Genomic DNA, 213071 nt, shown 5'->3' on the forward strand with positions numbered 1-213071 from the left:
TGAAGATGGGAAGAATGCTTGTTTCACATGCGTAAAGCCGTAAACGCTCGCGGCCAAACCTGCCACCAAAACAACCACTGTGAACCAAGCTCGGCGCATACAGAAGCTAAGGAACTTCTTGTACATGACAAAAACAATACCGTTGTATGGGTCGTTGTCTTCGCCTTCACCACTTTTGATTTTCTGCCCTTTAAAGAAGATATCAGCAAAAAATGGTGTTAACGAAATCGCCGTAAACCAACTTAACATCAGAGAGATAAGCAACACGGTAAACAGGGTGCCACAATATTCACCTGTCGAGTCTTCTGATAAACCGATTGGTGCAAACGCCGTTACCGCGATCACCGTTGCACCCAATAGCGGCCATTTGGTTTGCGTTACAATATCCGTTGCAGCTTGCAGTCTCGTTCGCCCTTTCTGGGTACCTATGAGTATCCCTTCCACGACAACGATGGCATTATCCACCAGCATACCTAGAGCAATAACCAAGGCACCTAACGAAATACGCTGCAAATCGATGGCCAGATACTTCATGAAGATGAAAGTGCCAAGCACGGTCAAAAGCAGAATTAGACCGATAAGCAGACCCGAGCGCAGCCCCATGAAAAACAGCAAAACGATAATTACGATACCCACCGCTTGAGCTAGGCTGATAACGAAGCCGCTCACTGACTTATCTACTTCTTTCGGCTGGTTGTAGATTTCTGAAATTTCAACACCAACGGGTTGTTGGTATTTCAGTTCTGCAACACGGCGATCAAATGCTTTGCCCACTTCCACAACGTTCACACCTTGAGCGAATGAGACGCCCAAGTTCAACGCCAGTTCACCGTTGTAATTAATGATGTTCGTCGGGACTTCCATGTAGCCACGTTTAATCTCAGCAACGTCTTTTAAGAAGATCAGGCCTTGCGCGCCCGACTCCGTCAGTAGCAAATCACCTAGCTCATCAACACTTTGGAACTCACCCGTCGGTTGAATACGAATGTACTCATTACCAATTCGAATTGCACCGGCATCGGAAACGACGTTTTGAGTCGAAAGTAAATTGAAAACCGTATTTGGTGATAGGCCAAGACTGCTCAACTTCTTCATCGAGATTTCAATGAAGACTTGCTCTTGTTGCTGGCCAGAAACCGAAACTTTGCTGACGCCGTCAACAAGTTCGAGTTCCCGCCTTAAATAATCAACATAGTCGAGCAACTCTTTGTAACTGTACCCATCACCAGTAACCGCGAGCAAAATACCGTATACGTCGCCAAAGTCATCGATAACCGATGGATCATTTACACCCGGAGGCAGGGAGCCCTTTAAGTCATTTACTTTTCGACGCAGTTCATCCCATATCTGTGGTAAGTCATCTGGACCATAGTTGTTTTTCATGGTCACGGTGATTTGCGACAAGCCTCGGCTGGAGATGGAATTGACCTCATCAACATAAGTCAGCTGTTGAATCGCTTTTTCTATCGGATACGTTACCTCTTCCTCAACCTGTTGAGGCGTTGCGCCCGGGTAAGAAGTAACAACCATTGCATCTTTGATAGTAAACGCAGGATCTTCTAAACGTCCCAAGCCAAAGAATGCTGACACACCGCCGATCAAAAAGATCAGCGACACCATCCAACTGATAACACGGTTGCGAATAAAATAGGCCGCAATGCCAGTTACGTTATCATCATCTTGAGGCGCAGTATTTTTTTGTTCACTCATTGCGTTGCCTCCTGCTTAACCACTTCCACTTTTATGCCATCTCTTAATCGGGATACACCAGCAACAACGACTTTGTCATCAAGTTCTAGGCCATCAAGAATCTGAACTGAGGTTTGTGACGCTTTACCTGCACGCACTTGTTTGCGGCTCACGGTATTATCATCATTCAAAACCCAAACGAATTTATTTTCACGGCTCAGATCATCTCCATCGGCATTAAAGATCGCTTCAATGGGAACATTAATGCCGACGTTAAGCTCAAGACCCACCTTTTCATCTTTCGATGTCACGTCTACCGCCATACCATCAAGAATGTATTCGTTTTCCGGCATTGGCAGTGATAGCGTCACCGTAAAGGTGCCTGTATCAGGGTCAGGTTCTGTCGTGAACTCTTTGATTTTCGCCTTGTATTCATTGCCACTTGGCACACGAACGACAGCATTAATTGCCGTCAAACGCTCTTCAGTAGGAGGTTGGTTCACGTAAAGACGATCGGGGAGCTGAATAAGGACTTCAACGCGATCAACACTGTGAATGTTAACGATATATTGACCAACTTGAATATTTTCAAATTGATCGACATTAACACGGGAAATAATGCCGTCGACTGGCGCTTTAAGCTCAGTGAAAGACAAACGCAACTTAGCCAATTCAAGCTCAGCGAGCGCGATTTGGCGTTGTGCCGCAATTTCATCAAATTGGGACTTAGCTAATAAACCTTTTTTAACCAGCGGTGCGGAACGACGATATTGGCTGTCTACCACAGAAAAACGCGCAGATGCGTTATCTACGTCCAATTGATAATCGGTTGGGTCAAGCCTAGCAATGACATCACCTTTAATGACCTTATCGCCTTCTTTGACCAAAACACGACTTACCTCACCTGCCACACGGAAACTCAAATGTGAACGATCGGCAGCGTTGGCTATCGCAGGAAAATATAAGTTGTCATCAACGCGCTGCCCTTCTAGAGAAGCAACACGAACACGAGGGGTCTCCAATTCTCTTTCTGGGCCTTTTTCACCACAGCCTGCAAGTAACATGGCAGAGCAAAGCGTGGTTAAAGCTATGATTCCTTTCATACTATAATCCTCGCTCCTTAACCCACTCACGAACCTTAATACCCGGCTCGATGACATTGACACCAGAGATGATGATTTGATCTCCATCCTCTAGTCCTTTTTCAACTTGCTGTTTGTCGTTCAAAGAAACCGAGACTTTTTCAACGATGCCTTGATCATTAACACGCCAAACGCAGGTTTTGCCATCTTCGGTAAACAGGGCTGAATCAGGAATTTTAGTCGCACCCGCGTTTTCAGACACAAGATGAACATTACCGGACATTCCTGGTAGGATACCAACGCCCTCAGGACGCTCCATTACCATTGTGACTTTGTAACTGCCAGTTTTAGGATCGGCTTCGGTATCAATTTCTTGGAATGTCACCTCAAAAGCGCGCTCAGGAAACGCATCAAATGTCATTGATGCATAAGCATTCGCACCCTGTGTGAATTTGCTGAGTAGATGATCAGGAAGCTGGAACAACACCTTCATGACTTGATTGGTTTGAATATTCATGACGCCTTCTTTTGCCGCCACATACTCATGGTTTTCTGCTGGCAGATACGAAATCGTGCCATCGTAGGGCGCAATAAGCTTTGTGTACCTCAGGTTAGCTTTAGCCTGATTCCACTGAGCTTTCGCTGAATTGTGATTGGCTTTCGCCGCATCGAAGTCTTGTTCCGAAACCACTTGCTCTTTACGAAGCTTTTTCGAGCGTTCGTATTGAACATCAGCAAGGGTGTAATTTGCTCGGGCTTGTTTTTCGAGTAGCGAGTATTCGTCAGGGTTGAGTACAGCAAGCACATCACCTTTATTCACCATTTGTCCGGCATTGACTTCGATCGATTGAAGCAAACCAGGCACTCGGAATGCGAGAACGGCTCGGTCTCCGGCTTCTGTAGTGGCAGGAAAGTGTCTTTCAAACTGTGCATTGCCTACAGTGACCGTAAAGAGTTTAGCGGGCCGAGATTCCGGTTCTGGGACTGGTGGTAGCTCTTTTCCACACCCAGAGAGAACCGTCATGACAGCGATTGGAATGAGCGCTTTTCTCATGTTAATTCATCCATTTAAGATCCATTCCTTTTAAGGTAGATGAATTTATGGTGTTCTTCTAGAGCATCGGAGCAAAAAAATTCTTTAAAAATAGCAATTTGAGACAAAAATAAAGCAGGCCGAAGCCTGCTTTATCAATAAAATCATAATTAATTATCAGAGTTTATTAAATTCTCTGTTTACGCGATATGCGTCGGAAGTGACATACGCTTCCATACTACGGATTTTTCCATCAAGGCGGCTAAAGTCACTTTCTAAAACACTCAACAGTTGGTCTGGGCTCTGGCCTTTCTGCCATGGTTTGCTCTTCAACGTATGCTCTTGGCGTGACTTGATATTCTCAGTATAAGTTACGGGCTGCTTTTCCAACATGAATGTCATTGCAATATAAGCCAGCAACACGAGAAAAGTACCACCAAGTAAGGCTGCCGATATCACGACGATCCGAATCAACCAAACTTCCGCACCAAAGTAATTCGCGACTCCGGCACACACACCGGAGATTTTGCCATTAACAGGGTCGCGATACAGCTCTCGTTTAATCATACTTTCGTCTCCACGTTGGGGATTCTGCATCTAAGATACGCTCCAATGTTTCAACGCGAGATTGCATCGCCTCCGCTTTTTCAGACAGTACCTGAAGACGCTCTAGATCTTGGCCCGACAGTGCACTATCTGCTTTGCGTTTGCTGCGATAGTGTAAGAAGAGCCATAGTGGAGCGACAAAGATTAAAAAGACAATCAATGGTCCAGTAATAATAAATGTCGACATGAATGGCTCCTTTCTTATTTATCGTTCGATGACATCTGTTCTTTCAGTTTTGCCAACTCTTTTTCAATTTCATCTTGTGCTTGCAGCTCTGCAAACTCTTGGTCTAACGATTTAGCATTACCAGTCTTTGCGTAAAGATCCGCTTCTGCTTCCATCTCATCAATTTTACGAGAGTATTGTTCAAACTTTGCCATCGCTTCGTTTGTACGACCTGCGTGCAATTGTTTTTGAACATCACGTCGGTTAGAAGCCGTTTGGTTACGAATCGCAAGCGCTTGTTGCTTCGCTCGAGTTTCTGTAATTTTGGCTTCCAACTTACCGATTTCACCTGTCAATTTTTCGATGGTTTCTTCAACGAGTGTTTGCTCAGTGTGAAGGCCTTTAATTACGTGCTCAAGTTTCTGCTTTTCAATCAAAGCGGCACGCGCTAAATCTTCACGCTCTTTTACTAGTGCAAGGCTCGCTTTTTGGCCCCACTCAGTAATTTGCTCTTCTAGTGCTTCCACTTTGCGAGCCAACTCTTTTTTGTCTGCAATCGCTTTAGCCGAGTTGGTACGCACTTCAACAAGTGTGTCTTCCATTTCTTGAATGATAAGACGGATCATTTTTTCAGGATCTTCCGCCTTGTCTAGCAATGCACTGATGTTTGAGTTAACGATATCTGCAAAACGAGAAAAAATACCCATAACGGAACTCCTCTTTCTTCCTATTTAAACTCGACAAGGTGGTCATTTACCTTGTGTCTCCCTTTACCTATATCAAGTAGCATGCCAACTTTGTTTTCCTTTACTAAACAACGAGTTAATCATTTTGTTGTTGTAGCACACTGATATGCTATGATGTTTTTTACCAACAGTTGGTAAATTTCACCAACTTCAATACTGTAAATCATGGTCAGATAAAAAATAAGAAGGACTTTATGAAGCAGAACCTAATCGGTGAATCACCCGCCTTTCTCTCTGTGTTAGATAAAGTATCACAAATCGCGCCGATTGAACGACCGGTCCTCATAATCGGAGAACGAGGCACAGGTAAAGAACTCATAGCACAACGTTTACACTATTTATCAAGACGTTGGGATAAGCCACTGCTTTCTCTAAACTGTGCGACATTAAGCGAAGGCTTGATTGATTCTGAACTTTTTGGCCATGAATCTGGTTCATTTACTGGTTCGAAAGGGAAACACAAGGGACGCTTTGAGCGGGCTGAAGGGGGCACGCTTTTCCTCGATGAACTCGCGACAGCCCCGCTTTTGGTACAAGAAAAACTATTGCGAGTAATCGAATACGGCGAGTATGAGCGTGTAGGCGGCCATACCGCATTAACTGCAGACGTTCGTTTGGTTTGTGCTACCAACGCTGACCTTCCACAATTGGCAGAGCGCGGTGATTTTCGCGCGGACTTGCTCGACCGACTGGCCTTTGATGTGATCATGTTGCCACCCTTGCGAGAACGCAAAGAAGACATTCTTTCTCTCGCCGAGCACTACGCCATAAAAATGTGTCGTGAATTGCAACTGGAGTACTTTGTTGGCTTTACAGAAGAAGCACAACAGTCTCTATTAGATTACGCTTGGCCTGGTAATGTGCGTGAACTCAAGAACGTAATAGAGCGAGCTATTTATCGCCACGGACTCAATGCCGATCCAATCGAGTACTTGGTGTTTAATCCATTTGAAACCGGTTGGGAAAACGCACTTGGTCATTCTGCAGAGCAAGGAGAGCAGGAAACGGAGCAACCTCATGTTGGTCCAACAATTAACTTCCCGCTGGATTATAAGCAGTGGCAAGAAGAACAAGACATCACTCTTCTTAACCGCGCATTAGAAGAGGCCAAATTTAATCAACGACAAGCAGCGGACTTACTTGGACTCAGTTACCATCAACTTAGGGGGATGGTAAGAAAATACGGATTGGTTGGACAAAGCTAAGTCTTTGACGTGAATGGCATCATCCTTAAATCGCTCACTATACTAAAACACAGCCCCCTTTATCGAAGTAGGGGATTTGAGCGGAACTTCATGACGACTGGAATAATACATAGTAGCGAGCACTCAAGAGGCAAATTTGGTCATTATCAGTAAATGATGCGGTAATTTGATCTAACACCCTGCGACTCAACGATTTTGTATTTGGAGCGAGTTAGCAAAGATGATAAATTAGCGGGATCATTTTCGCTTGTCACTCTTCGCCTTCAACCGCATAGAAACAAGCAAGATCCAATGACAATTTCATATTATGAAAGCTTTTATCAAACTATCGCTGAGCCTTATCGGGATTAGCTTACTCACCGCTTGTGGTGACGAAATCGATCACAATGATATTCGTGAGAATGGATTTGTGTTTTGTGGGCAGGGTAAGCCAACCACGTTTAACCCTCAGCTCATTGACAGCGGCATCACTGCCGAAGCACTTAGCCCTCAGCTATACGATACGCTGCTTACACTCGATCCTAAATCTCACCAACCAGTTGCAAACCTTGCAGAAAAGTGGTCTGTAAATGAGGAAGGTACGGAATACACCTTTAACTTAAAGCAGGACGTGCAATTTCAAAAAACTCCTTGGTTCTCCCCTTCTCGTCCATTTAATGCACAAGATGTGGTATTCAGCTTTAAGCGAATCATTGATGTAGACCATCCGTTTCACGACGTCGGTGGTGGTTTTTATCCATGGTTTGCAGGTTTAGACTTCCAAAATCTCGTGCAAGATGTGATTGCTCTTGATGACCACACCGTTAAGTTTGTTCTCTCTCAACCTAACTTTGCCTTTTTAGCCAATATTGCCACCAGTCACGCCGTGCTGCTGTCAGCAGAATATGGGCAACAACTTGCGGCCAAAGACGAAAAAGAACAAATTGACTTGTTACCTATCGGTACCGGTCCTTACCAGTTAAAAGAATACCAAGTGAATGATTTGATTCGTTTAGAGCGTCACCCTAAATACTGGAAAACGCCGGCGAAAATGGAACAGGTCGTGTTTGATATTTCACATCGTGGTACTGGCACGTTGGCAAAACTATTACGCAATGAATGTGATGTACTTGCTTCGCCAATCTCTAGCCAAATTCCAATCATACAAGAAACCGAGCACCTTGAATTAACCGCAACGCCTGCTAATAACGTCTCTTTTATCGCGATTAATACTGGTCATCCGGCACTGAAAGATGCACGAGTTCGTCAAGCTCTCAACCTTGCGATCAACCGCCAAAATATCCTTGATTCCGTATATTACGGCACGGGTACTCAAGCTTATACACTACTGCCGCCGAACTCATGGGCATACCAGAAAGACAGCGTGAAGATCCGTTATGATCGTAATTACGCATTGGCGTTGCTGCGAGAAGCTGGGTATGAGAAAGGTCTGCAATTAACCATGTGGGTGCCGCTAGAACCTAGAGCCTTCAATCCAAGTCCACGTAAAACCGCGGAGTTGATTCAGGCGAACTTTGCTGATATCGGCGTCGAAGTACGACTACTAACCGATGATCGCTTTGAACGAACTCAGCTCGAAAACATCAATAATGTTGACTTACTGCTAACAGGTTGGATTGGTGATACGGGCGATCCTGATAACTTCTTCCGTCCTCTGCTTTCTTGTGAATCTGAACGTGTTGGCCTTAACGTTTCCATGTGGTGTAACGACGACTTCGATTTCTTGTTGGATCTGGCATTAGAAACCGAGCAACAACGTTATCGTTTAAACTTGTATCGCCAAGCGCAGAATATTCTCAATGAAGAGTTTCCTGTCATTCCATTAGCTCACGGCGTTCAATTCCGTGTGCACGATAAATCGTTGAAAGGCTTTAAATCGAGCCCTTTCAATGCACAACCTTTTGATAAAGTTGAGAGAGTTCATTAATGTTTTGGTACGCCGTAAGACGTCTTAATCTCTTTGTCATCACTTTGATGATCCTCACTTTAGTGGGCTTCTCTTTGCTACGTCTTGATCCGACATCACACTGGGCAAACGTGGAGTTTTGGTCAGGCTGGCAAAGCTACCTTGTTGAGCTTTCACATCTTAATTTTGGTATCAGTAAGAATGGGAACCCAATCTATGATGAGCTCGCGGTCGTATTCCCTGCGACGTTAGAGTTGTGTTTCTTCGCCTTCGTTGTTTCACTATTAATTGGTATTCCTTTGGGGACCGTAGCAGGCATGAAACAAGGCAAGTGGCTAGACACCAGCATCTCATTTGTCTCTATGTCAGGGTATTCGGCGCCAATCTTCTGGGTTGCCCTGATGCTGATTATGGTCTTCTCTCTGCAATACCACGTATTCCCTGTGGCGGGTCGTTATGACTTACTTTACGAAATTGACCACGTAACAGGCTTTGCAATTATTGATGCCTTTATGGCCAAAGGTGAATACCGTGCTCACGCGTTACAAAGCGTGATTGAGCATATGATCCTGCCTTGTTTGGTTCTCGCATTGACACCAACAACACAAGTCATTGGCTTGATGCGTGCATCAGTGGCAGAAGTGATGAGTCAAAACTACATTCGTGCCGCACGAATCAAAGGTTTATCCAACCGTGAGATCGTCACTCAACACGTTCTTCGGAATGCGATTCCGCCTATCATCCCAAAAGTTGGCGTTCAGCTTTCGAGCATGATTACCTTGGCGATCATCACAGAATCTATCTTTAACTGGCCGGGCATTGGGCGTTGGTTATTGGATGCACTTGCAAATCAAGATTACGCTTCCATCCAAGCAGGTGTCATGGTGTTAGCGACGCTTGTTTTAACCGCCAATATCCTATCGGATCTGATTGGTGCCATGATTAACCCTCTGGTGAGAAAGGAATGGTATGCTAACAAATAACGTTTATCAGGAAGAGCGCATTCCAACCCAGTTTGAACGATTCTGGCGCAGTTACCGCGCGAACAGTTTGGCAATGTTTGGTCTTTGGTGCCTTGGCTTTATTGTCTTAATCACCATATTGGCCCCTATTTTAGCGCCTTACGATCCACAAGCTCAATCTGGCGAATTGTTAGTGCCGCCTTCGTGGGCACCAGCCGGAACCGTCGATTACTTTTTAGGAACTGACGACCTAGGTCGCGATATCTTATCTCGTTTAATTATGGGCTCTCAGCTCACCTTTGGTGCTGCCGTAGCAATTACTGCTATTGCCGCATTCATCGGCTGTATAATTGGTGTGTTAGCGGGCATGACCAAAGGTCTGTTATCCAGTACGCTTAACCACTTGCTCGACACAGTCATGTCCATTCCATCATTACTGCTGGCGATTATCTTTGTGGCGTTTTTGGGCTTTGGTGAGTTCAATATCCTTTTGGCGATCTGTCTGGCTTTAATTCCACGCTTTATCCGCTCGGTTTACATCGCCGTGCACACCGAAGTCGAAAAAGACTACATCATGGCTGCCCGTTTGGATGGCGCTAACGACTTCTACTTGCTTTGGAACTCGATTCTACCGAACGTATTAACAGTCATCGCTGCAGAAATAACCCTGGCACTCTCGGTCGCCATTCTAGATATCACTGCGCTTGGTTTCCTAGGTTTAGGCGCACAAGCACCAAGTACGGAATGGGGTGCGATCTTGGGTGACTCTGTTGAACTGATATACATCGCACCTTGGACCGTTACCTTACCGGGTCTGACCATTATGTTTACCGTTGTTGTTCTAAACTTAGTGGGTGAAGGTGTACGCCAAGCACTCAATGCGGGGATCGAATAATGCCATTATTAGATATTCGACATTTAACCATTGAAATTGAAACACCATCGGGCTTAGTCAAAGCCGTTGATCGCATGAGCATTACCTTGAATGAAGGTGAAATTCGTGGTCTGGTTGGTGAATCTGGTTCCGGTAAGAGTTTGGTTGCAAAGGCTATCGTGGGTGTTTGTAAAGACAACTGGAAAGTGACCGCAGACCGAATGCGTCTTGGCAATATTGATCTGCTTCAGCTAACGCCAAAAGAGCGCCGCCGTGTGATTGCACGTGACATTGCGATGATTTTCCAAGAGCCATCGACTTGTTTAGATCCGTCAGAAGAAGTCGGAAGACAGTTAATTGAATCCATCCCTTCTCGATCGTTTGAAGGTAAATGGTGGGAGCGCTTCAAGTGGCGCAGGAAGCAAGCAGTTGCCCTACTCCATAAAGTGGGTATCAAAGATCACCGTCGTTTGATGGGCAGTTATCCTTATGAGTTGACCGATGGTGAATGTCAAAAAGTCATGATTGCGATGGCGATTGCAACCAAGCCAAAAATCTTGATTGCTGATGAGCCAACCAACGATCTAGACCCGATTACTCAATCTCAAATTCTGCGTTTGCTGAGCCGCATGAACCAACTCAACAACACAACGATTGTGCTGATTGGTCACGACTTAACCACTATTACTCAGTGGGCAAATCGCATTACGGTAATGTACTGTGGGCAGTCCGTTGAATCAGCTGATACAGAGAAGTTGGTCGCCGCTCCCAAGCACCCTTATACTGCGGCACTGCTTAAAGCCATGCCTGACTTTAACGACTGGATTCCGCACAAGCAAAAGCTGCAATCTCTACCGGGTTCTATCCCTCCACTTCAGCATCTGCCGATCGGTTGTCGCTTAGGACCTCGTTGCCCTTATGCTCAGAGGCAATGCGTCGAAATTCCACATACTAAACGTATCAAAAACCATAAATTTAGCTGTCACTTCCCACTGAATACGGAGAAACATTCATGAGTGCGTTGCTTGAAGTCGATAACCTATCGAAACAGTTCGTCACGCGCTCTGGTCTGTTTAAACGCACAGTCAAAGAAGCAGTTAAGCCGGTGAGCTTTTCCTTAGAGCCTGGACAAACTATCGGCTTTATTGGTCAAAATGGCTCTGGCAAGTCAACGTTAGCGCGCATGCTTGCTGGCGTTGTCGAACCAAGCTCTGGGGAGATTCGCGTTAATGGTGAGCGCTTAGAACACAAAGACTATTCGACGCGTTGTAAGCTGATCCGCATGATTTTTCAAGATCCAAATACCTCATTGAATCCGCGCATTCAGATTGGTCGAATCTTGGAAGGTCCGTTAAAGCGAAACACGAACATGCCACCAGACGCACGCATGAAACGTGTAAAAGAAACCTTACTTCGTGTGGGTTTGCTTCCGGAGCATGCTTACTTCTATCCTCAAATGCTAGCAGCAGGTCAGAAACAGCGTGTGTGTCTTGCTCGTGCTTTGATTCTACAACCTTCCATCATTGTTGCCGATGAGGCATTAAACGGTTTAGACATGGCGATGCGCTCGCAAATCATTAATCTCTTCCTAGAATTACAAGAAGAGATGGGCTTGTCTTTCGTTTACGTATCACAGCATATCGGCATAGTGAAGCACATTACTGATAAGGTCATGGTTATGCACGAAGGTGAAGTAGTAGAATTTGGTGAAACCAATCAAGTACTCACCAACCCAGAGCATGCGATTACCCAGCGTCTGGTGGAAAGCCACTTCTATAAAGCTCCAACTCACTAAAAGTCGACAAACACTGACAGTGATCAAAAAACAAAAAGCCTGCTATCACAGCAGGCTTTAACGTATCTATACAGTTGATGATAAACACGTCAATTAACGACGGCTCTCTTGTTTACGAAGCTCGAAATCAAACTCGTCAGGAAACAGCACGACGCCTTCTTCATTTTGGTTTGGGAACACCACAACAGACAGTTCGTCATCTTCTAGACCCGATGTCCAGCGACTGTGCCATTTGTTCAGTGAGATCGCTTCTGGCTCGCACTCTTCCCAATCACCCGTCGCCCATTGCTGTGCGAATTCTTCATTTGGCCATACTGGAACACAATCGTCGTCTTCGGTGTTCAGCATCACACAGCCGTGTTCATCCTTTAGAATCCACACTTTGCGGTTTGCGACAATCTCTTTCACACAGTATTTCAAACGCTGCTCTTCATTGTAGCGGTTGATGGTATCCATCTGCTCTTGGGTTAATGCTTCGGACATTTCTCGTCTCCTATTTTCCCATAGAAAAATGCCCACCTATCGGCGGGCATTTAAAGTATACGTTGGTAATAATGAAATTACACAAGCTCAGTTTGAAGCCAAGGCCAGCCTTGCTTCTTACGGCTTAGAGTGTTTTCCATCATTAGCATGCCGTCTTTTTCGTGCTTAGCAAGCTTCTCAGCCCACTCACCTTTGTAAAGAAGACGAGTTTGCGCAGTAGTGATGTCTGTTAGCATAACAGCAGCAAATGCTAGGTTGTCGTTTGCACAACGTGCTTCTAGATCCGCTTCTAGTGCTTCGATCATGCCGTCAACTTGGTCTAGAGTCGCAAGTTCAACCTGACCTACTACTACATCACGACCGTTGAATGGGTAACCTTTCAGGTCTTTTTCAACAAGTTCAGCCGCAGATAGACCTTCGATGTTTGTCTTAGCGATTAGAAGATCTTTAGTGAATGCATCAACATCTTGTACGTCCGCAATAGCCGCTAGCTCAGCTACAGCATCTTTGTCTTTTTGAGTACAAGTTGGAGAAGCGAAACCTACAGTGTCAGAAAGAATAGCTGACATCATTAGTTTAGCGATTTGAGGCTTGATCTCGTGACCTTCAATCTTGAACATGTTGAACAGTACTGTGTTAGTACAACCAACAGGCCAGATCCATGCTTCCATTGGGTTTACTGTCATCACGTCACCTAGACGGTGGTGGTCAACAATACCTGCAACTTCTGCTTCAGCAATATCGTCTGGTGCTTGCGCTAGATCTGAGTAGTCTACTAGCCAAACTGTTTCACCCGCTACTGAAGTACGTAGCTCAGGAACTTCTGCGCTAGCTACTTCTAGGATGTGCTGAGTTTCACGGTTAATTTCGCCTTGGCGGATTGGCATTGCTTCAACGCCACGCGCCTGTAGAAGTTCAGTTGCAACTAGTGCACTACAGATGCTGTCACTGTCTGGGTTCTTATGACCTACAACTAGAATCATGTTTCTTCCTATTCAAGTCAGTTTGATGCGCTTCCGAACGGGGGTGTATTGCATAGTGAATGACACCTTGGAAGCGGGTTTGCTCACAAAGGCCGATACTTTACCTGAAATTTTGCTTTTGTCCTAATTTCAAAACGTAAAAAAGGCTCAATAGCTTCGACCAACAAGCTGAGCAGCATGAATTGCAGCACTAAACCGCTTTAATCGTAACAAACGAAAAAGCCCAAGCAGTTTAACGCTTGGGCTTTAGAAGAGAGGTAGCTTAAAACTGCTTCACAGTATCACCGGATCTCACTTCCACTTTTTGGTTCTTATAACTTGTGTAACAAAAAACACAGATAAACTTGAGCGTCATGATCAGGATAATGGTTGGCGCTGGTGCGCTATCAATAAAGAAACTCAGATAAACACCCAAAAACGCGCTGAGTAACGAGATACACAATGCTAATAACACCATGCTATGGAATCGGCGTGTTAGCAAAAATGCCGTGGCGCCTGGAGCAATAAGCATCGCAATCACTAAGATCATCCCCACCGCCTTTAAAGCTGCCACAATAGCCAGGGACAGAAGCGATAACAAACCATAGTGCAGGAACTTAACAGGCAAGCCAATTGCTTGGGCATGCTGGTGGTCAAAAACAAACACCAGAAGGTCTTTACCCTTGAACACGGCAAAAAGAACCACCAGCAAAGCAACAATCGCCGCTTCGATAATATCGGCCCAACTTACCCCTAAAGCATCACCAAATAAGATATGGTCTAAATGAACGCCAACCTCAACTTTGGTCATTAAAACAAGGCCCAACGCAAACATAGCGGAGAAGACAACACCCATGATAGTGTCTTCTTTAATACGGCTGTTTTCTTTCAAGTACCCCGTAGAAAGAGCACAGAAAATGCCCGCAGCAAACGCACCAACTGTGTATGGAATCGCCAAGATATAAGCAATAACAACACCGGGTAAAATGGAGTGCGCGATGGCATCGCCCATCAATGACCATCCTTTCAATACAAGAAAGCACGAGAGCAAAGCCGTGGGAATAGCAACCAACAAGACGATTAAGAAAGCCTGCTGCATGAAGGTGAACGTAAATGGCATAACGAGAGTATCAAGCATTTTTTTGCTCCTTACTCATCATTGGAATGGTTGAAGATCCATCACGCTGTTTTCGTGTCAATTGTTGCTTACTTTTACGCCTAATGGCGATTTGTCCATGTTTAGGAGCAAAGACAAACGCAGTTAAGAAGCAAGCAGTTTGCAGTAGCACAATGATTCCACCTGTCGCACCATCGATGTAGTAGCTAATATAAGCGCCTAAAAACGAACTCAATGCACCAATGATAAAGGCATAAACGATCACCCTAGAGAATCGGTCGGTCATTAGGTAAGCCGTAGCCCCTGGAATCACTACCATGGCAATCACCAAAAACGCCCCTACCGTTTGTAGCGCTGCAACCGTACAGGCACTAAGAAGTGTAAAGAATAGTACTTTAAGCTTGGTTGGATTCAGGCCAACACTCTGTGCGTGATTTTCATCGAAGAAAACCACCATTAGATCCTTCCATTTGACAAGTAATATTGCCAGCGATATACCCCCGATTATGACTAGCTGAAACGTATCCGTTGGTGTGATGGCCAATACGTTGCCTAAGACGATGGTTTGAATGTTAACCGCGGCAGGAAACAAAGAGACAAGAAATAAACCCAACCCAAAGAAGGAGGTAAAAATCAGGCCTATAATAGCATCTTCTTTTAATTTACTTCTTTGGCTTAAAAACAACATTCCTGCGGCTGCAAGACCGCCAGATAGAAACGCACCAAAGGCAAATGGCAGACCAAGCATGTAAGCTCCAGCAACACCGGGAACAATCGAGTGAGACAATGCATCACCAATCAATGACCAGCCCTTGAGCATCAGGTATGTCGATAAAAAGCCACAAACACCACCGATAAGCGCACTCACCCACATCGCATTTACCATGTAGCCGTAGTGAAATGGTTCAAGTAAATAATCCATTAAATGAACTCCTTACTTCTCAACTCTAGAAACAGGTACCGCTTGCTGCTCGCCATACATCACGACCGGACGCTCGTGATCTGAAAGGACTGTCAGCTTACGTTCATCATCGTCTTCATGAAGGTCTTTACCGCCAAGGATGAAATGACGAAGGACCCCACCAAAAGCAAGTTCAAGGTTTTCAGGAGTGAAAACATCACGAGTCATACCAGATGCCAATACCGTTCGATTGATCAATACGGTACGGTCACAAAAGCCTGGAACACTGCCGAGGTTATGGGTAGAAACCAGCATCACTTTGCCTTCGTCACGTAGTTCACGAAGCAATGCCATGATTTGATCTTCGGTTTGAACATCGACCCCAGTAAAAGGTTCATCGAGTAAAATAACGTCGCTCTCTTGAGCCAGTGCCCTTGCCAGAAATACTCGCTTTTTCTGACCGCCGGAAAGTTCCCCAATTTGGCGTTTTCTAAAAGGCGTCATGTTCACGCGATCCAGCGCGGCCGTCACCATGTCATGATCTTTTTGCTTTGGAATTCGCAACAACCCCATATGACCGTAACGTCCCATCATGACAACGTCTTCGACCAATACGGGAAAATTCCAGTCAATTTCTTCACTCTGTGGAACGTAAGCTACCACATTTTGCTTAAGTGCTTTTTTAGCAGGGAGACCAAGGATCTCGACCGATCCTTGGCTCACCGGAACAAAACCCATGATCGATTTGAATAGCGTAGACTTACCACTTCCATTCACTCCAACAAGGGCCGTAATCGACCCTTTTGGAAGTGTAAAACTCGCGTCATACAGTGCGGTATGTCCGTTACGATAAGTGACGCTGATGTCCGATACTTTAATACCTGTCATTACTGCTCTAGACCCTCTACAATTGTATTAGACGTCACTTGTAATAAATCCAAAAACGTAGGGACTGGACCATCTTGGCTACTTAGCGAGTCAACATAAAGGACACCTGCGTATGTCGCCCCCGTCTCGCGGGCAACTTGTTGCGCTGGTTTAGCAGAAACCGTACTTTCGCTAAAGACCGCTGGAATTTTATTGGAGCGAACTTCATCAATGACACGTTTAACTTGTTGTGGTGTGCCTTGTGAATCTGCATTGATTGGCCATAGGTACAGCTCTTTTAAACCAAAATCGCGAGCTAAGTAGCTGAACGCCCCCTCACTGGTCACTAACCAACGTTGGTCTTCTGGGATTTGAGCGACTTTTTCACGGATTGGCTGCACCATGTCCATGATCTGCTTTTTGTAGGCTTCTGCATTCTTCTGGTAAGTCTCCGCATTAACGCTGTCATATTTCACGAGAGCATCTCGAATATTGTCGACATAAATTAACGCGTCACTTGGGGACATCCAAGCATGTGGGTTGGGCTTACCACTGTATGGGCCTTGCGCGATGCTCATTGGTTTGATGCCTTCCGTGACAATCACACTTGGAACATCGTGCAGGTTTTTGAAAAATTTCTTGAACCACAGTTCTAGGTTCAGTCCATTGTAAAGAATAAGGTCAGCGCCTTGAGCACGACGAATGTCTCCTGGCGTAGCTTGATAATTGTGGATTTCAGCGTCGGGCTTCGTAATGGATTCGACAACAGCAGCATCACCAGCAACATTTTTCGCCATGTCAGCGATAATGGTGAAGGTAGTCACGACTTTAAATTTCTCATCAGCCACCGCTGACGCACTCAATCCCAATGATAATAATGACAGAAGTACAGCTGCAGGTTTGGCTAAAGCACCAAGTTTCAATCTCATCCTTGTTTTCTCCAGAAGGCAAAGTTACTTTGAAAGTTAGAATGATTCTACATTCCAATAGTAACACTGTAAATGATAATAGTTATCATTTACAGTGTTTTTAACTCTTATCTTATGAAAAGTGTGAGATCGTTTTGAACAGCCCTTTACACAGCCGTCACAATTGCTTTCGCATTCAATCCTTTATCTAAGTTGATCAACAATAATTGGCACGGCTCTTGGTTGATTTTTTCTCCGGTCCAAAAATCGTACCAATCGGTAGGTTGGTCGGCTGTGAGGGTAAATTCCATAGGTTCATCATTGGTGTAGTTAAACAAGCAATGTAGGTCATTCTTGGAGGTCAGCGGCAAAAATGCGTGATTTAAGCCTAGCGCTGTAAACTTGGCAGCCTCTTGATTTCGACGCTGGCGCAGCATTAGTTTAGAGAGTGTCTTACTCGCAAATGACGTAATCTCTGGCAAAGGATCACCAGAAAGCAGTAAGCCACCACAAGCTAATAGAGCATTGCGATGAAATTGATAGTCTTCTCGGGAAGCGGCTTGATTAGGTAATGAAGTGAACGTTGCGCAATCTGGATCAATTTGCCACAACTTACGATGTTGCCAACTGCGGAAGAAAGTCTCCTTAGCGATTTGCTCAAAGCGATGACTATGGCGCTCGACATCGTCAGACACACGCATTGCATCGACTAAGCCCAAAGAAGGCCACATTGGCGCGTTACAGCCTAATAGCCATGCATCCCCTGCCCCTTTGGCGATCGCTTCCATCCCCATTCGGTAGGCTTCTACACCGGTTACGCCCGATTGACTGCGCTTACCTTTTAAAGTGCCCCAATAGTTTGCGTCTAATTTGAATAACTCAACACCCCACTCTTCTCGCATGACAGACACGACGTGAGTTAAGTGATCTTGAACTTCAGGGTTTGAAGTATCGAGAATGTACCAAGGTGTGCAGCGCCAACCACCATAGGTGACATCTTCAGCTTTCAGGAGGTCTCCGTCTTCGTGGCGCACAAACCATTCAGGATGCTCTTTGAAGATTTCTGATTCTGGTTGGGCAATGAATGGTGCCATCCAGATCGCGGGCTTCTTGCCCTTCGCGCGAATGTTATGAATAAGCTCTTTTACACCACCAGAGAACTTATCAGAAGGCATTAACCAATCGCCCATGAAAGCTTGGTAGCCATCATCCAACAATACCCATTCAAGCTCAGACAGCTTATCTTGCATGCATTCAACATTTTCTAGGACGTTATTTTCAGTCACTTCCGCATAATACGCATACCAAGAACACCACCCAATTAGCGCATCTTGTAAAACACCATTACGCACGGAGTGATGTTCTGCAATCATCTCACTGTATTCAGCGTAGAGTTCAGACAGAGAATCACCACGTAAAACGGCAACAGATTCAAGGGTATTGTGCGCCCAATCGGCCACTTGTGTCATTTCACCATCGAGAGCAGCAGATAGAATCCAATGATCACCATGTTGAACAACATCAAAATAACCCGCAAAACGATGACATGAGGTGAAACCAAACAAGGTATAGCCTGCAGCATCTTCTACAACGAGATAGTTGTAGTAACGTTTTGGCGCATGTTCCGGATAGATTCGATACGACGCATTGTTATCAGGACAGCGGCCAATATCGACGGGGTGAGAAATGGTGCCCGAAGTTTGAGCGAGCATCTGGAAGCCGTCACCGATAACGGTCGCTCCTTGCTCATATAAGAAAGGCATTTCAAATAGTACTTCTCGTTCGCTGTAGGTTTTGTTGTGAATCCCCGCAAACGAAAAGTGCAGTTGGTTACCAACGACTTCGAACTGAAGATCGTTATCCATCACCGTTATTTCAGTGTGATTGGCCAATTGAATGGTTTGAGCCATAGAAAATCTACTCACTTGATTATTATTGTGTTGTTTCCTTCATTATCCTTTGCTTCTCTCCCCCAAATCGTTATCAACATCACGAATCGACATCGTTCCTAATTATATCAAATAAGTATTGAGAGAATGCTCACTGAAATTTTGGTTAAAAAAATACCAGCCCGAAGGCTGGTATTTCATTTAAAGCTTAGTGCTGTTATTAAGCAACTTCGATTGGACCACCGAATGAAGTCACTGGTGGAACTTTACCAGTGAATTTCTCGAAGTCTACGATACATGTGTTCGCAGAAGTCGCCTGTGCTAGCTCAGAAGAACCGATATCTTGAGTTAGTGTGTTAGGGTCACCGTAAGTACAGATTGCACCAACTTTTTCGTTTAGAGGACCGTACCATGCACCTTCTTCGATACGCACAACACCACGTGGGTAGCTGTCTGTTAGAACCGCACCAGCAAGAAGTTGACCACGGTCGTTAAATACACGTACCAAGTCACCGTCTTTAATGCCTTTTGCTTTCGCATCAGCTGGGTTGATGTATACAGGCTCGCGACCTTGAACAGCGTAAGTAGCACGGAAATCTTCAGATTCACACATCTGAGAGTGCAGACGCTTGTCCGGGTGGCAAGATTGTAGCCAGTACGGGTGTTTTTCAGAGCCAGGGCCACCGTGTGAACGTTCTGATTTCTCGAACCACATTGGGTGTTCTTGACAGTGTTCGTAACCGTAACGGCCGATCTTACGAGAAGTGATCTCGATGAAGCCAGAAGGCGTACCCAGTGGGTTGATTTCTGGATCTTTACGGAAGTCAGCGTGACGAACCCAAGGCTTACCTTCACCGAAGTCTAGTACGCTTTGTTCCCAGAACTCTTCAAATTCTGGCATCTCGAACTTACCGTCGTTCGCTTTCTTACAATCGTTGTACAGGCTACGGATCCATTCCATTTCGCTCATACCACGAGTGTACTCGTCGCGACGACCAAAGCGTTGAGTCAACTCGCTCATGATTTGGAAATCTGGCTTAGATTGGAACAATGGATCCACTAGGCGGTGCATAGCAACCAAACCTTTATTCGAGTATGAACCGTATACATCAATATCGTTACGTTCCCACTGAGTACATGCTGGTAGAACGATGTCAGAGAAACGACATGTTGCAGTCCACGCAAACTCAATAGTTACCACAGTCTGAAGCTTTTGGAATGCTTGCTTCATGCGGTTACGATCTTGGTGGTGGTGCCATGGGTTATTACCTGAGATCACCATCATCTTGAAGTCTGGAAGCTTAACTTTACCACCGTTGTAGTTGATTTCTTTACCTGGCTCTAGAAGACAGTCGATCCAACGTGCAACAGGGATAGTACGGCTGTAACCGTTAAAGTCGTTGTTATCCCACTTCGGTTTCATACCTGTATCTAAGTTACGAGGGAAGCCACCAGGGCCCGCGAAACCAGTTGAAGGAACACCGATACTTGAGTAGTGGTGACCGTAAGAGATACCGCCACCTGGTAGACCGATTTGGCCAACCATTGCTGCCACAACTGCAGCTGCCCAGTATGGTTGTTCACCGTGCTCTTGACGCTGGATACACCAACCCATCAGGATTTGTGTACGGCCGTTTACTAACATGCGTGCGAATTCACGAATCTTGTCCGCTTTCACACCACAGATAGGTGCAGCCCACTCAGGCGTCTTAACAACTTTGTCTTTCGTTTCACCTTGAACATACTTGATGAAGTCTTCGAAACCTAGACAGTAAGTCTCAATGAACTTCTTGTCGTGCAGATCTTCGTTGTACAGTACGTGCGCTACAGCAAGCATGAATGCTACGTCTGTTAGCGGGTTGATGTATAGGTGATCGTTCTCTAGGTAACGTTGAGTCTTGTTCTTAACTGGGTCTACAGATAGAACGTTGATCTCGCCTTTCGCTACTTTTTCTTTCAGTTGCGCTAGGTACTTGAATGACTCGTGCGTTTCACAGTTCCAACCTACCTGTAGGTTTTTCACTGGGTCGTTTGCCCAAAGAACGATGTTGTCTGAGTTCTCTAGGATTTCAGACCAAGACGTACCTTGTGCGTATACTTCTGTAGAACCAAGTACGTAAGGCATGATGGTTTGACCCGCACCAGTAGAGTAGTCACCTACTTTAGTGATGAAGTTACCGTGCATACCTACCGCACGTTGCATGTGTGCAGTACAGTTGTTGAACGCACCAGTTTGGTTCCAACCTGTTTGACCTGCGTGTAGAGCCCATGGACCGTATTCTTTTTGAACTCGCTCTAGCTCACGGTAGAACAGGTCTAGAGCTTCATCCCATGTAACACGGATGAAACGGTTGTTACCACGCGTTTCCGCGCTGTATTTGTGCTTTTTAAGCCAATCTAGACGAACCATTGGGTAACGAACACGTGATGGGCTGTAAATGATGCCCTTGATGCCGTTCAACATTTCTGTTGGGTTCTTATCTAGTTCTAGCGGTTTGATCTCTTGAACTTTACCCGCGTAGATGTGGGCGCGGAACGCGCCCCAGTGTGAACCTGTTACTTTCCAAGTACCCGTAGTCTCAGCTGCATTTGCAGATGCTGAAGCCAATAAGCTTGGACCGATAACTGACGCTGCACTTGTGGTTGCTACACCTTTAAGAAAACTTCTTCGTGTAATAGCCATTTAATTTACTCCAATCCGACGCTTATTAGTGGTGGCCTTCAGCATAATCTGAAGAGTGCTTCTGTAGGTACTTCAAGATCAGTGCTTCACTGTCTGTATCTAGGTTAACGAACGCTAGCATACCGTCAAACATACCTGGCCAAGTATTCGCATCGAAGTGCGCTTCAGCTGGTTGTGTGTGACATACTGAACAGTTTGTTTTGTATGCTTCTGCTGATTTTTCCCATACAGGCGTGATGTCGTTCAGCATAGATTCTTTCTTGATCCATACTTTCGCAGCCACTTTTTCCCAAGGAAGACCTGTTAGCTCATCCACTTTCTTCTCACCAGCCGTTACAACGTCAGCGTCTGTTGCAGCGTCTTTAAGTAGAGAAGCTACTGCGATGTTTTTACCGAAGTCTTCTTGGATTACACGACCAAAGCCTTTCGCTTTACGCCAGCCGTCGATTTCGATTTCAACGTAGTCGCCTTTTTCTTCAAGAACTTTCACTGTTGATGCTGGGTTTAGAAGACCTGCTTCTTTCGCACCTTTATCGTCGAAGTAGATTGGTAAGTGACGAACACTTACTAGCTCCTGACCTACACCGTAATCTGTGTTAGATGCCATACCTTCTAGGTCACCAACAATACCACCGATGCTGTCCATGCCAGCTGGTAGTTTGTGCGCGATGCCTTTGTGACAGTCAACACAGCTCTGATCTTTTTCAGCAGCTTGTTTCATTTGGATGCGAGCTGTTGGAGACATTTGCTCGAAATCCATAGAGTCGTAGTTGTGACAGTTTTTACACTCTAGAGATTTGTTTGCAGAGAAACGATCCCATTCGTGTTTAGCAAGTTCGATACGGCGCTCTTCAAAAACACCCGGTTCATCGTAGTTACCAAATACTTGTGCAAATACTTCTTTAGACGCTTGCATTTTACGAGCGATCTTATCTGTCCAGTTATGAGGAACGTGACAGTCAGGACAAGTTGCACGAACACCAGAGTGGTTTTTCCAGTGAACAGTGTCTTGTAGTTCAACGTATACGTTGTCACGCATTGTGTGACAGCTGATACAGAATTCTTCTGTGTTGGTTGCTTCTAGGGCTGTGTTAAAGCCACCCCAGAAAATAACACCAGCGATGAAACCGCCCATAGTCAGCACACCAAGGCTGATATGAACTGCCGGGCGCGTCATAGTACGCCACAGTTTAATGATTAATGATTTCATTATTTGCTCTCTTAAAATCTTTTCTAAAGTGTGGTTATGAGCTCACTGGCTTACATGCCGTGCGCACCTGGGGGACCAAAGAAGAACACTTGAAGTGCCCAAACAATAAATCCGTAGCCACCTACGAAAGCCACACTCAGAATTGGGAAGAGAACAACTGCAATGAAGAGGAAAGACTTCCACTCCAGTGAGCGTTTTTCACCACTCTCAATTTTGTTAACATCACTCATACATTTGCCTATTTTGTATCTAGTGTTATTGGAAAGCCTGTCTTACCAAGCTTAAGTTTTTTACAATCTCTATTGGAAAATGTTAGACCATACTATCAGTAAGGTTCAATCAAATCTGACGCTTCATACCTTGTTATCCAACACTTTTTTGAGCTCATCCAGAGATGTGTTTGATTGATATTCTTTATTTAAAATTATTAACAGATGTGAAAAAATAAGTCTTTTGCAACCTTGTTAAAGATACAACATAAAGATAACTTTGTTTACATTTAAATGGATTTTTTCGTGCTACTAAACCGCTATTTTTTCGACTAAAGACAATACCTTGTGAACGTTATGTTAAGAAAAACTCACAGAATCCGACTGACTTTTTTGTCGATAAGTTTGCAAAAAAAACAGAGCTTAGCAATTCATAAACCCATACTACTTCGTTAGAATCAAAGCGTTGTTTTTGGGGGAACCTTTATGAATCAAGTTGTAGATATTAATTGGTTTGAGCTCGCACTTTTTAGTTTGATCCTTATCGTTCCCTTTGCCATTAATACTCGATACAAATTAGGCATAGCCAAAGACACTGCCATCAGTATTGCCCGTATGACCGTACAACTGCTCTTAGTGGGTGTTTATCTTGAGTACCTATTTAAACTGAATAGCTTAACTGTGAATCTTGTCTGGTTGTTGGTCATGATTGTCGTTGGGGCGAGTTCGATTGTAGGCAAAGCGAACCTTCCCAAAAGACCGCTAATGCTCCCTCTCATCACAGGCTTAACGTGCAGCCTTTTTCCCCTACTCGCTGGCATAATCTTAGGCTTGGTAAAACCGGTCCCCTTCTACAACGCCCAGTACTTAATTCCTTTAGCTGGTATGCTGTTAGGGAACAGTTTGAGTAGTAATATTGTTGCTTTGCAAAACCTATTCACTGCGTTTGAACAACGAAAATCCGAGTACGAAGCCGCTATCTCACTTGGCGCTTCACCAAAATACGCGTCATTCCCTTTCCTTCAAGAAGCACTACGTAAGTCGCTTGCCCCAATCCTCGCTTCTATGGCAACAACGGGGTTAGTGACCCTTCCTGGGATGATGACAGGCCAAATCCTTGGTGGAGCTAGCCCAATGGTGGCAATTAAGTATCAATTGATAATCATGTTGGCGATTTTCGTCATGCTAAGTGTGTCTGTTGCGATTACATTGGAAATGACATTGAGCTGTGTACAAACAAGAGAAGGTCGCGTGAAAGTTAAGTTTATCAACAAGGATTAACTAGTCGAATGGCGAATACATGACCACATAAGCGTCTCATTTTATGAATTTTTCTTGTTCCAAAAAGATACACACGATCTTTAAGACAGGTTATCCACAGAAAATGTGGATAAACCACCAAAACCCATAAGCAACCAGAAACATAACATCAATTAGAAGCCATTATCTCCCACGCCCCCCAAATGGTCATAAAGCAGTCATTCAACTGACATATGGAGACTCTAGAGTGCAGTTAACCACAAAGGGAGGAGTCACTATGGATAAGTTAATCATGCAGGAAAACGCAGATGAATTGCTGTCAGATTCACCAGTGGACTGGTTGGTACAAGAGCCAAGAGAAATAACGTCTCACTGGAATCCGAAGGAGTTTGGTATTAACGAAGAGTTAATCTAACCCTTTCAAACGGCAGATAAAAGAAAGGCAAGCCCAAGTTGGCTTGCCTTTTTCAATTCTATTTAAGGTGCTTATCTTCATCGCGTAGATAAATCATCCAATACCACATGCCTACGAAGACACCGCCACCAATGATATTGCCAATCGTTACAGGAATAAGATTGTTCATGATAAAGCCAACCATATTCAAATCTGCATAATCTGCGATATTCGCGCCTGTCATTTGCCAGAACGATTCTGGAGCGAAGTATTTAATACCAATCGCCATCGGCACTTGGAACATGTTTGCAATACAGTGTTCAAAACCTGCTGATACAAACATCGCTACAGGCAGAATCATAACGGCAATTTTGTCTGTTAGCGTACGACCACTGAAGGTCATCCAAACCGCGATACAAACTAAAACGTTACACATGATGCCCAGCGCAATCGCTTGGAAGAAGCCATGATGCAGTTTGTGCTGAGAAATAGCCATCGCATTCAGACCTACTTGGCCACCATCGAACATATATTGCTTAGTGATCAACATACATACCACCAGCAATATTGCGCCAACCATGTTACCGAAGTACACAACCAGCCAGTTCTTCATTAAGGCTTTCCATGAAATCTTGCCGCTGGCGCGTGCAACCAGTGTGAGTACAGAACTGGTAAACAACTCACCACCTGTCACCACGACTAGAATAAGACCAAGACTAAAAGCCAAACCACCGATTAAGCGAGTAATACCCCAAGGCATATCGCCCGCACCAGTGGTAACGGTTGTATAGAAAATGAAAGCGATACCGATATGAAGACCTGCTGAAATAGCGAGCAGAAAAGACTTCATTGGGGCTTTAGTCGCTTTGCCAACACCTACTTCGGCGGCACGTTCAGCAGCCTGAGGTGGTAAGAGTGAGTCAAACTGATTGAAGTTCATGGAAGTGTAACATTTAGAAACAATTAACGAGGCGCGGATAATCGCTCCATTTCCAGAGTTTTTCAAGGGCTATTTTTCATGTTTACTAAATTTGTTGTTGCTGAGAGAGTGATCGATAAAACTCAACTATGAGTTCTTGTCTTAACCATCATTAATATTTGGGAGCGATGTTTACCATCGAATAAAAATTCCGCGTTATATCAGGCCGATAGCGCCACACTTAACACTTCTCACGGTTTTCTATTGCTCAACCTAAGTTTTCAGACTAGCTTGGATAAAAAAGCACAAAGGAATTACCTATGAAATATTCAGCTGACCACATCGCCGAACTGAACCTACTTCTTCAATTCGACTTAACCAGTGCAGCTACGGGCATTAAAGTCCACAAAGAAGCTTCAGAAGACATGCAGGCAGCGGTTGCCCGCCTATACGAAAAACAACTATGCACTCAGCCTGATGGTGGTTATTTAACCGACGAAGGAATCGAAGTTGCAGAACATGCCGACAAGATCCTTCGAGTTCTTTCAGCAGAGTAATCTCACAAGCTTGTTCCAATCTTCTTAGTAAAAAGCCACCCTTTTCGGTGGCTTTTCTGTTTTTGTCATTCGTTCTGAATTCTTATTGGGCGATCAGCTTTTTCATTTTGCCGTAAGGTTTGACCTTGTCATAAACCCAATTAAAGCCAGTTGCATAAAACAAAAAGAAGATTAAGAATCCAGCCTCTAATGCGAGTGCTTGCAGCAATGTAATTTGTAAGAACCACGCAATGACCGGAATGGTGATAAATATCAACCCACCTTCAAATCCAACCGTGTGACCAATACGCACCATTAAACTTCTTTCTTCTCGGTTTGACCCAAACCATTTGTCAAAATACAAATTGTAAATGTAGTTCCAGACTACCGTATACAAGCTCAACCCAATACCAACGACAGCCAAATCGCTTGAGCCTTTCCCTGTGACAAGTGAAGCCGCTGGGATAATCATCGCCAATGCAAACAGCTCAAATAGGATAGCGTGAAAGATACGTTCGTTACGTGCCATGTGTTTTTACCTAAATTGTTCTACTCAATGGCTGACATTTTATCTATCATCTAGATAAGTAAAAGTTAGATACCATCGGTAAAAACGATATGTTTACTATTGAACAACTACAGGCCTTTGTCGCAACTTCTGAAGCAGGATCTTTCTCTGCAGCTGCACGAAAACTTGGACGAGCTCAGTCCGTGGTAAGCCAACACGTGATGAACATGGAGCTCGATTGTGGCGTCGATCTGTTTGATAGAACAGGACGCTACCCAAAACTCACCGAAAAAGGCCATGAACTTTTGCCCTACGCGTTAGCCACCATCAGTCAACTCGACCGACTGAATAACAAAGCATCTCAATTGTTTTCACCACACGCGACGCAGTTTATTCTTGCGGTTGACGAAGGTATCCCACTGACTAACCTACCCCAAGCACTCAAAAATCTAGAGCAACAATTCCCATATATCCAAGTTGAGTGTTTAACAGGCTCCAGTCCAGATATCATCGAACTCGTTAAATCAGGTCGAGCAACCACAGGTATTATTCTCAGCGACTTACAAATGCCACAGAATATCGATTACTCAAACCTAGGTAATATCGGTTTTGACGTTTTTGTTTCTTCCCAGCATCCTTTAGCGAAACAAAAAGTGCGTCATATCGATGAGTTAAAGCAGCATAGACAACTGGTTATACGTTCAAAAAATACCGATACGAGCGGACTCAATCAGGCAGTTAGCCCAGATATCTGGTACGCTGATAATTATTACATCTTATTAGAACTGGCAAATAAGGGATTTGGTTGGTGTTTTCTTCCAAACCATTTGGTGTCACATGCACCCAATACGCTGATCAAAATTGGCGAAGAATTCACAAAACTGGCATGGCAAGTCAACATCGATCTGATACAACATCAGAAATGGCACTCCGATCCTCTACACCAACAAGCCAGATTAGAATTACAAACCCTGTTTGAATCTTAATCAGGGATGAAGAAGTAGGAACTTACAGATGGCAAATACATTGATCGTCGGCGCAGGCTGGTTAGGCACACCACTTGCACAAACGCTTATTGACCAAGGACATCAAGTTATCGTCACTCGACGCAGCCAAACTCGATTGGATGAGTTTCCAATACCTTCCGTTCAAACTGCTCTGCTCGATCTCAATGAACCGAACTCTGAGCAGCGACTCATTGATATCATCAAACAGCACCATATCGAACGTATTGTCGGCGCTTTCCCTCCTGGCTTTCGTAAAGGAAATGGGCAAGAGTACGCACAGCAATGGTATCGCTTAAGTAAAGCGGTAAAAGTGAGTAGCGTTGAAAAGATTTTGATGGTCAGCTCAACGACGGTATACCCAAACCTAGCCGTCGATATGAAAGAAGAAGACGCCACATTGGCATTGGCCCAGTCGAAAGAACACTTCTCTGACAACGCCCGCATTATGCTACAAGCTGAGCAATACGTGATTGAGTCCGGCATCGATTACGCCATCGTCCGTTGTAGTGGTTTAATTGGCTCTGACCGCCACCCTTCTCGCTTTGCACTGCGATTGAAACAAGTGAGCCGTAAAGCCCCTGCGAATATGGTGCATCAAAACGATGCTGTGGCGGCAACGGCTTTCGCTCTCAATCAAATCAGCAATGAAGTTGTGAACGCCACAACGCCGAATACCGTCAGCAAGGCCGAATTTTACCAAGCGGCCATTACAAGAAGTGATTTAGATATTGCCCTCCCACCAGTCACTGAAACTGCCGATAAACGAATCCTTGCTGACAAGCTTATTGCGCTTGGCTACCAGTTCCAATTCAACTCAACGCTGGATGCACTATGAAACTCTATCAACACATCGAAACCTTGTGGGACTACATGCAGCTCAAACATGACTTAAAATCGGCTGACTGCTTGTTTGTTATGTGCAGTAATGACCTACGTGTTGCTGAATACGCCGCTAAGCTTTACCACCAAAAACTTGCGCCCTTGATTGTGTTTTCTGGAGGTGAAGGGCGATTTACAGATGGCTTGTTTGAGAAAAGCGAAGCCGAAACCTTTGCTGAAATTGCGAGAATCGCTGGCGTCCCAAGTGAGTCCATTGTTGTAGAGACAAAATCGAGCAACAGCGGCGAGAATGTTCGATTCACTGAACAGTTGTTGATAGAAAAAGGGATCTGCTGTGATTCTCTGATTCTAGTTCAGAAGCCATTTATGGAAAGACGCGCCATCGCCACTTTCGAAAAACAGTGGCAATCTTCATATTCACAACTACTAGTGACCTCAACCGCACATCCTTTCTTTGAATACATCAATGAAGACATGCCGTTGATGATGGTTTTAGCCGCGTTAATGGAAGATTTTTCTAGGATTAAAACCTACCCAGAAAAAGGCTTTCAAACCGAGCAAGAAATTCCTGCTCACGTTGAATCCTCTTATCAAGCACTGCAAGAAAAGTTTGAATTTGGTCTAGTGTAACTCTTCACTCAACCACCTGCTAACAAACAATAAAAAAAGCCACCAAATCTGGTGGCTTTCTCTTATCAAGAGCCGTTTACTTGCCAAGTGCTTCTTTGTAGTGTTGGCGACAAACCGATACATAGCTGTCATTCCCACCAATAGCAACTTGATCGCCTTCTTTGATAGCAACGCCGCTTTCGTCAGTACGAATCACCATATTTGCTTTACGGCCACAGTGACAGATAGTTTTTAATTCGACCAATTTGTCAGCCCAAGACAATAGGTACTTGCTGCCTTCAAAAAGTTCGCCAAGAAAATCGGTACGAAGGCCATAACAAAGTACTGGAATATGAAGCTTATCAACCACCTCAGTTAGTTGGTAAACCTGTTCTTTTGACAAGAACTGACATTCATCAACCAAAATACAGTGGCGTTTTTCCACTTCATTCAGTGCAGCGATTTCTTGATATAGGTTGGAATCATGACGGAACAGCTGTGCGTCTGATTGCAAACCAATACGTGAACTTACCTTGCCAACACCGTAGCGATCATCAAGTGCCGCAGTGAAAATCACTGGCGTCATACCGCGCTCTTGGTAGTTGAAAGAAGATTGAAGAAGAGTCGTTGATTTACCCGCGTTCATCGCCGAGTAATAGAAATACATCTGAGCCACAGAGCACTACCTTCGTTAAAGTTTAGAATTTATAAAAGCTTGTAAAGAAAAGGGCTGAATCATCAGCCCCTTTTTAAGATTCAATCGTTATTTACGACGCCACGTTGTGCCTTCCGGCCCGTCTTCTAGAACGATACCCATTTCAGTCAGCTTGTCACGAGCCATATCTGCGTTAGCCCAGTCTTTTGCTGCACGAGAATCGTTACGTAGCTTAATTAGTGCTTCGATTTCAGCCACTTCATCGTCGTCACCTGCATCACCTTTTAGGAACGCTTCTGGATCTTGGTGAAGAATACCGATCACGTCAGCCAGTTCACGCATTAGCGCACCTAGCTCGCTCGCTTTCTCTAGATTTTCTGTCTTCAGACGGTTTACTTCACGCGCCATGTCAAACAGTACCGAGTAAGCTTCTGGTGTGTTGAAGTCATCGTTCATCGCTGCTGTATAGCGAGTTACGTACTCTTCACCACCGGCTGGCGCAGCATTTAGATCCAGACCACGTAGAGATGTGTATAGACGCTCAAGAGACGCGCGTGCTTGGTTTAGGTTGTCTTCGCTGTAGTTTAGCTGGCTACGGTAGTGACCAGACATTAGGAAGTAACGAACTGTCTCAGCATCGTAATGACCTAGAACGTCACGAATAGTAAAGAAGTTACCTAGAGACTTAGACATCTTCTCACGATCTACCATTACCATGCCGCTGTGCATCCATGTGTTCACGTATTGCGTGTCATGAGCGCAGCATGATTGCGCGATTTCGTTCTCGTGGTGTGGGAACTGAAGGTCAGAACCGCCGCCATGAATATCGAAATGGTTGCCTAGGATTGACGAGTTCATTGCAGAACATTCGATGTGCCAACCTGGACGACCCGCGCCCCATGGCGATTCCCATGTTGGTTCACCTGGTTTAGACATCTTCCAAAGTACGAAGTCTAACGGGCTGCGTTTTGCAGTTTCGATATCAACACGAGCACCAGCTTGAAGCTGATCAAGGTCTTGCTTAGACAGCTTGCCGTATTCATTGAACTTACCTACTTCAAACATTACGTCGCCATTGTCTGCAACGTAAGCAAAACCACGCTCGATTAGTTTTTCAACCAGCTCGATGATTTCTGCGATAAATTCAGTTGCACGAGGCTCAACGTCCGGACGCTTCATGTTTAGTGCATCAAAGTCCGCATGCATTTCGCCGATTAAACGTTCAGTCAGAGAATCACAAGACTCACCATTTTCTGCCGCACGCTTGATGATTTTGTCATCAATATCAGTGATATTACGTACAAATGTTAGATCGTAACCTAGGTAACGAAGGTAGCGAGACACAACGTCAAAAGAAACAAACGTACGACCGTGACCAATGTGACAGAGATCGTAAATGGTAACTCCACAGACATACATGCCAACTTTGCCGGCTGTAATTGGTTTGAATTCCTCTTTCTGTCTTGTCAGTGTGTTATATATCTTTAACATGATCTCTATCTATGCTTGTGAATGAATTACGAGAACAAGGAGTATATCAACTCCGACCTTATTAGGTAATAGCAATTAACGGATAAAACGATAATCGGCTAAACTTCAAGCACAAAGCGTATATTTTGATGATCCTGAGTTTTCCATGCGTATTAACTTAGGCTAGAATCCCTCTTTGAATACAACATAGTAAAGGAAAGTAGCATGATCACCCTTCACACTAATTTTGGTGACATCAAGATTCAACTAAACGAAGAGAAAGCGCCAGAAACAAGCGCAAACTTCCTTCAGTACTGCCGCGACGGTTTCTACGACAACACACTTTTCCACCGTGTTATTGATGGCTTCATGATCCAAGGTGGCGGTATGGAGTCTGGTCTACGTGAAAAAGCGTCACGTGCACCTATCAAGAACGAAGCAAACAACGGTCTTAGCAACAAAGTGGGTACACTTGCTATGGCACGTACTATGGAGCCGCATTCAGCAAGCTCTCAGTTCTTCATCAACGTAAACAACAACACGTTCCTAGACTTCCGTAGCGAAAGCCTAGATGGTTGGGGTTACTGTGTATTCGGTGAAGTAATCGAAGGCATGGACATCGTAAACAAGATCAAAGGCGTTAGCACTGGTTCTTACGGCATGCACCAAGACGTACCTCTAGAAGACGTAACGATCACTGGTACAACAATCGAAGAGTAATTCATACGAATTACCAAAGAGATAAGTTAGTGGGGAGGCATCGCCTCCCCTTATTTCTATGACGACATTATTTATATCTGATCTTCACCTCGCCCCTTCCCGTCCGGACATTACCGAATGCTTCGAGACTTTTATGCGAACAGAAGCCATCGAGGCTGAAGCCCTGTACGTACTTGGTGACTTATTCGAATTCTGGGTTGGCGATGATGATAACACCCCTTTTGCAGACCAAATCCGTGCGGAATTTAAAACACTAACGGATATGGGCGTCCCTGTTTATTTTATCCAAGGCAACCGAGACTTCTTATTGGGCAAACGCTTTTGTAAGGAAACGGGCATCACATTACTCGACGACGTGTGCACGATTGATCTTTACGGCCAAAAAGCCGTCATTTTGCACGGCGACACCCTTTGCATTGACGACATCAAATACCAAGAGTTTCGCAAGACGGTTCACAAACCTTGGTTACAATGGCTTTTTAATCGTATTCCATGGTTTGTTAAAAAAAGAATTGTCTCTAAAGTTCAATCGGATATTCGCGATGACAAAAAGACTAAGTCTCTCGATATCATGGATGTGAACCAAGGTGAAGTTGAACACGTGCTGTCTCAGAATTGCGTCAACCTGATGATTCATGGACACACTCATCGCCCAAATACACATTTTTTCGAGCTAAATGGTGTTAAAACCACTCGCATTGTCTTAGGTGATTGGTATACCCAAGGCTCAGTTTTACAAGTAAATTCTGGTGGTTTTGACCTTCAAACACGGCCGTTTCACACAGAAATGAAGTAAAGCCTGCCAAGCATGTAAAAGATTGACGCTCAAAGCATAGAAATTTTGCAGAAAATCGCTATCATCGTAATACTAAGTTAAACAGAACATAATACCGCATTGAAGTATTCATACGTAGCTCGCCAACCGATTCTGGATAGAGAAAAACGTACCATTGGGTACGAGCTTCTCTTTCGTGACGGTCCGAAAAATACCTTCCCAGAAGTAGAACCTGAGCTGGCTACTAGTCGACTTCTATCTGATCATTTCCTATCAACGCACTACAGCACGCTGGGCGATAAACTTGGCTTTGTTAACTTTCCCTACCAAAGCTTAGTTAACCTTGTACCAACTTTATTCCCAAATGAATCCTTAGTGGTTGAAGTTCTCGAAGACTGTGAACCGACGGATGAGTTGTTGAATGCCATTAAACACCTTCATGCTTCTGGCTATCGCGTAGCGTTAGATGACTTTGTTCCAACCAAAGCTTGGAAACGCTTCTTACCTTACGTCGCTATCATCAAATTCGACATTCGCTTAGTGCCGATAGACAAGGCCGCCATTTATATTCAAGCCCTGTCTCATTTTGATATTGATTTCTTGGCCGAGAAAGTTGAAACCTATGAAGAATTCGAACAAGCGATGGACGCGGGTTTTAACTATTTTCAAGGGTACTTTTTTAGCAAACCAGAAATGATTCAGAAGAAACGCCTCAATCCAGCGTTTCTAACGGTGATTCAGTTGTGTAAAGAAATTGCCGACAAGCCGATTAACTTTAACGAAGTCGAGCGTTTATTCTCTATCGACGTCACGCTGTCGTACAAGCTTCTGACTTATGTCAATTCTGGCTACACGCTCACCACTAAGATCAAATCTTTCCGTCAAGCATTGGTTTATCTAGGCGAAGAACGTTTAAGACGCTTTATTTCTCTTGTTGCAATTGCTTCGGTACATGAAGACAAGCCTGACTCTCTATACTCATTAGCGATTCAACGCGCACGTATGTGTGAGATTTTGTTGAGCCAAATGAAAACCAAATATGACCCAGGTCAGGCATTTCTTACTGGGATGTTTTCACTGTTAGGCTCTCTCCTCGACCAACCTCTTGAAGATGTCATCAGTGATATACCTGTCGATGAAGAAATTAAACATGCCTTAACTGGGCACAAAGGTGTTTTGGGTTACCTTCTCTCAATGATCATCGCTTACGAGAAAGCAGATTGGGAAATGACAGAGAAATACTGTACCGCCCTAAAACTCACTGAGCCACAATTAGCCAAAGCGTTTAGCCAATCCACGGCTTGGGCTCAAGAACTGCTGTCTCAAACGCCCTAAACGGCTATAATGCCCCAAAGAATACCTGCAACCTCACTTATGTGAGGTTGTTTGTTTTTACCGCTTAATTAATCGAGATTTCATTTTATGGCTTCTTCTTGTCCTTGCGGCTCTAACCGCACCTACCAACAGTGTTGTGAAATTGCCCACAATAACCATGCTGACGTCACCACTCCGGAGCAGTTAATGCGCTCTCGTTACAGTGCGCATGTGTTAGGTCTAGTGGATTACGTGGTGAACACTTACCACCCAAGCTGTAATGCAGAAGAGCAACGTGAAGGCATTGCCCAATCCATCGACAGCGATTGGTGCAAGCTTGAGGTAGTAAAAGCCGAAGCGAGTAGCAACGAGAATGAAGGTTTTGTTGAATTCAACGCTTACTTTGACGAAAACGGCAAACGCTACTGCATGACCGAGCGGTCTCGTTTCGTGAAAGAAGATGGGCTTTGGTACTACATTGACGGCACATTTCCAGAAGACGAGAAAGAGCCTGAACAAGATCCTCGCTTAAGCCAACCGGTAAGCAGCCTAAAGGTCGGTCGTAACGATCCGTGTATCTGTGGAAGCGGTAAGAAATTTAAGAAGTGTTGTGGGTAATCGCACCCACGCCTAGCTTATTAAGCCTGCTTTAATGAGATTCCTGATCTCGCCTAGGCTCGTCGGAATGACGTAAAGTGTTCTTCGATTTGAAATAAGTAACGCGGTCTCAAGTACCATTACAAAGTATATCGTCATTCTCAACAACGAAGAACAAGCGTGATTCAGAATCTAATCACCTTAAGCTCTGCTGTCAGGTTTCCCCACCGAATCAACAATATTACATTAAAAAAGCCCCTAGACTCTTGGGTCATAGGGGCTTTCATTTAGCTATCGCAGCTTATTTATGACGCTCTTTCAGTTTATTCACTACGTCATTCATCGATAGACCTTGGTCTTGAAGCAATACCATTAAGTGGTAAATCAAGTCTGCCGATTCACACACTAACTCCGCCTTATCGCCCGACGTCGCCGCAAGCGCGACTTCAACGCCTTCTTCGCCCACTTTTTGCGAAATACGCTTGGTGCCACGGGCATAAAGACTGGCAGTATAAGAGGAATCTGGGTCGGCACTCTTGCGGGCAGCCAATAGCTGCTCAAGTTGATGAAGCCACACCATTTGTGACTCCTCTTGAGGGTCCACATCCCAGCAAGTTGTGTTACCCAAGTGACACGTAGGACCAATAGGATTCACTTTCACCAGTAGCGTATCGTTGTCACAATCGAGCTGAATGTTCACCAATTGCAATACGTTGCCAGAGGTTTCACCTTTCGTCCAAAGACGTTGCTTGGTACGAGAGAAAAACGTCACTTGACCCGTTTCGCCCGTTCTTGCCAACGCATCTTGGTTCATGTAACCCATCATCAGCACTTGGCTTGATTGGAAATCTTGTACGATGGCAGGTACCAGACCATCCACCTTTTCCCAGTTGATTCGCTCAGCTAGCGAACTTACTTCGGCGGCTTTCACACTCATAGTCGTACCTCAATGCCTTGTTGTTTCAAATACTGCTTTAGTTCACCAATATTGATGACTTGCTTATGGAATACCGATGCGGCAAGCGCGCCATCCACATTTGCTTTTTGGTAGGCTTCTGCGAAGTGCTCCATGGCACCTGCACCACCCGATGCAATCAATGGCACGTTACACACTTCACGCACCATATTAAGTTGTTCAATATCGTAGCCGTTACGCACGCCGTCTTGGTTCATCATGTTCAATACGATTTCACCAGCGCCACGCTTTTGTACTTCTTGCACCCAGTCACGTGTTTCCCATTGAGTTGCTTTGGTGCGTTCTTCATCACCAGTAAACTGGTAAACCTGATACTTACCCGTCTCTTTGTCGTAGTATGAATCGATGCCAACAACGATACATTGAACGCCAAATTTATCAGCTAGGTCAGTAATCAGCTGCGGATTTGCCAATGCAGGTGAGTTGATAGACACCTTGTCTGCACCAAACTCAAGAATGCGCGCTGCATCTTCCGCTGATTTAATACCACCAGCCACACAGAAAGGAATATCAATCACTTCAGCAACGCGAGCGACCCAACTTTTATCTACGACACGACCATCACTTGAAGCGGTAATATCGTAGAACACAAGCTCGTCAGCGCCCTCTTCAGCATAACGCTGTGCCAGAGGAACGATGTCGCCAATGATTTCGTGATTACGGAACTGAACGCCCTTTACCACTTGTCCATCACGAACATCAAGACATGGAATTATTCGCTTTGCCAACATGCAAACGCCTCCTCTGCTGTGAACTTACCATCTAACAACGCACGACCAACAATAACGCCAGCCACACCGCTGCCTTTTAGCGCTTCGATATCCGCTAATGAGCCAATGCCACCTGAAGATTGAAACTGCACTTGTGGGTACTGTTTGCATAGGTCAACGTAAAGCTCTACGTTTGAGCCTTCTAGCGTACCGTCACGAGAAATGTCCGTACAAAGCACGTGCTGCAAACCTACCGTTAGGTAATCGTTGATCAGAGCTTCGATGGTCACCCCTGAATCTTCTTGCCAACCAGAAATCGCTACTTTACGTGTGCCGTCTTGGTCGATGTTGATGTCTAGCGCGAGAACGATTTTCTCTGCGCCATACTTTTCCATCCAGCCTTTCACAAGCTCTGGCTGTTTTACTGCTGTTGAGCCAACGACAACACGCTGCGCACCGGCTTCTAACAGATCAATCACGTCTTGCTCTGTACGCACACCACCACCGATTTGGATGTTCGCTGGTGTGCTTGCTAGTAGCTTTGCAATCAAATCAAGTTGGCGTGCTGTCGTGTCTTTCGCGCCAGTTAAATCCACCAAGTGCAGCCAGTTAGCACCCGCTTGGTGGTACAAGTTGAACTGCTCTGCTGGGTCGACTTTGTACTCGGTTACTTGGCCGTAATCACCTTGATAAAGGCGAACCACCTGTCCTTCAATTAAATCAAGAGCTGGAATAATCACACTAAATCCCTTTTATAATTCTAAGAAGTTTTGAATAAGCTTCGCGCCCGCTTTTGAAGAACGCTCAGGGTGGAATTGTACGCCGTAGTAGTTACCGCTTTGTACTGCTGCTGTGAACGGGTTACCGTATTTACATTGAGCAATCGTGTAATCTCCAACAGGCATTGCAAAGCTGTGCACGAAGTAGAAATACTCTCCTTCTTCAATACCTTTGAAAAGTGGATTACCTGCTTTTGCAGACACTGTATTCCAACCCATATGCGGCAGTGGCAAATCGCCAGTTTGTAGTAGCTTCACTTCGCCATCACAAAGTCCAAGACACTCAACCAACTCATCGGCTTTCTGCCCTTTCTCTTGAGACACTTTGCCCAACAGTTGCATGCCTAAACAGATACCTAACAGCGGCTTTTCTACCTGTTTTACCAAGCTGATCAGATCGCGCTCTTCTAGGTTTTTCATCGCTTCGCTAGCGGTTCCCACGCCCGGTAGGAATAGCTTATCTGCCGACAATACAACTTGCGGATCTTTTGAAATTGTTACGTCATAGCCTAGGCGTTCAATAGCAAACCTCACCGAAGAGACGTTGGCACAGCCAGTATCGATAATGACAACTTTCTGTTCTGTCACTGTTTTTCTCCTTGCTAAGGTTAGCCTTAAAGCACGCCTTTACTACTTGGTAGCTCAGTACCTTCTACTTTGATTGCTTGGCGCAAAGTACGACCAAACGCTTTAAACAAGCTTTCAATGATGTGGTGATCATTGTTGCCCGCAGAAGACAGGTGCAGCGTACACGCTAATGTGTCAGTCAGAGAGCGGAAGAAGTGAACCACCATCTCTGTTGAAAGATCACCTACTTGCTCACGGCTAAACTGCGCGTCGAACTTGAGGTAAGGACGACCAGATAGGTCTAGTGCACATTGTGCTAAACACTCATCCATTGGAAGACTAAAGCCAAAGCGACCAATACCACGTTTGTCACCCAGTGCTTCTTTCAACGCTTGACCCAACGCAAGAGCGGTATCTTCTACTGTGTGGTGATCATCAATGTGCAGGTCACCTTCCACCTTGCACACCATTTGAAATCCACCGTGTGTCGCGATTTGATCCAGCATGTGGTCAAAGAAGCCAAGACCTGTAGAAATATCGTTACCGCCTTGCTCATCAAGATTAACGAATACTTTGATGTCTGTTTCTTTTGTGGTGCGAACCACTTCAGCAACGCGCGCCTTCACTGTGAGATCTTTGAGGATCTGTTTCCAACCCATGGTTTCTGGGTTGTATTGAATGCCACGAATTGCCATGTTTTCTGCAAGTTGAAGATCGGTTTGACGATCGCCAATCACAACGGAGTTTTGAAAATCAACTTTGCCACCTTGAAGGTACTCTTTGACCAAGCCTAATTTAGGCTTACGGCAAGAGCAGTTATCTTCATCGAAGTGAGGACAAATCAGCACGTCATCAAACTTCACACCCTGAGATTCAAAAATGTCCATCATCATGTTGTGTGGTGCATCAAAATCTTCTTGTGGGTAGCTGTCAGTACCCAAACCATCTTGGTTCGTTACCATCACTAGACGGTATCCAGCGTCCTGCAACGACAACAGGCTTGGGATAACAAATGGCTCTAGCTTTAGTTTGTCTAAACGGTCTACTTGAAAATCAATCGGCGGCTCAACAATTAAGGTGCCATCACGATCAATAAAAAGGATTTTTTGTTGTTTGCTCACTCGAGAACTTCCTTATTGCTATTCTTTTGGCGCTCCCGCTATTGAGCGAGAGCGATTAATTTTATCTCTACTTATGCGTAGTAGTTTCTAATAAATCCAAGCGTTTTTTCGCACTCGTCGCGGTTACCCACGCTGATACGCACACAGTCTTCGATTGGCGAGTTACGCAGGATAATCCCCGTATCCCAAGCTGCTTTGAAAACATCATCGCCATCTGGGAATTTCACCAATAGGTAGTTACCCCATCCTTCAAAAACTTCCAAACCCGGAATCATTGAAAGGCCAACTTGCAAGTAAGCACGGTTCGCGTTCAAATCGAGCACTTGGAACTTCGCTCGCGCTAAACCAGCTTCTGAAAGCGCCTGAGTCGCAATTTCTGCCACTGGAACCGGGACTGGGTACGGTGCGATAACTTTAAGAAGTACATTAATCAGCTCTTCGTTCGCAAGCGTAAATCCACAACGCAGACCTGCAAGCGCAAAAGCTTTCGACAGAGTGCGCAGAATTGCGAGATTCGGGTATTGCGCCAGTAAATCTACCGTTGATGCTTCCGGGCAAAAATCAATGTACGCTTCATCCATCACCACGATTGCACGGTCTTTTGTCATCTCAAGCAGAGAGACAATATCTTCACGCTTAACTAAGTTACCCGTTGGGTTGTTTGGTGAACATACGAAAACCAATTTGACGTTATCCAGATTGGCTTCGATGCCTGCAAGGTCTAGTTGCCAATCTGACGTTAGCGGCACGGTTTTACGCTCGACACCAATGGTTTCTGCGCTGATAGCGTACATACCGTAAGTCGGTGGACAGTATAAAATCGCATCTTCACTCGGCTCACAGAATGCACGAATCAGTAATTCAATACCTTCATCTGCACCACGAGAAGTCAGCGTTTGTTCTGGTTTTACACCCGCATAGGCTGCGTAAGCAGAAATCAGTTCTTTAGGCTGACATTCGCTGTAACGATTAAGGCGAGCGAAGTCTGTTTTGTATTCATTGTTAAATGGCGATTCGTTGGCGTTCAGCCATACGTCACCTGTACCACCAATTCGACGAGCCGACATATAAGGGGTAAGTTTTTGGACTTGTTTGCGCGCTAGCTTTTCCATCTCAATATCCTCTTACTTAGCTGCCAGTTTTTCTGTGCGGGTTAGTTTCTCAGTACGGATTGTTACTGCACGTTTGTGCGCATCCAGACCTTCTGCTTCCGCCATCGTTACCACTGTTGGCGCAAGGTTCTTTAGACCATCAGCAGACAGTTCTTGAACCGTCATGCGCTTGGAGAAATCAGCCAAACCTAAGCTTGAATACGTGCGTGTGTAGCCGTAAGTAGGAAGAACGTGGTTGGTGCCCGATGCGTAATCACCTGCTGATTCAGGCGACCAATCACCTAGGAAGATAGAACCTGCGTTATCTAATAGAGGTAGAAGCTCACGAGGGTTCTTAGTCTGAACAATTAAGTGCTCAGGACCGTAGTAATTTGAAATCGAAATAGATTGAGTGAGAGACTCAGCAATAATAATCAAGCTTGACGCCAATGCTTGCTCGGCGATCTCCGCACGAGATAACTCTTTAAGCTGACGTTGAACCGCATCCGTCACTTGATCCGCAATAACAGGAGAAGGAGTCACAAGTACCACTTGAGAGTCAGGACCGTGCTCTGCTTGGCTCAAAAGATCCGCAGCGATAAAGTCTGCATCTGCGGTTTCATCGGCAATCACAAGCACTTCAGATGGGCCTGCAGGCATATCAATCGCAGCACCGCGGAAATCATTGCTAACCTGACGTTTTGCTTCCGTCACATAAGCGTTACCTGGACCAAAGATCTTATCAACTTTAGATACAGTCTCTGTGCCATAAGCCATTGCAGCGACGGCTTGGCCACCACCAACGTTGTACACTTCATCAATGCCGCACAGTTTAGCTACGTACAGAATCTCGTCAGCGATTGGCGGTGGAGAGCAAAGCACCACTTTACGACAACCTGCAATTTTTGCAGGAACACCGAGCATTAGAACAGTCGAAGGCAATGGCGCACTACCGCCAGGAATGTACAAACCCACTTTTTGAATTGGGCGCGTTACCTGCTCACAAAGGACACCCGGCTGAGTTTCTACTTTAATTGGTTGTGGCTTTTGTGCTTTATGAAACTTCGAGATGTTTGCATAAGCTTGCTCAAGCGCGCCTTTCATCTTTTCAGAAAGGCGAGCAGACGCCTCATCGATTTCTTGAGCTGATACACGAATGGATTCCGGCTTCACACGGTCAAACTTCTCAGTCAGCTCCAATAATGCAGCATCACCCTCTTTACGAACTTTTGCGATTACTTCAGAAACCGCAGCAGTGATGTTTGCGCCTTCTGCGATTGCCGGACGTTCTAGAATCGAGTCTTGTTGAGTTTCACTCAGCGATTGCCATACAACTGTTCTCATTGCGATTACTCCATCATTTTTTCAATTGGTAGTACCAGAATTGAGCTCGCACCCAGTTCCTTTAGCTGTTCCATGGTTTCCCAGAACAGGTTTTCAGTACTTACCAAATGAACCGCAACTTTTTGCTTGTCAGCAGATAGAGGCAATACCGTTGGGTCTTCTGCACCCGGTAATAGAGACTTAATTTGCTCAAGCTTCTCAGCAGGTGCATGTAGCATGATGTATTTTGATTCTTTTGCTTGCTGCACGCCTTGCATACGAGTCAATAGCTTATCGATAAGCGCAACTTTATCGGCGTCAAACTCACCTTTGCGTTGAATTAACGTTGCCTTCGACTTAAAGATAACTTCGGCTTCTTTTAGACCATTGGCTTCTAGCGTAGCGCCAGTAGAAACCAAGTCAGCGATAGCATCTGCTAGACCAGCTCGAGGCGCAACTTCTACAGAGCCAGTCAGCATACAAGTTGAGAACGGTACACCCGCTTCATCCATGTAAGCTTTTAGCAGTTGCGGGTACGTGGTTGCGATGCGTTTGCCTGCTAGATCTTGAGGACCGTTATATTCTTCGTCTTTGTCGATTGCGATAGACAAACGGCAGCCGCCAAAATCAAGACGACGAAGCTGAACAAAATCGTAAGGTTCGCCCAAAGCTTTACGGTCTAAACGAACTTCTTCTAATTCATTCTCACCAATAAAACCTAGGTCAACAACACCATCCATAATTAAACCTGGGATGTCATCATCGCGAACTAATAACAAATCAATGGGCATATTTTCAGAATGAACGACCAGACGCTCACCCATTACATTGAATTTCACACCACACTTTTTCAATAGAGCTTGGCTCTCTTTACTTAGGCGGCCTTTTTTCTGAATTGCGATTCTTAAGCGTTGTGTTTGCATTGCTTTATCCCTGTGCCAGATTCGATAATCTAAATATTTTATAAACCAGTAAAACTAAAAAACCCTCGAGAGATTTTGGTCTCCCGAGGGTTTGAAATCTGTTTACACTTTGATTTTCACCTCCGGGAGTATCCTGTCTCCCGGGTATGCGCGCATCTCCCGAAAGACTAAATTGGGTGATGATGGTGATGAATGTTCATTACAAAATTGCGCATACTTATTTCAAGGCTCGTCTTAGTTGCTTTGTTAGTAACCACACTAACCAAGCTGATTCTTTTTTTCAACCCTTAATTTTAAAAAAAATCGAATTGTATAATACAAATAAAAAAGGAGGCCGAAGCCCCCTTTTATTTTATTTTAATTATCAAGCAATTAAGCGTTCTGACATGATGCCATTTTTGACTTAGAAAGCCATGACAAAATTGCGCAAACGATAACAAAAGTAATCGACGCAGCAATGAAAGAGAATACGATAGACGCAGTCATACCAAGAGCGATAAAGCCCACGCATGAAACAAGCGCGACTGATAATGCATAAGGCAACTGAGTCGATACGTGATCAATGTGATTACAACGGGCACCTGTCGACGACAGAATGGTCGTATCAGAGATTGGTGAACAGTGGTCACCGAATACCGCACCTGCCAGTACTGCACTCAACATTGGCAGCATAAGCGCTACGTCTGTTGCACCTGCCATGTCGCCCGCGATAGGGAGCATGATACCAAACGTGCCCCACGACGTACCTGTCGAGAACGCCATTAGGCCAGATAGCAAGAATAGGATGACTGGTAGCCAATGCGGATTAATATTGCCCTGAGCCATAGTCGATAGGTAAGAACCTGTCTTCATGTCACCGATAACAGAGCCGATAGTCCAAGCAAACACAAGGATAAGGATCGCACCAAACATTGACTTCGCACCAATCCAAAGTGTGCGGCCAATTTCCGCCATTGGGATGCCTTGCTTAAGTACAGTAAATAGTGCAACCGCAAGGCCCAGCAAGCTACCGTAAACTAAAGAAGTACCTACATCAGTGTTCTCGAACGCACCAAGGAGCGCAAACTCTTTACCGTCAGCGGCTAGGGCCTGCCCACCGGTGTAAAGCATAGAAGCGATCGTCGCAATGATAAGCGTAACGATAGGGAGAACTAGGTCAGAAACTTTACCCTTCTCGCTTTCACGAATATCTAGCTCTTCGTTTAGTTCATGTGCTTCTTGCGTGTCGTTTTCTTTGTCTTTTTCAAAACCACGGCCCTGAGAGGCTGCAATTTCGTGCTCACGCATTTTACCGATATCAAGACCGAACCACGCTACTGCAAATACCATAAGTAGAGCAAATACAGCATAGAAGTTCATTGGAATAAGACGAACATACGCACCGAGTGCTGAGTATTCAGTGATGCCGTGTGACACCAAGATACCGCCGATGATCGTAATGATGTAAGCACCCCAGCTTGAAGCAGGCATAATCACACACATAGGAGCTGCGGTGGAGTCTAGAATGTACGCCAGTTTAGCGCGAGACACATAGAAACGGTCTGTTACTGGACGAGAAATCGCACCAACAGCAAGACTGTTAAAGTAATCGTCGACAAAAATGAACACGCCTAAGAAGGCAGCAAGAAGTTTAGAGCCACGTTTACTTTTAACTCGTGTTTGCGCCCATTCAGCGAAAGCGCGAGTACCACCAGATAGCGTCAATAGCGCCGTTGTCATACCTAAAAGAATTAGGAAACCGACAATACTCATGTTCCAAGTGTTAAGACCGCCGTCTTCAATAAAGACAGAAGAAACTTGAGAACTCACATAACCTATCGTGTTACCGATAGACCAATCATTAAGCAGAATCGCACCAAGTACGATACCTACACCAAGAGAAACTAATACGCGTCGAGTTAAAATCGCCAGTGTCAAAGCGACAATCGGCGGTAGTAACGAAACAGGAGAATGTGCAAAATCTATTAAATTCATGATCTTCAAAAACCAAAGTTTGGCTAGAGATCTACTGCAGACAAGTCACGTAGCATACGGTACGTGCTCATGTTGAACTTAGCGACAGGGAAGCGAACACTCCACCCAACCCTACAGTAGCGCTCCATAGTTTAATGTAAATATACTATGGCAGTGTTGTTCCTTTCAGAGACAACCCCAGCAAGTGGTTTTGATAGGCCACTTACTTCGGCAATCTTCGCCTTCCACTATTATTCATTGGCATCACCCCAATAATAGCTACTCTTCGAGACTGCACCTCTACGGCAACAACAAATAATTAACCATTAATTGTACAAATTAACAACAAATTATCTGCAATATTGCATCAGGTGACAGCCATTGTACTCATGAAGACCTCCAATGCAACACATCAAACTAAATTAAATGAATAAATAATCGCAATTTTGATTTATAAATAGAATGTGAGCCACCTATAGATTGAGCAACTGCAATCACGACAATGCTGTCTTTTATGAAACTTTATTACTACCATCAATTCTTCATGTTTTGTGTTCTAACAATAAATGAAAGAAATATGACATTCGGTTTTCCCTCTTTTCCTACTTTTCTGTCAGATTGAGAGAAATAGAATTCAACATATAAATAAAGAAACCACTAATCGAGAAAAACGCAGTATCTATAATGAAAAAACTGAGGTTAAACTCAATTAAGAATTCATATCTGTAAATTAATATTGCTTTATTACGAAAAAACCCAAGAAATTTAATCTAAATCATGAATTAGCATTTGCACATATGAGAAAGATAAAGTTAAATATAAGGACTCTATGTTTTATTTCTCGTTTAGCATTTAATTAATCGTATCGATAACTAGTGTTGAACCTTTTAACCTATTAATAGGAATCGTTATGTCAGAGCTGACTAAAACACTTCTAAATATCCGTAGCCTTCGTGCATTCTCTCGTGAGCTGACTCTAGAACAATTGGAAGAAGCTCTAGATAAATTAACTATCGTTGTTGAAGAGCGTAAAGAAGCTGAAGAAGCTGACCGCGCAGCACTTGCTGAGCAAGAAGCAAAACTTGCAGCTATCGCTGAGCAAATCGCTCAAGACGGTATCGACGTTGAAGCACTAATCAGTGCACTATCTGGCGAAACGAAGACTAAAGCGAAAGCTAAACGCGCTCCTCGTCCAGCTAAGTACAAGTACACTGACACTAACGGCGAAGAAAAAACTTGGACGGGTCAAGGTCGTACACCTTCATCAATCCAAGAGCAACTTGATGCAGGTAAATCTCTAGACGATTTCCTAATCTAATAAAAGATTTATGAAATTAAAAAAGGTTCCCAAATGGGAACCTTTTTATTTATCTGTAAATAGATACAAAAATGGCGCATTTGGAATGCGCCATTTTTCGTATGCTAGGAATTACCTAATTCAACGTGATTAATTAACGTTCCCAGTATGCTTCTTCCAAACTATCTTCACGCTCCGGCAGGCCGCGAGAAAGACGTGGAGAGTGTTGAACTAACACTTCATAACTTGCACGGTTTGCGTATTTACAAACTTGAGAGAATGAAGAGTAAGTTAAATACTCATTGCTGTGCTTGCTTGAGTTAGGCACATTTTCTTTGTGGTATTTATTTGCCGCCATATCGTGAAGAACTGCAGACAATGCCGCATCACCTGCGCCATTGGTGTTCTTAATTTTTTCTGGGCCACCCATGTATGGAGAGATATGTGAATATACTTTAATTGCATTCTCGCACGTATCTTTCTTCGCTGGGCGACTAAATTCGAAACGGTTAAATTCAGCAATAGAACCAGGAAGTAATGGCAAAGAAGTTTCACGTTTCGCGCTATCTTCAGTGTAACCAGCCATAAATAGGCCAACAGGGCCAGAAGTACAAAGCACTAGATCAGCCCAATCTAACGTTTTATCCGATGCTGCTAGAGGATCAGATTCGCCCGTTAATGCTTCCGCTTCATCTTCATTCATTGCAACAACAGAAACGTTATCGCGAATAAACTCTTGCCAGAATGTAGGGTCATCTTGAATAACGAATTTGGTACCTAGCGTTAATACAACAGGTACATCGTGTTTCTTCGCGTATTCAATCGCACGCATCGTTGCTTCCGGCATTGGGTCGCCTTCTTTACAACGAACAAGGTATGCAGTCAGTACTAAAGCCGACGCACTCTTGAAAATCTTTTCAGGGATATTGTCTGGGTGAAGTTGGTTCATTTGACCTTCGTTGATAGCGAAAGTACGTTCACCGTCTTCAGTAATAAGAGCAAAACAACGACCAATTGCACCCTCAACACCTTGTAGGTAGTTCAGATCCATGCGGCTTGATGTGTTACATAAGTAACGGTAACCGTAGCTGCCGATTTTGATATCTTGGCTCATTACACCCAGAAGCGTTGAGCGGTCATCTGCCAACACAGAATAATTGTGTAGCGTATTACCAATCGTGCCACCTGCATACTCATTGGTAATTAGGCATTCTTCTTTTAATTGTTGATAAAGCGCTTCTGCTGTTGCGTCATCAATTACCAACGAGTGTCCTTTACTCAAACCGTACTTTTCAATCACATCCGTTGTAACTTTCGCCTCAATATCAACCAGAGTCTGATCAATACCAATGATGTGAGTGCGCGTCATCTTTTTGCTTTCTTGTGCTTGGCTCACCAATGGGTCACGAGCATGAACAGGAAAATAGTGCTTCGATTTGCGTTGTCCAGGAAATTTCATATTGTTAGTCTGAGTAAGGGATGAAAAGGAGAACGGATTCTATACCGCTGACAATAAAGCAGCAATAAAAGCGATTATAGCAAACGTTTGCACCCTGCTTTTTATTTTCTAACGCTCTATTCGCCTTCCATGAAACCCAAATCAGGCAGCTGTTCGAGGTGTTCGGTATAGCGCTTTAGATTGAATTCACCTTCATTTTTCATCACGTCGAAAATCTCGATAGACATAGCACACGCCATCATCGCAACCGCATCTTCACGTGGTGTGCCAGTCATCATCAAACGCATTAACGTCTCTTTGACTTTAATAGGGTTACCATCTTCAAGTTGATTCTCTACAATTTCAATCAACTCAGCTTCTTGCATAAATTGGTTTTCTTCAGTCATTTGATTTTTCCTCTTGGATTTTTGCCAACTATGCCATATATAACCCTTCTATACTTATCGAATTTAACGCTCACGTTCGTATTTGGATAAATTTAAGCCAAAATCGAAGTGTGATTTCGATCTCGGATCTGTCACCGGTCTGTGGATTCTGTTAGAATCTGCGTCCCGTTTATTTAAGTGGTGTTTAGTAATGTCTGATAACAGCCAAAAGAAAGTCATCGTCGGTATGTCCGGCGGCGTTGATTCATCTGTTTCTGCGTATCTTCTAAAGCAACAAGGCTACCAAGTAGAAGGCCTGTTCATGAAGAACTGGGAAGAAGATGACAACGAAGAATATTGTACAGCAGCAGAAGACCTTGCTGATGCTCAAGCAGTATGTGACAAGCTGGGCATTCACCTACACACCATCAACTTTGCTGCTGAGTACTGGGATAACGTATTTGAGTACTTCCTTGCAGAATACAAAGCTGGCCGTACACCAAATCCAGACATTCTTTGTAACAAAGAAATCAAGTTCAAAGCATTCCTAGAGTTCGCTGATGAAGTGCTTGATGCAGATTACATTGCAATGGGTCACTACGTACGTCGTTCATTCCCAGAGAACGCTTTATCTGGTGAAGAACAGGAAAAACCACAGATGCTACGTGGTCTCGATGGCAACAAAGATCAAAGCTACTTCCTGTACACATTAAGCAACGAGCAAATTGCACGTAGCCTATTCCCTGTTGGTGACCTAGAGAAGCCAGAAGTTCGCCGCATTGCGGAAGAGCAAGATCTAATCACCGCGAAGAAGAAAGACTCGACGGGTATTTGTTTCATCGGTGAGCGCAAGTTCACTGAGTTCCTCGGTAAATACCTACCTGCGCAACCTGGCAACATTGAAACACCAGAAGGCGAAGTGATTGGTCAACACCAAGGCCTGATGTACCACACGCTTGGTCAGCGTAAAGGTCTTCACATCGGTGGACGAAAAGGCGGCGGCGGTAACGAAGACCCATGGTTCGTTGGCGAGAAAGATCTAAAGCGTAATGTTTTGATTGCGGTACAAGGTAAAGACCACCCGATGCTAAAATCAGAAGGTCTACTTGCATCACAACTTCACTGGGTAGATCGTGAACCAATTCGCGATGTTATGAAGTGCACAGTGAAAACACGTTACCGTCAGGAAGATATTCCTTGTACAATCATCCCTATCGATGATGAGAACATTAAGGTGATCTTTGACGAACCACAAATTGCCGTGACGCCAGGTCAATCGGCCGTGTTCTACAAAGATGACGTGTGCCTAGGTGGCGGCATCATCGAGCAACGCATTAAATATTCTCAAGCTTAGGAGTCGTTACGTGGCGAATACACTTTATGACCGTACTATCGCTTTCGCAGGCATTTGCCAAGCTGTTGCATTGGTTCAACAGGCAGCGAAAGACGGACATTGTGATCAAGATGCCTTTGAAACGTCAATTAACGCCATTATCAATACAAACCCAGCGAACACTATTGGTGTCTTTGGTCGTGAATCCGACTTAAAGCTGGGTCTTGAGTGCTTAGTGAAAGGGATTGATAGCACCCCGTCAGGGAGTGAAGTTACTCGCTACATCATTAGCCTAATGGCATTAGAACGCAAGCTAACAGGCCGCAACGATGCAATGTCACAACTTGGTGACCGTATCCAAATGGCTCAGCGTCAAACGGAACATTTTGAATTGCTGGACGATCAAATGATCAGCAACCTAGCAAGCATTTACTTGGATGTTGTTAGCCCTATCGGCCCTCGCATTCAAGTTACCGGTACCCCATCCGTGCTGCAACAAACCTCTAACCAACACAAAGTTCGCGCGTTGTTGTTATCAGGTATCCGTAGTGCAGTACTCTGGCGCCAAGTTGGCGGTAAACGTCGCCACTTAATCTTTGGACGCAAAAAGATGGTCGAGCAAGCACAAATTCTTCTTGCTCGTATGTAATAAGGTAATAAATAAGCAGCTCGCGTTTATCGCGAGCTCATTTTTTTCTACCAAAACAAATCCCGCGCAAACGTTTGCGCAATATTCGTGACAATTGCCACAGTTATTGGTATAAAGCTCACGAAATTTAGAAACCCAATTCAGGAGAACATCATGGAACTGTCAGCATTGACTGCTGTTTCACCAGTAGACGGTCGTTACGGAAGCAAGACAATTGCGTTACGCGAAATTTTCAGTGAGTACGGTCTACTTAAGTACCGTACTATCGTTGAAATCCGCTGGCTACAAAAGCTTGCTGCTACTGCTGAAATTGCAGAAGTGCCAGCGTTTAGCACAGAAGCAAACCAATTCCTAGACGACCTTGCTGCAAACTTCTCTGAAGAAGATGCACGCCGTATCAAAGAGATCGAGCGTACAACTAACCACGACGTTAAAGCGGTTGAGTACTTCCTCAAAGAGAAAGTAGCAGACGTTCCTGAACTGCACGCAGTAAACGAGTTCTTCCACTTTGCATGTACTTCTGAAGACATCAACAACACATCACACGCTCTAATGCTTAAAGAAGCGCGTGAAACTGTGATTCTTCCAGAAATTCGCAACCTAATCGACGCAATCAAAGCGCTTGCTGTTGAATACCGCGACATCCCACTTCTGTCTCGTACACACGGCCAGCCAGCTTCTCCATCTACAATGGGTAAAGAAATGGCAAACGTGGCGTACCGTATGGAGCGTCAATTCAAGCAAATCGAAAACGTTGAGATCCTAGCAAAAATCAACGGTGCAGTAGGTAACTACAACGCACACCTTTCTGCTTACCCAGAGCTAGATTGGCACCAGTTCTCTGAAGAGTTCATCACTGAATCTCTAGGCGTAACTTGGAACCCTTACACAACTCAGATCGAGCCTCACGATTACATCGCAGAACTATTCGATGCGGTTGCACGTTTCAATACAATCCTGATTGATTTCGATCGTGACGTTTGGGGTTACATTGCACTAGGCCACTTCAAGCAAAAAACCATTGCTGGTGAGATCGGTTCTTCAACAATGCCTCACAAAGTTAACCCAATCGACTTTGAAAACTCTGAAGGTAACCTAGGCCTTGCGAACGCAGTGTTCGGTCACCTAGCACAGAAACTGCCTATCTCTCGTTGGCAACGTGACCTTACTGACTCTACGGTTCTACGTAACCTTGGCGTTGGTGTTGGCTACGCAATCATCGCTTACACTTCAACGCTAAAAGGCATCAGCAAGCTAGAAGTAAACCGTGAAGCGCTTCTTGCTGAACTCGACAAGAACTGGGAAGTACTAGCAGAGCCAGTGCAAACAGTAATGCGTCGTTACGGCATCGAGAAGCCATACGAGAAGCTAAAAGAGCTGACTCGAGGTAAACGTGTAGACGGCGAAGCAATGCGTAACTTCATTGACGGTCTTGAGCTTCCTGAGCACGAGAAAGCACGCCTGAAAGAGATGACACCAGCGAACTATATCGGTCAAGCAATCGAGCTGACAGACAAGCTGTAAGATTCGGAATTCCAAAAATCGTGAGGGTTGACGTGAAAGCGTCAACCCTTTCTTTATTTTAGGGGTAACAGGCTTCGCCCTACAGAACGCTACGCTTAGGGATAAGGGATAAGGGATAAGACTCGATTATATCCATTCAAAAGGCATCTTTGCCAACACATCCCAAACTTAACTTCCATTTACTGGAATAATAGCGCCCTACTCTCGACTCCCAGAACGAAGCGATCCCAAATCTCGAAGCGCAGCGTTCCTAACTGTTTTATTGCCTCTGGAAGAAAAGAGTAATCGTCCCTACCTCGACCCCGAACTTCTTAATCTTGGTGAGATTAAACACGTGCATTTCATCTTGGCGGTAAAGCCAGTCATCGAACGATACCGTGATAGTTGAATCATCCATTTTCAACTCGAAGTCATATTGCCATTGCAGCGCATTACCCATCTCTTTACCGGTCGCTACACCAATAATGTCGTCCGCTTTCCCTTGATAAGTACCATCTTCGAGTCTGGTAATAACCCATATACGCTGGTCAAGCTCGCCATCATCAAAGACAAAATCTTCCACCAGTGTTAGCTCATTGCCTTTCACTGTACCGACGATGTCAACCTCGAAGCGACGCGTTTGCTTATCGGTGTAATCCTGCACCATTCCCCATGCTTTGACATCACCTTCGAAATAGCCGAACAAATCGAAGGCTGGAGTAGCGGGTTGGTAATTGTCGATATCAGCAGAACACGCGCCAAGCAGTGTTACCGCTGCGACAATCGAAGTTTTTAAGATACGCTTTAGTACTTTCACTACCTTACCTGCCCAATAAGTTGTTTACGAAGTTTAGGAAATTCAGTTTTTGGTGATAACCAAATGGATAGAAACGCATCATTGAGTCGCTCATCCTTAACATAACCAACTATCTGATAAGGCTTGCTGCCCGCTTGTCGATAGATAAGTCGCCCTGTTTTTCCATCAGTGAGGTAGGTAAGCTCATCGCCTTTTTTGATGTTAGGGAACATGGTGTCAAATTTAGAGATCCAAGCCTGACGGTAAGCTTGCGTGAAACCAAGCTTTTGCCATTGTTCATCCGTCACATCAAGAAGTTGCTGCTTGCTAATGTCTCTTTGATAATTAATTTCAAGCGCAAATGGGTGAGGAGAAACGTCATTAGAGACGAGGTACTGTCCGTCTGGCGCTTTCAAGGTTGACTTATAAACATCAAAAACGAACCAAGTAAGTTGTGCTTCTCCAACCGTTTGCCACTGCTGCCACATAGGTAAAGCGCTTGTTCCTGTAATCGTCTGAGCTTGTGAAGGCATCACAAAAAGTAAAGCCGTCATCAACCAATTGTTAGTCAGGTTCTGTTTCCAATTTCTCTTCAAGCTTTTCATTTCCGTATACCCTGAGTATCAAAAGCATTACTAAACACCATTCGACAAATAAAATTGCGAGGGTAATGCTTGTGTTGAATCCAAATTCAACGGCTTGGAGCTTGTAACCAGCAAAGTAGCTCGCTGTTCCTCCGATACCGCCTACTACTGATACGTAGTTTTTTGGGAAACGGTACAAAATTGACTTGAGTTGGTAGGCATACCAAGAAAATAAAACCCACAAGCAGACAAGCCACATGGGCAACCAAACAGTTGGGAATAGTAGGACAGACAGTTGCTTGTTGAGAGTGTCAAGTACCAAGCCCATGAACACGACTATGGCAACACTTTTGAGAGCGAAGGGCTCGACTCTCCAACAATACACCAACGTTAGTAACGTAAGCACTAACGTCAGCCATTGCCATTGATAGGTTCCAAGCACGGCGGCGAACCAGCAGAGTTGGAACCATGTTGATGTAATAAACAGTCTCATAAAGGGTTACGGACGTTGAAAGGTCATATGCACAGCACTGATGGTTCGAGCTAAAAAGCCCCCTTCACAATAGCTCAAGTAGTAGCGCCACATTCGTACAAATCGGTCATCGTAGCCAAAGCTTCTGACTTCATGCTCTGCTTGATTGAATCGGAAATGCCATTCATTAAGCGTTTTCGCATAATCTAGACCGATATCGAACAAATCTCGAGTCACCAAGTCACTGTGCTTGGTTGTCGCTTGTGTTAACGATGTTACCGAAGGTAGAAAGCCCCCAGGGAAAATGTACTTTTGAATAAAATCGACGTTGTTGCTGTAGTAATCGTAACGCTGGTCAGCAATAGTTATCGCTTGAATGGCCATCAAACCACCTGACTTCAGCAAAGATTCACATTTCTTAATGTACGACGGCAAGAACTGTTTACCGACCGCTTCGATCATTTCAATAGAAACCAGCTTATCGTACGTTCCGGTTAAGTTTCTATAATCTTCTTTCAGCAGCGTTACTTTGTCTGTTAAGCCACGCTCTTTGATTTTCTGCTCAGCGTAAGCGTGTTGCTCTTCAGAGATGGTTGTCGTCGTGACTTTACAACCGTATTGCTCAGCCATGTAGATCGCCATAGCGCCCCACCCTGTGCCAATCTCGATAACATGATCGCTAGGTTTGAGTTCGAGCTGTTGGCACAAACGATCCATCTTATTGATTTGTGCCTGTTCCAATGAGTCGCTCTCTTGGTTATACAGTGCTGATGAATACAGCATGTTGGTGTCAAGAAACGCTTCATAGAGGTTATTACCCAAATCGTAATGTGCGTGTATATTCTTGCGCGAATTCTCTTGAGAGTTTCGGTTTGTCCAGTGACTAAATTTATACAATATCTTAGTCAACCAACTGCCTTGCTCTTCAAGTCTATCGAGGGCTCGCATGTTGAGCGCCATTAGCTTCATCAGTGCAGTCAAATCTGGGCTATCCCACCAGCCGTCCATGTAAGCTTCACCCGCTGCAATGCTCCCGCCTTGCAAAATGCGGGAATAAAAACCAGGATGCTTCACCTCTATCGTTGCGACGACGGGCGAACCTTTGTAATCACCATTTGGTGTAGAAAATCTCTCACTGCGCTCGGTTGTTTCTGTCTTAAAGCTTTCAATCACAGTTAAGCAGCCGATTTCCATTTTCTGTAGACACTGAAAAAGAACCCCACGAGCCGCTTTTTGTGTCGTCGTCAATTCTCGCGGCATCGCCATAGAAGTCGTATTTAACATGCAGAGTTCTCCTTATGCTTATTATTTTTCTCGTCTTCACTCACTTGCTCAGGTACAGCTGTGTCTGGTTGAGCATACTTAGGGTGTGAGTAAAAAGGCGCGCCTTTAATCCAGAGTTTTAGTGCGTGCCAATAAATGCCAACCATTACTTTTACCGTTTGAATCGGTGTAACGATCAAGCACTTAAGTAAGCTTTTACTCAAAAAAGGTTGCCCTTTCATCGCCATCGTCGCGTCAAAGTGTTTTTCGCCTTTGTGACACTCGAGATGGATATTAAGTTTGTCGGTCAACGGTTTTATCTTCCAATGGTAACGCTGGTCGATAGGGTTAAATGGCGAGACGTGAAATGCTTTGTCTTGTTCCCAACCAAAGTGTTCATCATCCTTATCCGCAGCAACCGCGTAATAATGGCATTCATTCCAAGGGGTATTGCTCACTTCTGCGAGAAGGTACTGCCATTCGCCTTTATCATCGTAAACGTAGTAAAAGTTCACAGGGCTAAAATAAAGACCGAGATAGCGCAAGTGGCAAACAGCAATAACTTTCCCCGAACAACGAACACCGGTTAATGTTTCAACTTTGTTTTGTACTGCTGATTTAATGCAACCTTCACCAATGTAATCGCTGCGCTTGAAACGAGCCCAGTGCCACCAACGTGAACCAAAGCCCCATACATTCTTCTCTAACTCGACAAGCTCATCGACATCAATCGCAGGCATGAACAGAGAGTAGTTCAGTTCATGCTTAACTGGGGTAAATCGGCGATGACGAACATTGCCAATAAATAGTCTGCTGTTCATCTCGCTCCCCATATCATGCCGCGCCTTTTTCAAAAGGAACCACATTTTGAGCGCGGTACTTTTCTTCCAAGCCTTTCACTACGTCAAGTGCACTACGTACACCATCTTCATGGAATCCGTTGTACCAATAAGCGCCACAGAACCAAGAGCTTTGCTTTCCTTGTATCTCATCTTTGCGCTGCTGCGCTGCTATCGACTCCGTGGTAAACACAGGGTGATGATAAGTGAATGAGCGTAGAATCTTGTTTGGGTTGATTTGATTGCTACTGTTCAACGTTACGCAAAACGTATGCTCTGATTGAACGTGCTGAAGAATGTTCATGTTATAAGTCAGCGAAGGTAGACGTTGCTGCTCGCCGTCACTGCCATCCAACAAATAGTTCCATGCCGCCCACGCCGCTTTGCGTTTTGGCAACAAACTAGTGTCCGTGTGTAAAACCACTTCATTCGCTTGATAAGTCATATTGCCCAAAATATCTTGTTCTAGAGGCGAGATTTCATTGAGCATTTTCATCGCTTGATCACTGTGACAGGCGAAGATAACGTCATCAAACCAATACGTCTCGCCATGTACATGAACACCCACACCGTTGTCACTTCTAACGACTTTCTCAACCGGGCTATTGAGTCGAATTTTATCTGCAAAGCCTTTGGTCAGTGGTGGGATGTAAGCGCGCGAACCCCCTTTTATTACATACCATTGCGGTCGGTTCGTCACATCTAACAAACCGTGGTTTAAGAAGAAACGTAAGAAGAACATGAGTGGAAACGCACGCATGTCCGCTAACGTCGACGACCAAATCGCAGCACCCATCGGCAATATATAATTGTCAGAAAAGAAAGGACTGAATTTGTGCTCGTCAAGAAACTCGCCCAGCGTCTGTGAATCTGTTGATTGCTCATTGGCAAAACGTTTTGCCAGCTTGTTGAAGCGAAGAATTTCGAAAATGAAACGATAAAATTTGGGGTTTGCCCAGTTACGCTTTTGCGCAAACAGCGTTGAAACCGTATGGCCGTTATACTCTAACCCGTTGCTGTCATTTCGTACGCTGAAACTCATTTGTGTTGGTAACCCTTCCACACCTATCTCGTTCATCATTTGGATGAAATTAGGGTAAGTACGGTCGTTGTAAACGATAAACCCAGTATCAATAGCGTAGTCTTTGCCAGCAACGTTCACATCGACAGTGGCGGTGTGTCCACCAATGTAGTCGTTGGCCTCAAATAACGTCACGTCATGTTCTTTGTGTAAGTAGTAACCGCAAGTCAGGCCAGAAATACCCGTTCCAATAATCGCGACTTTTTTTCTTCCTACCGTGTTCATGCTTCTTCCTTCTTATGATACGAGTTTTGCGGTGAGCCGAGCTTGCCAGCTGTATGGAAGCAACGAGATAAAACGTAGTATTCCGGTGAACCTCGCTGGGAAATAAATATAGCTTTTGCCTGCATCCAATTGTTTTCTGATGGCTTCAGAAGCCTGATTGACCGAGATAATCATCGGCATATCAAACGTGTTTTTGTCTGTTAAAGGGGTTTCTACAAAGCCAGGAAATACGGTTACGACTTTGATGCCTTTCGCTTTCAAATCTACGGCAAGTGTGCGTGCGAAATAACTGACAGCAGCTTTCGATGCTCCGTAGGCTTCAGCGCGAGGCAGCGCGATTTCAGAGGCAATAGAGCCGACGATCACAACACGGTGGCCACGTTCGAATTGCGACTGGCACGCTTCGACACAATTCGCGACACCAACGACATTGACGTTCATAACACGCGCCATAAGTTGTGCATCTACCAAACCGTCATCCATATATTCACAGTCACCCGCATTAAACATCCATGTCTCAGGGGTAAACGGCAACGCATTGAGTGCGGTCTGAGTTTGTTCATAGTCAGTTATATCAAATCGCAATGTAGCGATATTTTGAGATGAAGCTTCTAGCTCTGACAGAACCGCTTGATTCCGACCACAAGCGATCACCTTCCATCCAGCTAGGGCGTAATCGAGTACGAGTTGTTTGCCGATACCCGACGTTGCTCCAGTTATCAAAACCGACTCTGTCATTGCCCTAACCTCTGCTTAATGGTTCTCACTACTGACCCTAGCAAAGGTAAGTTTTCATAAAGCATCTCACCCAAATCGAAATAGTCTCGGTGATAAATAACCTGTCCCTCGCAAAATTTAAGATGCGATACGCCGTTAACAAGGATCGGGGCGCCTTTCTGCAACTTTGGATGCTGAAGATCCATCGTCCATGTCAAGAACCCAGTTTCTCCAACTTGTTGGTGATCATGAATAACAAAGTCGCAGCGTATTACATTAGAATATAGCGACTGAAAATAATCAGAAAGCGCAGGCCATCCCTCTAGGCGATGAGCAGCATCTTCAAACACCACATCCTGGTGGTATACCCCTTCAAGCAAGTGCAAATTCGCTTTGCTCAACTTCTGATATATGTTGCCAACTGACTGAATGTCCATTTCTATACTCCTACGCTACTTCAACAGTTGTACAAAATTATTATATGTACAAGATAGACCAAACAAGAAAAGTTGTACAAAAATATTTTTGTATAACTTTGTTTCTGTAGAGTGATACGTGATGAAGTACGGTAGCGATCAACAGACACAAAAAAAGGCTTGGTTAAAAAACCAAGCCTTTTCATAGGATTAACTATTTATCTGCTGAATAATTACGAGCAGTTAGTATTGTTGACTACGAAGTGCAGCAATGCGCTTGTCTAGTGGTGGGTGGCTCATAAGAAGCTCTGTGATAGATTGCTTACCATTGATACCAAACGCCATCATTGTGCCATCTAGTTGAGATTCATGGCTCATCTTCAAGCGCTCAAGCGCAGCAATCATCTTCTCTTTACCGACCAATTGAGCAGCACCCGCATCAGCGTGGAATTCACGGTGACGGCTGTACCACATGGTTAGGAAGCTTGCTAGGAAACCGAATACCAGTTCTAGCACCATTGAAATACCAAAGTACACCATCATGTTAGTGCCTTGGCCTTCTTCATCATCATTAGATGCCACGATGTTTGCGATAAAGCGAGACAGGAAGATAACGAATGTATTCACCACGCCTTGCATCAATGTCATGGTTACCATGTCGCCATTAGCAATGTGACTCACTTCGTGTGCCAATACTGCTTCAGCTTCATCACGCGTCATGTTGTGTAACAGACCAGTAGAAACCGCAACCAGAGAGTCATCACGCTTTGCGCCTGTCGCAAATGCGTTGATATCTGCAGCATCGTAAATTGCCACCGTTGGCATACCAATGCCCGCTTGTTGAGCTTGACGACCAACAGTTTCCAACAACCAATGCTCAGTCTCATTACGTGGGCTCTCGATGACCATACCGCCAACAGAACGTAGCGCCATGCCCTTCGACATCATTAATGAGATAAACGCACCACCAAAGCCGAACACTGCGGCCATGACAAGTAGACCAGACAGACTGCCTGGTTGCATTCCAGTTACAGCGTAAACAATATTCAGAACAACACTAAGAACCAGCACAACGGCTAGGTTAGTTGCTAGGAATAACATAATTCGCTTCATTACTTTTCTCCGAGGAAGCTTATCGTTTTTTAGAACAGGTTGTTTTTCAAGACACCTATTTTTAAAACGGATTATTATAAGAACACCTTGTTATAAGAAACAGAACGCTACAAAAGGCATTTCTGCTTGGTTTTGTGTTCCGTTGCGTTATAGATATAGTCTATCCGCGATAAAAACAAGGTTAAGCAATAAATTGCAACATTTGTTTTCGAGACTGAAATAATACACACCTTTTTACACTCTTAAATCAGTACTTTATCGTCGGTATAGACTTTGGTCTTATTGTGCGACTTTCTGTACATGCTAAATTCGGGTCAGATGAACGAAACGGAGCATGCTCTAAAGGACAATAAAGCAGCTCTAAACTTCCATGTCTTGAGGGAAAAATCATGGTAGAAACTAACGACTATCAAATGGCTATCGATTTACTTTGCTGTCACCTAGGTATCTCAGAGGATGAGGCAAAACAGCAACTGGGTATTTCAACAGAAGCTCAAATGGCAAAACGTGTTTCTGAAACACAGTCGGCTTTGATGGGTCTGAGCCAAGAAAAATAACCAGAATCGTTATTTGTTATTCAGACACAAAAATTTACATGAAAAAAGGGCTGCATGATGCAGCCCTTTTGATTTCTGATAAAAAGTCAGCAGCTAAACGTTCAGTAGCGGGTCCACGTTGATGTATTTGCCCAACTCTTTACGTTTTGCACTCGGGATATAAGGGATCTCACCGAGTTTTGGTGCATCTAGGCGTTCTTCAAGCATATCAATGATTTCTGCGTAGTGCTCAGTGCCCGGATTTACTCGGTTTGCTACCCAACCTACGAGATTCAAACCATCCGCTTTGATGATCTCAGCAGTGAGCAAAGCATGGCTCAAACAGCCCAATTTAATACCGACAACCAATACAACGGGTAACTGCTCTTGCTGTACCCAAGTCGACAAGCTATCTGTATCAGACACAGGAACACGCCAACCACCAGCCCCTTCCACAAGAACAATGTCTGATTGCTCTTTGTGTTGAGCCAATTTATCACTCAATACTTCGTACTTAATTTCTACATGTTCATGCTTTGCGGCGATGTGAGGAGAAGCAGGTAATTCCAAAGCGTATGGGTTTACATCATCGTACGCGATATCTAGCGTTGCCGCTTTTTGCAAATGCAACGCATCAGAATTACGCCAACCTTGCTCAGTTTTATCGCTTCCTGCTGCCACTGGTTTATAACCAATGGTATTTAGCCCTTTTGCCGCTAATGCTTGCAGAATGGCTTTAGACGCTACGGTTTTGCCTACATCAGTATCCGTACCAGCAATAAAAAAAGCATCAATCATAGATGTATTACTCCAAAACAAACCTGATAACTTGCAGGTAGAAGACCTTGATCATTTCTAAATGCTTGGTACGCGCCCTCAACTTGCAACAAAGTGCGACGGCTCGTTAGGCCATGTGAGCGCCCGCTTACGTGATTTGCACCAATGCCTTTGAGATCACGCATGACAGAAAACGCTGAATCGTACCAAACTGTGATGGGGGTCAAGTTTAGATGATGGTTGTGGCACCAAGATTGCGCTAACGCAATTTTTACCTGATTGTGGGTAATAAAGTTATTCACGTGTTGATATGCATCAATTTTTGACCACGATTCGCGCAACTCATACAGAGAGCCATCCATTAGTGTCGAAAAGCAGCCAGTGCCTCCCTTTTTTAACACACGACGAATTTCTCTAAGTGGGTAACTGAGATCCGCACACCACTGCAATGCCAAGCTGGAGAAAACATAATCAAAACTATCGTCCTCAAAAGGCAAATTTTCAGCATCAGCTAACTGGTACTGCATTCGGTGTGCACCACAACGCTGCTTCGCTTTATCTAACATAGCTTGTGAGATATCACCACAAACCACTTCGGCGCCACGTTGTTGGAGCACTTGAGAGAAGTAGCCCGTACCACACCCCAAGTCTAAGACTCGTTTATTGGTTAAGTCGTCAGGCAGTTTTTGTAATAGTCTTTGTCCCACATCACGTTGAAACGCGGCATGCCGGTCGTAGGTATCTGCTGCTTTGCCAAAAGACGACGCTATTGCCTCTTTATCTTGAAGGAAATTGTCTAACGCAAAGTGCTCTGCATTATCCATTACTGCGCTCCTAATGCTTGCTTCAGTGCCATTGAAAGCGTTTGTATTTGTTCTTTAGTGTGATTGGCCGTCAGTGTAATTCGGAGTCGTGAGGTCCCTTTTGGAACCGTTGGTGGGCGAATCGCGCTCACCCAAATACCGTTTTGACGACAAGCGCTTGCAACCTGTAAGGCCAGTTCCGATTCACCAATCATAAATGGCTTAATCGAAGTTTGCGTTTCGACAAAACCGTCGAGATCGTTGAGGCTATCTCGATAAACTTCGCTAAGTTCTATAAGCTTTTCACGTCGCCAAGACTGCTCTTGAACCATCGAGACAGCATGTGTCAGCGCGTAGGCTTGTGCCGGAGGCATTGCTGTGGAATACACATGGTGACGAGCAAACTGAGTTAAAAAGTCTCCCGTTGCGTGATCACATAGAATGGCAGCGCCAGACATTCCAAATGCCTTGCCGAAGGTAACGATCAATATATCGGGCTTAACCATCGCTAATTCACAAGAGCCACCACCAGATTCACCAAGAACACCAATGCCATGAGCGTCATCGACAGCAAACCAAGCATCATGACTGCGAGTGACTTCAGTTATATCGCTGAGCGGCGCACAGTCACCGTCCATGCTGAATACCCCTTCAGTCACAACTAGATGGTTGTCTTCACTATTCAACAGCGATTTTAGATGCTCGATGTCATTGTGCTTGAAACGCTTCATCTTAGCTGGTGACAACGCCCCAGCCTCCATCAAAGACGCGTGGTTCAAACGGTCTTGAATCAATACGTCTGATTTTTCTAACAAGGTGAACAACAAGGCTTGATTAGCACTGAATCCAGAGCCAAACAGAATTGCTCTGTCGTAGCCCAACCATTCGGTCAGTGCGGCTTCTAAATTGCTGTGTGCTGCACTAAAGCCAGTCACCATTGGTGATGCTCCACTGCCACTTCCGTATACGCTTAAACCTTGCTGCCATGCACGAACGAGCGCTTGGTCGTTTGCCAAGCCCAAATAATCATTACTTGAGAAATTAATGTAGCGTCTGCCTTCGTGTTCCAAAACGGACTGGTTACCGGCAAACACCACATTCATAGAACGATTTAACCCTTGCGTTTTACGCTCAACAAGGGCGGATTCGATACGAGATTTAAACGCTGGCATCGTAGAAAAGATCGCCTTTAGTCGGACGTGCCGCAACGCGCTCTACGACGCGATCCAGCAACTCGTTTTCTTCGATTTCATCAGGTTTTTGAGACACCTCTTGGCTGTTGATGCCGAGCTTGTTAAACAGCATCATGTCCTTGTCTTCAGAAGGGTTTGGCGTGGTCAGAAGTTTGCAGCCATAGAAGACGGAGTTTGCACCAGCCATAAAGCACAGCGCTTGCATCTGCTCGTTCATATCTTCACGGCCAGCCGATAAACGAACCGCAGACATAGGCATCATAATGCGGGCAATTGCTATCAAACGAATAAAGTCAAAGGGCTCAACGTCATCCACTTCTTCCAGTGGTGTGCCCTTCACCTTCACGAGCATATTGATTGGCACGCTTTCCGGATGTGTTGGTAAGTTAGCCAGTTCCACAAACAAACCTGCTCGGTCATTGGCACTTTCGCCCATGCCGATAATGCCACCAGAACAGATCTTCATTCCGGCATCACGTACGTGAGACAGGGTATCTAAACGGTCTTGGTAAGTACGTGTGGTAATGATGTTGCCGTAAAACTCAGGTGAGGTATCAAGGTTGTGGTTGTAGTAATCCAGACCAGCGGTTGCCAGTTGCTTAGCTTGATCTGGCGTTAACATTCCAAGCGTCATACACGTTTCTAGACCCATGCCCTTCACACCTTTGATCATGTCGGTCAAATGCGGCATGTCACGCTCTTTCGGGTTTTTCCATGCTGCGCCCATACAAAATCGGGTTGAGCCAGCGTTTTTCGCTTTTTGTGCAGCATCGAGTACACGTTCAACTTCCATCAGACGCTCTTTTTCGATGTCTGTGGTGTAACGAGCACTCTGAGGACAGTACTTACAATCTTCTGGACAAGCACCTGTCTTAATCGACAGAAGCGTGCTTACTTGAACATGGTTGGTTTGTTGATATTGACGATGTACAAGCTGCGCTTCGAATAGGAGATCCATGAATGGTTTTTCCATGAGATCGCGCACTTCAGCATGCGTCCAGTTATGACGAACTTCCACGTGTATTCCTTTAGTCACTTTTGTTGTTGTGTTGACAGTCTACTGAGTCTCGATAAACTGTCAACACAACACAAAAGAACAAAGTTTACATCTGTTTATTTTTTAATCTTAATTATTATTGGAATCGCACATGGATCTCGCCTTCGACCGCCAGCATATCTGGCATCCTTACACTTCTACATTGACACCTCTGACCTGCTACCCAGTAGAATCCGCAAACGGTGTTCACATTAAATTGGAAGACGGTACAGAGCTTGTCGATGGCATGTCTTCTTGGTGGTCGACGATCCACGGCTACAACCACCCGCACTTAAATCAGGCCGCTCACCAGCAAATCGATCAGGTCTCCCACGTGATGTTTGGTGGTATTACCCATCAGCCAGCAATCAGTTTGTGTAAGAAGTTGCTATCTCTTGCACCAATTAATCTTGAACATGTATTCCTTGCCGACTCAGGCTCTGTTGCTGTAGAAGTCAGCTTGAAAATGGCGCTGCAATATTGGCATGCGAAGGGCGAACGCAGGCCAAAGTTTCTTACTTTGCGACACGGTTATCACGGCGACACCTTCGCGGCAATGTCGGTTACCGACCCAGATAACTCGATGCACTCCCTCTATAAAGGCTTTTTACCTGAGCATATCTTTGCAGAGTCACCAACTTGTGGCTTTTGGGATGAGTGGAAATCAGAAGATCTTGCTGACTTTGAGCACAAGATTGAAACGCATCATCAAGAACTCGCTGCGGTGATTCTAGAGCCTATCGTTCAAGGCGCCGGCGGTATGCGTATCTACCATCCAGAATTTCTCAAAGGCGTGCGTAGGCTTTGTGATAAACACGGTTTGTTATTGATTGCAGATGAAATCGCAACCGGATTTGGGCGTACCGGTAAACTGTTTGCTTGCGAACACGCAGATATTCAACCAGACATTTTGTGTGTTGGTAAAGCACTCACCGGCGGCTACATGACCCTCTCTGCGACTCTGGCGAGCAAACACGTTGCGGATACCGTTTGTGGTGGTGACGCTGGTTGTTTTATGCATGGTCCAACCTTTATGGGTAACCCACTCGCCTGTGCTGTTGCCACTGCAAGTTTGGAATTAATTGAACAAGGTAACTGGCAACAACAAACTCAACAAATAGAAACGCTGTTTTCTGAATTACTACCAAAACTTGAAGAATACGACTTGGTTAAAAACACCCGTTGGTTGGGTGCCATTGGCGTTGTAGAAACGCATCGCCCAGTGAATATGGAAACCATCCAAGCACTGTTTGTTGAGCACGGTGTTTGGATTCGTCCATTTGGCAAACTGATTTATATGATGCCGCCATTTATCAGCAAGCCGGAAGATATTGAGAAATTAGTTAGCGCGATTGATGCGGCGCTTCAACATCAAGATTGCTTCGCTTGATACGTTCTCGACTAATACAAAGAACAAGTTCAGTGAATAAATGCTAAAACGGTTTGAGTATACAACTCAAACCGTTTTCTCTATTCACGTGATAAAAAGTAAAGTTAACGCAGTTGGCTGTCTTTACTCGCTCGTCGATTAAATAATGCTTGGCGTTGAGACACCAATTCGATTGTTGATTGACATTCGATACACAAACGAACGCCTTTCATTGCAAGACGACGCGCTTCCGGAATCTCATCACCACACTCATCGCAATAATGGGCGCTCTCACCCTTTGTGATACTGCCACGAACACGGGAAATCTCGTCGTCTATTGTGTTTTGAATTTGTTGGCTGACGCTATCGTCGTTTGCCCACCCTACGGCCATAAGCCCTCCTCGTTACTTGAATGAGAAAATCTACTTACCGTGGTAAGGTGGATGATTATATCGATTACAAATAACAAGATAATTAGGGTAAATTCGAAAACACTATTACATTTTAGTAACAATTACTCTGCAATCGATTATCCGGCACTCTCATGGAAAAGCAATGCAAGGTGACTCATACTCCCTTCCTCGCATTCAAAATACTGCGTTTGCTCAGGCTCTCTCAAAGCAACACTGAGTATCTTCTCTACCTCATCAAGCTCCTCGCTAAAGTACTCACTGACTAATATGACGCGCTCACCAATACTAAATTCCAGAGACTTCTCATCTACCAACGCTCAATGGTAATGTTCGACACGATAATCTTGAGGTTTTATCCGCTGTAAAACTGGGCTTTGATTGGCAATAGACTTATTAAAGATAAGCTCGCTCTTGCCTTGCTCTATCGAAATATTAAAGTTCATAGTTTGACTTACCGCGCATGCAAAGACTTTTTCTATGCGAGGTGCTTGCAACAGCAAACGTGCTCATCATAGCAATACTTAAACCCCAAGTGACCGCCAATCGTTTCATTACCATTCTGCCAACACTGTAAATAGCGATTGTTCAGACATACGGGTTAATATATATCCGTGTGAAGATGAATACGAGCCACTGAGTACGCTATTCTCTTTCGTAATAACGATATCCTCGATGCCGTCAGCGTCGTAATCACCTTTTGCTACAATCGTAATGACTTGAAAACCATCGGTCGCGTCGAAGTACTCTGCTCTCAATTGACTGGCTACCTGAGTTCTTTGGATATGGTCTGCTTCATCCCACGTTGATAGTGTCTTTGCTTTCTCAGCGCTTTCGTTAGAAATAACAAAAGCAAGCGCACTTGGAGCTAAACTAGGAAAGCTATCATCTAACTTAAATTTCGATATATATGAGCGCTTAGAGGCAGCTAACTTTGCCATCTCACTCCATGTTTGACACTGAGTTAAATACGCTTTAAACGCGCCGTATTCATAAGCTTTAGCCGCAGTAAAGCCCGCAGAGTTTGCAGTAGCTAAGTCTTTGCAATTAGACACCGATTCCGTGTCACCAGCCGCACTTGCCAACTCAAGCTCGTATCCCCAGTCGAGTGAATTACGAAGCTGCATATTTTCTTTTGAAGGTTGCGCTATTTCGCGCGCAAAAAAGCGATCGGTTCGCTCACTATCTAAGTATTGAGGTTGAATAAGTTTACTTGCGATAACACTCTCACTAACGAGTAAGGTAAGCGCAAAAGTTACGAGAAATGAAAGATGATTTACTGGCATAACGTTTAACAATAAGGGCAAATGAAGCTATTACCTTGTCACGTTGAAAACCGCTTAGAAAAATATCATTTGTTACGCACTATCAGATTCTGGGCGAACTCATCATTAAACGGTGCATTAATATACAAAACAGTACGTTTTCACTCGACGCAGATAACAAAAAACCCAGCACTAAGGCTGGGTTTTGGTGTTCTAGTGGTTAATGAATTAACCGATGTGCGTTGCGCCCGCCATGTACTTCTGAAGTACTGTAGGGATTGCAATGCGGCCGTCTGCTTCTTGGTTGTTTTCTAGGATAGCAACCATCGTACGACCTACAGCTAGACCAGAACCGTTTAGCGTGTGTACAAGCTCAGGTTTCTTCTCGCCTTTACGACGGAAACGCGCTTGCATACGACGAGCTTGGAAGTCCCACATGTTAGAACATGAAGAGATTTCACGGTAAGTTTCTTGAGCAGGAACCCACACTTCTAGGTCGTAAGTTTTACGAGCGCCGAAGCCCATGTCACCAGTACATAGAACCACTTTACGGTAAGGAAGCTCTAGAAGTTGTAGAACTTTCTCAGCGTGACCTGTTAGCTCTTCTAGTGCGTTCATTGAATCTTCTGGCTTAGTGATTTGTACTAGCTCAACTTTATCGAACTGGTGCATACGAATCAGACCACGAGTATCACGACCGTAAGAACCTGCTTCTGAACGGAAACATGGCGTGTGAGCTGTCATCTTAATTGGTAGATCCGCTTCGTCAGAAATCGTGTCACGAACTAGGTTCGTTACAGGTACTTCTGCAGTAGGGATTAGAGACAGTTTACGTGGCTCTTCGTCGTTCACTTTTTCTACTAGCGGCTCAGTGTGGAAAAGATCTTTACCAAACTTAGGAAGCTGACCAGTACCGAATAGGCTGTCAGAGTTTACTAGGTAAGGTACGTACATTTCAGTGTAGCCGTGCTCTTCTGTGTGAAGATCCAACATGAACTGAGCGATCGCACGGTGTAGACGAGCAAATTGGCCTTTCATCACGATGAAACGTGCGCCAGTGATCTTAACTGCGCTTGCGAAGTCTAGACCGTCACCCATTTCGCCTAGGTCAACGTGATCTTTTAGTTCGAAGTCGTAAGACTTTGGCTCACCCCAACGAGAGATTTCAACGTTGTCGTTTTCATCTTTGCCATCTGGCACTTCGTCTGCTGGGATGTTTGGTACAGAAAGCGTGAATTCGTCTAGTTGAGCCATTACTTGCTCAAGTTCAACTTTCTTCGCATCAAGATCGCTACCTAGCGTACCGATTTGTTTCTTGATCTCTTCTGCGCCTTCTTTGTCGCCAGCCGCCATTTTTTGGCCGATTTGCTTGGAGATGGAGTTACGCGTGGATTGTAAATTTTCTACTTCTACTTGAATGGACTTACGTTGTTCTTCAAGTTTACGAATAGTATCTACGTCTAGCTTAAAGCCACGACGCGCCAGTTTAGCAGCTGTTTCATCCAGCTCTGTACGAAGTAATTTAGAATCCAGCATTGTTAATCCTATGCTTTTTGTTGTGAAATCACGCGCACTTTCCAAGCGTACGCGTTAAAAAAATTTACTGAACAAATGTATCCAAAAACGCCTACTTTTCATAGCGCTTTTGTGGGCTATTTGCGTCTAAAGTAGCCAAGTAATCTAACTTTTCGCCGATTTTGGTCTCTAGACCACGATTTGTCGGCTGATAGTACCTACGATCGCCCATTTCAGGTGGCAAATATTGCTCACCAGCAGCGTAAGCGCCAGGCTCATCGTGAGCATAACGATACTCTGCCCCATAACCCATGTCTTTCATCAAACTGGTTGGTGCATTTCTAAGGTGATGCGGCACTTCATATTCAGGTAAGTTATGAGCGTCTGTGAGCGCTTGTTTCCACGCCACGTATACCGCATTACTTTTTGGCGCACACGCTAAGTACACGATCGCCTGTGCAATCGCGCGTTCACCTTCTGCTGGACCAACACGGGTAAAGCAATCCCACGCAGAAAGTGCCACTTGCATTGCGCGAGGGTCAGCATTACCGACATCTTCAGAAGCTATCGCCAATAAGCGTCGAGCAATATACAAAGGGTCACAACCCGCAGCAATCATACGCGCAGACCAATACAGCGCTGCATCTGGGTTTGAGCCACGAATCGATTTGTGGACTGCAGAGATTAAGTCGTACCAGATGTCACCTTTGTTATCAAAGCGAGAGACTTTCTCCCCTGCTACTTCTGCAAGCAACTTAAGCGTGATCTCTTTTTCACCCTGCACATTGTCCTCTGCCATATCGTAAAGCAGCTCAAGATAGTTGAGAGACATGCGAGCATCACCGTTTACCAATTCTGCTAGGCGGTCTAATACGTTATCAGCAAAGTGTGCGGGCGTATTTCCCAAGCCGCGCTCTTTGTCACTGATCGCTTGGTTCAGCGCCAGTGAGATTTCATCTTTGTCGAGAGACGTCAGCTTGTACACGCGAGCACGAGACAACAATGCGTTATTCAGCTCAAACGATGGGTTTTCTGTCGTCGCTCCAATAAAGGTAACCGTGCCATCTTCAATATGAGGCAAAAACGCGTCTTGTTGAGATTTGTTGAAGCGATGCACCTCATCCACGAATAGGATGGTACGACGGCCCGCCATTTTGTTCTCACGTGCTTTCTCGATAGCTGCACGAATCTCTTTTACGCCTGAGGTCACAGCTGATACACGCTCTACTTCTGCGTTGGCGTAGTTTGCCGCCACTTCCGCTAGCGTCGTCTTACCTGTGCCCGGAGGCCCCCACAGAATCATGGAGTGAATATGCCCAGCCTCTAACGCACGGCGTAGCGGCTTACCAGGACCTAAAATGTGCTGCTGACCGATGTACTGTTCAATCGTTTCCGGTCTCATACGTGCAGCAAGGGGACGAAAATCTTCGTCCCCCGAGAAATCTAATGTGTAATTGCTCACTACCTATTAATTCCTTTGGTCATCCACTTCCACACCATCTGGAATTGTGAATGTAAATCTGTCTGCTTTGGGTTTACCAAGCTTCACATTGTTGAACGTGAACAAGCCTTTTTGCCCATCTTGTTCCACTACATTGAAGCCTTTTACCACACCTTTGGCATCAATATTAATCTGGAATTGACCTTGTGTGGAGTCTACCGCCGTAGGAATGAGGGTGAATTCGTCACCTTTTTGCGAAATCTTGTAGTTATCCCAATCACTTGCACGATTACGAGTTAACAAAACAAATGGCGTTTGCTCAGTAGCTTGTTCTTGCCAGTAAATACTCACTTGCTCGATAAATGGGCTGTAGTACCACAACGTTTTACCGTCAGAGACAAGCAAGTTCTCATCCGGGAATGTGGTGCTCCAACGGAATAGACTTGGACGAGAAATTTCAACCGTTCCTTCCCCTTCCATGACGGTTTCACCTTCAGGACTGATGACCTGTTGAGAAAAATCCGCACTGAAGCCTTCGTTCATCGCTAGGCGTTTGCTTAGTTCATCTTTTGGAGACGCTGCATGTGCAGTTGAAAAGAGAGAGAAGCTTAAAACAAGCGCAGAGAATAGTTTCGCTGAAAATAGTTTTTTCATTCAGATACCTATCAGAGGGTCAAAGACCTAGAGTTGCTCACCTCAGTTGGACTGAGGTGAGTAAGACAAGTTCATTAATCTTTTGGTGGCGCAGGAGCAAGGACTTCGCGGTTTCCGTTATGGCCAGGCGCACTCACGATGCCTTGTGCTTCCAGTTGCTCTACGATACGCGCAGCTCGGTTGTAACCAATCTTGAATCGACGTTGAACGCCCGATACAGAACCGCGACGAGACTGAACGACGTGTTCCACAACTTGATCGAACAGTGGATCGACTTCTTCGTCAGATTCCATTTGTTCACCCGGTAGCAAAGCTTCAGGACCTTGGTCACCACTGATAATTTCATCAATGTAGTTTGGCTTACCGCGCGCTTTCCAGTTATTTACAACCGCGTGAACATCATCATCCGATGCAAAAGCACCGTGAACACGAGTCGTATGGCTAGAACCAGGCGGTAAGTAAAGCATATCACCCATACCAAGTAGCGACTCTGCGCCACCTTGGTCAAGAATGGTACGTGAGTCGGTCTTCGTCGATACCGTAAACGCAACACGAGTTGGGATGTTTGCTTTAATGAGACCAGTAATTACATCAACCGATGGGCGCTGAGTCGCAAGGATTAAGTGAATACCTGCTGCACGAGCTTTCTGAGCAAGACGCGCAATCAGTTCTTCAACTTTCTTACCCACAACCATCATAAGGTCGGCAAATTCATCGACAACCACAACGATGTAAGGCAGTTTTTCTAGCAACGGCGGCTCAGTATCCATACTGTCGCCTTCTTGCCAGAATGGGTCGTGAATTGGGTGGCCAGCATCTGCTGCCATCTTCAACTTCTCGTTAAAGCCTTTCACGTTACGCACGCCCAATGCAGACATCAGTTTGTAACGACGCTCCATCTCGCCTACACACCATCGTAGTGCGTTAGACGCATCTTTCATATCAGTTACAACTTCAGAAAGAAGATGAGGAATACCTTCGTAGATTGAAAGCTCCAACATTTTAGGGTCGATCATGATGAAACGCAGATCTTCTGGAGACGCTTTGTAAAGCATACTCAAGATCATCACGTTTACACCGACTGATTTACCAGAACCAGTGGTACCAGCAACCAGCACGTGAGGCATCTTCGCAATGTCGGCAATCACCGCTTCACCCGCGATGTCTTGACCAAGAACGACCGTTGTTGGTGACGTGGCTTGTTCAAACTGAGGGCTACTGATTACATCAGATAGAAATACCGTCTGACGACTCATGTTAGGAAGCTCTAGACCGATGTATGGTTTACCCGGAATTACTTCAACAACACGCACGGCCATAGCAGAAAGTGCACGCGCTAAGTCCATTGATAGGCCAGAGATTCGACTTACTTTCACACCCGGAGCCAAATCTAGCTCAAAACGAGTGATAACCGGACCTGGGTAAATCCCAACAACGTCCGCTTTGATTTTGTAGTCTGCAAGCTTGGTTTCAACCAAACGAGCCACTTGTTCTAGCGCATCACGATCAATAAAGTTTTCACGTTTCTCAGGGTGGTACAACAATTCAAGAGTAGGCAGTGGCTCTTCTGGTACTGGCAAGTTTTGATCTTGCTGTACCAAGAACGGGTTTTGCTTCGCCGCGACCTTCGCTTGAGCACTCGAAACCAAATTTTGGAACGCTGCTACGTCTTGATCACCTTCTTGAACCTCTTCTACCTCAACTTCTTGAGGAGCAGGATCAAACGTTGCCGAAGGTGCCTGCGGTTGAGGTTGAACGGCAACTTGCGGTTGGACATTCTGAGTTGGTGCTACTGTTGGTTGCTGTGGTTCAGCTTGAACAGGTTGAGCTTGATGAACAGTTTGCGGTGCTACGAATTCATCTTCTTCATCCAATACATCAAAGTTAGAAATCGTTGGTTCGATGTGTTGGTTCGGCTCTGTTTGTTCAGTGATGTTATCAAGAGAAGCCGAATCAATCATTGGCTCATCTTGCTGATGTACAGTGTCTTGAGCAACATAAGACTGCTGAATTTGCTCCGCTTCGAACTGCTCGTATTCAGAGTACATTGATTCATGCTCAACAGGCTCAGACACAAACGGTTCAGTTTGAGCGGTCTGCTCAGGTTGCACATACGGTTCTGCCTGAACGTCAATTTGAGGTTGAACTGGCGCTTGGTATGAAGCTTGTTCTGATTGCGCAGCATAAGCAGGCTGAACAGGTGTCGGCTCAATAGGTTGCTGTATCGGCGCTGCGACATTTTCTTGTGCAACTGGCACTGGTTGAACTTCATCCGCCCAGTCATCCGCTTGTTGTGCCGCGGCTTCTAACTCTTCAATCGTGACATTAAGTTGCTTAGTGCGTTCAACCGTTGGGTCCACGTTGTCAGTGTTTACTGCTTGAACGGGCTCAACAGGCTGTGCTTGAACAGGTGCCGCTTGAGCAGCAGTTTGAGCAATAGAGGCAGGGATAACAACTGACTGCGGAGCAGGCTCGGCCGGTTTCGGTGACACAGACTGAGATGTAGCTTGTTCTGCCGCCGCGGATTGAGGCATGTAGATTGGGTACTCATGCGCAGGGACCGACTCTTTTGGTTCATCCACTTCGTACGCGGTTAAGTGCGGTAGCGGCTCATCTTCCAGATCGTCACCACGACGTTTCGTCATAACACGATCGTCAACAAACTCATCCAATTGTGGTTCTAGTGTTTCTTGCTCTGAGCCACGTGCCTTATTAGTGACTGCAGCAATCAGACCCAAAGCGCGATCGCCAAGCCACTCGACAATTTTTAACCAAGAGATACCACTAAATAGCGTAAAGCCTGCGCCCCACAAGAACAGTAATACCAAGGTTGTGCCAAGCACATTCAACGTTGGTAACGCGAGACTCGTCAGCACATCACCAACAACACCACCAGAAGAGAAATACCAAATGTCGTCAAAGTTAATGTCTGCAAGACCACAGCTGGTAAGAATAAGGATAACTAAACCTAATAGACGGGTTCCCCACAGCATTAGGTCAATTGGATCGTCCTCTGAGCGTTTACGACAGATCACCCATGCCCCTGCAGTAAGCAAGAATGGCAGTGGGTACGCGAGGGAACCAAATGTGAAAAATAGCGTGTCGGCAAGCCAAGCGCCGAACAAACCACCAGCGTTATCGATCTCTCCGCCCCAAGCAGTTTGGGACCAAGACGGATCGGCTGGGCTAAACGTAAATAGTGCAACGGCCAACAATACCGAACTAAGAACGCCAACGATAAAGCAGCACTCTTTTAAGCGTTGGAAGCCATTAAGACGCGAAGACTGAGGCTCTTCACTGGTTTTGATGATGGTTTCGACTTTCTTTGCGTTCTCTTTGAACATAAATCAACTTGAATATGGAAATGAATTAGGAATAAGCAAAACATTCCGAGCGGCAAAAGCCGCTCGGTAAATTGATTTAACCATATCAAAGAGAAAAACCCAATTACTCTATCGAGAAAGCGGAAGCATTTACCGCTTTCTTTGCAAGAATTTAACGAGTTTTAATCACAAGCTGGTTACTTTGCTTCACTTCTTCCATAACTACGTAGGTGCGAGTGTCATTTACGCCAGGTAGACGTAGTAACGTATCGCCAAGTAGTCGACGGTAAGCACCCATATCAGATACACGGGTTTTTAGAAGATAGTCGAAATCACCTGATACTAGATGACACTCTTGAATGTCGTCTAGCTTTTGAACAGCTGCGTTAAACTGTTCGAATACATCTGGCGCACCACGGTTAAGCGTAATTTCTACGAATACCAATAGTGATGCATCTAGGAACTGCGGGTTTAATAGCGCAGTGTAACCTGTGATGTAACCTTGACGCTCTAAGCGACGCACACGCTCCAAACACGGCGTTGGAGAAAGTCCTACACGTTTTGAAAGTTCAACGTTCGAAATACGACCGTCTTTCTGCAGTTCATTAAGAATGTTGCGGTCGATACGGTCTAGTTCCTTGGACGGCTTCTTATAGTTCTCTGCCATTTTTTATTCCACCTTATTACTTCCTTGCAAAAAAATATACTACAACTTTTTAATATTTGGTGCCAAATATTACAAATCAACATCTATACTAGATATTAATTCGACAATAACACCCTACAAACAGTTAATACAACCATTTTAGAAAGAGGACACAGGATGATCATTGGCGTACCTAAGGAAATCAAAAACCACGAATACCGTGTGGGAATGATCCCAGCTAGCGTGAGAGAACTTATCTCACATGGTCACCAAGTTTTAGTTGAGACCAATGCAGGTGCCGGCATTGGTTTTTCAGACGATGATTACATCGCTGTAGGCGCATCCATTCTTCCTACTGCTGCAGACGTCTTTGCGAAAGCAGACATGATTGTAAAAGTAAAAGAACCACAAGCCGTCGAGAGAGCAATGCTCCGCGAAGGGCAGATTTTATTTACTTATTTACACCTAGCACCAGATTTTCCACAAACTGATGAGCTAATCAAGAGCAAAGCTGTCTGTATAGCGTATGAGACTGTAACAGATAATATGGGTCGTTTGCCACTGTTAGCACCAATGTCAGAAGTAGCAGGTCGGATGTCTATCCAAGCTGGTGCACAAACGCTGGAAAAATCACACGGTGGCCGTGGTTTACTACTAGGTGGTGTACCTGGTGTTGAGCCTGCGAAAGTCGTTGTTGTTGGCGGTGGTGTCGTTGGTGCGAACGCAGCTCGTATGGCTGTTGGTCTTCGTGCTGACGTAACAATCCTAGACCGCAACGTAGATACACTGCGTAAACTAGACGAAGAATTCCAAGGCCGCGCGAAAGTGGTTTATTCTACAGAAGACGCGATTGAGAAGCATGTTCTAGAAGCTGACCTAGTGATTGGTGCAGTTCTAATCCCTGGTGCTGCCGCTCCTAAACTAGTAACAAAAGAGCACATCGCTAAGATGAAGCCAGGCGCAGCGGTCGTTGACGTAGCAATCGACCAAGGTGGCTGTTTTGAAACTTCTCACGCAACGACACACGCAGAGCCAACTTACATCGTTGACGAAGTTGTTCACTACTGTGTGGCTAACATGCCGGGTGCCGTTGCTCGCACATCAACATTTGCACTGAACAACGCAACACTACCTTACATCGTAAAACTCGCGAATAAAGGCTACCGTGAAGCGCTTCTAGCAGATAACGGTTTCCTAGAAGGCTTGAACGTTATCCACGGTAAAGTGACTTGTAAAGAGGTTGCTGAGAGCTTTGACCTAGAATACGTTGAACCAGAGAAAGCTATCGCAATGTTCAACTAATGACAAAATAACGCACAAATTGTCACGTTTTATTTACAATAGCCCACTAAGAAGTGGGCTTTTTTGTATAGAGCATTTAATTATAAAAAAGATCTAAAACTTATAAGCGCAAATTAAAATGTTTCGAGGTGTAACTGATTTAGCGCAAAATTCTGCCAATCTAACACGGTAACCACGTTCTTCAAGATAAAGTGCTTTGTCTAAAGCAAGCCAAATCTCCAATGGTCGTTGAAATACCAACTGAACCAAACTCAAACGCTCCATCTGCCAAAAACGCTGCTCAGCCAAGTTTTCAAACTTCGAGAAGTCAATATCTTGAGTCAATTCGATATCCTTTTGCTCTGCGGCCCAATGGCACAAAGATTCAAAACCATCACTTAATTGCGACTTACGAATACTCGGCACTGGTTGATATTCGGTCAACCCTAACGCTTGTCGCGTGATCAAATCAAACCCTAAGCGAAACACCATTTCTTGCTGACGATGACGGCGGACACGCTCACCTCCAGTCACAGTCTGTTGTAAAGGAATACGAAGCTCTTGCTTAGACAAAGAAAGAGAAGAAGCTCTGCCCTGCTCCGACATTGGCTGATATTGCTCAGACTGAATCAAATGGTAACAGCAAGGCGAGATTGTCATCGCGGCGATGCCGTTTTCGCTGCCGTACTGCATTAATCGAACATGGAGATCACCACATGCGTGTAACGCCACCGCATGTTGTGTCGGCTTAAACACGGCTTTTGCCGCAGAATCAAACGCGTCACCTTGAATAAACGTCATGCTCCAACGATGTTCATTCGCCGCTTGTTGCCCTGAATCACACAGCGCTTGTTGGAATTCGAAGCTCGTCACTGGCTGGTTCGTTTGTGTGGTAAGAATTCGCCCTAAATAGCCTTTTCCTGAACACCACTCTAACCATTCTTTGCCGTGATGATGTTGAATAGCCGCTTCGCCCATCGAACTTATTTGCTCTAACTTGCGGCCAGGAATACCACTGTCTAAACCGCGAGCAAGCTCCAATCCATTTAATGAAAGTGTTTCTAAGCGAGTAAGAGCGGCGAGCGGTTCAAGATCAGGTAAACAAGTTCCGATCGCTTTAAATAAAAGCTCAGGTTCTGATTTGTATTCTTCGATCTGAGAAGGGGTAAGAGACGCTAACCATTGACACAACTGAGGGTGTTGCTCTTGCCAAGGTAATGATGCGTGAATGCTGCTTTTAAAGGGCTCAAATCGCCACAACGATTGATTCTCGATTAAGCAGTCATTAATAAATTGAAATTGCGTTTTCATAGCTCCCCCTACAACGAGCGCATTGTAGAGGGAATCGAAACTTGAATGAAGTGTTATCTGACCGGAAGCTCGATGTCTTTAAACATCTCTTCGATTTCCGTATTAGATTTAAGCGAGATCGCCTGTTCCACAACCGGACGAGTCAAGTGCGGCGCAAAGCGCTCCATAAAGTCGAACATGTAAGAACGTAAGAACGTACCGCGACGGAAGCCAATGCTGGTCGTACTCGCACCAAACAAGTGGCTCGCATCAATCGCCACCAAATCGCCATCTTGGTCGTGATCGACTGCCATGCTCGCAATCACACCAACACCAACCCCCATACGAACGTAAGTCTTAATGACATCTGCGTCCGTAGCGGTAAATACTACTCGTGGTGTTAGACCTTCTCGGTTGAATGCGGTATCAAGCTCCGAGCGACCCGTAAAGCCAAACACGTAAGTCACCAGCGGATACGCCGCCAAATCGTGGATCGTTACTTTATCTTTCTTCGCTAGTGGGTGGTCTTTTGGTACCACGATAGAGCGATTCCAGTGGTAACAAGGCAGCATGATCGCATCTTGATAAAGGTGAAGCGCTTCCGTTGCAATCGCAAAATTCGCCGTGCCTTTCGCGATAGCCTCAGACATTTGGGATGGTGTGCCTTGGTGCATGTGCAGTGACACTTTCGGGTAACGCGCTGTAAAGCCTTTAATCACATCAGGCAACGCATAACGTGCTTGGGTATGCGTAGTAGAAATGTTCAGCGTACCCATTTCAGGGTGGGTGTGCTCCCCTGCGACCGCTTTAATGCTTTCAACACGAGCGAGGATCTCTTGAGAAATTCGCACGATTTCTTCACCAGCGGGTGTCACCTGCGTTAAGTGCTTACCACTTCGTTCGAAGATCTGAATACCCAATTCATCTTCCAGCAAACGTACCTGTTTACTGATACCCGGTTGGGATGTGTATAGGCTCTCTGCCGTCGCAGAAACATTCAGATTATGGTTCACAACCTCAACAATGTACTTCAGTTGTTGCAGCTTCATCGTAATCCCTTACTCATTTATCGAGATAATAACGTCATACCCATCGTGGCCGCCCTCCCGAGCATATGAATGCACACGATATAATGTTTAGTTATAACGTGTTAGCAACTAAATGAACAGTAATTTCTAACTTATACCCGAAGCTCATAGCAAGGTCGTTCAATGCTGCCAATATGCAAGGGGTTGAATCATTAAAAATAGGTTTTTTCAGGAGCTCACCGCATTCCCTGCTGATTTCCACAGGAAAACGTGTTTGGAGCAAAATAATCAGATAAATAGGGTGCCGAGAAAGATAAGATTCATGTATTCTTGAACGCTGGACACAGAAAAGTAACAAGTAGTAGAAGCAAAGATATGAATTTGACTTTAATAATCGCTTTGGTTGCCATCCTACTGGTATTGATCCTTGGCTATAACATCATGTTGCAGTACAAGGTAAAAGTAGAGACCGCGAAAAGACAGGAGTCTGCTCGCTATGTGGCGCTGATTGACGGTACTGAAGAGCTCATCGGGCACGCTCATCATATTCCTTTCAGCAAGGACTTACTGCTGTGTCTTAACAACCGTATTCTTGATGCACTCGAAAGCATGCGCGACCTTGATCCAAAGAACAAGCAGCTTGTTCAGCGCATCGAAAACATGAAGCAGCAAATTTCTCAATTGAATGAGAGCAGCGCAAACGGTGAAAGCACCACATTCAAAATGCCGAGCAGCGATAAACAAGCCATTGTAATGTTAAAGCTCGTCAAACGTCTTCGTGATGCAGTTCGTAATGAGCACAACAAAGGCCGTTTAGATACGCAAACTTACGTAACAGAGAACGCGCGTCTGGAAACTATGCAGATTCGTATTAACATCGAAAACGTTATCAAGCGAGCGAACGATTCCATTGCTCGTGGCCAACCTGGCACCGCATTGCAACTGCTTCGTAAAGGCATTGATGCCCTAAGTACAAAGAACGATGCGTACTCGATTCAAGCAAAACAAAAGCTGGAAGAAATGCTTGGTGACCTAGACAAGAAACGCCAAGACAAGAATGAAGCAGAAATGCAGCAGCTTGCCGATAAAGAACGCGACAATGATATGGATGCGCTCTTCGGTGAAAAGAAAAAGTGGTAAACTCTCCACAAGCTTTTCGCACTACTCGATTAAAGGCTGCGTTTGCGGCCTTTTTTGTATCTTGTATTTGCTCAAGATGCCGATGGTTACACCAAAATAGAATACAACGTACTAAGAACTAAAATGATTAATCTCGACGCCTATCAGGACCTTCTTGCTCCCATTAACCAATTCTTGCAATGCAGCACCCCAGATGAATGGGTTGAGGAAGCAAAGAAACCGGAAAACCTGCCAACGATTTTAGTAGATCACCTACTGTGTGAACTCAAAGCAGGTCAGTCTGCTATGCTTTTAATCCGTAAATACGCAGTAGACGACGCAAGCTCACTTGCCCTACTTGATTGGTTTAAACCTTATGAGGACTTCGCTTACCGCAAAACTGGCTCACTCGATACTTTAAAAGGTAAGAGCAACATTTCCAAAGCGATCATTGCTAAGTCGGATTCACCATACAGCCAAGATCTTATTGATAAGATGGTGCTGCTGATCAAAGAAGAGTTACACCACTTCTACCAAGTTCTAGAAATCATGGAAAGCCGTGGTGTGGAATACAAAAACATTCCGGCAAGCCGCTATGCCAAAACGCTGATTTCGCACATGAAGACATACGAGCCAGAAACGTTGATTGATAAGCTCATTATCGGTGCCTACATCGAAGCTCGCTCGTGTGAACGTTTCGCCAAACTGGCTCCGCACATGGATGACGATATCGCGAAGTTCTATGTTTCTCTATTGCGCTCAGAAGCGCGTCACTATCAAGATTACTTGATTCTGGCAGAGCAAATAGCGGGTAAAGACATCAGCGAGCGTGTGGCGGAATTTGGTCGCATTGAAGCAGCACTGATTTCAACACCAGATGAAGATTTCAAATTCCACAGTGGCGCTCCAGTGTTAACGGCATAGGCTGCAGCCTAACGTTAAATAGCAAAAAGCCGGACATCACGTCCGGCTTTTCTGTATCTAATCCAGTATCTCGTATCTTCATCCTCAAGAGCGAGGCACGTACGAGTTGGGGATCTCATACACACAAACTAAGAACGCGCACTCAACTCAATACGTTGTAAATTTGCATCAATACTCTGGTCACCTTTCAGCCTTTCCCAAAGCTGGCCAAGTAAATCCAAACTACGTTCACTTGGGTAACGCTCCGTCGATTCCAACAACTGCCATTGTCCATCTTTCCCCTTCTCAGCAAAGATAAACTCGAACGATAAGTTGTTGGACATACCCAAACGTAAGTCAGTCACAATCAACGCATCGTCTTCAATACGGTAGTTTAGGTAATCGTGAGAGAAAGCCTTAAGCCCTTTCAATGTGTCTGGCTTGTCTTCCAATGGCCAACTCCCAAGCGGGTGCGAGACAAAATCAATGTGGTCACTACCATCGAGGACTGACGCCAAACCTTCATAGTATTGGCCGTCATCCATTACGACGACGCGCCACAAAACGGTATTGAACGGTGTTGGGGTGATCAGTACTTGTTGATTCGGTAAGTTCTGCGCACTCAAGTTTTGTTCCACGCGAGACGCGATCATTTGCTGCGATGCGTAACCCCAACCAAGATAAAGCGTCGAAATCAACACCACGCTCTGACACCAGCGTCCGCCGCGAGTTTTGGAAAACATAGCCACACCAATCGCAAGCAATAAAGGCAGCGTGTAAAGCGGATCGATAATGAACACGTTCCGCAGCTCAAAATAGCCCTCAAATGGCCAAATCAACTGCGTGCCATACGTTGTCATTGCATCCAGCAAAGTGTGGGTAACAAACACGCTCACGGTTAAAAAGAACACTCGAGAAAGTGTCCAAAACGTATCTGGTCGCCAGCGGCAATAGAGCCAAGAAATCAGCAAAGCGAAAGGAGGCAAAACAAGTAAAGAGTGACTAAAACCACGATGCTTAATTGTGTTTTGCACGGCATCGCCATAGTCCAGAATCACATCCAGATCTGGCAAGGTTCCGAGGGCTGCCCCCATTAATAGCACCTTTGCGTTGCAGCGCTTCCCTGCGATCGCGCCAGCGACGGTCGCTCCTAGTGCAGCTTGCGTGATTGAATCCATATCCCGCTATCTATACTCATTCATGACAAAGATTGATTGGTTCGAAAACTAAAACGCATTTCCATATGTGTCAAACCAGTCACCCACTTTATGTCTCTTATTTACTTACTTTTACACACTAAGGGGCGATCAAATGTCTTTGATAGTTTGAAGGCGCTTTACTTAAAAAAAGCAGTCTCTTGGCGGGAGATTTTCTTGATTAACGCTTCACGTCGAAGATCTAAAATCTCATCAATCAATTTCTCTTTCGCACTAATGCCAAAGTGTTGAGCGTAATTTTTCACTTTTTCGATTTCACTCGGGTGTAAACGGTACACGTCTTTCTTTAATCGCGCTTCAGCTTCGCTTTTAATAAGGCCTTGGCTCTGCAACAATTTGATGATGGCTTCATCGGTTTGATTTACTGCTCGTGTCATGGGGTTCCAATCTAAAAGTTTGCGTTGCCCGCCATGCAGTTGGGCTTTCAAGTCGCACAACTTATAGACCAAACATGACAACGTTATTGCAGCCTAAAGTCATTTATTAGCAAAACATGAAACGAACTTACGACAAAAAGATACTCACCTGCTTAAACAATTTACCGCTGTGAAGTACAAAGACACACATTCACTTCTTCCCAATAAAGAACTTTTCGCCTTTCTGCCAATTTTATTATTGAGTATAAATTCGCTCTCGGTCACATAAATCATATTATATAGGTTGTTTTATCACTCCAATCAATCACCGCCATACTATTCAAACATCCAATTTCAGAAGCAAAATCATAGTCCGAGCAGCATAGAAAGTTGGTTACATTGTCAACAACTGGCAGTGGTCACTTTTTCGTCCATTTCAATTTCAATATTTGTGTTTTTCCCCTCCACTTCATACTTCACATAATCAACACTACGCATATTTGTGTTATTTAAATACAAGCAATATTACTTTCTTTGTATGTCACGAAGAATGACGTTAACCATGGAGAACAATATGAAGATCACACTCACGAATATTGTCGGTAGTGCGTTGTTACTAACAACATTTGCCTCGCACAGCGCTCAAGTGAATTTAATAAACCCAAGTTTTGAAGAGAGCTTTTCTGGCTGGACGGAATTCGACCCAACCGCCGAATCTGGCGTTGCTTACGATGGTGTAAAATCAGCAAAATTCGAAGATGATGGAGCTCGACTTGAGCAAACCGTTTCCGTTATCGTCAACACCGAATATACACTCAGTGCTTATGTGCGGGGTGATGCAAACATTGGCGTAGACGTTGGTGGAAGTACCTATAGCCAATCTGCATCCAATAGCGATTGGGCGAAAACAACCGTCATCTTTAACTCGCAGGATTCAACCGAGATCACCATATTTGGTGAATACAATAGTGCCGAAGGACGTGTTGACCTGTTCGCACTCAACTCATCAGACATCATTGATCCACCGACGACTTCTTTACCTATGTTTGACCTTGACCCGTCAGTGCCACCTTCCGATAACTTTGATCTACTTGATTGGAAACTGGATTTACCTGTTGACGATAACGGTAACGCCTCTGGCGATGCACAAGAAGTAAAAGAAGATGAGTTATCAAGTGGTTACGAAAACACAGAATTCTTCTATACGGGAGACGACGGTGGCCTCGTATTTATCTCTCCAGTTGAAGGGGCAACGACATCAAGTAATACCAAATACACGCGTTCTGAAATGCGCGAAATGTTACGCCGAGGCGATACCAGTATTTCCACCACGGGTATTACCAAGAATAACTGGGTATTTGCAAGCGCTCCAGCAGATGACCAAGATGCATCAGGCGGCGTTGACGGTGTATTAGAAGCAACTCTCGCGGTCAACGCGGTGACAACAACCGGCGATAGCAACCAAATCGGCCGAGTGATTGTTGGTCAGATCCACGCCAATAATGACGAGCCAATTCGACTTTACTATCGCTTACTACCCGGTCACAGCAAAGGTTCATTGTACTTTGCACATGAACCTAACGCAGACGCTTCTCCAGACGATGAGCAGTTCATCAACCTAATCGGCAGCTCTGCAGATGATGCCTCTGAACCTTCTGATGGTATCGCCCTTAATGAACTCTTCTTCTATCGCATTGAAGTTCAAGGTAACCAGTTGATCGTGACAATTCAGCGAGATGATCATGAAGACGTGACGGAAACTGTCGACATGAGCACGAGTGGCTACGATGTTGGCGGTCAGTACATGTACTTCAAGGCAGGGGTTTACAACCAAAACAACTCTGGTGACCCTACAGACTACGTACAAGCAACGTTCTACTACCTCACCAACAGCCATGAAGGATACGAGTTCCCTTAGATCTATAAAGCCAAGCGGAAGGTTAACTCCCTTCCGCTACTTTCCATCTTAGTGATGGCATTAACAACAATAAAAAACGGTTTATACGTAAAATTTATCGTGATGAATACCACTTTATTGTCTTAGTTATAAAACTTGATTCAGCCCTCACTTTTATGACCAATATCCTTATTAAAGTTAGATCCCTCGCACTATTCTCTTGATTCACAAGTGATCTGACCATCATTTAATCGTTTCGTACGTTTCGCACTCACTTGTCATACAATATCATTTCTTTTGCAAGTTCAGGTAAGAACATCAAAAGGAATCAATGATGAAAAGTCATGTTGAAATTGCCATGGATGCTGTCGAGTTAGTCAAGCCATCCATAGAACGATTATTCGAACGAACCAATCGAAAAGAGCTCCATATCGTGGTGATGGATCCTAGAGTAAAACCGTGGGAAGCGTCTTTTACTGATGCCGTTCTCTATGAAACATCTCTGGGACAACCACAAGAATGGACCATTCCATTTGATGAGTTCGCAAGAAACAAAGCACAACAAGCATGGCGCAACGGCCGCCCTAATATTCATAACCAAACCACCCAAACCTCTTCTCTACAAGAAAACGATTTGCTGTTCTTCGGCTCATTTGTACATGGCGACGTCGTCGTTGCGTGCAGTGGTGTCGAGCAATGGTATGACATGCTCATAAGCGGCTGGATCGCCGTCGCGTTTGAGCAGCTCTGCATGAGCGAATATCAAAACAATAAAACAAACCACCCTACACAAGCATACAAAAACTAACGGAAACAAAAGGTCGATTATTATGAACAAGCTTCTTAAATCTCTACTTGTCGCCGCTGGCATCATGGTCTCTGCAACGGCTATTGCCGCGGATTATCCAACGAAAAACATCCGTCTTATTGTTCCGTTTGGTGCAGGCGGTGGGACTGACGCCGGCGGTCGAACTCTGGCTAACTCCGCAAAAGATGTACTAGGACAAAACATCGCCGTGATGAACCGCACTGGGGGGGCTGGCGCGGGGGGCATGAGCTTTGGTGCACAGCAGCGTCCAGATGGGTACACGCTTACGGTTGTCACTCGTGAAATCGCTTCTCTCCCTCAAATGGGTTTAATGCGACATGATGCGAGTGACTTTAAACTAATTCGAATGGTTAACCTCGATCCTGCCGTGGTTTTGGTTCATAAAGACAGCCCTTTCAACACCATCAATGACCTTATCGCCGAAGCCAAAAAAGGCGAAGGTAAAGTAAAGTTTGCCTCGACTGCAGCTCCGAACTTCTACCTGATGGCATTAGAGCAGAACCAAGGAATCAAACTTAACGCCATTCCATACAACGGTGCATCGGAAGCGATTCCCGCGGTACTTGGTAAACACACAGACGTCACCATGGTAACGCCAGGAGAAGCCATTGCTCAGTTGCGTTCAGGTCAATTAAAAGCATTGGGCGTCATGTCAGACGAACGCATTGAATACATCGCCGATGTTCCAACCTTGAAAGAGCAAGGTGTTGATGTTGTTACTGGTACATGGCGCGGTATTGGCGCACCAAAGAACACGCCAGATGAAGTTATTGAAACGCTAGGTAAAGCCTTTGATGAAGCAATGGCATCGGCAGAGTTCAAAGAGTTTATGGAAAAAGGCGCAATGTCGATTCATAACATGGATGCAGAAGCGTTTACCAAGTTTGTTGATGAAGACAGCAAAGCACTCGCAAAACTAATTCAGTAAGTGATGTTTTAAGCGAAGAGCATCACCCCGGTGCTCTTCGTGTTGAGGAGAATCAGCATGAGTCAAAACAGCCTACAACAAAGCGGCTCACAGCCCACAGAACCCATTCAAAACCAACCGTCATCAAAACTGGATAGAGAGATCTTTTTCCCGCTTTTGATGATCGTCATTAGCAGCATCGTACTTGTGCTCATCAGCCAATTCGATGAACCGCACTACCAAGACGCCAGCGTTAACGCCCAATTCTTCCCTAGTGCTATCGCAATTGCACAAATCGTCATTTGCATCGCTCTTATCGTCCAACGAAAGCTAAAAGCATCCATTCAACCGCCTGCCGTTCCTATATTTTCAAAAATGGCGATATTTGGAATCGGCTTTCTCGTGGCTTATGCGCTGCTGATTCATATCGTCGGTTATTTGATTGCAAGCTTAATCGCGTTCACGGCTTACTTGGTCTTTTTCAAAGTCAAAAAGCCGCTGTATTACCTTATCGCTTGGTGTTTTGTATTTGGGGTGTATTACCTATTTGGAGAGGTGTTTTACATCGCTCTACCTCAAGGCTTGTACTATTAAGGAGAGGCTATGTTTGAACACTTACTCAATGGCCTACTAACCGCATTTAGCCCAGAAGTATTACCAATCTTAATTTTCGGTGTTGTCGGTGGGATCATCTTAGGCGCACTACCCGGACTGACGGCTACCATGGGCGTGGCGATTCTATTGCCTTTTACCTTTGGTATGGATTCCACACCAGCACTGGTGATGCTTATTGGCGTCTATATTGGTGGTATTTACGGAGGCTCAATTGCCGCCATTCTATTGAAGACACCGGGTACACCGGCTTCAGCCGCGACGGTACTCGATGGACACACCTTAGCAGCAAAAGGACAAGCCGCTCGCGCGCTCAGTATTTCTGCGGTTGCCTCGTTTGTCGGCGGACTACTGAGTACGATTGTCTTAATTGCCATCTCCCCGCTTTTGGCAAACTTTGCACTACGCTTTAACGCGCCCGAGTACTTTGCGCTCGCTCTGTTTGGCCTAACCATTATTGTTAGCGTTTCTTCTCAAAACATTTTGAAAGGCTTGTTGGCTGGTAGCATTGGTTTATTGGTGTCGACGGTCGGTCTTGACCCTATCAGTAGCGTTCCGCGCTTCACATTTGGAATGATGGATCTTTATAGCGGCATCAATGTTATTCCGGTGCTTATTGGCTTGTTTGCCTTGTCAGAAGCCATTAATCAGATCGAGAAGATCATCAATGAAAAGCATGCAGAAGTACCAACATTTGATCGTAAAATCTTAAGCAAAAAAGACCTTAAGACGATCCTGCCTACAGCCACTAAAAGCGGCCTGATTGGCACTGCGATTGGCTCTGTACCCGGTGCTGGTGCAGATGTCTCAGCTTTTGTTTGCTACAACGAAGCCAAACGTTCAGCGAAAAAACCGGAAGAGTTTGGTAAGGGGTCACTTCATGGATTAGCCGCAGCTGAATCCGGCAACAACGGCGTAACCGGTGGCTCATTAGTCCCTTTGCTCACACTGGGGGTTCCGGGTGATGCCGTTGCAGCAGTTTTGTTGGGCGCACTTATTGTGCAAGGTTTAACGCCAGGGCCTCTGTTGTTTAGCCAAAGTCCCGAGGTGGTTTATGGCGTCTTTAGCTCGATGTTGGTCGCTAATATCGTCATGCTGCTGGTTGGCTTACTTGGTATTCGCTTCTTCTGTCGCATCATCGAAGTTCCGAAAATACTGATGATTCCAATCATTATCTTCCTGTCCGTGGTTGGTGCTTATGCGATTAACAACTCTATGTTTGATGTCGGCATCGCTATCGCGTTTGGTTTACTGGGCTTCGCCCTCGGCAAGATGGACATTCCATCCTCGCCAATATTGTTGGCCATCATTTTGGGGCCAATGGCAGAAACCAACTTACGCAAAGCCTTACTCATGTACGATAACTCGTGGTCATTCTTGTATGAGCGACCAATCGCACTTGCCTTCGTGTTGCTCGCGATCTTCTCGGTTTACTCAACATTAAAGATGAAGAAGAAAGCCAAACCCCAAGCCACAACCTAGAAAAGGTTACGTAACGACTAACACACAGCAAAAAGCCGGACTCTGATGTCCGGCTTGGGTTCTATGAGGGTTTGATTTCGATGCTGTGAATTAGTAGAAATACACCAGCATCTCGACCTCATCCCCTTGCTGATCAGCATTTAATGAGAAGTGGACATAGCCTTCTTCTGTCACTGGAATTTGCAGGTATTCATTGCTACCCCAGTAGTTTGATGCGTATTCGTGTTGCCCTACTGTTGGCCAATAAGCTTTACTCGCATACAGATCAACGTTGCCATTGTCTGCGTTACCGTTTTTGTCGGTTAGCCACACTCGCACCTCTTGTACTCCTTGCGGTACATAAACCGCTGCATAACGCTGTTGGTGCACCGTTAAGGTTTGTGCTTGGCCAGATTCCAATACCACTGGGGTTAAGTCATCTTGCTCTTGTGCTGGCGGTGTTGGGGGTTCAGTCACTAATGACGACTGTAGCGTCACGTCATTAAAGTCCGAACGGCCCGCAATGCTGATGTAGTAACGACCCGGCTTAATGTAACCCGATGGCTCCGGCTCAAACGTCACTAACTCATTGCTGCCATCGCCATATTGGCTGAACTCAAAGTCGTAGTAATGGGCTTCTTTCTCAAAGCTCATGTACAAATCGGCATCGCCTTGGCTATTGCCATGAATCGCCACGTCAAAGTGAGTTGTGTTCTCTGGCACATCCACATAGAACAGTTGCTCGCTGTATGCTGCGCCACTGAGCACCACACTTTGGTTTGAGACAAGCTGCGTTACTTGATCAGAAGGCTCAGTCGGCTCACCCGGATTTGGGTCTGGGTTCGGATCAGGCTGCTGAGATTCACTAGAGACTGAATCCAACCAACGGTCAAACTCGCCATTGTATTGTTCACCCAATAATTGAACCTGCTTTGCCCACTCAGCAAACTGACCAGAACGGGAAAGCGCCAGTAAGCTGTCTACCTCTTGCGGATGCTCTTCCAACATAAAGCGAACCGCTAAGTAGCCCCAACGATAAACGCGGTTGGTATCGTGAGAGTAAGTGGTCGCCAACACGTCCGATAGGCTCATCTTGCCGTCAGCAATCAGCCCAATCGCTGCGTCATAACCTTGCTTGTAATGCATGTACTCAGCAAAACCCTCAAGCCACCAAACAATGTAACCATGTGCCAAGTTATCGCTGAATGAGCCATATTGGTTGAATCGCGCATCTAGGTAATGGGTGTATTCATGCTCTAGGTTGAGAATAGAAAGCGCCTCACCATTGTCATAACGGTAAGCGACAAAGCGCGCCACATTGCCAGCTTGTGCCGGATTACCCTCAAGGTACTGACCACCGTTATCCGTCGTGTTACTAAACAAGAAAGACGAGTAATCCACGTAGCTGCCGTTGTTCGCAAACACGGCGACTTCTACTCGCTCGTTGTTGTCGTCCGCAACAGGTTGATGCCCTGTGTTTGCCACTTGATGGAAGTCGGCCTCTTTTGCGGCTAAAACCTCACAAGCTTCAATAGATTGGGCTTGGGTTAAATCTTGAGAACGAATGATGGCCGGACCATCACACTCATGACGATTCGGTAGCACGCGGGCCGCCAAATCACGCTTCGCTTGATCTAAATCCAGACCATTCAAACCTTCTGACGCGAAGTAGCTCATCATCTCGACTGCGGCTAGCCAAAGCTTATCGTGTTCACTACCAAGCGGGTTTTGCTCCATCACTTGTTGCATCACACGCAGCGCTTTCTCTTTGGTTGCTTGATTTGGGCTGGCTAATAAACGTCCGGTTTCGCGAACGGCGTTGTAAACCAAGAAGCTCGCATCCGTTTCCAATGCCCAAGCATTATCACGAGCAAATGCTGCTAACGTATCGATGTGTTGTGTATGGTTCGCCATGTATTGGTAGAAATCATCTCGCGAAGCATGGCCAGCCATTGCACGGAAAAGGTTGTTCAACCCATCGACCCACTGTGTATCTTGTGCCGTTTCGCGATTGAAGTGGCGCAGTGCCGCAAGTTGTGCTTCCATCGTTAGAGGAAGTTGCTTCACATTGTCGACCATCAACGTCAGGCTTTTCATCGCTCCTACTTGCTCGCGTCCTTGGTCTAGCGCGTGTGGATTTGCTAAGAACGCATTAATCGACTGAGCAAAACGTTGGCCTAATGTCTCAGAGAAATCCGGCAGTTGCGCGTTATAGCGAACGTAATAAGCCGCACGCACAAACTCACCAAGGTTCTCTAGTTTGCGCGCTTGCTCCGCCTCACCGCGGTAACTTGCAATGGCTTGGTTTAACGCGATTTGAATACGGCTTAAGCTCGCTTCACTGTAGATATCGTTCAGCGAATCAGCAGGTGCGGAGAACCAAGCACCATAGCAATGATGAGTCGCTTCAGAAACGACCAAGGCAAGATCAGACGCTTTTTGAAGATCAGGAATATCGCACTGCTCTTGTGCGAATGAGAAACTGGAAACACTGGCAAGCATGCAAGCTAGCGCCAAGCGATGACGTGGGAATAGACTGGTATGAGACATAACGACACTCATTGATTAGTTATATATTTGAGGGCGCTGTTATAGTCCTTACAATCAATACGGAGAACTGAGTTGCATAAAATTTATGAAGCCAGTTCAGGAAATAGAATTTATACTCTAATTTATAAACCAATTGCCAGATTTTCAGATTACCTCTCTCCGAAAACGTTACACAACTGATTGAAATATCAAAGATAAAGTCTGTTAATTAGAAAGAAAAAAGCCAGACATGTGTCTGGCTTTTAGGTTAGTAGCGCTTACCATCAATGCGTCTCAGCGGGATATCTTTCAAGACTTCCTCTTCTGCCATCCTCATATTGATGGCGACGATATCAGCGTCGCATTTCTCTGTCGTTACATAGTGTGTCAAACACCCACACAGATTGCAGCGGTGAAACTCGACTTCTTTATCACCCCAGATATAAAAGACAGAAGGCTCTTTAACGTAACGAACTGATACTTGCTCTGGTGAGTAGTAAGCCCAATAAGCTGCATACCGACGGCAGATAGAGCAATTACATGATGCTATCTCTTTCGGTACATCAGCTTGAACAACGATGTTCGCGCAATGGCATGTGATTTCCATATTTCAACTCTCCAATGCTGTTTGAACTACTATCTACTAAGCATCAATTAACTCTCTAGTTAACTTGGATGTTTTAGATTGACATTTACATTTATCTGATGCGTTTCCTTGGTCAGATAAATCTACAGGTATTTTTGCCAACTCCACAGTAAAACCTTTGTTTTGCATTTCGCGAGCGTGATGACGCAAGTTAACTTTGGAAAAGAAAGGCATATGCAAATCCCCTCCTCTTGATTGAATGATTGCTAGAACAATTTTATGTACTCGCTGTTTTGATGGCTCAAATTGAAAATTCAAAGAGCTATCCTCTAAATACTCTTGGACTTGAGGTAAAACTTCTGGACAGTTCAACATCATATCTAACCCATTGGTCGCTTGCGCGAAAAGATGGCTCAACACACTACTCCCACCATAGTGCTTAACGTGCACAATCCGGTCACACTGCGTAACTAGGTCACAAAATTCATAGTTTTGTTTAATATCTTTTTGTCTTACCCAATGTTGGTCGAGAACCGCAATATTTTCATCATCAGCTATTCTTCGTAAATAGCAACACTCTCGCTTATCCTTATAAGGTTTCTTTTCAAAACCATTCCATCTTGGCAACTTTTTAAAATAGGTTTCAACTTCCTCAGCAAAAGACGCTTTCACATGATACCAACGCCCATCATTTAGAACGTACTTTGTATTGTTAAGCTCAATCTCACCATTTAGCGCTTCAAATAGCCCTACGCTATCAATTTGTTGATCGTTTCCATTAAATATTAAAATCTCCTTTTTCTTAAGAGAACTTATTGTTATCGATGTTGTGTTTTTAAAAGGAGCTTCCGCCAAAAATGTTTTCAGATTTAGTTCAGGGTGTTTACAAGGAGAGCCGTTTCTAATTGACTTTGTAGAATAAACAAAACCTGAGAAGTCTTCATAAGCAATTATCTTAGGCGGAGCTAGCCAAAAGCCCTCTAATAATTGGTTGTTAAACTTAAAGGTTAATTCCGCTTCCAGAGCATTTATATTCTTTGGGTCTGTTTCTATTCCAATAAATTCGGCCCAAGGGTACTTCAATTTGTAGTTGACACTAAAGTACGCATCAACAAGTCTGTTTGCCAATTCCTGAAACTTTTCAGCCTCAATCTCAGTGTATAGAGAAACAGAATCATTTCCTGAGACCATTTCTAACTCATCATCACTTCGATTTACTATCGCCGTTATTGACTTCAATATCTCATGGTCAAACTCAAAATCAAAATCTTGTATTCCAGAGTTGGTTGATACTTGGGATCTTGTGTTTCTTGAGACTCTATCTAATGTTGATTTATCTATGGATTTAAGTTGTTCAGGATCACCTAAATTCATTGAAACTCTTAACCCAAACCCTCGCTCAATAGCAGCAGTATCAATCAAACTTTTTCCATATCCAAAAGTAAAAATTACATACCTGTTACGAACTTTGACGAAGAAGGCTCCCTTTACTGATTTCTGTGTAAATTTTTTGCTCTCTATATCGCAATCAGCAAATAAACCAGCCCAGTTAGCTTGAAAAGACTGTGTAGATAAACAGAGAACAAAGCTATCCTTTAAATGCTCGTATTTATAATGCGTTGAGAATTTTTTTTTGGAGTTCTGAATCTCTTCTATTGCTAGATTCTCTTTACTTAAAAATGCAACAACATTTCTCTTCATATTTTCATTCCAAACTTAATGCCAACTAAGCTAAACCTAACTTTTATTTAAATAATAATGCTCACGGTGATACTGAAGAAACTTCTGTTCTATCTTGTGTTTCTTGTTCAGCGTTAAGTGTCCGTCTAGGCCAATCAAACTGAAATTCTCCGCAATTGAGAACACTCCGTTATCAAACATCACGTGATGATTTGGACATAAGCACAGGATATTTTCGACCACATCAGGTCCACGATGCGGCTCACCCAGCGGTTGAATGTGTGCAGCTTCTGCGTAGTACCCTGCTCCAGTATCAATGGCCAAACCGCATACTTGGCATTGGTATTGATGCCAGTCTTTTACCTGCTTTGCCTTTTTGTAGTCTCGGACGATCTTGTTGACCGTAACGGCTTGGCGGGACGTTACCTCATAACGTGCTTTGGTTGTGTCTTGCACCTCTGCCGCAGGTTCCGAATCAATTTGGACAAGTTTATAGCGCCATACTTTGAAGCCAGACAATCCACGCTCGCACCAATAGTCTTCAACGCGGTATAAACCCGCATATTGGTAACCTTTGGTTGGAGAATAATGGCTTTGGTGTTTATGACTTCGAGTAACGCGGACGGGTAACTCCTCCAGCTTGTTTCTAGCCAGAGCGAGGTTGGTGCGTTCTAATTTTTGATCGGCAATTTGTTTATTGCTGTTTTCGTCACGACCACCAGCTCCGGTATAGATGATGACGTTGCCAAAATCTTCGTCGTCTTCATAACCACCGGAAAGTACGATTGAGTCAGCGCCTTCTTTAGCGCCGCCACTGATACCAGCCTGCGTTGGTGGATGGATGCCAGATTTGGCTAACGCGGCTCGATTTTCGAACATGTCACCGACTTCGGTATCGGGTATGTGTCCAAAAACTCTCATAGTAAACCCTTGTATGTGTACTACTCAGTGGGAAAACGTGTCGAGAAAAGTGACGAATTTCCAACTGATACATACGCTAACGGTATCACAGTCAATCAGGTTTATATGCGTGAAACCTTCTCATTTTTCACAAGAAGTTTTTATGGTGACAATCGTTTATTTTCATATACATAGCGAACAGCACCGGGTAAACAACATGGTCAATTTTGCATCTCAAACAAAACAAAGATCACAACTTATTATCAAAGTCCGACGTGCGGTTTTCTGTCATCCATATTTAACGTGCTAGTCATAATTATCAATAAGAATAATCACTCTAATTCGACTTATGGACAGACAGATGAAATTGACACAATGGATTGTTGGGCTAAGTGGCTTACTCGCATTACCGAGCTTGGCAGACACAGATGTATACCTTACGAATAACTCAGACCAACCGTTAACCATTCAGGTAAAACATGAAGGCAGCGATTTACTGGAATACGGTGAAGAATGGCAGCAACATGTGCAATTACTTGGTCCTTGGGAAACCAAATCGATACTGAGCTTTAATCGCTGGGAAGGCGTGAAAACTGGCCAGAACTATCGCTTTGAAACCGTGGTGTCTAACCCACAAGGTGAGAGTGTCACACTCAACCAAGTGGTGGAGGGCCATTGGTATAACTCGACAATGGAATATGGCCTATCGGCTGCTGATGTCGGTTTAGCATTGAAAGATGACCGTAACGTCCACCGTTCTTATACGGGATCTTTTGGTATTCGCAATACAGAGCTCGCATTCAAATCGAGCAAGACAGCCCGGTACGACGATTTGCACTACACCATCACCCCTAGCAAGGTAGATGAAGCAACGGATAATAATGAGCAAAACCTGAAGCTGATGACTTATAACATCTGGGCTCTGCCTGCGATTGCTTCACATATTGGCGATCGTTACGCGCTAATTCCTGATTACGTCAAAGGTTACGACGTACTGGCACTACAAGAGGTGTTTGCCAATGGTCGTGATGCGTTCTTACGAGAACTTGCAAAAGAATATCCTTACCAGACTAAAATGCTGGATAAAGAGGGTTTCAACATTTACGACGGCGGTGTGATCATCGTGAGCCGCTACCCTATCGTGAATCAGGCGCAATATGTGTTCCCTGATTGCACCGGCACCGACTGTTTTGCCGACAAGGGCGTGAATTATGCGGAGATAGTCAAAGGTGGTCAGGCTTACCATGTGTTTGCCACGCATACCGCCTCTTTTGATACGGACACGGCACGAGACTATCGCCAACGCCAATTTAAACAAATGCGTTCGATGGCTCAGTCTTTGAATATCCCAACGAGTGAAACTGTGGTTTACAGTGGCGACTTCAATGTGAATAAGTTGAAGTTCCCTGATGACTATCAACAGATGATTGCGAACTTAAGTGCAATCGAGCCGCAGTACTCAGGTTATACGGCTTCCACCTTCGACCCTCGCATTAACAATTTTGCCGGAGAGGCTTTATCTGGTGGTGAGAATGTTGAGTACCTCGACTACGTGATGGTGAGTAATGAGTATGGCGTGAAGTCGTTTAACGATAACCGTGTCGACGTTCCGCGCTCTACCGCAGAGAGTTTGTGGAAACACTTCAATCTGTCGGATCACTTCCCTGTTAGCGCTGTGATCAAACCATGAAACGTGTTGCGTTAATTACTGTGTCCGCCGTTGTGGCGGGCACGATTTGGTTCTCAATAGCGGGCAATAAGAGTGAAAGCTTGTTGCCGTTTTCTTCTGTATTCGAAGGGCGTGCTGAGCAAGATACTAGAGATCATTCTTCTTCACCAGAAAGCCAAAACGCCGATAGAAAAGTCGTACCGAAAGCCAAAGATACCCCTTCTCCAATTAAAGCGATTGTTGGACGTTTGAATGACGCCAAAGGTCGTGCATTAAAAGCCGAGATAGAGACCTTCTGGCACACGTGTATGTCTGACCATAACTGCGAATCTAAGCTGGCCGAACTGGAAAGCTATATGTCGGGTGAGCGGTTTGCTTTACTGGCGAACTACCATCAACTAAACAGTTTGTGGCAGCAAAGTGTGGGTGATTTGTTGTTTGATGAGCAGCAACCGCTCACCTCTCGTGTTGCTCTTCTCAAAGCGGAAGCAAGAAAGATATGGGGTGAGTTGGCCGAAGTGATTTTTGCTGATGAGTTTGCCCTTTACGATTTTAGTTTGCAGGCAGAGCAGTTGAATTCGACTCCTGCTCAAGACTACGTGCAAGCCTTTGGGGATTTAGTTCAAGAGTGGCAAGGCAATGAGGAAACGTTGGGACTAGCCAGCGAGCAAGCAAAGTACGAGCGTGCGGTAGCGTTAATTCCGGATAACGTCAGCCAAACAGAGCGCGAGGCTTTGATTGAAGAGCTTCAACAAACTTACCTTTCTGAGCAAGAGAGTGAAGAGATACGCGCTCGCGAACAACAAGTCGCCGAGCAAAAGCAGCAAGTGCGCGATTATCAGAGTGAGTTGCAACAGCTTGAATCCAAACTGGCAACTCAAAGAGCCACCAGCCATGCAGGTTTGTCGGACTCGGAATGGCAGCGTTATTACCAACAAGAGGTGGCGGATTTTCGTCGCAAGTTCTTCGCTGGCTAACGGCTCGTTTGTCTGAGCAATTGGAGGTGAGAGATTCCCTACTCGCTCATTCTTCGCTCTAGGCAATGACGATATTTGAGTTCGTGGCCATCGACAGCAAATAAGTCCTCCACTAACTCAAAACTTAAACCGTGTCATTCCAGCAAGCCTAAGCGCGACTAGGAATCTGGTTCCCGCGAATGCTTGATACAAGAAGGTCGCTCACTTAAAGCGACCTTCTATAATTCGTTCCGTTAAGAACTCAAGAGTTACAACACTCGTAAGCACTCTTCCGGAGGTAAGCTAAGCAGCGTGTTAGCGAAGTTGATCTTCTCATCACGCCATTTCAATGCCGCTTCTCGGCTGTCTTGCGAATGTCGGTCAGCTTCAAAGTAGCTTTTTCTTGGTAGTCCGTTCGCTGGCGTCATCACCATCGATTGTTCATTCAAACGAATCGTAAATAGGAACTGGCCACGTTGGCCGGTTTGCGCTGCTGGGTGGTGCAATGTGGTATCGCAGCAATAGCGTTTATCACGTAGTGCGCGGCATGTGTATTCAAAGACATCTTGAGCACCACGACCAGGGAACGCGGTATAAATACTGATGCCATCTCGTTGCAAAGACTGATCACCCGCCGCCAGTTGCACCGCGTATTGGATCATCCTAAAGCCCAGAACCACGCCACCAATGCTGTTCAATCCACTGTATTGAATTGCGCCATCTAAGCTCAGACGAAGTTTGTCTTCCCCTTCATAAAGAAAAAGATCAGGCGATGCCCAATCACTCTTTGGAATAAGCAGTTGAGTAATATCCGAGTGTTCCATGTTGGTCTCCGCAACAATGAGTGTATTTGAGACCACAAACATAACGTAATGAGAATTATTATCAATAAGTTTAAAGAAAAACTGAGAGCATAAAAAGGCACGGCTCATTACAATAGATCGTGCCTATATCAGAAATGCCAATCCGTTGAATTCAAATTGAACTCCTTGAGCCAAACCGGATTTCGATCGTAACTTCAGAACAAGTTCAAACCAAACACACCTTTCACATCAAATAGCACTTGCTCAGTTTTCTCACGTGAACGTTGGCTACCTTGTTTTAGGATGTCGACCAGTTGTGCTTTATCATCTAAGAACATGGCGCGTTTTTCTCGAATTGGACGAAGCATCTCTTGCAGACACTCTTCCAATACTTTCTTGGTTGTTCCGTCACCCAGCCCACCACGGCGATAATGCGCTTTTAACTCTTCCACATAAGCTTTGTCAGTATGGAACGCATCAAGGTAAGTGAACACGATGTTACCTTCCACTTGGCCTGGGTCTTCAATACGCAAGTGGTTTGGATCGGTGTACATGGATTTCACCGCTGCGCTGATCTCTTTCTCTGTCGCTCCAAGATTGATTGCGTTGCCCATGCTTTTCGACATTTTGTTTTTGCCATCCGTGCTTGGCAATCGCGGCGCGTCACTGAGTAGTGGACGACACTCTTTCAAAATGGTTTTCCCGCCAAGATGGTTTATCTTTCTCACGATTTCATTGGTTTGCTCTAGCATTGGCAATTGGTCATCACCAACGGGAACAAGTGTCGCGTGAAAGCCAGTAATGTCAGCCGCTTGAGAGATTGGATAAGTCAAAAATCCAGCCGGAATCGAGCGCTCAAATCCTTTGCTTTGGATTTCGTTTTTCACCGTCGGATTACGCTCCAAACGTGCGATAGAAACCAAGTTACTGTAGTACATGGTCAGCTCAGCAAGTGCCGGAACTTGAGACTGCAAGCAGATGGTGGTTTGAATCGGATCGATGCCAACGGCAAGATAATCCGCCACGACGTTCAATATATTGGAAGAGACCTTGGAAGGATTGTGCGCGTTATCGGTTAAGCCCTGCATATCGGCAACGAGAATGGTTTGATCGTGCTGAGTTTGTAGCGCAACACGCTGTTGTAGTGAACCGACGTAATGACCTAAATGCAATGGGCCAGTGGCTCGGTCGCCAGTGAGAATGACTTCGCGTTGTTGAGTGTTTTGTGTGGTGTTCATAACTTATCTCCGAATAAAAATAGATCGCTACTGGAGATAAAAAGACATGACACTCTTAGCTACCGTCCAGCAGCGTAAGAATGTAAAAATTCCGCGCCGCTCTAATTAGAGCGCCACCAGAAGAAGTTTGATGAAGGTGTGAATGTCGTTTTCATATGTTTAAAACTAACAAGGAGCAGAGCTGAAAGCAACCCTACTCCTTGTACAATTTGATTTTTCAGTTTTGGCACGCTTTGCCAGCACGGCATCAAATCTGGATATACATGGCGATGACCAGTGCAGCACCAAATAGGCTACCCGATACAAACGCACACAATACCGCTTTATTCTGTTTGCTTCTCATCCTTTACTTCTCGACTTTAGAGCACGTAGAGCAACGCTGATTGCTCCGCTCTGATACTAAGTTGAACAGTGATAAATCCTTTCCGGTGAATCGATACGCCAAACAATCTTCGGTTCACTCTGTTGCAGACAGCGTTACGATTTTTAGCGAAAACTTAAACCACTTAGTCCAAGAAGTGTGATGACCTTAGAACAAGTTCAATGAAAGCCGACAAGGTTTACAGAGACGTGTCTATTAAAAACGGCCAGATTTATTGTGCAAAACGGCAAAGACTCGAAGCAATTAGCAACCGGATGTCACCGTTTCAAAGCTTGGTTCCGTACCTTCTCCCGATGCTTGGGTGTAAAGGAAATAGCATTGACCGTTCTCTAATGCATCGGCGCTTTGCGCAAAACCAATGTAGAGTTTGTTCTTGCCCGGCGCCTCTGGATCAGACACCACCAAATCCCCATCGAGGTTCACCATTTCTTCAACCGAAACGTTGTCTAAATGCCCCCAAACCATCAGAGGTTCGCCATCGTCCTGCGCGCCATTTTTGTTCAAATCTAAAAAGGTATTGTCTGTTGCCGTGGAGCCAATCGATACGCCATAACCAAGCTGATACTTGGCATTGGCAATTTGGTTCGCGTTCACCACAGCGCCTCTCACGCCCTCGATCACTGCTGCTCTCGCATCACCCTGAATATTCAAAAAACGTGGTGCGGCCGTCACGGCTAAAATCCCAAGAATCACGATCACCACGACTAATTCAATTAAGGTGAAACCCTTTGCTGTTCTCATTTAAAAGCCCTGTATTTGTTACTTAGGGCACATGTTAGAGCGGTGAAATGAGATTACTATTGGTCAACATTGGATTGGGAAATCTTACGTCGGGTTCGAGAACAATCTGACAAAGTGACGAGAGATTAGCGACACTTTGAGGTTCCCCTAGCAGGATGCAATAAATAAGGTCGGGGGAAACACAAAAACGGAGGCATTAGCGCCTCCGTTTCAATTCAGCATTTTCGTTGAGTTCTTGAGCTCAACAATATGAACGATCATACCGGATATTCGTGGAAACCCATTTTCTCGGAGATCACGCGGCCAGCATTGTGCAGCATGGATACGTACTCTTCACGGCGAGACTCTTCAAAGCGCACCGTTGGGAAAGACATCGACACACCCGCAACCACATGCCCAAAGCGGTCATAGACAGGAACCGCGACACAATATAAGCCTGGTTCTTGTTCTTCGTTATCTTCCGCGTAATGCTGCTTACGAACTAACTCAAGCTCTTTAAGCAAAGATTCAACGTCTTTATGAGTATTTTTTGTATGACAAATAAACTCAATATCTTTCAATGATTCTCTGACAAATGCTTCTTCGCGTTCCGCTAAAAGTACTTTACCAATCGCGGTACTATAGAGTGGATTGCGGCGTCCGACACGTGAGTGCATTCGCAATGAGTATTTAGCATCCAATTTATGGATGTAGATGATCGCGTCTTCATCTAATGCACCAAGGTGTAATGCTTCACCTGTTGCATCCGCGATTTTGGTCATCTCGATGTCTGCTAATTCAATAAGGTCGACATACTCTAGCGACTTCGCTCCCAATTCAAACAAGCGAATGGTTAAGCTGTACTTATCGGCTTCGTCCTCTTGGGATACATAGCCTAACGTCTTCATTGTTTGAAGAAAACGGTAAGTCGTCGCCTTCGACATCATCAATCGTTGAGACAAATCCGACACGCCAATTTCTTTCTGCTCGCCTAACGCTTCTAAGATACTAAAGACCTTTAGAACGGAAGAGACGGATTCTGGTTGTGTGTTCTTTTCTGCCATATTCTCGCTTTCCACATCAATGTTTCAGCCAGTATACCTTTAGTGTTCAAAAAAAATGAAAAGCTTTTTCAATAAAAAATCTCATTTGTATGATAAATCTTCGCTTAAAGGTGACTCACATCATAAAATTTTTAAAACACCTTTTCATTTTAGTTGATCGCATAATTTCATTTCTATAAAGTGACCTCATCTGATGGCAATAAGTCATACATTAATACTTAATTTGCATGGTAAGGAACTCATTATGATTCTCGATTCGTTCAATCTTGAAGGAAAAGTCGCTGTTGTGACTGGGTGTAATACTGGACTTGGTCAAGGTATGGCGTTGGGTTTGGCTAGCGCAGGCTGTGACATTGTCGGCGTGAACATTTCTGAACCAACAGAAACCAAACAACAGATCGAAGCGCTTGGTCGCCGCTTTTTGGATGTACGTGCGAATCTTATGGTTCTAGACGATATTCCAAGCATCATTGATCAAGCTGTTACTGCGTTTGGCAAGGTCGATATCTTGGTAAACAACGCTGGCATCATTCGTCGCAATGACGCTCTCGAATTCAGTGAGCAAGATTGGGATGACGTGATGGACATCAACGTCAAATCGGTCTTTTTTATGTCTCAAGCCGCAGCCAAGCAGTTCATTGCTCAAGGTACTGGCGGCAAGATCATTAACGTGGCGTCCATGCTTTCATTTCAAGGTGGTATCCGCGTCCCTTCATACACGGCATCGAAAAGCGGCGTGATGGGCGTAACGCGTTTGATGGCGAATGAATGGGCAAGCAAAGGTATTAACGTCAATGCAATTGCGCCGGGCTATATGGCGACTAACAACACCGCAGCTCTGCAAGCAGATGAAGAACGAAATAAAGCAATCGTCGAGCGCATCCCTGCAGAGCGTTGGGGTACACCAAAAGATCTGGCTGGGCCGTGTGTCTTCCTTGCGTCTTCTGCTTCTGATTACGTGAACGGCTATACCATAGCGGTCGATGGCGGCTGGTTAGCTCGTTAAGGAGAAAGTGATGTTTGTATTTAATAAAGACATTGCACTGGAAGATCTTGGCGATGGTATCAAACGCAAAGTTTTGGCTTACAGTGACAACATGATGAGCGTCGAAGTGTATTTCGCCAAAGGTGCGGTCGGCGCTTTGCACAGTCACCCTCATGAGCAAATTACTTATGTGCTCTCCGGTGAGTTTGAATTCACCATTGGCGACGAGACGAAAGTCGTCAAAGCCGGAGATGCGCTATATAAGCAGCCGAACATCATTCATGGCTGTACCTGTTTAAGCGAAGGTGTGTTGCTCGATAACTTCACGCCTATGCGCAAAGATTTTGTCTAAATTTAAAAGATTATTATTGGAGAAACCCATGAAAATTGCACTGATGATGGAAAATAGCCAAGCGGGCAAAAACGCGATTGTGCTAAACGAGCTTGAGCAAGTGGCTCGTTCACAAGAATACTCAGTATTTAACGTAGGCATGAGTGATGAAAACGATCATCACCTGACTTACATCCACCTAGGCATCATGGCGAGCATCTTAATCAACTCTAAAGCAGTGGATTTCATCGTGACTGGGTGCGGTACAGGACAAGGTGCCATGATGTCATTGAATATTCATCCAGGCATTGTTTGTGGCTACTGCTTAGATCCATCTGATGCATTCTTGTTTAATCAAATTAACAACGGCAATGCCTTATCGCTTGCGTTCGCAAAAGGTTATGGCTGGGGTGCAGAATTAAACGTTCGTTATATTTTCGAGAAAGCATTCACAACCGGAGATCGCGGCCAAGGTTATCCACTAGAGCGAGCTGAACCACAGCAGCGAAATGCAGCCATTCTTAACGATGTGAAGTCCGCTGTCGTAAAAGAAAACTACCTCGATACGTTAAAAGCCATTGACCCAGAACTGGTGAAAACCGCAGTAAGTGGCGTGCGTTTCCAGCAATGTTTCTTTGAGCACTGCCAAGATGCGGAGATCGAAGCATTCGTACGCGAAATCTTAGCTTAATGTCTTAAATCCCGTTGTCGCTTTTCTTCCATCTTTAAGCGGCAACGGTTTTATGCATATATCTAACCACAAAATATAATCATACATATCACTCTTTCTTAGCGTGATATCCTTTCTAATTCCGTCCAAAAAAATCGTATCACAGCCCTACCTCCCCTCCAATAAAAATTAATTTAAAACAATATATTTCAAGCACTTAATCAAAATTTCTATAAGAAAAACCATTTCTTTACTGTTTAAACAACAAAATTGAAATAGCGTTTCATTTGTCACATTTTTTGTATTTCCCGTTCGATCTTTTGTCATACATATTAAATAATGAACCAACGTTTTAAAAAACAGAAACCTTATTTTTAAAATCACTAGGGGTACAAAAATGAACATAGATATACTCGTAGTCGCCGTTTACTTTGTGTTTATGATCGCTGTCGGGATCATCTTTAAACGCTTGGCCGGTAACTCAACCAGTGACTACTTTAGAGGTGGCGGCAAGATGTTGTGGTGGATGGTAGGCGCAACGGCGTTTATGACTCAGTTCAGTGCGTGGACGTTTACCGGTGCAGCAGGCAAGGCCTTTACTGACGGCTTTCCGATCATGGTGATCTTCATGGCGAATGCGTTCGGCTTCTTGTTGTCTTGGTTATTCTTTTCGTACCGTTTCCGTCAAATGCGAGTAGTGACACCTGTAGAGGGTGTGCGCCGCCGCTTTGGTGCAACGAACGAGCAAGTGTTCACTTGGGCAACAATGCCAACCAGCATTGTTTACACGGGTATTTGGTTGAATGGCTTGGCGCTGTTCGTGAGTGCGGTGTTCAAAATTGACATCGAGACCACCATCATTGTCACGGGTTTGATCGTTCTGTTTATTTCTGTGATTGGCGGCTCATGGGGCGTTGTGGCGTCAGACTTTGTCCAGATGGTTGTCATCATGGCCGTAACTGTAGTGTGTGCCGTAGCGGCGATCATTAAGATCGGTGGCCCAAGTAACTTGATCGAGCAGTTTCCTACCGATTCAATCATGGGACCGGGTATGAACTACCCACTGCTGTTCGTCGCTTGGTTTATCTTCATGTTCGTTAAGCAGTTGCAAAACATCAACAACATGCAGGACTCTTATCGTTTTCTTACTGCAAAAGATTCTATCAACGCACGTAAAGCAGCTCTGCTTGCCTTTGTGTTGATGCTTGTTGGCCCTGCGATTTGGTTTATGCCTCCTTGGGTAACTGCAGTTATCTACCCAGACGCAGCACTTGCGCACGTCGATGCTCTTGGCGGAAAAGCAGCAGATGCGGTTTACCTTGTGTTTGTAGAGCGTGTGATGCCAGTCGGCATGGTTGGCCTACTTATGTCTGCCGTGTTTGCAGCCACCATGTCTTCAATGGATTCTGGCCTCAACCGAAATGCGGGGGTTTTCGTTCGTAACTTCTACAACCCAATCATCAATAAAGATGCGTCCGAACGTCAGCTTATGCGTGTCAGCCAAGCGGTCACCATTGTGTTTGGTGTACTGATCATCATGGTCGCATTGTTCATCAATTCATTGCGTGGTTTGAGCTTATTCGACGCAATGATGTACGTGAGTACCCTACTTCAAATGCCGATCTTGGTGCCGTTATTCTTCGGCATGTTCATCAAGAAAACACCGGATTGGGCTGCATGGGCAACGCTTGCTGTTGGTATGGTGGTCTCTTATCTCGTGAGTTTTGTGATCACTCCAGACGTTATCGCGAACATGTTAAATCTTGAAAATGGCTTTACCAGCCGTGAAGCGTCTGACCTGATTGTCATGAACGGCATCATCGGTCATCTACTGATTACAGGTGGCTTCTTCTGCTTAACTACTAAGTTCTACAAGGCACCTCAAGAAGCGCGCGCAAAAGAGCTTTCGGAATTTTGGACGGATGTTGATACACCAGTGGTGGAAGCTGAAGGACAAGATGAAGTGGATCGTCAACAACGCAGCATGCTTGGCAAACTGATCTTGGTGTTTGGTACTTTGGTTATCGCCATGGTGTTGATTCCAAATCCATTCTGGGGACGCATGGCCTTCCTATTCTGTGGTGGTGTTGTTCTTACCGTTGGTGCCTTGCTTCTTAAGAGCGCCAAGAAAACTGAAGTACTGTCGACACAATTACAACACTAATTCTCGTTTGAATTCAGACCTAGGAGGCTCGAAGGGTTGAGCCTCCTGCATTCACAACGAACAACAGATAAGTCTTGAGTCAGTCATTTTTTGCAGAGTGACTCGCTGAATACTTTTTGAGGTAAGAACCATGAATCAAGCTTACATTCACGATAACTTTCTTCTCTCCAACCCACTTGCTCAGGATCTGTATCATCGTTTTGCCGCACCGATGCCGATCATAGACTTTCACAATCACCTTGAAGCAGAAGACATTTGGCAGGACACAAAACACGAGAACCTCACCCAAGCATGGCTTAATAGCGATCACTATGTGTGGCGAGCGATGCGAAGTAACGGAATCGACGAGCACTACATCACTGGTGATGCAACGGACACAGAAAAGTTCGCCAAATGGTGCGAAGCCGTGCCTTACTTGATTGGCAATCCCCTTTATCAATGGTCTCATCTGGAGCTAAAACGTTTCTTTGATTGCGATTTATTACTCAATCCAGACAATCAAAAAGACATCTGGGGGTTAAGCCACCAGCAATTCAAACAAGGAAACAACAGTACTCGTGATGTACTGGAACAATTAAACGTCGAAACCTTGTGTACCACGGATTCGCCTTTATCCAACCTAGAGCACCATCTCGCGCTGAAAGAATCTAACTTTAAGGTGCAAGTGTTACCGACGTTCCGTGCTGACGAGTTGTTTTGTTTCAACCAAACCGACAAGTTTCATGCGCTACTCACACACTTATCGAAGTTAACCGCTACCTCAATTGGCACTTTCCAAGATTATCTTTGTGCAATCCAAACAAGGCTAGATGCCTTTCATGAAGTGGGTTGTCGTTTATCTGATTTGGGCTTACCAAGCGTAAGCTTTGAACCATGCAATGAACAGCAAGCAGAACTCATCTTCCAACAGCTTCTACAAAACCAAGCGATTACCCAAACTGCACTTGTTCAACTGACATCCAGATTGTTTTTCGAGCTAGGCCAACGTTACTACCAACTCGGCTGGAGCATGCAACTTCACATAGGCGTTTTAATGAACGTCAATGAAAGACGCAAAGCGCAACTTGGTGGCGGAACCGGATTTAGCGTCATTAACAGTGATTCGTATGCCCATGCCCTTTCCCAGTTACTGAGTGAACTGGATCGAAGTTCGTGTTTGCCTAATACGGTACTCTTTAATCTCAACCCCAACGACAACCCAGTACTAAGCTGCATGGCGGGTGCGTTTCAGGACAGCGATACTGTCGCAGGGAAGATTCAATTTGGTGCTGCATGGTGGTTTAACGATCATAAAGACGGCATGGAATCTCAACTGACAACACTCAAAAATCTCGGCGCGCTCGGACGTTTTATCGGCATGCTGACAGACTCTCGCAATGTCTTCTCTTTTAGCCGGCATGAATATTTTCGCCGAGTATTGTGCAACCTCTTAGCAAAATGGGTCGAGGAAGGAGAAATACCTAACGACGAACCATTACTCAAACAAACCATAGAGAACATTTGTTACTACAACGCCAAACGCTACTTTCGCTTCAATTCTGATCAAGGCTTAGAGGGGTAATCGCCATGCTGCAATTTTCAAACAAAGAAATGGAGAACATTCGTCATCGCGCAACGCCTTCTGTCATCAAAGCGCTTATTGAAGATAACCAAATTGTACTTAATCACGAAGTCCTAGTTCCTGAAGACGGACGCGCGACTTGGAACCTATTCTATTATTGCCCTGAACATGGGGTGAGACTGACTTGGGATCGAAATAAGCCAACGTCTCATTGCTGCCCTGTTGATGGCAAAACATTTACTGATGAGCCGTACGACGGTGCATGGTGGCGCTGGTTAAATGGGTTAAACGCCAAGGCGTGTTATGACTTGGGACTACTGTGGCATCTGACCAATGAAGACCGTTATCTAGAGAAAGTGAAACAAATACTGCTCCAGTATGCAAAATACTACCCAGACTACGAGGTACACGGTGGCATACCATACAATGGCCCAGGCAAAGCAAATGCACAAACCTTGTGTGAGGCGAACTGTCATCTTGATTTCGCTCGAGGCTATGACTTCATCAAGCAAGCTCTAACGCCAGAACAGCAAGCCTATATCGAACTGCGATTACTGCGAGAGGGTGCGGATTTTCTGGTGGAACATCGCACCGCTCAGCTGCATAACCATGAGATGAAGATAAACGCGACCATCGGTGTGATTGGCCTTATTCTTGATGAACAACGTTATCTCGATTTCGCACTCAACACCGAATACGGACTGCACTATCAGCTAGAACATGGTTGTATCGGAGAAGGCATGTGGTTTGAAGGCTCGATCCACTATCACTACTACGCGTTACAAGCCTTGCTGAATTTCGAGAAAATGGCACATCAAACCCCATACTCTGTCAGCTCGAATCCTAACTACTTAAAGTTACTGAAATTCCCGCTACAGTTGGTAATGAACACCGGTGATTTCCCTCGCTTGAACGATTGTATTGCAGGACAAGAAAAGCTCACTCATGCTCACTTGTTTGAATTTGCCTACAAGCAAACACCGTGTGAAGAATTTGCTCGTGCCTTAGCCAGCATCTATCAAAACATCAGTCGCGATAACATCAACGCTTTGCTCTATGGCGTGGATGAACTTCCTCAAGTTAGCCCGTTACTTTGTCACTCAACACATAGCGAAGCAGTTGGCTTGACCATTGCCCATCATCAAACATTGAATAATGCTCTGTTGTACAAGCACGCGCCGTATGGCGGTGAGCACGACCATTATGACCGACTCGGCTTTATCCTAACGCGTAATGGCAAAGAGGTTTTGCCCGATTTAGGTACGACAGGTTACGGTGCAGAACTGCATTATGGCTATTATAAAAACACCGCAACACACAATACACTGGTGGTGAATCAGCAAAACCAGTCCCCAATCCACCCGCAATTACTGGGTTTTACACAAACTGAGGATTACACCACCATCGATGCCGTTGTGGATTGGTCTCAGCCAGAAGCCAGTGTCGATAGCCATACTATAGTGCAATGGGACAAAGAAGCGTATCAAGATGTAGTGTTCCGTCGAGCCTTCATTTGGCTTGATGATGTCGCCATTGAGTTGAACGCGATTCTCAATCCACACAACCAACAATTGGATCTGACTTATCACGTTCGAGGTGAACATCTTCTCCAACCAGAAAACGGGGCTTGGAAGCCAATTAAGAACCCACTATCCGGAGCTCTAGCACGGATGACGAATACACAGATAAGCGAGCCAAACACGGCATTCTCTCTTAATTATGAAATAGAGGGTCAAACAGAATTCCGTCAACACATCTACGCTGACTCACCAGTTGAAGTGCTCATTGGTAATGCACCAGACAATCCAGCAACGTCCGATCTCGCTTATTCCTTGATTCGCTCTCATGCGCGCGAATTGAATACCTTAGTGCTTCATGATCTTTCGGAACAGAGTAACTACAACGTCAATGACGTAACTTGGGGTGAGGAAAGTATCTACTTCGTTCTATCGAACACGAACGGCAGTGAACACATCAACTGCACTAGAATCATGTATGACTTTAAATCGGCAAGAATCACCATGTTTGAGCAGATGTCATAATAATCTCCATCAAAACAAGGCTAGCTAAATGCTGGCCTTGTCTCTTTAAATATTCCTTTCTATACATGACCTTCCAATTGCACATAAGCGCGCGTTATAAGCAGCACGCTTGAAGAATGACGCTGATCATCTTTTGAACAAAATCCCGAAATATAACGTAAAACCGCAAGGGCGAAATACGCAACCTGTAACTAAACTTTGGGAACACTAACCCCAGTTAGGGAGCAAGAGATGAGCGACAAAAACAATCACTCCAAATGTCCTGTCATGCATGGAGCGAATACCAACCAACAGGCAGCTGAATTCAATTGGTGGCCGAAAACCCTCAACCTCGACATTCTTCATCAACATGACCAAAAAACCGACCCGATGGGCGCGGATTTTAACTATGCCGATGCTTTTAACTCTCTCGATTTAGAGGAAGTGAAAAAAGACCTAAAAGATCTGATGACCGACAGCCAAGATTGGTGGCCAGCGGACTGGGGTCATTACGGTGGCTTGATGATTCGTATGGCGTGGCACTCTGCGGGTACTTATAGAATTGCAGATGGTCGTGGTGGTGCCAGCCGAGGTAATCAACGTTTTGCTCCACTAAACAGTTGGCCAGATAACGGCAACCTAGACAAAGCACGTCGTCTACTTTGGCCAATCAAAAGAAAATACGGCAACAAATTGTCTTGGGCCGATTTGATGATTCTTGCTGGTAACATGGCTTATGAATCCATGGGCTTTAAAACGTTTGGTTTTGCTGGCGGTCGTGAAGACATCTGGCATCCTGAAAAAGACATCTACTGGGGCGCGGAAAAAGAGTGGTTGCAACCAAGTGGCGGCGAGAACAATCGTTACTCTGGTGAACGCGATCTAGAAAACCCGCTTGCAGCCGTAATGATGGGCTTGATTTACGTAAACCCTGAAGGGGTCGATGGCAAACCTGACCCAATCAAAACTGCACACGATATGCGTGTCACCTTTGCTCGCATGGCAATGAACGATGAAGAAACCGTAGCGCTCACCGCAGGTGGTCACACGGTAGGTAAAGCACACGGTAATGGTGATGCTTCCCTACTCGGCCCTGAACCGGAAGGCGCAGAAATCGAAGACCAAGGCTTTGGTTGGCTGAACAAAACCTCTCGCGGCATAGGACGTGATACCGTCACCAGTGGTGTGGAAGGTGCGTGGACCACTAACCCAACCAAATGGGATAACGGCTACTTCCACTTGTTGTTTACTTACGACTGGTGGGTTACTAAGAGCCCAGCGGGTGCTGCTCAGTGGGAACCAGTGAACATCAAAGAAGAAGACATGCCGGTGGATGTGGAAGACCCAAGCATCCGTCGCAATCCAATGATGACCGATGCGGATATGGCGCTAAAGTTTGATCCGGAATACCGCAAGATTGCAGAGCGTTTCCGTGATGATCCTAAGTACTTCGAAGATTGTTTCGCTCGCGCTTGGTTTAAACTGACTCACCGCGATCTAGGCCCTAAATCTCGTTACCTCGGCCCTGATGTGCCAGCAGAAGATTTGATTTGGCAAGATCCCGTACCACCTGTCTCTTATCACCTATCTGAAGAGAACATCGACGCGCTCAAGATGGCGATTCTCAATAGTGAATTGAGCATTGCTGAGCTGGTTTCTACCGCATGGGACAGCGCTCGTACTTACCGTGGTTCTGACCGTCGCGGTGGTGCTAATGGCGCACGACTTCGTCTTGCTCCGCAAAAAGATTGGGTGGGTAACGAGCCAGAAAGATTGCAGAAAGTATTGAGCGTGCTCGACGATATTCGCACCACACACAACTCGCCAATTAGCATGGCGGATTTGATTGTGCTGGCGGGTGGCGTAGGTATCGAGAAAGCGGCATCCAACGCAGGTATGAATGTCTCTGTACCATTTAGCCAAGGACGTGGAGATGCGACGGACACCATGACCGATGCCGATTCGTTTGACGTGCTTGAACCAATTCACGATGGCTTCCGCAACTGGCTGAAATCCGATTACATCGTAACGGCTGAAGAGCTCTTATTGGAAAGAAGCCAATTGATGCAACTGACCGCTGTCGAGATGACGGTGCTCACTGGTGGTATGCGTGTTCTTGGCACCAATTATGGTGGTACAAGCCAAGGTGTATTCACCGATAACGTCGGTGCACTGACCAACGATTTCTTCGTTAACCTCACTGATATGAGCTACACATGGCATCCAACCGGTGATAACGAGTACGAAATCCGCGAACGCGCTTCTGGCCAAACCAAATGGACAGCGTCACGTGTCGACTTGGTATTCGGCTCTAACTCGGTACTGCGCTCTTACGCTGAGGTTTACGCTCAGGACGATAACAAAGAGAAGTTTGTCCAAGACTTTGTCGCAGCTTGGGTGAAAGTGATGAACAACGATCGCTTCGACTTATAAAGAGCGCGCTTTTATCCATTATCTTCCAAAAGAGCTGATGACCTCAGCTCTTATTTTTTCATCCTAACTGTCACTGATTCCTTTCTCTCCCCCTAGATAAATTGTAATACAATTAACATTATTCACTGAACAAACATTTGCGTAGTTAAAGCGAATCTCTTGGTTATATTTGGCATAGATACACTTATTACTTGAGACACTAAAACCCGCCAGAAACCAAGAGAAATCGAGCCAATAGCCAAACCAACCTCTCACTTTTGCCAAAAAACATCGATAAAACCTTATTCATTGCATTTTCCGATTGCAAAATCCAACTGAGGACTTAAGATAAAGCCATATAATCATACAATACGATATTTGGAGTCTAATATGACAAAACCTGTCATTGGTTTCATCGGCCTTGGTCTGATGGGTGGAAACATGGTTGAGAACCTACAAAACCGTGGTTACGAATTAAACGTAATGGATTTGAATAAAGACGCTGTGGCAGCTTGTGTTGCTCGCGGCGCTAAAGCGGCAAACACACCTAAAGAACTTGCTGAAGCAAGTGACATCGTAATGCTGTGTCTAACGACTTCTGAAGTTGTAGAAAAGATCGTTTACGGTGAAGAAGGTATTCTAGCGGGTATCAAAGAAGGCGCGACTCTGATCGACTTCGGTACTTCTATCCCAGCTTCGACTCGTAAGATCGGTGCTGATCTTGCTGCGAAAGGCGCAGGCATGATCGATGCGCCTCTTGGCCGTACTCCAGCGCACGCGAAAGATGGTCTACTAAACATCATGGCTGCTGGCGACATCGAAACGTTCAACAAAGTTAAGCCAGTGCTTGATGAACAAGGCGAAAACGTATTCCACCTTGGTGCTCTAGGTTCTGGTCACGTAACTAAGCTCGTGAACAACTTCATGGGCATGACAACAGTAGCAACTATGTCTCAGGCGTTCGCTGTTGCTAAGCGTGCTGGCGTTGATGGCCAACAGCTATTCGACATCATGTCTGCAGGTCCATCAAACTCACCATTTATGCAGTTCTGTAAGTTCTACGCTGTAGACGGCGAAGAGAAGCTAGGTTTCTCAATCGCAAACGCAAACAAAGATCTAGGTTACTTCCTAGAAATGGTTAAAGACCTAGGTACTGAGTCTCTTATTGCTGAAGGTACTTCTAAGAGCCTTCAAGCAGCGGTAGACCAAGGCCTTGGTCAAAACGACGTTCCAGTTATCTTTGACTACTTTGCTGAACTAGAAGGTTAATAACCCTTTCTAAACCAAATTTTCTAAGCCTTGCTCACCTAGTAGCAAGGCTTTTTTTGTTCTTCTTCTTCCATTCTTCCATTCTTCCATTCTTTATTTTTCTGCGCTCTAACGGTGGCATCAAAAAGCTAGTCGACGCATTCCAAACAAATCGTAAGCCCAGCCTTTAAAAACAAGCCGTCGCCGAACGGGTTATATTGGCGCTAATGTTTTAACAGGCGAGAGCCAACATTGCACAGCAAATGCCTAGATGTGAGGAATAGCATTGAAGTTAAAATTTACAAGCCGCCCTTCTTTCCAATGCAATTGTTATCTGCATTAAATATCAGCGGCACCTGAACATACCTATCCTAGGGCACATGATGATGTTTATCAGGCGGGCTTGGCATGAAAGAAGATGACCATAAATATGGTGGCTATACCAAACAAGTCGTGCTGCGCTTTAGGCCAATTGGCGTTAGCGACAACGCTTAGGCTCAAGTGCTTGCGACATTGGTTGCCGAGCCAACAAATTATCCACCCAATTTTAGCTCCTAAGGCCTCTCACAAAGCGACGCAGAAAACGGGCCCGACTGTGGTATTACCGCCAAAATGCTTCTTTCTGGTTTCGATTTATACACACACGGAAAATCCAGAACCACAACCAAACAGGCTCTTAACCTTTTAAACAGTGACTTCGGTGAACTACCCTAAACACGCTCATCACCGCTGAGTTTGATCCGCTACGTAACGAAGGCGAACAGCTCTACAAATTCATGCTCTCTTATGGTGTCGAAGTCTGAAGGGAGCGTTACTTGGGGCCATTCATAGCTTCTCTCAACTTTCTGAAGTAAGTGGTTCAGCAAGACGCGGCATCACTGCGGTTTCAAACCAAATCGAGCATTCCCCATTACTACTGATTTGAAATGAAGTACTTCCCAATGCCTAATGACAACTGGGCGAATTGGGCAAAGAATCAAAAAGCAGGATCTGTGTAGAGAGGCAAGCTGACAAATAGAAAAAATCCCACAGTGATGACACCGTGGGATTTTTATTAGGAAGAGTGAGTTAAGTGGGACTTAGCTTTTCGCGTTAGCTAACTTTGGGCTTTTAGGCCCTCGTGCTGCGTTCACCAATAGCACACCCACCGAGAGAACAATCGCACCACACAAGATAAACAGTAGTCGACCTGATGGTTCGTTTGGAATCAGAGCCATCGCTAGGATACCGAAGCCCGCTACGCTGATAAGCTTACCAAGCATGCCGCGCTGTTTTGTATCTAGGTTCTGCTGCTCTTCGCTGTCAGCCACAAGAGGCGTGTTCCAGTTCTCGAACAATTGATCCACTTCTTTCTCACGTTCAGGCGACAGACCTTTGTAGAAACGTGTTGTCAGTAGGAAGAATCCACCAGTGAAGACAACGTGTGCAGCTAGGCTCAAGCCAACTTTCAGATCTGCCCACTCACGTGTTGTAAACGCTTGCTCTAGACCGAATAGGCGCTCCACGTCTTCTGCTTGTAGTGAGATACCGAAGATGTAAGAAACAAAGCCACCAACAACCAGTGTTGCCCAACCAGCCCAATCCGGCGTCTTACGAATCCACATACCAAGTAGTACAGGAATCAACATTGGGAAGCCAATCAATGCGCCCACGTTCAGTACGATATCGAATAGGCTCAAGTGACGTAGTGAGTTAATGAATAGACCGATACCAATGATGATGAAACCCATCACGATAGTCGTTGCTTTACTCACGATAACCAGCTCTTTTTGTGACGCTTGTGGACGCACAATCGGGCTGTAGAAGTTCATCACAAAGATACCCGCGTTACGGTTAAGGCCAGAATCCATTGAAGACATGGTCGCCGCAAACATTGCTGACATCAGAAGACCTACCATACCTGCTGGCATTACGTTTTGTACGAATGCTAGGTAAGCTGCATCACCACCTACTGAGCCGTATTGCTCTGCGAAATCAGGCATAAATGCCGCAACGTACCAAGGTGGTAGGAACCAAATGATAGGACCAACAATCATCAGCACACATGCAAGGCCTGCTGCTTTACGTGCGTTTTCACTGTCTTTTGCACATAGGTAGCGGTAAGCATTGATGCTGTTGTTCATTACACCGAACTGTTTAACAAAGATGAACACTACCCAAAGGATAAAGATACTGACGTAGTTCAGGTTGTTACCCAGCATGAAGTCGCCATGGAAGTTCGACACGATGTTGCCAATACCGCCACCGTGGAAGTATGCCGCCACTGCACAAGTGATCGTCACTGCCATGATAACCAACATCTGCATAAAGTCAGATGCAACAACCGCCCAAGAGCCGCCCGTTACCGCCATTAGCATTAGCACTAAACCAGTAACGATGATGGTCGCTTCCATAGGAATGTTGAAGACCGCCGCCACGAAAATCGCAAGACCATTCAACCAAATACCGGCTGAGATCAAGCTGTCTGGCATACCAGCCCAAGTGAAGAACTGCTCTGAAGTCTTACCAAAACGTTGACGAATTGCTTCAATCGCCGTCACTACACGTAACTGACGGAACTTTGGAGCAAAGTAGAGATAGTTCATGAAGTAGCCAAATGCGTTGGCTAAGAATAGGATTACAACAACGAAACCGTCGTTGAACGCGCGTCCTGCGGCACCTGTAAACGTCCATGCTGAAAATTGCGTCATGAAGGCGGTAGCACCTACCATCCACCATAACATCTTACCGCCCCCTCGGAAGTAGTCACTGGTTGAGGTAGTGAACTTACGGAACATCCAACCAATTGCAACTAAGAAGAAGAAGTAGGCAAGAACAACAAGAGTATCAATAGTCATTTTTTCAGCCTTTCAAGTTTGATCATTTTCTAACGCCTAGACTACTCTGTTCATTATTTTATTTGTACTACAATAAGCTTTAATTGTGATCTGGAACATAAGTTATTTCGTTGAGAAATTGGCGAGAAATCCTTTGTTTTATTGGGCTATTGGCATTCTAAGTCAGAATATCCACCACTCAACAAGCAATTATATTGTAATACAAATAATATATTGCAAATTCATTAAAGTATGGAATATTTTTCTTCTTCACGCTTTGTCTGAAGATCAAAAATGCGCGGTATTTCTTTGAGCGAAACGTAATGAGATGTTTCGAACGGATTAGCTATGAGTTGGGTTTTGATGAATGTAACAAGCAAGATGTCCCACTCCCCTTCGCAGCTCTCTAGGATGGCGCAGGGAAAGTTCAGCGCTTTCCACTTCCAGCTCTCAAACCTCATGCTTAACCTCTCAGCTGTTCCCCTACTCCTTCCCGTCATTTCCTAGAAGGAGGAACGACTGAGTAGGAAATCTCTTTTCGCCAACAAGTACCGAATACCAAATCGTTACTTTGATGGGTCAAATCACTATCGAAGTTCCGTGTAGATTCGGTTATCCAAGATTCCCGTCCCACGCTCCTTCGCCACTGTCGAGAACGACGCAAGGACGGTTCAGCGCTTTCCATTTCTACCTCTCAAATCTCGTTTCTCGATTCTCACCTCTCGTTTGTTTTTCTCGCATCTCGACTCTCCAATCTCGCCTCTTTCAAACTTTCAAACACAAAAAAGCGAGCTCTGAGGCTCGCTTTTCATTATTTTCGCTAGTTTTATCGGGGTGTTACGACACTTATGCTACGTGAGCTACTGCGTCGCGAACCAGTGTACCCAGTTCATCCCACTTACCTTCATCGATAAGCTTTGTTGGCACCATCCAAGTGCCGCCACATGCCAGTACTGAAGGGATAGACAGGTACTCGTCTACGTTACCTAGGCTCACGCCACCTGTTGGCATGAATTTCACTGGGTAAACCGCCGTTAGTGCTTTAAGCATACCAACACCGCCAGATGGCTCAGCAGGGAAGAACTTAAGTGTACGCAGACCCATTTCCATCGCTTGCTCAACTAGGCTTGGGTTGTTTACGCCAGGTACGATAGCCACGCCTTTGTCTAGGCAGTATTGAACCGTGCGAGGGTTAAAACCTGGGCTTACGATAAAGTCCACACCAGCTTCGATCGCTTGGTCAACTTGCTCGTTAGTTAGGATCGTACCTGCACCGATCAGCATTTCTGGGAACTCAGCGCGCATCGCACGAATCGCTTCTGCAGCACACTCTGTGCGGAACGTGATTTCTGCGCAAGGCATACCGTTTTCAACCAAAGTGCGGCCTAGAGGAATCGCATCTTCTGCTTTGTTGATGGCAATAACAGGAATTACTTTTAGGTTTGCTAATTGTTCGTTTAATGTCGTCATAAGAGTGTACTCGTCGTCGTTAACTTGAGTTCAATAAATCACTGCGGAGCGCCGATTACTCAACGCTCCGCAAAAGAATTACAAAGGAAGATCTGGCATCACTTCACGTGGAATGATGGCACCTTTATGTTGAATTACCGCGCCAGCCATACAGTGGCCAGAGTAAGCCGATTCAGCTGCATTGCCGCCAGTCAAACGCTTCGCCAAGAAGCCTGCACTGAAAGAATCACCTGCCGCTGTTGTATCAATCACGTTGTCGACTTTGTTTGGCGCCACGTATTGCGCTTCGCCATTCGCCACAACCAAGCAATCTTTGCTACCACGTTTGATGATGATTTCATCCACGCCCAGTGCAGAGGTTCTCTCAATGCACTGCTCTAGATGCTCGTCACCGTAAAGCATTTGCTCATCTTCAAATGTGAGCAGTGCGATATCTGTGTGCTTAAGGATCTTAAGGTACCAAGACATAGCATTCTCGCGGCTTTCCCACAATTTAGGACGGTAGTTGTTATCGAAAACAACCTTACCACCTTGTGCCTTGAAGCGCTCAAGGAAGCCAAACAGCTGCGTCTTACCTTCTTCAGTAAGAATCGCTAATGTAATACCGCTCAAGTAAACCGCATCGTACGAGTAAAGTTTGTCGACTAGTACCGGAGACTCGTTTTGCTCGAATAGGAACTTAGCGGCCGCTTCGTTTCGCCAGTAGTGGAAGTAACGTTCGCCAGTTTCATCGGTTTCGATGTAGTAGATACCTGGTTGCTTTTCTTTAACAGAAAGAACCAGACTAGTATCGATGCCCTCTTCTTGCCATGCTGATAGCATTTCTTGGCTAAAAGGATCGTTACCCAAAGCCGTTACATAGCTGGTTTTAATATCGTGAGCTTTGGTCAAACGAGATAAATACAGTGCGGTATTCAACGTATCACCACCGAATGACTGCTTTAGCTGACCTTCCTTCTTCTGTAGCTCAACCATACATTCGCCAATGACCGCGATGTTTAATGATTTCATGTTGTCACCTTAGCAACTGAGGTTGCGCTATAGATTATTTTAAGAAGTCTTCACGAGCTGGGTTGAAGATATCTAGAAGAATGCTGTCTTGCTCTAGTGCAACCGCACCGTGCATCATGTGCTTACGAGCAAAGTATGCGTCGCCTTCTTTTAGTACTTTCTTCTCGCCTTCGATTTCCGCTTCAAAGCTGCCACGTACTACGTAACCGATTTGATCGTGGATTTCGTGAGTATGCGGAGCGCCAATCGCACCTTTATCAAAACATAGGTGAACCGCCATTAGGTCATCTGTGTAAGCAACAATTTTACGTTTGATACCGCCGCCTAGCTCTTCCCACGGGTTCTCATCTAATACAAAGAAAGAATTCATCGTCATACTCCTAAAAAGTCTCTATTAAAGCGAACCCTACGGCACTTCATTCTTAACCATGCTTTTATTAAAAGGTTCTCTTAAAAAAGCGTCGTATTGATAAAAGTGAAACGCAAAGCGAAAGGGTCTGCTGTTGAATTGGTAACGAGCATATCCGATCTATTTTAATTGTCATACAATATATCTAAAAATATGTGATATTCATCAAATGGTGCTCGTTAAAGCATTCCACTTAACGATTGATAACGCCGAAACATCAGTCACAACAAGGATTACCACAGCGATATAAATCAATAAGTTAGCTAAATTCGCGTGATTTCACTCTCCCTTTTTGCCACAAAAACTACACCCAAACTTAATATTGTATTACTTTATAGAAAGTTTAAGAAAACAACACACTTCATCTGAGGGTGGTAAAGAAATGACTACACAACCGATTTTGTTGACTGAAGCAGAAGTCGAACTACTAAGAAAGGAAGTCGGAAAGCCGAGCTTAATGGGTAAATCCATTGAAGCGAATCGCAAGGAACTTGAAGCCTTTATGCGTCTGCCTCTAGACGTACCAGGTCACGGCGAAGCGGGTGGCTACGAGCACAACCGCCACAAACAAAACTATACCTACATGAATTTAGCGGGTCGTTTGTTCTTGATCACTCAAGAAGAAAAGTACGCGCAGTTCGTTAAAGATCTTCTCGCTATTTACGCAGAGAAGTACCTCACTTTTGATTTCCACGTACAGAAAAACACTAACCCAACAGGTCGTCTTTTCCACCAGATCCTTAATGAACACTGTTGGTTAATGTTTACTAGCCTTGCTTACTCTTGCGTGGCATCAGTGATGACAGAAGAAGAGCGCACAGCTGTTGTTGAGCGCATTTTCGAACCAATGCTAGACATGTTCACAGTGAAATACGCGCACGATTTCGACCGCATTCACAACCACGGTATCTGGGCAGTTGCGGCTGTTGGTATCTGTGGTCTAGCCATTGGCAAACCTGAATATCTAGAGATGTCGGTATACGGTCAAGATCGTGATGATACCGGTGGCTTCCTAGCGCAAATCTCACAGTTGTTCGCCCCTTCTGGTTACTACATGGAAGGTCCGTACTACCATCGTTATGCGATTCGTCCAACTTGTGTATTTGCAGAAGTAGTACACCGTCACATGCCTGAAGTAGACATCTACAACTACAAAAACAAAGTGATTGGCAACACAGTACAAGCGATGCTGGCAACGGCTTACCCGAATGGTGAGTTCCCTGCCCTAAACGATGCATCTCGTACCATGAGCATTACCGACATGGGTGTTCAAGTTGCAGTGAGTGTTTACAGCAAGCACTACGGCTTGGATGACAACATCCTTGGCATGGCGAAGATTCAAAACGCCGTTTGGATGCACCCTTGTGGTCTTGAGCTTTCTCAAGCTTACGATAAAGCCATCGCAGACCGTGAAATCGGTATGCCTTTCTGGCCAAGTGTGGAACTTAACGAAGGTCCAACTGGTAACAACGGAGCACAAGGCTTTATCCGTATGCAGGATAAAACCGGTGATGTGTCACAGCTTGTGATGAACTACGGTCAACACGGCATGGGACATGGTAACTTCGATACGCTTGGCATTACCTTCTTCAACCGTGGTCAAGAAGTGCTCCGTGAATACGGCTTCTGTCGCTGGGTAAACGTAGAGCCTAAATTCGGCGGTCGTTACCTAGACGAAAACAAATCGTACGCACGTCAAACTATCGCGCACAACGCGGTAACGATTGATGAGCAATGTCAGAATGGTTTCGATGTAGACCGCGCTGATTCGGTGCATGGTTTGCCTCACTTCTTCAAAGTAGAAGGCACTGAGATCAAAGGTATGAGTGCGTTTGCGAGCGACCATTACCCGAATACAGACATGCAACGCAGTGTGTTCATGCTTAACCTAGATGAGCTTGAAGCACCGCTACTGCTAGACCTTTACCGCATCGAAGGTGAAGGCGAGCATCAGTACGACTACTCTCATCAATACGATGGTCAAATCGTACGTACTAACTTCGATTACCAAAGCTTTGGTGAACTGAGCACGCTTGGCGATGACTTCGGTTACCAGCACCTTTGGAAAGTAGCAAGCGGCAAAACGCAAGATACGGCGTTGGTTAGCTGGCTACAAAACAACACCTACTACACTTGGTTAGGCACTAGCAGCAGCGCGAAACAAAACGGTGATAATGAAGTTATCTTCACTCGCACTGGCGCCAATGACCCAAGCTTTAACCTACGTAGCGAACCAGCATTCATTCTGCGCAGCAAGGGCGAATCGACGCTATTTGCTTCTGTGCTAGAAACACACGGCTACTTCAACGAAGAGTTTGAGCAGTCGGTGAATGCACGTGGTCAGGTGAAAGATATCCGCGTCGTGGGTTACAACGCCGTTGGCAGCATCGTAGAAATCACGACTGAAAAATCACTGGTTACTGTGATGATCAGCAATGTTCTAGGCGCTGACGACCAAACCCCACACCAAGTAGAATTGAACGGTAAAACCTACAGCTGGAATGGCTTCTACTCTCTAGAAGTGAACGCATTCGGGCAGGAGAAATAATAATGAGCTACCAAACCCAGTCTTACCAACCGCTATTAATGAACTTTGAAGAAGCGGCAGAACTAAGCAAAGCACTTGGCACGGATAGCCTATTAGGAAATGCACTAGCACGTGACATCAAACAAACTGACGCTTACATGGCTGAGGTCGGTATTGAAGTTCCAGGTCACGGCGAAGGCGGCGGTTACGAGCATAACCGTCACAAGCAAAACTACATCCACATTGATCTAGCGGGTCGCCTATTCCTTATCACTGGCGAACAGAAATACCGCGATTACATCGTGGACATGCTAACGGCTTACGCGAAGGTTTACCCAACGCTAGAGAGCAACACCAGCCGTGACTCTAACCCTCCGGGTAAGATCTTCCACCAAACTCTGAACGAGAACATGTGGATGCTATACGCGTCTTGTGCGTACAGCTGCATTTACCACACGTTGGAAGAAGAGCAAAAAACACTGATTGAAAACGATCTGTTCAAACAAATGATTGAGCTGTTCGTAGTCACTTACGGTCACGACTTTGACATCGTACACAACCACGGTCTGTGGGCTGTAGCAGCAGTAGGTATCTGTGGTTACGCAATTAACGATCAAGATGCAGTAGACAAAGCGCTTTACGGCTTGAAACTGGACAAAGTTAGCGGCGGCTTCCTAGCTCAGCTAGACCAACTGTTCTCGCCAGATGGCTACTACATGGAAGGTCCTTACTACCACCGTTTCTCGCTGCGTCCAATCTACCTATTCGCAGAAGCGATTGAACGTCGTCAGCCTGAGCTTGGTATTTACGAGTTCAACGACTCGGTCATCAAGACCACGTCTTACGCAGTATTTAAAACGGCATTCCCAGATGGTACTTTGCCAGCATTGAACGATTCATCGAAGACAATTTCGATCAATGATGAAGGCGTAATCATGGCCACGTCTGTGTGCTACCACCGTTACGAGCAAACTGAAACGCTACTTGGCATGGCTGACCACCAGCAAGATGTTTGGGTTCATATCTCAGGCAAGACATTGTCTGACGCAGTTGCAGCAACAGACAACATCAAACCGTTCAACTGGGGTAGCCTATTCGTGACTGACGGTCCAGAGGGCGAAAAAGGCGGCGTAAGCATTCTTCGTCACCGTGACGAGCAAGACGACGACACCATGGCGCTTATCTGGTTTGGTCAGCATGGCAGCGATCACCAATACCACTCTGCGCTAGACCACGGTCACTACGATGGTCTGCACCTGAGTGTGTTTAACCGCGGTCATGAAGTGCTGCACGATTACGGCTTTGGTCGCTGGGTAAACGTTGAGCCTAAATTTGGCGGTCGTTACATCCCAGAGAACAAGTCTTACTGTAAGCAGACAGTCGCGCACAACACAGTAACGGTTGACCAAAAGACGCAAAACAACTTCGACACGGCTCTAGCGGAATCAAAATACGGTTCTAAGCATTTCTTCAAAGCTGATGATGAAAAGCTGCAAGGCATGAGCGGTCGTATTTCTGGTTACTACAACGGTGTAGACATGCAGCGCAGCATCATTCTTGCTGAATTGCCAGAATTCGAAAAACCACTTGTGATTGATGTTTACCGCATCGAAGCAGATCAAGAGCACCAATACGACCTGCCAGTGCACTACTCTGGTCAAATCATCCGTACGGACTTTGAATACGATGTAGAAAGTACGCTGCGTCCAATGGGCGAAGACAACGGTTACCAACACCTATGGAATGTAGGTTCAGGCCAAGTTCAAAACAGCTCGCTTGTAAGCTGGTTGCACGACAACAGCTACTACTCGCTAATCACAAGCGCAACAAACGGTGGCAAAGTGTTCTTCACTCGCACAGGCGCAAATGATCCAGACTTCAACTTGAAGAGCGAACCAGCACTAATCCTACGTCAATCGGGTCAGAACCACGTGTTTGCCTCAGTGCTAGAGACACACGGTTACTTCAACGAGTCTATTGAAGCATCGGTTGGCGCTCGTGGCCTAGTAGAGTCAGTAACCGTCGTTGGCAACAACGAAGTGGGCACCGTGATTCGTCTGCAAACCACAACAGGCAACGCTTACCACTTCGCTATCTGCAACCTAGACGAAGACAAACAGAACGCGGCACATCGCGTTGAGTTCGACGGTGTGACTTACACTTGGGAAGGCGCATTCGCACAAATTTAATCTTTAGATAGGGTCTGTTTATCTTTCGTGGTTAAATTTTGTTCGAGATAAAAGCGTTTTAATCGCGGCGAGTCGATTGAAGCCTAGTGGTTCTAAGTAAAATTGACTCAACAAAGAGTAAAACGCTTTTAGCCGAACCCTTTGGGTAGCGTTTGTAGGTGCTTTCTACTGCGTTATCGGCTTATCAGGTAGAACAACTACATATCAAAGCCTCTGCCTTGTATAAAACACCTACAAACTGCTGCAAAAATCATCACGAAAGGTCAACAGACCCTGGTCACTAAAAATTAATGTAAAAATCGGGAACTAATTCAAAGCCGGGCGTCATGTCCGGCTTTTTTTCGTTTACTTCCATCAACAGCCCCCTCTTCGTTTTATCAATACCAATCAAATCGTTTATACATGTTTTGTTGGAGGCATAAAAAATCCCTAACCATTGGAATCCAATGATTAGGGACGTTCAAGCGATATCTTACTTGCCGTTTAGCTTCAACTCAGAAAAGGTGGCGCTGCTGTAATCGCCGCTCTTCTTATCCATCTCGAAATCTCCCGTTCCTTCACAACCTGTCGCCCAGAAGTTATCACCAGTTTTCACGCTGCATTGTCCGTAAGCGCCCGCTTTAAAGTAGAACCACTCGTTCGCATAACCTTTCGCGAAGTCTTTCTTATCCACTTTTCCATAAGCGTCGACGTTATTGCTCAAGTCGAGTTCATACTTCACGGTTGGTTGGTCTTCGGCTTCGAACACAAGCTGCATAATGTTACCTTCGACTTTTACGCTGTAGCTGAACTCTTCACCAAGTGCGATGCCTTTATCTCCCGGCTCGGCGTTGTTTTCCCATGTATTACCCCATACTGGATAAGCGATGTCTGTGCGATCAGGATCCGCTTTCGCTAGGTTGCGTTCGTACGTCCAGAACACCGATCCCATCTTATGGTTAGGCCATTTCTTGTAGAAGATTTTTAGTGGTTCGTTGCCGTGTCCAAACCCTGTGTTCGCCTCTAACTGAACCGGGTCTTTGCCTGCATGAATCTGCCCTACCACGACGGAATACGCTGGGTATTTTTCTGGATTCTTAGAGCGCGTAGCAACGTGGTTTACTTTTAACGTCGCTTCTAATGTTCCTCCTACTACGCTGAATGATTCCGCTTGAGGGTGCGCAGCAATCGCCCAGTTGTTTTCTGGCGCTTTCACGCTGATATCGACATCAGTACCTCGCCCCATTTGACGGAGTTCAGAACGCGCGTTTGTAGAGCCCTTTGTTGTCACGGCCATGTTCGGCACTTCAAAGACCATATTGTCGTTTTCATCTAAGAAGAAAAATTGGTGATGTGAGTAACTGAGCATTGCCACGCCTTCGATTTCATCCGCTCGACCGTTGTTGTCTTTGTCCATTGGCAAGGTGATTTTCCAGTTCATCATGTCGAACTTATCCGCAGGCACTGGATGAGGTGTCTGATTATGGGCCAAAGCGGTCATTGGTAGCGTAGTCAGTAAGGCGGCAGCGAGGAGATTCTTGTTCAGTCTTTTGCTATTACACATGGATTTGGATTTCCTTATTTATGTATTATTGTCGTACATATTAATCATTAATCCAGAGATTAAACCGAACGGAAATTCGGGTGTGTAAAATCGCTCACAGTTTGATCATTGCAAGTTCTACTTGGATCAAACTTTAAGAAAAAGTGATAGATAAAAGCAGGTTATTTAAACCAAACACTCAGCAGTAAACTATAGAGGCAAAAAAGCCCTCATCATTGAGGGCTCTTTACTAGACGAAAAATCAAAATAAAAACGACAAATTAATCATACATAAGCTTCTCAGCTTTCTTAAGATCAAACTCGTTGAGTGATTTACGCGCCAAGTGCCTAAATGGCAGTGCTTTCACTATTTCTTCAAATGGCATAACGGCGAACGCCCAAAAAACAGAAAGGTCCAAATAAAGAATGATCAACGCACAAACAGGAATAGAAACTAGCCATTGACCAGTAAAGTTAATCTTAAACACATCCGTCGTTTTCCCTAATGCACGCAAGACATTGCCATGTACCGTGTTGTACCCACGGACGATAGGGAGAAAGATATACAAAGGTGCAATTGCGGAAAGCGCCTGATAAGTGCTTGGGTCCAGGTTAGGGTACAAATCTGGTAGAACATAGCTCAACGCAAGAAAGAACGCAGCGGATACAAATGAGATCATCACTGCCATATCAATACTGGTGTCAACATCCCTTCTTAAGCTATTCATCTGACGAGAGCCAATTGCTTGACTGATCGTGATCGCCGATGAGTGCGCCCACGCCGTAATGAACTGAGAACCCGCTTTGATCCAAGGCATTACAATCGTCATTGCTACATAAGCATTTAGCGTTAACTGAGAGTACAGTAGCATGTAGATAGTTGCGCCAGTCTGCAACATGGTGACATTCGCCGCGACTGGAAAAATTTCTTTAAAGTGGTTAATCGTATTGCGCTTAAGCGAGGCATCTAGGTTCTTCAACGAAAGCACAATAGAGTCATCTAGTCGAATGCATAAAGTTAAGTAAAGTAGGCGTATCACAATAGCAATCAAACTACCTGCTGCCGCACCTTGCACGCCAATGCCCTCAAAACCAGCAAAGCCATGAATCAACACATAAGACATCGCCATGTTAACAGGCAGCTCAATCAAGTAACCTTTGAATGGCACTTTAGTTCGGCCAAGCGCATTAAATAAAGCAATCATGACTTGAGTAATCGCGTTGAAGATGATGATGAACTTGGCGACAGCGAGGTAACGTTCAGTCTCTGCATAAAGAGCGACGTTATTAGTTAACTGATTGATCAGATGCTTATCGAACAAAGTCAGCAAGCTCCAAAATAAAACCGCGACCAGAACGTTAATGATGAGGCCGGCCCAAAACCCTTTGTTTACAGATTGATGCAATCCAGATCCAACCGCACGGCTCAGAACCAATTGAGAGCCATTTGCTAAGGCCATTTGTACGCCTAAGGCAAAAGAAATGACAGTTGTGGCAATCCCCATGGCAGCAAGGGAAACTTCACCGAGTGGTGAGACAAGGAAGGTGTCGATCATTAACATCGACTGCATTAATAATGCGTTCAAGGCCAGCGGCCAAGCAAGGGACAGATTTTTTCTTATATAGGGTTGGGAAGACATGGTAGACCTTTCGGGGTTGTCATAAGCGCAACTAGCAAGGAAGCAATTGCCGCTAAACGTTGGCCTTGCCCTATCCTTTCACCTTTAGGGCAAAGCCAAATACACGTTGATTCATCAACCGTTGACGACCTGAGCCAGTTTTTGGTTTTCGTCGTTAAGCAATGTATGCGACGCGATGCGAGCTTGGTCTCCATTCCCCGCCATAATCGCATCGTAAATCGAGCGATGTTCTTCAATACAGAATCGACCGCCTTCAGCGGAATGATCGATAAACTGCTTGAAGATGGTCGACAAGATATTGCTAAACGGAATGTAGAATTGATTGCCTGTTGCAAGGAATATTGTCTGGTGGAACAGGTGGTCGTTAACCGTCCAATCGTCATAATCGAAACGATTGGCTGCCATGGTCATACGCTGAAAAATAACCGACAACTCTTTACGTTGCTCTGCTGTTGCGTTATTCGCCGCTAAGGCACAAGCCTCTGGTTCAATCGCTTTACGCAACCCCAAAAACTGAGCCAGAAACGGCTCGGTATCTTCTAAGTCCTGAATCCATTCCAAGAGTTGAGGATCGAGAAAATGCCAGTGGTTGCGAGCACGAATGGTCGTCCCCACCTTCGGCTTTGACTCGATTAGCCCTTTTGCTGATAGCAGTTTGGTTGACTCGCGTAATGCTGTGCGACTCACGCCAAACGCGTCACAGAGATCCATCTCATTGGGTAGCTTTTCATTTTGGTTTAGCTCACCTGACAGTATTTTGCGGGCGATTTGTCTGGCAACTTGCACATGGATCTTGCGGTGTGAATCCTCCACAAGAGAAAACTTTGCCATTTGACGCTCCTTATAATTATGCTTCCAGTGCCTTAGCACTTGATAAATGATCAAAAAAAGCCAGACGAAGCTGGCTTTTTGAGGTCAGTGTATTCGTCTGAAACGAAATAGGTCAGCGCTTATGGCGCCATTTGTCCGCCGTTTACATCCAGCACTTGGCCAGTGATGTAACCAGAACATGCATGTGAAGCAAAGAAAGCAAACGTTGGTGCTACTTCTTCGATTCGACCGAAGCGACCCATAGGGATACCGCTTGCGATTGCTGCTTTCAACTCGTCAGATTTACCATCGTGGAATGCGGTGTCGATAGTGCCTGGAGAAACGATGTTGAAACGGATGTTGTCTTTAGTGAACTCTTTCACCCAGTTACGGTGAATGTCGTGCAACCATGCTTTTGATGCTGCGTAGATACCAGCACCAACACCGCCACCTTCACGAGCTGCGATAGAGCCAGTGCTGATCACACATGTTGTCTCACCAGATTCCAATGCGGATGCACGAAGGTGCGGGATTGAATATTTGGTTGTCATCAACGCAGAACGAGCGTTCAGATCCATCACGCGGTTGTAGAACTCATCATCGATGTTTTCTAGGTTTTCACGACCGCCAAGACCACCAGCGTTGTTGATTAGCACGTCCATGCCACCGAAATGTTCGGTAAATTCCTTAACCAGCTTTTCGCAATCTGCGGTCACCATAAGGTTCGCTTGGAAAAACTTAACATCGCCACCAAGTGCGGTTAGCTCAGTCACAGCTGCATCTGCGTCAGGACCGGTTTGATGACTGTTAATGCCGATTTTAGCGCCGTATTTTGCGAACACGCGTGCCGCCGCTAGGCCCATACCTGACGTAGAACCAGTGATAAGTACGCGCTTACCTTTCAAATCGTTAAACATGACGGTTTACCTATGTTAGTTATTCGTGCTTTCGAGATAAATCATACAATAAGATCTTTCGGTCGCAAGCGTATTTGCACCCAATTGAGCGAGATCCGGCAAAATTCGTCAGTTTTGCGTTGCATTTGTGGTTTGGGTCACAGCAAATAGGATTTTACAGCTATTATTTGTATGAATAATTTAACAACTTGATAGCGATGAAAACGATATTGAAGAAGCGGTCAAGTCAACGCAATCATTGATTGTGTCTAGTGAAAAGGTGCGTTCTGTGAACCCTCTTATATTACGTTCACATCTGCTTGGTAGGTAGGGGTAAGAGTGCTATAGTGCGGCTTAAATAATACATATTTAGTAATTAAGTGAAGATTATGTCTGGCGAATTTCATTCTATCTCAGGCTCTAAGCGAAGCCTTCATGTGCAAGTAGCGCGTGAAATCGCACGTGGTATTTTGTCTGGTAAGCTTCCTCAGGGCTCTATCCTACCTGGCGAAATGGTTCTTTGTGAGCAATTTGGCATCAGCCGTACTGCATTGCGTGAAGCAGTGAAATTGCTAACGTCGAAAGGCCTACTTGAGTCGCGTCCTAAAGTTGGTACTCGCGTCATCAACCGCGCTTACTGGAACTTCTTAGATCCTCAGCTGATTGAATGGATGGACGGTCTTGCAGATACTGACCAGTTCTGTGGTCAATTCCTTGGTTTACGCCGTGCGATCGAGCCAGAGGCATGTGCACTTGCTGCTATCCACGCGACTGCGGAACAACGTATTGAATTATCTGAAACTTTCCAGCAGATGGTCGACGTTGCAGAAGCGGAAGAGTTTGATCAGGCAAAATGGATGGAAGTTGACACTCGTTTCCATAGCCTGATTTTCAACGCAACGGGTAACGACTTCTACCTACCATTCGGCAATATCCTGACGACGATGTTCGTTAACTTTATTGCGCACTCTTCGGAAGAAGGCAGCACTTGTATCAAAGAACACCGTCAGATTTACGATGCAATCATGGCAGGCAACGCTGACAAAGCGCGCCAAGCATCAGCAAATCACTTATTAGACTCTAAGCACCGCTTAGCGCCAGTAAAATAAGTTCATCGACAAACCATTGAAAGCACGCGTCCTTCGCGTGCTTTTTTGTCTCTACTCCCCTCTTGCTTTAGCCAGAACCCTCTCTATCCTCACAAAAAACTTCTTATTCAGTGATACTTTGATTAAATTTAGATATATAATAATACAAATCAAATTTATTAAAGTGCTGTGTTATGACTGAATCTTTGCTGCCAAACATCCTGCAATTTATTGGGCAAGTCGACCCATTCGACAAGATCCCAAAACCCGCTTTACGTGAACTCGCATCGCACGTGCAGATTACTTACCTGGGCAAAGGTGAAGTCATTGACCAATGCGTGACAGGCCAAGAGAAGTCGCTCTACATCATACGAACTGGCTCCATGGAGCAAAGAAAGTCCGATGGTGTGCTACGTGCGAAACTGGGGCCAGAAGACATCTTCGGTTTCACCTTTCTTGGCAGCCAAATCGACAGCACTAAGGGCTACCGCGCCATCGCAATTGAGAACTCACTGGTTTATGTGATTCCCAACTCGGCCCTTAAAAAGCTGTTCGAAACCCACCCAGAATGTGCAGAACACTTTGCTTCTCAGGCACAAGTTCGTTTGAAATCCGCGCTGGATGTGGTGTGGTCAAACAAAGAGAAAGGCTTGTTCATTCGCCGCGTTGGCGAGGTCGCCAGCGGTCGCGTTGCAGTAGTGACTGCCGATCAGTCGATTCAAACCGTTGCAAACGAGATGCTGACCAAATGCTCCCCTTGCGCCGTGGTTTACGAAAACGACAAAATCGTTGGCTTGATTACCGACCGCGATATGACCAAGCGCGTTATCGCACAAGGGGTAAGTACTGACCGCCCTATTTCTGAAGTGATGACACACGATCCGCAAACCATCAAACCGGATGATCTCGTCTTACACGCCGCATCGATGATGATGCAGCACAATATTCGCAACCTGCCATTAGTGGAAAATAACAAGGTCGTCGGCGTGCTTACTACGACACATCTTGTGCAAAACCACCGTGTGCAAGCCATCTTCTTGATCGAGAAAATCAAATACGCAGGCAGCGTAAAATCTCTGTCGAGCTTTACTCCAGAGCGCCAAGCGATCTTTGAAGCGCTAGTTGATGGGCACGTCTCACCAGAAGTCATCGGTAAAGTGATGACAATGATCATGGACGCTTACACGCGCCGTTTGATTCAAATCGCGATTGATAAGCTTGGTCCTCCGCCATGTAAGTTCTCATGGATTGTGGCAGGCTCTCACGCTCGTAACGAAGTCCACATGTTGTCGGATCAAGACAGCGCGATCGTCCTTGCTGACCACGCGACAGAGAACGACCGAATTTACTTCAAGCATCTTGCTATGATCGTCAGTAACGGCCTTGCAAGCTGTGATTACCCTTTGTGTCCTGGCAAGTTTATGGCCGCGACGCCAAAGTGGTGCCAACCTCTAAGCGTTTGGAAGAAATACTACAAAAAGTGGGTTGCCAACCCAGAATACGAGCGCTTACTAAACATCAGCGTGTTCTTGGAAATTCGTACCCTTTACGGCAATAAAGATTACGAGAGCATCTTGCGAGATGAACTGCATACTAACATTCGCAGCAACCGTGAGTTCCTCTCCATGTTAGTGAACGATGCGGTGAACACCAATCCCCCGTTGGGCATCTTCAACAGTTTAGTTTTGGAGAAGTCGGGTGAGAACAAGAAGACGCTCGATGTGAAGAAATACGCCATCAATCTGATCATCGATTTGGCGCGCATTTACGGTTTGGCGGTTGAGTGTGATTTAACGGCAACCGACGAGCGTTTCAAAGCAGCGAATGAAGCGGGCGTATTAAGTGAAGATGCGTACAAGAACATCCTGAACGCCTACCAGTTCATCTTATCGTTCCGTTTTGGTCATCAGTTAGAAGCGCTGAAACGCGGTGAAGAGCCAAATAACCACATCGACCCAAATACGTTCGGTAGCTTTGAACGCCAGCACCTGAAAGACGCCTTCCGTATTATTGCTGATTTGCAAGAAGCGGCGAAAGTGCGCTTTGGGAGCCGTTAATGAAGCGAATCTTAGAACACTTTCATCCTTGCTCGCGCCTGAATCGAAAGCGCGAGCAATACGTGAAACAGACGACCATGCCAGAGCACATCAAAGCGCTGGTTCAAACGCCACATCTGGAAGCGGCGCAATTTGCACAAGATGCCAATTACATTGTGCTAGATTTGGAAACGACCGGCTTAGACAGCGAAGAAGATTTGATTTTGTCGATCGGTTGGGTAGACATTGCGAATGGCAAAGTGGATCTGGCCACCAGCCAGCACATGTACATCAATAGTGATTCGCAAATCAAACCAGAAACCGCGGTGATCAACCATATTACGCCGCAAATGCTGTCCGAAGGCGTTTCTATCCATGATGCCATGCGAGCGTTTTTCCACGCCGCTAAAGGCAAGATCTTGGTCGCTCACGCTTGTGTGGTCGAAACCCAGTTCATCAATCAATATCTACAGCGGGTGTTTAAACTCAGCGAACCGCCTTTGGTTTGGCTCGACACCATGTGCATTGAAAAGCATCTACAGAAAGCGATTAATCCTCGTGACGAAATTGATGTCACTCTCTCTGGCACTCGCGCTCGTTATGGCCTGCCAGAATACAATGGGCACAATGCGTTAGCGGATGCGGTTGCGACTGCAGAGCTGTTGTTGGCACAAAAAACTCGCATTACTCCTCAAGGAAAAACCACCATCGGTACCCTTTATCGATTGAGTCTCTAACTCTCTATACATTCCAATATGAAAAAATCTGATGTCTCTAGCGCCATCTTCCTTTTGGTGGCGGCGAACTTGGTTGCGTCTCTTTCTGACGTTTCCCTCAAAATGCTCAATGGCGAAGTGCCCACTTTTCAATACGTCTTTATTCGCCAATTAATCAGTCTGGTGTTGCTTTTACCTCTTTGGGTTCGTTTGGATAAACGAGAGCGTCAAATGGGATGCGATTGGATCACCTTCTGCCGTGCGCAATTGATTCTGATAGGCAGTGCCAGCGCTATGGTAGCAATCACGCATCTGCCATTGGCGACAGCGAATGCGATTTTCTATGTGGGCCCATTATTGGTGCTGCCGCTCTCGGTTATCTTCCTCAAAGAAAAGCCCTCCAAAGGAAAGATTTTCGGCACCTTGATTGGCTTTGGTGGCGTCTTAATTGTGCTTCGCCCTGAACATTTCCATTGGGCGGCGATCATTGCTCTAGGCAGCGCGCTTGCCATCGGTGTGGGCAACATCCTTATTCGCCGTATGCCTCAAGACCAGCCTTTGGTGTGCACCTTGTTTTGGACAACGTTAATGACATTACCGGTCGCTTTATTGCTCGCCTACCCTCAATGGCAAGCCATTACATGGCAACATCTGATGTGGATTATGGCAATTAACTTGTTTGTGCTTGCCTACCATGCCTTGGTGGTCAAAGCGTTTAAGCGTGCTCCTGCAAGCCAGATTGCACTAGCTGAGTACTCCGGACTGGCGTTCGTGACATTGTTTGGTGTGATGTGGTTTGATGAAATACCTGACCTGTTTACCGCGCTCGGTATCGTCCTGATTGTACTGCCGATGATGCCGCTCAATTGGCAGCGTTTACTGGGGAACAAGCGCCGAGCGCCAACTGCGCAAGAAGTGTCTTAACCGCCTCAAGCAATACAATAAATACCTAAGAGGAGCATCGCGCTCCTCTTTTTTATAGTGCTTAAGCTATCTTGCGAATACCTGTGCCACTAACACTTTTCTCGTTAGTAATAGAGCTTAATAGTCTCGAGTTTGTATGGTGGATGAAGGTAATGTTCAAGTTCACTACGACGGTTGTTGAGTCTCTCTAGCAGCTTGTAGGCAATAAAGTAATGGTTAATGTTGCTGACGTAGCGTATCGGCTCAAGTCCGATGTATTGCCGCGTCACTACTTCCACATTGCCGAACCAGACATTGGGATCATACCCTTTTTCTTTGGCAATTCTTCTCATCTTCCTCATGTTACCTGGCCCTGCATTGTAGGCTGCAAGACAGAAGTAAATGATGTCGTTGTCGCTGATGTTGTCATCGTTAAAGAAGTATTTCCTTAGGTAGTTCATGTATTTCACGCCAGCATGAATGTTTGGCTCTTCTTCATAAATGTTCGAGATATTTACCGCTCTATCCCGCGCGGTTGTGGGCAAGATTTGCATAATCCCAACCGCCCCCATATGAGAGATCACATTCTGGTTCAAACCTGACTCTTGAAAGCCTTGGGCCAACATCAACAGATGGTTAAACTGATACTCTTGTGAATAGAGATAGAAGATATCCAACAACTCTCTAGAACGAACTGCGTTGTCTCGGTTAAGGAACTTTCTCAACCATTTGTCGTTTTCTAGATACCTTTCATTGACCACATTGCCGAACAAAGTTCCTATGCGCACTTCCTTGATGAACTTGTTCACCGCCTCTTCTAACTGTGGCGAATCTTGTCGTATTCCCCAGCCAATCTGTGCATTTTCTCTGATGGTGATTTGATTATGGAATGCCACGCCGGGAAAGATATTCCCCCACATCCCCGTCTTGTGTCGGTCAAGTACGGTGATATCGACAATGCCCGCACTGACCATTTCTAAGACCTCATAATCTTGCATGATCTCATCAAGAAACAAGATATTAATCAGCGGTTTGTTTTGTATCGTGAAGTAATTATTTACCTTAGTTAAGCTCTTATGATAACTCGAGCTTTCTCTCACCCAAACATCCAGCCCACTTAAATCATCCACGGTTTTAATGTCCGAGTATCTGCTGTTGGTAACAATGATTTCTGAGACGTTTTCTCGTACCGGATCGCTAAACGCAATCTGCTCTTTGCGCTCATTGGTAATGGTTAGATTCGCAACTATGACGTCACCATAACCAGCTATCAATTTGGGGATGAGTTCGTTTCTTGCGACCGGAATAACCTGAATGTTGAGCGCCTTTTTGTTCTTCCTTAAATAGCGTTCAAACTCATAAATAAGCTCAGAGATAATGCCTTTCGGCTTACCATTTTGGATGTAGTAAAAACCCAGATCAGCAGACACCAAAATACGAACGGCTTTCTTTTCCTTTAGCGTCTCTAAGTCCCCCACGTAGGGATCAGACTTTAAAGGAGACAGTTCCAATGCGGCACTGGTATGAGAGAAAGACCAAAGACACAGGACGATGCAAAGTATTTTACCCACCATGAGCTTATCCGTTCGCCAAATCATTAATGATAATTTTAGCAATAAAAACTCAAGGGCATGTCTTAGGTCTGAGCCTGACCTTGTTCGAGAAATAAAAATAGCCCGCTTCGGGGGCGGGCTATTGGAAAGAATCTTAATTTATTTGTGGCTTAGATTAGAAGCTGTACGTCACACCAACACGGCTACGTAGCTGACGAGATGAGCTGTCATCACAAGAGCTGTTACATTGAACGTTACCGAATTCTACGTATGGACGCCAATCCCAACCTTTCTCTTTGTAGCCTAGTTTAAAGTTGTAGTCCCATTCGTACTTACCGTCGCGGTTACCTAGCTTCCACTCATCGCTGAAGAAATCTTCTTTGTAGTTTGCTTCAAAACCAAATTGCCAAGCGTTCCAGTTGTAATCGATGTTACCTGTGATTTTACTCGCGTTTAGTGAGTCGTGTTGTTTGCCGTCTAGACCTGTTGATGTTTTACCAGATGCGTAGTTGCGGAACTCGTGACGGTAGCGAAGCTTGGTTGTGATACCAGAATCGAATTTGTATTGAACACGAACTTGTGGTTTGTACGTTACGGCTTCGTCACCAAAGGTAATTGGCATCGATGTGGTTACACGCCAGTTGTTATCAAATTTGAAGTGGTAACCGTATTCGAATTCGCTATCACCACGTTGAAGCTCGCTTAAGTTACCAGTGTGCTTCATTTCAACGCCGTAGTAATGGTTACCTGTGCTGCCACCAATTTTGATACGGCCTGCCCACTGCTCTGAATCGTGTTTGTATTCTTCACGGAAGTCTAGTGACGCGGCTGAAATGCTACCTGCAAAAAGGGTTGTCGCGATCGCTAAAGCAATTTGTTTTTTAGATGTCATAGTAATGTTCCACTGTAAATAAATTGTATTTCAAAGTGGCGACGCGCATACACGCCGCCCTTTTTAGGGTTTTATTGTTTTGGGTAAAGCAATTCGATATCGCGCTGAGCCCAAACTTCTGCCAAGTTCTTCTTCACTGTGAAGCGGCTAAAGTCAGTTTCGCTTGCCAGTTTCACCCACTCAGGTTTCTCCATCGCCACACCTGCTTTTAGATAAATCGGTGTCATGCGCTCTACGCGGCGTGGATTGTCTTTCGCGGTGTATGGCCAGTCAGACGCAGGATCTTGATAAGTCGCCATTAGCTGAATACCTTGCGCTAATGAGCCACCTTTCTTGTTTTGGTAGTGCCATAGGTCGATGCCCACTTTGTCACCGATTTGAGCGATGCCGACCAATGGATCTAAACTGAAGTAGTGGTAGTGGTAAGCGCGAGTACGTTCGATTTCATGAGGCTGAGAGCCATCTTTTTCGAACTGAGTGTCTACGCGCATCTTGCCTTTTTGAACCATCTGTTTTGCTAAAGGTTCATTACCTAAGAAGTAAGCAATACTCGCGACTTGGAAGTCATACCAAGTGCCATGGTTGTTTGCCGCAGCAGCTTCGCCTTTCGGACCACCTGATAGGTCATCAATGATCAACCAATCTAGGTATTCGCCGTACCATTGTGTAATTTGCTGTTCGTCTTTTTCCGTCCAAGCAGGAGAAAGCGAAAGGATGGCGATTGAGTCCAGCATGCGATCGGCCAGAGTACGCGTATCAATAATGCCGCCACGACGACCTTCTGCACGACCAGGAACACCCTGACCGTAATTCACATTCGGGTTCATCTTAGTTTCATCATTCATGAACCAAGTACGAACGTATTCGATACCTTGTTTTGCGTATTTCTCGTCTTGGCTGAAGTAATAAGCCAATGCCAATGCGCGAACAGAACGAGTGAAGTGACCAATACGTTTAGAATCTGTTTCAGCGGTTTTCGATGCAGGGTTGGTTTTGCCATCGTGACGAACCCAAGGAAGGCCATCTTCTTTCGATTCATCTGGCCACCAGTACGGGCTGATGCTCATGTAATCGTTTTTGCTACCGCTTGGTGGCGTCATGCCTTTCGCCGTTACCGTGAACGGGCCATCTTTCATCGCCAGTTCTGCTTCTTCAATCAGACGGTCGTACGCGTCTTTCATTGAATCGCTCGCTTTATCTGACTGTAAAACAGCGCGGTTTTGTTCAAGCGTTGCTTCATCAAGGAACACAAAGTCTGCAGCGAGAGTGTTAGCACTGAAAAGAATGGCGCTGAGGCAGGTTGCTAGATGTAGAGGTCGTAGGGGTTTCATTATTATCGGCCTTATATCTTGAGTTAAAATACTACAAATATAGTACCTATCCGATGTTGAGCGTTCTGTGAATTAGATCTAATTGTATGATTTATCCGCGTTATCAAACTTTATTAAAACCACTAAAGTTCACATTAACTTATTGATATTAAATATATTACCTCTCTTTCTTGCTTATTAATTGTCTTAATATTTAGGCTAAAAATGTGCTCTACCGCATATTTTTGCACCAAATGAGTTCATTTTTATTTGTCATACAATATAATCATTTCAAGTTTTTGAGACACAGAACATCAAATTGCTATTGACGCGCACTTTTTCGCTCTGTCCTTTTCTATATAGAGTCCAATAACAGGTTAAGCATCGCTTGGTTATAGAGATGAAATGAGGAAGGCCGAGGCTATATAAGCAGAGGTCACTTATGTCAGGCTGAAACATAAGTGGATAGAAGAATTAAGTAAGTACAAGAAATAGCAATAGAAGCAAAGTACAGCGAACAAGATGGATGCGACCAGTGAAACTTTCGACATTGAAGAATACTGTTTTGTCATCCCTACTCGCTGTTGCTCAAGTCTTGATGGTTCTAAGCAGCTTGTTGTTGCTTCCAACGGTTGTAGTTCTCATTGGACTTAAATGGCTGTAGCGGTTTGTCTTTTGTAACAGACACTTATAGAGACAAATCAACAAGCTGGTTTCGCTATCAACAGATAGCAAGGAAAACGCTTAATTGGTTATGAATAGTTTATTTTTAGGAGCCGTTAATTAATTGGGAAGTCTTTAATACCAATCGGCATAGGTAAAACGCCGAGATCGAGCAGACGAGGATGTTTTGTGTCGATTGGTATAGTTGCTCCCATATCATAACAACACTTTACAGAGCCTAGCTTTGTTGAACTTTGCAATGATTGTCGAAGATCTTACAGCGTAACGTGCTTAGCAGCGATGAGAGATATACCCCTCGAGTATCTTTCAGCTACATCCAGAACCTCGTTTCACTGTTCTATTGCAATCCAACAGAGCCCTTGGCTCAGACGGTATCAATACCGTTTTTCGCCCACGCATTACAGGCATGTCGTGGGCGTTTTTTTATCTGCAATAGTCATACAAATCTGACAATAGTTCACACCTTCTTACTCCGTTATAGCCCTTATTATCTAAGGCTATAAACGCTATTGAACCGATCGAGTGCACGCCAAAGTCATTGATAATTTGTCGTGATATTGACTTGGTGCACCCTTCCCTTTTTGAGTGCAATGTCAATATCCGATCACGATCACTTGTATGATTATTGAAATGACCCATTCCGGATCATTCGTCACGCTTTTGAGTTATTGTACTACAAATAAGCAAACTGATAGTTAGTATTGCCTTAAGACATTAAATAACGATCAAAAGGTCTAAAGATGGAACTCAATACCCTTATTGTAGGCATCTACTTTCTATTCTTAATTGCAATAGGTTGGATGTTCAGAACGTTTACCAATACGACTAGTGACTATTTCCGAGGCGGCGGCAACATGCTTTGGTGGATGGTTGGTGCAACGGCCTTCATGACGCAGTTCTCTGCATGGACGTTTACTGGTGCTGCTGGTAAAGCTTATAACGATGGTTTCGCGGTTGCGGTTATCTTCCTAGCAAACGCATTCGGTTACTTCATGAACTTTGCTTATTTCGCACCAAAGTTCCGCCAGCTACGCGTAGTGACGGTAATTGAAGCGATTCGTATGCGTTTCGGCACCACGAACGAACAAGTCTTTACTTGGTCTTCAATGCCAAACAGTGTGGTATCTGCTGGTGTTTGGTTGAATGCACTGGCGATCATCGCTTCTGGTATTTTCGGCTTTGATATGACAGCAACTATCTGGATTACCGGTTTGGTGGTACTGATGATGTCAGTGACGGGTGGCTCTTGGGCGGTTATCGCGTCTGACTTCATGCAGATGGTCATCATCATGGCGGTAACGGTAACTTGTGCAGTTGTTGCGATCGTTCAAGGCGGCGGCATTACTGAAGTCATCAATAACTTCCCTGTCGCAGAAGGCGGTTCTTTCGTCTCTGGTAACAACCTGAACTACCTAAGCATCTTTAGCATTTGGGCGTTCTTCATCTTTGTTAAGCAGTTCTCTATTACCAACAACATGTTGAACTCTTACCGCTACCTTGCAGCAAAAGACTCGAAAAACGCGAAGAAAGCAGCATTGCTAGCGTGTGTTCTAATGCTAGGCGGTGTATTCATTTGGTTCATGCCTTCTTGGTACATTGCGGGTCAAGGCGTAGACCTATCAGCAGCTTACCCAGATGCAGGTAGCAAAGCAGGCGACTTCGCTTACCTTTACTTCGTACAAGAATACATGCCAGCAGGTATGGTTGGCCTTCTCGTAGCAGCAATGTTTGCCGCGACCATGTCTTCAATGGATTCAGGTCTAAACCGCAACTCTGGTATCTTCGTTAAGAACTTCTACGAACCAGTAGTTCGCCGTGGCCAAGCATCAGAGAAAGAGCTAGTAACGGTATCGAAAATTACGTCAACGGTATTTGGTATTGCCATCATCCTGGTTGCGCAGTTCATCAATTCACTAAAAGGTCTGAGCCTGTTCGACACCATGATGTACGTAGGTGCCTTGATCGGCTTCCCAATGACAATCCCTGCATTCCTTGGCTTCTTTATTAAGAAGACGCCTGACTGGGCTGGTTGGGGCACGCTGATTGTCGGTGGTCTTGTCTCTTACGTTGTTGGTTTCGTTATCACTGCTGACATGGTTTCTTCAGCATTCGGTCTTGAGCAGCTTACTGGCCGTGAATGGTCAGACGTTAAAGTCGCGATTGGTCTAGTTGGCCACATTACGCTAACGGGTGGCTTCTTTGTTCTATCAACGCTGTTCTACAAGCCTCTAAGTGAGAAACGTCAGGCAGACGTAGATAAGTTCTTCGACAACCTATCAACACCACTTGTTGCTGAATCTGCAGAACAGAAAGTTCTTGATAACAAGCAACGTCAAATGCTTGGCAAACTCATCGCAGTCGCTGGTGTAGGCGTAATGCTGATGGCGCTACTGCCAAACCCAATGTGGGGACGCTTAGTCTTCATCTTGTGTGGTGCCATTGTTGGTGGCGTTGGTCTGCTACTTGTTAAAGCAGTCGACGACAACGGTACTCAAACCCAACAAGCGGTAACCGAAAGCTAAATCTACCTTATGAAGCGGTTGTACTCAGCCGCTTCATTCTTCCCCTATCACTCAGGTCTATTTGTTTACTTTTTTGTTAAGTCCGTTGCGGTTGAGACATTAAATAACCAGCGAATTTAACAAAGAAATAATCATACAAAATAAGCAAAATGTATAACCAAAGTTTCTTGTTGATACGATAAGCGAATGTAATTAACGGGATTTCATACTGACAAAGCTCATCATAAGTTATTGAATAATCGACTTTAAGTTCACAACAATCAGTTCTTGCAGATAGAAGCAGAAGAATGTACTGGGTCAATCAGATTTCCAGTATTAATCACTTCATCACACAATTGAATTATTGTAGTACAAATAAATAATCGAACGGATAATATATCTGGCAGAAATCAATGACTATGAGAAGGTCGAAAAATGGAACTCAATACCCTGATTGTTGGCATCTATTTCCTATTCCTCATTGCGATAGGCTGGATGTTTAGAACATTTACAAGCACCACCAGTGACTACTTCCGCGGGGGCGGCAACATGCTGTGGTGGATGGTAGGCGCAACGGCGTTTATGACCCAGTTCAGTGCTTGGACATTTACTGGTGCGGCCGGTAAAGCGTACACCGATGGCTTCGCTGTAGCGACTATCTTCTTAGCGAATGCGTTCGGTTACTTGATGAACTACCTGTACTTCGCACCGAAATTCCGCCAACTGCGCGTTATCACGCCGATTGATGCGATTCGCATGCGCTTTGGTCGCTTTAACGAGCAAGTATTCACTTGGTCTGGCATGCCAAGCAGCGTGATTTCTGCGGGTATCTGGTTGAATGGTTTGGCGATCATTGCATCGGGCATTTTCGGCTTCGATATGACAACCACCATTTGGATCACGGGCTTGGTGGTACTAATGATGTCCGTAACGGGCGGCTCTTGGGCGGTTATCGCATCTGACTTTATGCAGATGGTCATCATCATGGCAGTAACGGTGACGTGTGCGGTGGTTGCGGTAGTAAAAGGCGGCGGTATTACAGAAATCATTGCGAACTTCCCTGTTCAAGAAAACGGGTCTTTCGTAACGGGTAACAACCTGAACTACCTCAGTATTTTTGGTATCTGGGCAGTGTTCATTTTCTTAAAGCAGTTCTCTATCAACAACAACATGTTGAACTGTCACCGTTACCTAGCGGCAAAAGACTCTAAGAACGCGAAGAAAGCGGCACTGCTTGCGTGTGTACTAATGACAGTGGGCGTATTTATTTGGTTTACCCCTTCTTGGTTCATTGCAAGCCAAGGTGTTGACCTATCGGCGCACTACCCAGAAGCAGGCTCAAAAGCGGGTGATTTTGCTTACTTGTACTTTGTTGAGAAATACATGCCAGCGGGCATGGTTGGTCTGCTGATTTCAGCGATGTTTGCAGCGACGATGTCGTCAATGGACTCGGGTTTGAACCGTAATTCAGGCATCTTCGTGATGAACTTCTACTTGCCGATTCTGCGCCCGAACGCGACAGAAAAAGAGCTGATGATCGTATCGAAAATCACCTCTACCTTCTTCGGCATCGCGATCATCTTGATTGCTCTGTTCATCAACTCGCTAAAAGGTCTGAGCCTGTTCGACACCATGATGTACGTTGGCGCGTTGATTGGCTTCCCAATGACGATTCCTGCGTTCTGTGGCTTCTTCATCAAGAGAACACCGGACTGGGCTGGCTGGGGCACATTGGTGGTAGGTGGCATCGTGTCTTACACGGTTGGTTTTGTCATCACACCGGAAATGATTCAAAACTGGTTTGATCTTCAGCCTCTAACAGGCCGTGAATGGTCAGATCTAAAAGTTGCGGTTGGTTTGATTGGTCACTTGGTGTTTACCGCAGGCTTCTTTGCTCTGTCGACACTGTTCTACAAACCGCTTGAAGAGAAACGCCAACAAGACGTTGACCGCTTCTTCAATAACTTAGCAACACCGTTGGTTTCTGACTCAACGGAACAGAAAAAACTGGATAACAAACAACGCCAAATGTTGGGTTCGTTGATTGCGGTGTCTGGTGTGGGTGTGATGGCGATGTTCTTACTGCCTAACCCATTCTGGGGACGCATGATTTTCGTGTTCTGTGGTGTGATTGTTCTTGGCGTCGGCGTGGCGCTGATGAGAGCAGTCGATGGCAACGCAGAGCGTGCTTCTGAGGGGGCTCCGATAACGGAGAACTCATAACGAGAAACAAGCGGTTGAGTATTCAACCGCTTTTTGTGCTTCTACAAAGAGATACATTATGAAAAAAACAATGCTTGCTGGCGTGGTTGCCGCGTCCATTTCTGCCCTAACCCTAGTAGGTTGTAACACTTCACCTTCTCAAACTACGGAAGCTGCGGCTCCCGCTGTTGTTGAAACCGCTGTGAATGACATCACTCGCGATTACTTGCTTGCTACGGATCGCTTAAACACAGTGGATGGCAACGCACTTGAAGCGCAATCAGCAGACGCTGTGCAAGCATTGAAACAACAAATGGAGAATGCCGAAGACGGTACAACAATTACGATTCCTGCGGGTAAATACGCGGATCTTGATATCGTCACGGTGAAAGCCAACGACATTACCATCAAGGCGGAGCAACCTGGCAGCGTTTGGCTAACGGGTTTGGCTCAGCTTCGCCTTGAAGGTAACAACATCACTGTTGACGGTTTGGTATTTACCGAAGGCGGCCCTGCTGAACGTTTCGGCGGCGTGCGTATGATGGGTGACAACAACACTTTGCAAAACTCTACGTTCTACTACTTCAACCACGCTTACGAATACCAACCGGACGAGCGTCGCTCTGAATACCCGAAATACTTGTGGGTTTCGCTTTGGGGTAAAGATGGAAAAGTGATTAATAACCGTTTTGAAGGTAAGCAAAAGCGCGGCACGTTAATTGGCGTACAAAAAGACGACACACCAGACAACCACCTTATTGCTAACAACATTTTCTTGGACCAGAAACCAAACCAGTTCAATGAATTCGACATCAAAGAAGCGATTCGCTACAACGGCAACAGCTGGGAAGCGATTCGAATTGGTGACTCTAAATCTTCTCAATGGGCATCAAACTCTAAGTTCACCAACAACCTGATGATCGATATGGATGGTGAGCGTGAGCTGATTTCGATTAAGTCAGGCGGCAATGAAATCTCTGGCAACACCATCTTTGAAAGTGCCTCTCTGATTTCTCTTCGTCACGGTAAAGCGAACGTGGTGAAAGACAACGTGATTCTAGGTAATGAAAAACTGCTGACTGGCGGTATGCGTATTTACGATGAAGACCACGTGATTGAGAACAACTACATCACTGGCACGCGCGGTCGTGATGGCAAGATTGAAGGCAATGCGGATCTACGTGGCGGCATCGTGATCAACACCGGCATCATTGATGTAGCAAACGGCGAGCAACTAGACCAAGCAGTGAAAGGCAAAGAGCTCAACAAACAATGGACACCAAAGAACATCACCATTCGTAACAACACCCTTGTAGATACGGAATGGGGCATTGTCTACGGCAACCAAACGCACCGTGTGAGCCTGTTCAACAACAGTGAAGTGAAGAACATTTTCGCTGGCGTGGACGTTCACTTCGACAGCAACGTGGTTGATAACCACCAGCAAGAGCAATTCGTTAGCGTACGCGCGACAGAAGAGTTACCGCTGGTGAATCCTATCTACAAGAACGAAGTTTACGTCGGCGCGGTGACTAACGCAGAGCAAATCGCTTCTTACTCGGTAGAGCTACCAAAAAGCGAACAAGTGAAAGGCTTTACTCAATACCAAGGCGTTGGTGCGGATACGAGCAAGCTGTCTGTAGTAACGGCGGAAACAGCAGGGCCTGATTACCTCCTTTCAAACGCTCAAAAGTAATTCTGCTTTAGAGTTTGCTTCCAGTCTGGTGATACAAGCCAGACTGGTTTTCCTCTCCTTCACCAGTAACCCCACAATAACTGAAGAAAATTTCACCACCCTACTGTCTCCCAAGATTGAGTTGTGGTTTAATTGTATGACAATTATAAAACTCTTTTCTTTTGCTGCGGATACACTCATGGATGCTGTTTTACATCAGTTGCAATTCTCGTTGTCGATCACTGGCCCCATCTGCTTAATGCTGGTATTGGGCGTTATCTTCAAACGCATTGGGCTTATCAACGACAACTTTATCGAAGTCGGTTCTAAACTGGTGTTTCAGGTCACGCTACCTGCGATGTTGTTCTTGAGTATCGTCGTCTCCGAGCATGATTTCTCTGCGGCTAGCGGCTTCGTCAATTACGGCATTGTTGCCAGCATCGCGTTTTTCATCTTCACTTTTATCTCTGTCAAACTGTTCTTCAAATCTTCACCCGACCAAGGCGTTTTAATCCAAGGTGGCTTTCGCGCTAATACGGGGATCATCGGTATTGCGTATGTGGCGAATGCTTACGGTTCACAAGGTGTGGCGCTGGCCGCGCTTTATGTTGCGGTGACCACCTTTATCTATAACGTGCAAGCGGTGATTTGTTTGTCTCCAAAAGGTGCAACGTCTGGGTCTCAAGCCGCCAAAATGATGGTGAGAACCTTAACGCGCAACCCACTGATCATCGCGATTGTCTCTGGCATGGTGTTCTACCTTCTGTCGATTCCGGTTCCGGATGTGGCGATTGATGCCGGTAACTATCTATCGAAGATGACGCTTCCCCTCGCCCTTTTGTGTACCGGAGGCTCTCTCGATTTAAGTTTGATGAAGAAAGAGAAAGGACCATCTTGGTTTGCTAGCAGCTACAAACTGATCGTCGCCCCTATCGTGATTACCACAGGCGCGTATTTAGTTGGCTTTAGAGGGATTGAGCTTGGCATTCTGTTCTTTATGAACGCCTCTCCCGTTGCAGCAGCAAGTTATGTGATGGCACGCTCGATGGGAGGAAACTCCGTCTTAGCAGCGAACATCATTGCTTTAACGACCGTGCTTTCGACCGTGACTTGTACCGTGGGAATTGTGATTTTAAAAGCGTATGGCTTGATCTAAACGCTTGAATGGACTGCTTTAAACGATTGAATGGAAGAATCGGTGCGAGTGGCTGGAGAGGCATGAACAGCTAGAAAACCACGAATAACTAGAAAGATACCAATAGAGACAATAAAGCCTCAGCGAACTGAGGCTTTATGTTTGTACTTTTGGTCACTTACTGATTCGGTAATCCTTTGAGAAACTCTTGGAAGCTCGGCGCTTGTACGCGGCTCAGTACCTTTCTCATGTCTTCAATTAGGCTATCGTCAGACCAATCAACACGAATATCAATCGGCGCTTGCGTGTAGCTCTCGATACGAAGAGAGGCAGAATGCGTACCGCGCTTATCGCCGCCCGCAGCCAACGCGGCTTCTAGTGCAGTTATGAGCACTTCCGCTAACCTTGCTTCGTAGTTCTCATGATATTGAGGTTTGTCCCCTGCTCTCACTTGCTCAGCATTCAGCATTGTTTGAGCCATAAGTGAATCCGCAAAAGCTTCAATAACCGCGTCACTTTCTAGCATGTTGCCAGCAACGGCGAGATCTTGAAAAGCAAGAGAACCCACGTGCGCGATGTTCTCTTCACCATTGATAAACGCCGCGTGGCCATGTTTATCCATTACCATGCATTGGCGCTCAGCAAATTCAGCATCGCCCTCTTTCAAACGCTCAACCACATCATGGCAACAAAGCCCTTGGGATAACCATCGCTTGGCGTTGTCCGCATACCAAGGGTTAGTAAATAAGCCTTGGGTGGCACACGCGCCAATCCCACGCCAACTGTGGTTTACGTAGCCACCGACGGCAACGCCGCCAGTCGCTGTAATGGAAGCCGATAACCCTGTTTCTGGATTAACGTGTATAAGTGAAATCGTCATAGATTCTCAATATAAAAGGCGTTAGTAACCAACCATTTGTCCAACAAACAAGGCTACCCAACATAGAACATAAACGAACGCCATGAATGGCATGATAGCTTTGAGCCACTGCTCGTAAGAGACGCGACCAAGTGCCAACATCGCTAGCGTGCCACCGGAAGTCGGTACGATTAGGTTGGTCAGACCGTCACCCACTTGGAATGCGGTGATCATCAGCTGACGGCTCATGCCAGTAAGGTCAGCTACAGGAATTAGGATTGGCATGGTCACCATTGCCTGACCAGAGCCCGATGGTACGAATAGGTTGATCACACCTTGCACCACACTCGCGACAATCGCAGAGATGGCAATCGGCATATCTTGAATAAGTGAGCTTAACGCGTTAACGATTGTGTCGATAATTTGCGCTTGGTCGAGAATGATTTGAATCGACGCCGCAACACCAATGACTAATGCGCCTGCGGTTACACCCGATGCACCTTCCATCATTTGCTTCACAATGCCATTGGCGCTTAAGCCGTTGACTGCGCCGATCACAATCGCCATCAATAAGAACAAGCCTGCGATCTCGTTGATGTACCAGCCATTGGCAAACACACCGTAAAGCATCACCCCAAGACCAGCTAGGAATACGCCCAACGTCAGTGTGTCTTTCTTCTCTAGGTGGTATTCCGATAGATCTTTGCTTAAGCCTTCTGCTGAATCTGGCTCTTTAAACTCCATCTTCGCTACACGAGTACAGATGTAGTAAGACAGCAGTGCAAGAGAGGAAATCACCATCGCCGCACGCAACCAAGCGCCCGAGAAAGTTGGCAGCTCTGCAATACCTTGAGCCACACCGACGGTATAAGGGTTGATTGGTGACAGTGCAAAGCCCACACCAATACCGCCCACTGCCATTACCGTACCTACTAGGCTGGAGTAACCAACCGCAGCAGAAATCAGAACCGCGACAGGAACAAGTGCGATGTTGTTCTCAAAGCCTACCGCCACGCCAAAAAAGCCGTAGATAAAGGTGCCGATGGTGATGATCAAATTACGGTTCTTCACACCCGCTTTGTTTACCGCCACACCAATTGCGTTCTCTAATGCTCCGGTGCGTTGCAAGATATGGAACAAGCCACCAGCAATAAATACGATGAACAAGTAAGGCGCAGCACTGATCAAGCCTTTCGGAATCGCGACAAAAATATCAAAGAAATGCACCGCAGGAACGTCATTCAGATAGGCAAATGAGTTCGGCACAACCGTGGTTCGGCCATCGACAACAACGCGTGAGAATTCCCCCGCAGGCACAACAAAGGTCAGTAGGTAAGTCGCCACTAAAATCATAAAGATCAGGACCATTGGGTCCGGCATGCTTTTGTACCAAGCCTTTTTCTCTGTCGTCTCCATCTTCTTTGTCATATCCATAACAAAATCTCTCCTTAGTATAGGAATGAAAGCTCACTCGTTTGAGCAATCACGTTTGCAAGCAAAAACCAACGCTTGGTTTTAAAGTAAAAAAGAGGATGAATCCCCACCCTCTCTTGTTTTATTCGTGTGTTATTGATGCTTCATCAGCATGCAGAAATGGTTCAGTACTTCGACTGCGGCCATCAGATCTTTTTGTAGAATCGCTTCATCTGGATGGTGGCTAACCCCATCCGTACAACGCATAAACAGCATCGCAATGTCGGTTAATTCACACACCGCGAGACCATCATGCCCTGCACCACTAAATAGGTGCTTAGCTTCAATGTTGGATAGCGAGATCGCCTGAGTGAGTGCCGAAGAGAGCGAATCAGAACAAGTAACTGCCGCTTGCTCGTAAGTCTGTTCGTGACGATACGCAAGATTGTACTGCGTCATTAAGGTTTCGATGTTTGCCAGCATTTCTTGTCGTGCTGCAATACGGGAAGCATCATTTGGTGAGCGCAGTTCGATAGTGATGTCCGTTTGCTGAGGAATCACATTCACACCGTTCGGGAAGTTAGCTATTTTGCCAACCACACCCACAAGGTCGTCTTCACGCTTACACAGTTGGTCAAACATATGGATGACCTGCGCAGCCCCAACTAGCGCATCTTGGCGCATGTCCATTGGCACTGTACCCGCGTGACCAGCTTTCCCTAGAACCGACAAAGTATGGCGCTCGATACCGGTGATGGCCGTAACCACACCCACAGGCAAGTTCGCTTGCTCAAGTTGCGGGCCTTGTTCAATGTGGAGTTCCACAAAGCCCAACACCTTGTCTTTGTCGTAAGCATCTTGCGCAATAAGTTCTGGATGGCAACCGAATGAAGTCAGTGCTTCACGCATCGTAATACCGTAAGCATCGCGTGCATCCAAAACGCTCGGGTCAAACGTTCCGGCAATGGCTTTTGAACCGAGTAATGTCGATTGGAATCGCGTGCCTTCTTCATCACTGAAGGCAATCACATCGATATGGAAAGGAAATTCAAATTTATGCTGATGGAAATAATGAACCAAAGCGATAGGTAGGATGACACCTAAAATACCATCGTATTTGCCACCATTTGGCACGGTATCTTGATGAGAACCAAAGATCAGCGTCTGCGCATTTGGGTTCGGGCTGTGATAACGACCAATAAGGTTAGCCGCGTTATCCATGCGCACTTCCATGCCAGACAACGACATCCACTCGCGTAGCTTTTCATTTGCTCTCGCGTGCTCTTCACTGGCACACAAACGCGTCACGCCTTCGCTATCTGGGTCATTGGTTTGGCTGCATTGAGCAATATCTTCCAACCATTCCCACGCTAGACTGGCCGTTTCTACAAATTTTTCCATCTTGAATCGCTCTATTTCTAACCATGTTCATTTTTAATTTATCATGATAAATATCAAATGAAAGACATTTATCATGATAAATAGACTTTTTTGTGAATGCGATTCGATCGATAATCGGATGGTTTCATAACTAAAACCGTGTTCGTTTTTCAGAAAATGAAAGGCAGAAAACAGGTGACATCCTTTGAATTTCCTTCAAAATTCAATAGATACCGCGAGATAACCCAGCGAGGAAAATGTGGCAAGCAGCGCGAAAGGACGTAGAACTCAACAACTGGCCGAATCGATCAAAACTTGGATCGTCGATCAAGCTTTGCAGCCCGGCGATCGTCTGCCGAGTGAAATCGAAGTCATGAAAACCTTTGATGCTTCCAAAAGCACGGTGCGAGAAAGCATGCGAATCCTTGAGGCGCAAGGTATTCTCTCGACCAAGACAGGGCCAAAAGGCGGTGTGTTTGTTAGCGAAATGAGTGAGAACAAAGCTCAGGCACTGCTAAGCAACTACCTGTTCTTCAAAGACGTTTCGATTTCTGATCTGTACCAAATCCGCTTGTCACTTGAACCAGAGATCGCGGCATCATTGGCGGGCACATTGACCGATGAGCAACTTGCTCGTCTCGATCAGCAAATCGATAAGTACCAAACGCCACCAGAAGACGTGTATCAAGAGCGCGAGCACCACATTGCATCGATTGAGTTTCACAGCCTATTGGCCAGTTACTCTGGCAATGAGCTGCTGAAGTTTGTGGTTCGCTTTACTGCACAGATGCTTACCGAGCTAACGATTTATCGCAAACTGTATGAACCGGGAAACCACAAACTGTGGCAAACGGGCGTGCAAAGCCAACGTGCACTGGTGGAGGCATTGCGTAAAGGTGACGCTTCAAAAGCCAAACAAGTGATGGAACAACACATGCTGACCGCGCATCAATTGATGAAAAAACAAGAAGCTGAAGTGGCGAACCGTTTTCTCACAGAAAGCTAATTGGTTCGCCATCGTTTGAAATGCAGAATTAAGGGTGATTGGCTAAGGTCATCTTGCGAACCAAACGGAAGAATTCGTCAGATTCCTCTTCCGTCAAACAAGAGAAGAAATCTTGCTTGAGGTTAGTCATGATGCGGTCCACTTTGCGGACCGCTTCAGCCCCTTCTTTGGTCAGCGTCAGAATCTTTAATCTCTGATTAGTTTCACACTTAGATACTTGAACAAAGCCCCGTTTTTCTAAGTTATCCACCATACGTTTTGCTACGCTTCGCTCCGTTAGAACCGCATCCGCCAACTCTTGCTGGCTCATCGGTTGAAACTCTTCTAACGCCGCCAACGCACTCGCCATTTCCAACGTCATTAAGTCCTGACGCGATAGCTCTGCTTGGGCACGATTACGGAAGGTTCGGTTCATCACGCTGCACACAAACATCGGGCTTTGATCCAACACGGATATCGGAGAAATCTTCTGATCTTTCATACTTGCCTATTCTACTTTCGGCTTTGTTTTCATTTGGATAGTACTGCGTTTACAAGAGATTCCCGACTACGCTCCTTCGTCGCTTTCGGGAATGACGCGTTGTTGAGCTAAATGCACAATTCAATATTCAGAGCATTCCAATGAGCCTCAGAGCCCGCACGTCTGTCATCCTCAAGAGCGAGGGACGAGCGAGTTGGGGATCTCTTTCAACACTCAAATCTCGGTCATTCCGACGAGCCTAGGCGAGATCAGGAATCTAATTGCCACACGCTCTCACTCAATATTTCACATCAAGTTACAGCACTCGGTGAGCAGATTCTGAATCATGCTCGTCCCTCGCTGTTCAGAATGACGTAAAAATTAAACCTCAAACGCAAACTATCCAATTGAATCCAAAAATAAAGGACGCCGAAGCGCCCTTTTCTTGTACTTATTAGCAATAGTATAACTTAGTCTTTAGCGCTAAGTCCTACTCTTGGCTTGCCGTCGGCTGTGAAGTAGATTCCACTTGCTCTTTTTGTGCTTCTTTTCTTGCGCGGCGGTCGAACAAACGCTCAACCACAACGAAGAACACAGGCACGAAGAAGATACCAAGCAAGGTCGCACTTACCATACCACCAAGTACGCCCGTACCTACCGCGTTCTGACCTGCAGAGCCTACGCCCGCACTGATCGCTAGCGGCACTACACCAAGACCAAACGCAAGCGAGGTCATGATGATAGGACGAAGACGAACACGCACCGCATGCAGCGTTGCTTCAATCAAGCCCGCGCCTTTCTCGTAGTATTCCTTGGCGAATTCGACGATAAGGATCGCGTTCTTCGTTGCCAGACCAACAGTGGTCAACAGGCTTACTTGGAAGAATACGTCGTTATCCATACCGCGAGTCATGACCGCAAGTACCGCACCTAGTACACCTAGAGGTACAACAAGCACAACCGCGAATGGTACTGACCAGCTCTCATAAAGTGCTGCTAGTACAAGGAAGACAACCAGAATCGACAGCGCGTAAAGCATTGGTGCTTGGTTACCAGACAGACGTTCCTCGTAAGAGATGCCGTTCCAGTTCACCGTAAAGCCAGGAGGCAGTTTTTCTACCATGGCTTCGATTTCTGCCATCGCTTCACCAGTACTTACACCCGGAGCCGCACCACCTTGGATGTTCATCGCAGGTAGACCGTTAAAGCGTTGCAATAGCGGAGAACCGTAAGTCCACTCACCCGTTGCAAATGCCGAGAATGGCACCATCTCGCCTTGTGAGTTACGCACGTACCATGAGTCGAAGTCTTTCGGTTGCATACGGTGTTCTGCGTCACTCTGCACCATTACCTTCTTCACGCGTCCGCGATCGATGTAATCGTTGATGTATGCACCACCCCATGCCGAAGCTAGGATTTGGTTTACATCATTAATGCTCACATCCAGCGCACGCAATTTCACGTGGTCGATATGAACTTGGTACATCGGCGCATCTGCTTGACCATTTGGACGCACACCCACCAGTTTCGGGTTTTGTGCTGCCATACCTAGGATTTGGTATTGAGCCGCTACAAGCGCTTCATGACCGTTACCGGTTGAGTCTTGTAGGTAGAAGTCGAAACCGGTCGCGTTACCCAACTCTTGAATCGCTGGTGGTGCAAACGCAAACACCATTGCTTCTTTAATCGTTGAGAAGTAACCCATCGCACGACCTGTCAGCGAAGCCGCATCCGAACCCGGCGCTTCACGCTCTGACCAATCTTTCAGACCGATAAACGCCATACCCATGTTCTGACCTTGACCCGCGAAGCTGAAGCCCGCTACCGAGAACACTGACGCAACGTTGTCTTTCTCTTCTTCTAGGAAGTAGTTACGGACTTTTTCTAGTGTCTTTTCAGTCTGCTCTTGAGTCGAGTTCGGTGGCAAGATTGCCATGGAGAACACGGTACCTTGGTCTTCATCCGGTAGGAACGACGTCGGTAGGTTCATGAACAACCAACCTGCGCCCGCACTCATTGCCGCGAACACCAACAGCATGCGACCGGTGCGTTTTAGCATTTTCGCTACGCCCGCTTCGTAACCCGCCGTTGCCGCATCAAACTTACGGTTGAACCAGCCAAAGAAGCCTTTCTTATCCGAAAATTCCGCATCACCTTTTTTCAGCAAGCTCGCACAAAGTGCCGGAGTAAGAATGATCGCCACCAATACCGAGAGCGTCATCGCCGCTACGATGGTGATAGAGAACTGACGGTAGATAACGCCGGTTGAGCCAGACATGAACGCCATCGGTACGAATACCGCAGACAACGTCAAACCAACGCCCACTAGCGCGCCAGTAATCTGCCCCATTGACTTCTTGGTTGCTTCTTTTGGATCGAGACCGTCCTCGTGCATTACACGTTCCACGTTCTCAACCACAACGATCGCATCGTCCACCAGCAAGCCGATTGCCAGAACCATCGCAAACATGGTTAAGGTGTTGACACTAAAGCCCGTCGCGTACAAGACAGCAAACGTACCTAGCAATACAACCGGAACCGCAATCGTTGGGATGATCGTCGCACGGAAGTTCTGCAAGAACAGATACATGATCAAAAATACCAACACGATTGCTTCAAGCAGTGTCTTGATTACTTCCTTGATCGACGCATCTACGAATGGCGTTGTCTCAAACGGGTAAGCGATCTTTAAGCCATCTGGGAAAGTCGCACTCAGCTGACCAAGACGTTCTTTTACTGCTTCTGCCGTTTCTAGCGCGTTAGCGCCAGTACCGAGAGAGATACCAAGACCTGCCGCTGGGAAGCCGTTGTACTGACCTTTGATGTCGTAGCTTTCTGCACCGCGCTCAACACGCGCCACGTCTTTCAGGTAAACATTCGAACCGTTCGCTTCTGATTTCAGAATGATGTTTCTGAATTCAGCCACGCTGGTTAGACGGCTTGCTGAAGAAATGGTCGCGTTAAGCAACTGACCAGACTGAGCAGGTGCTGCACCTAATTGACCAGAGGAAACCTGTGCATTCTGCTCACGAATCGCGTTCGCAACGTCAATTGCTGTTAGGTTGAACTGAGTCAGTTTGAATGGGTCTAGCCAAACGCGCATTGCGTATTGAGAACCAAACGCTTGCACTTGACCTACACCCGTAACACGGCTGATCGGATCTTGAATATTGGTAACCACAAAGTCGCCAATGTCGTTTTCTGTGAATTCAGGGTCTTCAGAGTAAACCGCCACAACCATCAAGAATGAGGTGTTGGATTTGTTTACGATGATACCTTGGCTTTGTACTTCCATCGGAAGTGACGTCATCGCCAATTGCAGTTTGTTCTGCACCTGAACTTGCGCGATATCTGGATCCGCTTCGCTATCAAACGTCAGCGTAATGGTCGCGTTACCAAACGCATCACTGCTTGAGTTTAGGTAGCGTAGGTAGTCCAGACCCGTCATGTTTTGCTCGATAACCTGAGTCACTGAGTCTTCTACGGTTTTCGCAGAAGCACCAGGGTAACGGGCATTGATTGAGATCGTGGTCGGTGAAATCGTCGGGTATTGAGAAACCGGCAAGTTGAACAGGGACATTACGCCCGCCAACATAGTCAGAATCGCAAGAACCCAAGCAAATACCGGACGATCGATAAAGAATCGTGCCATGATTATGCCTGCTCACCTGATTGAATGGTCACTGGGTTACCCGGTTGGATCATCTGTAGACCTGTTGTGATGACTTTATCACCCACTTTCAGACCGTCAGTGATGCGCCATTGATTACCAATAGACTCAGCCGTTGTTACCGGAGTGATTGTTACTTTGTTGTCTTCACCTACCGTCATTACTGAGGCTTTACCCGTTGCGTCTCGCGTTACTGTGTTTTGTGGGATAAGAATCGCAACAGGGTCCACACCAACCGTTACCGTCGCACGCACGAACATACCCGGTAGCAACAAGCCATCTGGGTTCGCGAATTCTGCACGTAGCGTTACGCTGCCCGTGCTTTCATCTACGTTCACTTCAGTAAACTTCATTGCACCTTTGTGCGCGTATGTCGAACCATCTTCGAGTGTCAGCGTGACTTGAGCAGTCTCATCTTTTTGCAAGTGACCTTGTGACATCGCTGCTTTCAAACGAAGTAGTTGAGCAGAAGATTGCACGATATCAACATTGATTGGGTCTAGCTGTTGGATAGTCGTCAGCGTCGCTGCTTGGTTCGCAGTAACAAGTGCACCCGCCGTCACGTTTGACTTGCTGATCACACCACTGATTGGCGCTTTCACTTGTGCGTAAGACAAATTGATCTTCGCTGTGTTGATCTTCGCTTTCGCGACTAACACTTGCGCTTTCGCTTCTTTATAAGCCGCTTCTGCTTCGTCCAATGCTTGTTGGCTGATCGACTTTTTAGTGATCAATGCACGGTAACGACGCACTGTTGAGTACGTTGATTCTTCCGATGCTTGCGCACGGATCAGTTCCGCCTCTGCACTCAATAAATCAGCTTGGAAAGTAGAATCATCAATCTGGTATAGCGATTGGCCTTTCTCTACCACACCACCTTCAACAAAATTACGCTCAGAAATAATACCCGTTACTTGTGGGCGAACTTCTGCTTCTTTAAATGCGCGGCTACGACCAGGCAATTCCACCGTTAGCGCTTGGCGAACCGGTTCAACTGTCATGACAGTCACTTCCGGTGTTGGCGCGGGACCACCTTGTGCTTGTCCATCTTGACTCTGTTCACATCCAGCCAAAATTAAGCTCGACGCAATCAGAAGTGATAGCGTGGTTCTACGTCTCATGAAACTTCTCTCTTCCTAAATAAAAACAGTGACCCAATAAAAAGTCAGCAAATATTATTCGGGATGATAATTACTCAATGTTGTACATACAACAAAATTTACCGCTCTTTACGATAGACAAAAATATTTGCTCTAAAGCTGTTATTGATCTCTCAATTTGAACGCATTTATGTTGGAAAAATAAATTTTCTGTGAGCAATCGAAAACAGATTTTTCACAATAGAAACAAGAAAAAAGAGTGGACAAAGCGAGAGAAATCGTGACAAAGCAAAGTATTTTGGAGGACGCGTTGCTGCTACGAAGAAAAAGAAAGTTTATTAAATATCGTGAAAATAAGTGAAAACACAAGAATTTACACTCGCATAACATTTAATCACCAGTTGAACATTTAGAGCGCGCTTTGATTAAATAAATTGCAAATATAGGCGTTGATTTCCGTATTCATTACCCTATAATTCGCTCCCCTAAAACAGCCTGATATACGAAATAAGTTGGTTATGAAAAACAACAATAGAATAGTATTAGGGAAATTCACATGGGACAGGACGACTCACTATTTACAGCTATCCCCTTTGAATGGCACAGCAGAAGAACAAGAAACGGTTAAGCTGACGAATAAACAAAAAGCGTTATTGAACTGCCTTGTTGATGCGTATCCAAACACGATCAGCAATAAAGAGATTATTCAGCAGGTTTGGGGCTATGAGCATATCTCACAAGAGAGCTTGCCGCAGCTGATTAATCGCACTCGACGAACGTTAGAAGATTACGAAAAAACCATCCTGGTTAATACCCCTGGGGTTGGCTATTCCCTCAGTTTTGAATTTGCTCCAGAAGAGCCAGTTTCACAGCCAATTACCAAACCAGAAGAGTGCGAGCTCAAACCAGTCAGCAAGCAAAACGCAAAACTATGGAATGCGCTTTTTATAGTCATGCTGTTAGTGACGCTGTTTAATCTTTATGAAACGGCGAAAGCGCTGTATTACAAGCACGACTTTGAACAAGTGCTAAAAGCCAAAGTTTACCCAGAAATAAAACGTTCCGATGACGGAAAAACGGTAGTGACAATTAACAACCATGAATGCATTTATCACAAAGATCAGCTTTTACTTCAATGCCCATAAATTCAAAGTGTTGATAGCATTGGTTGTGTTCAACGGCATTCTCTTGTTCACGGCACACCAGTCAAAAGTTCAACTGTTTGGCAAAGTAGAAGCGATGCAATACAGGTGGACGACCTATACTAGGCTCAATAAAGATCACATTGAGACCCATAATCACTACTCACCTATCGGTGGTGCTGTGACAGAGTATCAATCGCTTGACTATCAATATGAATATTCAAAATCTAAGGGAAACGAATACATTGTATTGAGCTATGAAAAGCCAGTGACCATGCGCCATAATCGTATCTACTATCTAGATGAACAATGCAGTTTGCTCTTTTTCGGCAGAGCAGAGAGAACTCTAAAGAATATGACGCTCCGCTGCTTATACTGATGTTTACCGCTTCTGAAGAAACTTATAAAAAGGCACCTTTGATGATCAAAGGTGCCTTTTTCATTTCAGGTAGAGCGTAATGGGTATAACGCTGTCTTATACGCGGAACTGGCTGACTTGCTTGTCTAGCTGTTGTGTCTGTTCAGACAACATAGACAATGACTGTTGCGCTTGGCTTACTACATCCACAATCGACGTACTGCTGTCTGCGATACCTTGAACGTTGCTGTTTACTTCATCACTCACTGAGCTTTGTTGGCCCGCAGCTGTCGCAATGTGCGTGTTCATCTCGTTCATACGTGCGATCGCGTTTAGGATTTCAGCCAACGACTCTGTCGCTAAACCTGCCGATTGAATGGTGTCTTCGCTGCTGGTTTTACTGCCCTGCATCACTTCCACCGCCTGAGCAGCACCTGCTTGCAGCTTCTCAATCATGGCTTGGATCTCGCCCGTGCTCTTTTGCGTTCGGCTCGCTAGGGAGCGAACTTCATCTGCCACGACAGCAAAACCACGACCTTGCTCACCAGCACGCGCTGCTTCAATCGCCGCGTTTAATGCCAGCAAGTTAGTCTGCTCTGCAATACCACGGATAACGTCCAATACCGAAGCAATATTGCTCACATCGTTATCCAAGGTGTTGATGACTTGGCTTGCGCTTTCAATCTCACCCGCTAGGTCGCGAATAGCACCCACAGTTTGCTCCAAAATGATATTAGTATTCGACAGCTCTTCGTTCGCCGTTTGACTCGCCAATGCTGCTTCTGTCGCACTGTCGCTAACATTACGACTGGTTACTTGCATCTCGTGTACTGCTGCAGCAACGGCTTCACTATCACGCTGTTGGCCAACAGTTGAATCTGCGATGGTCGAAGTCAGTGAGTTTAGGTTGTTCATCTCTTGGCGCAACGTATTAGCGCTTTTCACCACTTGTGACACCGTCGCTTGGATCTTAGTCACGAACTGGTTGAAGCCACCAGCAAGCTGACCAATTTCATCTTGAGAATTGATGCTAATGCGTTGACTTAGATCGCCTTCGCCGGAAGCAATTTGCACCATCGCCTCTTTAATATCATTGATTGGTTTAACTACCGTTTTAAGTAGCAATATGACCATACCAAGTGCAGCGATAATCACGATCGCGATACCTGATTCTAGAATAATCTCAGCTCGAAGCGCTGCCGCTGAAATGTCAGATTTCAACTCGCTTTGTTTTGCTTCGATGCCATCTTTTACGACATTAAGCTGCTCGCGTACCGCACTAAACTGATCTTCAAATAAAACTTTGTTAGATTCGTAATAATTCAACCACTGTGCTTGTGGTTTGTTAATCATATCGTCATAACTTTGTAGCCATTGCTCACCCGTCGTGACCAACTTTTGTACTTCGCTACCATGGCTGCGAGGCATTACACCCTCATTAGAAAGAGACATGACTTTTTTCATTCGAGGTAATGCTTTGTATGCGTTGTCTTTGTACTCAAATAGGTGGTGATCGATCTCCGCTTGAGTCTTCGCTAGCGCTAAACCCTGAATTGCAGAAGTCGCTTGATACAGGTCGCGATATGCATCTTCAATAGTAAACAAGCTCGGGGTTACTTGTTCATTCAGTGTTTTGGTCAGTTCAGTTTGCTTCCACATTGTTACGACATTCAGTACTGAGCTAATAACCAGTAATGCAATCATCAAAGACAATGGAAGAACGATCTTCTGCTTGATAGACAGGTTGTTGAACATGAATAGATACCTTTGTTTTATTGTTCAAATCACCACCGAGTTTATCAAACAAAAGGCGTATAAAATTGTTTATACGGTTCAACGTCCTCTAATAATTTTTGTCTTTACGACTAATATTTTAGATTCAACAAATAACTGATTTATTGGACGATTTTTCTAGGAAGCAAGGTCACATAACTTCAATCGGTACAGTTCGATATACCTTGGTTAGATTGGAACATTTCCATCATGGGTTCGATTTGAACGTTACCCCATACAACAAAGCCAAAGCACAATAAGGGGAACAACAGATGAATAAGGGATTTAAGCGTGCCAAGTTTGCCGCGTTGAATCGCTGTGGGTCTGAATACCTTGACGCCTTTTGGTGGGAACTGACCTTCGATCAAACCACGTACGCCAAGTGGCAACATCAATACCGCAGCAAGTAAAAACACGGACAGTGGCATCCAAAAGAACAGTATGTGAACCAAAAGTTCTAAGCCTGACATACCGAACATTTGATAACATTCCGGCGCTTCGACGACTGCTTGCAGAAAAGGCTCTCCCTTAAGCTTAAACAGCACACCAGCTAGAAGACCAAATACGCCAGCGATCGCGACTCTGATGATCTTTTCTTTTTTGCTGTACTGCGGCGCGTATTCCTTCATGCCCTTTCCTATCATGATAAAAACCGAGAAAGTCAGCTTAAGAATGGCACGCCAGAACGCAAATGTGCGCGTGGCTTTTGGGACGCACAATGGCGAATAATGAAACAGAAAGAAAACAGCCTCAATATCGCTATTGAGGCTGTTAGAAAGTTCATGAGTCCGGTTTAATCGTCGAACAACAAGTTGATTGCAATTGCCATCAAAACTAAGCCTGAGATTGGCAGCAAGACACCTAATGGTGAGCGCTCGATGTAAGGCAAGTTTTCCGCAATCAATAAACCCCACTCAGGTTCTGGTGGCTTAACGCCAAGTCCGATAAAACTCAGAGAAGTCAGGCTAAGCGTAATGTATGGCAAACGCAGAAACGCATGACGAATCAATGGCGGCAGCACGTAAGGCAACAAGTAATAACGGAGTACTCGCCACTGACTGGTTCCCCAAATGGGCGCAAGATGCGTGTAAGGCTGCGCTTTGGCTTCCATCAACAAACTTGCACAGTGCGCTGCTAATGGTGCCCACGACACCATAACAATCGCAATCAAGGCACTATTTGGATTCATCCCCGTTAGACCAGCAATCAGCAGACCCGCCACAATGTATGGCACACCTTTGGTGATCTCAATTAAGCCTTGGCTATAACGAGTCACAAAGCCGAGCAGCAAACCAATAACCAAACTTAGGAACGTTGCGATGATGCCCATTTTGATTGTCGACATCATACCGCCGCCAACACGAGCAAGCAGATCTCGACCAACAGCGTCGGCACCAAACGGTGCTGCTAAGCTTGGCGATTCAAGGCGGGTAAATTGGATGGTGTAAGGATCGCGCATTAACGCCCATCCTGCACAACCAATCAGCAAGGCAAAGATTGTGGCACTGACGATGCGTTTTGTGGTGCTTTGGGTAAAACGGAGCGTACTGTGACTGCTGATCAGTTTGCCACTTGTGACACTGTGCCCGAGTAACCAGCGTTGCAATAAGATGCTCGCACTGCTGATCAACATCGAGAACACCAGCAACACCAACAAGCCACCTTGCAGCATCGGCAGATCTTGTGACTTCGCTGCGCCTAAGATTAGTCGTCCGATACCCGGAATGGAAAACACCTGTTCCACAGCAACCGCGCCGCCGGTCAAACCAATCACCGTCATTGCGATTTGAGGGATCAAGTTACTAACGGCACGCCACAAGGCAAAGCGTAAGATTTGAAACTTACTGACGTTTGCCGATAGCCAAGTGATCACCCAAGGCTCATCTAATACACGCTTGAGGCTGTCATTGAGCAAGCGCCCGAACAAGCCAGCAGCAGGCAATGCCATTGCCAGACTTGGTAGCCAAAGGTTTTGCACGCCTTGCCAGCCATAAGGCGGGAACCAGCCCAACCAAATGGAAAACACCATGATCAGCAGTGAAGCAATCACGTATTCAGGCAATGAAACCAACACCGAACTGAGTGTGTCATGATGTTTGTCTAAACGATTCTGTTGCCAACGACGCACAGTGTAAAGCACGCTCGCCATGCACATTACAAATGCCATGCCTAGCGCTGTAAGCATCAGTAATAGTGACGTTTTTGCAGTTTGTTGAACGCTCTCCATCACGGATGCGCCGCTCACCCAAGAGACACCCAAGTCACCTTGCATGGCAAGCGTCAACCAATCCCACAGTCGCTCAGCAGCGCTGCGGTCAAGTTGAAGATCTTCTCGAATTGCTTGCAGAGCTTCTGCCGTCAGCAATTGTTGAGCACCCGCACGAGCACGGAGGATTGATTGGCTTGGATCGATACCTGCAATATCCGGCATCAAACCCACCAGCACAACCACTACCCCGAGTGACAGGAAGCGCGACAAAAACCGCGTAAACCATTCAGGCATACAAGCGCTCCAACGAGAGCGCATGTTGGCAACAGACGACATCGAGTTAGTTTACCTCAGTAAACTGGTCGATCAGGCGACGCTCGCGTGGGTCACGTTGTGCATTCTTCACGCGGTCACTCTCACCTTGGATTACTCGCTCGTGCAGCAGTGGAATCACAGCGTATTGCTCAAGGATTTTGCTTTCTGCTTCGATGATCGCTTGTTGGCGTTTCTCACCCAAAGGCTGACGATCAGCGTGTTTCAATGCTGCGTCCACTTCTTCAGAGCAGAACTGACCTAGGTTGTAAGAACCTTTACAGCTAAAGTCACTTTGCATGTACGCGACTGGATCACCAGAATCCAGCACCGTTGCACGTGACAACAAGAACGCATCGAACTTACCTGCTAGTGCATCGTTTTCGATTTGTGCGTATTCACGAACGTCTAGCTCAACCACAAAGCCAGCCGCTTCAAGTTGTTGCTTTAGTAGCACCGCCACTTCTGGCAACTCTGCACGGTCGGTAAACGTACCAATGGTGATCTTCTCACCATTCGCGTGGCGCATTTCCATAGTTTCCATACGAGGGTTCGCATCACGAATTGGTTGAGCCCATGCCAATGCAGGACCTAACAAACCTTTCGCTGAGTCGGCGTGGTTCTCGTAAACCGTTTTGATGATTTGCTCACGGTTAACCGCTTGAGCCGCTGCTTTACGCAAACCGAACTGGCTAAACACATCTGATTTATTGTTTAGGTAAAGCGTGTTGGTACGTGGCATGGCGACTTCGTGCAGCTGTGAAGATTCCATCATCGCGATTTGCGAAACAGGAACCGCTTCAACTACATCCGCCTCACCGGTACGCAGTGCCGCAGCACGCGCAAAACCGTTTGGTACGTATTCAGCAAAGATGCTGTCTACTTTTGCTTTTTCGCCCCAATAACCGTCAAAACGCTTCAGTTTCGCGCTGGTTGTACCGTTGATTTCTGTCAGAACGAATGGACCGGTACCCGCATTGATTGGCACAACGCGACCGTTGTCTTGATATGCAGCAACAGAAAGGATCGCTAGCTGTGGGCTAGATAGACGGCTTGGCAACAATGGATCGTTAAAGGTCGTTTTGATTTCAACAGTGAAGTCGTCCAATGCGCGAACTTGCCATTCGATACCGTCCAAGATGCGTGGTTTAGGTGCGGCATCTAATGCTTTTTGCAGAGAGTTCACGACCGCGTTGGCATCAAGCTCAGAGCCATCGTGGAATTTCACGCCTTTACGTACCTTAAATTGCCACGTCATCGGGTCAACTTGTTCCCACTCTGTTGCCAGCATAGGCTCTGCTACCGACTGATCGTTTAAGTTCACCAGCGTTTCTGCCGTGCTCCAACGTGACAGTTTGAACGCGTCATCTGAAAGTGGCGACAAACCTGTGCGTGGTGGTTGCATCATGGCAACGCGAATTTCCGTTGCTTGCGGAGCTGCTGCTTTTTCCGCTTCTGGCTTGCTTTCGCCAGAGTCAAAACAACCCGTCAGCAGTGCGCTTAAAGCCAGCGACAAAGCTAACTTGGGAGTACTAAGGTGCATAAGAAACCTCTCCAATGGTTTTTGTGAATTCATTACTTTTGTGTTGAGCGCTCATCAAGGCTCTCGTGATCAAGTGCGATGGGTTATTTGTCACGTTCTGTGCTGTGCCGTGCTCGACAACGCGTCCTTTGTCTAACACTAGGATTTCATCGCATAGGGTTTGTGCCGCATCGAGGTCATGTGTCACCAAAATCAGGCGCATCTGACGACTCTTTTGAATGCCTGCCAACAAGTCGAGAATCTGTTTACGACTGACGGGATCTAGGCTGCTGGTTGGCTCATCCGCAACCAACACGCAAGGCTCGACAATCAAAGCTCTGGCGATAGCCACACGTTGGGCTTGCCCAACTGATAATTGCAGCGGGTTACGATCCAACAATGTGAGATCCAAACCGACATCCACCAAGACCTTTTCCACCTTCTCGTTAAGCTCTTGCGTTAAACCAATATTGCTTAGCGGCTCCAGTAAGATCTGGCGAACGGTGTAGTACGGATTCAAGCTAGACTGCGGCTCTTGCGGGATCAGCTGAATGTGCTGACATAACTCTTGTCGCTGCTTAGCCGAGCTACGCGATAACTGATAACCACACACATACACTTCACCAGATGTGGGTTTACGAAGACCAAACAGAAGTTCAATCAAGGTCGATTTACCCGCACCAGAAGGACCAACAATCGCAATGTTCTTTGTGTCGATGGCAAGATCCAATTGTTCGAGCGCTTTAAACGGTTTGCCCCCTAACCAACTTGGTTTGGAGTAATAGTGAACACTGGCTTGCTCAAAGCGAACTTCCGCCGATTTAGGCTGCGTGTGCCCGCTCAAGTTGTGCTTAGTCAAAATAGGCTCCAGAGATGAGGTTAAGGCAGCAGTTGCGCAAGTTGTTGGCAGAAAGGATGCGAACTTTGCTGAATAGCTTGCCATGGCGCTCCATAGGCCACCATGGTGTTGTCCGCAATCACCAAGACTTTTTCACACGCCAAAGCCGCAGACAGATCGTGCGTGATCAACAAACCACTGATGTTGCGTTGCTGAACACTGCTGCGGAACAACTCAAGGATCTCCGCTTCGGTGATTGGATCGAGCGCACTGGTGGGCTCATCAGCGATGATCAAGTTGGCACTACCAAGCAACGCAATCGCAATACAAATACGCTGGCGCTGACCACCAGATAACTGGCTTGGATGCTGCGCCAATGCTGCTTTTGGATCTGCAAATCCGAGTTGAGACAACAAGGCTGTCACCGTATCTCGGTTTGCTGAAGACAAGCGCGTTTTGTTGCCCGTCAATGCCAAACACAGTTGTTGTTCGACAGACGCCAATGGGTTCAGCGCTTTAAGTGCATCTTGGAAAATGACCGCGGGGCGCTGCGGTTGACTACGTTGCAGCATGGCAGTTTGTGCGACCTCACTGCTGTTAAGCTGGATACTTCCGTCTACCCAAATATCAGACGGCAAAAAACCTGCGACGGCTTTCGACAACATGGATTTACCAATGCCGGAAGGTCCCATAATGGCAAGAACTTCACCTTGAAACAGCTCAAAAGAAATGTCTTTGAAGAGTGTACGTTCTGAGTCTGTAAGGCTGAGATTATTAACGGAGAGTATTGGTTGAGAAATCACGACATCAAACTAAATGTAACAATATAACATAACGATAGTATCACGCAGGCCTGAGCAAGAAAACAACTCAGAGGGGTTATTTCATCACCTTTTTCACGCTTTTATCAGCAAGGGCAGATGGCTCCGCCCTTGCGATAAAAAATCGCAATAAAACCGATTGTAAAAACGTGAATTACTGACACTTTTGTTTTACTTGATCGAGGTACGGGAACAAGAAGACAAAGCGCCCAACGTAGAACAAAGTGAATGCCAGCCACAAACCGTGATTGCCCCAATATTGCACCGCAATAAATTGAGTCACTAAGAACAACACCATGGTTAAGAAGGTAGAGTTACGAACTGGTCGCGTCGTACCTGTACCGGTAAAGATGCCGTAAAACGTCAGACCAAAACCAGAAACCAACGGGAATGCCAATAACCAAGGGCTCATCTCCAAATACAGCTCAACAAGGTTTGGCAAAGTGGTAAATAACGACACCACTTGGTGTTTGAACAGCACCAACAGCAAGGTCAATACAACAACGAACGCCGCGGTCCATTGCGTGTTTAACTTAATCACGTTATCAAGCAATGTCGGATTCTTCTGCCCTACCGCTTTACCTGCAAAGACGCTCGACGCATTCGCCACACCATCGAACATGTAGCTGACGATGAAGGTTACTTGCATCAAGATTGCGTTCGCCGCGAGCACATCAGAGCCAAGCTGAGAGCCCACACGCGCGATCATGTTGAAGAACACCAATAGACACACAGTACGAAGCAGCAGATCCATATTGGAAGATGCGATAACTTTGAGATCTTTACGCGTCATGCTCGCTGTTTGAATGTAATCAAACAGCGGGAAGCGACAGGTTTTCAACACCAGCACCGCACCAATAACAAACGTCGAGATTTGCGCGATAAGTGTCGCTACCGCAACGCCAGCAATACCCATATCGAAGTACAACACAAAGACGATATCTAGCACGATGTTCAGCACGTTACCAAACACTTGCGTGAACAAGGTTTCTTTGGCTTTCGCCTGCCCCATTAACCAACCAATCACGGTGTAGTTCAGCAGTACAAACGGCGCACCAAAGATCATGATATCGAAGTAAATCTTAGCGTTTTCGGCCACGACTGCATCAGGGGAGATAATCAGCTCTGCCCCCATCCAAATCACGGACTGCAACGCAATGAAAATCAAGCCAAGGCAGAGCGAAAGCACGAAAGGACGGAATAAGCTGCTCGCTTGATCTTCTGGGCTATTTTTACCTAATGCGATTGCACTTTGCCCAGTAGTACTGACGCGGAAAAAACCAAACAGCCAATACAAGGTATTCATGATAACGGTGCCGATCGCCACACCACCAATCATCTCAGCCACACCGAGTTTACCGATCACCGCGGTATCCACCGCCCCCAATAATGGTTGGGTAACCGTAGAAACAATGAAAGGAAATGCGATTTTAAAATAGTCTTTATGAGTCAGGTTCATTCTTGGTTAAACTCAGTTTCAAATGGGATTTCTAGGTAGCCAGCGGCTTCTAGCAGTTCTTTCGTATATGGGTCGCGTACGTGCTTGAGATTACGCATGTCATCAACGCGTTCAACAATCTGACCGCCTTTGAAAAACATCAGACGATCACATAAGAAACTCGCTACCGCAATATCGTGAGTGATAAACAGGTATGAAATATTGCGTTCCTGTTTGAGCTTTTGTAGCAAGTCGAGGATCTGTACCTGAACCGACACATCAAGCGAACTTACCGCTTCATCAAGCAGGATGAATTTAGGGTTCGGTGCGACTGCACGCGCAATACAAACGCGCTGCAATTGACCGCCGCTCAATTGATGCGGGTATCGTTCCAGCATTTCTGCTTTTAGCCCCACTTCTTCGAGCAATTGAATTAATAAAGCTTCGCGCTGCGCTTTACTCATTGCTTCAGTAATCAGCGGTTCATTAATGATTTCACGCACGGTTAAGCGCGGGTTCACCGAGGTATTGTAATCTTGAAAGACCACACTGATGGCTTTGTGTGTCGGTAAGCTAGCAATCGCTTCACCTAGTACCACCTCACCACTGTCGGCAGATTCCAAGCCTAAAACAACTTTGCCCAAGGTGCTTTTTCCGCTGCCTGATTCACCAACGATACCGACACATTCGCCTTCATTTACGGTAATCGACACACCATTGAGTACATGCTGATAGCTTGGGAACAACCAACTGTCATCGTTTTTGAAAGCCTTAGTGACTTTTCGAACATCAATCAGCATTAGGCACTCTCCATCACAGATTTAAAACGATTAATCAACGCCATACGGGTATCAACTAAATAACGTGTGTGCTCGCTTTGTGGGTTGGTAAACACTTGCTTGGTGTCGCCATATTCCACGACCTTGCCTTGATTCATCACCATCACGTTATCGGCAATGTGCGAAACCAAACTTAAATCGTGACTGACGAAAATCAGGCTCGTGCCGAACTGCTCTCGCACAAATTGCAGCTCTTTGATGACCTCTCGTTGTGAGATGTAATCGATAGCTGTGGTTGGCTCATCGGCAATAATCAGCTTAGGTTTTAGCACCAAAGCCAGCGCTACCATGATGCGTTGCAGCATGCCGCCACTCAGCTCGTGCGGGTATTTCTTCAATAAAGATTGCACCGATTTTAAGTTCACTCGGGTAAGCACATCGCAGAATAACTCGGTCGCGCCTTTACTGCTCATCGCGGAGTGCTGTTTAATCGTCTCAACGGCTTGGTTACCAATCGTGAACAGCGGGTTGAACGCCGTCATTGGGCTTTGCATGATCATCGAGATTTTCTCACCACGCATTTGGCGGCGCTGCTTTTGCGGCATCGAGAATAAATCTTCGCCCTCAAAAATAGCCTCACCAGAGATGGTAAAGTGCTCGCCTAGCAAGCCGTTAATCGCATTACAAGTTAAGCTTTTGCCACTGCCCGACTCACCTAAAATGCCCAAACATTGGTCTTCTTTTAGGGTGAAGCTGACGTCAGAAACCAATTCACGATGAGTAGGTTTCTCCAATGTCACAGCAAGATTCTTCACTTCTAACATCATCGTTGCTCCGTTCTTGGGTCTAACACATCGCGCAGTGAGTCACCGAGCAAGTTACAACACGCTACCACTACCATAATCGCCGCGCCCGGAATCAGCATTTGTTCAGGGTTAGAGAACAGCACTTCTTTGGCATCACTAAGCATTGCCCCCCACTCTGGTGTCGGCGGTTGAATACCCAGTCCCAAGAAAGACAGGGTCGAAATACTTAGGATGATCCACCCCAAGTCCAAGGTAGCGAGAATGATGACCTCGGCAGCAATATTCGGTGCTAAATGCTTGCGGAAGATGAAGCTTTGCGGTGTTTTTACCGTGCGCGAATACATGATGTAGTTCTGATGATTAAACGCGATAACCGAGCTACGCACGATGCGTACATACCATGCAATCTTGGCAATGAAGTTCGCCACGATAATGTTAGTGATGCCTGGTCCCATGATACCGACGATGCTTAGCACGATGATTTCATAAGGAAAAGACAACATGACTTCACAGCCACGCATGATCAGAGCATCGACTTTGCCACGCACATAACCAGAAACAACACCAATAAAGCCACCGACCAAAGCGGTGATCACCATGGTCAGCAAGGAGTAGTAAAGCGTGGTGCGAATACCAAAAAGAAGGCGTGAGTAAATACAACGACCTAAATGGTCAGTGCCCAGCGGGTATTCCGCCGACATTGGCATCAAGGTGTTAATAACATCGGCTAAGTTTGGATCGTGCGGCGCAAGATAAGGCGCAAATGCCCCCATCAAACAAATCACGGTAAGAATAAACAAACAGGCGACAACGGTTTTGTTGCTAAAGAGGCGTTGCATCATTGGTTGTTACCTCCGGATTTCAGGCGAGGATCCACTACCGTATGTAAGATATCGATCAGTAAGTTCGATACCACGAACAAGCTGCCCATCACCAAGATGTAAGCTTGAATGATTGGGTAATCTCGATTGAAGATTGCTGCGAGTGCAAGACGCCCTAAACCCGGAATGGCGAAGATGCTTTCGATAACTACGGTTCCCGCGATCAATCGCACGATACCAATACCCAAAGCCGTCATAGAGGTTTGCAGCGAGTTCTTAAGAAGGTGTTTCCACACCACGCGATATTCAGGAATACCACGCGCTCGCGCATAAACCACGTAGTTATGATTCATCGAATCCAACATCGAGTTACGGATCAGACGAATGTACGTTGCCACATACGCCATACACAACGTAATCGATGGCAGAATAAAATGACTGAAGGTCGATGCGCCGCTGCTTGGCAGCCAGTACATGTAAATTGAGAAGAACCAAATCAGAATAAACGCGAGCCAGAAGTTTGGCATCGCTGTGCTGGCAAAGATAAACACTCGCACAATGCGATCAAACCAGTGGTCTTTATACACCGCACTGAGCACACCCATCGGAATACTCACACACACCAACAGAATCAGCGACAACCCAGCAAGCTTTAAAGTGTACGGGAAACTACGCGCCAACTCTTCAGACACGAGGCGGTTGGTGTTGGTGTAAGACACACCAAAGTCGCCTTGTAATGATGCCACCAGCCAATTGGCGTAACGCACCAAAAACGGTTTATCTAAACCAAGCTCTTGGCGGATCTCTTCAATCGCCTCTGGGCTTGGCGTCGTGTCGTTAACACGTAATGCAACTTCGGCAGGATCAGCGGGAATAATATTGACCAAGGCAAAAGCGATAAAGGAGACAAAGAAAAGTGTCACGCTTGCACTCAGTAGCCGCTTGATTATGTATTTCGCCATGCAGATACTTTCTCTACGTTTTAGTTAGAAAAGTAAAAAGACTGACACCCAATTCAGAGTGTCAGTCGTGATACTTTGGGTCAGTGTTTTGTCCACCGACGAGTGAGATTACTTAACAGACATACGTTGCAAAGGAATCTCAAATTGAGATGGGTTAAAGCCCACACCTTCTACACGCTTGTTGAAAATCGCACGGTTTTGCTCGTAGCTGATCGGGATGTAGATCGCTTGCTCGTGCAGTGTTTTCAATACGTAGGTGTAGTGCGCTTGGCGCTCGGTTTCATCAATCGCTTCTAGTGCTTCAAGGATGTTCTTATCGATTTCCGCTTTCTCAGGAATGCCCTGCTGCGCTGCGTAATCGCCGTAAACCGGTTTACGCATACCACCTAGGAACGATTGGGGATCGTAAGGTGTACCCCAAGAGATGTTGAACGATAGGTCAAAGTCACCTTGTTTCAAACGGTCACGGTGTGCCTGTTCTTCTTCACCAACAAGGTTCATTTTCAAACCCACTTTTGACCATTCACTTTGTAGGTATTGCGCGATAGTACGCTCAACCACCTTGTCACTGTCGTAAGAAAGCGTGATTTCAAAAGGCTTACCGTTAAGCTTGCGCACTTTGCCGTCTTTCTTCCAACCCGCTTCATCCAGCAGTTTTTCTGCTTGAGCAACGTCGTATTGGTATGGCGTCAGCTCGATGTTTGCGTAAGGTACGTTTTGCGCCAATAGCGTGTCTGCTGGTTGTTCAAGACCCAGCATAATGCGCTCAGCAATGATCGCTTTGTTGGTTAGATGGCTCAATGCTTGGCGAACACGCGTATCACTCAGGCTTTCACTCACTGAGTTCAGAATCAGCATACGTGTAGAAACCGGATCTGACAGGTTAGTACCAAAACGTGGATCTTTTTCAAACTGTTTGAATGATTGCGCACTGATCAACTGCAGACCGTAAACCATGTCCACCTCACCGCTGCGCAGTGACAACAGACGCGATTGGTTGTCAGGAATCACTTTCGCGATGATCTTGTCAACCTGAGGCTTTTCACCCCAGTAGTTTTCGTTGCGTTCAAACGTTGCACGTTGATCTACTACGTTGTCCGTTAGGACATAGCTACCCGTGCCGACGTAGCAATTAATGCCATCTTTGGTTGTGCCGTCTTTGAAACATTTTGGAGAAAGGAAACGAAACGGGCGAGTCACACCAAGCTCAACAAGGAATGGGTAGTAGGATTCAGCAAATTCAACTTCGATGGTGTTGTTGTCCACCACGCGAACACTCTCTTTACCAGACTTCTCGACTTCAACCATTAGACGAATCGACTCAAGCCAAGTGTGACGGTTTGCGTTATCTAACAATGCATCAAAGTTTGCCTTCACGACGTTAGCGTCAAACTTTGCACCATCAGAAAAAGTGACGTCATCGCGCAGTTTAAATGTGTAGGTTTTGCCGTCTTCTGACGTGCTCCAGCTGGTTGCTAACCAAGGTTCAAGAACGCCGTTTTCACCAAGGTGAACCAAACCTTCGAAGATTAGGTTTTGCGCAAAAATCTCACCGCCATAAAGATGCGGGTTAAGATCGCGAATGTCGCGGTAATTGGCAAACGTGAGCGTGCTCTCTTCTGCAAAAGCACTTTGAATGGGAAGAATGGCAGAAGCAGCTACCGCAACCGCGGCGATCAGTTTTTTAGACGGCATAAACAAAACCTTTAAATGTTAATGATAATTATTATCTTTAATTATATTAATACTACAATAAGGGCAATAATCATCAAGCCCTTAATGGCATCAAACTGATGTTCATTGGCTCATAAAAAATAAGACAATGATTTAGATAGAAAAATAATTAGTTGTGCTCGTGGGTGTATCTGACAAATTCACCAGAAAACATGCTGAAAACAACAGGCGTCAAGTCCCGCAATCTCGCAACTACGACAGACGAACAGAAGTTTAAAGCTGATAGGAAATGAGCACGTAATTACGCGTGAGGAGGCGACCGAGTACGTGGCAGCTCATAAACATTGAGATGCGCTTCGGTCAGAATTGTATGATGATATTCTGGGGTTTGATTGACGACAGGCAATTCAAAATCGCTGCTGTGAACAGCCGTTTGAATCGCGTCATAGATTTCGCACTGATGTTGAAGATGCGTTTCTGGCTCCATTTCCAAATCGTGCACGATCGACAACGTACTCAAGCCGACAGGCAGCATGAGCAGTGCGAGCATTAACAGCACATTGTTGGTAAAGCGAGAAAAGTAGTTCAAATTCCACATCTCAGTGATGATGATGGGGCGAAATGTAACACCGCATTGCGTGCTAAATCTTTATCTAGATCAAGTTAACACCCTAAGTTTGAAAAATAATGAGAATTAATCTTACTTTCGATACATATTCATCAAACCTAGCCATCTCTCCTCAAACAGGCAAATCCTTATAAAATTTAGTGATAAAAAATCAACCGCGTTCAAATCACCAAAATGTTATGTTATAACAATTTCCACTTTTCATATTGCTTCACACATAGGTAATCGGATGTCCATTTTTGGATCGTTTTCTCTTTCTAGATTACGCCTAACTCTTACTGCTTTCTCACTGCTGTTTTCTTGTTTTGTCCACGCCCACCCTCATTCTTGGGTGACAATGGAAACCAAAATCAATATCAAAGAAGATAAGATTCAATCGCTCTCAATGAACTGGGAGTTTGACGCCATGACCACGGCTTACATGCTGGCGGGAGAGAAGCTCACCGACGAAAATCGAGATGAAGTACTTTCGACACTCTCTAGTCAGGTGGTTTACAACTTGTTATCAAGCCATTACTTCACCTACTTTTATGCCGACGATGAACCGATTCGCTACAAGATGGTGGAAGCAGGGTCTATCGAGATGAATGGTGCAAAAGCAACATTGAAGTTCAATCTTGAACTCGCTAAGCCCACCAGTATCTACACACCTGATCTACGTTTGCTTATTTTTGATCCAAGCTACTTCGTAGATATGAGTTGGGAACATAAGCACGCCATCACCATCAATAAGCCTTACGCTGATCGTTGCCATATCGACGTGGTTGAACCAAACCCAACACCAGAGCAAGTGACTTACGCGATGTCACTCTCTGTTGATGCAGACCCAGATAACGAACTCGGTCAGCTATTTACCCAAAAAGCCCTCTTCACCTGTGATCCGGAGGAGAACTAATGGGAAACTCGCCAGTCTTCAAACGCGCTCTGTTCGCTGTGTTTAGCGTAATGCTATTAGCCATTACTCTGCATATTTGGAATCACTTCCCTGCTTACTGGATGCAGTTGATTCGGCTTCAACGTGACACGGTAAACTCGCTCAGTGAATACCTGATGCTCATCAGCCAAGGGCAACTGTTGTACGGTTGGTACTTGTTGGGGTTTAGCTTTCTGTATGGTTTGTTGCATTCAGTTGCCCCTGGGCACGGTAAAACGGCAGTGACGTCAATGAGCCTTATTCATGGCTACCGTCGTCGACAAGCGCTTGTATTGGTCGCGATTATTGCCGCCCTACAAGCCGCGAGCGCGTGCATTCTTTTCGTGATTACCGCCAAAATTGCAGAGCAGTTTGCTTTCAGCCTTTCCGATAATGTTCGTCTACTGACTCAAGGTTGTGCGGTGTTTATTATCTTATTGGCGTTGAAAGAGTTTGCGTCGGTGGTTAAACGCCGTATCAAGCAAACACCATCTCAAGAAGATGATGATTCCGCAGATTCTAATGGCAATATTTCATGGAAAGCACTACTGCTTATTGGCTTTCGCCCTTGTACTGGCGCGGTGCTGGTTCTGTTTCTCTCTAACATGCTAGGCAGCTTAATGTGGGGTATGGTCGCGACATTCGTGATGGCCTTAGGAACGGCAATGACCAACTCGATATTGGTGTTCAACGCTTTAACGATTCAACGCCAAATGAAAAACCACAGCGCCAAACCCAATGCCAACTTGAGCGATACGCTTAACCTCGTTTTGGCAGTCACCATGGTGGCATCGGGTTTTATTCTCTATAACTTTGCCAGCGTGGCAGGATTGCAGAACTTCGTCAGATAAGTACCAACAGCAAAAAACGCAAAAGCCCCAACACTTGGTTGGGGCTGAATTTATATTGATTTGTATTTCAATACTGCGTGTTACTTGGGCTCTCGCAACAGGTACAGCATCAGCTTCAATGGCGTTTTTGCGATAATGCTGTGAGGCAAATGTGCGTCCATTAGCAACCAAGCGCCAGCTTTTAGTTCCTTCGCCTCTTCTTCTAACGTGAACGTACATTCTCCTTCGAGTATTTGTGCAATCGCTGGTACTGCTGCAGTATGTTCACTCATTTCTTCACCTTCAGCGAACCCGAAGATAACACCTCGCAAACGCTCACTTTTGTACACAGGGCAACTCGTGATACCTGCTTTGGGGATATCCACTTCGCTGGCGAAATCTTCATATAAAGTGTATTCAAACATGATTTAGCTTTCCCTCTTTCTTGCGACAAGCGTTATCGCAGATAGGTTCTTTTCGTGCTTACGGAAAATCTTACGCATGCCTAACACACGCTTTCTCGCTTGCGGTTTAGTCAGTACGTTTTTCACGATTTTTAAGAACCCACTCAAGCCTTCATCGGCGATAACGCGTTTTGGTTCGAGTAAATGCATTGGAGCAACAGCTTCAAATTCAACGACAAAACCATTCTCTTCCATCAGAGCTTTCCACTCTGCGGGTGTGATGGGTTTGGCGGGGTGTTGAATGGTCTCGGAAACTTCTCTTTGAATTGCGCGCTTTTTATCTTCAGCGATAGTATCTGGCGTAATGCATAATTCATGGATACCGTAACGCCCATGAGTAGCGAGGATTCGAGCAGCCTCAGCAATAATTTCGTTTTTACGCGCATCGGATTGCATCGTCAGCATAGCTTCGCCATAAACCACAGAAGCACATTCTGGCTCTAGCCCTGTCTCTTGTGCATTCCCGACATGACAACCTTGGTTTGCACCCTGTAAGTAAGAGCGAACAATCTCCGCTGCCTGGTCATTTTGTTCAATAGCGGTGTAGCTTGCAGGGGATTTTTCCAAGCACAAACGTGCCGTGTAACCCATACCGGGCGCGAATTCGACAACGCGGTCATCACGCGTAATCGCCAACCCTTGTAGCATTTTTTGTGTTAGTTCTTTGCCACCAGGACGCAGCACTTTCTTACCCAGTTGAGCGAGTACCCAGTGTCCCGGTGTTTTTGTCACTTCTCGCCCTTCATTGGGCATCGCTAATCGTTTAGACATAATGACTCCTAAGCAAAGATGGCGACGGGAACAAAAAGAACGACCAGACCGCACAAGGCAACCCATCGAAATACGTGGCTAATACCGTCCATAACTGTTCTCCTTTCTCAGGTTGGATAAGTTGGCATATCAATCAATAATGATTATTATTTGTATCTTATCCCCCAATTCCGAATTTGCTGCTTGATAATTATCAAGCTAAGGAAAACAGCGTGCCCGACTCTATTGTTTCGCTCCTTAACGAAGAAGAAAAAACGCAACTCTTTTCAAAACGCTCGCCTTTGCATTGCGATGCAGGACATCAACTGTTTGAACGTGGGGAACCTGCGGAAAATATGTATTTAATAGAGAGAGGAAAAGTCTCGCTGTTTCGTTTGATGCCAAACGGCGACGAAAAGCTGTTTAGAGTGTTTATGGCGGGAGAAATGATTGCGGAAATGGCGATGTTTATGTCCCCAAGAACCTATCCGATGAGTGCCCGTGTCGATCAGGATACGGAGTTGTCTGTGTTCCACTACCAAGATGTGTTACCGGTGTTTACTCAGTCTCCGCAGACTTCATTAAAAGTCATGAACTACATGACCAATCGCATCCACCAGCTGATGGATACCGTGAACATTTTGACGCAAGTAAACGCGAACCAAAGACTGGTAATGAAGCTGGCTGACTTCTATCGCGCTCAATCGAGAAGCGAAGGGAAAATCACGTTACCCGTGACGAAAAAGCTGCTTGCAACACAGCTAGGGATGACGCCAGAGACGCTTTCTAGAACGTTCAAAAAACTGAAAAACGATGGTTTTATTACTGAGTGCGAAAGTCATATCACGCTGCTAGACATTCCCGCCATGTGCGAAGCGGTGGAGTTAGCGCCAGAAATATTCCAGCGAGATTTAACTTAAACGCTCTAAAACAAAAAAACAGCTCGTAGTGAGCTGTTTTTATTGTTTCTGAAAGCGATATCTAAGTGCAGGTATTACGCCTTCTTCACAAACTGCGCCGTCACCATCATCTCGCCAGCGCCATCAACTTTGCAATCTAGCTGATGATCTTTGCCGTCTTTAATGCGACGAATCACCGCTTTGGTGCCGATCTTAAGTACCAGCGAACTGCCTTTTACTTTTAGGTCTTTCGCTAACGTGACCTTATCACCTTCTTGCAGCAACGTGCCGTTGGCATCTTTCACGTTTACGGCATCTTCGTCTGCCGCCTGAGTTGGGTTCCACTCATAAGCACATTCTGGGCAAACAAGCTGGTCTTGGTCTGGGTAAACGTATTCTGAGTTACAGTTTGGGCAAGGAGGTAGAGACATAAGTAATTACGAGCTAATGAATTTGACGTTATGGTAAAGGGTATTGCTCACCTTATCGAGTAGATTTGTTGAAAAACGCCCTCATAGCTTAGCCTTCCCTCTTTGGAAAGGCATTCAAGATAAGGGCGTGTTTCTGTTTGATTACAGCTCTGTACCGTTGGATGCAATGACACGCTTATACCAATGGAAAGACTTCTTCGGTGTGCGGTTTAGTGTGCCGTTGCCTAGGTTGTCTCTGTCCACATAGATAAAGCCATAGCGCTTACTCATCTCACCCGTTGACGCCGCAACCAAGTCAATACAACCCCAAGGTGTAAAGCCCATCAGCGGAACACCATCGGTAATCGCATCGGCCATGGCTTCTACGTGTTGGCGCAGGTAATCAATGCGGTAATCGTCTTGTACTTCACCATTTTCATCCGGTACATCTTTTGCGCCCAGACCGTTTTCTACTAAGAACAGTGGCTTTTGGTAGCGATCATAAAGGGTATTCATGGTGATGCGCAGACCAAGCGGGTCAATCACCCAACCCCAATCACTAGTAGGTAAATGTGGATTCCTGATCGACTTCACGACGTTGGCTTCACTGGTGTTATTGGCATTCATCTCTGCTGATGCACAACGTGAGGCGTAGTAACTGAATGAGATGAAATCGACTGTGTGTTTCAGCGTCTCGTAATCTTCTTCAAGAATCTCCAGCTTCACGCCTTTTTCATCAAACACTTTCTGCGCGTATGATGGGTAATAGCCACGAGACTGAACATCAATAAAGAATAAGTTCTCACGATCTTTTTGCATCGCAGTGAACACATCTTCCGGCTTGCAGCTGTATGGGTAGAAGTTGCCCCCCGCCAGCATACAACCAACTTGGTTCTCTGGATTGATCTCATGCGCAATCTTAGTCACCAGAGCGCTGGCAACAAGCTCATGGTGCGCGGCTTGATATTTCACTTGGTCGCGGTTTTCCCCCTCTTGGAACAACAAGCCTGCACCTGAGAATGGGCTATGCAGAAGGATGTTGATTTCATTGAACGTCAGCCAGTATTTCACTAGTCCATCAAAAGCTTCAAAACAAGTTCTTGCGTAGCGTTCAAAAAAGCCAATCATCTTTCGGTTTCGCCAAGAGCCATACTCGTTCACTAGATGCATTGGCACATCGAAATGGCACAGCGTTACAAGCGGCTCAATGCCGTACTTGTGGCACTCTTCAAATACGCTGCGATAGAAATCAATGCCGGCTTGGTTTGGCTCTAGTTCATCGCCTTTCGGGAAGATTCGGCTCCATGCGATCGACATGCGAAAGGTCTTGAACCCCATCTCCGCTAGAAGCGCAATATCTTCTTTATAACGGTGATAAAAGTCGATGGCTTGGTGGCTTGGGTAAAACTCTTCTTCGCTCAATTCCACCGAATCGACAAGGCCGAGTTTGATTGGCATTCGGTTGTCACCATAAGGGATCATATCCACGGTCGTGAGTCCTTTGCCTCCTTCTCGGTATCCACCCTCAGATTGGTTTGCTGCGATTGCCCCACCCCATAGGAAGTTTTCTGGAAACACAGATTTAGACATCTTATTTACCTCTTAACATAGAGCCACCGGCAAACGAGGCTCTATCAATTATTCAAATCTTGGTTATGCGGAAGCTGGCTTTGCAGGCTCTAACACCGTTTCTTGTTCTTCGGCTTTTTCTTTATTTGCGACGTCTTTATTCGCGATAGCTTCGCCTTCTTCGTCTTCATCGTTCGGGATGTCTTCAAACCCAAGGATTAAAGTCAGAGCGAAAGAAAGCACAATCGACAGTGCAATCAGACCAAATACCCAAGCGATACTCATCGGGTCGTTCACATCAAAGAACTGCACACTGGTGAACAAGCTAGGTGCTGCCATTGAGTGGCTCGCCAGTCCCGCCATGCCAGCAAGTGCACCAACGATGAAACCAGTGATCATGGTCGCGATAAGTGGTCGTTTCAGACGAACAAGCACGCCGTAAAGTGCAGGCTCTGAGATACCCGCAAAAATTGCAGACGCCCCCGCCGCACTCGCGGTTTGTTTTAGTTCGCGGTTTTTAGTTTTCCATGCAACCGCAAGACAAGCGCCACCCATACCGATGTTGGCACCAATTTCCGATGGCATAACCATGCCTTCACGGCCAGTTTCAGCAATGGTTTGAATGATGGTCGGCGTAAATACGCGGTGCATACCGGTCAGAACCAATAGTGGCCAAAGTGCACCCATGATCGCAACCGACAACCAACCTAGTGTGCTGTGAATGGTGTAAACCAATGCTGAAAGCGCAGTACCAATCCAAATACCTAATGGACCAATCAAAACGATCGCAAGCGGTGCTGCAATCAATACGATCAGCATCGGTTTTAGGAAGTTCTTCGTTACTGCAGGTGTGATGCTATCAACCCAACGTTCGATGTAAGACAGCGCCCAAGTCATCACCAACACAGGAATAACGGTATAAGTGTATTTCACCGAAGTAATTGGAATACTAAAGAAGTCAACGTGCTTGCCATCAGCCGCTTGCGCCATCAACTCCATGAAGTTCGGGTGAATCAACACGCCCGCGATCGCGATGGAGAGTGACATGTTGGTTTTGAATTTAATTGAAGCAGACGCGGCAACCATAACGGGTAGGAAAAAGAACGCACCGTCGCCAATCGCATTAAGGATGATCAGTGTTGAAGAATCATCATCAAGCAAGCCTGTCATCTTAAGAACCATAGCCAGCAGCTTCACCATTGAGCCACCGATGATCGCTGGAATCAGTGGCGACATCGTGCCGACTAATGCATCAAGGATCTTAGCGCCAATCACTTTTGGAGTGAGCTTGACCTTTTTCTCTGGTTCACTCGATTCTGATGAAGAAAGGTTGCACAACGCCATCACTTCTTTGTACGCATAAGAGACGTTATTGCCAATGATGACCTGACATTTGTCACCATTGTGAACCACGCCCATCACGCCTTTGATGCCCTTCAGTGCTTCTGCATCTATCTTACTTTCATCGCTTAATACAAAACGCAATCGCGTCATGCAGTGTGTTAGTGCCACTACGTTTTCTGCACCGCCCAGCTTCTCTAGTACTGAACGAGCAATGATGCCGTAATCTTTCGCCATCTTTCTCACTCCAATTATTATTCATCAACCTGTAGGGAGGTTGTTTTCTTGCTGCGAACCTTCAAATGAGAATCAACGAAATCGAACACAACAACCAAGTTACCGGTAACATGTTACTGGTAACTATCGGTAAATAAACCGCGTATTCGGAGAACAAGTTCAAAGTGGGATAATGGCTGGAATCCACTGCAAGGTGAATGAAACAGCGAAATCTAAACATGATTCACGTTCTCAAAGACGTAAATCTGATCCGCTATTTCATTGATGAAGCTAATGATGTTGCATATGAGCAAGAAACATTTATAAAACGTTAAGTTTGGAACCAAAAAAGCCAGAGTCATGCTCTGGCTTTGCTTTAGTAGAGGTAATTGCTAGCTTTTCGCTTCTTCCAACTTACGTAAGTTAGTCATTTGCTCCATGACTTTGTCGACTGAGAAGCTTGGGATCTCTTGTCGTGGAGGGAACTCTTTAAATGACTTCAACATCTCTGCCACTTTCTGTTGGGCAGGAACCAATAAGAACACATGCTCAAACTGCCATTTCTTATAGCCAAAGCCTTGATCGCCTTTCTCAAGTGGATCGACTTGAAGGTCAAAGATCATTGGTAAACGCAAGTTAGTCAGCTCTTTGGTCCAAACGTCCCAGCCTTCATGTTCTTGGATCTTGAAGTGCATCTTGAATCGTTTATCACGCATAGCAAGCAGCTCACCATCATCAGACCAATAGAAGAACTCATCACGCGCTGATTTGTCTGTTTTACCCGTAATAAAATCAACTTGGTTGTAGCCATCAAGGTGGTTTTTGTAAGTCTGGTCTGCCGAAGAAGACTTATATCCTTTTAGCAAGTCTTGCTTGATGGTGTCATTACCAGCAATGGATAGTAGCGTTGGGAACCAGTCTTCACTCGCGAACATGTCGTTCAGCTTGGTGTTTGCCTGAATATGACCAGGCCAACGAATCATTGCCGGTACTCGGAAGCCCCCTTCCCAACCAGTGTTCTTCTCGCCACGGAATGGGCTAAATGCGGCATCTGGCCACGTCGCATTCATTGGGCCATTATCCGTGGTGTAAATCACAATGGTATTATCCGCAATCTTCAAGTCATCGAGCTTATCAAGCAAATCCCCAACCATGTTGTCGTGCTCAACCATGCCGTCTGCGTATTCGCCAAGCCCTGTTGTGCGGTGCTCTGCTTTCACGTGAGTGCTGATGTGCATGCGCGTTGCGTTATACCATAAGAAGAATGGTTTATCGGCTTTGACCTGACGCTCCATGAAGTTCATCGCGGCATCAAGGGTTTCTTCATCGACCGTTTCCATACGTTTTCGCGTCAGCGGCCCTGTATCTTCGATCTTGCCATCCGCATAAGAGTGAATCACACCACGCGGGCCAAAGTTCTTACGAAACTCAGGATCTTTCGGGTAGTCTGGGTTTTCTGGTTCTTCCTCTGCATTTAGGTGGTACAGGTTCCCCATGAACTCATCAAAACCATGATTGGTTGGCAACATGTCGTCTTTGTCGCCTAAGTGGTTTTTACCAAATTGCCCCGTGGCATAGCCCATGTCTTTTAGCGCTGTTGCCATGGTGATGTCTTGCATTTGCATGCCTTGCGCGGCACCAGGTAGACCAACTTTAGTCAAACCAGTACGAGCTGGCATCTGACCTGTGATAAATGTACTGCGTCCTGCGGTACAAGATTGTTGTGCATAGTAAGTGGTAAATAAAGCGCCCTCTTGAGCAATACGGTCAATGTTTGGCGTCTCGTAACCCAACATACCTTGGTTGTATGCAGAAATATTGCCGTAACCGACATCATCCCCAAAAATAACCAGCATGTTTGGTTTAGAGGCCGCATGGGCTGCAACCGATGATGTGGCGGCCACCATCGCAAGCGTTAGTGTAGATTTATTTATCTTCATAATATTATTTCTATAATGGTTCTTGGTTGAGTGAATTAATTAGTATTTTAAAATGAGGAAAAGCAATCCACTCTCACGATTCACGAACAACATTATTTATATTTGTAATTAGACGATGGATATATTCAATACATCCACCTCTTTAAGAATAGATATTTAACGTTTAGCTACGGCCTCTCAACACGATAGGCTGAGATTCATCCACTTGGCTCTTAGTTACTAAGCCACCAGCACGATCTTCATTTCGTCCTTTTAATTTTATACCAGCGTCAACCACTCGTTCATACTTCACTTGATTGCCTTGCGGCATAGTCATATCGATCGTACCCGTGTATGTGCCTTCTCCAGCAACAGCTGCGTTACCAAAGGAAACTGCGAGACCTAGGATTATCAGCCTTTTCATAACTAACCTCTCTTACTCTATTATTGAAATAGTGTCTTGCTAATAACTTGAGCGACAATGATTACTCAAGCTTCATCGATATAATGATATAGAGAAGTGAATACACACAAGGAAATATCACCTTTCCAAATTGGACAGAAAAATAATAATGTTAAATTTAAAACATCAAGTTATATTAACTATAACTTTTCGTATAGGGCATATAATTAATAAAGAACCAAGATCATATTAGTTATTAATCAAAATTCCAATTTCACCTATTTCAATTAAACACGGAACCAATAATATCCCGAAAACAGATAAGTATTATTCGAGCTACTTAACTAGAATCCTTGTTAACCGGTAGACGGATTTACAAATCATTAGACGTAAAGTTAGCTTTAAAGGTAAATGCATATGGCGTATCGCCGTTTTCACGAAGGTACTGTAGACGGGCTAAAGCCTCCTCTGCTGTTGGGATATGATTATCCTCAATCCACCAAAGCACATAAGTATCTTCTACTAAACGATGGAACCATTCACTCTTACGGCGCATGAAATCACGATGATGGGTTCGAAACATAAAGTTCTTCAGCGCATCCACGTTATCCCACACCGACATATTGACGATCATATTTGGGTCATCGAATAGCTTAATATTGGTGGCATCGCCGGATTCATCTTTTAGGCGCCAAACGAACCCATCACTTTGTTCTGCAATGCCATTCACCAAATCGAGATTCTCAACAAAGTCCTTTATCTCAGGTGCATCGAGTGGGTACTTCGCTAAAGCAATATTCAATTGAGCAAGTTTCATTTCATCCTCCTTTACCCTTATTACTGAGAATTACGACTCGCTCAGTGATTTTAATCCAGCTTTCAAAGGCTCTACCGTTCCTTGGTTCAAATCCAAGATACAAACTGACTCTTTGTCGACCGGCATTGTGTATATACATTGACCAGAATCATCATAAATATGACTCCCTCCCAGCCCTCTCAAATTTGGGTCATTCAAGGCGTGAGGCCAATTGCATTGCACAACGAAAGCACCCGCTTCTTTTGCGATAAGAGATGCTCGTTCGTAGTAGCCCTGTGTTTGCTGATCTTGTAATTGTTGACCGATGTAACTAGGCCAAAGGATCAAACTGGCTTGTTCTTGTACCTCAGATAAAAACCATTCGATGTCATCAACCTCTCGGCACATGACACTCGTTATTGATGATTGCGCCAAGTTAAGCAGTTCACGTCTTTCGCCTATTGCAAAGAACTTGGCCTCACTTTCCGTTAGCCCGACTTTATTCCATTGCGCCACGACGTCACCATTAACATCGATACATAGGTAGCTGTTAAATATACGCTCGCCTTCCGTTAACGGCGCACCAATAAAAAGCGTGGTCTTGTAATCGAAAGCAAGCTCGCATAACGTCTGAATAGCGTGATGAATAGTTTGAGGCTCCGATTCCTGTTTGATGTTGCGATGGAAACCGCTAAGGCTGAGTTCAGGGAAAACCAGAGCATCTAACGCCCTCATATTCTCAACATGAGAAATGATTGTTTTTAGATTTTCTCGGACCCTCCAACCCATCCTCATCTGAACTACACCAATCTTCACTCCTAGCCACCTCCCTGACCTTTCAAATTTATAGGATTGTACGGTTACTCGTCTCACTTCGACGTGCCAACCCTTTCAATTCAAATAACTTTTCAATACCTTTTAACACATTCAAATAAGCAATAAGTTTATGAACAAACGGATTCATTCAAAAGCGTGACATTCAACGGAGATAGAAGCTCTTTAAAAAGAATTCATCACCGAGAACGCTGCTAGTTAGGCTCAAGCAATCATGGACTCGTCATTTCTAAAAAAACAATCTAAACAACTAAAAAAGATTCAAAACGTATGGCACGAGAGATGTCGTATTTTGATTTGTCGTCAAAGAAAGCTGGGAGTACTAGGCTCACTTCTCTTTAGAAAATAAAAAGGAAAAACAAAATGCAATGCCCAAAATGCAATTCTGACTTTGAACAACTTCAAACTCCGCTAGGCGATGTTGAACGCTGCACTGAATGTAAAGGCTTATGGATTGACGCCTACGAAGTGGAAGCGATGAAGCCGTTAGCTGATGTGATTGATTCAGGTGACGAAGAAATCGGAAAAGCCTTCAATGCGATTGATCGTATCGATTGCCCTGTATGCCCAAACAATCAACTGCTTCGATTGGTCGATCCAAAACAGCCACATATCTGGTTTGAAAGCTGTCCTACCTGTAAAGGTCGCTTCTATGACGCCGGTGAATTTAAAGATCTAGCGACACTCGACCTATCTGATTTTTTCAAGAAATTTGGCTTGGTTGAGCGCGTGTAGCTTATTTCTTCTTTCCATAAAAAAGGCGCTGTATTCCCAGCGCCTTGATGATTGATAGCAAACCTATACCGTAGGGATAGAGGCACGCCATGCTTGGTTTTGACTATCAGCGATAGAGCGGAAAAGCTCACGCAGCTCTTTTAGCAAACCTTCTTGGAAGCCAATGTTTTCATCGGCTCTCTGTTTGTCTGCTTGAGCACGAGTTGCTAATACCTCGTCCTCTTTGCTTCGAGCTTGAGCTTTCGTCTGCTCTACATTTGCAGCTGAATTCGCCATTTGGCCAAGTCCCTGCAATACCGCGTTCTTCGATTGGTTTGCGCCCATCATCTTGTCGAACTTGCGGCCACCACTAGACAAAGTATTTGTCGTATCAGTAATGCTATCTTTTGCGAACGCATGAGCACGTCTCACTTGATCTTGTTGAGTTTTCGACAAGTTAGTATTGCCCATTAACTCTTCAACCTGATCAAAGCCTGCTTTCTGCGTCTTCAATACATTGTTGCCCGCGACTTCTGCCTTGATTTCTTTGCCCGCTTTGAAAGAACCCACGGCACCGATAATAGCAGTCACACCAGCCAATACGCCTGATACTACCGCCATCGCGATCATCGCTTTAGCAGAGTTGTTTAACTCTTCCGCTTGGCTCTTGATGCTTGCAACGTTTGCTTCAACGGCAATTTCACGTTGCAGAACCTGTTGCTCACGGCTTAGCTTAGACACTTGGTAAAGCAGAGTAATCAGAGACAGTGATTGCGAAATGGCATCCGATGGTGACTTAACCACTTGCTCACCATTCAGTGCTTTTTCGGTGGTTTGCATTAATAGATTTACGGTTGGAGCCAACGCGCTCATCAGCTTTTCTACCACACGAGCTTGATCGCCAATCGCAGGGGCTTTTGGCCCATCCAATTGGTAGTTCTTCGCACCCGTTACTGCACGATCATTGTTACCACGGACAGCAGCAGCTTCGGCTTTCGTCTCAGACATTTTCTCGGCCTGAGTTGTTTTGCCTAGTTCACCCAAACCGTAAAGGTCAGCGCGTCCAGTATTACTAATTTTATCTAACATGGTTGCTCCTTAAACCGTCGCTGGACGACTCATTACCGCTTGCATCGTTTCGCCTTTCGCCTGAATCATCTGCATGATGACACTCATTAGCTCTTGGAAATCTTCCATTAGCTTGGCGATTTCTTCTTTAAGTTTGTCGATCACCGCTTGGCTAAGCGTCATCTTCGCCCTTAAATCTGTAATGTCAGCTTGGATTTCAGTTACATGCGCATTGTTTGCAGCATGAACGCTGTCCGTGGTCCCCTTGCCTACGTTAACAGTAAGGTCGACGGTCTCAGCACCGTAACGGATTGCCTTCGCGGTGGTTGTCGCCGCTTTAGAACCCATATCGGCAATTTTCGCCATGTTTGTCGCCGCTTTGGTTGCGATATCAGTGACTTTTTGCGCAATTGAACTTGCACTTTTCGCCGCTAACTTCGCAATACCACTCGCAGCTGCACCACCAAATGTAACTACAGCGCCAATGACGGCAGTCGCAATCTCTAACGCCATGACGACTTTATTAAGTATATCGACGTTAATTCCGGCCTCTTTCATCGCCTCTTGAACAGCAGGCTCTTGCAGAGTCATGTTGATTGCGCCCATCACGCCGCCTGCGATCATTAATGCGCCAGCTGCCGCACCAACACCCGTCGCCACCATGATTGCACCAACGACAATAGAAACCACAGCGCTAACCCAACCGAAGATCTTGGAAGCTAAGCCCGATTTTTGTGCTTCTTTCGCTGCCGCTTCAGACTCTTTGATCTTCTCTAGGTTTTCTGCCATTTCTTGTTCGTGCTTCGCTTTCGCTACCTTCACTTCCTGAATTTTGAGCTCGTTTTGAGCGCTTTTCAGTTTGTCTGTGATAGCAGCCAGTTCAACTTCAAAATCATCTGCATAACCTGAGATGATTTTCACTGCTAGCGAGCCCGTACTGTCGGCAACCGCGTGTAAAACCTTGGCAATTGAGTCTACGATTTTTTGTAGCTGCTCCATGGCTTTAAGCGTAAGGTCATTCACCTTATCGCTGACTGCGGCATTTGGTGCATCAAGCTGAACTTTTACCTTACCGGTGTTCAATGCTTCAGCATCTTTACCTTTTACGTTTTCAACGGTTACTGACGGCGATGCATGAGCAGCGGTCTTGTTAACCTTGTTTAACGTAGTTTGGTCAGAATCAGGCGTGTATACCTGACTCTGAATGCGGTCAAGTGCAATAGAATTCATATTCTAGTTACTCCTTTTGTTTCTCACCGCTTCTAACATGATGCCTGCTCGTTGATGCAAGTCTGCATACTCTGATTTCCCAGCAGACATCTCCTTCGCGCTGTAAAACCCACTCTCTGCTTCCGTCAATTGCTCAAGCTTGAGGTGACATTCTGCAGAGTGGAAAGGTGGGCGTGGATCATTTACGTCCACAAGCGCAGCGTAGCTGTAGGCGTCAAGCGCCTGCAGGTACTCACCCAGTTCCTGACGAGCCGCACCCAAACCAATGAAAAATCGCGCTTGATAGTGATCAAGCATGCTAAGCAGCTGAAATACCTTAGCGGCCTGCTCTATTTTGCCTGACTGGAAAAAGTTGTATCCAACCGCATAAATGTGCTCGATGGTGTTTGCTGATACATCGTGCAGCATTTTTAGCGTGCCCCCCTCTTCCAAAAATGAAAGGAGGTCCTCTGCTTGCATTTGAGATGGGTCAGTTGGCGCGTTTTGTGTAGTCATGGTTATTTATCCTTAAAGGGCTCGTAGGATTTCTTGTAAAATACTGTGGTACTTCTGAACAAATTTGTTCATCGCTTCAACGGTTGCGTTGTACTGAGAACTGGTGTCGTTTAACTCGGTCGTTTTAATCTGCACTTCATCGTTGAGCACTTTAGATTCTGCGGTGACAGAACTGGAGAAATTAGACAGCTTGTCCCCTTTGAAAGAGTCGCTTCCAACTTCCATTCCCTGTTTTACTAAAAAGTCTTTATGGTTGGTGATGTTGTTGTCTTTTAAGTATTTGTATTCAGGAGAAGCCTTAAACGCCGCGTCATTGTCGTAGCCAAAATCGCTGGCTTTAAAGTTGTTCGCTGAATCACCCGGCTTGTAAGTGCCATCAACACTTTGGGTCGAGTGTATTTTTGACTGAACGACACTAAACACTTTCAATTGGATCGTTAGATCTTCGAGTTGTTCTTTTTGCTCGTTACGCTTTTCAAGGCGGTCGACTCGGCGCTCGTTTAGAGCAAACAAGACGCGTTCATCAAAGCGGTCACCGATACTAGATTCAATCACCGACAGTAGGTCACGAGCGGTCAATGCGTGCTCGGCATTCACTTCTTTACTGCTCACTTCCTCTGGTGTGATTTTGCCCAAACGATCATTGAGCTTTTCTAGGTTCTCCATCATTTTTTTATGACGTGCAATGAAATCCGTCCCGCTGTCTTGGCCTGCGACTATTTTGTCGAAAAGGAGTCGGATATCTTGTGCGGTGTTTTGTTTAATCCGCTCAAGTTGCTCCGGTGTTGTTTGAGTGACCTGGACATCGAGCAAGCCGTTATAGAACGCATCGATCTGAGTGTTGATAAGCGCAATGGCTATATTGGAGAACAAACTCGATAAGGTGATCGCACTAGGATCCGATTTTATTCTCGCGATTTCAGCATCAAGGATAGTTTGCAGTTGAGCAACACCACCTGCGCCGTAAGCATTTTCAAACTGTCCTTTTACTTGTGTCGCTAAGCCATTTAGCGCATCGGTAAGTTCCTGCTTAGACATGCCTGGAATCCAAGCAATCTTGTTCGCCAAGGCCTGTGCATCATCGGTGCTGATGGTGATCCCAATGCTATTGAAAGAGGCAACAAGTTGAGCGGTAACAGCAGCTCTAAAGCTTTCTTCTGTTAAGAAGTAGTCTGAATTCTTAAGCTCATTAAGGTTGACCGAACCAAGATTACCAAAGGCATTTCGCAAGAACGGAATAGCACTCTCGCGAACCTCACTGGCACTCATCTGCACTGCCAGTGCATTTACAAACGAGCTAATCTCTGCCGTTGCTGCTTTAAGGGCGCTCGTATCTAAAGCTTCAATTTGCAGTGCTTGGTTACTCTGGCTTCCCAAACGGAAATTAGCGACAAAATCGGTCGGAAGCGAGCTGTCGACCTTGTCTTTTAGCTGTGTGCTAAACCAAGATTGGAATTGATGTGCGAGCGTAGTATTAACGCCCATCTCCACATCTTTAGGTGCGATCTGACCATTCAACGCTTGGTGTTGCAGTGACTGCATCCAATGCGCAGCGGTCTCAGCGGCAGCAGTCCCGGTAAAGGCATCTTGCTTCTTTAACAAGGTGTCCAATGAGTCTGCATAAAGATCCAAGCTTTCTTGTTCGGTGCGCCCAACGACCATAGGTAATTGGCGAATCAATGACTCCAATTGATTCGGGTCGATACGGGCATCGCTTAGAATGGTAGAAAGGGTCTTAACCAAACTCTGCTGGAATGCGATCTGAGAATCACGATTGGCTGTTGTATTGAGAACTCCGGTGATGGAGTTCATGGCTGTCATATCCGTCATGTAAAAACCTCTAGATCACCATGCCACGCATCATGGTCGGTCGCTTGCGCCTAGTGCCTTTGGTGCTCGCGGCTTGCGGTTGATGCTGTTGTTGTCTGCGGCGTTGTACTTCTTCAAGCAGCTCATGCTCTGCTTGCTTCATCAATTGAGGCGAAGCGTTTAACCCATCGAGCAGAATGTTGCCTGCTACCGGACCAACGCCTAATCCTTCGAGTAGTTCATTGAATACGTCAGTCCTGTCTTCTGCATTGCGAATAGCAAGTTCTGAGTTTTCAATGGTTTCAGTAAAGGGTTGCTTCATCTTGGGTCCTATCTTAAAGCGAAGCATCTCTGGGATGCTGTCAGTAACAGTCGAGAGTTTTTACTTTTTTCTCTTTTTAAGTGGGCGGTAATCACTGAGGCGCAAGAAGTACCAATCTTCTTGTTCATCATGGCTCGCCCCACAGGCGCGTAAGTAGAATTGTGCTAACCGATGGCTGCTCATGTTGCTACCTCGCAATACATCAACATTGCCACGAATAGCCCAGTCAAGCGGGTACAAACGGATGGCATGTTCTGCGAGCATAAATAGCGCGGAGAAAGGGTTGCTTAGACCTTGGTTTGGGCTGATTCTTCGCAGTAATACGATGATGATTTCGCCCTCTTCGACACGAAAGACTAGCTCCATCCCATCACATTCATAACGATGACCAAGTAAGATGGTACTTTTCTGCCAAAAGTAGGGCGTCACTTCGATGCCTGACGCCACTAGAGACTGAGTGAGAAGGCATTTCATCACATACCTACCCTGCCAAGCGGTTGAATATTGATTTGTTGCGTCAGCTCTTGGAACGACAACACCGGCAACTCGTAGTATTCAGATTCAATCAGTTTGCGTACGTAACGACGCACGTCCATCGACACCACCAGCACAGGCTTATTTGGCATGCGGCTTAAATCACCAATGGTTTGCTTAACGTCGCTGACAAATTGCTGAGTGACAGAAGGGTCAAGCGCCAAGTAACTGCCCGCAGAAGTCTGGCGAATACCGTTACGGATCGTATCCTCCAAACTCTGATCCAACAGATACGCTGGCAGCATGTTTTGACCGCTGGCGTACTTGTAACAGATATAGCGTTTCAAGCTTGAGCGGATATATTCCGTCAGCTGTACCACGTCTTTCTCCTTCTGACCCCACTCCACCATGGCTTCTAAAATCACTCGTAAATTACGAATAGAAATGTCTTCAGAAACCAAACGCTGCAGGATTTCCGTCATCTTTTGCAGAGGCACAATACGTTGCGCTTCTTTCACCAGTTCGGAATAGCTGCCTTCCATTTGCTCAAGCAGATAGCGGGTCTCTTGAATACCGATGAAGTCTTGCGCGTACTCTTTCAAAACGTGAGACAAGTGATAAGTCAGAATGCGATCGGGGGTCAGAAAGCCCACATGGCTGTTTTGCAGCTTTTCGTGATGACTTTGATCGACCCAAATGCTCGTAATGCCCGGCAGAAAGTCGTCGTCTTTTTCGTAAGGTACGCCCAGCAAATCAATCTGTTCATTACCTTCGGTCACCAGCAGTTTTTCGCTTTCAATTCGCCCGCGAGCTACTGGTACTTCTTGCAATTGAATCAAGTACTCGCCGTTACTCATTCCTTCGTTGAAGCGTAAGTGAATACCGGGGAACGGCACACCGAGATCGAGGTAAAGCGCGCGCCTGACTCGTGCAAGCTCATCGTTCAGAGCCACGGCTTCTAAACTCTCTTGTAAACGAGAATCCAAGTCGATGAGCAGCGGTACTGTCATCGCAAACTCTTCTTGCTCCCCCAACCTGCCTTTACTGTTGCGAGATGGCGTCGGTTTATTAGGCTTAGCCGCTGGCGAACCAGCACCTTGGGCGACAAAGCTAGGTAAATCAGAACTGTCGGATTCGCTTTGTTTTTTCTGTTGGTAGAACAAGAAGAAGCCACCACCGCCAACAATCGCAGCAAGAATCAGGAAGGTAACCTTCGGGAAGCCCGGAATAAGAGCAAACAAGATAAGCAGAACGCCACCAACCAACAAAGCTCTTGGCTGAGCAGTCACCTGACCACCAATATCTGAGCCTAAGTCAGAAGAGTCCTCGTTTGAAACACGAGTAACGATGATGCCGGCCGTGATAGCGATAAATAGTGCTGGGATCTGCGAAACCAGACCATCACCGACGGTCAGGATTGCGAACAACTCAAGTGCCTCAGAGGCAGACATGCCCTTTTGAGTCACACCGATGGTGACACCACCGAGAATGTTTACCACGATGATAATCAGGCCCGCGATTGAGTCGCCTTTCACGAACTTCATCGCACCATCCATCGAGCCATACATTTGGCTTTCTTTTTCGATCAATGAACGGCGGTGACGCGCCTCATGAACATCAATAACCCCAGCACGCATATCGCCGTCGATACTCATCTGCTTACCCGGCATCGCATCAAGGGAGAATCGAGCGCTGACTTCCGCAACCCTTTCAGAACCTTTGGTGATCACCATAAATTGAACAATGGTGATGATCAGGAAAACAACAATACCCACCACCAAGTTACCGCCGACCACGAAGTTACCAAAGGTATATACGATCTGGCCTGCATCGCCTTGCAGCAAGATAAGTCGCGTTGTCGTAATAGAAAGCGACAAGCGAAACAAGGTGGTGATCAAAAGCACGGCTGGGAATGCAGAGAATTCCAGCGGTGTCGTGATGTAGATAGCCAACATCAATAAGACGACCGCAATACTCATGTTGGTACCGATCAAAACGTCCACGAGTGCCGTAGGTAAAGGCAAGATCATCATAAAGACGATCGCAAGTAACATCACGGCAAGCATGATGTCTTTACGCTGTCCGACTTTGTTTAGAATATCGATCAACTTATTCATTTGATTCACTATTTAGAGATTGTAGATAACGTCGATGCGCGCGGCGGGCACCTTCAACATCCTGTTGTTTCCAGCGAGCTTGGCTTAGGCAAAACCACAAGCCCGCTTTATTTGAATGTTCGGTTTTCAATAAGCTTTCGCACAACTCGATTGAACGTGTGTATCGACCCGAATTCAGGCATGCCACTGCTAATGTTTGGCGAGCTTCTTGATGCTGAGGTTCGATTTCCAGCAGTGCATCAAGCAAGGTAATCGCTTGTTCCGGCTTTTGATATTGAACTTGGAGTGCAGCGTGGATAAGCAACAGCTCCACGTCTTTCGTTTGCAACATGGGGCTTAAACCTGAATCAGTAGATTCAACGCCATGGTGAGATAACGTTGGTCTAATTGGGTACTTTGCAGTGTTTCCAGTGCCTGATTGAGCGCGTGCGAACCATTTTTCTGCGCCAATTCCTGAAGCCGCAGCTGAGTGGTATCAAACTGTTGACGGTATTTGTCTGGGCGAAGTAGCTCCGAATGCGTCAACTTTGGCTTGGCAAGCGACATCAAGTACTGCTCAGAGGGGCGAAGCTCGTACAATTTCTCTAGGTGAGTCGCGATGGCTTGACCGTCAGGCAACAGTTGAAAGCGCTGTGGGAAGTCGTTTTCAACTTGTTCAAGTGAAACGTGAGTAAAGCCTTCAATACCAACGTTTAATGTACTGATGCGACTCATGAATCCGCCACATCTTTATGTAAACGAGCCAGTAGAGCGAACGCTTGTTCGATGGTTGGCAAGGTCACTTCATCCCCTTCAATTTGTGCAGAGAAGACCAGTGTCTGTTCATCCAGCAACCCAGTCTTAATGAGGAATGGCCAACCTTGACCTGCATGGCAAAAACTCAACGCCTTTTTAATCGGCTCATTCGACTGGTGCCAAGGCAGCGGTTTCGCCAGCATAAGAAACAGGCAGTCTTGATGCTTCTCGATATGCAGAGTACCGCTTTGTTCGAAGCTCAGTTGAACACGTCCTGCTGACGAGAAGTCCACCGCTTCAAGCCCCATTCCTCGGCAAAAATCATCCACTGACGCATCAATCCAATTCATCGTCCCACATTTCCTCTTCTTCTAAATCAATCGCTTCATCAAGCGCTTTTTGCACAGCTTGTATTAGGTTTTGTCGCTGTTCTTCGTCGTTAAATACATCAATTGGAATATGGCGAATCAGTTTGTGCAGTTCCCTAAAAAAGCTAATTCTTCGCTCCGTGGACGCCAACTCCATGGCGTTCACTAGGTTCCATATCTCGGCACTTCCAACCCAACGCTGTTCAACCAAAGCGATGACGTCTGACATCAAATCAGTAACTTGATAAGCCATAGTTTACCTGCTGAGGTTTGAACATCTGGTAGAGGTTGCTAACTTGGTCTTGAAGCGTATTCAACGTCTTGAGTTTTTGCATATCGGACATCAGAAGCTGAAGCTTAACGGAGTCAATATTGCTACCTTGAACGCTCAAATCTGCGCTCATGCCCTGCAACATAAAATCGACCGCCGTGGAGACCTCTTTTGCACCAAAACGCTCAACCACATCCTTGTATGCTGAGCCTAAACCTTGGTAGCTATGTACCGTGTCGCGATAGAAACCACGCAATTGGTGCAAACTGCTAAAGCCTTGCTCTTGGCTGTATTCATCCGCAAAGCTTGAAACACGAATTTCAGTATCAATCTGAGCCCAAGAGTCCGGGTTCTGCTCAAAGGTCAGAATGGCTTGGTCTATCAGCGCTAATAGGTTCTTACTTTCCGGATTGGCTCCGAGGAACTTTTTCACTGCTTGCAGCGCGAGGTACTGATGGCTCTTCTCTTCAGAGAATCCGTTGAGGTACGCCTGTAACTGAGCAATCGTTGATAAGTTGCCGCTTGCCATTTTGGTAGCAAGGTCTTTGATCTTTTGGTTCTTCTCAAGATCAGGCACTTTTCTTAGGTAATCAGAAACCAGCTCATGCGCTTCATTCACGCGAATGCTGCCGTCTTTCACTTTGCGTTTCGTGAGATCTTTTTCTGCTTTTTCTGAACCTAACGCCGTCAGCTCTTCCATTGCATCAAACAACGACTGAGTTGCATTGTGTACGCGGACAGTTTCACCTCGATAATTACCATTGACTGAGGCTCCCGTGCGGGAAGACTCAAGGTTACTTCGAATTGGCGCGTCAAATTTGTTGCCCGTTAAAATTTGGCTATTGATAGTGCTCATTGATTTGCACTCCTTCCTACAATATGGACGAATTATAGGAATTGCATTTTTAATCGGCTGTCAAAATCAGACGTGTTTTTTTAGGGCGTTTTAAGTTTTCTAAAAACTCCCGACCAATAGTCACTATAAATACGGCGCCATCCTTTCTATTCTCCCAGCATCAGTTATTGCGCATGTTTTCTTAAATTGAACGACTTCTCATACATCACCGAAACTCAACAATCGGCCATCAAGCAAACGCGTTTGATCCAAATCCGCGGTCGCGTGACTCAAGTGACTGGCACCATCATCAAAGCCGTTGTGCCTGGTGTTCGTGTCGGCGAGCTTTGTGAGCTACGAAATCCCGATCAAACCTTGTCGCTGCTTGCGGAAGTGGTGGGTTTTCAGCAACACCATGCGTTGCTTACCCCACTTGGCAACATGTTTGGTATTTCCTCCAATACCGAAGTGAGCCCGCTTGGAAAAATGCACGAAGTCGGCGTTGGCGATCATCTGTTAGGGAAAATTCTCGATGGCCTCGGCCGCCCATTCGATGGCTCTCAAAGCACTGAACCGAGCGCTTGGTATCCGGTTTATCGTGATGCGCCGCCACCAATGCAGAGAAAGCTGATTGAAAAGCCGATTTCGATGGGCGTGCGTTCCATCGACGGATTACTCACCTGTGGGGAAGGACAAAGGATGGGCATTTTTGCTGCGGCTGGCGGAGGTAAAAGTACCCTACTCGCCAAACTCATTCGCTCTGCCGATGTCGATGTAACCGTGCTTGCCCTCATCGGTGAAAGGGGCCGTGAAGTAAGAGAATTTATCGAGCACGACCTTGGTGAAGAAGGCATGGCAAGGTCTGTATTGGTTGTCGCAACCTCAGACCGACCAGCAATGGAACGAGCCAAAGCGGCGTTCGTTGCAACCTCCATCGCGGAGTACTTCCGCGACCAAGGTAAGCGTGTCCTGCTGCTGATGGATTCGGTGACGCGTTTTGCCCGAGCTCAGCGTGAAATCGGCTTGGCAGCTGGCGAACCACCAACACGACGAGGCTATCCGCCTTCAGTTTTTGCCGCACTACCAAAACTGATGGAACGTGCAGGTCAATCAGACAAAGGTTCCATCACCGCGCTGTATACCGTGCTTGTGGAAGGTGACGATATGACAGAACCGGTTGCCGATGAGACGCGTTCGATACTCGATGGTCACATCATTCTCTCTCGCAAACTGGCGGCGATGAACCACTATCCAGCCATTGATGTGCTTCGCTCGGCCAGCCGTGTGATGAACCAAATCGTCGATAAAACTCATCAAGCGTCCGCGGCTCACATGCGTGAAATGCTGGCCAAATATGAAGAAGTCGAACTGCTAATAAAAATTGGTGAGTACCAACACGGCGCCGACAGTCGCGCGGATATGGCCATCGCACAGGGAGATGATATCCGAGCGTTCTTACGCCAAGGCACGCACGAGCCAAGTGAGCTCGAAGAGACCGTCACGCAGCTGCGTGGACTTGCAGGCTTATGATCGAGCAATTGCTAGAGATAAAAAAAATTCGTGCCGACCGTGCCGATCGCGCGGTTCAGCAACAAGAGTATCGAGTCAATAACGCACGAGCCTCACTCCGAAAGGCGGAACAGTCTGTCGTTGATTATCGTCAATGGCGCGAAGAGGAAGAAGAACGGCGCTTTGCGAAAGCCAAACAGAAAACCGTCGTTCTAAAAGAACTTGAAATATTGCGGCAAGAAATCGCGCTGTTAAGGGAAAGAGAAGCCGATTTAAAACAACGAGCTGCAGAAGAAAAAAAGGCATTGGAACAAGAGAACCAGCGACTCAAGGAAAGAAAGCAAGAAGCTCTGGCCGCCCATAAAACCAAAGAAAAATTCATTCAATTAAACGAACAAGAAATCGCTGAGCAAGCACGCCAAGTGCAGTATCAAGAAGAGCTCGAACAAGAAGAGTTCCGCAGCGTTGTTGTTTCATAGAAGGTAAAGATGCGAGTCAAAAACGATCATCCAAACACAACTGAACGTCCGCAACAGGTTCAACAGAGGCCAGTCAACCAAATCTCAGAAGAGCTCGAATCTCGCTTTAATAATGCACTTAAGCCAACGCAAGCAGAGAGCGAACATGAGTCAGAGACCTCTCGCTTATTCGCTGCTGTATTGAACGCAGATAAGCTCGATGGCATGAAGCACAAAGGCAAGGTCAGCAGTGCTATTCCTGAGGCGGGGAAAGAGCAGATCGAGGGTGGCCAAGAGCACCCTGAAAACTTGAAAGATCAACCTACTAATGAGAAGTCAGACGCAGGTCTGCATCTAGAAAAGCCAAGTCACGATCTCTCAGAAAGAGAAACCGTGCAGGTAATGGACAACAAAGATAAAAACGAAGAGAGCCATAGCGAGGCTTCAGAGCGCCCTGCGAAAGAGCCACATTCAGATACTGGCAAACCCGTAAAACCACACCCTCTAATCGAGCAGTCGATAGGAAGTAAAGAAACGGATAAATCACAGCCGTTGGCTTCTAACTCTGCGGCAGAAAAAGACTCGAACAATAAGCAAGTCAGCTCGGTAAGCACGGCACCATTAGATAATGGTTTTTCTCGTGATCCTAAAATACCGATGACCAGCTTGCCTAACGCTCTAAAGGATCAGGTATTACCGATTCAGACTGACCAAGCCAATCTGCGGAACAAAACTGAGCCATCAACCGTGCAGAGTGTGCTGCAAGGTCAACTGCATAAATTGGATGCAGCGGCTCACAAACTCGCTCCAACCACAAAAGACGCTACTGCTATTGTGGACTCGAAAATTGTGGACTCGAAAGGCGCATTGGCCGCGCTTGAAGAGAAGGTTAAGCCGGTGAAGCACATCGAACTGCGTCATCCAAGTTCAGAGTCGGACGCTAAGTTTCACCCGACGGCCAACCTAAGCCAATCGACAGCGCAAGGCGACATCATCCTTAAAAACGTAGAGACACACGCACCCCAGAGCAGAACTCAAGACGTAAATGAATTGATTAATAAGTTAGTCGACAAGATCTACGTGTCTCTTCCTTCAGCAAACGAAAAAGAAGTTCGTCTGCTTCTTAATGAAGGTCAATTAAAAGGCGGCGAGATCTCCATCAAGCAGGACAGTTCTGGCTACAGCGTGCTGATTAAGCAAGAGCACGCTCTTTCGCTGATCAACCAAACGGCTAAGCAAGAGTTGACCGAGCGTCTGCAACGTTTAGGCATCGACCAACCGATTCGAATTGCAGTCAGCGAACAGATGAACCAACAACAAGACCAACAACGCTCACGACAACAACGCAGCATTTACGATGAATGGAAGCCTGAGGACGAATGATGATATTAGATTTCCCAAAGGTCGAACCTTCAAGCATCGCGCTGAGCAATCAACTGTGCGCAAAACAGTGCCACTTTCAAGATAGTCAGAGCAATAGCTTATCGGTCACGCTTGGCCAAAAACCGGAGTTTTCTGGCTATCGTTTAACGCTACTCATTGGTGGGCAAACCATTCAAATCGATTTCAGCGGTGCGCAATTACAGCAATGGTTACATAGCATTCTTGACTCGACGGCATTTGAATCACTGCCAAACTCATTGCAATTGGCGCTGATCAGTAGCCAAATTGAGCCCTACACCGACGTGATTAAGCGCTTATTTGGACAACTTCCGGTATTGAGCAAGTTGCAAGTTCATGAGCAGCCTACACAAGAAGAAAACGTGTTGATGCTCACCATCAATCGCAATGATGTCTCTCTTAGCCTGTGGGTCAATGAGGGTCGAGATGTGTTGATTGACACTCTGCCACAAGCGCCCTCTTATCTGAGCCAAAACATCGCACTGCCCTTCTGGTTGAGCTTTGGCAAAACGCGTTTGGCGCTCAGTCAATTTGAGCAACTGGCACTGGGCGATGTGGTGTTTTTCGATGATTGCTACATCGCGCAACACCAAGTGCTGCTTCAGGTCTCGAATCAGAACCTTTGGCGATGCCAACTCGACAATACGACACTCCATATCCAAAAAAAAGAAACCAATATGAACGATATCAACAGCTCTGAAGCACTGACCGACCACCAGCAATTACCAATTGAACTGACTTTCGATGTTGGTCAGCAAACCATTACTTTAGAACAACTTAACGCACTGCAACCAGGGTTTACCTTTGAGCTTAACCAACCAATTTCTAACCCAGTCACCATGCGAGCAAACGGAAAAATCATTGGGGAATGCGAGCTTGTGAACATCAATGAACGCTTGGGTGTGCGCGTTCTCGAACTGTTTGGCGGCAGTCAGGAGCCAGCATGATCCAGTTACCTGATGAACTGAACCTCATCGTCACACTTGCCCTTCTTGCTCTGGTTCCTTTCATTGCAATGATGGCGACCTCATTCGTTAAACTGGCCGTGGTTTTCTCTCTGCTAAGAAATGCACTAGGTGTACAACAGATTCCACCCAATATGGCCTTGTACGGATTGGCGATCATTCTGTCGATCTTCATCATGGCGCCTGTAGGGTTTGAAACCTATGACTACGTGACCCAGCACGAAATCTCACTTGAAGATTCAGAGAGCATCGAAGGTTTAATCGAAAGTGGATTGCAGCCGTATCGTGAGTTTTTAAAAAAGCACATCCGTGAAACTGAATCGGTCTTTTTTACCGATGCGGCAAGAACCTTGTGGCCACAAAAGTACGTCGACCGTTTAGAGTCAGACAGCTTATTGTTGTTGCTCCCCGCTTTTACCGTGAGTGAGCTAACTAGAGCGTTTGAGATTGGCTTCTTGTTGTACCTGCCATTTATCGCTATCGATCTGATCGTATCCAACATCTTGCTGGCAATGGGCATGATGATGGTCTCGCCAATGACCATCTCACTGCCATTCAAGTTGTTGCTCTTTGTGTTGCTAGACGGTTGGACCAAGTTGACCCATGGCCTAGTGCTCAGTTACGGATAATGAGGAGAGAAGCATGAATCCGGCTGAAATCATCCACTTCACCACTCAGGCTCTAACGCTTGTTCTGTTCTTGTCACTGCCGCCGATTTTGGTTGCGGCACTTGTCGGTACCTTGGTCTCTCTTGTCCAAGCGCTAACACAAGTACAAGAACAGACGTTAGGCTTTGTCGTCAAACTGATCGCCGTCATCATTACCCTATTTGTTACCACACAATGGCTGGGCGCCGAGCTGCATTCATTTGCCACGTTGACCTTGGATAAAATCCCGCAAATACGATGAGTTACGATGATTTGCACCAAGCCCTGTTCCTATACAGCTTGACGCTCCCTAGGTTAATGGCTTGCTTTATATTTTTGCCGATCTTAAACAAGCAAATGCTGGGTGGCACCTTGGTAAGAAATGGTGTTTTGTGCTCGCTTGCACTGTTTATCTTCCCAATGATCAACCAACAAGACCTGCCCGCAGAAACGGATGGGATTTGGTTGATGGTCATCTTAGGCAAAGAGGTGTTATTGGGTATGCTGATTGGCTTTGTTGCAGCAATCCCTTTTTGGGCTATTGAGGCAGCAGGCTTTTTGGTGGATAACCAACGTGGTGCTGCGATGGCAAGTATGTTTAACCCCACTCTCGGCTCTCAGTCAACGCCAACGGCCGTGCTATTGACTCAAACTCTGATCACCTTGTTCTTCTCCGGTGGTGGCTTTGTCGCTTTTATTTATGCGCTGTTTAACAGCTATGCGTCGTGGCCTGTGATTAGCTTTTTCCCAACCGTCACTGAGGAATGGGTGCACTTTTTCTACGCTCAGTTCGAGCAACTTATGTGGCTTGGCGTTTTGATGTCTGCGCCTTTGGTTTTAGCCATGTTCCTTGCCGAGTTTGGACTCGCGCTGATTAGCCGATTCGCCCCACAGCTGAACGTTTTCTCTTTAGCCATGCCGATCAAAAGTGCCATTGCCAGCGTGCTATTGATTGTTTATTTGGCATTGATGATGGACCACTTTCAAGCCCTTTTCTCTGAAATCGTACTGTTCAGAGAACAGCTCAATACCATTTGGTAATAACAGACAGGAAGAGCAATGAGCGGAGAAAAAACGGAACTCCCCACCCCGAAAAAACTTCGGGATGCCCGGCAAAAAGGGCAAGTCGCCAAAAGTCAGGAAGTCGTCTCATCGGCGTTAATCCTAGCCCTAATTGCCGTCTTATTTGCCTTTGCTGACTACTATATGTCGCACATCTCTGCCCTACTTTTGTTACCGAGTGAGTTGGCTTATCAAGGGTTTCAGGATGCGTTGCTTGACGTAGCCATCGCTATTGCCAAAGAAATGGTCTACCTACTAGCACCGATCCTGATCGTGGCGGCATTGATTGCCATCATGTCGAACATGGGGCAATTCGGCTTGCTATTTAGTGGTGAATCCGTCAAACCAGATATCAAAAAGATCAACCCCGTCGAAGGGGCGAAACGAATTTTCTCGCTAAAGAGCATCATTGAGTTTATTAAGTCAATTCTTAAAGTCTCGCTCCTTTCCTGCATCATTTGGGTAACACTGAAAGGCAACTTAAACACGCTACTGCAAATCCCGACATGCGGATTAGAGTGTGTACCGACCATCACCGGCGTATTGGTGAAACAACTCATGATCATCTCTTCCGTCGGCTTTATTGTGATTGCAGCTGCCGATTACGCTTACCAAAAGTTCGACCACACCAAGCAACTAAAGATGACTAAAGACGAAGTTAAACGCGAATATAAAGAGATGGAGGGCAGCCCGGAAATCAAGAGTAAGCGTCGTCAGTTACACCAAGAGCTGCAAGCTTCGAACCAAAGAGATAACGTTAAACGTTCGAATGTGTTGGTAACGAACCCAACCCACATCGCTATTGGTTTGTACTACAAAAAGGGCGAAACACCGCTGCCTGTGATAACCCTTAAAGAAACCGATGCGATGGCGAAACGTATGATCGCGATAGCCCACGAAGAAGGCATCCCTGTGATGCAAAAAGTACCACTCGCACGTGCTCTTTATGCCGATGGTCAGTTAAACCAGTACATTCCTAGCGATCTTATTGAAGCCACCGCCGAGATCCTGCGTTGGGTTGCGTCTCTTGAGCAGTCAGAGGAATAACGGGAAACGGATTTATTTTGTCTTTATAGGAACAGGCATTGGCACTGTTTTTTAAGGAATTTAACTGAACACAAAGGGAGCTTACGCTCCCTTTTGCTTTTCTTCTTAACTACGATTTAGCCGCGAGCTTTTAAACTCAACGGATTAAACCCAGCCTTCTGCTAAGTACATCAATCTTAACTGGCTTGGTGAGCCTAGCTTCTCTAACGCTGATAATTGCCCTTCACTCAGGTTCGGGCTTTTATCCAAGTACACTCGTCCGTTTTCTGCATCGAGAGGCAGTTTGTAGGTCAAGGTCTTATTGATGTCCTGTGCCTTACCTTGATCAATGGCTCGGACGGCTGGCATCAACCAGTCCCAATCTTCACTAAGCAGTTTCTTAAACGCACCATTCGCCACGGATTCAGTTTGACTTGGAGCATCTTCCACACTCAGTTTAAGCATAGGATCGACATCTGGCACCAAGTGTTCACTGGCTTCAGAGCCCAGCATCTTCTTGAGCGTTAAGCGCGCTGTTTCCATTTCCTGTGCTTCTTTCGGCGCTTGAGGAGACGTCATCGACTTGTCCTCTTTTGGGCCTAAATACGCCATCAAAGCACGTACTGACGCGGAATCTTGCATACTAAAGGTAAAGTCTCCTTTGCTGTTAGACACTTCGATACGTGGTAGCACACCAGACATGGGATCTTGACGAAACACCTCTTGAGCTTCGTTATTCAAACCATACGAGCCCGCTTGACCTGCCACAAAACCAGAACCACTGATTAAGCCTGATGCCGCAGCACTGCCCAATGCTTCTTTTGCAACAGGAAGCACACCCGCCGTCCCCACAGAGTTGACTCCAAAAGCACCAAGGCTGCCTGTAGCCATCCCTAATGTTGCTGTAACAGCACCTTCAGTCGACAAGGTGGCGTGTCCGTGTGCTAAGGCTTGTTGCATCGGCAAAGCAAGTCTCTGATCACGACCGGGCAGTTGCGCAATTTGATCCAATTGATGATGGTAAGCCTCTGCATCGCCATTTACCGCTGCTTTGTGCAACTCACGACCTGTCGCCACCAGCAATCCAACGCCCGGCAAGGCAAGGTTAATCGCCGCATTAACACCAGTACCTTTGAGCTTATCTTTTGCCATCTCAAGCAACTCTGCCCCAAAGCCGTCCATTTTTCCTGGATATTGATTTTCGATGCTCACCTGTAAGCGAGGATCGTGACTGATCGAATCAAACGTACCTTTGAGGTTTTCATAAGCGCTACCGTCAATCTTAACCTCCTCCAACAAGTTCACTACTTCAAGGATCTTTCGTTCCGTTAGTGGTTCACCTCGGTACCCTGATGGGCTGACAAGGGAGAAAGCTAACAGTGCCGTCTCTGGCTTTTCTTGTTTTAATAACGCCTGCTTTAAATCAAGATGAGTCTTAATATTTTCTTGAAAGTACTTTGGGTATTTTGAGCGCAGCAAATGTTCACTCACTGCTGCAAATTTTTGCCCTTTATGGAAGGTCGACGGCTCTTTTACCTTGCCACGCTTGCTGATCACTCGGTCATCTTTTTGCGCCGCAACAGAACGAAATTGGTCTAAGTTAGGAACCGGGCTTTGGCTAATTTTATTCGTTGGATTTACCATGGATGAACTCCTTAGACTCGAAGGGTCTGTACGTGAGATAGCTGTGTGTTGGGTAATGGAGTGATGTCTTGGTCTAGCATCGCAAATCGGGCTTGCCAGAGCTGAGCTTGCTCATTGAGCGCATGGAACCAAGTTGACAAACTCGCGGCATCTAAGTGCTCTATTGGCTTCCTGCCCGCGAGAACAAGCTGCCTGCCATTTGGAGCCAGCGACAGGGTTAGGCCCCCTTCAGCAATGGAGAAATAATTAGCATGAGCCAGAAGCTCAAGGCCTTTCACCCTCAGTTCACCACTTCTTTCGAGTCCGCCAAAAGCCACGGATAGAATAAGATCGTTGTTATCTGTCGCGCTAAAGTAAATCACGTAACGGTCATCAACTAATAACTGACAGCGACCTTCTTCAGAAAAGTTAAGTGGCGGTAGCTCATTTATCTCACAAAACTCATTTAATAGAACTTGTATTGTATTCATTGCAACTCCTCTATTTACTCTCTCTAGTAAAACGTAAATAGAAAGTTTGCGATGTCGAAATTAGCTTTTATTTTGTTGTTTTCCATTACCTCTCGTGAACTGCTGCACAAAATAATAGAAATAAACACTTAAATAAAACCTAGCGGAATGAATATAAAAATTCGTTTTAAAAAAGCTATTTAAAGATAAGAATCCGCCAATAAGTTTAATTGATTAATCCAAGGGTAAAACATCAAAACTATTAATGAAAAAACTTATTACTTCGGTTTCACACTTCAATGTTAATATATATAACTCACAACGAAAAAGAGCGACTTTCGTCGCTCTAAATATGGTGAGGAAATTTACTTAATCCCGTGAAGACTAAGCTCTGCACTTAAAGCAAGAGGCGTGAATGAATCGTTTCTCAACTCAGCAATCGCATACAGCATACGTCCCATACGACCGTTACCATCCGTGAAGCCATGGTAGCCAATCACACCAGCAAACAACTGTTTTCCAAGGTCTTTATCTGCCACTGAGTTTTCTTTCAAAAAGCCCTCTATGTGCTGTTTTAGCATGCCTTCACCACCAATGCTTGATGGAAGTGCGCCACCAGCCGTCGCTGGGCCTCGGTAATCTCTTTCAATATTCGGCACCGCTCGCGCATGAAGCTCTTTTAAGTTATCCATGTTCAGCAAGTCTTTATCATTGGCCGCGTATTCTTTAAGAAGCGCGGTAATATTATCAGCATCGTTTCCTTTCGAAGTCGATGCGTTAATGATCCAAGCCGCCGCGCGTTCAAGGTTGTTCGTCGTGCCCGTTTTGTTGAATTTCTCTTCCGCTAGCGAATCCGCATAGACACCCGAACTCAAGTCTTTGTTTGCCAAACCTTCAATATGTGCTTGTGCCGCTTTTAAGTTCTTAACCTCGGTTTCAAATACAACTTCCAAGCCCATCGCGGTATTTGGGTTGTTCTTCACGCCCATCGCACCGCCACCAAAAGCTTTAACAACTTTACCAGCTAATGCTTTTGTTGCACCCTCACCAATTTGTGACTTCAAGTCCTGTCCTGATTTCGTATCCAATAGCGCTTCTGACATCGCGCGCTCAGCCAATTGGTTAAGTTCACCACTGTCTGACTTAATCGCCTGAGCATCAAGTCGGCTAAAGGCATTTAACACATCGGCCGGCGTTTTAAGGCTGGCATCTTTAAACAGCATTTGACCGTGCTCAACAGAAGAACTGGTTTGCAAGCGCTGAGCTTGTCCAAGTTCATTATCGAATACCGATTTCGTAATCGCTTTCGCTACTGAGTCTGTGTTGCCTTCTCTAAATAGCTTACCCGTTGCTTCAAAGAATCGAGCGACTGCACTGTTACTTGGGTTTGAACGAACAAACTGCTGAGTATCTGCATCGACCTTATATTCCTTGCCACCCACATTGAGTTTGCCTTCATTGAGAATATCATTTCGCGCTTGCGGCATTGCGGCTTGTAGCGCACTTACGTTTCCAAAACTAATCATCATTTATACCCTTAGTGTGGCAAATTGAGCCGCATCTATTGTCTGTGTTTGTTCTTGCATCGCTTGCTCCTGCGGGCTTGCTGACAGCTTTAACCAATCAACAAATTGAGCAATCGACGTTTCAAAATATGTCTCGGTTAACATCGTTTGATGAATGTGAATAAAGCCGATGTAACCAGCATCTTCATCCCAACATACGTAGGGCTCATCTTTGGTTAATGCCGCCTTCATGTGTTGAAAATAAACATCGGGATGTGGTTTCTCACCGGAAATTAAGCCAATAAGCGTCAGCTTCTCTTCATTTGTTCGAAGTGTAATCGCCACTTCGTTATCAATAATTAAGCGACAACAGCCTTCTTCATCAAATTCCAGCGTTTCTATTTGGCAACGCTTTGCAAAGTCGTTTAGAAGGGTCGATATAAATCCGTTGACCATCTGGTTTACATTCCTATTTTTGTATTTACATCTCTGCGGTTTAGATAAGAACAGAGTATTGGCTGATGGAGTGATTATGCTGAATTCGGATGGGGGAATATGCTAGATATGGTCGGCTTTTTTTCATTTTAAGCCGTTTAGAACAAGGCATATGATGACCTAAAAAAAGCCCAGCATAGCTGGACTTACGGAGAACGAAAATAAACGCGTTAGGGCTGTATCTGCTGGCGTTCGCTCAATTGCTTGGTGATGGCATGCTTGAGTGCTTGTAGCTGCCCGTCGATGCTCGCATCAATAATACCGACCTCGGTCTCCAATATGCAGCCGCCGTTTTTTAAACGTGCATCGGCAATGACTTCAACGTACCCCACTTCAGGGAAATCACTGAGTATGGAGGAAACCTTCTCCCGCACTTCAGTAACCTGCTCTGGGTGTACGTGCAGAATCACTTGCTTCTGGTTACTGACAAGTTGGAGCGCCTCTCTCACGACACTTGCAGTGGTATCCACATCATCAAAGCTGTTGATGATCTTTCTGACAGCATCGAGCACAACACCTGTCATTTTTTGCTCGACCTGCAGATAGTATTCGTTGCATCGAGCAAGCGTTGCTAGCATGGTTTCTGCGTTCTCAATCTTCGCTTGATCGATGCCGTCCTGATAACCTCGCAGCCTCTCTAGTTCATAGGCTTCGTCCGCTTTCGCAATGATGCTTTCTGCTTTTGAGTGCGCCGCCTCAACCAAATGCTGCGAATCTAAGTAACTCACATAGTCTTTTGCTTTGAGCACTTTTAAGCCCGGCGCCAATTGCAAGTTGTCGGTTTTTATTTCAACAAATGAAACCATTGAGGAATTACCTGTTTTGCGATTTTCTTGATAAGTCGATATGCGAGATCGCGATGCGCGTCATCCAACCAATCTGCACTGTGATCCATCAGCGTCAGTTGACGATCGAGCTTAAACTGCCATCGTTGCACTAACTCTGATGGTGACTTCACCAGTAAGAACGTGACCCATAAATACCCCAGCTCTCGGGCTGTCTTTTCAAAGCTTTTTTCATCGAGACTGTTTGGCAGTGGCTTTTGCCAACCGCTAGGCCAGTTGGAAATCATCATCGGTCCTTGTTGGATCAAAAAACGCGTTTCATCCACCCCAAAGACCTGATTAAGACACTGTTTAGGTTGCTTTAGCACCACTTGGCGCATCGCTTGGCAATACATGATTCCGCCAATCATCAACAGTAGTCGGTTTGTTGCCTCTACAGGCAGTAAAGCCAGACTGTTGTATGGATGATTAAAAGCATGATCCGTAATTGGCGATAACGCCCAGTCTTCAATACACCACTGATTGATGGCCGCCTGTTCCCTCCAACCTCGGAGTTTTAACAGCCAAGGCTGTTTTTCCATTACCCAACTTTCGTCAATATAACTGCAAGGGCAATAGTTAAACTGATGCTGAATTTGGGAAGCCGGCGTTTCGGGATTAACCACGTTTCACATTCCTGCGGCACCAAGCAAACGTTGCTGCATTAGAGCCAATGATCAGTAGTACCAAGAAAACAAGGATTGCAATCAAATGGCTTGCGGTGTCTTTGGTCACTTGAATCGACAGAATGCTTTCGAATTGATTACCTTGAGACGTCACACGAACTTCCGAAGATGGCACCATCACCACGCTGATACGGTCGTAGTTCAACCCTTCGATGCTGTTGTTAACTAACAGCTTGATTTGAGGAACATAAGAATCCAACGCGACATCCGCAGCATGCTTGATAAATACCGAGGCAGAAGCTGGCGTTGGGCGCTCACCAGGACGAAGATTTTGGTCTTCAAGTACCACGTGAACGCGAGCGACCAACACACCATCAATTTGTGACAATGTGGACGATAACTCTTGCGATTTCGCGTAAATAAGTCTTGCTCGCTCGGCAAGCGGAGACGAAATCAGATCGTCTTTCGGGAAGACTTCTTTAAGTGTAGAGAACTGCTCTCTTGGGTAACCTTTGCGCTTAAGCGCATCAACCGCAAACGCAATTTGTGCGTTATCTACCATCAACTTGACGGTGTTGTCTTTATCCGGTTCTTTGGTGGCGACGACGCCTTCAGAAAGTAAGATTGACAACATTTCGTTGCCTTCTTTCTGGCTCACTCCGGTGTAAAGTTCGGTCTGACAACCCACCAAAAATAGAACCAGTAACATGCTTACTGCGCGCATTGTTTTTATTGTGATGACTGACTTCATTGTGACTACTGTGCCTTCAACAGTGTTTCTACGTTTTGCGTCGTTTTACCTACCGTCTTGGCGATCAGCTCCTCTTGAAAGGTAATTCGAGTCAACGCCCATTGCATTTGCAAAAGCTGAGCAGGATCGTCACCCACCATTTTCATGCTGTCGGTTAAACTGCTTTTTGCGTTATCGATGGTATTTTTCAGTTCACTAATGTTTTCTAACAAACCACCTTCTAAACCATTGTTTCCTTCCGGGGCCAACATCGCTTGCTCGAAACGTTCGCTAAGCCCATCCTGAGCTTGCGCATCTTGCACTTGCTCTAGATTCGTCTGCATGACTTCGGTGTACTGCGTATTGATCATCTGCGTTCCTATGAGAGCTCTAGTTTGTGGCTGTAAGTCAGCATGTTTTTGACCATCGAGTTGATTTGTATAACAAAGCTCAACTCTTCCCGAACCATGTCTAACAATGGCTCTTGATCAGGAATGTCTTTCAACTCGGCCCAGCTATGCCAAAGTGCTTGTTCTTTTTGCGCCCCCAGAGGGAAATGCTCAGACAGCAGCACTTTTAGCTCCTCACGGTCTTTTGGAGGATCGGCCAGCAAACGTCCAGAAAAGCTTCCCAGTAACTCTTGTTCGAGTGAAGCCAGTAATTCTGGAGACGCTTTATCGGTGCCTTTTACGCTTCTTTCCTGGCTAAGTGCATACCACAACGCCTCTTTCTGCTCGCTTGGAGAAGTAAGCGCTCCTTCAAGTGAGCGGCTAAGTGCCGTTGAGCTAAAGTTTCCGGAACTCTTGAGCGCTTCATACCACTCTTTAATTGCCGTCACTTTGGCCTCAGACTGAGAGACGATGTCCGTGCTTTTTTGCACTGGCGATGCGCTCTTGTTTGATGAATTGCTGTCTGATGCACTGTTGTCTGATGCACTTTCACTCATCAAACGATTCATCTTGTTTGCCTCGTGCAGATCAACTCTGGCTGGCTGCTGAACCTGACTGAGTACATAGTTGAGCGAGTTGTTTTCAACCTTCATTAAAGGTTCCTGATATCCTGAGAGAAGCTCGTTGCAAAGGCTTGGCTTTCTTCACTGCCTTTTGAAGCCATCGCCAGCCATGATTCCGCTTTACTCGCTAACCCTGCTTTACCCGCCGCCAGAGCCGCTAAGCAGACTAAGTCAGGAGAGTTCACGCACATCGGTTCAAGCAGGCGATGCGCCTCTTCATAGCGCCCACGATTCATCAAACTCATAGAGCGAATCATTGCCACGACTTCTTCGGTATCCCCTTGGGATTCAAGGCAAGACGCAATCGTCTCTGCCTCTTCGTGGCGATGCATACCAGTTGCCATCAAAGCCGTTTCGGCCAGCAGCAAACGCATGTCTTTTTCCATAACTTACACCTTCTGCAGAATCGACTGCATCACATCCTTGATAGCACGAGTCGTGGTCGCATTGATGTTGTAAACCACTGACCATTTGTTGATGGTGTGCTGCAATTCAGCCAGCTTCGATGGGTCATCAGCGTTCGTTTCTAAGTTTTTGATCGCTTCATTCACGGCTTCATTCGCCGCTTTTGCTTGTTCTTCTAGTTTCGCTTTAACATCATCGAGATAAACACTGTTACTCGCATCGTAAAATGACATAGGTATCGCCTCTTGTTTATTTATTGCATTCGACAGTTTCAATCACAGCTAAGGCCGCTTGATACGCCTCATGCTGTTTGAGTAGCAACTGATATTCTTGGGGAGCACAGCCAAGATCGAGCTGGCGCTTAACTGCAGATTGCGCTTGCTTGAACTTGAGGATAATTGCCTCTTTCTGTTCCTGCCCCGAGTCGCTTTGTAGTAGTTGTTCAAGATTTGTCATTGGTATTTCCACCTTCATACCCTAGATCGATCGTGATCACTCGCCCGCCTTTCACAAGCTCTATTCCTGCTGGGGTGACGCTAGAAATGCGATACCCTTGAGGGGTGCGTGCCCCAACCATGTAACGAACATTGTCCGTAAGAATCACATAAGGGACTTGACCGAAGTTCACGCTACGAAACGGAAAATCGATGTTGGTTCCCTTGCTTACTTTCGGAATGGACTTCAAAACCAAGTAAGGTTTCTCGCCATACTGCTCACGGAAATCCCTCGTAACGCCATAGAAGCGAGTGGTCTCGATGTCATCCAACTCACCGCGTACTTCAATACGATCGCCACTTGTTACTAACTGAACTTTCTTTAATAACTCAGCTTTTTCAAGCAAGGCTTTGAGCGTATCCATATAGGCGCCCGCTCTTTGCAGTTCGACCTTCCAAGCGACCAGCCCCGGGACATCACGCTCTAATATCTGCTCGACTTGGCTCCAACGGCTCGCATCATCAATGTACCCCGTTAAGAGCAGCGTGCCGGTCTCTTCACCATTTTCAACTTTGACTTGGTGATAACCGAGGTTACGCAAGATAAAGCGCACGCCGCGACGAATCTCTTCCATGGTTCGCAGGTCACTTTTGTAGTTGATCCCTAGCGCGTCAATTCTTCCCAACAGTTGCAGTTTTGCGGTTCTGTCTTCGACATACCCTTCCAGTACTGCTTGCCTTGCCGTGGCATTCCACTCAACTCGCACATCATCGAGCTTTAATTCGCTCAGAATATTGCGCACCAAAACGATGGGCTCCGCTTCAGTAATAGCATCGCTGTCGCTGGCTCGGATTTGGCTATACCAAACACCGGCAAATATCACACTTGGGATCAGGCTACACATCAAGCCGATCAAGACCGTTCTCTTCCAACCTGACGACGGTTTATGACTGACCGGTGCCACATGTTTATCCGCGGCTTCCGTCGTGATATCGATAACCAAGTCGTCTTCAAGATGTCCCACCGCAAAGTTTAAGCGGCCAACCGACACCAAAGCGTTACGCGATAATTCAAACCCATCAGCGTCAACGGTAACGCTCTCGTTATTGATCGAGACCTCATCGCAATCACGCAGTAAGACGGTTTCGCCATCGCATACCAATACAAGGTGACTCGCCTTGATGTCCGAATCGGTCAACACAAGATCGGCGTTAAAGTCATCGCTCCCCAACACCAATGAATCATTGGGTAAGGTCACCTCTACTCCGGCATGAACACCAGAGAGAATACGAATTTTCCATTGCTGCATTGAGGCTATTGCTCCTCTAATGGTCGAACGCAATGATTCTCTGAGCCATCACACTCTTTGATTTGCACTCGCCATCCTTTTTGCCCTGAAGGCAGCTCGCATTGTGATAACAGCGAAGATTTGCCCTGTGACAATAGATCTTGTTGATGACGCTCCGCTTGTACTTGAGATGTACAGCTGTAGAGCGCGAGTGCCGATTTCAGATCTACACTGTTATTTGAAATATTGTTCAAGGTGCCGAGCTTCGGCCTCAAGTCATACTCATTACCGATAAGCACGTTGTCGCCAATGCCATCGACAACAATTCTCGGCTCAATAATGAACATGCGCACCGTTCTTCTGGTGGTATCGGTCGTACTTCTAAACAAGGCACCAAGGTATGGGATGTCCCCTAACAAAGGCACTTTACGCAGTTGATGACTGATTTCATCACGGTATACACCACCGATGAGTAGGCTCTGACCTTGCTTCACGGTCGCTAACGTGCTGATCTCTGTTTTTCGGATAGATGGCACATCATCAACACCGCCATCTGGAATTTGCGCACCATCTTCAAGATGCAAACTCAGGTTGATTTCAGGTCTTTCAACAAATCTATCTCCAACAATGCGTGGGACGATACGCAGTAAGGTACCGTAGGTCACTTCTTCAAGCGCTGCAGTTTCTTTACCGATCAACTTGACGTAGAACGTACTGCTGTTGTTTAGGACCGCTTCAACGTTTTCTTGAGTTAGCAAAGTCGGTCGAGACACGACTTGAGCGCTACCTTGAGATTCCAACAAACGAATTTGAGCCAACAAGTAGTTTAAGTTGGTCGCATCAAGCAGTGACTTAAAAGTCTGCCCGCTACCTAGCGTCACATCACCACCATCAACGTCACCCGTGGTTTTGATGTCTAAAATACTGTTGTTACCGACCTCGATACCCGCTCGCCAATCCACACCCAGTTGGCTCAAATCGTTCGCGCTGATATCGACAATAGAGAGTGCCACTTCAATTCGTGACTGTGGCTGATCCAACTGAGCGACTAACTTGCGGTACAAAGGCAGACGCGCTTGCGTATCACGCACTATGATGGCGTTTAAACCTGGCTCTGCTTCAACCGACGCACCGCCGTGTACAGAAACATTCTTCGTCGTGGTTGCAGCCGTATTGATGTCCGCTTCTTCACTCTCTTTGGTTGCCTTGATCTGAGTTTGAACGCCCGACAATACTCGGCTTAATACCGATGCAATGCCCGGCACCGTCACCGCTTGATCGCGATAAGTGATTTCTCTGTCCGTCGCTGAGGCATATTTCAAAGGAATAATTTCAACAAACAGTTCATCGGTAGAGTTCGACTTTTGAACCAATCGGCTTTCCAGCGCTTCGGCCGTTTGCACAACCAAATCAACGTATCTAGGTGGCCCCGCTAAGTAAACCAGCCCTTTGTTCTCTGCCACACGCCAACCGTAGCGAGAGTCCCAAATCCCTGTTGATATCAGAGTACTTCGTAGCTCACGGGCAGTAAGAAGTTCAAGCTGTAACAGTCGTGAACGGGTTTCCGTCGCTTTGTACACATGCAACACCGCGCCATCGAAATACCACATCAGGTTGTAGACCTGTGCTAGATAATCAAGAAACTCGGCTGGGTCTTCTGGCGTAAATCGACCACTAACTCGATCGTTTACCTTGTCACTGACCGACACCGAAACGCGATAGTTAGCGCCAAAGTTATTCAATAGTTCTTTTAAAGAGTCATTGTCGGCATAGTAACGAAACGGCTGATCAGGCCAATTCAACTCTGATGCGTGTAAAGGCAATGCCGCCAACAAACTCAAAGTACATGCAACAGACCAAACAAGTCGGCGTAGTTGTTTTTTTAAAACGGCAAGCATTATGGAATCCAAATACTGTGGCTGACGGTATGGTTAACGCGTTGGTGCTCTAGCACACCATTAAACTGCTCCACCAAATTCACATGCTGGGAGAGCTGGGCGCATAATGCTTCTGTGGTGACGCTTTCCATATTCATCTTTCCTTGCACAATCAACTGCTCGTTATCATTCACCGTCAGTGTGCTGCTCGTGTCGCGCAGTGTCTTCAAAGAGAGCTGCATACAATGTTTGAGCGTCTGCTCTTTTTGGTAATCGAGGTGCTGTTCAAACTGAAATGGGAGCACGGTTTCCCACAAGACCCATGATGAATGCTGCCGAATGTTAAGCAGCATCTGGTCGACTTCAATATCGTAGGAACCATTATTTGAGGCAATAAAATCCCCAACCCCAAGCGTTGCCGCGAGGGATTTCATCATTTGATCTAACATATTTAGCTCTATTTAAATCTGGCTGAGATGGTTACAAGCTTGACCGCACTGGTTACTCTGAATATCAAAATAGTAGTGATCCACATTGCCAACAGTGTGCATGTCTTGAAACCACTGCCAAATCTTCGCAACCGCATTTAAGTCGCTGTACACAAGGTCACAAGCGTCCCACACGTCGTTGAGTTCCGGCGCTTGCACTCGAGCTTCGCCACACCAGACTTTCCATTCAGAGATAAACTTATCTGAGGTCTCACCGTACTGAGATAAACCTTTGAGCTTATCAAGCGTTGGCTTCCACTCCTCCACCATGGCTCGGTGGGATTCAACCGCCTGATTTTGTTGTTCATTGAGAACATCAAGCTGCTCATACAATTCACTCTGCTGACTCTGAATCAATGCCAATTGCTGCTCTGCAAAAATCGCACTGTTCTCTTCTGTCGACAGCCTCAACCAGTACTCTTTTTGAATACTCAGCTGATTGATCAACTGCTCTAGCTTTATGGTGTCATGTAACACCGTCTGATCTGTCTTTCGGTTCACCCATTCATTCAGGGTTAAATACATTGAAAGAATCAGCGTTTTAGGTGACGCCAAATTGAAGCGAAACCCTAATCGGCTGTTAATGTAATCCAGCCTTTGCTCAAAAGAGCTCAACACGTGATTATCACTCAGTTGCCCACCCACCTCGAGAAAGAGGCGCATGGCAAACCGGTCTAAAGAGGTACCAAACCTTTGATAGGTTTTCACCACTTGGCTTGCACATAAGCAATCAACGACATTGCGGTCAAGCAAACGTTGTAGCAAAGACAATTGTTCTGAACTCAGAACGTCTTCACTAAGCAGTTGTCGGTGATTGACATTAACAACATTGGGCACTTGCGATGATTGGGTTAAACCTTCGTATCTTGCGCCTCTCTGCAATACAGTGACCTTCCTTTGCGTCACAATGTTGTTAGGAAAAAGCGAACGGCGTCGCCAATGCAGCTTTTTCATTGGTGTTGTTCTCCGCATCTACTTCGAACAATCCAGAAGGAAGTAGAGGTAATAGTTTTGTTCGTTGTTACGCTGAGCATAATAGAATTTACGCCAGTTGATGCCTTTCAAAATTAGTCAGAAAATTTTAGTCGTCAGACATTTCACTTAGCAATAGCGACTTGTTCATCCCCAGAACGTACACGACTTGGTGTCGTTCCAAAACGGCGTCGGTAGCTTTGCGTAAAGTAAGATTGGCTAGAAAAGCCCGCTTCCATTGCGACGTCGACAATGCTCATTTTGCTGGTAAGCAATAACTTATGGGCATGCAGCAAACGGCGCTCACTGATCCACGCTCTAGGAGAAACGCCATAGTGCTCATTAAAGAGCTCTTTAAACGTCGTCAGGCTCGCGCCAAACTCTTGAGCGTAGTCGGTCAACTTCCACTCCTTCAGGTAATGGAGTTCCATAAAGCGACGCAGTCGGTCTGAGGTTTTGTTGGTCAGCTGTGATAATAACGCATACAGGTTCTCTCCTTGCTCACCGTGGAGCAATAAGATGAGCATTTCCTCGTATTTTAAGCGCATGATGGTGTCAGGATAAGACTGCTCTTCTAGCGTCTTCATCCCTGATAAGGCCTGCTCTATCAACAAATTGAAAGTAAACGGGAACAATCCAGACTGAACGTTCTCAACTTTTGGTAGCGACATCAGTAAATCACTGTGCTTTTGCAAAAATTGACTGACAAGTTCATTGTCGAATTCGATCACTGACGCCGTATATTGGCCATCTACTGGCGTGTATTCTAGTAAGTAATCCCCTTGAGAGAGATACACCCCACAACCAGCGACCACATCTAACGTGCAGTCCCCCGTCTGAACTCTCAATTGTCCATTGTGAACGACAACAATGTGAGACTGGCGAGAATGAAATACTTCATCGTATTTTTCATAGTAGCAAGCACTATGGATTTTTCGCGATAGCGAGTTGACCCTTTCTGTGTTTAGTTGGCCTAACACATCCATTTTCTACCCTTCATAATTCTAATTTCTCTAATCCCACTAGAGAAATGCCATAGCCTGACTCACACCCAATACGCAAACGTACACGCGGATGTGTAATCAAAACGATGTCAATTAAAGAAGCAAAGAAAAGAGCATAGGTGCGATAGCACGACCATACTCCCCGAATAAATTATAAATAGCTCAAAAACTGCCTGTAGCAGCAAAAAATAATCTTGGAAAAACGTCTCGATATTGTTATGTGATATTCTCGAGAATTAATAAGCTTTTGCTAAAGTTCAACTTATAACTAGTGATACTCAAACAACCAAAGCTCTTATTATATTAGAATAAATGAAAGTACTAATATTTAAGCCTACTTTCATTAATATTGGTATTTCCACAAAAAACGAAGTGTTTATTTTTAAACCATTCTATCTAGCCAACTTCTCAGAAGCGGGGGATATAAACATAAAAATTGCAGTAAGTGCAACTGATATTCATATAAAGAAGCACTGAACCGATGACTTAAACCCAATAATAATTAGGGTTTAAGCGCTGGATTATTCGCTTCATTCAACTTAATTTTTTATTAAAATAGAAAAATGAAAACGATTACTTTTCTAGTTATTATTGTAAGCTTCTAGTTTTAAGTCCTTATGTACTCTGCCTTGCGTAAAAATATAGCCTTCTTCTTTACTGGCTATGATTTTTCCTTGAGAACGTAACACGGCACGGATTTTCATTTCGCCTTTTCCAGCTTGAATCGGCGCAATAACAAAAGAGTATTGCACAGGTAGCTGAACCCCTTGATACGTCTGCTTTGCGACAGTAATACACCGTTCTGCAGTCACTTGGCATACATCAATATCAACCGATGTACTCACGGGAGCAATATACTTATCAAAAGCGACCCATCCATACAGCACGGCTTGGGAAGAACTCGCAAACCCGCCTTCTAAGGAACTGGTGTGAGTGCAAGCGCTCAAAAGCAGAATGCTTAACAACCCAATAAGCGTTCTAGATTTCACTGCGTACTCTATCTACTTATCTTTTTATTAAAAATGACAGTCGCAATTCTGGTACAGAAATATATAAAAGATCAACCTATATTTCATATATAAATTAAAAATTAAATTCTCAAAAATAAGAACACCTTTAATGGCACTGGATTTACTTTGTTTTAAAATTTGACATTAGTTCCAAGCACATAATCAAACATTATATAAGCGAAATTTATATGCACTAAAGATATAAGCAACACCATCAATAACTTGTTTATTAACCTTATAGAAAAAACGTTTATATAAAAAAATCCAACCAATATTGATAAACATTCAAATGCACTTCCCATAATTTCACCCTTAAAATTCTAAATAGGATAACTTCTATGTCTGCGCGCCAAATCGTAGATGAGGTTTTACTTAAATTTGCTCATCAAATAGGGTTACCTAAATTACAGTTGATTGAAGACGAATTGGGTTTAGCTTTTGATGACAACTTAAGAGTGCATGTGATTTTTCACCCAACAACAGGGATGCTTCAATTAGAAGCTGAGATCGTCGATCTACAAATTGTTAACTCTGACCTTTACCGTTCTTTTGTCGCATTCAACTACCATTGGTCTGAGCATCAACTGTTTTTTAGTTTAGATAACCATCGACATAAGCTTTGTTTAAATAGACTGCTTCACGCAGAGTCACTCGACTACGAGCTGTTTGAAGATGCACTGGCTGAGCTGCTCACACAGAGTGAATCTTGGGAAGACTTGTTATCCGCCCACATCGCCATGGAAGCTTTGCCCTCTCAGCTTCAGAGCTCGGATTTAAGAGTTTAGGTAATCTATGTCCAATGACATCCAACCAACACAAAAGCACTTATCTATCGATTGGATTGAGAGCAATAGCCAGACTGAGTCTGTAAAGAAGGGAAACTTTTTAGGCAGAACCGTGGTGCAGATAAATCCAAACGAGCGAGAGCAAAACCGTACTAACTCAAAACTGGAGCTAGGCGAGACACTTTCTATGCTTGCCAACACTGAACTCTCCAACGCGATTTTAAGCTTTGAAAAAGACTCGAATGCAGCACAAAACTTGTTGAAAAGAAAGGTTCAAGTGATCGCGACCAGCAGGCCAATGAGCTAGGGGTAGACCTCACTTTGCAAGAAACGCAAAGCCCCGAGGTTTCGGGGCTAATTATATGGTCCGCCTCACTCTCAAGCCCTACGCTTAGAGTAGGCTCTCAGAACGAGGTGAACCATATGTCTACCATTCACATCTTAGGTATCGATTTAGGCAAGCACTGCTTTCATGCG

198 protein-coding genes, 1 pseudogene, 1 riboswitch and 1 other annotated feature (1 of these 201 running past the window's edge) are annotated in these 213071 nt (G+C 45.6%); of the genes and pseudogenes, 66 read left to right on the forward strand and 133 right to left on the reverse strand.

The window, feature by feature from the left end; translation table 11 throughout:
• From vmeI to pspA, 6 genes are all read right to left on the reverse strand, one after another.
• Positions 1-1710: the 5' portion of an efflux RND transporter permease subunit VmeI gene (vmeI, locus tag ATB76_RS06375; RefSeq protein ID WP_061034899.1), read on the reverse strand. 1395 nt of this gene lie to the left of the window's left edge; 1710 of the gene's 3105 nt are visible here — the first part of the coding sequence; the start codon lies at positions 1708-1710; its stop codon lies beyond the left edge, outside the window.
• The gene (locus ATB76_RS06380) at positions 1707-2792 is read right to left on the reverse strand and encodes an efflux RND transporter periplasmic adaptor subunit (protein WP_045402347.1); all 1086 of its coding nucleotides are present in this window, start codon (positions 2790-2792) and stop codon (positions 1707-1709) included. Before ATB76_RS06380 ends, vmeI begins: the two co-directional genes overlap by 4 nt.
• Position 2793: 1 nt before the next feature.
• Positions 2794-3825 carry an efflux RND transporter periplasmic adaptor subunit gene (locus ATB76_RS06385; protein ID WP_061034900.1) on the reverse strand — a complete coding sequence of 344 codons (1032 nt, stop codon included), beginning with the start codon at positions 3823-3825 and terminating at the stop codon, positions 2794-2796.
• A gap of 156 nt (positions 3826-3981) precedes the next feature.
• Positions 3982-4371, reverse strand: coding sequence for an envelope stress response membrane protein PspC (pspC, locus tag ATB76_RS06390; protein ID WP_038873614.1), 390 nt, complete (start codon positions 4369-4371; stop codon positions 3982-3984).
• On the reverse strand, positions 4364-4597 hold the full coding sequence (pspB, locus tag ATB76_RS06395; protein ID WP_038873617.1) for an envelope stress response membrane protein PspB: 234 nt from the start codon (positions 4595-4597) through the stop codon (positions 4364-4366). Before pspB ends, pspC begins: the two co-directional genes overlap by 8 nt.
• Before the next feature lie 14 nt (positions 4598-4611).
• A complete protein-coding gene (gene pspA, locus ATB76_RS06400; RefSeq protein WP_038873620.1) occupies positions 4612-5283 on the reverse strand; it encodes a phage shock protein PspA in 672 nt (223 codons plus the stop codon).
• A gap of 233 nt (positions 5284-5516) precedes the next feature.
• On the opposite strand from pspA, the gene pspF reads away from it, so the two are divergent.
• From pspF to ATB76_RS06430, 6 genes are all read left to right on the forward strand, one after another.
• Positions 5517-6527: a phage shock protein operon transcriptional activator gene (pspF, locus tag ATB76_RS06405; RefSeq protein WP_038881419.1), complete on the forward strand. Its 1011-nt coding sequence runs from the start codon at positions 5517-5519 to the stop codon at positions 6525-6527.
• A gap of 307 nt (positions 6528-6834) precedes the next feature.
• Positions 6835-8454 (forward strand): ABC transporter substrate-binding protein SapA, encoded by a 1620-nt coding sequence (gene sapA / locus ATB76_RS06410; RefSeq protein WP_038881421.1) that lies wholly within the window; start codon positions 6835-6837, stop codon positions 8452-8454.
• Positions 8454-9416: an ABC transporter permease subunit gene (locus ATB76_RS06415; protein WP_038873626.1), complete on the forward strand. Its 963-nt coding sequence runs from the start codon at positions 8454-8456 to the stop codon at positions 9414-9416. Before sapA ends, ATB76_RS06415 begins: the two co-directional genes overlap by 1 nt.
• On the forward strand, positions 9403-10290 hold the full coding sequence (locus ATB76_RS06420; protein ID WP_038873629.1) for an ABC transporter permease subunit: 888 nt from the start codon (positions 9403-9405) through the stop codon (positions 10288-10290). The genes ATB76_RS06415 and ATB76_RS06420 overlap by 14 nt, the downstream gene beginning before the upstream one ends.
• The gene (locus ATB76_RS06425; protein WP_038873632.1) at positions 10290-11285 is read left to right on the forward strand and encodes an oligopeptide/dipeptide ABC transporter ATP-binding protein; all 996 of its coding nucleotides are present in this window, start codon (positions 10290-10292) and stop codon (positions 11283-11285) included. Before ATB76_RS06420 ends, ATB76_RS06425 begins: the two co-directional genes overlap by 1 nt.
• Positions 11282-12064 (forward strand): ABC transporter ATP-binding protein, encoded by a 783-nt coding sequence (locus ATB76_RS06430; RefSeq protein WP_038873635.1) that lies wholly within the window; start codon positions 11282-11284, stop codon positions 12062-12064. The genes ATB76_RS06425 and ATB76_RS06430 overlap by 4 nt, the downstream gene beginning before the upstream one ends.
• Positions 12065-12157: 93 nt before the next feature.
• Here the strand turns inward: ATB76_RS06430 and ATB76_RS06435 are convergent, their stop codons facing one another.
• The 10 genes from ATB76_RS06435 to torE all read right to left on the reverse strand — a co-directional run bounded on the left by ATB76_RS06435 (position 12158) and on the right by torE (position 23314).
• On the reverse strand, positions 12158-12547 hold the full coding sequence (locus tag ATB76_RS06435) for a DUF2750 domain-containing protein (protein WP_005437260.1): 390 nt from the start codon (positions 12545-12547) through the stop codon (positions 12158-12160).
• Between the two features lie 77 nt (positions 12548-12624).
• Positions 12625-13530 (reverse strand): manganese-dependent inorganic pyrophosphatase, encoded by a 906-nt coding sequence (locus ATB76_RS06440; protein WP_061034901.1) that lies wholly within the window; start codon positions 13528-13530, stop codon positions 12625-12627.
• Between the two features lie 262 nt (positions 13531-13792).
• Positions 13793-14647 (reverse strand): metal ABC transporter permease, encoded by an 855-nt coding sequence (locus ATB76_RS06445; RefSeq protein WP_045419771.1) that lies wholly within the window; start codon positions 14645-14647, stop codon positions 13793-13795.
• A complete protein-coding gene (locus tag ATB76_RS06450; protein ID WP_061034902.1) occupies positions 14640-15548 on the reverse strand; it encodes a metal ABC transporter permease in 909 nt (302 codons plus the stop codon). Before ATB76_RS06450 ends, ATB76_RS06445 begins: the two co-directional genes overlap by 8 nt.
• 12 nt (positions 15549-15560) lie before the next feature.
• Positions 15561-16415, reverse strand: coding sequence for a manganese/iron ABC transporter ATP-binding protein (locus tag ATB76_RS06455; protein WP_061034903.1), 855 nt, complete (start codon positions 16413-16415; stop codon positions 15561-15563).
• Positions 16415-17323 carry a metal ABC transporter substrate-binding protein gene (locus ATB76_RS06460; RefSeq protein ID WP_045407729.1) on the reverse strand — a complete coding sequence of 303 codons (909 nt, stop codon included), beginning with the start codon at positions 17321-17323 and terminating at the stop codon, positions 16415-16417. The genes ATB76_RS06455 and ATB76_RS06460 overlap by 1 nt, the downstream gene beginning before the upstream one ends.
• 146 nt (positions 17324-17469) lie before the next feature.
• Positions 17470-19212, reverse strand: coding sequence for an alpha-galactosidase (locus ATB76_RS06465; RefSeq protein ID WP_061034904.1), 1743 nt, complete (start codon positions 19210-19212; stop codon positions 17470-17472).
• Positions 19213-19411: 199 nt separating this feature from the next.
• A complete protein-coding gene (gene torA / locus ATB76_RS06470; RefSeq protein ID WP_061034905.1) occupies positions 19412-21874 on the reverse strand; it encodes a trimethylamine-N-oxide reductase TorA in 2463 nt (820 codons plus the stop codon).
• A 25-nt stretch (positions 21875-21899) separates the two neighbouring features.
• Positions 21900-23084 (reverse strand): pentaheme c-type cytochrome TorC, encoded by a 1185-nt coding sequence (torC, locus tag ATB76_RS06475; RefSeq protein WP_038873660.1) that lies wholly within the window; start codon positions 23082-23084, stop codon positions 21900-21902.
• Between the two features lie 50 nt (positions 23085-23134).
• Positions 23135-23314, reverse strand: a complete 180-nt coding sequence (gene torE / locus ATB76_RS06480; protein ID WP_005450728.1) for a trimethylamine N-oxide reductase system protein TorE — start codon at positions 23312-23314, stop codon at positions 23135-23137.
• Between the two features lie 465 nt (positions 23315-23779).
• Between torE and ATB76_RS06485 the strand changes: the two genes are divergently transcribed.
• Both ATB76_RS06485 and ATB76_RS28075 read left to right on the forward strand, forming a co-directional pair.
• On the forward strand, positions 23780-24574 hold the full coding sequence (locus ATB76_RS06485; RefSeq protein ID WP_038873662.1) for an ABC transporter permease: 795 nt from the start codon (positions 23780-23782) through the stop codon (positions 24572-24574).
• Between the two features lie 256 nt (positions 24575-24830).
• Entirely contained in the window at positions 24831-24968 is a 138-nt protein-coding gene (locus ATB76_RS28075; RefSeq protein ID WP_102389571.1) for a hypothetical protein, read from the forward strand.
• A 58-nt stretch (positions 24969-25026) separates the two neighbouring features.
• Here ATB76_RS28075 and focA read toward each other — a convergent pair whose 3' ends face one another.
• Entirely contained in the window at positions 25027-25887 is an 861-nt protein-coding gene (gene focA, locus ATB76_RS06490) for a formate transporter FocA (protein WP_038873665.1), read from the reverse strand.
• Positions 25888-26186: 299 nt separating this feature from the next.
• On the opposite strand from focA, the gene ATB76_RS06495 reads away from it, so the two are divergent.
• Positions 26187-26423 carry a TIGR02647 family protein gene (locus tag ATB76_RS06495; protein ID WP_038873668.1) on the forward strand — a complete coding sequence of 79 codons (237 nt, stop codon included), beginning with the start codon at positions 26187-26189 and terminating at the stop codon, positions 26421-26423.
• Positions 26424-26505: 82 nt separating this feature from the next.
• Here ATB76_RS06495 and ATB76_RS06500 read toward each other — a convergent pair whose 3' ends face one another.
• The gene (locus ATB76_RS06500) at positions 26506-26931 is read right to left on the reverse strand and encodes a PACE efflux transporter (protein ID WP_038867149.1); all 426 of its coding nucleotides are present in this window, start codon (positions 26929-26931) and stop codon (positions 26506-26508) included.
• Positions 26932-27020: 89 nt separating this feature from the next.
• On the opposite strand from ATB76_RS06500, the gene ATB76_RS06505 reads away from it, so the two are divergent.
• From ATB76_RS06505 to ATB76_RS06515, 3 genes are read left to right on the forward strand one after another with little or no spacing between them, the layout of a single operon-like run.
• Positions 27021-27896, forward strand: coding sequence for a LysR family transcriptional regulator (locus ATB76_RS06505; RefSeq protein ID WP_038867146.1), 876 nt, complete (start codon positions 27021-27023; stop codon positions 27894-27896).
• A 28-nt stretch (positions 27897-27924) separates the two neighbouring features.
• Entirely contained in the window at positions 27925-28752 is an 828-nt protein-coding gene (locus ATB76_RS06510) for an NAD(P)H-binding protein (RefSeq protein WP_061034906.1), read from the forward strand.
• Positions 28749-29387, forward strand: coding sequence for a YdcF family protein (locus tag ATB76_RS06515; protein WP_061034907.1), 639 nt, complete (start codon positions 28749-28751; stop codon positions 29385-29387). Before ATB76_RS06510 ends, ATB76_RS06515 begins: the two co-directional genes overlap by 4 nt.
• Before the next feature lie 76 nt (positions 29388-29463).
• Here the strand turns inward: ATB76_RS06515 and ATB76_RS06520 are convergent, their stop codons facing one another.
• Both ATB76_RS06520 and cysS read right to left on the reverse strand, forming a co-directional pair.
• A complete protein-coding gene (locus ATB76_RS06520) occupies positions 29464-30042 on the reverse strand; it encodes a thymidine kinase (RefSeq protein ID WP_038867139.1) in 579 nt (192 codons plus the stop codon).
• 87 nt (positions 30043-30129) lie between these two features.
• Positions 30130-31512, reverse strand: a complete 1383-nt coding sequence (gene cysS, locus ATB76_RS06525; RefSeq protein ID WP_038867137.1) for a cysteine--tRNA ligase — start codon at positions 31510-31512, stop codon at positions 30130-30132.
• Positions 31513-31716: 204 nt separating this feature from the next.
• Between cysS and ATB76_RS06530 the strand changes: the two genes are divergently transcribed.
• From ATB76_RS06530 to ATB76_RS06545, 4 genes are all read left to right on the forward strand, one after another.
• Positions 31717-32211 carry a peptidylprolyl isomerase gene (locus ATB76_RS06530; RefSeq protein WP_038867134.1) on the forward strand — a complete coding sequence of 165 codons (495 nt, stop codon included), beginning with the start codon at positions 31717-31719 and terminating at the stop codon, positions 32209-32211.
• Between the two features lie 58 nt (positions 32212-32269).
• Positions 32270-33007 carry a UDP-2,3-diacylglucosamine diphosphatase gene (gene lpxH / locus ATB76_RS06535; RefSeq protein WP_038867132.1) on the forward strand — a complete coding sequence of 246 codons (738 nt, stop codon included), beginning with the start codon at positions 32270-32272 and terminating at the stop codon, positions 33005-33007.
• Positions 33008-33106: 99 nt separating this feature from the next.
• The gene (locus ATB76_RS06540) at positions 33107-34321 is read left to right on the forward strand and encodes an EAL domain-containing protein (protein ID WP_038867130.1); all 1215 of its coding nucleotides are present in this window, start codon (positions 33107-33109) and stop codon (positions 34319-34321) included.
• A gap of 87 nt (positions 34322-34408) precedes the next feature.
• Positions 34409-34918 (forward strand): YchJ family protein, encoded by a 510-nt coding sequence (locus tag ATB76_RS06545; protein WP_038867128.1) that lies wholly within the window; start codon positions 34409-34411, stop codon positions 34916-34918.
• Between the two features lie 280 nt (positions 34919-35198).
• Here the strand turns inward: ATB76_RS06545 and hisIE are convergent, their stop codons facing one another.
• The 9 genes from hisIE to tet(35) form a co-directional block, all read right to left on the reverse strand.
• Entirely contained in the window at positions 35199-35834 is a 636-nt protein-coding gene (hisIE, locus tag ATB76_RS06550; protein ID WP_038867126.1) for a bifunctional phosphoribosyl-AMP cyclohydrolase/phosphoribosyl-ATP diphosphatase HisIE, read from the reverse strand.
• Positions 35831-36604: an imidazole glycerol phosphate synthase subunit HisF gene (gene hisF / locus ATB76_RS06555; RefSeq protein ID WP_004749837.1), complete on the reverse strand. Its 774-nt coding sequence runs from the start codon at positions 36602-36604 to the stop codon at positions 35831-35833. The genes hisIE and hisF overlap by 4 nt, the downstream gene beginning before the upstream one ends.
• The gene (hisA, locus tag ATB76_RS06560; protein WP_005390889.1) at positions 36586-37323 is read right to left on the reverse strand and encodes a 1-(5-phosphoribosyl)-5-[(5-phosphoribosylamino)methylideneamino]imidazole-4-carboxamide isomerase; all 738 of its coding nucleotides are present in this window, start codon (positions 37321-37323) and stop codon (positions 36586-36588) included. The genes hisF and hisA overlap by 19 nt, the downstream gene beginning before the upstream one ends.
• Before the next feature lie 12 nt (positions 37324-37335).
• On the reverse strand, positions 37336-37950 hold the full coding sequence (hisH, locus tag ATB76_RS06565) for an imidazole glycerol phosphate synthase subunit HisH (RefSeq protein WP_042601847.1): 615 nt from the start codon (positions 37948-37950) through the stop codon (positions 37336-37338).
• Positions 37951-37976: 26 nt separating this feature from the next.
• Positions 37977-39050 (reverse strand): bifunctional histidinol-phosphatase/imidazoleglycerol-phosphate dehydratase HisB, encoded by a 1074-nt coding sequence (gene hisB / locus ATB76_RS06570; protein ID WP_038867120.1) that lies wholly within the window; start codon positions 39048-39050, stop codon positions 37977-37979.
• 71 nt (positions 39051-39121) lie between these two features.
• The gene (gene hisC, locus ATB76_RS06575; protein WP_061034908.1) at positions 39122-40162 is read right to left on the reverse strand and encodes a histidinol-phosphate transaminase; all 1041 of its coding nucleotides are present in this window, start codon (positions 40160-40162) and stop codon (positions 39122-39124) included.
• 12 nt (positions 40163-40174) lie between these two features.
• Positions 40175-41485, reverse strand: a complete 1311-nt coding sequence (gene hisD, locus ATB76_RS06580; RefSeq protein WP_038881450.1) for a histidinol dehydrogenase — start codon at positions 41483-41485, stop codon at positions 40175-40177.
• 5 nt (positions 41486-41490) lie between these two features.
• Positions 41491-42387 carry an ATP phosphoribosyltransferase gene (gene hisG, locus ATB76_RS06585; RefSeq protein WP_038867112.1) on the reverse strand — a complete coding sequence of 299 codons (897 nt, stop codon included), beginning with the start codon at positions 42385-42387 and terminating at the stop codon, positions 41491-41493.
• Positions 42388-42440: 53 nt separating this feature from the next.
• Positions 42441-42579 (reverse strand) — a sequence feature (His leader region).
• A gap of 180 nt (positions 42580-42759) precedes the next feature.
• The gene (gene tet(35), locus ATB76_RS06590; protein ID WP_038881452.1) at positions 42760-44361 is read right to left on the reverse strand and encodes a tetracycline efflux Na+/H+ antiporter family transporter Tet(35); all 1602 of its coding nucleotides are present in this window, start codon (positions 44359-44361) and stop codon (positions 42760-42762) included.
• A 109-nt stretch (positions 44362-44470) separates the two neighbouring features.
• Positions 44471-44651: riboswitch (Lysine riboswitch) on the reverse strand.
• A gap of 599 nt (positions 44652-45250) precedes the next feature.
• Between tet(35) and ATB76_RS06595 the strand changes: the two genes are divergently transcribed.
• Positions 45251-45658, forward strand: a complete 408-nt coding sequence (locus ATB76_RS06595) for an H-NS family nucleoid-associated regulatory protein (RefSeq protein ID WP_038867108.1) — start codon at positions 45251-45253, stop codon at positions 45656-45658.
• A 133-nt stretch (positions 45659-45791) separates the two neighbouring features.
• Here ATB76_RS06595 and ATB76_RS06600 read toward each other — a convergent pair whose 3' ends face one another.
• Together ATB76_RS06600 and ATB76_RS06605 are read right to left on the reverse strand one after the other, a co-directional pair.
• On the reverse strand, positions 45792-47096 hold the full coding sequence (locus ATB76_RS06600) for an inosine/guanosine kinase (protein WP_061034909.1): 1305 nt from the start codon (positions 47094-47096) through the stop codon (positions 45792-45794).
• 116 nt (positions 47097-47212) lie between these two features.
• Entirely contained in the window at positions 47213-47482 is a 270-nt protein-coding gene (locus ATB76_RS06605; RefSeq protein WP_038867102.1) for a hypothetical protein, read from the reverse strand.
• Positions 47483-47672: 190 nt separating this feature from the next.
• Between ATB76_RS06605 and mnmA the strand changes: the two genes are divergently transcribed.
• From mnmA to purB, 3 genes are all read left to right on the forward strand, one after another.
• Positions 47673-48815: a tRNA 2-thiouridine(34) synthase MnmA gene (mnmA, locus tag ATB76_RS06610; protein ID WP_038867100.1), complete on the forward strand. Its 1143-nt coding sequence runs from the start codon at positions 47673-47675 to the stop codon at positions 48813-48815.
• Positions 48816-48825: 10 nt separating this feature from the next.
• Positions 48826-49443: a high frequency lysogenization protein HflD gene (gene hflD, locus ATB76_RS06615; RefSeq protein WP_038867098.1), complete on the forward strand. Its 618-nt coding sequence runs from the start codon at positions 48826-48828 to the stop codon at positions 49441-49443.
• A gap of 153 nt (positions 49444-49596) precedes the next feature.
• On the forward strand, positions 49597-50967 hold the full coding sequence (purB, locus tag ATB76_RS06620) for an adenylosuccinate lyase (RefSeq protein WP_038867096.1): 1371 nt from the start codon (positions 49597-49599) through the stop codon (positions 50965-50967).
• A 259-nt stretch (positions 50968-51226) separates the two neighbouring features.
• On the opposite strand, the gene ATB76_RS06625 is transcribed toward purB, so the two are convergent.
• The 9 genes from ATB76_RS06625 to htpX all read right to left on the reverse strand — a co-directional run bounded on the left by ATB76_RS06625 (position 51227) and on the right by htpX (position 58452).
• Positions 51227-51745: a DUF3833 domain-containing protein gene (locus ATB76_RS06625; RefSeq protein WP_038867167.1), complete on the reverse strand. Its 519-nt coding sequence runs from the start codon at positions 51743-51745 to the stop codon at positions 51227-51229.
• A gap of 17 nt (positions 51746-51762) precedes the next feature.
• Entirely contained in the window at positions 51763-52347 is a 585-nt protein-coding gene (locus ATB76_RS06630; protein WP_038867083.1) for a chalcone isomerase family protein, read from the reverse strand.
• Complete coding sequence (locus tag ATB76_RS06635; protein ID WP_038867080.1) at positions 52307-52819, reverse strand: DUF2878 domain-containing protein; 513 nt, start codon at positions 52817-52819, stop codon at positions 52307-52309. Before ATB76_RS06635 ends, ATB76_RS06630 begins: the two co-directional genes overlap by 41 nt.
• A gap of 6 nt (positions 52820-52825) precedes the next feature.
• The gene (locus ATB76_RS06640) at positions 52826-54082 is read right to left on the reverse strand and encodes a cyclopropane-fatty-acyl-phospholipid synthase family protein (RefSeq protein ID WP_038867078.1); all 1257 of its coding nucleotides are present in this window, start codon (positions 54080-54082) and stop codon (positions 52826-52828) included.
• The gene (locus ATB76_RS06645) at positions 54076-54894 is read right to left on the reverse strand and encodes a DUF1365 family protein (RefSeq protein ID WP_038867076.1); all 819 of its coding nucleotides are present in this window, start codon (positions 54892-54894) and stop codon (positions 54076-54078) included. The genes ATB76_RS06640 and ATB76_RS06645 overlap by 7 nt, the downstream gene beginning before the upstream one ends.
• 1 nt (position 54895) lies before the next feature.
• Positions 54896-56206, reverse strand: a complete 1311-nt coding sequence (locus ATB76_RS06650) for an NAD(P)/FAD-dependent oxidoreductase (protein ID WP_038867075.1) — start codon at positions 56204-56206, stop codon at positions 54896-54898.
• A gap of 12 nt (positions 56207-56218) precedes the next feature.
• Positions 56219-56944 carry an SDR family oxidoreductase gene (locus ATB76_RS06655; RefSeq protein WP_038867073.1) on the reverse strand — a complete coding sequence of 242 codons (726 nt, stop codon included), beginning with the start codon at positions 56942-56944 and terminating at the stop codon, positions 56219-56221.
• Positions 56941-57360 carry a nuclear transport factor 2 family protein gene (locus ATB76_RS06660; protein WP_038867072.1) on the reverse strand — a complete coding sequence of 140 codons (420 nt, stop codon included), beginning with the start codon at positions 57358-57360 and terminating at the stop codon, positions 56941-56943. The genes ATB76_RS06655 and ATB76_RS06660 overlap by 4 nt, the downstream gene beginning before the upstream one ends.
• A gap of 222 nt (positions 57361-57582) precedes the next feature.
• Positions 57583-58452 carry a protease HtpX gene (gene htpX / locus ATB76_RS06665; protein ID WP_038867070.1) on the reverse strand — a complete coding sequence of 290 codons (870 nt, stop codon included), beginning with the start codon at positions 58450-58452 and terminating at the stop codon, positions 57583-57585.
• A gap of 389 nt (positions 58453-58841) precedes the next feature.
• On the opposite strand from htpX, the gene ATB76_RS28080 reads away from it, so the two are divergent.
• Complete coding sequence (locus tag ATB76_RS28080) at positions 58842-59009, forward strand: hypothetical protein (protein WP_095759866.1); 168 nt, start codon at positions 58842-58844, stop codon at positions 59007-59009.
• A 93-nt stretch (positions 59010-59102) separates the two neighbouring features.
• Here the strand turns inward: ATB76_RS28080 and bioD are convergent, their stop codons facing one another.
• Genes bioD through bioB form a run of 4 tightly spaced genes read right to left on the reverse strand, consistent with a single transcriptional unit; the run spans position 59103 to position 62779 of the window.
• Complete coding sequence (gene bioD / locus ATB76_RS06670) at positions 59103-59786, reverse strand: dethiobiotin synthase (protein WP_038867069.1); 684 nt, start codon at positions 59784-59786, stop codon at positions 59103-59105.
• Entirely contained in the window at positions 59783-60589 is an 807-nt protein-coding gene (gene bioC / locus ATB76_RS06675) for a malonyl-ACP O-methyltransferase BioC (RefSeq protein WP_061034910.1), read from the reverse strand. Before bioC ends, bioD begins: the two co-directional genes overlap by 4 nt.
• A complete protein-coding gene (bioF, locus tag ATB76_RS06680) occupies positions 60589-61740 on the reverse strand; it encodes an 8-amino-7-oxononanoate synthase (RefSeq protein ID WP_038867065.1) in 1152 nt (383 codons plus the stop codon). Before bioF ends, bioC begins: the two co-directional genes overlap by 1 nt.
• On the reverse strand, positions 61727-62779 hold the full coding sequence (bioB, locus tag ATB76_RS06685; RefSeq protein ID WP_038867063.1) for a biotin synthase BioB: 1053 nt from the start codon (positions 62777-62779) through the stop codon (positions 61727-61729). The genes bioF and bioB overlap by 14 nt, the downstream gene beginning before the upstream one ends.
• Positions 62780-62909: 130 nt before the next feature.
• Here bioB and bioA point away from each other — a divergent pair, with 130 nt between their 5' ends.
• Complete coding sequence (gene bioA, locus ATB76_RS06690; RefSeq protein WP_061034911.1) at positions 62910-64187, forward strand: adenosylmethionine--8-amino-7-oxononanoate transaminase; 1278 nt, start codon at positions 62910-62912, stop codon at positions 64185-64187.
• A gap of 104 nt (positions 64188-64291) precedes the next feature.
• Here the strand turns inward: bioA and ATB76_RS06695 are convergent, their stop codons facing one another.
• The 8 genes and pseudogenes from ATB76_RS06695 to lrp form a co-directional block, all read right to left on the reverse strand.
• Positions 64292-64558: a DksA/TraR family C4-type zinc finger protein gene (locus tag ATB76_RS06695; RefSeq protein ID WP_005437185.1), complete on the reverse strand. Its 267-nt coding sequence runs from the start codon at positions 64556-64558 to the stop codon at positions 64292-64294.
• Between the two features lie 137 nt (positions 64559-64695).
• Positions 64696-65137: pseudogene (locus ATB76_RS28630) on the reverse strand (hypothetical protein).
• Positions 65131-65703: an ATPase gene (locus ATB76_RS06705; RefSeq protein WP_240538030.1), complete on the reverse strand. Its 573-nt coding sequence runs from the start codon at positions 65701-65703 to the stop codon at positions 65131-65133. The pseudogene ATB76_RS28630 and the gene ATB76_RS06705 overlap by 7 nt, the downstream one beginning before the upstream one ends.
• A 366-nt stretch (positions 65704-66069) precedes the next feature.
• Positions 66070-67377 carry a serine--tRNA ligase gene (gene serS / locus ATB76_RS06710; protein ID WP_005437179.1) on the reverse strand — a complete coding sequence of 436 codons (1308 nt, stop codon included), beginning with the start codon at positions 67375-67377 and terminating at the stop codon, positions 66070-66072.
• A gap of 91 nt (positions 67378-67468) precedes the next feature.
• The gene (locus tag ATB76_RS06715; protein WP_276306962.1) at positions 67469-68758 is read right to left on the reverse strand and encodes a replication-associated recombination protein A; all 1290 of its coding nucleotides are present in this window, start codon (positions 68756-68758) and stop codon (positions 67469-67471) included.
• A 66-nt stretch (positions 68759-68824) separates the two neighbouring features.
• On the reverse strand, positions 68825-69451 hold the full coding sequence (gene lolA / locus ATB76_RS06720) for an outer membrane lipoprotein chaperone LolA (protein WP_039975081.1): 627 nt from the start codon (positions 69449-69451) through the stop codon (positions 68825-68827).
• A 74-nt stretch (positions 69452-69525) separates the two neighbouring features.
• A complete protein-coding gene (locus tag ATB76_RS06725; protein ID WP_061034914.1) occupies positions 69526-72795 on the reverse strand; it encodes a DNA translocase FtsK in 3270 nt (1089 codons plus the stop codon).
• A gap of 151 nt (positions 72796-72946) precedes the next feature.
• Positions 72947-73441, reverse strand: coding sequence for a leucine-responsive transcriptional regulator Lrp (gene lrp, locus ATB76_RS06730; RefSeq protein ID WP_009842652.1), 495 nt, complete (start codon positions 73439-73441; stop codon positions 72947-72949).
• Positions 73442-73597: 156 nt separating this feature from the next.
• Between lrp and ald the strand changes: the two genes are divergently transcribed.
• Entirely contained in the window at positions 73598-74722 is a 1125-nt protein-coding gene (gene ald, locus ATB76_RS06735; RefSeq protein ID WP_038881470.1) for an alanine dehydrogenase, read from the forward strand.
• A gap of 93 nt (positions 74723-74815) precedes the next feature.
• Here the strand turns inward: ald and ATB76_RS06740 are convergent, their stop codons facing one another.
• A complete protein-coding gene (locus ATB76_RS06740) occupies positions 74816-76012 on the reverse strand; it encodes a methyltransferase (protein WP_061034915.1) in 1197 nt (398 codons plus the stop codon).
• Positions 76013-76065: 53 nt separating this feature from the next.
• Complete coding sequence (gene cysB, locus ATB76_RS06745; RefSeq protein WP_038867045.1) at positions 76066-77040, reverse strand: HTH-type transcriptional regulator CysB; 975 nt, start codon at positions 77038-77040, stop codon at positions 76066-76068.
• Between the two features lie 354 nt (positions 77041-77394).
• Between cysB and ATB76_RS06750 the strand changes: the two genes are divergently transcribed.
• Positions 77395-78159: a hypothetical protein gene (locus ATB76_RS06750; protein ID WP_061034916.1), complete on the forward strand. Its 765-nt coding sequence runs from the start codon at positions 77395-77397 to the stop codon at positions 78157-78159.
• A gap of 123 nt (positions 78160-78282) precedes the next feature.
• The gene (locus tag ATB76_RS06755) at positions 78283-79062 is read left to right on the forward strand and encodes a tRNA isopentenyl-2-thiomethyl-A-37 hydroxylase MiaE (protein ID WP_061034917.1); all 780 of its coding nucleotides are present in this window, start codon (positions 78283-78285) and stop codon (positions 79060-79062) included.
• A 128-nt stretch (positions 79063-79190) separates the two neighbouring features.
• On the opposite strand, the gene ATB76_RS06760 is transcribed toward ATB76_RS06755, so the two are convergent.
• Together ATB76_RS06760 and ATB76_RS06765 are read right to left on the reverse strand one after the other, a co-directional pair.
• Positions 79191-80219: a metal-dependent hydrolase gene (locus ATB76_RS06760; protein WP_061034918.1), complete on the reverse strand. Its 1029-nt coding sequence runs from the start codon at positions 80217-80219 to the stop codon at positions 79191-79193.
• Positions 80220-80377: 158 nt separating this feature from the next.
• The gene (locus ATB76_RS06765; protein WP_038867037.1) at positions 80378-80635 is read right to left on the reverse strand and encodes a hypothetical protein; all 258 of its coding nucleotides are present in this window, start codon (positions 80633-80635) and stop codon (positions 80378-80380) included.
• Positions 80636-81188: 553 nt separating this feature from the next.
• Here ATB76_RS06765 and ATB76_RS06770 point away from each other — a divergent pair.
• From ATB76_RS06770 to ATB76_RS06790, 5 genes are all read left to right on the forward strand, one after another.
• Positions 81189-82532, forward strand: a complete 1344-nt coding sequence (locus tag ATB76_RS06770; protein ID WP_061034919.1) for a polysaccharide lyase family 7 protein — start codon at positions 81189-81191, stop codon at positions 82530-82532.
• Between the two features lie 313 nt (positions 82533-82845).
• The gene (locus tag ATB76_RS06775; RefSeq protein WP_038867033.1) at positions 82846-83319 is read left to right on the forward strand and encodes a hypothetical protein; all 474 of its coding nucleotides are present in this window, start codon (positions 82846-82848) and stop codon (positions 83317-83319) included.
• A 22-nt stretch (positions 83320-83341) separates the two neighbouring features.
• On the forward strand, positions 83342-84268 hold the full coding sequence (locus tag ATB76_RS06780; protein WP_061034920.1) for a tripartite tricarboxylate transporter substrate binding protein: 927 nt from the start codon (positions 83342-83344) through the stop codon (positions 84266-84268).
• 159 nt (positions 84269-84427) lie between these two features.
• Positions 84428-84841, forward strand: a complete 414-nt coding sequence (locus ATB76_RS06785) for a tripartite tricarboxylate transporter TctB family protein (RefSeq protein ID WP_061034986.1) — start codon at positions 84428-84430, stop codon at positions 84839-84841.
• A 9-nt stretch (positions 84842-84850) separates the two neighbouring features.
• Positions 84851-86341, forward strand: coding sequence for a tripartite tricarboxylate transporter permease (locus ATB76_RS06790; protein WP_038867030.1), 1491 nt, complete (start codon positions 84851-84853; stop codon positions 86339-86341).
• A 90-nt stretch (positions 86342-86431) separates the two neighbouring features.
• Here ATB76_RS06790 and ATB76_RS06795 read toward each other — a convergent pair whose 3' ends face one another.
• The 4 genes from ATB76_RS06795 to ATB76_RS06810 form a co-directional block, all read right to left on the reverse strand.
• Positions 86432-88870, reverse strand: coding sequence for a M9 family metallopeptidase (locus ATB76_RS06795; protein WP_061034921.1), 2439 nt, complete (start codon positions 88868-88870; stop codon positions 86432-86434).
• Positions 88871-89117: 247 nt separating this feature from the next.
• Positions 89118-89456, reverse strand: coding sequence for an aldehyde-activating protein (locus ATB76_RS06800; protein WP_061034922.1), 339 nt, complete (start codon positions 89454-89456; stop codon positions 89118-89120).
• 36 nt (positions 89457-89492) lie between these two features.
• The gene (locus ATB76_RS06805) at positions 89493-91136 is read right to left on the reverse strand and encodes a TIGR04141 family sporadically distributed protein (RefSeq protein WP_061034923.1); all 1644 of its coding nucleotides are present in this window, start codon (positions 91134-91136) and stop codon (positions 89493-89495) included.
• A 36-nt stretch (positions 91137-91172) separates the two neighbouring features.
• A complete protein-coding gene (locus ATB76_RS06810) occupies positions 91173-92036 on the reverse strand; it encodes a YDG/SRA domain-containing protein (protein ID WP_061034924.1) in 864 nt (287 codons plus the stop codon).
• 340 nt (positions 92037-92376) lie between these two features.
• Here ATB76_RS06810 and ATB76_RS06815 point away from each other — a divergent pair, with 340 nt between their 5' ends.
• Both ATB76_RS06815 and ATB76_RS06820 read left to right on the forward strand, forming a co-directional pair.
• Positions 92377-93705, forward strand: a complete 1329-nt coding sequence (locus ATB76_RS06815) for a sphingomyelin phosphodiesterase (RefSeq protein WP_061034925.1) — start codon at positions 92377-92379, stop codon at positions 93703-93705.
• Positions 93702-94661 (forward strand): flagellar protein FliT, encoded by a 960-nt coding sequence (locus tag ATB76_RS06820; protein WP_061034926.1) that lies wholly within the window; start codon positions 93702-93704, stop codon positions 94659-94661. Before ATB76_RS06815 ends, ATB76_RS06820 begins: the two co-directional genes overlap by 4 nt.
• A gap of 248 nt (positions 94662-94909) precedes the next feature.
• On the opposite strand, the gene ATB76_RS06825 is transcribed toward ATB76_RS06820, so the two are convergent.
• The 4 genes from ATB76_RS06825 to kdgR all read right to left on the reverse strand — a co-directional run bounded on the left by ATB76_RS06825 (position 94910) and on the right by kdgR (position 98847).
• The gene (locus ATB76_RS06825) at positions 94910-95464 is read right to left on the reverse strand and encodes a hypothetical protein (RefSeq protein WP_061034987.1); all 555 of its coding nucleotides are present in this window, start codon (positions 95462-95464) and stop codon (positions 94910-94912) included.
• Between the two features lie 194 nt (positions 95465-95658).
• Complete coding sequence (gene trpS / locus ATB76_RS06830; RefSeq protein ID WP_061034927.1) at positions 95659-96681, reverse strand: tryptophan--tRNA ligase; 1023 nt, start codon at positions 96679-96681, stop codon at positions 95659-95661.
• A 625-nt stretch (positions 96682-97306) separates the two neighbouring features.
• Positions 97307-97804 carry a type II secretion system protein gene (locus ATB76_RS06835; protein WP_061034928.1) on the reverse strand — a complete coding sequence of 166 codons (498 nt, stop codon included), beginning with the start codon at positions 97802-97804 and terminating at the stop codon, positions 97307-97309.
• Between the two features lie 257 nt (positions 97805-98061).
• Entirely contained in the window at positions 98062-98847 is a 786-nt protein-coding gene (gene kdgR, locus ATB76_RS06840; protein ID WP_061034929.1) for a DNA-binding transcriptional regulator KdgR, read from the reverse strand.
• 244 nt (positions 98848-99091) lie between these two features.
• Here kdgR and kduD point away from each other — a divergent pair, with 244 nt between their 5' ends.
• From kduD to ATB76_RS06885, 8 genes are all read left to right on the forward strand, one after another.
• Positions 99092-99853, forward strand: coding sequence for a 2-dehydro-3-deoxy-D-gluconate 5-dehydrogenase KduD (kduD, locus tag ATB76_RS06845; protein ID WP_009705707.1), 762 nt, complete (start codon positions 99092-99094; stop codon positions 99851-99853).
• 10 nt (positions 99854-99863) lie between these two features.
• Positions 99864-100184, forward strand: a complete 321-nt coding sequence (locus ATB76_RS06850) for a cupin domain-containing protein (RefSeq protein WP_045424123.1) — start codon at positions 99864-99866, stop codon at positions 100182-100184.
• 28 nt (positions 100185-100212) lie between these two features.
• Positions 100213-100854, forward strand: coding sequence for an RpiB/LacA/LacB family sugar-phosphate isomerase (locus ATB76_RS06855; RefSeq protein WP_009705705.1), 642 nt, complete (start codon positions 100213-100215; stop codon positions 100852-100854).
• Positions 100855-101230: 376 nt separating this feature from the next.
• Positions 101231-102997 (forward strand): sodium:solute symporter family protein, encoded by a 1767-nt coding sequence (locus ATB76_RS06865; RefSeq protein ID WP_045424117.1) that lies wholly within the window; start codon positions 101231-101233, stop codon positions 102995-102997.
• 130 nt (positions 102998-103127) lie between these two features.
• Complete coding sequence (uxaC, locus tag ATB76_RS06870) at positions 103128-104558, forward strand: glucuronate isomerase (RefSeq protein WP_061034931.1); 1431 nt, start codon at positions 103128-103130, stop codon at positions 104556-104558.
• Between the two features lie 5 nt (positions 104559-104563).
• Complete coding sequence (locus ATB76_RS06875; RefSeq protein WP_061034932.1) at positions 104564-106600, forward strand: heparinase II/III family protein; 2037 nt, start codon at positions 104564-104566, stop codon at positions 106598-106600.
• A gap of 231 nt (positions 106601-106831) precedes the next feature.
• Positions 106832-109012 carry a catalase/peroxidase HPI gene (katG, locus tag ATB76_RS06880; RefSeq protein WP_061034933.1) on the forward strand — a complete coding sequence of 727 codons (2181 nt, stop codon included), beginning with the start codon at positions 106832-106834 and terminating at the stop codon, positions 109010-109012.
• Between the two features lie 369 nt (positions 109013-109381).
• Positions 109382-110260 carry an NAD(P)-dependent oxidoreductase gene (locus tag ATB76_RS06885; RefSeq protein ID WP_038875650.1) on the forward strand — a complete coding sequence of 293 codons (879 nt, stop codon included), beginning with the start codon at positions 109382-109384 and terminating at the stop codon, positions 110258-110260.
• Between the two features lie 1058 nt (positions 110261-111318).
• Here ATB76_RS06885 and ATB76_RS06890 read toward each other — a convergent pair.
• The 4 genes from ATB76_RS06890 to ATB76_RS06910 form a co-directional block, all read right to left on the reverse strand.
• A complete protein-coding gene (locus ATB76_RS06890; RefSeq protein WP_061034934.1) occupies positions 111319-113076 on the reverse strand; it encodes a sodium:solute symporter family protein in 1758 nt (585 codons plus the stop codon).
• Between the two features lie 825 nt (positions 113077-113901).
• The gene (locus tag ATB76_RS06900; RefSeq protein ID WP_005388506.1) at positions 113902-114525 is read right to left on the reverse strand and encodes a bifunctional 4-hydroxy-2-oxoglutarate aldolase/2-dehydro-3-deoxy-phosphogluconate aldolase; all 624 of its coding nucleotides are present in this window, start codon (positions 114523-114525) and stop codon (positions 113902-113904) included.
• A 78-nt stretch (positions 114526-114603) separates the two neighbouring features.
• Positions 114604-115536: a sugar kinase gene (locus ATB76_RS06905; RefSeq protein ID WP_045424111.1), complete on the reverse strand. Its 933-nt coding sequence runs from the start codon at positions 115534-115536 to the stop codon at positions 114604-114606.
• Positions 115537-115570: 34 nt separating this feature from the next.
• Positions 115571-115906, reverse strand: a complete 336-nt coding sequence (locus ATB76_RS06910; protein WP_005450851.1) for a cupin domain-containing protein — start codon at positions 115904-115906, stop codon at positions 115571-115573.
• Positions 115907-116327: 421 nt separating this feature from the next.
• Between ATB76_RS06910 and ATB76_RS06915 the strand changes: the two genes are divergently transcribed.
• Both ATB76_RS06915 and ATB76_RS06920 read left to right on the forward strand, forming a co-directional pair.
• The gene (locus ATB76_RS06915) at positions 116328-118493 is read left to right on the forward strand and encodes a heparinase II/III family protein (RefSeq protein WP_061034936.1); all 2166 of its coding nucleotides are present in this window, start codon (positions 116328-116330) and stop codon (positions 118491-118493) included.
• Positions 118494-118495: 2 nt separating this feature from the next.
• The gene (locus tag ATB76_RS06920; RefSeq protein ID WP_061034937.1) at positions 118496-120661 is read left to right on the forward strand and encodes a heparinase II/III family protein; all 2166 of its coding nucleotides are present in this window, start codon (positions 118496-118498) and stop codon (positions 120659-120661) included.
• 472 nt (positions 120662-121133) lie between these two features.
• On the opposite strand, the gene ATB76_RS06925 is transcribed toward ATB76_RS06920, so the two are convergent.
• From ATB76_RS06925 to ATB76_RS06940, 4 genes are all read right to left on the reverse strand, one after another.
• Positions 121134-122204, reverse strand: a complete 1071-nt coding sequence (locus tag ATB76_RS06925; protein WP_061034938.1) for a polysaccharide lyase family 7 protein — start codon at positions 122202-122204, stop codon at positions 121134-121136.
• Between the two features lie 260 nt (positions 122205-122464).
• Positions 122465-123823: an MATE family efflux transporter gene (locus ATB76_RS06930; protein WP_081094895.1), complete on the reverse strand. Its 1359-nt coding sequence runs from the start codon at positions 123821-123823 to the stop codon at positions 122465-122467.
• A gap of 114 nt (positions 123824-123937) precedes the next feature.
• On the reverse strand, positions 123938-124654 hold the full coding sequence (locus ATB76_RS06935) for a FadR/GntR family transcriptional regulator (protein WP_061034940.1): 717 nt from the start codon (positions 124652-124654) through the stop codon (positions 123938-123940).
• A 119-nt stretch (positions 124655-124773) separates the two neighbouring features.
• The gene (locus ATB76_RS06940; RefSeq protein ID WP_061034941.1) at positions 124774-125550 is read right to left on the reverse strand and encodes an SDR family NAD(P)-dependent oxidoreductase; all 777 of its coding nucleotides are present in this window, start codon (positions 125548-125550) and stop codon (positions 124774-124776) included.
• A gap of 368 nt (positions 125551-125918) precedes the next feature.
• Between ATB76_RS06940 and ATB76_RS06945 the strand changes: the two genes are divergently transcribed.
• The 4 genes from ATB76_RS06945 to ATB76_RS06960 all read left to right on the forward strand — a co-directional run bounded on the left by ATB76_RS06945 (position 125919) and on the right by ATB76_RS06960 (position 130293).
• The gene (locus ATB76_RS06945) at positions 125919-126638 is read left to right on the forward strand and encodes a FadR/GntR family transcriptional regulator (protein ID WP_038866981.1); all 720 of its coding nucleotides are present in this window, start codon (positions 125919-125921) and stop codon (positions 126636-126638) included.
• Between the two features lie 173 nt (positions 126639-126811).
• Positions 126812-128674 carry a putative nucleotidyltransferase substrate binding domain-containing protein gene (locus ATB76_RS06950; RefSeq protein WP_038866979.1) on the forward strand — a complete coding sequence of 621 codons (1863 nt, stop codon included), beginning with the start codon at positions 126812-126814 and terminating at the stop codon, positions 128672-128674.
• A complete protein-coding gene (locus ATB76_RS06955) occupies positions 128674-129390 on the forward strand; it encodes a 3'-5' exonuclease (RefSeq protein WP_038866978.1) in 717 nt (238 codons plus the stop codon). The genes ATB76_RS06950 and ATB76_RS06955 overlap by 1 nt, the downstream gene beginning before the upstream one ends.
• Before the next feature lie 18 nt (positions 129391-129408).
• The gene (locus tag ATB76_RS06960; protein WP_042600863.1) at positions 129409-130293 is read left to right on the forward strand and encodes a DMT family transporter; all 885 of its coding nucleotides are present in this window, start codon (positions 129409-129411) and stop codon (positions 130291-130293) included.
• 104 nt (positions 130294-130397) lie between these two features.
• On the opposite strand, the gene ATB76_RS06965 is transcribed toward ATB76_RS06960, so the two are convergent.
• From ATB76_RS06965 to ATB76_RS06975, 3 genes are all read right to left on the reverse strand, one after another.
• On the reverse strand, positions 130398-131846 hold the full coding sequence (locus ATB76_RS06965; protein ID WP_061034942.1) for a lytic transglycosylase F: 1449 nt from the start codon (positions 131844-131846) through the stop codon (positions 130398-130400).
• Between the two features lie 154 nt (positions 131847-132000).
• Positions 132001-132717, reverse strand: a complete 717-nt coding sequence (locus ATB76_RS06970) for an oligogalacturonate-specific porin KdgM family protein (protein WP_020195684.1) — start codon at positions 132715-132717, stop codon at positions 132001-132003.
• A gap of 71 nt (positions 132718-132788) precedes the next feature.
• Complete coding sequence (locus ATB76_RS06975; RefSeq protein ID WP_038866974.1) at positions 132789-134048, reverse strand: alginate lyase family protein; 1260 nt, start codon at positions 134046-134048, stop codon at positions 132789-132791.
• A gap of 1403 nt (positions 134049-135451) precedes the next feature.
• On the opposite strand from ATB76_RS06975, the gene ATB76_RS06980 reads away from it, so the two are divergent.
• From ATB76_RS06980 to ATB76_RS06995, 4 genes are all read left to right on the forward strand, one after another.
• Positions 135452-137233 carry a transporter gene (locus ATB76_RS06980; RefSeq protein WP_038866972.1) on the forward strand — a complete coding sequence of 594 codons (1782 nt, stop codon included), beginning with the start codon at positions 135452-135454 and terminating at the stop codon, positions 137231-137233.
• A gap of 414 nt (positions 137234-137647) precedes the next feature.
• A complete protein-coding gene (locus ATB76_RS06985; protein WP_038875673.1) occupies positions 137648-139435 on the forward strand; it encodes a transporter in 1788 nt (595 codons plus the stop codon).
• A gap of 58 nt (positions 139436-139493) precedes the next feature.
• Positions 139494-141110, forward strand: a complete 1617-nt coding sequence (locus ATB76_RS06990) for a polysaccharide lyase 6 family protein (RefSeq protein WP_061034943.1) — start codon at positions 139494-139496, stop codon at positions 141108-141110.
• 178 nt (positions 141111-141288) lie between these two features.
• Positions 141289-142245 carry an AEC family transporter gene (locus ATB76_RS06995; protein ID WP_020195677.1) on the forward strand — a complete coding sequence of 319 codons (957 nt, stop codon included), beginning with the start codon at positions 141289-141291 and terminating at the stop codon, positions 142243-142245.
• Between the two features lie 157 nt (positions 142246-142402).
• On the opposite strand, the gene ATB76_RS07000 is transcribed toward ATB76_RS06995, so the two are convergent.
• The 3 genes from ATB76_RS07000 to ATB76_RS07010 form a co-directional block, all read right to left on the reverse strand.
• Complete coding sequence (locus ATB76_RS07000; protein WP_061034944.1) at positions 142403-143104, reverse strand: DUF1028 domain-containing protein; 702 nt, start codon at positions 143102-143104, stop codon at positions 142403-142405.
• Between the two features lie 21 nt (positions 143105-143125).
• The gene (locus tag ATB76_RS07005; RefSeq protein WP_061034945.1) at positions 143126-144517 is read right to left on the reverse strand and encodes a TIGR00366 family protein; all 1392 of its coding nucleotides are present in this window, start codon (positions 144515-144517) and stop codon (positions 143126-143128) included.
• Between the two features lie 132 nt (positions 144518-144649).
• The gene (locus ATB76_RS07010; protein ID WP_061034946.1) at positions 144650-145897 is read right to left on the reverse strand and encodes an allantoate amidohydrolase; all 1248 of its coding nucleotides are present in this window, start codon (positions 145895-145897) and stop codon (positions 144650-144652) included.
• A gap of 238 nt (positions 145898-146135) precedes the next feature.
• Between ATB76_RS07010 and ATB76_RS07015 the strand changes: the two genes are divergently transcribed.
• Positions 146136-146882 carry an FCD domain-containing protein gene (locus tag ATB76_RS07015; RefSeq protein ID WP_061034947.1) on the forward strand — a complete coding sequence of 249 codons (747 nt, stop codon included), beginning with the start codon at positions 146136-146138 and terminating at the stop codon, positions 146880-146882.
• A gap of 28 nt (positions 146883-146910) precedes the next feature.
• Here ATB76_RS07015 and ATB76_RS07020 read toward each other — a convergent pair whose 3' ends face one another.
• From ATB76_RS07020 to ATB76_RS07030, 3 genes are all read right to left on the reverse strand, one after another.
• Positions 146911-147363, reverse strand: coding sequence for a MarR family transcriptional regulator (locus ATB76_RS07020; protein WP_010447350.1), 453 nt, complete (start codon positions 147361-147363; stop codon positions 146911-146913).
• Positions 147364-147832: 469 nt separating this feature from the next.
• Positions 147833-150994, reverse strand: coding sequence for an efflux RND transporter permease subunit (locus ATB76_RS07025; protein WP_061034948.1), 3162 nt, complete (start codon positions 150992-150994; stop codon positions 147833-147835).
• A 2-nt stretch (positions 150995-150996) separates the two neighbouring features.
• Positions 150997-152133, reverse strand: a complete 1137-nt coding sequence (locus ATB76_RS07030; RefSeq protein ID WP_038866953.1) for an efflux RND transporter periplasmic adaptor subunit — start codon at positions 152131-152133, stop codon at positions 150997-150999.
• A gap of 497 nt (positions 152134-152630) precedes the next feature.
• Here ATB76_RS07030 and ATB76_RS07035 point away from each other — a divergent pair, with 497 nt between their 5' ends.
• Positions 152631-153257 (forward strand): winged helix-turn-helix domain-containing protein, encoded by a 627-nt coding sequence (locus tag ATB76_RS07035; protein WP_038866951.1) that lies wholly within the window; start codon positions 152631-152633, stop codon positions 153255-153257.
• Between the two features lie 472 nt (positions 153258-153729).
• Here ATB76_RS07035 and ATB76_RS07045 read toward each other — a convergent pair whose 3' ends face one another.
• The 13 genes from ATB76_RS07045 to ATB76_RS07105 all read right to left on the reverse strand — a co-directional run bounded on the left by ATB76_RS07045 (position 153730) and on the right by ATB76_RS07105 (position 168165).
• Positions 153730-155367, reverse strand: coding sequence for a methyl-accepting chemotaxis protein (locus ATB76_RS07045; RefSeq protein WP_038866947.1), 1638 nt, complete (start codon positions 155365-155367; stop codon positions 153730-153732).
• 179 nt (positions 155368-155546) lie between these two features.
• Complete coding sequence (locus tag ATB76_RS07050) at positions 155547-156014, reverse strand: hypothetical protein (protein WP_038866945.1); 468 nt, start codon at positions 156012-156014, stop codon at positions 155547-155549.
• A gap of 164 nt (positions 156015-156178) precedes the next feature.
• Positions 156179-157888 (reverse strand): ABC transporter permease subunit, encoded by a 1710-nt coding sequence (locus ATB76_RS07055; RefSeq protein ID WP_179946829.1) that lies wholly within the window; start codon positions 157886-157888, stop codon positions 156179-156181.
• A gap of 46 nt (positions 157889-157934) precedes the next feature.
• Positions 157935-159449, reverse strand: coding sequence for an ABC transporter substrate-binding protein (locus ATB76_RS07060; RefSeq protein WP_061034949.1), 1515 nt, complete (start codon positions 159447-159449; stop codon positions 157935-157937).
• On the reverse strand, positions 159439-160287 hold the full coding sequence (locus ATB76_RS07065) for a dipeptide/oligopeptide/nickel ABC transporter ATP-binding protein (protein WP_038866941.1): 849 nt from the start codon (positions 160285-160287) through the stop codon (positions 159439-159441). The genes ATB76_RS07060 and ATB76_RS07065 overlap by 11 nt, the downstream gene beginning before the upstream one ends.
• A gap of 20 nt (positions 160288-160307) precedes the next feature.
• Complete coding sequence (locus ATB76_RS07070) at positions 160308-161069, reverse strand: ATP-binding cassette domain-containing protein (protein ID WP_081094897.1); 762 nt, start codon at positions 161067-161069, stop codon at positions 160308-160310.
• Positions 161070-161241: 172 nt separating this feature from the next.
• Entirely contained in the window at positions 161242-162546 is a 1305-nt protein-coding gene (locus ATB76_RS07075; protein WP_061034950.1) for an MATE family efflux transporter, read from the reverse strand.
• Positions 162543-163325, reverse strand: coding sequence for a dipeptide/oligopeptide/nickel ABC transporter ATP-binding protein (locus ATB76_RS07080; RefSeq protein WP_038866936.1), 783 nt, complete (start codon positions 163323-163325; stop codon positions 162543-162545). The genes ATB76_RS07075 and ATB76_RS07080 overlap by 4 nt, the downstream gene beginning before the upstream one ends.
• Positions 163325-164131, reverse strand: coding sequence for an ABC transporter ATP-binding protein (locus ATB76_RS07085; protein WP_038866931.1), 807 nt, complete (start codon positions 164129-164131; stop codon positions 163325-163327). Before ATB76_RS07085 ends, ATB76_RS07080 begins: the two co-directional genes overlap by 1 nt.
• Positions 164128-164952, reverse strand: a complete 825-nt coding sequence (gene opp1C, locus ATB76_RS07090; protein WP_038866929.1) for a nickel/cobalt ABC transporter permease — start codon at positions 164950-164952, stop codon at positions 164128-164130. The genes ATB76_RS07085 and opp1C overlap by 4 nt, the downstream gene beginning before the upstream one ends.
• Positions 164949-165893: a nickel/cobalt ABC transporter permease gene (gene opp1B / locus ATB76_RS07095; RefSeq protein WP_038866927.1), complete on the reverse strand. Its 945-nt coding sequence runs from the start codon at positions 165891-165893 to the stop codon at positions 164949-164951. The genes opp1C and opp1B overlap by 4 nt, the downstream gene beginning before the upstream one ends.
• 108 nt (positions 165894-166001) lie before the next feature.
• Entirely contained in the window at positions 166002-167588 is a 1587-nt protein-coding gene (gene nikA, locus ATB76_RS07100; protein ID WP_061034951.1) for a nickel ABC transporter substrate-binding protein, read from the reverse strand.
• 280 nt (positions 167589-167868) lie between these two features.
• On the reverse strand, positions 167869-168165 hold the full coding sequence (locus ATB76_RS07105; protein WP_038866925.1) for a DUF2607 family protein: 297 nt from the start codon (positions 168163-168165) through the stop codon (positions 167869-167871).
• Between the two features lie 259 nt (positions 168166-168424).
• Here ATB76_RS07105 and ATB76_RS07110 point away from each other — a divergent pair, with 259 nt between their 5' ends.
• Together ATB76_RS07110 and ATB76_RS07115 are read left to right on the forward strand one after the other, a co-directional pair.
• A complete protein-coding gene (locus tag ATB76_RS07110) occupies positions 168425-169090 on the forward strand; it encodes a DUF1007 family protein (RefSeq protein ID WP_081094898.1) in 666 nt (221 codons plus the stop codon).
• Positions 169090-169959 carry a nickel transporter gene (locus tag ATB76_RS07115; RefSeq protein ID WP_061034953.1) on the forward strand — a complete coding sequence of 290 codons (870 nt, stop codon included), beginning with the start codon at positions 169090-169092 and terminating at the stop codon, positions 169957-169959. The genes ATB76_RS07110 and ATB76_RS07115 overlap by 1 nt, the downstream gene beginning before the upstream one ends.
• Before the next feature lie 80 nt (positions 169960-170039).
• On the opposite strand, the gene ATB76_RS07120 is transcribed toward ATB76_RS07115, so the two are convergent.
• Together ATB76_RS07120 and ATB76_RS07125 are read right to left on the reverse strand one after the other, a co-directional pair.
• Positions 170040-170363: a cupin domain-containing protein gene (locus ATB76_RS07120; RefSeq protein ID WP_061034954.1), complete on the reverse strand. Its 324-nt coding sequence runs from the start codon at positions 170361-170363 to the stop codon at positions 170040-170042.
• A 3-nt stretch (positions 170364-170366) separates the two neighbouring features.
• Entirely contained in the window at positions 170367-171173 is an 807-nt protein-coding gene (locus ATB76_RS07125; protein ID WP_061034955.1) for a class I SAM-dependent methyltransferase, read from the reverse strand.
• A 212-nt stretch (positions 171174-171385) separates the two neighbouring features.
• On the opposite strand from ATB76_RS07125, the gene ATB76_RS07130 reads away from it, so the two are divergent.
• Positions 171386-172072 carry a Crp/Fnr family transcriptional regulator gene (locus ATB76_RS07130; protein ID WP_061034956.1) on the forward strand — a complete coding sequence of 229 codons (687 nt, stop codon included), beginning with the start codon at positions 171386-171388 and terminating at the stop codon, positions 172070-172072.
• A 74-nt stretch (positions 172073-172146) separates the two neighbouring features.
• Here ATB76_RS07130 and ATB76_RS07135 read toward each other — a convergent pair whose 3' ends face one another.
• From ATB76_RS07135 to ATB76_RS07165, 7 genes are all read right to left on the reverse strand, one after another.
• On the reverse strand, positions 172147-172482 hold the full coding sequence (locus ATB76_RS07135; protein WP_020195649.1) for a zinc ribbon domain-containing protein YjdM: 336 nt from the start codon (positions 172480-172482) through the stop codon (positions 172147-172149).
• A gap of 141 nt (positions 172483-172623) precedes the next feature.
• Positions 172624-174051 (reverse strand): 6-phospho-beta-glucosidase, encoded by a 1428-nt coding sequence (locus ATB76_RS07140; protein WP_061034957.1) that lies wholly within the window; start codon positions 174049-174051, stop codon positions 172624-172626.
• Between the two features lie 63 nt (positions 174052-174114).
• Positions 174115-175608: a PTS cellobiose/arbutin/salicin transporter subunit IIBC gene (gene ascF, locus ATB76_RS07145; RefSeq protein ID WP_045413890.1), complete on the reverse strand. Its 1494-nt coding sequence runs from the start codon at positions 175606-175608 to the stop codon at positions 174115-174117.
• A gap of 371 nt (positions 175609-175979) precedes the next feature.
• Positions 175980-177527: an arylsulfatase gene (locus ATB76_RS07150; RefSeq protein ID WP_061034958.1), complete on the reverse strand. Its 1548-nt coding sequence runs from the start codon at positions 177525-177527 to the stop codon at positions 175980-175982.
• 163 nt (positions 177528-177690) lie between these two features.
• The gene (locus ATB76_RS07155) at positions 177691-177930 is read right to left on the reverse strand and encodes a hypothetical protein (protein WP_038866903.1); all 240 of its coding nucleotides are present in this window, start codon (positions 177928-177930) and stop codon (positions 177691-177693) included.
• Between the two features lie 352 nt (positions 177931-178282).
• Positions 178283-178726: a DUF3291 domain-containing protein gene (locus ATB76_RS07160; RefSeq protein WP_061034959.1), complete on the reverse strand. Its 444-nt coding sequence runs from the start codon at positions 178724-178726 to the stop codon at positions 178283-178285.
• Positions 178727-178756: 30 nt separating this feature from the next.
• Positions 178757-179578, reverse strand: a complete 822-nt coding sequence (locus ATB76_RS07165; RefSeq protein ID WP_308620017.1) for a carbon-nitrogen hydrolase family protein — start codon at positions 179576-179578, stop codon at positions 178757-178759.
• 324 nt (positions 179579-179902) lie between these two features.
• On the opposite strand from ATB76_RS07165, the gene ATB76_RS07170 reads away from it, so the two are divergent.
• The gene (locus tag ATB76_RS07170) at positions 179903-180274 is read left to right on the forward strand and encodes a zf-TFIIB domain-containing protein (protein WP_005528920.1); all 372 of its coding nucleotides are present in this window, start codon (positions 179903-179905) and stop codon (positions 180272-180274) included.
• A gap of 63 nt (positions 180275-180337) precedes the next feature.
• Here ATB76_RS07170 and vopD read toward each other — a convergent pair whose 3' ends face one another.
• From vopD to sctW, 12 genes are read right to left on the reverse strand one after another with little or no spacing between them, the layout of a single operon-like run.
• On the reverse strand, positions 180338-181342 hold the full coding sequence (gene vopD / locus ATB76_RS07175; protein WP_038866898.1) for a type III secretion system translocon subunit VopD: 1005 nt from the start codon (positions 181340-181342) through the stop codon (positions 180338-180340).
• A gap of 9 nt (positions 181343-181351) precedes the next feature.
• A complete protein-coding gene (gene vopB, locus ATB76_RS07180) occupies positions 181352-182551 on the reverse strand; it encodes a type III secretion system translocon subunit VopB (protein WP_042600917.1) in 1200 nt (399 codons plus the stop codon).
• A gap of 3 nt (positions 182552-182554) precedes the next feature.
• Positions 182555-183046 (reverse strand): SycD/LcrH family type III secretion system chaperone VcrH, encoded by a 492-nt coding sequence (gene vcrH, locus ATB76_RS07185; RefSeq protein ID WP_061034961.1) that lies wholly within the window; start codon positions 183044-183046, stop codon positions 182555-182557.
• A gap of 12 nt (positions 183047-183058) precedes the next feature.
• The gene (locus ATB76_RS07190; RefSeq protein WP_061034962.1) at positions 183059-184876 is read right to left on the reverse strand and encodes a virulence-associated V antigen; all 1818 of its coding nucleotides are present in this window, start codon (positions 184874-184876) and stop codon (positions 183059-183061) included.
• 10 nt (positions 184877-184886) lie between these two features.
• Positions 184887-185177, reverse strand: coding sequence for an LcrG family type III secretion system chaperone (locus ATB76_RS07195; RefSeq protein WP_005426293.1), 291 nt, complete (start codon positions 185175-185177; stop codon positions 184887-184889).
• 60 nt (positions 185178-185237) lie between these two features.
• On the reverse strand, positions 185238-185651 hold the full coding sequence (locus tag ATB76_RS07200) for an LcrR family type III secretion system chaperone (protein WP_038866895.1): 414 nt from the start codon (positions 185649-185651) through the stop codon (positions 185238-185240).
• Complete coding sequence (gene vcrD / locus ATB76_RS07205; RefSeq protein WP_104026284.1) at positions 185651-187777, reverse strand: SctV family type III secretion system export apparatus subunit VcrD; 2127 nt, start codon at positions 187775-187777, stop codon at positions 185651-185653. The genes ATB76_RS07200 and vcrD overlap by 1 nt, the downstream gene beginning before the upstream one ends.
• Complete coding sequence (vscY, locus tag ATB76_RS07210; protein WP_038875758.1) at positions 187761-188099, reverse strand: type III secretion system chaperone VscY; 339 nt, start codon at positions 188097-188099, stop codon at positions 187761-187763. Before vscY ends, vcrD begins: the two co-directional genes overlap by 17 nt.
• A gap of 5 nt (positions 188100-188104) precedes the next feature.
• Positions 188105-188482 (reverse strand): type III secretion system protein VscX, encoded by a 378-nt coding sequence (gene vscX, locus ATB76_RS07215; RefSeq protein ID WP_038875761.1) that lies wholly within the window; start codon positions 188480-188482, stop codon positions 188105-188107.
• A complete protein-coding gene (gene sycN / locus ATB76_RS07220) occupies positions 188479-188853 on the reverse strand; it encodes a type III secretion chaperone SycN (protein ID WP_038875764.1) in 375 nt (124 codons plus the stop codon). Before sycN ends, vscX begins: the two co-directional genes overlap by 4 nt.
• Positions 188840-189124 (reverse strand): TyeA family type III secretion system gatekeeper subunit, encoded by a 285-nt coding sequence (locus ATB76_RS07225; RefSeq protein WP_061034963.1) that lies wholly within the window; start codon positions 189122-189124, stop codon positions 188840-188842. Before ATB76_RS07225 ends, sycN begins: the two co-directional genes overlap by 14 nt.
• Positions 189105-189998 carry a type III secretion system gatekeeper subunit SctW gene (gene sctW / locus ATB76_RS07230; protein WP_061034964.1) on the reverse strand — a complete coding sequence of 298 codons (894 nt, stop codon included), beginning with the start codon at positions 189996-189998 and terminating at the stop codon, positions 189105-189107. Before sctW ends, ATB76_RS07225 begins: the two co-directional genes overlap by 20 nt.
• A gap of 186 nt (positions 189999-190184) precedes the next feature.
• Here sctW and vscN point away from each other — a divergent pair, with 186 nt between their 5' ends.
• The 8 genes from vscN to sctU are packed head-to-tail and all read left to right on the forward strand — an operon-like array spanning position 190185 to position 197066.
• Positions 190185-191507, forward strand: coding sequence for a SctN family type III secretion system ATPase VscN (gene vscN / locus ATB76_RS07235; RefSeq protein ID WP_038875771.1), 1323 nt, complete (start codon positions 190185-190187; stop codon positions 191505-191507).
• Positions 191504-191965 carry a YscO family type III secretion system apparatus protein gene (locus tag ATB76_RS07240; RefSeq protein WP_005528941.1) on the forward strand — a complete coding sequence of 154 codons (462 nt, stop codon included), beginning with the start codon at positions 191504-191506 and terminating at the stop codon, positions 191963-191965. The genes vscN and ATB76_RS07240 overlap by 4 nt, the downstream gene beginning before the upstream one ends.
• Positions 191966-191974: 9 nt before the next feature.
• Positions 191975-193327: a type III secretion system needle length determinant gene (locus ATB76_RS07245; RefSeq protein WP_061034965.1), complete on the forward strand. Its 1353-nt coding sequence runs from the start codon at positions 191975-191977 to the stop codon at positions 193325-193327.
• Positions 193327-194292 carry a type III secretion system cytoplasmic ring protein SctQ gene (sctQ, locus tag ATB76_RS07250; RefSeq protein ID WP_061034989.1) on the forward strand — a complete coding sequence of 322 codons (966 nt, stop codon included), beginning with the start codon at positions 193327-193329 and terminating at the stop codon, positions 194290-194292. The genes ATB76_RS07245 and sctQ overlap by 1 nt, the downstream gene beginning before the upstream one ends.
• A complete protein-coding gene (gene vscR / locus ATB76_RS07255) occupies positions 194289-194939 on the forward strand; it encodes a SctR family type III secretion system export apparatus subunit VscR (RefSeq protein WP_038866882.1) in 651 nt (216 codons plus the stop codon). The genes sctQ and vscR overlap by 4 nt, the downstream gene beginning before the upstream one ends.
• Positions 194940-194952: 13 nt before the next feature.
• Positions 194953-195219, forward strand: coding sequence for a SctS family type III secretion system export apparatus subunit VscS (gene vscS / locus ATB76_RS07260; protein ID WP_005426136.1), 267 nt, complete (start codon positions 194953-194955; stop codon positions 195217-195219).
• Positions 195216-195998 (forward strand): type III secretion system export apparatus subunit SctT, encoded by a 783-nt coding sequence (gene sctT / locus ATB76_RS07265; protein ID WP_045424042.1) that lies wholly within the window; start codon positions 195216-195218, stop codon positions 195996-195998. Before vscS ends, sctT begins: the two co-directional genes overlap by 4 nt.
• Positions 195999-196016: 18 nt before the next feature.
• Positions 196017-197066 carry a type III secretion system export apparatus subunit SctU gene (sctU, locus tag ATB76_RS07270; protein WP_061034966.1) on the forward strand — a complete coding sequence of 350 codons (1050 nt, stop codon included), beginning with the start codon at positions 196017-196019 and terminating at the stop codon, positions 197064-197066.
• Between the two features lie 144 nt (positions 197067-197210).
• Here sctU and ATB76_RS07275 read toward each other — a convergent pair whose 3' ends face one another.
• From ATB76_RS07275 to ATB76_RS07360, 18 genes are all read right to left on the reverse strand, one after another.
• Positions 197211-198689, reverse strand: a complete 1479-nt coding sequence (locus ATB76_RS07275) for a hypothetical protein (RefSeq protein ID WP_038866874.1) — start codon at positions 198687-198689, stop codon at positions 197211-197213.
• A gap of 11 nt (positions 198690-198700) precedes the next feature.
• A complete protein-coding gene (locus ATB76_RS07280; protein ID WP_061034967.1) occupies positions 198701-199159 on the reverse strand; it encodes a CesT family type III secretion system chaperone in 459 nt (152 codons plus the stop codon).
• 344 nt (positions 199160-199503) lie between these two features.
• The gene (locus ATB76_RS07285; RefSeq protein ID WP_061034990.1) at positions 199504-200664 is read right to left on the reverse strand and encodes a VopS family T3SS effector adenosine monophosphate-protein transferase; all 1161 of its coding nucleotides are present in this window, start codon (positions 200662-200664) and stop codon (positions 199504-199506) included.
• A gap of 3 nt (positions 200665-200667) precedes the next feature.
• Positions 200668-201099, reverse strand: coding sequence for a CesT family type III secretion system chaperone (locus tag ATB76_RS07290; RefSeq protein WP_038875787.1), 432 nt, complete (start codon positions 201097-201099; stop codon positions 200668-200670).
• A 209-nt stretch (positions 201100-201308) separates the two neighbouring features.
• Complete coding sequence (locus ATB76_RS07295; RefSeq protein WP_045409727.1) at positions 201309-201944, reverse strand: HrpE/YscL family type III secretion apparatus protein; 636 nt, start codon at positions 201942-201944, stop codon at positions 201309-201311.
• Positions 201923-202588, reverse strand: a complete 666-nt coding sequence (gene vscK / locus ATB76_RS07300) for a SctK family type III secretion system sorting platform protein VscK (protein ID WP_061034968.1) — start codon at positions 202586-202588, stop codon at positions 201923-201925. The genes ATB76_RS07295 and vscK overlap by 22 nt, the downstream gene beginning before the upstream one ends.
• Positions 202581-203312 (reverse strand): type III secretion inner membrane ring lipoprotein SctJ, encoded by a 732-nt coding sequence (sctJ, locus tag ATB76_RS07305; RefSeq protein ID WP_010646247.1) that lies wholly within the window; start codon positions 203310-203312, stop codon positions 202581-202583. The genes vscK and sctJ overlap by 8 nt, the downstream gene beginning before the upstream one ends.
• Positions 203313-203344: 32 nt before the next feature.
• Positions 203345-203689, reverse strand: a complete 345-nt coding sequence (gene sctI, locus ATB76_RS07310; RefSeq protein WP_005426285.1) for a type III secretion system inner rod subunit SctI — start codon at positions 203687-203689, stop codon at positions 203345-203347.
• Positions 203690-203697: 8 nt separating this feature from the next.
• Positions 203698-204360, reverse strand: a complete 663-nt coding sequence (locus ATB76_RS07315; protein WP_061034969.1) for a YopR family T3SS polymerization control protein — start codon at positions 204358-204360, stop codon at positions 203698-203700.
• On the reverse strand, positions 204360-204716 hold the full coding sequence (locus ATB76_RS07320) for a YscG family type III secretion system chaperone (protein ID WP_061034970.1): 357 nt from the start codon (positions 204714-204716) through the stop codon (positions 204360-204362). Before ATB76_RS07320 ends, ATB76_RS07315 begins: the two co-directional genes overlap by 1 nt.
• 3 nt (positions 204717-204719) lie before the next feature.
• Positions 204720-204968, reverse strand: a complete 249-nt coding sequence (sctF, locus tag ATB76_RS07325; RefSeq protein ID WP_005426103.1) for a type III secretion system needle filament subunit SctF — start codon at positions 204966-204968, stop codon at positions 204720-204722.
• 16 nt (positions 204969-204984) lie between these two features.
• Positions 204985-205191, reverse strand: coding sequence for an EscE/YscE/SsaE family type III secretion system needle protein co-chaperone (locus ATB76_RS07330; RefSeq protein WP_039975158.1), 207 nt, complete (start codon positions 205189-205191; stop codon positions 204985-204987).
• On the reverse strand, positions 205178-206479 hold the full coding sequence (sctD, locus tag ATB76_RS07335) for a type III secretion system inner membrane ring subunit SctD (RefSeq protein WP_061034971.1): 1302 nt from the start codon (positions 206477-206479) through the stop codon (positions 205178-205180). The genes ATB76_RS07330 and sctD overlap by 14 nt, the downstream gene beginning before the upstream one ends.
• Positions 206480-206484: 5 nt before the next feature.
• Entirely contained in the window at positions 206485-208356 is a 1872-nt protein-coding gene (sctC, locus tag ATB76_RS07340) for a type III secretion system outer membrane ring subunit SctC (RefSeq protein ID WP_061034972.1), read from the reverse strand.
• Positions 208356-208784, reverse strand: coding sequence for a YscB family type III secretion system chaperone (locus ATB76_RS07345; RefSeq protein ID WP_061034973.1), 429 nt, complete (start codon positions 208782-208784; stop codon positions 208356-208358). Before ATB76_RS07345 ends, sctC begins: the two co-directional genes overlap by 1 nt.
• Before the next feature lie 12 nt (positions 208785-208796).
• Positions 208797-209777, reverse strand: coding sequence for a T3SS regulon anti-activator ExsD domain-containing protein (locus tag ATB76_RS07350; protein ID WP_054755774.1), 981 nt, complete (start codon positions 209775-209777; stop codon positions 208797-208799).
• A gap of 143 nt (positions 209778-209920) precedes the next feature.
• Complete coding sequence (locus ATB76_RS07355) at positions 209921-210781, reverse strand: AraC family transcriptional regulator (RefSeq protein WP_061034974.1); 861 nt, start codon at positions 210779-210781, stop codon at positions 209921-209923.
• A gap of 599 nt (positions 210782-211380) precedes the next feature.
• Positions 211381-211788, reverse strand: a complete 408-nt coding sequence (locus tag ATB76_RS07360; protein WP_061034975.1) for a YscW family type III secretion system pilotin — start codon at positions 211786-211788, stop codon at positions 211381-211383.
• 359 nt (positions 211789-212147) lie between these two features.
• On the opposite strand from ATB76_RS07360, the gene ATB76_RS07365 reads away from it, so the two are divergent.
• Together ATB76_RS07365 and exsE2 are read left to right on the forward strand one after the other, a co-directional pair.
• On the forward strand, positions 212148-212594 hold the full coding sequence (locus ATB76_RS07365; RefSeq protein ID WP_039975164.1) for a CesT family type III secretion system chaperone: 447 nt from the start codon (positions 212148-212150) through the stop codon (positions 212592-212594).
• A 7-nt stretch (positions 212595-212601) separates the two neighbouring features.
• Complete coding sequence (exsE2, locus tag ATB76_RS07370; protein ID WP_061034976.1) at positions 212602-212901, forward strand: T3SS regulon translocated regulator ExsE2; 300 nt, start codon at positions 212602-212604, stop codon at positions 212899-212901.
• Positions 212902-213071: the final 170 nt, after the last annotated feature.

It is taken from the genome of Vibrio sp. MOR3 (assembly GCF_001557775.1).
Lineage (GTDB): Bacteria > Pseudomonadota > Gammaproteobacteria > Enterobacterales > Vibrionaceae > Vibrio > Vibrio jasicida.

Coding starts and splice junctions, on each gene's coding strand:
- ATB76_RS07010 (WP_061034946.1), bottom strand. CDS start 145,897: ATGGAAAAATTTGTAGAAACGGCCAGTCTAGCGTGGGAATGGTTGGAA.
- torA (WP_061034905.1), bottom strand. CDS start 21,874: ATGGCTATTACACGAAGAAGTTTTCTTAAAGGTGTAGCAACCACAAGT.
- hisC (WP_061034908.1), bottom strand. CDS start 40,162: ATGGAAAAGCTAGCGCGCAAACAAGTCCAAAAACTTACCCCTTATATG.
- ATB76_RS06635 (WP_038867080.1), bottom strand. CDS start 52,819: ATGAGACTGTTTATTACATCAACATGGTTCCAACTCTGCTGGTTCGCC.
- ATB76_RS06445 (WP_045419771.1), bottom strand. CDS start 14,647: ATGCTTGATACTCTCGTTATGCCATTTACGTTCACCTTCATGCAGCAG.
- ATB76_RS06875 (WP_061034932.1), top strand. CDS start 104,564: ATGCTGCAATTTTCAAACAAAGAAATGGAGAACATTCGTCATCGCGCA.
- sctW (WP_061034964.1), bottom strand. CDS start 189,998: ATGAGCACTATCAATAGCCAAATTTTAACGGGCAACAAATTTGACGCG.
- lolA (WP_039975081.1), bottom strand. CDS start 69,451: ATGAAAAAACTATTTTCAGCGAAACTATTCTCTGCGCTTGTTTTAAGC.
- ATB76_RS06505 (WP_038867146.1), top strand. CDS start 27,021: ATGTTTACTATTGAACAACTACAGGCCTTTGTCGCAACTTCTGAAGCA.
- ATB76_RS06495 (WP_038873668.1), top strand. CDS start 26,187: ATGAAATATTCAGCTGACCACATCGCCGAACTGAACCTACTTCTTCAA.
- ATB76_RS06760 (WP_061034918.1), bottom strand. CDS start 80,219: ATGGATTCAATCACGCAAGCTGCACTAGGAGCGACCGTCGCTGGCGCG.
- hisD (WP_038881450.1), bottom strand. CDS start 41,485: ATGAGAACAGTTGTATGGCAATCGCTGAGTGAAACTCAACAAGACTCG.
- kdgR (WP_061034929.1), bottom strand. CDS start 98,847: ATGGCAGAAAAGAACACACAACCAGAATCCGTCTCTTCCGTTCTAAAG.
- ATB76_RS06945 (WP_038866981.1), top strand. CDS start 125,919: ATGTCTGGCGAATTTCATTCTATCTCAGGCTCTAAGCGAAGCCTTCAT.
- ATB76_RS07170 (WP_005528920.1), top strand. CDS start 179,903: ATGCAATGCCCAAAATGCAATTCTGACTTTGAACAACTTCAAACTCCG.
- vopD (WP_038866898.1), bottom strand. CDS start 181,342: ATGTTAGATAAAATTAGTAATACTGGACGCGCTGACCTTTACGGTTTG.
- ATB76_RS06890 (WP_061034934.1), bottom strand. CDS start 113,076: ATGACTATTGATACTCTTGTTGTTCTTGCCTACTTCTTCTTCTTAGTT.
- ATB76_RS07030 (WP_038866953.1), bottom strand. CDS start 152,133: ATGAGACGTAGAACCACGCTATCACTTCTGATTGCGTCGAGCTTAATT.
- ATB76_RS06655 (WP_038867073.1), bottom strand. CDS start 56,944: ATGACAGAGTCGGTTTTGATAACTGGAGCAACGTCGGGTATCGGCAAA.
- ATB76_RS06925 (WP_061034938.1), bottom strand. CDS start 122,204: ATGTGTAATAGCAAAAGACTGAACAAGAATCTCCTCGCTGCCGCCTTA.
- ATB76_RS07245 (WP_061034965.1), top strand. CDS start 191,975: ATGCGAGTCAAAAACGATCATCCAAACACAACTGAACGTCCGCAACAG.
- ATB76_RS07020 (WP_010447350.1), bottom strand. CDS start 147,363: ATGAAAGATCAGAAGATTTCTCCGATATCCGTGTTGGATCAAAGCCCG.
- ATB76_RS07055 (WP_179946829.1), bottom strand. CDS start 157,888: ATGCCTGAATGGTTTACGCGGTTTTTGTCGCGCTTCCTGTCACTCGGG.
- hisG (WP_038867112.1), bottom strand. CDS start 42,387: ATGCAAACACAACGCTTAAGAATCGCAATTCAGAAAAAAGGCCGCCTA.
- ATB76_RS06950 (WP_038866979.1), top strand. CDS start 126,812: ATGACTGAATCTTTGCTGCCAAACATCCTGCAATTTATTGGGCAAGTC.
- ATB76_RS07050 (WP_038866945.1), bottom strand. CDS start 156,014: ATGAAGGAATACGCGCCGCAGTACAGCAAAAAAGAAAAGATCATCAGA.
- ATB76_RS07315 (WP_061034969.1), bottom strand. CDS start 204,360: ATGAAGGTTGAAAACAACTCGCTCAACTATGTACTCAGTCAGGTTCAG.
- ATB76_RS06785 (WP_061034986.1), top strand. CDS start 84,428: ATGATCGTCATTAGCAGCATCGTACTTGTGCTCATCAGCCAATTCGAT.
- cysB (WP_038867045.1), bottom strand. CDS start 77,040: ATGAAGCTGCAACAACTGAAGTACATTGTTGAGGTTGTGAACCATAAT.
- sctD (WP_061034971.1), bottom strand. CDS start 206,479: ATGCAGCAATGGAAAATTCGTATTCTCTCTGGTGTTCATGCCGGAGTA.
- ATB76_RS06485 (WP_038873662.1), top strand. CDS start 23,780: ATGAATCAAGTTGTAGATATTAATTGGTTTGAGCTCGCACTTTTTAGT.
- ATB76_RS06940 (WP_061034941.1), bottom strand. CDS start 125,550: ATGTTTAACGATTTGAAAGGTAAGCGCGTACTTATCACTGGTTCTACG.
- ATB76_RS07280 (WP_061034967.1), bottom strand. CDS start 199,159: ATGAATACAATACAAGTTCTATTAAATGAGTTTTGTGAGATAAATGAG.
- pspF (WP_038881419.1), top strand. CDS start 5,517: ATGAAGCAGAACCTAATCGGTGAATCACCCGCCTTTCTCTCTGTGTTA.
- hisIE (WP_038867126.1), bottom strand. CDS start 35,834: ATGAGTGTGAAAGCCGCCGAAGTAAGTTCGCTAGCTGAGCGAATCAAC.
- ATB76_RS06850 (WP_045424123.1), top strand. CDS start 99,864: ATGTTTGTATTTAATAAAGACATTGCACTGGAAGATCTTGGCGATGGT.
- ATB76_RS06600 (WP_061034909.1), bottom strand. CDS start 47,096: ATGAAATTTCCTGGACAACGCAAATCGAAGCACTATTTTCCTGTTCAT.
- cysS (WP_038867137.1), bottom strand. CDS start 31,512: ATGTTAAAGATATATAACACACTGACAAGACAGAAAGAGGAATTCAAA.
- ascF (WP_045413890.1), bottom strand. CDS start 175,608: ATGGCGAAAGATTACGGCATCATTGCTCGTTCAGTACTAGAGAAGCTG.
- ATB76_RS07025 (WP_061034948.1), bottom strand. CDS start 150,994: ATGGCACGATTCTTTATCGATCGTCCGGTATTTGCTTGGGTTCTTGCG.
- htpX (WP_038867070.1), bottom strand. CDS start 58,452: ATGAAGCGAATTATGTTATTCCTAGCAACTAACCTAGCCGTTGTGCTG.
- ATB76_RS06825 (WP_061034987.1), bottom strand. CDS start 95,464: ATGGAACACTCGGATATTACTCAACTGCTTATTCCAAAGAGTGATTGG.
- ATB76_RS06500 (WP_038867149.1), bottom strand. CDS start 26,931: ATGGCACGTAACGAACGTATCTTTCACGCTATCCTATTTGAGCTGTTT.
- ATB76_RS06460 (WP_045407729.1), bottom strand. CDS start 17,323: ATGAGATTGAAACTTGGTGCTTTAGCCAAACCTGCAGCTGTACTTCTG.
- ATB76_RS07200 (WP_038866895.1), bottom strand. CDS start 185,651: ATGAAATGCCTTCTCACTCAGTCTCTAGTGGCGTCAGGCATCGAAGTG.
- ATB76_RS07365 (WP_039975164.1), top strand. CDS start 212,148: ATGTCTGCGCGCCAAATCGTAGATGAGGTTTTACTTAAATTTGCTCAT.
- ATB76_RS06450 (WP_061034902.1), bottom strand. CDS start 15,548: ATGGATTATTTACTTGAACCATTTCACTACGGCTACATGGTAAATGCG.
- sapA (WP_038881421.1), top strand. CDS start 6,835: ATGAAAGCTTTTATCAAACTATCGCTGAGCCTTATCGGGATTAGCTTA.
- ATB76_RS06935 (WP_061034940.1), bottom strand. CDS start 124,654: ATGGCAAAGTTTTCTCTTGTGGAGGATTCACACCGCAAGATCCATGTG.
- ATB76_RS06605 (WP_038867102.1), bottom strand. CDS start 47,482: ATGACTGAAGAAAACCAATTTATGCAAGAAGCTGAGTTGATTGAAATT.
- ATB76_RS06420 (WP_038873629.1), top strand. CDS start 9,403: ATGCTAACAAATAACGTTTATCAGGAAGAGCGCATTCCAACCCAGTTT.
- ATB76_RS06985 (WP_038875673.1), top strand. CDS start 137,648: ATGGAACTCAATACCCTGATTGTTGGCATCTATTTCCTATTCCTCATT.
- ATB76_RS07195 (WP_005426293.1), bottom strand. CDS start 185,177: ATGAAGCAACCCTTTACTGAAACCATTGAAAACTCAGAACTTGCTATT.
- ATB76_RS07150 (WP_061034958.1), bottom strand. CDS start 177,527: ATGAAGATAAATAAATCTACACTAACGCTTGCGATGGTGGCCGCCACA.
- ATB76_RS28075 (WP_102389571.1), top strand. CDS start 24,831: ATGGATAAGTTAATCATGCAGGAAAACGCAGATGAATTGCTGTCAGAT.
- ATB76_RS06800 (WP_061034922.1), bottom strand. CDS start 89,456: ATGGAAATCACATGCCATTGCGCGAACATCGTTGTTCAAGCTGATGTA.
- ATB76_RS06435 (WP_005437260.1), bottom strand. CDS start 12,547: ATGTCCGAAGCATTAACCCAAGAGCAGATGGATACCATCAACCGCTAC.
- ATB76_RS06910 (WP_005450851.1), bottom strand. CDS start 115,906: ATGAATTCTTTCTTTGTATTAGATGAGAACCCGTGGGAAGAGCTAGGC.
- ATB76_RS06865 (WP_045424117.1), top strand. CDS start 101,231: ATGAACATAGATATACTCGTAGTCGCCGTTTACTTTGTGTTTATGATC.
- ATB76_RS07275 (WP_038866874.1), bottom strand. CDS start 198,689: ATGGTAAATCCAACGAATAAAATTAGCCAAAGCCCGGTTCCTAACTTA.
- ATB76_RS06715 (WP_276306962.1), bottom strand. CDS start 68,758: ATGAGACCGGAAACGATTGAACAGTACATCGGTCAGCAGCACATTTTA.
- ATB76_RS06780 (WP_061034920.1), top strand. CDS start 83,342: ATGAACAAGCTTCTTAAATCTCTACTTGTCGCCGCTGGCATCATGGTC.
- sctC (WP_061034972.1), bottom strand. CDS start 208,356: ATGCTTGCCGTTTTAAAAAAACAACTACGCCGACTTGTTTGGTCTGTT.
- ATB76_RS07115 (WP_061034953.1), top strand. CDS start 169,090: ATGGGAAACTCGCCAGTCTTCAAACGCGCTCTGTTCGCTGTGTTTAGC.
- serS (WP_005437179.1), bottom strand. CDS start 67,377: ATGCTGGATTCTAAATTACTTCGTACAGAGCTGGATGAAACAGCTGCT.
- kduD (WP_009705707.1), top strand. CDS start 99,092: ATGATTCTCGATTCGTTCAATCTTGAAGGAAAAGTCGCTGTTGTGACT.
- vscX (WP_038875761.1), bottom strand. CDS start 188,482: ATGAGTCGCATCAGTACATTAAACGTTGGTATTGAAGGCTTTACTCAC.
- ATB76_RS06900 (WP_005388506.1), bottom strand. CDS start 114,525: ATGACGACATTAAACGAACAATTAGCAAACCTAAAAGTAATTCCTGTT.
- ATB76_RS07075 (WP_061034950.1), bottom strand. CDS start 162,546: ATGAACCTGACTCATAAAGACTATTTTAAAATCGCATTTCCTTTCATT.
- ATB76_RS07285 (WP_061034990.1), bottom strand. CDS start 200,664: ATGATTAGTTTTGGAAACGTAAGTGCGCTACAAGCCGCAATGCCGCAA.
- bioA (WP_061034911.1), top strand. CDS start 62,910: ATGGATCTCGCCTTCGACCGCCAGCATATCTGGCATCCTTACACTTCT.
- ATB76_RS06820 (WP_061034926.1), top strand. CDS start 93,702: ATGAAACGTGTTGCGTTAATTACTGTGTCCGCCGTTGTGGCGGGCACG.
- ATB76_RS06990 (WP_061034943.1), top strand. CDS start 139,494: ATGAAAAAAACAATGCTTGCTGGCGTGGTTGCCGCGTCCATTTCTGCC.
- ATB76_RS06790 (WP_038867030.1), top strand. CDS start 84,851: ATGTTTGAACACTTACTCAATGGCCTACTAACCGCATTTAGCCCAGAA.
- focA (WP_038873665.1), bottom strand. CDS start 25,887: ATGAACTTCAATCAGTTTGACTCACTCTTACCACCTCAGGCTGCTGAA.
- sctU (WP_061034966.1), top strand. CDS start 196,017: ATGAGCGGAGAAAAAACGGAACTCCCCACCCCGAAAAAACTTCGGGAT.
- ATB76_RS07105 (WP_038866925.1), bottom strand. CDS start 168,165: ATGTGGAATTTGAACTACTTTTCTCGCTTTACCAACAATGTGCTGTTA.
- sycN (WP_038875764.1), bottom strand. CDS start 188,853: ATGAATTGGATTGATGCGTCAGTGGATGATTTTTGCCGAGGAATGGGG.
- ATB76_RS06695 (WP_005437185.1), bottom strand. CDS start 64,558: ATGGCCGTAGGGTGGGCAAACGACGATAGCGTCAGCCAACAAATTCAA.
- ATB76_RS07045 (WP_038866947.1), bottom strand. CDS start 155,367: ATGTTCAACAACCTGTCTATCAAGCAGAAGATCGTTCTTCCATTGTCT.
- ATB76_RS07135 (WP_020195649.1), bottom strand. CDS start 172,482: ATGTCTCTACCTCCTTGCCCAAACTGTAACTCAGAATACGTTTACCCA.
- ATB76_RS06440 (WP_061034901.1), bottom strand. CDS start 13,530: ATGATTCTAGTTGTAGGTCATAAGAACCCAGACAGTGACAGCATCTGT.
- ATB76_RS07120 (WP_061034954.1), bottom strand. CDS start 170,363: ATGTTTGAATACACTTTATATGAAGATTTCGCCAGCGAAGTGGATATC.
- vcrH (WP_061034961.1), bottom strand. CDS start 183,046: ATGACTACACAAAACGCGCCAACTGACCCATCTCAAATGCAAGCAGAG.
- vscY (WP_038875758.1), bottom strand. CDS start 188,099: ATGTTGCAAACGAAAGACGTGGAGCTGTTGCTTATCCACGCTGCACTC.
- ATB76_RS06640 (WP_038867078.1), bottom strand. CDS start 54,082: ATGTTAAATACGACTTCTATGGCGATGCCGCGAGAATTGACGACGACA.
- ATB76_RS06510 (WP_061034906.1), top strand. CDS start 27,925: ATGGCAAATACATTGATCGTCGGCGCAGGCTGGTTAGGCACACCACTT.
- ATB76_RS06725 (WP_061034914.1), bottom strand. CDS start 72,795: ATGTTCAAAGAGAACGCAAAGAAAGTCGAAACCATCATCAAAACCAGT.
- sctJ (WP_010646247.1), bottom strand. CDS start 203,312: ATGCGCGCAGTAAGCATGTTACTGGTTCTATTTTTGGTGGGTTGTCAG.
- ATB76_RS06970 (WP_020195684.1), bottom strand. CDS start 132,717: ATGACATCTAAAAAACAAATTGCTTTAGCGATCGCGACAACCCTTTTT.
- ATB76_RS07140 (WP_061034957.1), bottom strand. CDS start 174,051: ATGTCTAAATCTGTGTTTCCAGAAAACTTCCTATGGGGTGGGGCAATC.
- ATB76_RS06915 (WP_061034936.1), top strand. CDS start 116,328: ATGACTACACAACCGATTTTGTTGACTGAAGCAGAAGTCGAACTACTA.
- ATB76_RS06530 (WP_038867134.1), top strand. CDS start 31,717: ATGATCACCCTTCACACTAATTTTGGTGACATCAAGATTCAACTAAAC.
- ATB76_RS07240 (WP_005528941.1), top strand. CDS start 191,504: ATGATCGAGCAATTGCTAGAGATAAAAAAAATTCGTGCCGACCGTGCC.
- sctF (WP_005426103.1), bottom strand. CDS start 204,968: ATGTCATTTTACGATGCGAGTAACAGTGTTTATCTCGATGATGTTAAA.
- ATB76_RS06740 (WP_061034915.1), bottom strand. CDS start 76,012: ATGAAAACGCAATTTCAATTTATTAATGACTGCTTAATCGAGAATCAA.
- pspA (WP_038873620.1), bottom strand. CDS start 5,283: ATGGGTATTTTTTCTCGTTTTGCAGATATCGTTAACTCAAACATCAGT.
- ATB76_RS07005 (WP_061034945.1), bottom strand. CDS start 144,517: ATGGATATGACAAAGAAGATGGAGACGACAGAGAAAAAGGCTTGGTAC.
- ATB76_RS06810 (WP_061034924.1), bottom strand. CDS start 92,036: ATGAGAGTTTTTGGACACATACCCGATACCGAAGTCGGTGACATGTTC.
- vopB (WP_042600917.1), bottom strand. CDS start 182,551: ATGAATTCTATTGCACTTGACCGCATTCAGAGTCAGGTATACACGCCT.
- ATB76_RS06415 (WP_038873626.1), top strand. CDS start 8,454: ATGTTTTGGTACGCCGTAAGACGTCTTAATCTCTTTGTCATCACTTTG.
- ATB76_RS06765 (WP_038867037.1), bottom strand. CDS start 80,635: ATGACACGAGCAGTAAATCAAACCGATGAAGCCATCATCAAATTGTTG.
- pspB (WP_038873617.1), bottom strand. CDS start 4,597: ATGTCGACATTTATTATTACTGGACCATTGATTGTCTTTTTAATCTTT.
- ATB76_RS06835 (WP_061034928.1), bottom strand. CDS start 97,804: ATGAGAACAGCAAAGGGTTTCACCTTAATTGAATTAGTCGTGGTGATC.
- ATB76_RS06630 (WP_038867083.1), bottom strand. CDS start 52,347: ATGAAAAGCTTGAAGAGAAATTGGAAACAGAACCTGACTAACAATTGG.
- ATB76_RS07080 (WP_038866936.1), bottom strand. CDS start 163,325: ATGCTGATTGATGTTCGAAAAGTCACTAAGGCTTTCAAAAACGATGAC.
- ATB76_RS06885 (WP_038875650.1), top strand. CDS start 109,382: ATGACAAAACCTGTCATTGGTTTCATCGGCCTTGGTCTGATGGGTGGA.
- ATB76_RS07320 (WP_061034970.1), bottom strand. CDS start 204,716: ATGGAAAAAGACATGCGTTTGCTGCTGGCCGAAACGGCTTTGATGGCA.
- ATB76_RS07350 (WP_054755774.1), bottom strand. CDS start 209,777: ATGAAAAAGCTGCATTGGCGACGCCGTTCGCTTTTTCCTAACAACATT.
- nikA (WP_061034951.1), bottom strand. CDS start 167,588: ATGCCGTCTAAAAAACTGATCGCCGCGGTTGCGGTAGCTGCTTCTGCC.
- vscR (WP_038866882.1), top strand. CDS start 194,289: ATGATCCAGTTACCTGATGAACTGAACCTCATCGTCACACTTGCCCTT.
- ATB76_RS06770 (WP_061034919.1), top strand. CDS start 81,189: ATGAAGATCACACTCACGAATATTGTCGGTAGTGCGTTGTTACTAACA.
- ATB76_RS06705 (WP_240538030.1), bottom strand. CDS start 65,703: ATGCAGCTTCGTAATTCACTCGACTGGGGATACGAGCTTGAGTTGGCA.
- ATB76_RS06775 (WP_038867033.1), top strand. CDS start 82,846: ATGAAAAGTCATGTTGAAATTGCCATGGATGCTGTCGAGTTAGTCAAG.
- ATB76_RS07295 (WP_045409727.1), bottom strand. CDS start 201,944: ATGGTTTCATTTGTTGAAATAAAAACCGACAACTTGCAATTGGCGCCG.
- sctQ (WP_061034989.1), top strand. CDS start 193,327: ATGATATTAGATTTCCCAAAGGTCGAACCTTCAAGCATCGCGCTGAGC.
- pspC (WP_038873614.1), bottom strand. CDS start 4,371: ATGATTAAACGAGAGCTGTATCGCGACCCTGTTAATGGCAAAATCTCC.
- ATB76_RS07125 (WP_061034955.1), bottom strand. CDS start 171,173: ATGTCTAAACGATTAGCGATGCCCAATGAAGGGCGAGAAGTGACAAAA.
- ATB76_RS06515 (WP_061034907.1), top strand. CDS start 28,749: ATGAAACTCTATCAACACATCGAAACCTTGTGGGACTACATGCAGCTC.
- ATB76_RS06455 (WP_061034903.1), bottom strand. CDS start 16,415: ATGACAGGTATTAAAGTATCGGACATCAGCGTCACTTATCGTAACGGA.
- ATB76_RS06465 (WP_061034904.1), bottom strand. CDS start 19,212: ATGGCTCAAACCATTCAATTGGCCAATCACACTGAAATAACGGTGATG.
- ATB76_RS07290 (WP_038875787.1), bottom strand. CDS start 201,099: ATGGTCAACGGATTTATATCGACCCTTCTAAACGACTTTGCAAAGCGT.
- trpS (WP_061034927.1), bottom strand. CDS start 96,681: ATGAACACCACACAAAACACTCAACAACGCGAAGTCATTCTCACTGGC.
- hisF (WP_004749837.1), bottom strand. CDS start 36,604: ATGTTGGCAAAGCGAATAATTCCATGTCTTGATGTTCGTGATGGACAA.
- lpxH (WP_038867132.1), top strand. CDS start 32,270: ATGACGACATTATTTATATCTGATCTTCACCTCGCCCCTTCCCGTCCG.
- ATB76_RS07345 (WP_061034973.1), bottom strand. CDS start 208,784: ATGTTAGATCAAATGATGAAATCCCTCGCGGCAACGCTTGGGGTTGGG.
- bioD (WP_038867069.1), bottom strand. CDS start 59,786: ATGATTGATGCTTTTTTTATTGCTGGTACGGATACTGATGTAGGCAAA.
- ATB76_RS07225 (WP_061034963.1), bottom strand. CDS start 189,124: ATGGCTTATCAAGTTACTGATTTGATGTCAGACGTCATCGCTTTGGTT.
- ATB76_RS06430 (WP_038873635.1), top strand. CDS start 11,282: ATGAGTGCGTTGCTTGAAGTCGATAACCTATCGAAACAGTTCGTCACG.
- ATB76_RS06930 (WP_081094895.1), bottom strand. CDS start 123,823: ATGTCTTCCCAACCCTATATAAGAAAAAATCTGTCCCTTGCTTGGCCG.
- ATB76_RS06595 (WP_038867108.1), top strand. CDS start 45,251: ATGTCAGAGCTGACTAAAACACTTCTAAATATCCGTAGCCTTCGTGCA.
- ATB76_RS06650 (WP_038867075.1), bottom strand. CDS start 56,206: ATGAACACGGTAGGAAGAAAAAAAGTCGCGATTATTGGAACGGGTATT.
- ATB76_RS06795 (WP_061034921.1), bottom strand. CDS start 88,870: ATGTCTCATACCAGTCTATTCCCACGTCATCGCTTGGCGCTAGCTTGC.
- ATB76_RS06905 (WP_045424111.1), bottom strand. CDS start 115,536: ATGAAATCATTAAACATCGCGGTCATTGGCGAATGTATGGTTGAGCTA.
- exsE2 (WP_061034976.1), top strand. CDS start 212,602: ATGTCCAATGACATCCAACCAACACAAAAGCACTTATCTATCGATTGG.
- ATB76_RS06975 (WP_038866974.1), bottom strand. CDS start 134,048: ATGAAACCCCTACGACCTCTACATCTAGCAACCTGCCTCAGCGCCATT.
- torC (WP_038873660.1), bottom strand. CDS start 23,084: ATGAAATCATTAATCATTAAACTGTGGCGTACTATGACGCGCCCGGCA.
- ATB76_RS06660 (WP_038867072.1), bottom strand. CDS start 57,360: ATGGACATTCAGTCAGTTGGCAACATATATCAGAAGTTGAGCAAAGCG.
- ATB76_RS07085 (WP_038866931.1), bottom strand. CDS start 164,131: ATGATGTTAGAAGTGAAGAATCTTGCTGTGACATTGGAGAAACCTACT.
- ATB76_RS06980 (WP_038866972.1), top strand. CDS start 135,452: ATGGAACTCAATACCCTTATTGTAGGCATCTACTTTCTATTCTTAATT.
- ATB76_RS06855 (WP_009705705.1), top strand. CDS start 100,213: ATGAAAATTGCACTGATGATGGAAAATAGCCAAGCGGGCAAAAACGCG.
- ATB76_RS06815 (WP_061034925.1), top strand. CDS start 92,377: ATGAAATTGACACAATGGATTGTTGGGCTAAGTGGCTTACTCGCATTA.
- ATB76_RS07060 (WP_061034949.1), bottom strand. CDS start 159,449: ATGCACCTTAGTACTCCCAAGTTAGCTTTGTCGCTGGCTTTAAGCGCA.
- ATB76_RS06955 (WP_038866978.1), top strand. CDS start 128,674: ATGAAGCGAATCTTAGAACACTTTCATCCTTGCTCGCGCCTGAATCGA.
- ATB76_RS07110 (WP_081094898.1), top strand. CDS start 168,425: ATGTCCATTTTTGGATCGTTTTCTCTTTCTAGATTACGCCTAACTCTT.
- sctT (WP_045424042.1), top strand. CDS start 195,216: ATGAGTTACGATGATTTGCACCAAGCCCTGTTCCTATACAGCTTGACG.
- bioC (WP_061034910.1), bottom strand. CDS start 60,589: ATGGATAATGCAGAGCACTTTGCGTTAGACAATTTCCTTCAAGATAAA.
- ATB76_RS07155 (WP_038866903.1), bottom strand. CDS start 177,930: ATGAAAAGGCTGATAATCCTAGGTCTCGCAGTTTCCTTTGGTAACGCA.
- ATB76_RS07000 (WP_061034944.1), bottom strand. CDS start 143,104: ATGACGATTTCACTTATACACGTTAATCCAGAAACAGGGTTATCGGCT.
- sctI (WP_005426285.1), bottom strand. CDS start 203,689: ATGATCAATACGCAGTACACCGAAGTCATGCAGACGAATCTAGAGCAA.
- ATB76_RS06750 (WP_061034916.1), top strand. CDS start 77,395: ATGAATTTGACTTTAATAATCGCTTTGGTTGCCATCCTACTGGTATTG.
- ATB76_RS06385 (WP_061034900.1), bottom strand. CDS start 3,825: ATGAGAAAAGCGCTCATTCCAATCGCTGTCATGACGGTTCTCTCTGGG.
- ATB76_RS07190 (WP_061034962.1), bottom strand. CDS start 184,876: ATGACGGATATGACAGCCATGAACTCCATCACCGGAGTTCTCAATACA.
- ATB76_RS07035 (WP_038866951.1), top strand. CDS start 152,631: ATGAAAAACAACAATAGAATAGTATTAGGGAAATTCACATGGGACAGG.
- ATB76_RS07355 (WP_061034974.1), bottom strand. CDS start 210,781: ATGGATGTGTTAGGCCAACTAAACACAGAAAGGGTCAACTCGCTATCG.
- ATB76_RS06995 (WP_020195677.1), top strand. CDS start 141,289: ATGGATGCTGTTTTACATCAGTTGCAATTCTCGTTGTCGATCACTGGC.
- ald (WP_038881470.1), top strand. CDS start 73,598: ATGATCATTGGCGTACCTAAGGAAATCAAAAACCACGAATACCGTGTG.
- ATB76_RS06380 (WP_045402347.1), bottom strand. CDS start 2,792: ATGAAAGGAATCATAGCTTTAACCACGCTTTGCTCTGCCATGTTACTT.
- purB (WP_038867096.1), top strand. CDS start 49,597: ATGGAACTGTCAGCATTGACTGCTGTTTCACCAGTAGACGGTCGTTAC.
- bioF (WP_038867065.1), bottom strand. CDS start 61,740: ATGCCAGCGTTTAAATCTCGTATCGAATCCGCCCTTGTTGAGCGTAAA.
- lrp (WP_009842652.1), bottom strand. CDS start 73,441: ATGGCAGAGAACTATAAGAAGCCGTCCAAGGAACTAGACCGTATCGAC.
- torE (WP_005450728.1), bottom strand. CDS start 23,314: ATGAGTGATGTTAACAAAATTGAGAGTGGTGAAAAACGCTCACTGGAG.
- ATB76_RS06425 (WP_038873632.1), top strand. CDS start 10,290: ATGCCATTATTAGATATTCGACATTTAACCATTGAAATTGAAACACCA.
- ATB76_RS06965 (WP_061034942.1), bottom strand. CDS start 131,846: ATGGTGGGTAAAATACTTTGCATCGTCCTGTGTCTTTGGTCTTTCTCT.
- ATB76_RS06920 (WP_061034937.1), top strand. CDS start 118,496: ATGAGCTACCAAACCCAGTCTTACCAACCGCTATTAATGAACTTTGAA.
- ATB76_RS28080 (WP_095759866.1), top strand. CDS start 58,842: ATGGTAGAAACTAACGACTATCAAATGGCTATCGATTTACTTTGCTGT.
- ATB76_RS06960 (WP_042600863.1), top strand. CDS start 129,409: ATGAAAAAATCTGATGTCTCTAGCGCCATCTTCCTTTTGGTGGCGGCG.
- opp1B (WP_038866927.1), bottom strand. CDS start 165,893: ATGGCGAAATACATAATCAAGCGGCTACTGAGTGCAAGCGTGACACTT.
- mnmA (WP_038867100.1), top strand. CDS start 47,673: ATGTCTGATAACAGCCAAAAGAAAGTCATCGTCGGTATGTCCGGCGGC.
- ATB76_RS07330 (WP_039975158.1), bottom strand. CDS start 205,191: ATGACAAATCTTGAACAACTACTACAAAGCGACTCGGGGCAGGAACAG.
- opp1C (WP_038866929.1), bottom strand. CDS start 164,952: ATGATGCAACGCCTCTTTAGCAACAAAACCGTTGTCGCCTGTTTGTTT.
- ATB76_RS07160 (WP_061034959.1), bottom strand. CDS start 178,726: ATGAAACTTGCTCAATTGAATATTGCTTTAGCGAAGTACCCACTCGAT.
- ATB76_RS06645 (WP_038867076.1), bottom strand. CDS start 54,894: ATGGGGAGCGAGATGAACAGCAGACTATTTATTGGCAATGTTCGTCAT.
- ATB76_RS06755 (WP_061034917.1), top strand. CDS start 78,283: ATGATTAATCTCGACGCCTATCAGGACCTTCTTGCTCCCATTAACCAA.
- ATB76_RS06805 (WP_061034923.1), bottom strand. CDS start 91,136: ATGAAGAGAAATGTTGTTGCATTTTTAAGTAAAGAGAATCTAGCAATA.
- ATB76_RS06545 (WP_038867128.1), top strand. CDS start 34,409: ATGGCTTCTTCTTGTCCTTGCGGCTCTAACCGCACCTACCAACAGTGT.
- vscS (WP_005426136.1), top strand. CDS start 194,953: ATGAATCCGGCTGAAATCATCCACTTCACCACTCAGGCTCTAACGCTT.
- katG (WP_061034933.1), top strand. CDS start 106,832: ATGAGCGACAAAAACAATCACTCCAAATGTCCTGTCATGCATGGAGCG.
- uxaC (WP_061034931.1), top strand. CDS start 103,128: ATGAATCAAGCTTACATTCACGATAACTTTCTTCTCTCCAACCCACTT.